Origin of the sequence: Halobellus sp. LT62 (assembly GCF_037031285.1) — an archaeon.
Lineage (GTDB): Archaea > Halobacteriota > Halobacteria > Halobacteriales > Haloferacaceae > Haloquadratum > Haloquadratum salinisoli.
In genome coordinates, this window is sequence record NZ_JAYEZO010000002.1 from 225,082 (window position 1) to 448,130 (window position 223,049).

The following is a 223,049-nucleotide window of genomic DNA, read 5'->3' on the forward strand; positions in this document are numbered from 1 at the left end:
GGGTGCCTCTGTGCTGAACTTACTCGTCCGCTTCGGCTTCCTGCTGCTCGTGGTAGTACCCGAACAACCCGCCAGCGTCGTAGATTCGTCGCAGTTCCGGGGAGATCGGCTCGGAGTCGACGGTCTCACCGGTCGTCTCGTTTTTGACGGTTCCGTCCGCCATACTGATGCTGACCGTGTCTCCCTCGGAGAAGTGCTCGGTCGCGTCTGGAACCGTCAGTGCGGGAAGTCCGATATTGACCGAGTTTCGGTAGTAGAGCCGCGAGAACGACTCCGCGACGACGGCCGCGATTCCGGCCTCCTGCACCGCCTTCGGGGCGGTTTCACGGCTGCTCCCCGAGCCGAAGTGGTCGCCGGCGACGATGATGTCGCCGTCAACGATTTCCTCGTGGAATCCGGGACGGATCGGCTTCATGAGGTTCTCGACGAGGTTGTCCTCCGAAAAGCCGGCGGGCGCGATGTAGTCCGTGTTGATTTCGTCGCCGAAAACGAACGCCGCTCCCTTCATGCGACCACCCCCTCTTTCGGCTCCACGATACGGCCTTCGATCGCGGACGCGGCGGCCGTCTGCGGGCTGGAGAGGTAGATCTCGGCGTCGTCGCTTCCCATCCGCCCGCGGAAGTTCCGGTTCATCGCCGAGAGACAGACCTCGCCGTCGCCGATGACGCCCAGTCCGCGGCCCGGACACGCGCCGCACGTCGAGTTCGTGACGACCGCGCCGGCGTCGTTGAAGATCTCGACGAGCCCGTTGTTGACCGCGCGCGTGTGGATCTCGCGCGATGCGGGCGTGATGATGAGTCGCGTGCCCCGCGCGACTTCATTGCCTTCGAGCACCTCCGCGGCGCGCTTGAGATCTTCGTACTTCCCGTCCGTACAGGAGCCGATGAACACCTGATCGAGTTCGACGTCGCCGATGTCGTCGATCGGGGAGACGTTCCCGACCTTGTGCGGCGCGGCGATCTGCGGTCTGAGATCGGAGACGTCGATCGTGTACGTCTCCTCGTACTCCGCGTCGTCGTCGGCGTACACGGGCGTATACGGTTTGTCGGTCCGCTCGTCGACGTAGTCGGTCACGACGTCGTCGACTGGCGTGAACCCGAACTTTCCGCCCAGTTCGATCGCCATATTCGAGAGGACCATCCGCTCGTCGAGCGGCATCGACTCGACCGCCGGCCCCGTGTATTCGATCGAGCAGTAGCGCGCCACGCCGGTCCCATACGTTCCCGCGATGTAGAGGACGAGGTCCTTCGCGGACGTGGGTTCGGGGAACTCGCCTTCGACGTGGAAGCGGACGGTCTCGGGGACGCGGAACCACGTCTGGCCGGTCGCGAAGATGTAGGCCATATCGGTCGTGCCGATCCCGGTTCCGGCGGCCCCGTACGCGCCGTGTGTGACCGTGTGCGAGTCGATTCCGACGACGAGTTCGCCCGGACGAATGTGGCCCTTCTCGGGCAACACCTCGTGGGAGATCCCGGTCCCGACCTCGTAGAACGTCTCGATGTCGTGTTCGTCGATGAACTCCCGCATGTAGCTCTTGTCGTTGGCGTCGTCGATCCCGTGTGCGGGGGCGATGTGATCGATGATCGTGACGAGTTTCGACGTGTCCCAGATCTCTTCGACGCCCTCGCTCCTGAACTTCTCGGCGACGGCGACCGTCCCGTCGTGGGACATCGCGACGTCTACGTCACACATCACGTGATCCCCCGGGGACAGGTCATCGGACCCCGACGCTCGTGCGAGTATCTTCTCGGCTATTGTCTTACCCATAGAATGGAATTCGATTCCACATATATAACTGTGTCCCAACGTGGCGGAAAAATTATCTATCCGTACTGTGCGCGCAGTTTGATCTCCTCTGCGACTTGCAGGGTGAGATCTTTGTACTCGGTCTTGAGCTTCTGTTCGGTCAGGCGGTTTGCGGGGCCGAAGATCGTGACCGAGCCGTAGATCCCGCCGGTGGGTTTGAAGATCGGTGCCGCGAGCGCGTTGATATCCTCGGCGGCCTCTTGGAAGTTGTAGGCGACGCCCTCCTCACGGGCGAACTGGAGCTGTTCTCGAAGTTCGGTTTCGTCGGTTATCGTGTGCTCGGTGCGTGCGGACATCGTCAGGCTCGAGATAATCTCCTCGGCTCGCACTTCGTCCATATACGCCAAAATCACTTTCCCGGCCGCGAGGAGGTTCGGTTTACTCCGGTATCCGATCGACGCGTACGTCTCGATGTGGTGTTCCCCGGAGACGCGGTAGATGTACACGATCTCTCCGTTCTCCTCGACGGATAACCAGATGTTTTCACCCGTCTCCCGCGCGGTCTCGTCGAGCTTCGTCTTTGCGACCTTGTATATCGGACGTTGTAACCGGGCCTTCTCGCCGAGTTCCAACAGACCGAGCCCGAGCCAGTATCCGTTTTCCTGCTTCGTTACGAACCCCTGCTCTGTCAGAGTCGTGAGGTGGCGGTGAACCGTGCTCTTCGAAACCCCGAGCGAACCCGCGATGTCACTGAGCGTGATTCCCGGGTCCGACTCGATGAGCCGGATGATCGAGCCCATCGTGTTGTACGACTTGATTTGGCCGGACATTCTATCATCATTTACGTGGAGGGTTGGTAAAAACGTTCCGCTATCCGGGAGAGAAAACAGCTTATCACGGACTAATTCGGGAAATACCGCGGTAGGAACCGACAGACAGGAGAATTCCGTTCCGTAATCTGGACCATAAAAATAACAGATGTACGTATGTTATTAGGTGAGGTCGCGCTGGCAGCGGTCGAGTGACATATTGTAACAAACGGCACACAGATCTCCGCAATTCGTCTCGTTTCCGCTGGTGTCAAACCACACGGAAGAACGATTCCGTAATCTGGAACGCACGGCGACTGATTGGCACATCGAGATCATTGCAGCACTCTCCACTCTGGGAGTCTCATCCGGAGGCTCCTCGATCCTGCTCCCGATAATCGACACTGTTGGACGGCCAGTCTGATACGCGCAGTGAGCGGTGATTTTCAAATATCTACACAACCTTTTTATAATAAGAGAGAGACCTCCGTACTGGGTAACACCGATGCGAATACTAGAGAACGATCACGTCAAAGAAGTAATTAGAAAGGATGACACCCTCGAATCTCTCGAGATCGCCTACAAGGAGCTCGTCCAGAACCAGGGCGCGAACAGGCCACGGAATCACACGTACTTCCCGGTCGACCACCCCGACCACCCCGGATTCCAGTTTCGCTTCAAGTCTCAGGAGGGTGGAAACGTTTCGAGCGGCGTCTGGGCGCTCCGCATCACGTCCGACGTCGCGGGCGTCGACGAGACCCCGAGCGGCGTGAAGCGACGGCGGCTGCTGCCCGTCGCGCCCAACGACCAGTTCGTCGGGTATATCACCCTTTACAGCCTCGAAACCGTCGAACCGCTCGCAATCATTCACGACAGCTTCGTGCAGAAGTGGCGCGTGGGCGCGACCACGGCGCTCGGCATCAGGGAACTCGCACGGGAGGACGTGACCACCGCCGGCCTGTTCGGTTCCGGTTGGCAGGCCGAAGCGCACCTCGAGTTCCTGCTCGAAGTGCGTCCGTCGATCGAACAGGTGAACGTGTTCAGCCCCACCAAAGAACACCGCGAAGACTTCGCCGAGGAGTGGAACGAGAAGACCGACGTCGAGATCGTTCCGGTCGAACACCAGAAGGACGCGGTGAAGGGCTGTGGTATCGTGATCACTGCGACCGCCGCGATGGATCCGGTCTTCGACGGCGAGTGGATCGAGCCGGGAACGCACGTGACGTGCATCACGAACCCCGACGGAACGGCGACGCGGCGGGAACTCGACGACACCACGTACGATCGCGCGGACGTCCTCCACGTCACTTCCCGAGAGCAGGTCCACCACGACAGCCAGTTCGACATCCTCGGACCGGTCGAACGCGGCCTCCGTGACTGGGAATCGATCCGCGAGATCGGCGAGGTCTTACTCGGTGACGCGGAGGGGCGCTCCTCCCCCGACGATATCACGGTCTACGCGAACAACACCGGAATGGGGCTTCAGTTCGCCGCGGTGTGCAGCAGGGTGCTCGAACGCGCCGAAGAGGCCGACATCGGCCACGAGGTCCCCACTGACTGGATGCTCGAAGCGACGACGCCGTGAGCTATGAAACACAGCCAACACGCCTGTCTTGAAACCGGCGCGGCGAACGGCGACCGGTGTCGGAAGCGACGTGTCCAGTGTCGAAAGCGACGTGTCGACGCCGGGGGCTCGGTCAGATGACCCGTGAAATGAACGTGGTCGAGAAGATCCTCGCCCGGGCCAGCGACCGAGACGAGGTCGAACCCGGGGAGATCGTCGTCGCCGACGTCGACCGGGCGATCTTCCACGACCTCAGCGGCTACATAACCGGCAACGTCTACGAGGAGGCGTTCGAGGAACCCATCCAGTACCCCGACCGGGTGACGATGGTGTTCGATCACACGTTCTCGCCACCGAACGAGGAGCAGGCGAACATCCTCGAGTCGAACCGCGAGTTCGCGGATCGGCACGATATCGGCCTCTTCGACTGCGGGAACGGGAACATCCACCACGTCATCCTACAGAACAACCTCGTCGAGCCCGGATCGGTCGTCGTCGGATCCGACAGTCACACGCCCGTTCACGGCGTTCTCGGGTCCTTCGCGACGGGAGTCGGTAACAACGCCCACGCGGGAATGGTCTTCCCCGACGGACAGTGCTGGTTCAAGGTGCCGCGGACGGTCAAAATCGAGATCACGGGATCGCCCCCACCGGGAACGACCGCCCGGGACATCGCCCTCTATCTCGTCGGTGAGATCGGCGAGGGCGGCGCAAACTACGACGCGCTCGAATTCTCCGGCGAGTACGTCGACGGGCTCGAGTTCTGGGATCGGTGGCTGCTCCCCCTGATCACGATCGACGTCGGCGCGAAGTGCGGGTACATCGAACCGGACGACGAGACCGAGACCTTCCTCGAAGACCGTGGGGTCTCCACCGATCGGATGGTGAAAAACGACCCCGGTGCGGAGTACGCGGAGGTCTGGGAGTTCGACGTCAGCGACGTGCCGCCACAGGTCGCTTGTCCGCCGACCGTCGGTAACGTCGTCCCCATCGACGAGGTCGCGGGAACGTCGGTCCAGTGGGCCGAACTCGGCGGCCACGGCGGCGGCAGACTCGAGGACTTCGAGCTGGCTGACGGCGTCCTCGAAGAACGGGCCGAGGACGTTCGGTTCAACCTCGTGCCCTCGAGTCGAGAGACGTTCTCGCAAGCTCTCGACGCCGGCTTAGTGGACGAACTCCACGAAGCGGGAGGGACGTGGTTCCCACCCAGCACGGGGTCGAATCAAGCGATCAATATGGGAGCGATGACGCAGAACGAGGCGATGATCTCGACGCACGCGCGGAACTTCCCCGGTCGAAACGGCCATCCGGAGGCCAAGATGTACCTCGCGTCGGCCCTCACGGTGGGCGCGTCGGCGGCGAACGGCGAGATCACGGATCCGAGGGAGTACGTACAATGATCGAAGGACGCGTCTGGACGTTCGGTGATAACGTCCCGACAGACGAAATCGTACCGTCCGATCTCGTGTTCAAGCCGCTCGAGGAGATGGCCGAACACGTGCTGGAAACGAGAAATCCCGAGTTCCCGAAGTCGGTCGAAGAGGGCGACGTCATCGTCGCCGGCGAGCACTTCGGGCAGTCTTCCGGCCGCGCCATCGCGCCGAAGGCCGTTCAGGCGACCGGCGTCGCCTGCGTGGTCGCTGACAGTTTCGCCCGGACGTTCTACCGGAACTGCTTCGAGATCGGATTACCGGTACTCGCCCGCGAGGGCGTCACGGACCTCGTCGACGAGGGCGACACGGTGAGCGTGGACCTCCGCGAGGGGCAGATCACGAACACGACGACCGGAGAGACGATCGAGTGCGAATCGGTCGATCCCTTCCTGCTCGAAATGGTCGAGTCGGGCGGACTGATCCCGTACAAGAAACAGGGATTCTCGGCCGACTCGGACTGATTCGTTTCGGATTCGACCGCGGTCAGCGGCCCGTTTTATGTGAACCACGGTCGAGACCGGTAGTGTCGGCCTGACTATCGTGCCGTTTGCAGGTCTTCACACACACTCGATCGAACGACGGCGCGCGATCGGATGCGTAACCAGTTGCAACCGAGATTATCTCACCAGTCGCCGGTCAGGACGTCTGGGCCGTCGTTCCGGAGTGCGAGCGTGTCGTTCAACACGAGCAGCGAATCGGCGTCGGGCCTGAGCGCGAGCCGAGCGGAGACGGTCATCCCCGCCGTCAACTCCGCCTCGTCGTCTCCTATCGGCGCTTCGTCGGCTTCGAGACCGATACCGTGAAGCACGTCGTACTCGGGGGAAAGCTCCCAGCCGAGTTCACTCGCGGCGGACCGAGCCTGATCGACGACCTGAGAGGCAGTGGTTCCCGGTGTGATCGATTCGAGGAACGCCGCGTACGCGTCAGTCACGTCACTGTACTCCGCGTGTGGGGCTTCGCCGTCGAGGCGAAGCGTTCGCGCGCATTCGGCCCAGTAGCCCTCGAAGCGAACGGCGGTGTACACGCCGATCGGTTCGTCGGCATCGACGCGGCGCTCCTCGGCCGGTCGGAGGTCCGCCTCCGTCCGAGCGGGGTTCGAGACGAGGAAGCGAACGTCCTGCGCCCCGCGGAGGCGCGCACGGTAGTCGGCCTCACCGGCGAGATCCCGTTCGGACACGTCGTTCCGATCGACGGCGTCGAGCGCCTCGTGGACGTCGGCTGCGATCCGACCTGCGCGGGCGATTTGGTCGCGCTCCTGTCGAGACTTCGCCGCGCGGAGGTCCGCCAGCGCGTCGTCGAACGCCACGATGTCGTAGTCCGTCGCGTGTGTCTCGAACCGCGAGCGTTGCTGGTACGGCAGCCGGTCGAAGGCCGCGGTCCCGATCCTGTTCTCGGGCGCACCGAGGACGTCGTCGAGGTCTTCGAGCACGTTGTCGCAGAACTGGATGTCGTCGATCCACGTCCCGCGTTCGATCACCGGACGCGTCCGCGAACTCCGCTCGTTCCGCACCGAGACGTGGTCGTGCGTGATACAGACCAACAGTCCCCAGTTCGGCACCTTGTTGACGAGGTTCGACACGTAACACAGGTCGCCGTCGCGGTCCCCGCGTCCGTACACCAGCAGCACGTCGACGCCCTCGTCGGTCATTCGACCGCGGATCTGATCGATTCGATCCGCGAACGCCGTCGCCGGGAGGTTGATCTCGTCCCAGTAGTCTCGACCGTGGACGAGAACCGGCTCTCTGGACTTCATTGTACCACCTCCTTCGTGAAGAGACGCGGCGGCGTCTCGGTCAGCGTCTCGCTCCCGCCTTCAGTGATCAACACCGGATCGCCGAGAGCCAAGTACCCCGTTTCGGGGATGTACTGGTTCGGGTGGATCACGACGACCATCCCGTCGGTGAGTTCGACGTCGGTGTCCTCGGTGATCGCCATCCCGATCGGTCCGATCCCGAACTCGTGACCGCGCGTCCGCATATACGGGGGTTGACAGTACTCGTCGTAGCCCTCGCGGCGGAACACGTCGTTCATCGTCTTCGAGATCGTGGCGGCCGGAACGCCGGGACGAAGCTTCGATTTCGTCTCGGCCAGCGCCTCCTCTAAGAGCTGGTATTTGGTGGTGAGGGTCCCGTTCGGCGAGCCGACGGAGATCGTTCGACAGATCTGCAGGACGAATCCCTCGTACATCGGTGAGAGCTCACAGAGGAACGTGTCCCCCCCCTCGACGATTCGTTCTGTGGGAGAGTGCATCAGATCGTTTCGCTCGCCGCTTCCCAAGAGATTGAAATTGTCCTCGGCCCCGGCGTCGCGCATCGCTTTTTCGATCGACGCGGCGATCTCGTACTCCTTGACGCCCGGGCGTAGAGCGTCGTACGCCGCCTCGAAGCCTCGATCGGCGATCCGACCGAGCTTCCGGAAGATCGCTATCTCCTCTGCGGTCTTTCCGCGAGTGAGCTCGTAGAGCGCGTCGTCGATGGCGGTGAGTTCCGCGACGGCACCGTCCAAACTCTGGCGGACGCCGAGCGGCATCCGATCGGCTCCGGCGACGCCGACGGTGCCCTCCAGTTCGAGATCGGACACGACAGACTGGAGATCCGCGTCGAACGAATCGGTCGCTCTGACCTCGTCGACCTCCGCGTGTCGCTGGAGACGTTTCACGTCCCGAGAGAGGTTAGTGAGGATCAGAGTCTCACCTTCCGCCGTGACGAACAGACAGTTCCGATCGGCCACGGGGCTGGCCCCGGCGACGAAATCGAAGTAACTCGGATGTGCGACGCTGTGCATCCCATCGGCAAAGATAGCCGCACCCTGCATCGATGGATGGTCCGCTAGGTAGTCCTCCAGCTTGCTTCTATACGACATCGGCCTACCAATTCGTCTCCTCCGTAAAAACGTTTCTCCCCTTGTCCTCCCTTCGAGAGCGTCGGTGCCGGCGCGTCGCGCGAACCGGTCAACCGTATATTCACCAACGCGATATGAGTTCTTCCCCGACTGATTCGGGGCGCTGTGGGCGATTGCGCCGACCGTTTGACCGGAACATTTATTATAGTTCCTCAAGACGCTAAGGTAAGGAGTGAGGCCATGCAGTAGGTCAGCGGCCAGCACTCTTGCAGGACCAACGATGATCCGAAGAAACTTTCTCAGGACGGTCGCGGGCGGTAGCGCGGTCGCTATCGCCGGATGTATGGGCAACGGAGACGACGGTGGCGACGAGACTACCGAGCCGAGTTCGGGTGGGGGAGATTCGACTACCGCCGCCTCGTCGGACTCCGGTTCGGACTCCGATTCCGGTGGCGGCACCGACCTCCCGGACCAGATGAACCTCGGACTCTCCTCGCCCGCTCGCGGGGTGTTTTCGTTCCCGCTGTGGCCCGGGCTACAGCGCCGTCTCGAGGAGCAGGGCTCGTCGATGTCGGCCGAAGCGTTTTCGGGACACACACCGACTGCCGGTGCGCTGGTCCAAGGCGATATCGTGACGGGTTATATGGGGCTCCCATCGCTGCTGAAGGCCCAGCAGGAGGGCCTCCCGCTCGTCGCGATTCACAGCTTTATGCAGGAGTACAACTTCCCGATGGTCGCGCAACCGGACATCACTAGCTGGGATCAACTCGAGGGGGGCACGATCGCGATTCACGCGCCCACCGGTGCCACTTCGGTCATCTCTCAGTATATGCTCAACGAGGAGTTGGGTTCGACTGATTCCGTCGAACTGACGTACATCGTCGGGAGCGGGAACCGAGCGTCGGCCCTCAGAGCCGGCGACGTCGACGCCACGTGTCTCCTCGCCTCGCCGGGTGAACAGCTCTCGGTCACCGGCAACGGAAACATCCTCGCGTACCCTCAAGATTACGAGGGACTGTCGAATATGCTGACCAACGTGTGGGTCGCACTCGAACCGGACTTAGAGGAGCGATCCGATTCCCTCCAAGTGTTCGTCGACGAGATGCAGGCGTCGTACTCGCGGATGTTCGAGGGCGATCACGAGACGATCATCTCCGAGGCCGAGGAGTCGGGCGAGTACCCCGATTACGAACAGGAGGCGTGGTCGAACGCGTTGGAAATCGCCACCGACTCTCCCCCGCTGTGGCCCGAATCCAAGGAGACGAGCCTGCCGGCCGAAAACATCGAGCGAACCCAAGATCTGCTCGTCGATATCGGCGAGATCGAAGAGGAGACCGCGAAACCAGTCAGCGAGATCGTCGATCGTCGATTCCTCGAGTGAAGAGTTTCCGAGTACACTATGGCTCTTCCAATTTATGCGGATAATGTCTCGAAGTGGTATGGATCCGGAGAGCAGAAGGTACACGTACTCGATCAACTGAACCTGAGCGTCGACTCCGGGGAGTTCGTTGCGGTGCTCGGTCCGTCCGGCTGCGGGAAGACGACGCTGATCAAGATGATGGACGGCCTCGTCGACATCTCCGAAGGGGAAATCAGGATCGGTGACCGCTCCGTCTCGGAGCCGTCCACCGACGTCGCGATGGTGTTTCAGACCTTTCAGCTGTATCCGTGGCGATCGGTCCTCGACAACGTCGCTCTCGGACTAGAGATCCAAGGCGTCCCGAAGAGCGAGCGGTACGAGCGGGCCCGCGAGTGGATCGAGACCGTCGGTCTCTCGCGGTTCGAAGACAAGTACCCCTACGAGCTCTCGGGCGGGATGCAGCAGCGCGTCGGACTCTCTCGCGCACTCGTCGTCGATCCCGAGGTCCTCCTGATGGACGAACCCTTCGGAGCGCTCGACGCGCAGACGAAAGACACGCTCCAGACGGAACTGCTCCGCCTGCTCGACGAGGAACAGAAGACGGTGGTCTTCGTCACCCACGACATCCGCGAGGCCGTGTTTTTAGCCGACCGGGTGGTCGTACTGGACAAGATCCCGACGTCGATAACGATGGAGTTGGACATCGAGTTCGACCGTCCCCGATGGAACCGACGCGGCGAGGTGGAGGGTACCAAACAGTTCGCCGAGTACGAACAACAGCTCCGAGAGCACCTCGGCCTGAGTGAGTGACGATGAGTAGCGAGAACCCCTCTCCAAGCGCGTTTCTCCCGGACTCCGTGGGACGATTCCTCCGCGGCGAGACCGTGGCCCGGAAGTACGTCCTTCGAGTTATCGCCGTGATCGTGGCGCTCGTGCTGTGGGACCAGTACGCGAGCACGCAACCGACGTACTTCTTCCCGGCTACCGAGCGGATCGCGGGGGCCCTCGTAGAGCAGTACTACGAGTACAACCTCGTTCAGGCGTTCCTCGGCAGTATGTGGACCCTGTTTGTCGGCTTCGCGCTGGCCGTACTCGTCGGCATTCCGACCGGGCTGCTAATGGGGACCAACCGGTACGCCGAGGTCGTCTTAGACCCCTACGTCACGGCGCTGTATATCGCTCCGATCGCGGCACTGGTTCCGTTGCTGGTGTTCGCCTTCGGTGCGTCCTTCGAGACCCGGGTGGCGATCGTGTTCCTCTTCGCGGTGTTCGAGATCATCATCGACACCTACAAAGGCGCGAAAGCGACGCCCAAGGCGTCGATAAACGTCGCTCGTTCGTTCGGCGCGAGCCGGCTGTTCGTCCTCCGAAAGGTCGTCATCCCCTACGATATGCCGTACATCTTCACGGGTCTCCGACTGGCGATCGGGAGGGGGCTCAAGGGACTCGTTCTCGCGGAACTGCTGATCAACTTCGCGAACTTGGGGGCGATCATCAGGATCTGGCAAGACGACTTCCGCCTCCAAGGCGTGCTCGCGATCGCACTCCTGTTTATGCTCGTCGGGATCGTCCTGACGAAGGGGATGCAGTACCTCGAACAGCGGTTCTTCTACTGGGGTGACGAGCAATGAGCACGGTCTCATTGGACCCGGAGCAGCGGACGGACCGTCTGCTCTTGAACGCCGGGTTCTTCGCCGTCATCATCGCCGCGTACGTCGCGGTAGCCGCGCTCGTTGACGTGGTTCCGTACCCGCAGGAGATCGTGGCCGCGTTCTACACGCAGGTCACGACGGAGAACCTCACCGAGGCGACGGTCAACGCCCTGTACGCGATATTCACCGGCTACTTCCTCGCGGTACTCGTCGGCATTCCTATCGGACTGCTGATGGGCGTGTTCTCGCCGCTCGAGGAGTTCTTCGATCCCTACGTCGACGCGCTGTACGCCCTGCCGCTGGCGGCGATCGTCCCGGCGATGATCATCTGGTTCGGCACGGGGTTCAGCGTGCGCGTCGCCGGCGTGTTCTTCTTCTCGCTGTTCCCGATTCTGATTAACACGCTCAACGGGGCGAAGAACACCCCCGAGGACCTTCTCGAAGCCGCACGCTCCTTCGGTGCGGGGAAGTACTTCATCATCAAGAACATCGTTATTCCACACGAGGTGACATATATCGCTACCGGACTGAGAATAGGTATTTCTCTTGCAGTGAAAGGACTGGTGGTCGTCGAGATCATCGTGTCCGTCACGGGATTCGGCGAACTCATCTTCAGATGGGGTGCAGCCGTCCAACTCGAGGGCGTGTTCAGTGTCGTACTGACGCTAATGGCGCTCGGAATCGTCCTCACGTCGCTGCTCACGAGAATCGAAAATCGGATCGTCCACTGGGACGTCTCCGAGTGAGTCCTCGATCGGACTCTTCACCACGCTTGCGACGGTCTCTGTTGACCGCCGTTCACCCGACCGAGAACCGCAGAATTATTTGATAGCAGATATACTAACATAATATAGTAATCGATGTTTGGACTCACCGAGCGCGAAGTGCGATTCGCCGCCGTCATCTGCCTGACGCACGTCTCCCAGCACGCGTTCATTCGGTTGCTTCCGCCCCTGATTCCGGTGCTATCGGTGGCGCTGACGTACCCGCTCTGGAAACTCGGTCTGCTGATAAGCGTCTTCTACGTCGGGAGCGGTCTGGGACAGGCACCTCTCGGAGTCGTCGCCGACCGATACGAGTGGTCGGCGCTGTTGGTCGGCGGTATCGTCCTATCCAGCGTCTGTTACGTGGTGTTCGCGGTCGCTCCCCTCTTGGGGGGCTCCGTGCCCGCACTCGCGATCGTCGGATACACGTTCGAGGGGACGTTCGTGCTGATGGCGGCGTCGATGTTCGTCTGTGGGGTCGGGACGGCGGTCGTCCACCCGGTCGGCTACCCGATGATCACGGCGAACGTCTCGACGGAGAACAAGGGCACGCTCCTCGGGCTGTTCGGCAGCTCGGCGAAGTTCGGCGACGCCGTCGCTCCCATCGGCGTCGGCGTGCTCATCCTCGTGTTCGATTGGTCGACGATCCTCGTGATCTTCGGCGGGATCGGGATCGCCTTCGGGGCGATCCTCTTCGTCGTACTCAGGGGCGACGAGTTCGTCACCGCGCCAACGAACCCGCGATCGGAAGCGTCCGTTGCGGCCGACGAACCGGCCGATGATCGCGGGTCGTACCGGTACCCGATGGTTATCGTCTACGCGTTCTTCGTCGCGAAAATGTTCGCGTCGAACGGCGTCAATACGTTCGTCCCCGCGTTTCTCGTGTCAGTCTACGGGTACACGATGTCGGTCGGAGGCGTGCAGTTCGGCGCGGAGTCGGTGGCCAACTTCTACTTCACGGCCCTCCTCGTCGCCGGAGCGGTCAGCCAAGTCGTTCTCGGTGTCGTCGCCAACCGGCACGATCCGCGCCTCGTCTTGCTCCTCGGATCGATGGTCGGCACGCTGAGCTTACTCGCCCTCGGGGGGCTATCGATCTCTCCTGGGCCGCTGTTGGTCCTTATGATGGTTCTGGGCGTGAGTCTCTGGGGAATCAGCCCGGCACGCGATGCGATCATCAGCGAGATCTCACCGGCCGGACGTGAGGGACGCACGTTCGGCTACTTCTGGACGGGCGTGATGCTCGTGGGTGCGCTGATGCCCGTCGCCGTCGGCCACCTCATCGAGACGACGGGGATGCGCCGCGGATTTACCGCGCTCGCCGTCGGGACCGTCTTGGCCGCCGGACTGATCGGACTGTTATTCACCGACCGTGTCGCGTTCGAGCCGAGACAGCGATGAAACAATTATAAAATGAAAAATATACTCAAAAATAACGAATACAGACTAGTGTTTTGTTATAATTTGACTGACTCTCGCTTTATCTGCTCTGCTATGGCCATTTGACGTGTTAACCAATACCAGTTTGAAAGTTAAAATAATATGAGTATCCGTTCCTGCGAGGCAATCGAAGAATGAAGCGCTCCGAGCGCTTCACCGCCGACGAGCGGCCGCAGGCCGCGAGTTCGGCGGCATTTTTCCCTCTAGGTTTTTCCGCGACGGGTTCCCGCAGCGAACGCAGTGAGCGAGGAAACCCGTCGTGCGAAAAAGGTAGGTCGGTAGCGTTTTGCCGTCCCTGTGGATAGGCGATACTATGAGTGCGTACCCACCGATCAGCGAGCAACTCGACGACATCGAGGGCGCTCGCACCGAGGGACGGCGGAAGATGGACTGGGCGCTGCAACACATGCCTATCCTGCGGGAACTCCGCGAGCAGTTCGCGGAATCGAAACCGCTCGACGGCCAAGTCATCGGGATGGCGATGCACGTCGAGGCGAAGACCGCGAACCTCGTCGAACTGCTGGCGCTCGGCGGCGCGGAGGTCGCGATCACCGGGTGTAACCCGCTCTCGACGCACGACGACGTGAGCGCGGCGCTCGACGCCAACGACGCGATCACCTCCTACGCCAAGCGCGGCGTCGACGAGGACGACTACTACGCGGCGATCGAATCGGTCGTCGCCCACGAGCCGACGATCACCGTCGACGACGGGATGGATATGGTCTACGCGATCCACGAGGACTACCCCGAACTCATCGACACCATCGTCGGCGGTGCCGAGGAGACGACGACCGGCGTCCATCGGCTGCGGGCGATGGACGCCGACGGCGAACTGAAGTATCCAGTCTTCGCGGTCAACGACACGCCGATGAAGCGCCTCTTCGACAACGTCCACGGGACGGGCGAGTCCTCGCTGGCGACCATCGCGATGACGACGAACCTCTCGTGGGCCGGTAAGAACGTCGTCGTCGCGGGCTACGGCTACTGCGGCAAGGGCGTCGCGAAGAAGGCCGCCGGGCAGAACGCGAACGTGATCGTCACCGAAGTCGAGCCGCGCCGCGCGCTGGAGGCGCATATGGAGGGCTACGACGTGATGCCGATGAACGAAGCCGCCGAGATCGGCGACGTCTTCATCACGACGACGGGCAACCGCGACGTCATCACGCGAGAGGACTTCGAGGAGATGCAAGACGGCGTCCTGCTCGCGAACGCCGGGCACTTCGACATCGAGATCGACCTCGACGCGCTCTCGGCGCTCGCCGTCGACGAGTACGAGGCTCGCGACGGGGTCCGAGCGTACGAGCTAGACGACGGCCGCCGTCTCAACGTGCTCGCGGAGGGTCGGCTCGTCAACCTCGCCTCGCCCATCGCGCTCGGTCATCCCGCGGAAGTGATGGACCAGTCCTTCGGGATCCAAGCCGTCTGCGTCCGCGAATTCGTCGCGAACGGAGACGAATACGACCCCGGCGTCTACGACGTCCCCGACGAGTTGGACAAGGAGGTCGCCGAGATCAAACTCGACGCCGAGGGCGTCGATCTCGACGCGCTCACCGACGAGCAGGCCGAGTATATGAACAGCTGGAGCCACGGAACGTGATTCGGACCGCCGTCCGGGAGTAAGCGCCCCCTACTGGCCCCACGTCCACTTCGCGTCGAGCACGTATCGGTAGACGCCGCTTATGACGATCGCGATGGCGTTAGCCGCGAGGTAGGGCATCGATCGCCATTCGACGAGGAGATACAGCACCGCCAGCTGTATCGGGATCGCGGTGCCGCGGACGACGTTCGTCTTGAGCAGGCCTATGAGAAACTCCGCCGTCCCCGTGTTCTGCGTCGCCTCGAACGTCCACGCGTTGTTGAGAACGTACGAGAGGACGATCGTGATCTCGATGGCGAAGAGCGCACCGAGCAGGTAAAACAGGCCGGCGACGTCGACGAACAGCCACAACAGCGCCATCTGGATCCCGGCTGTCACCGCACCGACGATGACGAACCGGCGCAGCTGGAGCGCGAGCGGGCCGCTGTGGAGGTTGCGAAGGAAGTTCCGAACCATCTATCGGTAGCCGAGCGCTTCGAGTCGTGCTTCGAGGTCCTCGTCGACCGCTCCCGCTTGGCTCTCTCCCGGTCGTGTGTCGTCGCGCTCGGCTTCGCGGAGGAGTTCGGCGTGCGCGTCGACGATCGGCCTGAATCTCTCGATGACCGCTCGCACGTCCTCGTCGCGATCTGACGCCCGGTTCCGCTGCTGGGTCGGGTCGTCGGGCCGGTAGTACACTTCTTCCTCGTCCGCGTCGACGTTCCGGATGTACGTCCAATCGCGGTCGCGGATACTCACGAGCAGGTCGCCGTCCGCCAGCGACCGCGGGATCGGCTGCGCGGTCACGTCCTCGCCGCGGACGGTGACCGAGACGACGGGGTCACCCGTCGGCCTCGTCCCATCGAGTACCGTCGAAACGAGCGGCTCGCCGAGCCATTCCTCTGGCGTATCGACGTCGAGCAGGCCCGCCACTGTGGGCGGAATCGAATCGAGTCCGACCTGCTCCTCGACGCGCTGTCCCTCCGCGCCCGGGACGTCGACGATGAACGGCACGTGAATCAGTTCGTCGTACAGCTTCGGGTAGTGTGCGAGGTGGCCGTGCTCTTGGAACTCCTCGCCGTGGTCGCCCGCGAGGATGACGGCCGTCTCGTCGTCGAGGCCGTTCGCCGACAGTTCGTCCAAGAGACGGCCGATGCTGGCGTCGACCTGTCTGGCGGCGGCCTGATACAGCGTCCGAAGGTCGTCGAGCGTCCGCTCGCCGACCTCCCAACCGAGGCCGGTCCGCGTGTGCGCGTGGAGCATCCGATGCGTCCCCACGAGCCCCGAAGAGACCTCGCGGATGTACCGCGGGGCGGGCACGTACGGCGTGTGAGTGTCCATGTAGTGGATCCAGAGGAAGAACGGCTCGGAGGCGTCCTCGAAGAACTCGGTCGCGGCGTGTTCGACGTCGAACATCCGCGAGGTGTCCAGAAAGGGCCGATCGTCGGCGTTGCCCGCGAGCCGCGATCTGATGCGTCTGATCGGCGACGCGGCCAGCTGGAGCCACGCCTCGACGGTCGGATGCGTCGCGAGGTATTTGCTGTAGATGCTCGATCCCACGCTGGCGACGAACGGCTCGAACTCGTCGAAGCCGTCGTCGTAGCCCCAGTGAGAGGTCAAAAACCCGTTCGCCGCGTTGAATCCGCCGGTCGCGACGCCCCCGTCGGAGACCGTCCGCGCGAGCGTCGGCACGTCCTCGACGCCGATTTCTCCGGAGTCGGCGAACACCGGCCGCGAGGCGAGTATCGACGGGAACGAAAACGGCGTCCAGTTCCCGTTCGCGAACGCCCGCTCGAACACGGTCCCGCGCTCGGCGAGTTCGTCTATCACCGGCGTATGGCGCGCTCGGTCGTACGCGCCGATCGCGTCTGCTCTGAGGGAGTCTACGGTGACGAGAACAACGTTCGAGACGGGCGTTTCAGAGTTCATCTGTGTGTGCGGCATCGTTCCGAACCTGAAACCGGCACTATCGGAACGAAGTACTATCTCACAGATAGTATTTAAGACATATATACCCGCGGATTTCTATCGGATCGCGTCGCGGGGTGCGGTGCGTCCGGTTTAAATCCCTCTCCGCGCGAGTGTGAAGTATGTCCGCGAATCGGAAAGGCGACCGCCGCGAGCGAGAACTGGTCAACCGGCTCGACGAGGCCGGGTTCGCGGTGATGCGCGCCCCCGCGTCGGGATCGGCGACGGAGCGCGAACTCCCCGACGTCCTCGCCGGAAACGGCGACGTCTTCTACGCCATCGAGGCGAAATCGAGCTCGGGGCGGCCGATCTACCTCTCCGGCGAGGAGGTCGAAGCACTCATCTACTTCGCGCGGAACTTCGGCGCGAAAGCGCGGATCGCGGTCCGCTTCGACCGCGAGTCGTGGTACTTCTTCCACCCCGGCGACCTCCACGTGACCGACGGCGGCAATTACCGGGTGAAGAAGGAGACGGCGCTCGCGGAGGGCGAGGAGTTCGAGTCGTTCGTCGGCGGCCCCGCCCAGTCACGCCTCACTGACGTCGGCGACGACGGCGAATAGCGCGGATACGTCGTCGAGGTCGGCGGATACGTCGTCGAGATCGATCGATACGTCTTCGAGATCGGTCTCTTTCCTTGCGTCTGCGACCGGGCGAAGCCGAGAGGCCGGAAACAGATACCGTCGCGCGTCGGCGACGACGTCGGCAACGTGTCCGTCATCGCTCCCGGTCTCAGTAGCGCTTCTGATATCGTCCGATAGCGACCCGACGTAGACGGCAGCGAACACCGGTTCGTGGCCGCCGTAGGCCGCGTTCGTCTCGTACGCCGAGACCAGCCGTCCCTCCTCGGTTCGGGTCGCGTCCGCCCGCTGGCCGAGCGCGTCGACGACGACGAGCAGCGATCCGGTCTCTCGGTCCCGAACGAGGTCGCCGGGAGCGCGGTCGTGGCGTTCACACAGCACCGGACTGTCCCTCTCGGTCTCGATCGGCACGAACGCGCGACCGCCACAGACCGCGCAGACGCGCTCGCGCTCGTTCGGCCCCGGAACGAGTCGCGCGTCGATTTCGAGTTCGACGCGTCGGCGGTGCTTGCAGCGCGCGCCGCGGATCGCGCTGTCCGGGCAGGTACACGACTCGCGCTCGACGTCGACGACGTAGGTGCCCCCGTCCGTTTCGACGACGTAGCGGCCGTCCCGCAGCGGCCGGACGGTCATCGGCTCGGTGCGCGCGCGGTACGCCCGCCCGGTCTGCCCGTCGACCGGAAGCGTTCGCTCGGTTCGCCCGCGGCGTCCGCGAACGCGACGAACGGCCGGCCGCGAGGTGGCGTGGTCGTGGGGTGTCGATGCGGAGGTGCGACTGGCGGCTGTCAGTTCGATGGGACGTCGGTTGGCCGGTATCTCGGCCGCGGCCGGGTCTGACGCGGCTGTATTTCGGGTGTGCGTCATCGGTGATCCCGAGAGCGTGTTCTCTCGTGGCTATCTCTACGTTCCCGACGACCCTAAACCTTCGTTTCGTGTGGAGATACGGGGCGTAGCGCCGCATCGAAGCCCTTTTAGAACGTCCTCGGAAACGCTGGGGTATGGAAATCGATGCGGCGATGCGCCGGAAGATCGTGGTCTCTATCGTCGCTGTCGGCGCGTTCTTCGCCCTCTTCGTCGGCATCGGCGCGACGTACGGTCCTGATCTGGGTGAGACCGGCGGGCTCGCACTCGTCGGCGCGATCGTGCTGTTCATTCTCGTAATGGCTGTCGTCGGATTCATCCTCGAGGATTAACGTCCGGTGCCCGTCCGTCCTGCACCCCGCATTCTTGGCGTCGCAGTGGCTTCGACTCGCGGCTGTCATCGCTATGTCTCTTCGTCGCGCTCGTCGTGGCCTGTCTGTCGCGAGTGTTGTTCTCAGTCGCCGCTAGCTGTCTCGCGCCAATCGCGGACGTCGCCCGCCTCCCGCAGCGCGTCGGTGTAGTACGACAGCGGGTGCGAAATAGTCTCACACCGTTCGTCGGGATCGACACAGGTGCCGTACGTCTTCATTGTCGCGCACGACGGCGGCGGGTACTGCGTCCCGTCGCTCTCAGCGAGATACTCCACGCGCGTCCGAATGCGTGCATCGTCGTCGCTCTCGTCGGCGTCTAACAGCGTCACCACGTCGTCGGCGTCCAGCCCGAGCGCGACGAGAAACGAGACGAGCGAGAACTCCGCGTGTGCCGCGAGCGTCTCGTCACCGCGAGCGCGACGCACGAGCGCCCGCATACACGGCGGAAACAGCGCGGGGACGACGGTCTCGATCTGCCCGGCACCGGCCGTCTCGTGATCGTCGAGCAGTGACCGGAGCTCGGCGACGGCGTCCGAGAGGGCTTCGGCGATGGCGTCGCCGCCGTCGGTTCCACGGACCTCGAACGGGAGGCCCGCCGCGACACGTCGCTCGACGGCCGCTTCGAGCAGTCGGAGCAGTCCCTCCGCGGGAACTCGGACTTCGCCGTCGGCGACCTCGCGGTTGACGAGCCGCCACCGCTCTCCCCAGTCGGTGTCGGCCAGTTCGAGGTACGATCCGAGTTCGATCCAGTAGTGCGTCGGGCCCCGTCCGCCGCGGTCGCCGCTCCGAGATCCGCCGCGCGGCGTGTCCCGGTTCCCCTCCCCGTCGAGCGGTTCGGGCCGGACAGCCGCTTCGAGGTCGAACTCCCGGAGGACTTGCTCGAGCGACGCGCGCGTCCGCCCGGTGCTCTGGAAGTCGTCCTCGGCAGCGAAATCGGCTGTAAAGCGCTCGCGCGCCGTTGTCGCCTCCGCTGTCGCGTACTTCTCGACCGCCGCGGGCGTCTCGATCAGCGAGACGAGGATCCGCGCGATCGGGTACGAGAGCAACCGCTCGCGGTCGTTCCAGCGGCGGGGTTCCTCGGCGGCGATCGTCCCTTCCATCAGGGCGCGCTCGACCCGCTCTGTGGCTCGCTCGACCGCCGGGGCGTCCTCAGCGATGAGCGCCGCCGGCGAGATGTCCGCCTCGCGGACGGCCTCGCGCGCGCCCTCGAAGAACGGGTAGCGCGCGTAGAGCGGGTCCATCGGCATCGCCTGTCCGTTTCCGCCGCCGCCGAATAAACACGACGGTCGATGAGCGCCGCTCGGCCCCGGCGTCGGTATCGCGCTGTGCTCGGAGCGACGACACCGTATCACCTAAGACGGCGCGCCGCCTTTCCCCGCCCGTGCCGCAGTTCGACTACCCGTGTCCCGACTGCCGGGCCACGAACAGCCTCCACGACGCCGCCTGCGATTTCGAGGGGACGCCGTGGCCCGAGGTCGAGAAGGCCTACGTCGACATCGTTTCTCGGCTCACCGTCGAGCCGACCGAGGAGACGGACCTGTACGACGCGGTCGACGGCGAGTGGGACGCGCTGTACCGCTCGGCGCTCGAACGCCTCAAGCGCGACGAGCGGGTCACGGAGCGTAACGACGTGCTGCGGCTCCGCACCGCCGAGGAGTTCCGCGAGGAGGTGTCCGAACCGACGCACGAGCCGATGCGCACACTCTATCGCAAGGGGAGCGTGCCGGGCTGTCACGACAACGCGGTCTTCGCGATGATCGCGTGGTACGAGATGGTCGGACTCTCGTGGTCGGAGACCCGCGAAAACGTCATCGAGTGGCTCCACGACAGCGGTACGTGGGGCCGCGGCGGCTTCGAAGAACCCTCCCCCGAGGCGCTCGTCGACGCGAAGCGTCACGTCTACCAAGCGGGCTACGGCTGGAAGGAGAAAGCCGAGGCGGCAAAGCGCGTGATCGATCGCCACCGCGGGTGAGACGCCGGGCGCGCTCGTGAGACCCCGAACACGCACGATCGGGTTGCCGTGTCTGCCACACGCGTTATCCCCGTAGGGCCCGTGGTACCACTATGCAATCGAGCACCGCCAGACGCGGCGTCACGGGTGCCGCCGTGGGCGCGGCGTGGCTTGGCGGACTGTACGCCGCGACGCCGCTCGTCGGCGAGTTCGCCCCGATCGCCCTCGCCGAGGGAATCATCGTGCGGTCTCCCGGGTGGGTGTCGACACTCGCGGTCAGCCTCCTCGGATTCTCGGCCAAGCCGGTGCTGTTGGTGAGCGTGCTCGTCGGGATCGTCGCGGTCGCCGCGGGCGCGTGGGTGCTCTGGCCTCGGGACCGCGGGGCGGCCACACTGCTCGGCGTCGTTGCGGGCGTGATCGCTACCACCGCGGCGCTCGCGGCTGCCGGCGGCGATCTCTCGCTTCGGTCGGCGCTCGCCCTCGCCCTCGCGGTCGGATTCCCGTACGTCGTCAGCCGCCTGCTCGCCGAGACGACACCGCCTCCGGACCGACGGCGGTTCCTCCGCCGACTCGGTGCCGTCGCGGTCGTCGGCACGGGATCGTTCGTCGGGCTTCGGGCGGCGTTCGAGCGACTCTCCGGACGGAGAGCCGGAGCCGACCTCCGTGACCGCGACGGCGGTTCGGGCGCGTCCGGTACCGTCGACGAACCGCAGTCGCCGCCTTCCGTGGGCGACCCCCGATTCGACTTCGCGGGGATGCCGGCGGCGGTCACGCCCCCCGACGAGCACTACGTCGTCGACATCAACATCCGCCCGCCGAACGTCGACCCCGACGCGTGGACGCTCGACGTCGACGGCGGGGTCGAGAGCCCGTACAGCCTGTCTTACGACGAGCTTCGCGACCACGACGCGAGCACCAAGCAGATAATGACGATGCTCTGTATCTCGAACACCGTCGGCGGCGACCTCATCGGCACGTCCCGGTGGACGGGCATCCAACTGTCCGATCTCGTCGCGGACGCGAACCCCGGGGACGCGGCGGTCGACGTCGTCACCCACGCGGCCGACGGGTACAGCGAAGCCATCCCCCTCGACCTCGTCGAGCGCGAGGACATCCTGATCGCCCATCAGATGGGATCGGACCCGCTCACCCGCGCGCACGGCTTTCCAGCGCGGTTGCTCGTCCCCGGTCGGTACGGGATGAAGATGACCAAGTGGATCACGCGAATCGAACTCGCAGAGAACGACCACGAGGCCTACTGGGAGCAGCGCGGGTGGGACGAGGAAGCGGTCGTGAATACGATGTCGTACGTTCGCGGCGCGGAACGCGACGGCGACACCGTCACCGTTGGCGGCGTCGCGTTCGGCGGCTTAGAGACCGGCGTCCAAGAGATCGAGACCGTCGAAGTCAGCGTCGACGGCGGCGAATCGTGGGTCGAGGCGGAGTTGGAAGCGCCCATCGCTCCGCACGCGTGGCGTCGCTGGCGACATGCGTTCGACGCCCCGGACCGCTCGGAGTTCGAGGTCGTCGTCAGAGCGATCACGCGGGACGGAACGGTGCAGACCGAAGAACGGCGTTCGCCGCGCCCGAGCGGCGCGACCGGGTGGCACCGAAAGAACCTGCGAGTGTGAGGCGTCTACTCGAATCCGCTACTCGCTTTGGATCCGCGGCGCGAGCATATACGTGACGTTGCCCTGCCCCTCGGCGACCGCGTAGTGGATCTTGACCGGGAACTCCTCGCCGAGTTCGACGGTGACCTCGGCGTCCTTCGGGATCGCCTTGTTCATATCCTTCAGGTAGTCTAAGGAGAACAGCGAGTCCGCCGTTCCCGCGGTGAGCGCGATCAGGTCGTCGGCGTCGAGCTCGAAGTCGACGTCGTCGGTGTCGCCCTCGGCCTCGATGTGGAACGCCTCGTCGTCGGCGTCGACGCGGAGGCGGACGTGATCGGAGACCATATCGGCGGCCTTGATCCCCCGGTCGAGCTGCGCGCCCTCGAGGACGATTTCAGCGGCGAGATCGAGGTCCGGGATGTCGGGTTCCTGCCGGATCGAGTCGGGATCGATGAGCGCGAGCGTCGAGGAGAGGCCGTCCATCCGGATGTTGAGCTTCCGAGTCTCCTCGTCGAGTTCGAGCTCGACGAGCTGATCGCCCGTGGCCATCCCGATGAAGTCCTCGAGCTTCGCGAGGTTGACGCCGATGACGCCCCCGTCGGCCTCGTAGGACTCGAAGGCGGCGGCGTCGAGCGAGAGGTCCACCATTCCGACGTTCGCGGGGTCGACGGCCCGAATCGACAGTTCGTCCTCGTTCAGTCGGATCTTGCACTCGTCGACCAGCACGCTCACCGAGTCGAGCGCGTCTTGGAGCGTAGACGCGCCTACGATGGCCTTGAACATATGGAGCGTGCTACGGCAGCGGGCTTAAAAATACTCGTGGTTCTTCCGCGCACTCGCCGAGGGTGTCCGAGGCGGCTTGACGATCGCGGCCGGGGCGTCCGAGGTGTCTCGACGATATCCGATGTCCCTTTCCGCTTCGGCGGCGTCACACCGAGTATGAACGCGAATTCGTCGGCGGTTCCGCTGTCGAACACGTCGGGAACACCGGTGAGTGAACGATGACACGGAAAGACCACTACTACAACAAGGCCAAACAGGAGGACTACCGCGCCCGCTCGGCGTACAAGCTGAAGCAACTCGACGAGGAGGCGGGTCTGTTCGGACCCGGAAACACCGTCGTCGACCTCGGCGCGGCCCCCGGCGGCTGGCTCCAAGTGGCCGCCGAGGCAGTCGGTGACCGCGGCACGGTCGTCGGCGTCGACTTCCAGCGCATCCGCGAACTGGACCACGAGAACGTCGAGACGATTCGGGGCGATATGACCGACGAGGAGACCAAATCGAAGCTTCGCGATCGGATCGGCGACGACGGCGCGGACGTGGTGCTCTCGGATATGGCCCCGAATATGACCGGCGAGTACTCGCTGGATCACGCGCGATCGATTCACTTGGCTCGACAGGCCTTCGAGGTCGCGCTCGACCTCCTCCCGGCCGGCGGCGACTTCGCCGCGAAGGTGTTCGACGGACAGGACCTCGCGGACCTGCGCGAGGATATCGAGAGCGAATTCGAGTACGTCCGGTCGATCCGCCCGGACGCCTCTCGCGACACCTCTTCTGAACTCTATCTGGTCGGGAAACACCGAATCACCGCGCCGGTCCGCGAGGGCGACGAACTCGACGTCGTCGTCGACGACGTCGGCAGCGAGGGCGACGGCGTCGTCAAGGTCGACGGCTACACGCTGTTCGTTCCCGGCGTCGATGCGGGCGATTCAGTCCGCGTCCGCGTCACCGACGTCAAGGCGAAGTTCGGGTTCGCCGAAGTCGTCGACGAGGACTGATTTTACGCAGCCGGCCTCTCAGTCGGCCGTCCACGCGTTGCCGCTCTCGTCGATGGTCGATCCGCCGAAGAAGGCCACGACGGCGTAGACGAACGGCGTGTCGACGAGCGCGATGAGCAGCTTCAGCAGGTACTGGCCGACGATCAGCGAGAGAATCACCGGAACCGGAAGGGGGTCGCCGAAGCCGAGCACCTGCGGCGCGAGGTAGAACGCGATGGCGACGAAAAGCACCGTGTCGATCGCTTGGCTCGTCGCCGTCGAGACGATGTTCCGCAGCCAGAGCATCGACGCGCCGGTCGTCTCGCGGATGCGGTGGAACACGATCACGTCCCAGTTCTGGCTGACGAGGTACGCGAGCAGGCTGCCGAGCACGATGTTCGTCCCCGGGGCGAGCACCGCGCGGTACTGGCTGGCGGCGTCGGGGTTCGCCGCTGGTGCGAGGATCGTACTCCAGACGAGCGCGAGCAGGACGAAGTTCATCGCGAAGCCGACGTTGACCATCACCTGCGCCGCGCGACGGCCGTACAGTTCGGAGTAGCAGTCCGAGGCGAAGAACGTGAGCGCGTACGCCAGCGCCGCACCGGGCAGAATGATGTTCGCGCCGGTGACCGGGAGTTCGACCGGCAGTCCGAACGACAACAGCTTCGATGCCGTCAGCTGCGCCGTCGTCAGTGCCGTCACGAACAGCGCGACGAGCGCGATCTGACCGGCCTGCAGTCGCGTCTCACTCATCGTCGATCCGTCCGTGCCGCGAGTCGATTTCGTCGAGCACATCCAGTGTCTTGCGGATCGACGCACGGATCGCGTCGCTCCGGTTGACGAACTTCCCGTCGTCGCCGACGTGGTCGTCGAGATCAGTGAGTAGTTCCTCGGGGATCTCTACGCTGATTTTGGGCATATATTCTCCTAAGAATACCGGGTTAATATACCAGCGGGATTCGAGCCGTCTGTGGCGATCATCGGCACACTCCGGGACGGTCGTGTAATCGCGTGCGTGACGGCTCTCAAACGCGACGTTCGCTTTTGCCGTGCGCCCAGCGACCGGTAGCTGTCGGGTTACAAAGTCCTCTCTTCGTGTCACCCAGTACCTGATGACGTGTCCACGACTCGAATACAGAGCAGCCGACGACGAGCACGAGTTCGACCACCTGCGGCCCTACTGTACAGTGACCGAGGAGTTCGTCTCGCCAATGAAAGCCGACATCTGTAACGACCGGTTCGATTTCCACCACGAAGACCACTGCGACGTGTTCCAAGCGGCCGTCGAGGCACCGGCGGCGGACGACGACTGAACGGCTCGCGGGCGTCGACAGCGATCGTTCGGTCCGGAGACCTGACACGTCGCGAGCGGATCTCGTCCGTTCACCGGGGCCTCACCGACAGACTGACCGTCTGCGACGATTCCGCGCTCCCCGACGGCGTTCTCCGTCACTCTTCGCTCCCCCTGGTAAACGCGCGTTACTCGGGGTAACCGGGCTAATACAAAGCCGCCGTTCCGCCACCTGTCAGACGATCCCGGCGCTCGATTGGATCCGACATTATGAGCTATCAGGACTATCTCGACGACAACAAGGTGATACTGACAGTGGCGACGACGGGCGGCATTCACGGCAAGAACGTCAACCCGAACCTGCCCGAACAGCCCGATGAGATCGCAGAGCACGTGGCCGCCTGCGAGGAGCTCGGAGCCGCGATCTGTCACGTCCACGGCCGCGACGAACACGGTGAGAACGACGCCAGTCGGCTCCAGGCGGTCAACGACGCGATCCGGGAGCGCTGTGACGATATTATCATCCAGAACACCACGGGCGGACAGAGCACGCTGGAAGCGCGGATCGAAGGGATCCGAACTGATCCCGCTCCCGATATGGCGTCGCTCGATATGGGGCCGTTCAACCGCGGCAAGCACATCATCACCGAACACAACCGCCACAACATCCAGACGCTCGCTCGCGAGATGAAAGAGAAGGGGATCAAACCCGAACTGGAGGTGTTCAACAACGGCCACCTCAACGAGGTGTATCAGTTGATCGAGACCGGCCTGCTGGAGGAGCCGTACTACATCAACCTCATCTTCGGCACCGGCACGTTCTCGATTCCCTCCCCGGAGAACGTGATGAACCTCGTTCGGAATCTCCCGGAGAACAGCGAGTTCAACCTGCTCGCGACCGGCCGGCATCAGCTGCCGTTGACGACGCTCGCTCCGATTCTCGGCGGTCACATCCGCGTCGGAATGGAGGACAACCTCTACTACCGGCGTGGAGAACAGGTCGAGAGCAACGCGCAGCTGGTCGAACGGACGGCGACGATCGTCGATCTGCTCGAACGCGATCTCGCGACGCCGGGGGAAGCCCGCGACATCTTGGGGATGAGCTGAGCGGTCGCGGCGTGTGCCGCTCCTCCGGCTCTCGACCGTGACACCGTCGTCCGTCGGCGATCGATACCGCCGTTCAATGGCCTCTTACGCATTGTATGGGGTCATTTCGAGGCGTTCGCCGGCGACTTCGATCACGCGAATCGTTCCGATTGATCCCCGTTTCGGCCCTCCAGATCCCCGCAGTCGACCGATTTCGACTCCCGTGAGAGAGACAGTCGTCGCCGCGAACCGCCGTGTCCGACGAACTCGACTCTCTCGGACGATACCGAAGCGTATACAGGTTCTTCGGTGGGCTACGGGCTCCATACGCCTATCGAGCGATCATAGTCCGCTCTATAACTAAGCCGCAGATCGCACAATCGAGACTCACTGTGAGCCACCCGTTATCGAATTTCTCGGCGCGCGCTGGCGGAGGTGACCGGCAGTGGGAACGGTAGTTGTATCGATCGATGCGGAACTCGGCTGGGGACACCACGACCTCACGGACCCCCCGTCAGACCGGGTCGAGGCTGGACGCGACGGCTGGCTGACGCTCCTCGACCTCCTCGACCGCTATGAGATTCCGGCGACGTGGGCGGTCGTCGGCCACCTGTTCCTCGAGGAGTGCGACCGAACCCACTCCAGACACCCGCTCGCCGGAGCGTGGTTCGAGCGGGAGCGAACCGAGTGGGCGGACCGGCCAGACCTCCTGTTTGCCCCCGAGTTGATCCGGCGGATCGCGGACGCCGGCGTCGACCACGAGATCGGCTGTCACTCCTTTTCGCACGTGATCTTCGGCGACGAGGGAACGACTATCGAGGTCGCCCGCGCGGAACTGCTCTCGGCGCTGGAGGCCGCCGAGCGCTCGCCCGTCTCGTCGGAGATGACGTCCGTCGTGTTCCCGCGTAACAGCGTCGGACACCGCGACGTCCTCGCCGAACTGGGATTCGCCGCGTACCGCGGCACTCGACCGGACGTCGACTCACTCGGCCTGAAGGCGTTGCAGAAGGTCGGAACGCCGCCGATCGTCTCCCCGACGATCGACGAGTTCGGCCTCGTCAACGTCCCCGCGTCGCTCTATCTGTTCGGCTTCGAGGGCGTCGCGCGTCGCGTCTGCGAGTGGCTCTGGGAGGACCCGATCGTCGCGCGAGCGCGCGCCGGCGTCGACGCCGCCCTCGATGAAGACGGCGTGTTCCACGTTTGGCTCCATCCGAACAACCTGACGTCCGATCTCGACGTCGAGCGCCTCCGTCGGATCTTCGAGTACGTCGCGGACCGCCGAGAGCGCGAGGGCCTCCGCGTCGAGACGATGGCCGGCGTCGCGAGGGCGACGCGATCCCGATCGAATCCGCTGGTCCCGGGATACCCGTGACGCCGCTCCCCCGGATTCTCTATCTTCCGTGAACGCAGTCGCGAATTAGAACCCGTTGTGCTCGGTGAACGTGAGCCGCCAGCTCTCCGGGTCGTCGAGGCGGATCCCGTTCAGCCGCCAAGACGGCTCCTCGCGACCGTCGAACAGCCGCGAGATGAGCACCGTCGGCGTCGTCACCCTCGACAGCGGTAGTCGGTCATCGGGGAGGAACCCGTACGCGTACAGGAGGGATTTCGGGATCACGCTGGACGTTGCGGTCACGAGATCCGCGTCCGCCTCCTCGGAAACGATCCGATCGAGGAGCGCGGCCAACCCGCGCCGCCGACCGTCCCCGCCGACGAGCGGAACGACGTCTGCCAGCGCCACGACGTCGGTGTCGCCCTGTTCCTGTCGCCCCACGACGACGCCGGCGATCGGTTCGTCTGACGCTCGGTCCCGAGCGAGATACGTCTCGTACGCCCAGTCCGGGCGGTCGAACCGCCAGTCGTAGAAGCGCTCCTCGCGCAGGGCGTGGGCGGCGTCCGGGACCGACCGCTCGTACAGCGCCGCGAGCGTCGACGCGGGGACGTCGTCGTGACGGGTGACGCGCACGTCCGTCGGAACCGACGCCCGGAGCTGCCGAGCCCGTAGGCCCGCAGTGACGATCGGCGACAGCACCGATGCCGCCCGCGAGGCGAGACCGTCGGCGAGCGCCGCGGGGTTCTGCACGCGGTAGGCGGTCGGGAGTTGCCCCACCTCGCGACAGCCGAGTTTCAGGTAGCCGGGCCGCGACAGCGCGTTGGGGACGCTGAACGTCAGCACGTCCTCCGCGAGGTCGCCGTAGTACTCGAACGAGCGCTCGGTCATCCGCGTGAACAGCCCTCGTCGCTGGTGGTCGGGGTGGACCATCGTGTCGCCCGTCTGCAGCCCGAGCGGCGTTTCCTCGCCCATCCGCAGCCGAAACGCCATATACGGCCGCGCACCGACGAGGTCGCCATCGTGCTCGGCCACGAACATCGGCACGTGCGAGACGTACGGGTTTTCCAGATACTTCCAGCGAAACCACGCCTCGCTTCCCCCGCCGAACACGTCGTCGAACAGTTCAAGAAACGCCGTTCGGTCCCCCGGTTCGTACATCCGGATCGCGTAGGGATCGTCGTTGCTCATAGGCAGACTCGGCCCGCCTCGGGAGATTGTTATGAGCCGGTTACGTCACGATATTACGGCATCACGACCTCACGGCGTCATAGTATCACGACGTCGCGGCGGCGCGACCTCACGCGAGCACGGCGCGGATGCGTTTGAGATCGAGGAGGCCGCCGAGCGTGGCGAGCACGCCCCAGACCGCGACGCCGACGCCGACAACGAGCACCAGCGAGACGACCCCCGAAACCATCGGGACGAGCAGTTGGACCACCCCGCCCATCACGGCCGCAATACCGGCGACGGCGACGAGTAGCCGCGCGATCGAGCCGACGTTCAGCGCGAGTTCGGTGTGGATGACGTACACGTTCGCGACGGTGTAGACTGTGTAGGTAATCACCGTCGCGACGGCGGCCCCGACGACGCCGATCCGGGGAATCAACACCAGATTCAAGAGGAAGTTCGCCACCGCGGTCGCCGTCTTCACCATCGCCCGCTCGCGGGCCCGCCCGAGGAAATCGAGGCCGTCGCTTGTCACCTTGTTGATCGCGTTCACGAACATGAATCCGGCCATCACCTGCAAGACGGGCGCGGCCCCGTCGTACTCCGGGCCGAACACGTGCGCGACGATCGGTCCGGCAACGAGGATCAGTCCGACCATCCCCGGTACGTACAAGAGGAGGACGTACCGCAGCGAGGTCTCGTAGACGCGCCGCGCGCGGTTTCGGTCGTCCTTCGCGCGCTGTTCACCGACCGTCGGCGAGATCGTGTACCCGAGCGACTTTGCCGGAATCGATCCGAACTCCGACACCTGCTTGGCGATCGTGTAGTAGCCGACGGCTGCGGGGCCCAGAAACAGCCCGACGAGCACCGTATCGATCCGCTTATCGAGCACGTTCGCCCCCCGGGTCGCGGTGAGCGGCACGCTGTACTCCAAAATCCGTCTGCGGAGTCCGTCGCGCGCCTCCGCCGCGCTCGGAAACGACGTGTACGACAGCCGGTAGAAGACGACGCCGCCGACGAGCGCGGTCACGGCGAATCCGACGACGTAGCCGCCGAGCGCCCCGGCCGCGCCGAACCCCGCGAGGACGAGCGCGACGGCACCGGTGAACCGGGCGATCCCGGAAATCGCCGTGAGCCGTCCGCTCCAGTCGACGCGGTTGACGGCCTGAAACAGCCGTCCGAACGAGATTCGGAGCGTGTTGCAGACGACGTATCCCGCACCGAGGACGAGCAACGGCGCGAGTCCGGGTTCGTCGAGAAACGACGCGACGTGCGGGCTCCCAACCGCCAGCACCGCGCTGATCCCAACCGAGAGCGTGAGGACGACGGCGACGCTGAATCGGATGACGTGTCGGACCTGACCCGGCGCGGTCTCCGCGAATTCAGTGACGTAGCGCGCCGCGGCCGAGGGGACGCCGAGGGTCCCGAAGATGGCGACGACGCCGATGATCGAGAGCGCGTAGTGCAGCAGCCCGAACTCCGCGGGCGTCAGCAGGTATCGGGCGAGGACGACCATCAACAACCCGTTCGCGACGGAATTGATCAGGTTCCCACCCAGACTGGCCCTGACGCCGGTCGCGATCCGGTCCGTGAGCGACATCTACCCGAAGCTCCCCCGCTCGGGGGTTTGTTAGCCGTCGTATACCGAACCGAAGACGCCGCGTAGCGGGCGACTATCCGTCAGATGTCGGCGCGAGAGGGTGAGAGGTCGCGCCGGCCGCCGACCGTGATCACGAAGAGGACGCCGAGGCCGATCCCGTAGGCGGCCATCAGCGGGATCGTCACGAGGAACATCGTGAGCACGTCCGCCGGGGTGAAAAGCGCCGCGAACGCGAGGATGCCGACGGTCACCTCACGCCAGCGGCCGCGCATCGTCCGGTAGCTGATCCCGGCGCTGTTGAGCAGGATCATCAGGACCGGCACGTCGGCGAGGAGCCCGATTCCCGCGGTGGTGAAGAAGATGAGCCAGAAGAAGTTGGTGATGCGATAGGCGATCACCATGTTCGCCATCACGGCGTCGTTGACGAGCCACGAGATGACGGCGGGCGCGATCGTCGTGTATCCGAGGACGAAGCCGCCGATCAGCCCCGCCGCCAGCGCGCCGGTCCACAGGAAGACCGCGCTCTGGCGCTGTCTGATGATGTTCCGTTCGCGGAGCGCGGGCCACGCGTAGTACGCCAGCACCGGGAGCGTGACGATGGCGGCGATGATCGTCGAGAATTTCACCTCGAAGACGAGCGCTTCCATCGGGTGCAGCGCGACGACGTTGAGCACCTCGTCGGGCGTCACCTGCGCCGGGAGTCGACTCAGGAAGTCCTCGTAGACGCGTTTGATCCCGCCGGTGTAGAGCCAGCCGAACGTGCCCGCGAGCACGAGCATAAACAGCCCGACGATGCGGAACGCCCGCGACGTGACCGAATCGAGGATGAACGCGATGTCGGTGTAGTACCCCTCGAAGTCGCCGCCGTCGTCGCCCTCGTCGGCGGCCGCCCCGCTCTCCGCGTCGATTTCGTCTTCTTCTCCCCCGCCGCGGAACTCGTCGAGGAACGTGTTGCTGGCGCGCGAGAACCGATCGCCGATCGAGCCGCCACCGGTTGACCCGCTCGCGCTCGTCGCAGCAGCCTCTGCGCCGGCCTCGGGGCTCTCTTCGGCCCCGGTGCTTCCGTCGCCCTCGCCAGAACCCTCGGCGTCGAAGCGGTCGATGATCGCCTGTGCCTTTTCCTTGTCACCGGCGTCGATCGCGTCGCCCGCGGCGCCCATCGCCTCGTCCTCGGAGAGCGCCTCGAACACCTCGGGCGGGGCCGCGCGGACGCCTGCCGCGTCGAGCTCCGCGAGGTCGATTTCGGTCGGGTCACCGATTCCCGCCTCGACGACCGCGAGTTCGCCGATGTCCTGATAGACGAAGTAGCCGACGGCGACGGCGGCGGCGGCGACGCTCGCGAGGAGCACGTAGCCCGTGAACACTCCCACCGACGACGGCGCGAAGACCGCGTAGTCGCTCCCGATCGCGGCGAGCGCGTCGTTGACGTAGCCCACGCCGCCGCGCTCGAAGAACGCGTAGACGAACACGCCACCGACGACGCCGACGCCCGCGATGGTATTCCAGTGCGCCCGGACGCTGCCGACGACGTTCATTCGCTCGCTCCCGCGGCGCGCGGTCGTGACGATCTTCGCCAGATAGAGGCTGGCTCCGTAGAGGGCGAGCACCGGAATCGCCCACATAATCTGCGTGAAGGGGTCCGGCGGCGTGAACATCGCCCCGACGGCGAAGACGCCGACGGCGGCGTGCCGCCACTTGTCGCGGAACGTCTCGTAGGGGACGATCTCGGTGTAAGAGAGGATCGTCATCACCAGCGGCAACTGGCTCGCGAGGCCGAACGAGGCGGTGAGTAAGAAGATGAACTGCGCCCACTTCACGATGGAGTACGTCGGCGAGAACCCCGCGGAGATGGCGTTCTGCGCGAGGAAGGCGAACGTGAACGGGAAGAAGACGAAGTAGCCGTAGGCGACGCCGAGGACGAAGAGCGTCGCCATCCCGGAGAGGATGACCGCGAGCTGCCAGACCGGGACCGGCGAGGAGGGCCACAGCCCGCGTTCGACGAGCGCGTCACGAGAAAAGTACAGAAACGGTGGGATCGCGAGAAGGACGCCGACGACGAGCCCGATCTTCGCCTGCAGGAGGATCACGTCGAATGGCGTCTGCGCGATGATCGAGACGTCGCCGCTCACCTGCGCCGACATCTGGGCTCTGGTGATTCGTTCGAGAAAGTCCCAGACGTAGAGCCGGAGCGCGTAGAACGTCCCGAGAAAGCCGATCAGAAAGAAGATGAAGACCTTCTGCAGATCCTTCTGCGCGGCTCGAAGCATCGCTCCGGCGGTCTCGCGACCGGCGTCGAGTGTCGCTCTCGTGTCCTCGTCGAGCGCGCTAGACATACCCGAAGGGAACCGACTCGCGGTTATCAATCTTTTCTACCGGAGCGCCCCGATCCCCGCGCGAGACGATGCGGAAAGGCCTATAAGAACCGGGCGGCGAAACTCTGGTGAATGGCCGACGATTCGGAGGACGCCGACCGGACGCCCGACGGAGACGACGTCGACGCGTCCGGTAGCGACGAGTCCGCCGCCGATTCCGAGACTGTCGGGTCTCCCGCTGGCTCCGAGGTCGACGGACCTTCCGCCGACGCAGGGGCAGACAAGCGCGACGAGCCGAGTGGGGAGCGAAGCGAACCGGTAGAAGAGAGCGACGAGTCGGCAGGGGGTAGCGACGAGTCCGCCGATTCCGACTCGGGCGACCGCGACTCAGAAGACCTCTCGGACGACTCCGACGAAGCCGAGGCGACTGACGAACCGACGGAAGGCGAAACGGGCGACGAGGCGGACGACGACTCGGCTGCGGACGACGATTCAGTCACGGGCGACACCAACATCGACGACTCGTCCGACGAAGACGATGCGAACGAAGACGAAACGGACGAGGGCGACACCGACGGTTCGTCGGACGAAAGCGACACCGACGAACCGGGTGAAGACGACGACTCAGACGAGTCGGCCGCGGACGGCGAAGACGCGGACCGGCCGGAAGAGTCCGATTCGGGAGCGCTGGAGAATCTCGACGCTTCGGCCGACGACGAGGCGACCGTTACCGGTACCGACGGCGGCGCGCCGGGGACGGCGAGTGATGCGTTCACCGACGAACCGGCGACCGAAAGCCCCGGCTCCGACCCGCTCGTCGCCGACGAGGACGAGACCGGGATCCTCTCGGACGGCCCCGAGACCGACGAGGAGATGCCGCTGGCGGATCACATCGAGGAGATGATCCGCCGTCTGGCCGTCGTACTCGGGATCGGCGGGCTGATCACGCTCCTGCTGTACCCTGGGGCCGACTTGGTCAACTCCGCGTTCGGTCTCGATCTCGTGAGTTCGACGGAGGTCATCGACTTCCTCTGGAACAAGCACATCCCCGGCGCGCCCGAGATGGTCGACCGCCGCCCGCGGGTGTACGGTCCGCTCGAGCTCCTCCTGACGGAGCTGAAGGTCGCCGCCCTCGGCGGCCTCGTGATCGGGCTGCCGGCGTTCGTCTACGAGACGTACCTGTTCATGCGCCCCGGGCTGTACTCCAAAGAGCGCCGCTACTACCTCGCGGCGGTGCCGACGAGTCTCGTGCTCGCGCTCGTCGGGATCGCGTTCGCACACTTCCTCGTCCTGCCGGCCATCTTCGCGTACTTCACCTCCTACACGACGGGAACGGCCGTCGTGGCGTTCGGCCTCCAGGAGACGTTCAACCTCATCCTCATCCTGATGGGTTACAACGCCGTCATCTTCCAGATCCCGCTGTTCGTGATGCTGGCGATTATGATGAACCTCGTCACCCGGCGGTGGCTCGAAGACCGCCGCCTGCTCTTCTGGGGGACGTTCCTCGGGCTCGCGTTCCTCGTCAGTCCCGACCCGACCGGGATGGCCCCGATCATCATCGCGCTGACGATGATCGCGCTGTTCGAGGGGACGCTGTTCGTGCTGCGGTGGACCGGGAGGGGGTCGCTGGCTCCCACCGCCGATGGACTGGCGGCCCGCCGTCCCCAAGCTGCCGTGCTCGCGGCGCTCGTCGGCTACCTCCTCAGCCCCCTGCCGGCCCCGACGGGCTATTACGACCTTCTTCCCTCGGTGGTCGTCGAGACGCTCGCGGCCAACGGCCTCGCGGTGTACACGCCGCTGATCATCGCGGGCGTCCTCGTCGGCGTGTTCGAACTCGTGTCGCTCCTCCTGCGCCGCTACGGCCGCTCGCGGCGGATGCTGCGGGTCAGTCTCGCAGTCGACACTGCCCGCCGCCCGGTGTGGCTGGTCGCCGTCGTCGTTGGCTATCTCGGCAGCCCCGATCCGGCCGTCCTCCGGTGGGCCACTGAGCTGAATCTTCACCCGGCGCTGGCCGGCGGGATCGCGGTCGGGCTGGTGCTCGGCTACGAGGCGCTTCGCCTCCTGCTCGCGTCCCGCGAAGATCGTGCAGGCTGAACTGTCGGCTCTATTTCCGTACCCTACCGGACAGCCGAAACCGGCGTCACAACGTTCTGAGAACCGGTTTCAGACGCGGCTTCACTCGCTAGCTGTCGGGTACTCGGCCGCGAACACGTCTTCGACGAGCGGCTCGTCGTCGCCGTTCGGGCTGACGCTTCCGGTCTGATACCCGTGTAGATCCAGCGTCACGTGCTCGAAGCCGAGCTCCGTGAGATGTTCGCGCGCGGCGACGACGAAGTCGCGGTTCAGTGCGCCATCTAGTTCTTCTGGCGCGATTTCGATCCGTGCGAGGCCGTCGTGATCGCGGACGCGGAACTGCGAGAATCCCCACTCTCTGAGCACCCGTTCCGCCTTCTCGATGCGCGTCAGGCGCTCGTTCGTGACTTCTAATCCGGTCGGAATCCGCGAGGAGAGACACGCCATCGAGGGCTTGTCCGCGACTGACAGCCCGAAGTCGTCGGCGATCTCGCGCACCTCGTCCTTCTCGATTCCGGCCTCCAAGAGCGGCGAGCGGACCTCTAACTCCTCGACTGCGCGAAGTCCCGGTCGGTGGCCCTCGCCCGGATCCGAGGCGTTGGTGCCGTCGCAGACCGTCTCGATACCCAGTTCGTGAGCGGCTTCGTACATCCGTCCGAGGCGCATCGTCCGGCAGTGATAGCACCGCTCGCCGTCGTTCTGCACGAAGTTCGGATCGTCGAGCTCGGAGAACTCGACGACCTCGTGGCGGATCCCGATCTCCTCGGCGACGCGGCGGGCGTCGTCGAGTTCGGCGGCCGGGAGCGTCTCGGATTTGGCCGTGCACGCGACGGCGTCGTCGCCGAGAGCCTCGTGCGCGAGCGCAGCGACGACTGCGGAGTCGACACCGCCGGAGAACGCGACGAGGACGCCGTCGCAGTCGGCCAGCGACTCGCGGACGTCCTCGGCCTTCCCGGTGACATCGACGGGAGGCTCTTCCGCATCCGTCTGGGTTGACATACCCGCTCTACCCAGCGCAACGGCAAAAGCGCGTTGTCGTTGGCCCGGTGAGCCCGACCGCGCTCGCGGGTCGGACTCGCGGTCACGTCGGCGGGTCGGATCTCGACTCGATCGCACCCGTAACGTTTTGTCGGATCGGGAGCGAAGGCACCCCGAATGCAGTTCGAGGCCATCCCCGGTGTCGGCGAGAAGACGGCGAACGCGCTGTCGCAACTCGACGACGCCGAGCGGGCGCTCAACGAGGGCGACGTCGCCACGCTGGCTCGCGCGCCCGGGCTCTCGGAGGGGCGCGCGGCGGTCGTCGCCCGCGGGGCGATCCGCCGCCGACACGGCGACGACGGCGACTTCCTCGCGACCGACCGGGCGCGAGAGGTGTACGAGGACGCGCTCGGACTCCTCCGCCGGCGGACGGTCACCGACTACGCCGCCAAGCGGATCGCCACGTTCTACCCGACGCGGTCGGCCTCGCGGATCCGTGAAGTCCGCGAGTTCGTCGACCGTGCGACCGACCACGACCCCGATCCCGCGGTTCTCGACGCGCTTTCCGGCGTCGAACCGCTCTCGTCACCCGCCGCCCGCCGGGTCCGTGACCGCTGTCTCGCGACCGCGGACGCCGAGCGATTCGCCGCCGCCGAGGAGGCGTTTCCCGAACTCTCCGTCGAGGTCGTCGAGGACGCCCGCGGCCTCGCCGAACTCGCCCGCTCGTACTCGACGGTGGTCGCGCTCGACGAGCAGTTCGCGGGCGTCGACGTCGAGGGCGACGTCCGCGTGCGACCCGACGCGCTGGAGAGCCCCGACGAGATCGTTCCCGAACGGGTCCTCGCCTTCTTCGCCGAGAACCGCTCGCGCATCCTCGCCGCGGCGGCGGTCCACGAGGCCGCGGGATTAGACGCGTCCTGCGATCTCGACGCGCTGCGCGACGCGCTCGACCGGCTCGACGACGACGGGACCATCGTCGGCGACGCGGAGCTCGATCGGTTGATGACCGCGGTCGACGACCTCGACGCTGCCGTTTCGACGGCCGAATCCGTCGCCAACGACCGTCTCCGCGAGGTTATCCGCGAGCGCGACGTGACGATCGAGGGGACGGACTTCCTCTCGCTCGTCGAGCAGGGCGCGCGGGTCGACTCCCTGCTCGATCGGGAACTCGACGACGACTACGCCGCGGCCGTCGCCGCCGCGCGCGAGCACCTCGTCGACGCCTTGGACCTCCGGCCCGAGGAGGCCGACTTCGCCGAGCGGGCGTTCCCGGAGGACCCCGCGTTCCCGATCGAACACCACGAGACGGTGATCTCGCGGCTCCGGACGGAGCTGAAAGCGGGACGGGACCGCCGCGCGGCCCGACTGAAACGCGAACTGGCGGCCGACCTCTCGGCGCTCCGAGAGCCCGTAGAGCGGCTCGTCCGCGACGCCCTCGAACTCGACGTCGAACTGGCGGTCGCGCGCTTCGCCGACGACTTCGACTGCGCGCTGCCGACGTTCGTCGACCTCGACGGGGACGCGTCGGTCGACGGCGACAACGGGGCACCCGAGAGCGACGCGTCGGGGGGAACCGGTCCCCGAAAGCCGCGCGGTTTCGCCATCGAGGGCGGCCGCTCGCCTCTTCTGGACGTCGAGTACGGCGACGTCGACCCCGTCGACTACGAGGTCTCCGGCGTCACGCTGCTGTCCGGGGTCAACTCCGGCGGGAAGACGTCGACGCTGGATCTGGTTGCGCTGGTCGTCGTCCTCGCGCAGATGGGGCTGCCCGTCCCCGCCGAGCGCGTCGAACTCGAACGCTTCTCCGAGCTCCACTACTACGCCAAAACGCAGGGGACGCTCGACGCGGGCGCGTTCGAGAGCACGCTTCGGGACTTCCGGACGCTGGCGGACGGCGAGACGAACCGGCTCGTCCTCGTCGACGAACTGGAGAGCATCACCGAACCCGGCGCGTCGGCGAAGATCGTCGCGGGCATCTTGGAAGCGCTCGACGAGCAGGCCGCGACCGCCGTCTTCGTCTCGCATCTGGCCCGCGAGATCGTCGAGGCGGCCGACTTCGAGGTCGCCGTCGACGGCATCGAGGCGCTGGGGCTCGAAGACGGCAAACTCGTGGTGAACCGCTCGCCGGTGAAAGACCACCTCGCGCGCTCGACGCCCGAACTCATCGTCGAAAAGCTCGCTGACGGCGACGACTCCGGCTTCTACGACCGGCTGCTGACGAAGTTCTGACCGCTCGTCGCTCGAACCACAACCTATAGACCGCAAGCCCTACTGCATCCCGACGAACCTCGCAGATGAGTCAGTCCTCCCTCCCGCACTCGACGCCGAAGGTCGCCCTCGTCGGGCTCGTCACCGCGCTCGCGCTCGTCGACGTCGCATTACTCGCCGTCTCGCCGACCACGTCGCAGATCGAACTGCTCCGACTGCTGCTGGCGGTCGGCGGGTTCGGCGCGGTCGTCCTCGCGCTCGTCGCCGGAATCGATCACAACCCGAGATACGCCCTCGGGGCTGCCCTTTCGGTTCCGTTCGTCGCGCTGTACGCGTATACCGGCCTCGTTCTCCCGTGGACGCAGCTTTCGTTCACGATCGCGCAGGCCGGGATCGAACTGGCGCTCTCCGTCCCGGTCGTCGGCGACCCGCTGGCTTCCGCTCTGTTCGGCGGCTCCACGATCAGTCAAGCGACGCTGCAGGCCAGTTTCCGATACCACTACGCGCTCGTCGCACTCGCGCTCGTCGGCGTCGTCACCGCTGTCGGAACGGTCGGGTGGCGACACCTCACCGCTGTCCGATCGGAGGAAACTCCCCGCAGCTGACCACCTCGTGGATTTTTGCCGCTGCGCTACGGAGCGCCGGGTATGGCCCCCGACAACCCGTCTCGCCCCTCCGCGAGCTCCGACGCCGACGAACCGGTCGCCGATCGCAGCGCCGACAAACCAACCGCCGACGGTGGCCGTCGCGAGGACGACGCCGTCGACGACGCGACGTACGACCTGATGTACCGCGCCGCCCGCGAAGCGATCTGGGACGTGCTCGGGACGGCCACGTTGATCCTCTTTCACTTCGCGTTGGCCGCGATCGCCGTCTCGATCGCCGTCGGCGGTATTGGCCCGTTCCTCCGCGGGTCGGCGTCGTACGCGTCGCTCGCCATCGGCGTCGTCGCGCTCGCGGTCGGGGTCTTCGCTCTCTTCCGCGTCTACCGGCTCGTGACTGAATGACCGCGCGGGCGACTTCCGGGGGACGACGACGTGACGACGCGATGGCGCGTCGACACGGCGTGATCTGGGGAACGGTTAAGTAGATTCCTCGTCGTGATTGAACCGATGAGGGACGACCCCGATGAGGGGATGCTGTCGTGGGACGAGACGGTCTTCCGCGACGAACACGTCTTCGAGATCGATTACGTCCCCGAGACGTTCGAGCACCGCGAGACGCAACTGGAGAGCCTGAAGTACGCGCTCCGGCCCGCCGTCCGCGGGTCACGCCCGCTCAACACGATGGTCCGCGGGCCGCCGGGAACGGGCAAGACGACCGCCGTCCAGAAGCTCTTCGGCGAACTCGGAGCCCAGAGCGGCGTCCAGACCGTCCGCGTGAACTGTCAGGTCGACTCGACGCGCTACGCCGTCTTCTCGCGGATTTTCGAGCACATCTTCGAGTACGAACCGCCGTCGTCGGGGATCTCCTTCAAGAAGCTCTTCGGACAGATCACCGACCGGCTCGTCGAGGAGGAGCAGGTGCTCGCGGTCGCGCTCGACGACGTGAACTACCTCTTCTACGAGAACGAGGTCTCGGACACGCTCTACTCGCTGCTCCGGGCGCACGAGGCGCACTCGGGCGCGAAGATCGGCGTCGTCGTCGTCTCCTCGGACCTCTCGCTCGACGTGATCGACGAACTCGACAACCGCGTCCAGAGCGTGTTCCGTCCCGAGGAGGTGTACTTCCCCGTCTACGGCGTCGACGAGATCGTCGACATCCTCCGCGAGCGCGTTCGCCGCGGGTTCCACGAGGGCGTCGTCAGCTCGACGGAGCTCGATCGCGTCGCCGAGTTGACCGCCGAGAGCGGCGACCTGCGGGTCGGCATCGACCTCCTCCGCCGCGCGGGACTCCACGCCGAGATGCGCGCGAGCCGGACCGTCAACGTCGAAGACGTCGAGGCGGCCTACGAGAAGTCCAAGTACGTCCACCTCTCGCGGAGCCTCCGCGGCCTCTCCGAGCGCGAGCGCGAACTCGTCCGCGTGATCGCCGAGCACGACGGCTCCCAAGCGGGCGAGGTGTACGACGCGTTCCACGAGGAGACGGATCTCGGCTACACGCGCTATTCGGAGATCGTCAACAAACTGGACCGATTAGGGCTCGTCGACACCGATTACGCCGAGATCGAGGGGCGCGGTCGGTCGCGGTCGCTCTCGTTGGCCTACGATTCCGAGGCCGTGTTAGAGCGACTTTGAGACGGTCGCCCCGCTCGGTTCGAGGAGACGCGCAGAGCGGAAGCTTTGTGCCCCTCCTCGCCGAGACGACGCGTATGAAGACGACCGGCGGAACCGACGACCAGAAGCGACGCGCGGGCGACCGCGCCGCCGAACTCGTCGCAGACGGCGACGTCGTCGGCCTCGGCACCGGCAGCACCGCCGCGCACGCGATCCGCGCGATCGGCCGCGCGGTCGAGGAGGGGCTCGACGTCCGCGGGATTCCGACGTCGTTCGACTCGCGATCGCTCGCTCGGGAGGCCGAAATTCCGCTCCGCTCGCTCGACGACGTCGACGGCGTCGATCTCGCGATCGACGGCGCAGACCAGATCGACGCCGACTTGCAGGCTATCAAAGGCGGCGGCGCGGCGCACGCCCGCGAGAAGGTCGTCGACGCGGCGGCCGACCGCTTCGTCGTCGTCGCCGACCCCTCGAAGACCGTCGAACGGCTCTCGCGGGCGGTGCCGATCGAGGTCCTTCCCGACGCGTCCGCCGCGGTCGAACGCGACCTCGTCGCGCTCGGCGGCGAACCGTCGCTCCGGCGCGCCGAGCGCAAGGACGGCCCCGTCGTCACCGACAACGGCAACCTCGTTCTCGACTGCGAGTTCGGCGATATCGACGACCCGCAGTCGCTTTCGACGTCGCTGTCGGGACTTCCGGGAGTCGTCGAACACGGACTCTTCGTCGACCTCGTCGACGCGGTTTACGTCGGGACCGACGACGGAGTCGACGTCCGCCGACGGGGCTGAGCGGTCGCGTGGGCGACTGCGGCGTCGCGGGAGCGAGTCCGGCGTATCGAGAGTATGGCCGCCGCTGGTCGAGGTGGCGTCAATAAAAATTCGGGATCAGTAAACCCGACTTACAGGTCGCGGGGCTGAACCGTCTTGCGGTCGTTATCTTCCGCGCGACGGGCAGCGTCTTCGAGCAGTTCGTTCACTTCTTCGTCGAGTGCATCGTAGAAGTCAGAGGCCACGTTCTTGTCTTGGAGCGCTTCCTTGACGGCTGCTTTGACAATAAGGTCTGCCATACACCACCCTCTATATCGGCACTATATAAAAAGATTTTCCAAAACCCGGGCCTCTCCGTCCGTGCGTGTCGTCTATAGCGTTTTCTATGGGAATGATTTATATACTCGGGGATAGCAGTAGAAGAATCGCACTGATTTCATCGATTCGGTGCGTCTCGACGGATGCGTCGCCCGAACCGCGGTCGCCGCTCTCGCTCGATATCGCATCGCGTGGGAACGGATCCGATTCGACGGGGCGCACCGAAGCGACAGGTACGAGTCGACCGGTTCCGACTACGGGGTATGCGCGAAGTGCTCGAAGCGGTCGCGGCGGGTGAACTCTCCCCGGCCGAGGCGGAGGCGCGATTGGCCGGATACGTCACGACAGAGGCAGGACGATTCGACGCCGCACGGGAACAGCGACGCGGAGCGCCGGAGGGGATCCTCGCCGAGGGGAAGACGCCCGACGAAATAGCGGATCTGGCGACGACTGCGCTCGATTCAACGGGTCGCGCGCTTCTCACGCGAGTCTCCGAGGCCGACGTCGAGGCCGTCGAAGAGGCTGTCGCCGAAACGGTGGATCTCGAATACGACGCCCGCGCCGGGACGCTCGTCGTTCGTCGGGCGGACTACGAACCGCCGACGCTCGATGCATCCGCGGCGGTCGTGACCGGCGGGACGGCCGACCGCGCGGTCGCGGGCGAGGCGGCGACCGTTCTCGACGCGATGGGCGCGACCGTCGAGGTGATCGAGGACGTCGGCGTCGCACACCTCGGCAGGATCCTCGACCACCTCGACGCCCTCCGCGCGGCGGACGTCCTCGTCGTCGTCGCGGGGCGCGAGGGCGCGCTGCCGACGGTCGTCGCCGGGCTCGTCGACACGCCGGTCATCGGCGTTCCGGTCTCGACCGGATACGGACACGGCGGCGAGGGTGAAGCCGCACTCGCGGGGATGCTGCAGTCCTGTACGGTCGTCTCGGTCGTCAACGTCGACGCCGGGTTCGTCGCGGGAACCCAGGCGGGACTCATCGCGCGCGCGGTGAGCGACGCCCGGGATGAAACCGACGACCGGGACGAAACTGCCAAAACAGACTAATAGGGCTTCTCGCGTGCGCGGGAAGCCATATATGCGTCGCGCCCGTAGCGTGGGGCACCGGCAAATGGTGGCTGCCGGACACACGCATGCCAACCTGTGACCACTGCGGGTCACACGTCTCCGACAACTTCGCGCGCGTGTTCGCCGACAAAGAAGGGCGACTGCTCGCCTGTCCAAACTGCTCGGCGAACGCGGGGATCGCGGAGGTCGCGCGGCGTCGCACCCGCACAGCGTGACCACTGAAACGGCGATCGACCACCACGCGAAGCCGTACCCGTTTTGATCGGACGGACGAACCACCGTCCGGTCGCCTCGATGTCGACGACCGGAAGGGCTACCTGTCTCTCCGCGTAGATTCCAGCAATGAGTAGGGAGCCGAGGATTCTCCTCACGAACGACGACGGCATCGACGCGCCGGGCATCGCGACCCTCCGAACCGAACTCACCGCGCTCGGTGACGTCACGGTCGTCGCGCCCGACGCGAACCAAAGCGGTGTCGGCCGGACGCGAAACCACATCGCACACGTCCGCGAGCATCCGTGGGGCTACCGCCTCTCCGGCACCCCCGCCGACTGCGTCGCGTACGGCCTCCGAGGGCTCGACACCGACTTCGACGTCGTCGTCTCCGGCGTCAACGACGGGCCGAACGCGGGCAACTACGTCGTCGGCCGGTCGGGGACCGTCGGCGCGGGCATCGAGGCGGCGTTCCTCGGGACGCCGGCGCTCGCCGTCTCGGCGTACCACTCGACGGATTTCTTTCTCTCCCCGCCCGAGGAGTACGACTTCGCTCGACCCGCACGGATCGCTTGCCGACTCGTCTCCCGCGCGCTGGAATCCGGTGTCTACGACGACGTCGACCTCCTAAACGTCAACGCCCCGGTGGACGCGCCGTCGCCGCCGGTGATTCTGACCGACCCCTACCACGACTACGAGCAGCACGTCGAACCCGCCGATCCCGCCGACCTCGACGACGGCGCGCTCGGCACCGACGGCGGTGAGTCAGCCGGGGGCAGCGAACCGGCCGACGGCGGTACGCTGGCAGACGACGAGCAGGTCGTCCACCTCCACGACCGGACGTGGCCCGGTGCAGTCGGCTGGGAGAACCCCTTCCCCGCGACAGAGGAGCACCGCGAGCGCTACCCCGTCGGCACCGACCGCCGCGCGATGGTCGACGCCGAAGTCAGCGTCTCGCCGCTCTCTGTAACGCACGCCTCCCCCGACAGCGCCGCGCTCGCGGAGGTTGTCGAGACGATCGACGTGGAGTGAGTGCGGCGATGTCGGAGTCCGGTACCGAACACTACGTGTACGTCCTCGAATGCGCTGACGGTTCGCTGTACACGGGCTACACGACCGACGTCGACCGCCGCGTCGCCGAGCACGACGCCGGCGAGGGGGCGAAGTACACGCGTGGTCGGACGCCCGTCGAGTTGGTTCACGTCGAGTCGTTCGGCTCGCAGTCCGCGGCGATGTCCCGGGAGCACGAGATCAAGCAGTTCTCGCGCGGGGAGAAGGTCCGATTGGTCGACCTCGACTGAGTCAACGCCCGTCTCTCTCGGCTACCGCTCCGGATGCAGCCGCCGCGCCTCCTCGACGACGGCGACGCCCAACTCTTCGAGTCGGCTTCGAATCCCCTCGTCGGTGAGCGTGTCGCCGTCGAACTTCCGCGAGGCGCGTCGGATGCCGACCTGCTCGGGCACCGTGTGGCCGTGGACGCCTCTGACCGTGCTCCGCATATGCTCCAGGGTCGCGCCGTAGGAGCCGCCGCCGGCGGTCGCGACGAGGCCGACCGCCGTGTTCTCGAACTCGTCTTTCGAGCAGTAGTCGTGGAAGTTGCGGAACGTCGAGGAGTACGAGTCGTGATAGACCGGCGAGCCGAGAAGTACCGCCTCGGCGTCGCGGACGCGTCGGGTGAGCTCCGGGGAGTCGCCTTGCTCGTCGACGCTGGGGTGATACAGCGGGAGGTCGACCGCGCCGAGGTCGATCAGGTCGGTTGCGACGCCGTGTCCCTCGATGGCATCGAGGACGATCCCGAGAGACTTTCGGGTGTAGCTCCGCTCGCGCCGACTGCCGGAGACCGCGACGACGGTGATCATTGTCCCCAATCGGAGCCGAACGGCGAAAAGAACCACGGGTACGCGTCGGCGCTCCGGTGTACGATAGACGCGACGCTCGTCGTGCCGGACATCGGACCGATCGGACCGAGGCGGAGGCCGCCCCCACGGCTGCCGAGTCGGCGAGTCGCCACCTGCTCGCCGCTCAATCGCCGCCGTCCCGCCCGCTTTTACGGCTCTTTCGGCTGGCGAACAGTCGGCACCCGCACGAGAACTCCCGAGGTGGTTCGCCCCGTCGAACCGTTTCCCGGCTCTCTCCCTCCCACGCCGACGTGCCGAACAACCGCGAAGCGGCGCGGGCTGATACTTATAGTAGCATTTGCAACTGATTACTCACACCCGGGATGGCCCCGCCATCCGATATGAACGTTCGTCTCCCGTCGATCCCGCTTCGTCGGTTCCTCGACCGCTCGATGTCGACGGGGATTTTTATCCGATGCCGGGCTCAGTTCTGCTATGGACGAGATCTCTTTCGGGACGGACGGTTGGCGGGCGACGCTCGACACCTTCACGGACGATCGGGTGCGGATCGTCGGGCAGGGCGTCGCCGACTACCTCATCGAGGCGGGGTACGACGACCCCGTCTTCGTCGGCTACGACGCCCGCGAGACCTCGAAGGGGTTCGCCGACTCGCTGGCTGAGGTCCTCGCGGGCAACGGCTTCGACGTCCTCCTGCCCGAGCGCGACTGCCCGACGCCGCTCGTCGCCTACGCGATCGTCGACCGTGGGCTCTCGGGCGCGCTGATGATCACGGCGTCGCACAACCCGCCCGAGTACAACGGCGTGAAGTTCATCCCCTCCGACGGTGCGCCAGCCCTCCCCGAGGTGACCGACGCTGTCGCCGCGTACCTCGCGAAACCGGATCTCCTCCCCGAAGCCGAGCGCGGAACGATCGAGACGGTCGACGTCGTGACGCCGCACTCCGCACGCGCCCGCGACCTCGTCGACGCCGACCTCTCGGGACTGACGGTCGTCCACGACGCGATGCACGGCTCCGGTCGCGGCGTCACCGACGAACTCCTCCGCTCCGCCGGCGCGGAGGTCGTCAGCGTCCGCGACGGGCGCGACCCCGACTTCGGCGGCACGCCGCCGGAGCCCAGCGCCGAGAACCTCGAACCGCTCGTCGAGGCGGTGGAGAAACACGACGCCGACCTCGGGGTCGCGAACGACGGCGACGCCGACCGCGTGGCGTTCGTGACGCCCGATCGGGGGCACTTAGACGAGAACCTCTTCTACGCCGCCCTCTACGACTACCTCCTCGAATCGGACTCGGGGCCCGCGATCCGGACGGTCTCGACGACGTTCCTGATCGACCGCATCGCGGAGGCACACGGCGAGGAGGTCTTCGAGACCGCGGTCGGGTTCAAGTGGGTCGCGCAGGCGATGGCCGAACACGACGCGCTCATCGGCGGCGAGGAGTCCGGCGGCTTCTCGATCCGCGGGCACGTCCGCGAGAAGGACGGCGTCCTGATGGCGCTGCTCGGGGCCGCCGCGGCGGCCGAAGAGTCGATGGACGTCCGCGTCGACCGTCTGCTCGACACCCACGGCGACATCGTCTCCGATAAGATCAGCCTCGACTGCCCTGATTCGGAGAAGGCGCGCGTCATTTCCGACCTCGACGAGGCGCTCCCCGAGCGAGTCGCCGACCGCGATATCGCCGAGGTGGTGACGCTCGACGGGTTCAAACTCCTCCTCGAAGACGGGTCGTGGCTCCTCGTTCGCCCGTCCGGGACCGAGCCCAAAATGCGGATCTACACGGAAGCGTCGAGCCAAGACCGCGCCGAGGCGTTGCTGGCGGCGGGGCGGGAGCTGGTCGAACCGCTCATCTGAGAGTCCCGAACAGGCGGTCGTCGGTGTCGGCTTCCGCGTCGTCCGCGTTCTCGGCGGCGTCGCCCTCGCCGTTCTCTCGGTCGCCGTCACGACGGATTTCGAACCCCAGCGCCGCGTAGAACGGCCGCACTCGCTCGTGGAACCTCGCGACGAGCGATCCCGCCGCGCGCGTCGCCGCCGCCTCGACGAGTGCGCGGCCGATTCCGCGCCCGCGTCGAGAGCGGCGCACAGCGATCGATTCGATCTCGGTCGAGCCGCTGTCGGTCCCGGCGGTGGGGTCGCTGTCGTCGCTTTCGGTGCTGTCACCGTCGACGACGCCCAACACGCAGACTCCGATGACTTTCCCTTCCCCGTCGACAGCGACGAGCGCGTCGCCCTCGCTGACGCGCCGGCGCACCCGCTCGCGGTCGAACTCCAGCATTGCGGCGTCGAGCAGATACACGACGTCGTCGGCGTCGTCGGGCGTCGATTCGCGGATGTCGGGGGTCATCGTCGAACTGTCCACACCTCGACTACCGAGACGACCCGCCCTTGATGAGTCGGAGCACGCGCACGCGCTCGACTTCGACGGGCTGGTCCTCCGGCACGGGGCTGCCGTCGATCATCACCGAGACCTCGTGCGGCGAGTAGCCGACGGCGCGGACGACGTCGGCGTACGTGTCGCTGTCGTCGACCTCGACTGTCTCCTCCCCTTCGCCGACGACGTCAACGGTCACGCGCATATGTCCGATTCGGTCGCGGCGGGCTTTCCGGTTTCGCTTCCGGCGGCAGACGTCGACCGCGAATCGGTGACCGAAACGCGGGTGGTTTATGAGCCACCGGGACGCTTGCTCGGGTATGAGCGAGGCCGACGATTCTGCGGGGACCCCGGCGGGACGCGAGATCTGGATCGAGAAGTACCGACCGGAGACGTTCGACGACATCTACGGCCAAGAGGAGATCGTCGAGCGCCTGCGCTCGTACGTCGATCGCGACGACCTACCGCACCTGCTCTTTGCGGGCCCAGCCGGTACGGGCAAAACTACCTCGGCTACCGCCATCGCCCGCGCGATCTACGGCGACGACTGGCGGAACAACTTCCTCGAACTGAACGCCTCCGACGAGCGCGGTATCGACGTCGTGCGCGACCGAATCAAGAACTTCGCGCGCTCGTCGTTCGGCGGCTACGACCACCGGATCATCTTCCTCGACGAGGCCGACTCACTCACGGACGACGCCCAGTCAGCGCTCCGCCGGACGATGGAGCAGTTCTCCGACAACACGCGTTTCATCCTCTCGTGTAACTACTCCTCGAAGATCATCGACCCGATCCAGTCGCGGTGTGCGGTCTTTCGCTTCTCGCCGCTCTCCGATGACGCGATCCGCCGGCAGGTCGAAGACATCGCCGAGGCGGAGGACATCGACGTCACCGAGGACGGCCTCGACGCCCTCGTCTACGCCGCCGGCGGCGATATGCGACGGGCGATCAACTCCCTGCAGGCGGCGGCGACGACCGGCGAGGTCGTCGACGAGGAAGCCGTCTATCTGATCACGTCGACGGCGCGGCCAGAGGAGATCGAGGAGATGGTCCGGGCGGCGATCGACGGCGACTTCGCCTCGGCTCGCGCGCAACTCGAACACTTACTCGTCGACACCGGGATGGCCGGCGGCGACATCATCGACCAGCTGCACCGCTCGGCGTGGGACTTCGACCTCGACGAGCGCACGACGATCCGGCTGATGGAACGGATCGGCGAGGCGGATTATCGAATTACGGCGGGGGCGAACGAGCGGGTCCAGTTGGAGGCGCTGTTGGCCGCCCTCGCGGCCGAGGAGTAGCCGCTCGCGCCCTGTACCCGGAACTGTTTTACCCGGCCGTGGGTCAACTGACGGGTAATGAGTGAACTCGAAGCGGAGTATCGTCTCGAGTATTTCGAGGAGGAGGGGTTTTACCGGAAGCAGTGTCCGGTGACCGACGTCTACTTCTGGACGCGCGATCCCGACCGTGAGACGTGCGGCGAGCCGCCCGCGGACGACTACTCCTTCATCGACAACCCCGGCTTCGACGAGGAGTACACCCTCGAAGAGATGCGAGAGGAGTTCCTCTCGTTCTTCGAGGAGCACGGCCACGAGCGCATCGAGCCGTATCCGGTCGCGGCGAACCGCTGGCGCGACGACGTCCTCCTGACGCAGGCGTCGATTTACGACTTCCAGCCGCTTGTCACGAGCGGGCAGACGCCGCCGCCGGCGAACCCGCTGTGTATCTCTCAACCCTGCATCCGAATGCAGGATATCGACAACGTGGGCAAGACCGGCCGCCACACGATGGCGTTCGAGATGATGGCCCACCACGCGTTCAACGCCCGCGAGGAGGTCGGCGACGAGTACGCCTACTCCGGGGAGGTCTACTGGAAGGACGAGACGGTCGAACTCTGTGATCAGTTCTTCGAGCATATGGGCGCGGACCTCGAGGAGATCACCTACATCGAGGACCCGTGGGTCGGCGGCGGCAACGCCGGGCCCGCGTTCGAGGTGCTCTATCGGGGCGCGGAACTCGCGACGCTCGTCTTCATGTCGATGGAGCAGGACGACGAGGGCGAGTACGAGATGAAAGACGGCAACCGGTACTCGCCGATGGACACCTACATCGTCGACACCGGCTACGGCCTCGAACGTTGGACGTGGGTGTCACAGGGGACGCCGACGGTCTACGAGGCGGTCTACCCCGAGATGATCGAGTTCCTGAAGGGGAACGCGGGCGTCTCCCTGAGCGACGAGGAGGCGGAACTCGTCCACCGCGCGGCGAAGCTCTCGGGGTATCTCGATATCGACGAGATAGACGATCTCACCGAGGCCCGCGCCGACATCGCGGGCGAGTTGGACGTCGACGCCGACGAACTCACGGAACTGCTGCACCCCCTCGAAACGATCTACGCGATCGCCGACCACTGCCGCACGTTGGCCTATATGTTCGGCGACGAGATCGTTCCCTCGAACGTCGGCACCGGCTACCTCGCGCGGATGGTGCTGCGCCGGACGAAGCGCCTCGTCGACGACGTCGGCGTCGACGCCCCGCTCGACGAACTCGTCGATATGCAGGCCAAGCGCCTCGGCTACGAGAACCGCGACACGATCCGCGACATCGTCCGCACCGAGGAGCGAAAGTACCGACAGACGCTGGAACGCGGGCGTCGAAAGGTCGAGAACCTCGCGGCCGAGTACGCCGACAGGGACGAACCGATCCCCGTCGACGAGCTCATCGAACTGTACGACTCCCACGGGATCCAACCGGAGATGGTCGAGGAGATCGCCGCCGACCGCGGCGCGAGCGTCGACGTCCCCGACAACTTCTACTCGCTCGTCGCCGAGCGACACGGCGGCGGCGACGCGTCCGCGGTGTCGACCGCGCGCGAGGAGCGGCTCGCGGACCTCCCGGAGACGGAGAAGCTCTACTACGACGATCAGGAGCGGACGGAGTTCGAGGCGGTCGTCCTCGACGTCATCGAGCGCGAGGAGGGCTACGATGTCGTCCTCGATCAGACGATGTTCTATCCGGAAGGCGGCGGCCAGCCCGCCGACCACGGGACGCTCTCGACCGACGACGCGACGGTACAGGTAACCGACGTACAGGTCCGCGATGGCGTCGTACTGCACCGCACCGACGACACCCCCGGTAAGGGCGAGTTCGTCCGCGGACAGCTCGACGTCGAACGTCGCCGTCGGCTGATGCGCCACCACACTGCGACGCACATCATCGGCTACGCCGCCCGGCAGATCCTCGGCGAGCACGTTCGACAGGCGGGCGCACAGAAGGGAACGAAGCGCTCGCGGCTCGATGTCCGACACTACGCGCGGATCTCCCGCGAGGAGGTCAAACAGATCGAGTTGGTCGCGAACGACCTCGTGATGCAGAATCGGACGGTCAAACAGCACTGGCCGGACCGCCACGAGGCCGAGGCCGAACACGGCTTCGACCTCTATCAGGGCGGGATCCCGCCGGGACAGAACATCCGGACGATCACCATCGACGACGACGTGCAGGCCTGCGGCGGGACGCACGTGAGCCGGACCGGCGACATCGGCGCGATTAAGGTTCTCACGACCGAGCCGGTCCAAGACGGCGTCGAGCGCATCGTCTTCGCCGCGGGCGACGCCGCGATCGAGGCGACGCAACGGACCGAGGACGCCCTCTACGACGCGGCCGACGTGCTCGACGTCACGCCCGAGGACGTCCCCGACACGGCCGAACGGTTCTTCACCGAGTGGAAGGAGCGCGGGAAGACGATCGACCGGCTGAAGACGGAACTCGCGGAGGCCCGCGCGGCCGCCGGGGATGACGAAGTCGACATCGACGGCACCCCCGCGGTGGTCCGCCGACTCGACGGCGACGCCGACGAGCTCCGCGCGACGGCGAACGCGCTCGTCGAGGAGGGCAAGGTCGCAGTCCTCGGCTCCGGGGCCGGCGGTAGCGCCCAGTTCGTCGTCGGCGTCCCCGACGGCGTCGGGATCAACGCGGGCGAGGTCGTCGGTCGACTCGCCGCGGCGGTCGGCGGCGGGGGCGGCGGCCCGCCGGACTTCGCGCAAGGGGGCGGCCCCGATGTCAACGCGCTCGACGACGCGCTGGAGGACGCGCCGGACGTGCTCCGCGCCGTGCTGAGCGCCTGACCGACGTATCGATTTCGCCCCGTTCTGCGACGGTCTCAGCCGCTGGCTCCGATCCGACCGCGACGAATAAGTGGGGTACTGCTCGACGGTCCGGCCGGTATCTGCGTCGTGTGACACAAGACTTATCGATATCTGTTGACAATCCAACACTGTGTCTTCGATAGCCCAAGCCGCAGCGCAGGTGGACGACGCTGCGAGCGTATTGGTCCTCCGTCCGCAGACAGCGGCTGTCGACGACGAAGCGGGCAGGCGGCACTTCGTCGACGACGAGGGCGGGGCGGAGCTGCTCGGTATCTCGTTCACGCAGCCGCCGTCGGCGTGGTACGACGCGTGGTGTGACACGCTCGACGGCGAGCCCGCCGCGGCGGCGATAATCACGACCCCCGAACTGGCCGAAGACGACATCGGCGACCGCCCGCTCGACGTCGATACGGTCGCGAACCCCTCGAACCTCACTGGCATCGGCGTCAAGTCGACGCCGTATCTGACCGACTGGACCGACGCGACGGTCACCGTGGACTCGCTCACGACCTTGCTCCAGTACGCGGACAAACAGCGCGTCTACCGCTTTCTGCACGTTCTCACGACCCGGCTTCGGGCCGCGGGCGCGACCGGACTGTTCTACTTCGATCCGACCGTGCAGGACGAACAGACCGTCGAACTGCTCAAGACGCTGTTCGACGCGGTCATCGAGTGCGAGTCCGCGGGCGACGACTCCGGGGAGTTCGAGTGGACGGCGCGGGTCCAGCATTCCTGAGAGCGAGTCTCGTTTGTCCCCATCGACTCGACCTCGCGAGTCGAGACGCCTAAGGCGCGCTGCCCCGACCTCCCGCTATGGCACGCGTCTCCGTGAACGGTGTCGACTGTTACTACGAAACGGCCGGATCGGGCGAGCCCGTCGCGTTCGTCGGCGACGTCGGCTACGGCGCGTGGCAGTGGAGTTGGCAGCACGCCGCGGTCGCCGGTCCCTATCGGAGCATCGTGACCGACCTCCGCGGCTGCGGTCGCTCGGACGCCCCGCCGGGACCGTACGCCGTCGGGGATCTCGTCGACGACTTCACGACGGTTCTCTCGGACGCGGGCGTCCGCTCGGCGCACGTCGTCGGCGCGGGGCTCGGCGGGATGGTCGCGCTGGAGGCCGCTCGAACCACCTCCCGCGTCGACAGCCTCGTCCTCGTCGGGACCGCCGCCCGCGGGGCCGGGCTCGACCTCGAACCGCTCTGGGCCGCCCCCGGCGACCCCGACGCGCTCGAACGCTCGCTCGCGGCCGGACTCTCCGACGCGTTCGTCGACGCCCACCCCGACGCCGTCGCGCAGATGGTCGAGTGGCGCGCCGCGGAGGACGCCGACCGGGCGGCGTGGAAGGCCCACGAAGCGGCCGTCGAGGGCTTCGACGTCTCCGATCGGCTCTACGAAATCACCGTTCCGGCACTCGTCGTCCACGGGGCCGACGACGCGGTCTGGCCCGCCAAACGGGGCGAGGCGTTGGCGGAGGGGCTCCCGCGCGGGGAGTTCCGCTCGGTCGACGAGGCGGGTCACCTCGTTCACGTCGAGGCCTCGAAACGCGTCAACGACGACCTGCTCGGCTTTCTCGCGTCGCTCGACGGTGATTGACGCTCGATCGACGGCGACTGTTTTCGTTCCATCGCAACGACGCGTCACAGAGGTCGGCACGAACGCCCGCGGGCGCAAGGCATTTTTCGGCTCGTCCCGTTCGTTTCCACGATGAGTCGGACCAATGACCGATTGCGAATCGCGCTCCTCGACGCCTCTCACGGCGACGAGCACACGCGGCGGAACTTCCGGCGCGAGCTCGACGCCGACCTCGTCGAGTTCGACGTGACGGCCGGCGAGCGCCCGGCGGGGTTCGACTTCGACGCCGTCGTCGTCACCGGCTCCCGATCGTCCGTCTACTGGGACCGCGATTGGATCCGACCGCTGGTCGCGTACGTCGCCGAGGCCGACGACCGCGGAGTGCCGCTTCTCGGGGTCTGTTACGGGCACCAAGTCGTCGCGACGGCCCTCGGCGGCCGCGTCGAGGATATGGGTGCGTACGAGATCGGCTATCGCGAGATCACGAAAGTCGACGACGACGAACTGCTGGCGGGCGTCCCGGAGACGTTCACCGCGTTCACGACGCACTCGGATGCGGTCACCGAACTCCCGCCGGGAGCGACGCTGCTCGCCGAGAACGACTACGGCGTGCACGCGTTCCGTCGAGAGAACGCGTGGGGCGTCCAGTTCCACCCGGAGTACGACCGTGAGACGGCCCGCGCGATCACGCACGAGAAAGAGCTCACAGCGGCACGCCGCGAGGAGGTTCTCGACGGCATCAACGACGAGAACTACGACGCGGCGTGCCGCACGAAGCGGCTGTTCGACAACTTCACCGACGCCGTTCGCGAGGAGCGGCGCGAGCGGATGTCCTTGGCGTAGGTAGCTGTTTGCCGCTCAGGATTCGCCCTCCCAGTAGTCAACGTCGTCGTTCTCGCGGTAGTAGCCGGCGACGACCCGCTCGCCAGCGTCGCCGCCGGGCGGTGCGCCTGCGTAGACGCCGATCTTCTCCGAGTCCGGGTAGACGGTCACGTCGGGGTCCCGCATCGTCGACACCGCGAGGTAGCGCAGCGGCTCGTCACCGTCGTTGTGCAGCCGGTGCGCGCCGTCGGGGTCGGCCGGAAAGCCGCAGAAATCGCCGGGCTCGATTCGGTCCTCGCCGTCGGGCGTCCGGAGCACGCCGGTCCCCGAGAGGACGTACACCGCCTCCGCGTTCGCGGTGTGAAAGTGATACGGCCACGACGACGACTCGGGCGGCAGTTCGTAGAGGCTCGCGCCGACCTCGTCGAAATCGGCGGCGCTGGCGAGTTTCTTTCGCTTGAAGTGGGTCCCCTCGCGTTCGGTTTCGCTCCACTCGACGTCTCGTTCGCTGACGCGGTTCATACGCGTTCTCCCGCGGCGCACGGCATAAATTCGAGGGCGAGATCGAAGTGACTGGACGGCGTCGGCGATTCGAACGGCCGCACCGACGGTGTTTTTTATAATGATTGTTGTAGTCTCTTACCGGTGTTCACCGGCATCGGGAGAGGTGAGCACCGACAAAACGCTACAACAATCATTATCAGCCTCTCTGGTGTATCTGACGCCAATGGGAATCGATCCGAACTTCGAGAACAACCGCGAGAAGGTCGACGAGGAGAACGGTGTCGACGTCTGGGGACCCGTCGAACCCCCGGAGAAGCTCGGTATCCACGGGACGCACGTCGCCGTCGACTACGACCTCTGCGTCGCCGACGGGGCGTGCTTGGAGAACTGTCCGGTCGACGTGTTCACGTGGGTCGACACGCCCGATCATCCCGAATCGGACCGGAAAGTCGAGCCGACCCGAGAGGACCAGTGTATCGACTGTATGCTCTGCGTCGACATCTGTCCGGTCGACGCCATCGATGTCGACGGTTCGCGGGCCTGAGGCGGATCCCGAACGGTCGGATTGTCTCCAGTACGTCGATCCGACGACAGTATCTTGTCTGCGGCGACCATACGATCGATCGCTATGGCTGATGAGGTAACCCGTTTGCTGCAGAAGGCGTATCAGGACGAGATCGAGACCGTGATGAACTATCTGACGAACTCGATCGTCCTCGACGGCGTCCGCGCCGAGGAGATCAAAGAGTCGCTTCAGCAGGACATCCAAGAGGAACTCGGGCACGCCGAACAGCTCGGGAACCGGCTCAAGCAACTCGACGAGCACCCGCCCGGCTCCGCCGCCTTCGAGGCGAACCAGATGAGCCTGCAGCCTCCCGAGGACACCACGGACGTCCTCTCGGTGATCGAGGGCGTTCTCGACGCCGAAGAGGGTGCTATCGAGACGTACCGTGCGCTGATCGATGCGGCCGAGGAGGCCGACGACCCGGTCACCGAGGACCTCGCCGTGACGCTCCTCGCCGACGAGGAAGCGCACAGAACGGAGTTCCGCGGGTTCAAGAAGGAGTACAGCCAAGAGTAACCCCGGACCACGCGGCGTTCTATCCCGTCCCGAGCAGGGTCGCCCCCGCGAGCGCGAGCGCGACGACCAATCCAACCGCGTCGATTCTCCCGAACCGGAGTTCCGGGAGCGTCGGATTCCACGCGAAACACCGGGCCCGGAGCGCGAGCGCCAGCCGGTCCGCGCGAGCGAAGGCCCGCCTGATCCCCGCGGAGCCGACGAGTCGCATCCGATCCCGGAGCGGCCGCTCCGAGCCGAGCCGCGCGGCAGAGGCGTCGCGGATCCGACGGAGATCGGCCCGGAGCAGCGGCAGGAAGCGGAACACGAGCGCGACGCCGACGCCGAGCAGCCGGCCGACGCGACCCGGAACGAGCCGCTGGATCGCCGCGCGGGAGTCGCGGACGGGCGTCGCGTGCAGATACACTGCCGAAACCAGCAGGATGAGGAGCACGCGATAGCTCGCCAAGAGCGGACCGACCGCCGCAGTGAGGTCGATGCCGAGACGCCACGCTGTCGGGTCACCACTGGAAGACCAGATACTGAGATCGACCTCGACGATAGAAACGAGCGGCCCGGCCGCCAGAAACGGCAGCGCCGGAAGGTAGCCCCGAACCGCTCGAACCGGCGAGAGCCGTCCGGCGGCGAGGAACGAGAAGGCGACGAGCGTGAGCCACGCGAGCCCCGACGGCGTCGTGTGCGCGAAGGCGGCCGCAGCGAAGGCGGCTTGGAGGAGCAACTTCGTCCGCGGATCGAGTCGATGCGCGAGCGAATCGCCGGGCTGGTACGTCAGCATCGCGCGTTCGGGTCGAGATCGCGGCCGCCGTCCCGCCTATCGGCGGGCGTCGGAACCGACGCGTCGAACCGCTCCGGGACTCGCACGTCGTATTCGGGCAGCGATTCGACGGCCGTCTCGGGGTCGGCGTCGACGACGACGCGCCCGTCTGCCATCGCCACGACGCGGTCGGCGGGACCCAGCACGTCGCGGAGGTCGTGCGTGACGACGACGACGCTCGTTCCTCCGTCCGCGAGGCTCCGCAGCCGATCAAGCACCGCGCGGCGCGCGGGATCGTCGAGCCCGGTGAACGGCTCGTCGAGCACGAGGTGATCGGGTTCCATCGCGAGCGCGCCCGCGATAGCGACGCGCTCGCGCTCGCCGCCGGAGAGTTCGTCGACCCGGTCGTCCTCGCGGCCGGCGAGGTTGACCGCCGAGAGCGCGGTGTCGACCCGGCGGTCGATCTCGTCTCTGTCGAGGCCGAGGTTCTCCGGGCCGAAGGCGACGTCAGCGCCGACCGTGGCCGCGACGAGTTGGTCGCGCGGCTCCTGGAACACCATTCCCACGGCCGTCCGCGCGGCGACGAGATCAGAGCCGACGCTGCGGCCGTTGACTTCGACCGTCCCCGCGTCGGGCTTCAACAGGCCGTTGAAGTGGCGAACGAGCGTCGTCTTGCCCGAGCCGTTCGCGCCTGCGACGACGGCGCACTCCCCGTCGGCGATCGAGATCGAGACGTCGTCGACGGCGACGACATCGCCGTAACTGTGGACGAGCCCCTCGGTGCGAATCATCGGGTGACTCCGGCGCGCATCGCGACGCTCACGCGGCCGCTGCGGCATCGCTGCGGACGATCCCGACCGCAGCAGCGATCTTCACGGCCTCGAAGGGGACGAACGCGAGCGCGCTCACCGCGAACGCTTGGACGAGGCCGACGTTCTGTACGATCGCGAACCCGACCGTGCCGAACGCATAGATGACGACCGTTCCGGCGAGCATCCCGACGACGAGTCGGGCGGTCCCCACCGCCTCGGGGGCGTCGAGGCCGTCGAACCCGTGGACGACGGCTCCGATCAGCGCGGCGGCGATCGGGTACGACCAGAGGTACCCCGCGGTGTAGCCGACGAGCGGGCCGAACCCGGCTTGGCCGCCGGCGAAGACCGGCGCGCCGGCCGCGCCCGCGGCGAGATAGAACGCCAGCGACGCGCCCCCCCAGACCGGGCCGAGGAAGATCCCGGCGAGGAAAACGCCGAGCACCTGCAGGCTCACGGGAACAGGCGAGATCGGATTGGGAAACGAGACGTACGCGAACGCGCCGGTGAGCGCCGCGAACAGCGCCGCGCGCGCGACGTTGCCGACGACGTCCTCGCCGACGAGTTCGACCGGCTGCGACTTCGTGGACATACGTCACCTTGTCTCGTAAACCCAAATGAATACTTTGGTTTACGACGGAAACGTTTGTACGTCGCGACCGCTTTTGGTCACCTGATGGACGAGAAAACGGCCGAACTCCGGGATCTCTTCGTGGAGGCGACGGGCGAGGACGCCGTGACCGAGTCGCAGTCGACGCCACGCGGCTCGCTGGAGCGTGATCTCGACGATGAGGCCGTCGACGACCGTCTCGACGAGCTCATCGAGACGATGCGGGAGCGCGACGACTTCTCGTCGTCGCTCTCCACTCCCGCTCTCCGCCGCGTCGTCCGCGCGTTTTTCGACCCCGACGCCGCGGGTGCCGATTCGGAGACGTGGTCGGCCGCGGCCGACGCGGCGCTCGCCTCGTCGCTGCCGAGCGAAAGCGAGCCCGAGGCGGCCGCAATCGACGCCGAGGACGTCTTCCGCGCGCGGATGGACCTCCACCTCGTCAGCGACGCGGACCGAGAGGGTCCGATTCCCTACGAAACGCTCCGCCGACACGTTCTCGACGCCGTCGACGATGACGTCGGTTCCTCAGCGGTCGACAACGAGACACTCGCCGCCGAGTTGTCGGAGGCGGCGGACGCCGACGTCGCCCTCGAAACCGCGCGTCGCTATCGGCGAGTCGTCGAGAGCGACATCGCCTCGCGGCGCGTCAATCACCGCTTTCGCGACGCCTTCGCGGATCTCCTGACGGACGCGGACCTCTCGACGCGGCTCGCCGAGGACGCCCGCCGCGACGGCCTCCGGGAGGCGACCGAGGACATCGAAACCGACGTGTCGCTCTGAGAGCAGCCTTCTGCGTCCTCCGCTGGTAGTTCGTTCACTTTCGCTCTCCGTGGCGAAGACTCTTACCCGATGAGGACCCTACTCCGGTGCGATGGCGCAGGCCCCCCAGGACTCACGCGACCTCACCGAGCGGTTCATCCAGTTCTACCGCAAGTACTACCGCGACGAGATCGGTACGCTCGCGCAGAAGTACCCGAACGAACAGCGCTCGCTGTACGTCGATTACGACGACCTCTACGCGTTCGACACCGAGTTGGCGGAAGATTACCGACAGAAGCCCGACCAGATCCGCGAGTACGCCGAAGAGGCGCTGCGACTCTACGACCTCCCCGCGGACGTCAAACTCGGCCGCGCGCACGTCCGGCTGACGAATCTCCCCGAGACGGTCGACATCCGCGGCATCCGCGTTCACGACGACCACATCGGGCGGATGATCGCCGTGCAGGGCATCGTCCGCAAGGCGACGGACGTCCGGCCGAAGATCACGGAGGCCGCCTTCGAGTGCCAGCGCTGCGGGACGATGACGTACATCCCGCAGGCCGACAGCGGCTTCCAGGAACCGCACGAGTGCCAAGGGTGTGAGCGTCAGGGGCCGTTCCACGTCGACTTCGACCAATCGGAGTTCGTCGACGCGCAAAAGGTGCGCGTCCAAGAGAGCCCCGAGGGCCTGCGGGGCGGCGAGACGCCACAGAGCATCGATGTCGACCTCGAAGACGACGTCACCGGCAGGGTAACCGCCGGCGACCACGTCATCGTGACCGGCGTCCTCCACATCGAACAGCAGACCTCCGGCAACGAGAAGACGCCGATCTTCGATCTCTATATGGACGGGGTCGCCGTCGAGATCGAAGATGAGGAGTTCGAGGATATGGACATCACCGACGAGGACGTCGCCGAGATCGTCGACCTCTCGAACGAACCCGACATCTACGAGAAGATGGTCGACTCCGTCGCGCCCTCGATCTACGGCTACGAGCAGGAGAAGCTCGCGATGATCCTCCAGCTCTTTTCGGGCGTGACGAAACACCTCCCCGACGGCTCGCGGACCCGCGGCGACCTGCATATGCTTCTCATCGGGGACCCGGGTACGGGGAAGTCCGCGATGCTCCAGTACATCCGGAACATCGCACCGCGATCGGTCTACACCTCCGGGAAAGGTAGTTCCTCGGCAGGTCTCACCGCGGCGGCCGTCCGCGACGATTTCGGCGACGGCCAGCAGTGGACGCTCGAAGCCGGCGCGCTCGTCTTGGCCGACAAGGGGATCGCGGCTGTCGACGAACTGGATAAAATGCGCTCGGAGGATCGAAGCGCAATGCACGAAGCGCTGGAACAGCAATCTATTTCCGTATCAAAGGCCGGCATCAACGCGACCCTGAAATCCCGGTGTTCGCTGCTCGGCGCGGCGAACCCGAAGTACGGACGCTTCGATCAGTACGAGCCGATCGGCGAGCAGATCGACCTCGAACCCGCGCTGATCTCCCGATTCGACCTGATCTTCACGGTCACCGACAACCCCGATCCGGAGTCCGACGCCAAGCTCGCAGACCACATCATCAACACGAACTACGCCGGGGAGTTGCACACGCAGAAGACGAAGGTGCCGAGCTCGGAGTTCACCGACGAGGAGATCGAGAACGCGACCGAGGAGGTCACGCCCGTGATCGACGCCGAGCTCCTGCGGAAGTACATCGCCTACGCCAAGCGCAACTGCTATCCGACGATGACCGACGAAGCGAAAGAAGTCATTCGGGACTTCTACGTCGACTTCCGGGCGAAGGGAGCCGACGACGACGCCCCGGTTCCCGTCACTGCCCGGAAACTCGAAGCGCTCGTGCGGCTCTCGGAGGCGTCGGCACGGCTCCGCCTCTCCGACACGGTCGAGCGCGAGGACGCCGTCCGCGTCACCGAGATCGTCGAGTCCTGCCTCCGCGACATCGGAATGGACCCCGAAACCGGAGAGTTCGACGCGGATATCGTCGAGACGGGGACCTCGAAGAATCAGCGCGACCGGATCAAGGACATCAAGCACCTCATCGAGGAGCTCGAAGACGAGTACGAGGAGGGCGCGCCGGTCGACGAGGTTATCGATCGGGCGGGCACAGACCTCGGCTTGGACGAGTCGAAAGCCGAAGACGAGATCGAGAACCTCAAACGAAAGGGCGAGCTCTACGAACCGCGGAAGAACTACCTGAGGACGACGTAATGGATCGGATTTCCGCACTCCGGAACGTCGAAGAGGCGCTCGGCGACTTCGAGTCCGGCGACTCGGACCTCGCGGCGACCGAGCAGCGCGTCGTGACGATTCTCCGCACGTACGCGACCGAGTTCGAGAGCGAGGACGGACTCCGTGCGTACCAAGCGACCGGCGAGGGCCGAGCGCACGGCCTCGTCGTCGTCGCCGAGAGCGCCCCCGAAGCGCGCGAGCGGATTGCCGACCTGCTCGACGAGGACCCGGCCGTCCTCGACGTCGATATCTCTCCGGTGTGAGTCGGTTTCGCCGATGTGGATGGGTTTTTACCACCCCCGCGAAATAGGCTCGTAACCGTGTTGTTGGTGGTGACGTACTCGCGCCGGGCGCGCGAGACGCTGCGGAACGCCTGTCGATCGCACGAGGAGACCGTCGTCAGACGGTTCGGCCGCGCCGCGCTGTTGCGGGAGACGGAGTACGGCGCGTTCTTGGCGTGTCGGCTTCGGGAGCGACACGCCGGGAACGTCCAGATCGAACGCACCGAGCCGTTCAACGAGTTCGCCGACGCGCCCGATACCGTTCGCGAGGCTGCGAGCGCCTACGAGAACCGCGAGTCGCCGAGCACGCCGTACGACAGGTTCGCTGCCGGGACCGATCATCCGACGTCCGACGCGATGCGAGAGCGGGAACTGTGAGTAGTGACGGGGCGGACGTCGGCGAGACGGTCGTTTCCGGCGTCCCGAGCTTCACGCTCCGCTTGCCGAACGGCCGCGTCGAAGACGGACCGGTCGTCGACCTCCGCGGCGACGCGTCCGAAATTCCGACGGGATCACAACTCCGGCGCGCAGTCCGGGTTGGCTGTCCGACCCGCCCGACCTCGCCGACCGTTTACTCCGTTCGCCCCGGTCGGGCTCACGCGCACGTCGCCTCCCTCGGCCCTGATACCGCGATCCGATCGCGCGCCGCGCTCGCGGCGGTTGCAGTCGACATCGGGATCGAGACGCCGCACGACGACGACCTCGTCGACGCGCTGCGGTCGCTCCGAGCGCTCTCGCCCGCGCCGATCGACGACGCGGAACTGCGAGCGGCGCGCCGCCGGGCCGCCGTCGCCGGGGCCGAGACCGACCGCCTTCGAGAGCGAGTCGCGACCGTCCGCGGTCGGGTAACCGCGCTCCGAGAGGCCGCGGCCGATGACGTCGCGGCCGATGACGCTGCGACTGCCCCGAGTCCCGACGAGGCGTTGACCGAGGCGGAGGCGGCGCTGTCGGATCTGACGCGACAGCTCTCGGAGGTGGCGACCGAACGGGTCGCGGCCGCACAGCGACTTCGATTGCTCGAACGACGGACCCGGTCCGCCCGCGATCAGCGCAATGCGCGGATTCGGCTCGAAGACCGCGTCGAAAACTGCAGGCGACGGGTTCGGGCCGCCCACATCGACGCCGTTTCCGACGCCTTTCGCGACGCGCGAGCGGAGCTGGATCGGTGGATCGTCGGCGACGTCGTTCCGGAGGCCGATACGTCGGAACTCCTCGATGCGCTCGCCGTGGCCCGGCTCGCACCGATCCGCGCACCGCTGCTCGTCGTCGGCGACGTCGCCGACGCCCTCGGCGGTCCCGACGCGGCGTTCGACCGACTCGGTGCGCCGCTGATACTCCGATAGCGCGCCGTCGACGGGTCGGCGGGCGTCCGCCGGAACCGCCATCGATCGAGCCGTCGACCGACGCCGACTATAGTAGCATTTGCAAGTCTTCGCCCATCCGATCGCACGACAGCGTGCGATCGGATGAGCAATCAGTTGCAAATGCTACTATATTTATATACTATCGGGCGGCCAGAGCGGGCGTGCAACTCTCTCTCGACGCGACCGGTCCCGACGCCGCCGGTCAGATCGATGAACCGCGATCGCCCGGGAACGGTCCGCTCGAACCGACGGTTTCGACGCGGTCGGTCGCGGGTGTCACGCTCGTTTGGATCGAGCTCCGCAGTACCGTCGCCGTCGACGTGCGCGTCCGGATCCGGAACGAACTTGACGGTCCGATCCTCCCGCCGCGAGCGGCTGGCGTTCCGGCGACCGGGTGGGACGCAGACGGCTTCAGTGGAGCCGTTCCGGGTTCCGGATCTCTCGGCGTCGGCTACGCCTGTCCGGCGTCGTCGCCGCCGGACGGATCGGACGCGACTGCCGTCTCGATCGAGGTTCTCGGTCCTGTAGACGGGTGTGAACTGGCCTCGGACGGCACGGCGGACGAGAAATCGTCCGACTCGGTGACGGCCGCGATTCGTTCGCTCGGCCGCGCGCGACCGCCTGCCGATGTCGTCGTGGGAGAACCGGGGTTCAACGCGGACGACTCCCTCGTGGGTCTGGAACCGGACGAATCGGCTGGACGTGACGGGTCCGCTGCCGACGCGGTTCCGGTCGCGGTCGAAGCGTGGCTCGACGCCGTCGAAACGCGCGTCGAACACGCCGAACGGCTGACTGACGCCACGGCCGCGGACGCGACGGCGGTGCTCGCCGACCGCGGCGGTGCCGACGCGCTCGTCGGCCTCCCGGAGGCGATCGCGGCCGACGAAGCGACGCTGCGGGCCGTCGCGTCTCGCGTGGCCGACCTCGCTGACCGCGCCGACGCGACTGACGCCGCGCCCGTCGTGTCGTCGCTGTCGGCAGCGGCCGAGACGCGATGCGATCCCAACGCGGAGTCGGCGACCGAGAGGCGAGCCGGCCCCGAGGCCGAATCGATGAGCGGAGGCGAGCCGTGATCGTCGCCGTCACCGGCGGCAAGGGCGGCGTCGGCAAGTCGACGGTCTCGGTGGAGCTCGGTGCCGCGCTCGACGCCACTGTCGTCGACGCCGACCTCGGAATGGCGGATCTGCCGACCGGCCCCGGTCCGGACCTCCACGACGTTCTCGCCGATCGGGCGGATCCGGTCGAAGCGGTTCGGGAGGGATGCGGTCCCGTTCGGTTGCTCCCGTGCGGCCGCTCGCTCGCGGGCGCTCGGGCGGCCGACGTCGCCGCGCTCGACCGGACGCTCCGCGCGATCGAGGCAGCCTACGGCGACGTCGTCGTCGACTGTCCGGCCGGGATGAAAGCCGACGCGGGCGTTCCCCTCGCCGTCGCGGACGCCTGCGTGATCGTGGCGTCGCCGCAGTCGTACGCGCTGGCTGACGCGGTCCGCTCGCGAGCGCTCGCCCGCGAACTCGACGCCGGACTCGTCGGCGTCGTGATCAACCGGGCCGTCGACGATCCGCCGACGGAGGCGTTCGAGGACGTGCTCGGTGCGCCCGCCGTCGTCGTTCCCGCCGACCCGCGTGTGGGTCAGACGGTGGCCTCGTTCCGCCCGGTCGTCCGATCCGCGCCGTCGACGCGGGCGGCCCGCGAGCTGACGACCGTTGCGGATGCTGTGCGTCGGGCAAAGCGGGTCTGAGTTGGTCTGGCCTGACCCACGTTACTCCGCGAACTGAGACCTGAGACCTGAGAACTGCGTTCGTCGCTGCCCGACCGTAGTCGAAACTGTCGTCGTTACTCGCCGTCGCTGAAAACGGTCGCCGTTACTCGCCGTCGCTGAAAACGGTCGCCGTTACTCGCCGTCGCTGAAAACGGTCGCCGTTACTCGTCTTCGCGGAGCTGTTGGTACGTCGACCGTAGCGTCACCGGCGTCACGTCCGCGACGTCGGCGGCCTCCTGTTGCGTCAGTCCCGCACCGAGGTCGCGCCCGGCGGTGTACAGGCACGCGGCCGCGACGCCGCCGGGATTTCTGCCGATCGAGATCCCGCGGTCGGCGGCTTCCTCGACGTAGTCGCGCGCGAGCCGTTCCACCTCGCCCGAGAGGTCGAGCTGGGAGGCGAACCGCGCGAGGTACTCCGCCGGATCGATCGGGCCGACCGGCAGTCCGAGTTCACGGTTGATCGCGTCGTAGGCAGCGGTCTGCTCGCTCTTCGTCGCTTTCGCGACGTCGGCGACCTCGCTCACCGTCCGCGAGACGCTGGCGACGCGGCAGGCGGCGTACACGGACGCCGCGGCGAACCCCTCCAGCGAGCGCCCGCAACAGAGATCCTTCGACTGGGCGGAGCGGAACAGCGAGCAGGCGTGGTCGCGGATCCGGTCCGGGAGCGAGAGGACGCTCGTGAGCCGACGGATCTCGGTGAACGCGTACACCTGATTGCGCTCGCGCTTCGTCGAGATCCGCGCGCGGTTGTGTTGCCGGCGCATCCGCGCGAGCTGTCGGCGCTTGCGACCCTTCACGCGCGTTGACCGACCGATTTTCGTCGAGAGGCCCTTGTCGTGTCGCGAGCGCGTCAGCGGCGCGCCCGTCCGCTTCGGGTCGGTGTCGGAGTCGGCGAAGGAGCGCCAGTCCGGGCCGTGGTCGATTCGGTACTCCGAGAGGACGAGCCCGCACTCGCCACAGAGCGTCTCGCCGCGGGCGGTCTCGGGGCGACCCCCGCACTCGGGACAGACGTTGGTCGTATTGGTTGCGTCGGCGGTGGCGTCGGCGGTGGGTGCTCCACTCATCACAATTGAAACTCGGTCGCGAAGCCATATTTAAAGACGTGAGAAAACGGGGCTTTGACCCACTATTCCGGGGTACAAACCAACCGGTAACCGGTGGGTTATAAAATTCAACTCTGATAATAGGTGCGAACCCTCTTATCCGAACGGGTGGACACACGCACACGATGGGTTTGTCGGAAATCGCTGCGGGGTTGGAACTGACGACGAAGCAGAGAGAGCGCGGCGTCGCGACCGTCGACGACACGGACGTCGACCTCGACGCGCGGCTCCGCGAGTACGAAGCGGACCTCCCGTGTACGGCCGCGGGAGCGGCGACAGCTCTCGAAGAGTACAATGCGGGCGCGAGCGTCGGCGACGCTGGAGAGGCCGCGGCGCTCGCGCCGGTCACCGCGGCGAAGCTCCTGCACCGGTGCGGGTTCGAGGGCGTGACGCCGCTGTCGCCGACGGCCCGCCGCGTGCTCCGCGACTGGATCGACGGGCGAGTGTCGCGCGCGGACGCGCTGGAACTCACCGGCGCGGACGAGGCGGAGTTCGCCCTCGCCGCCTACGTCGAGACGCACGACCCGATCACCGAACTCGCAGAAGCCGTCCGACGCGACGCCTCCGCGCCGCTCGCCGGCGACGCCTTGGTGTCGAAACGCGACGCGCTCGCGGAGACGATGAGCGGCAGTGCCGATCTCCGGTAACGGCGTTTCTCGCGGGCGTTTCTGCCGGCGCTATCGGCCGATCAGCCCGCCTACGGAGCCGAGCAGTCCCTCGCTCTCGCCGCTCGCTTCGATCTCTCGTCCCGTCACTGCGGCGGCGACGCGCGCGACGCCACCGGCGAACGCGCTGTCGCGGTCGAGACACGCCGGAGCCGACGCGACCGCCGTCGCGTCCGTTTTCGGGATCGATATGTCGGCCGTCTCCAACTCGCCGCGAGTCGAGACCACGAGGTCGGCCTCGGTGCCGATGTCGGCCAGTCGCTCGTGGGTCTGTTGGACGGCCTCGGTCCCGCGGGCCGTCGCGGGTGCGACGACGGCGACGTGATCTGCGGCGTTGACTGCGGCGACCGACTGATTCGCGGCGATCGGCGGCACGTCGAGCAGGACGTGATCGAACTGCCCGGCCGCGCTCGCGATCAGCGATTCGAGGCGTTGGGCGGCCTCGACGCTCTTGGCCCGCGCGAGTCGCTCGAAGGGCGCGTACGCCGGACAAGCGGCGACGTCGCCGGCGACTGCTTCGTCGAGGTCGAGCGGTCGCAACCCGACCGACAGCGCGCGCCCGTCGTCGACGAGGAGCGCCGTCACATCCGGATCGATGGCCCCCGAAACGTACTGTGCCAGCCCCTGCGTCGCGAACGCGGCGTCCAGAATCGCGACCGATCGGCCGTCGGCCGCGAGCGCCGTCGCCACCTCGACGACGGTCCGCGTCGTCCCCGCCCCGCCCGTCGCGCCGACGAACGCCACGACGTCCGTCGAATTCGTCTGAGACATACCCCAGTTGGCCGCGTACTGGGCTTTAAAATATCCGGTCGACCGCGTGTTTCTCCGGAACTGTTCGGTCTGGAGTCGGTCCTCTCACTCGCTCGCGAGTGTCTCTCTGCGGACTCACTCGCCGGATTCGATCGCGGCGGCGATGTCGTCGAGTTCCCCGTCCGACAGCGACGGCCGTTTGCCGGCGACCGCGTGAATCGGGCCGCCGCCGTCGCCCTCGAACCGAGGGACGACGTGCACGTGCACGTGCGGGACTTCCTGCCCCGCCGCCTCGCCGTTGTTCACGCCGATCGTCGTCGCGTCGGCGTCGACGGCGGCCTCGATCTTCGGCGTCAGCGTTTGGACGGCCGCCCAGACGTCGGCGGCGAGGTCGTCGGGCATCTCGTCGAGGCGTTCGTAGGGCTCCTTCGGGACGACGAGGGTATGGCCGGCCGCGAGCGGGTTCGCGTCGAGGAACGCCGCGACGGTGTCGGTCTCGTGGACGATCCGCGCCGGGATGTCGCCGGCGACGATCTGCTCGAAGATGGTCGGCTCGCTCATAGGCGACGTGTCGGGCGGATCGCCGAAGTAGGTTCGGGTCGATGCGTGTTTTCTTCGGTAGGGTGATGATCCCGCGAGGCCGCAGTGAACATCTCGGAAGCCCCCGCGTGCTCGACTCGGTGCGCTCGCCGAGGTTCTCGTCGCTCACTGCGTTCGCTCCTGCGGTCCTCGCGTCGCGCGCCTTCGCCGAGCACGCGGCCCCTTCCATCCCCGCCCGATCGGCTTTCCGTTCAGCTATCGCCTGCGGCATCTCGGTGTTCGACTCTCGCCCTTAGGACGAGTCGCCGTCGAGCGCCTTCTGAATCGCGTCGTGGACCGCGGTTCGGTACTCGTCGGCGCTGTAGCCGAGTTGCGCCCGCCAGATGTCCTGATACGACGGGTGTAGGATCGGAAGAAGAGTCGTTCCGAGGCCGACGAGTTCGATCGGATCCAAAATGTGGTCGATGAAACCGTCCATTTCGCGGTTTTCGATCGCGAGTATCGTCGTCGTCGCGTGCTTGCCGGTCGCGACGATCACCATCGGCTCGACGGTCTCGATCTCGGTTCGGAGGTGCGCCCGACAGTTCTCTCGCTCCGTTTCGGTGGGTTCGCGGTTCGAGCCCTCCCCGTCGCAGGGAAAGCACTTGACCGCGTTCGTGACGTAGGCGTCGGGCCTTTCGATCTCGGCGAGAAGCTCTCGGACGCGACGTCCCGAATGTCGCGCGGTGTACGCTTTCCCCGTCCAGTTGCCGCCGCGCCACGTCTCGGCCTCGGGGTTCCCGGCTCCGGGCGCTTCGCCGACCACCATCACGTCGGCAGCGAGGTCACCGGTGCCCCACGAGATCTCCGTTCGGCAGTCGACGAGCGCGGGACAGCGCGTGCAGTCGGCTTCGAGTACGTGCCGTTCCTCGGGAAACTGTAGACCCATTGACATTCGAAGTCGGTGTTACGCCGACTCGACCGCGTCGACGGCGGCCGCGACGATCGGTGCGACCGAGACGGCGCTCACGTCGCGCTCGACGGTGTCGGTGCCGACGATCCGTGCGATGCCCGCTCGTTCGAGCTTCGTCCGGGCATTTCGCGCGAGCAGCGGATGGACGCACGTCGCGAAGACTCGGGCGGCCCCGCCGGCGTCGAGGTGGGTGACAGCCTCGCTCATCGTCGAGCCGGTCGCGACGATGTCGTCGACGATGACGACGTCGCGACCCGCGGGGTCGGCGTCACTCGGCGTGATCTCGACGTCGGTCCCGGAGTGCCGAACTTTCTGGAAGTAGTCGATCTCGCCGATCCCGTAGGCGTCTCTGGTCGCCTCGGCGAGTTCGACCGCGCCCGAGTCGGGCGAGAGAAAGAGCGGCTCGACGAGGTCGTCGGGGAGCGGTTCGGCGAGGACGCCCGCGGCGTCGCAGATAGTCACGTGCGCGTCGAAGAAATCAGCGACGCCGTCCTCGTGGGGGTTCACGAGGACGACGCGGTCCGCCCCTGTCGAAGCTGCTCGCGCCATCGCCCGCGCGGAGACCGGATGCCCCGGCTCGAACGCCTGATCTTGTCGCGCGTAGCCCATATACGGGATGACGGTGACGACCTCTGTTGCCCCCGCCTCGCGGACGGCGTCCTGCAGTTGGAGCAGTTCGACCCACGCGTCGTTCGAGTCCGTCGTCGCGACGACGACCGCGCGGTCGGCGTCGAAGTCGGGGACGGCCGCGAGCGTCTCGCCGTCGGGGAAGCGGTCGTACTCGACGGCCGCCAGCGGTTCATCCAGTTCGTCCGCGAGCGCGGCCGCCAGAGCCTGCGAGGATGCGCCGGGTACGATCATACCCGAACCCTCTCGACGCGCGGTAAAACCCCTTTCCGTCTGGGTTTCTGCTTCGTTTCGCTCGCGGTTCGCGACGACGCTGCACCCCGCACCGCTCAGACCGCCGCGGCGGCGACGTCTCTGACGCCCAACTCGCGGTGCCGCCACTCCTCGCCCGGCAGTCGGACCGCTATTGTCCCCTCGGCAGTGACCGCGTACGACGCGTCGACGCCGTGCGTCACGGCCACGACGTCGCCATCGATGGGGAGCGGCGATTCGGCCCACGTATCGTCACCGTCGGTGTCGCCGGTTCCGGCACGTCCGTTTTCGGTGTCGCCAGTTTCGACACGCCCGATTTCGGCGTCGTCGGTTCCGGCGCGTTCGTAGAGTATCCCGTCTCGGACAGCGAGCCCGCGCTTCCCGGCGGCGTCGACGGCGTCCACCGGCCCGTCGAGGACGTCCATCCAGCCGTTGCCGAGCTTGTACAGCCCCGATCCGGTCGCGACGAGCGGTTCGGCGTCGACGTCGCGCGCGTCGTCGAGCCCGGCGTGCGTGAGGCCGGCGGACCCGACGCGGTAGGCGCCGTCGGCGGCCGCGACGAGCCGTCCGTCGATCGCGCGGACGGGGGCTGCGGTTCCGACGTCCGCCCACGCGGCGTCGCTTCCTTTGACGGCTCCCATTTCGACGCGTCCCTCGTCGTCACCCGCGAGCAGCGTGTCCCCGTCGAAACCGACGGCGGTGGCCGGACCGAACCCGGTCGCCGCGAAGTCGAGGTCGCGGTCGTTCGCGACCGCAGCGCCCGCCTCAGCGTCGCCGCTCTCCTCCGTGTCGTCGCTTTCATCCGCCGCGCTTCGATCCGCGAGCAACACGTCCTCGTCGGTCGCGACCGCGACGAGCGCTCCGGCGGTCGCGACGTCCCGAGCGCGACACCGATGGACGACGCCGAACTCGCCGATCAGGTCGTCGGAGACGGAGACGGCGACGACACCCAGCTCCGCCGCGAGAAAGACCGTTTCGACGCCCGAGTTGTCGGTGTACACGCGCTTCTCGTCGATCGTGGGCATTGTCGGATGTTCGCCGAGCGGCGGTAAAAACGGTGTGGACAGCGAGAGCGTTATAAGAACTCTCGGACCTCGGAGTACCACATCTCGTGGTGGTCGACCTCGCCGATCCGCTCGGCGATCGCGACCGCGAGGACGTGCCAGCAGCGCTCGGTGGGGTCTTCGGGATCGAGGTTGTACTCGCTGTCCTTGCAGGTGCAGCCGCCGTTCTCGACGACGTACTCGTCCGCGTGGCCGACGACCACCGTGAAATCTCGGTAGCGCTTGACCCGCCCCTCCGAGACCGATTCGATAGCGCGCGCGCCGCGGCCGTCGTGTCGCGAAACCAGCGTGTCGACCGCATCGGGAGTCAACTCTCCCGCCTCGGCCAACTCCCGCCGCCAAGCGGTCTCGGTCTCGCTGTCGGTCTCGGTGGGGACGACGTAGGCGTCGCTCGGGTTGGGGCCGTCGGCGCGCTCGTCCGGTTCGGCGTCCGCGGGTTCGCCCAGATCGGCGTCCGCGGGTTCGTTCGAGTCGGCGTCGGCGGGCTCGCTCGGCTCGGCGTTCGCGCCTTCGTCCCGATCGCCCACGTCGTCGCCATCGCTCACGACCGAGTCTTCCCTCGGGCCCGACAAAACGCCACCGGTCAGCGAGGCCGGCGGTCAGCGTTGACGGCGCGCTCGCAACGCATCGCATCGCTTTTCGCGGCGGAGCGTTCGACTCCCCCTATGGACGTTCGTGAGGGCGACGTCGAGGTGTCGGTGCCGGACGCCCGCGACGGGGCCTCGGAGGGCGCTGGCGACGGCGTGTTCTACAACCCGACGCAGGAGCTCAACCGCGACGTGACGGTGGCGACGCTGCGCGCGTACCGCGAGCGCGAGCCGCGCGCGAGTTCGTACCTCGACGCGATGGCCGCAAGCGGCATCCGCGGCGTCCGGGCCGCCGCTGAGGGGTTCGACGTCACCTGCGTCGACGTCGACAGCGACGCCGTCGACCTCGCCCGCGAGAATCTCGCGCGGAACGATCTCTCCGGAGAGGTCGTCGAGCGCGACGTCAACGCGCTGCTGCACGAGTCCGTGTTCGACGTCGTCGACCTCGACCCTTTCGGGACCCCCATTCCGTTCGTCGACGCGGCGGTCGCGAACACCCGAAACGTCGTCTGCGTCACCGCCACCGACACCGCGCCGCTGTGCGGGGCGCACCAGCGCTCGGGCGTCCGCAAGTATTCGGCGCTCCCGCAGAACACCGACTATCACCCCGAGATGGGGCTTCGCGTCCTCCTCTCGGCGCTCGTTCGAACGGCCGCGCGCTACGACAAGGCCGCGGTCCCGATTCTGTCGCACGTCACGCGGCACTACGCCCGCGCCTACCTCGAACTCGACGCCCGCGCCACGCACGCGGACGAACTAATCGACGAGCTGGGCTACGTCCACCACTGCGAGGACTGCCTCCACCGGACCCACGAGTTCGGGCTCATCGCGCACCCGCCGGACGCCTGCGGCGCGTGCGAGAGCGATCGCCTGCTCTCTGCGGGGCCGCTGTACCTCGGCTCGATCCGCGATGCCGACTTCGTTCGCTCGGTCCGCGAGCGCGTCACCGACGAGATGGGCGAGGCCGCCCGCGCGCGTCGGATGCTCGACACGCTCGAAGGCGAGATGGACGCCCCGACGCACTACGACCAACACCGACTGTGCAAGCAGTGGACCCGACCCGCGCCCGCGATGGACGACTTCCTCGAGGACCTTCGAGGGGCCGGATTCGAGGCGACGCGCGCGCACTACTCGGGCACGGCGTTCAAGACCGACGCCACCGTCCCGGAGATCCGCGACGCCACCGCGGAGTGAGCGTCGCCACCGTCGGGTTACGGATCCGAGGGGCCGAGTGATTCTTGTGTCGATCCACCGAACCGTTCACCGTGAGCGCTCCGACACCCGATCGACTCGCCGTACCGCGCTCGATCGTCTCGACCGTCCGTGAGCGGGAGGTGACGTTCCTCGCGGCGGGTATCTCCTACTATATCCTCGTCTCGTTGGTCCCGCTTCTCACGCTGGCGGTCGTCGTCGCGACGATCGTCGGCGGGGCCGACCTCGCCGCGGCGGTCCAGTCGATAGCCGAGCAGTACCTCCTTCCGACAGGTTCCGACCTCGTTTCGAGCGCGCTCACGGACCCGACCGGCCGCGGAACGATCTCGATCTTCAGCCTCCTCCTGACGGTTTGGGGGACGCTGAAACTGTTCCGCGGCGTCGACGTGGCGTTCGCGAAAGTGTACGGCTACCCGACCGGCCCGATACTCGAACAGCTCTCGGACGGGGTCGTCACGCTCGCGTCGCTCGGTGCGGCGACGCTCGGCGTCATCGTGACGACCACGGTGTTGGCTATCGCCGACGTCCCGTTCGTCGAGGTCCTCAGCGCGCTCGTCCTCTTGGGCTTTCTCGTCGTCTCGTTCCTCCCGCTCTACACCGTCATCCCGGACGTCGAGGTCGGACTTCGGCGCGCGCTACCCGGAGCGCTGTTCGCCGCCGTCGGGTGGACCGTCCTGAGCACCGGGTTCGGCATATATGCGCGGATGTCCAGCGGTGTGGCCGGCGCGCTCGGCGCGGTGTTGCTGCTCGTCACGTGGTTCTACCTCTCGGGGATTCTCGTGCTCACCGGAGCCGCCGTCAACGCGGTCCTCGCCGGGCAGGTCGGCGACGTAGACCGGCAGCTACAACACCCGCCGGGGAGACGTGCCGAGCAGACGATGAGTGCGGACGACGCGACGACCGACGACACCGACTCTAGCCCCTCCGACACCGACTCTAGCTTCTCCGACACCGACGTCGAACCCCGCGGTGCGCCCGACATCGAACAGCTCGACCGCCGCATCGAGGAACTGCGTGCCGACCTCGACACCTTCGAGTCCGACGTGCAGTCTCGGACGGTCGAGCGCCCGGACGTCGAATCGGAGATGCGCCGCTACGTCCGCGGTCGACTCCGCCGCGGCAAAGCCCGCGGCTGGGGGCCGTATCTCGTGCTGCTCTACGGGACGGCGGCGACTATCGCGGCCTTTTACCTGCTCGACGACGACCTCCTCGCGGTCGCGGCGATGGTCGTCATCTACCTCTCGACGCTCGGCCTGTACGCGCTCTTCGTGATCTTCGGCGTCGGCCTGAACGCCCTCGGCGTTCCGGGCAGACTCGTCGACTGGGTCCGAGACCGCCGGTCCTGAGATGCCGTAACGCTGTTACCGTCGTGCTGCGTTTCCGCCGGTGATGGTCTCCACGGACTCCCTAACCGTCACCGTGTTCGCCGTGATCGGGGTTGTGCTCTGGTACGCGTCGACGTCGGTCACCGACAGCTCGGCGATCCGACTCGCGGTTCTCATCGGCGTCGGCGTCGTCGTCCCGGCGCTCATCAACCAGTACCGCGCGTGATCGCGGCCGTGACTCCCGTCGAATCCGGTTTCCCGCAGCTATTTGGTCTTGGACCGGTGACCGAACGGGCAATGACCGTACCAGTCGCGCCGCTGGCGACCCGCGGTATCGGCGAGATCGCCTTCGCCGAATCGCTTCCGGAGGTGGTAACGACCGTCTTTTGGTGGCTCACCCACCTCGGAAACCCGTACCTGCTCTTGGCTTGTGTCGCCCTCGCGTACCTCCTCGGCGACCGCGTCGGCATCTCGCGACGCGGCGCGGCGTTCGCGCTCGTGCTCGGACTGTGTGCGATCGGGCTCACGGTCGGATTGAAACACCTCTTCGGCCTCCCGCGGCCGCCGATCTCCTACCGGGACGGCCTCGGTTTCCCCAGCGGGCACGCGCTCGGATCGACGGCGTTCTGGGGCGGCGTGGCCGTGCTCGCGAACCGGGGTGCGTGGCGGCAACGACTCGCCGTCGCGGCCGCCGTCGTCGTGACTGTCTCGCTCTCGCGCGTTCTCATCGGCGTCCACTACATCGCTGACGTCGTCGCCGGAGTCGCGATCGGGACCGCGTTCCTCGCTGCGGTCTTCGCGCTCGGCCCCGGATTCGCGACCGAGACCCGCGACGGTCCGCTCGCGGACCCGACGCATCGACACGTCACGGCGCTGTTCGGCCTCGCGCTGGTCCTCGGCCTCGGTGCGCTCCTCGTCGCCCCCGGCGAGAGCGAACTGTTCCTCGGTGTCGGCACCGCCGCGGGCGGCGTCGTCGCGTGGCACCGCTTCGGCGAACGGGCCGCGACCGCGACGATCGAACTCACGGGACGCACACTGGCCGTCGGCGGTGGCGGCCTGCTCGTCGCGCTCGGGGCGATGAGCGGCGTCGCGGAGTTCGTCGAGAGCGGGCTGTTGATCGTCGTCGTCGCCGTCGTCGGCGGAGTCTGTCTGCTCGCGCTTCCCCTTGCTGTGGCTCGGGGCGCGACGGTTGGGTGAGCGCTCCCGCTCGCGACGGTCGACGTAACGGCAAGCGGAACACGGAAAACCGCGAAAAACCGGTCGTCAGCGCGAGGGGAGGATTCAGTACGTCTCGAGGTAGCGGTCGAGTTCCCACTGGGAGACGTCGATGCGGAACTCGTCGTACTCTTGGGTCTTCGCCTCGACGAACTTCTCGTAGACGTGCTCGCCGAGCGCGTCCTGAATCGCCTCGTCCTCTTCGAGCGCGGCGACGGCCTCGCCGAGGTTGGCGGGGAGCGTGTCGATGCCGTACTCCTCGCGCTTGGCCTCGTCGAACTCGTAGATGTTTTCCCTGACTGGGTCGGGCGCTTCGAGGCCCTCCTCGATGCCGTCGAGCCCGGCGGAGATGATCGCGGCGAACGCGAGGTAGGGGTTACACGACGGGTCGGGCGAACGGAGTTCGATGCGCGAGGCCGCCGGGATGCGGGCGGCCGGCTTCCGGATCAGCGCCGAGCGGTTGCGGTCGGACCACGCGACGTACACCGGCGCTTCGTAGCCGGGCACGAGGCGCTTGTAGGAGTTCACCGTCGGGTCGGCGACGGCCGTGATCGCGGGGGCGTGTTCGAGGACGCCCGCGAGGAACGAGTGCGCCGTCTCCGAGAGGTTGAACTCGTCGTCGTCGTCGTGGAAGGCGTTGTTGCCGTCCTCGTCGAACAGCGAGACGTGCGTGTGCATCCCCGATCCGTTGATCTTCGGGATCGGCTTGGGCATGAACGTCGCGTGCAGATCGTGCTGGGCCGCGATGGCGCGGACGACCGTGCGGAACGTTCCGACGTTATCGGCGGTGGTGAGCGCGTCGTCGTACTCGAAGTTGATCTCGTGCTGCCCTTCTGCGACCTCGTGGTGGCTGGCTTCGATCTCGAAGCCCATCGATTCGAGACCGTAGATGATGTCGCGGCGGACGTCAGAGGCGAGGTCCTTCGGCGCGAGGTCGAAGTAGCCGCCGGCGTCGTTGGTCTTCGTCGTCGCGCGCCCTTCCTCGTCCTCCTCGAAGAGGAAGAACTCCGGTTCGGGGGCGACGTTGACGGTGTAGCCCATCTCTTCGGCGCGTTCGAGCGTCTTCTTCAGGACGGTCCGCGGATCGCCCTCGAACGGCTCGCCGGTTGAGGTGTTGATGACGTCACAGATGAGGCGGCCCGAGCGGCCGTCGCGCCACGGCAGGATCGCGAACGTCTCGGGGTCGGGCTTGAGTCGCATGTCCGACTCCTGAATCCGCACGAACCCCTCGATGCTGGACCCGTCGAAGTAGATTCCGTCGCTGAAGGCCTTCTCGGCCTGCGTCGCGGGAACGGCGACGTTTTTTACAGTCCCGAGGATGTCGGTGAACTGGAGACGGAGAAAGTCGACGTCTTTCTCCTCGATCTCGTCGATTACGCGCTGTGCTTCGGCGGAAAGGCCGCCGTCTGTGGCGGCGACAGATTCGTTTTCGTCCGTCATATCCTAGACAATCGAATCCGAACACTCCCAGTATAAAGACGTTATCGCTTAGTGCAAATGCCCCTAGTCGCATTCTGAATTGGATATTCGTAAAATTCTAATGCCCTCGAACACATTTCCATTGTAATGACGTATGAAAACCTCGACGCAAAATTGATCAATGCACTACTCGGCGACGGTCGAGCGAGCCTGCGGAGCCTCGCGGAGGAACTCGACGTGTCGGTCACGACGGTCTCGAATCACCTCCGCGACCTCGAAGACGCGGGCGTGATCGAGGGGTACACCCCGCGCGTGAACTACGACGCGCTCGGTTACGACGTGACCGCGATCATCCAGCTGAAGGTCGAGGGAAGCGCTCTCCCTGACATCACCGAGCGGTTGCAAGGTCACAAGCAGATGGTGACCGTCTACGAAGTCACCGGCGACTACGACGTCATCGCGGTCGGGAAGTTCGAGGACACCGACGGGATGAACGACCAGATCAAAGAGCTCCTCACCGACGCGGACATCCGCGAGTCGAACACGAGCGTCGTTCTCAACGCCGTCGTCGAGAACGCGCAGTTCGACCTCGACATCAGGGAGTAAGGTTCCGACGGCGTCGCGAGTCGTTCTCGCCCGCCGTTCACGCGGCGAGAGTCCCGCGAGCGAGTGGACTCGGCCGGAGGTCACTCCTCGAGGACGTCGTCCTCGGCGTGCGCGCGCACCCACAGTTGTCCGATCCGGGAGAGCCGCGTCCGGTAGGATTTCCCGCGCTCCTCCTGTTCGATGTAGCCCTTCCCGCCCGGGCCGAGCCGATCGACGTTGTAGATCACCTTCGATCTGAACGAGTCGGTGTACTCCTCGTTCATGTCCCGGGCGAGCGTCTCCGCCAGTTCGGACACGGAATCGAACTCGCCGTACTCGCCGAGTTCGTAGAGGATGACCTCCTCGAAGGGTTTGACGTTCTGAAAGGACGCCACCGGCAGTTCGACGACGTGGCTGTCGCCGATGCGTTTCGCGCCGATAGTCGTCCCGCGCTCGTCGAACTCCGCGAGGATGTCCGTCGCCGACTCGTGGCGCTCGCGGATGCGCTCGTCGTCGACGTCCTCGCCCGACAGCAGTTCGTCGAGCAGGGCTTTGGCCTCGCGGACCTCCTCTGCGAGTTCGGTTTCGAGGTACTTCTCGGGGGCGGTGTAGTAGGTGTGAATCCGGTCGCGATCGGCCTGTCGCTCGACCATAATCGAGTGTGCGGCCGTCGCGAACGCGAAGGAGACCGGCCGCGGCATCGCCGAGACGTTCACCCACACCTCCGAATCCGCAGCGGCGTCCAGTTCCTCGTTGATGAGGTCGTAGGCCTGCTCGAAGGCGGCGTCGTAGTCGTAGACGTCGGCGACGACGACGCGCTCGGTATCTGCCCCGAGGAGGTTCTGAAAGTCCTTTTCGAGCTTCTGTGAGAGGTGCTGAGAGTACTCGACGTTCGACTCGCTGCCGACCGCGCCCTCCAAGAGAATCACCCGGTCGACGTCCCGCTGGTCCCGGATGAGGGGCGCGATGAGCCGGTCGTAGTCGAAGCCGACCGGCACGATATGAGTCTGCATACGCCGCCGTAGGTTCGACTGGGTGTTAAAGCGACCGTCACCGATCTCCTCCGCTCGTCCGCCGATTCACGATGTCTCTCAGTCCGCTCGCGCGCCGACCGCGAACGTCTCGCTGCGCTCGTCGGGAGCGGCGGCGGTGACGAGCGAGACGCCGACGGTGAGCACCAGCGAGAGGATCATCCCGTAGAGCGCGAAGTCCCACGTGAAGTACGTCGACCCGAGGACCGACACGCCGCCAACCGTCACAGCGGGCACGAAAACGTGGGCGACGTAGAAGAGTTGTGAGCCGAGGACACCGGCGAACATCCCCTGTCGGGTCGTCCGCGGCCAGTAGAGCGCGACGATCACCGGGAAGGCCAGCTGGGCGTACCCGCCGAACGCGGTGTCGCCGATCTCGATGAGCGTGCCCGGTCGGAACAGACTGGCGACGAACGTCCCGATCGCGAACGCGGCGACGCCGACCCGGGCGATCCACGCCTCGCGCTCGTCGCTCGCGGTCGGGTTCACGAACGGTCGATAGAGGTCCCGCGTCAGGTACGACGATCCCGAGAGCAGCATCGAATCGGAGGAAGACATCATCGCCGCCATCGCGCCGGCGACGACGAGCGCGGCGAACCACGCGGGCGTGTAGGCGTTCAACAGCACGGGCACGACGTTCGCGCCCTCCGGCACCGACACGCCGAGACCCGCCGCCCACGACCCCAGCAGGAACGCTGGCACGAACAGCAGCACGACCAGTATCGGCCACAGCGCGAACGACCGTTTCAGCACGCGGGCGTCCTTGGCGACGAAGAAGCGCTGATTGATCTGGGGGAACATCGCGACGCCGAAGGCGATCGTCACGGCCTGGGCGATCATCCACTGCGGCGAGTAGAGGCCGCCGCCGAGGCTGAGGAACTCGGGGTTCGTCTCCGCTAGGGAGGCCGACACCGCGTCGAGTCCGCCCGCGGCCGCGAGCACCCAGCCGACGGCGATCCAGACGATTCCGAGCATGAAGACACCCTGAATCGTGTCCGTCCACGCGACGCCGCGAAGCCCCGCGAGGACGACGTAGACGATCATAAACAGCGTGATCGCCGCCGCGCCGATCCAGTAGGGGATCGCACCGTTCGTGAGGCCGACGATCGCCTCACCGGCACCCATCTGCTGGAGCATCACGTACGGGAACAGCCAGAAGATCGAGACGCCCGCGACGAGCGCGCGGAGGCGCTTCGAGCCGAAGCGATCGCCGAGCATCTCGCCCAGTGTGACGTAGCCTTGGGCCTTCCCGATGAGCCACTGCCGGTAGCCGATCCCGTACCAGAGGATCGCAAAGAGGATCCCGTCCATCAGGCCCATCACGAGGATCCACTCGGGGCCGGACGCGTACGCGAGGTTCGGCCCGCCGAAGAACGTGAACGCCGAGAGCAGCGTCGCGAAGGTCGTAAACAGGAGCACGCCGGTCCCGATCGATCGACTCGCGAGGTAGTAGTCCTCGGCGTCGCGGCCGGTCACCCGGTACGCGAAGACGCCGACCGCGAGCGCGACGACGAGATACGCCCCGACGACGCCGAGTTGGACGAGGAGCGCGGACTCAACCATCGAATCCCACCTCCTCGGGGTCGACGTGCATCAACCGATCCCACGCCCCGCGGCTGAACAGCGCGAAGGCGAGCGACGCGATCACCATCCAGCCGATGTGCCACCACAGCCAGACCGGCAGTCCGAGCACTGTCGCGGCGTCACCCCAGAGGAACCACGGAATAGCGAACGCGACGAGTACCGCGAAGACGCCGATCCAGAGATAATCCGTCTTCCGTCTCTTCATCGAATTGCTCTCCTCACTCGGAGTATGTAAAAATTACTCTTATAACTTCGAAATAGAGATACGAAGAAATTATTTCTACAAAAGTCAGGGGTGGTAGATTCTGTTGATTAACAACGGTCTCGAATCGCCGTATCCGACCGTGCTGCCGTCGGCGTCGGCCGTGTGAGACGCGTCGCAGTTGTGAACCGGCTCGACACCATCGCCGTCCGGGAAAAAATCGCTCTGATCGGCGTGCGCTGTGATATCCCGGGTACGATAGCTATTTGCCGCGAGCGACCCATCTATACGGATGTCATCGGGTTTCCCATGACGCGCATATCACCATCATCCCGCCCCTCCGGGGGTATTCACCAATGGAAGACACCGAAAAATACCTCATACACGCAGCGATCACCGCCGACGGCATCGTCGAGCGGTCCGACGTCGTCGGGGCCATCTTCGGCCAGACCGAGGGACTCCTCGGCGACGACTTGGACCTGCGCGACCTCCAGCAGTCGTCGAAAGTCGGGCGAATCGACGTCGAAATCGACTCGCAGAACGGCCAGTCCTTCGGGACGGTCACCATCGCGAGCAGTCTCGATCGGGTCAAGACCGCGATCCTCGCCGCCTCCCTCGAAACGATCACGCGCGTCGGTCCCTGCCGGGCCACCGTCGAGGTAACCGACATCGAGGACGTCCGCGAGGCCAAGCGCCGCGAGGTCGTCGAGCGCGCGAAGGAACTGCTCTCGGACTCCTTCGACGAGAGCGTGATCTCCTCGACCGAAATTTTAGATGAGGTCAAAGAGAGCGTTCGCATCGAGGACATCAGCGAGTACGAGGGGCTCCCGGCGGGCCCCAACGTCGCCGACTCCGACGCGGTCGTCGTCGTCGAGGGCCGCGCCGACGTCCTGACGCTCCTGAGCTACGGGATCAAGAACGCCATCGCCGTGGAGGGGACTAACGTCCCCGAAACGGTCGCGAACCTCACCCAAGAGCGGACGACGACCGCCTTCTTCGACGGCGACCGCGGCGGCGAGCTCATCCTCCGCGAACTGCGGCAGGTGGGCGACGTCGACTACGTCGCGTTCGCGCCGGAGGGACGCTCCGTCGAGGACCTCAAGCGCCACGAGGTGTTCGCGGCGCTCCGCGATAAGGTTTCGATCGACGCCTACGAGTCCGCAGAGCACGCTCCCACGGTCGACGAGGACGCCGAAACGACCGAGGGCGAACGACCGGCTGAGGGCGAGCGATCGACGGAGGGTGAGCGGCCGGACCCTCCGCGGGGGTCGCCGACGACTGATTCGGCGACCCCATCCGAACCGACGGAGCCGACGACCCGCGGCCGACCGGAAGAGCACGTAGACGCCGCTCCCGAGGACGCTCTCGACGAGCCCATCGATTCGCCCACCGGCGAGGAGCGGTCCGGCGGTCGCGATGCCTTCGCGCTCTCGACGAACGACACCGCCGGAGACCGCGGAGACCCCGTCGCCAACGGCGTCGAAACGACGTCTGCTGAGGCGTCTTCCGGCGACGACGAGACCGATGCCTCGACCGGACTGAGCGATGCGACCGACGACTCCGCGGACGGCGCGGAGGGCGGTGAGGCCGGAACGGACGCCGAGGCGAAGCCCGAACCCAGTAATGACGCGACGGACGCCGAAACTCCCTCGCCGCGCTCGCTCAGAGATCACGTCCGCGAGGTCATCGACGGGAACACCGGGACGATCCGTCTGCTCGACGAGGAGCTCTCGACGGTCGAAGAGGCGTCTGCCGAAGACGCCTTCGAGACGCTCGCCGACGCCGACCCCGCGCCGTACGCGGCGGTCGTCGACGGGGAGTTCACTCAGCGGCTCCTTGACGTCGCGTCTCAGCGGGGAGTCGAACACGCGGTCGCGCGATCGACCGGCGAGTTCGTCAAGAAGCCGGTCGGTGTGCGACTCCTGACGGCGGATCAGCTGGCGCAATCCGTCGCGAACTGATCGGGCGTCGGCGACGGATTTTCGGACGTTGGAACGGCTTTCGGACGCTGGAACCGTTTTTCGAACGGCGGTTGGCTACTCGGGGACGTCGTACGCGTACACTACTGCGTCGACCGCGCGTTCCCCTCCTTCAATCTCGTAGAACCCCGATTGCCGACCGATCTCCTCGAACCCTACCGATTCGTACAGCGACCGCGCGGCGTCGTTGTCCACGGCGACCGTCAGGGTCAGCCGCGCCCCCGGCTCCCGATCCGCAATCACCGCTCGGAGTAAGGCCCGGGCGCGCCCCTCCCGGCGATACGCCGGGTGGATCGCCACCTCCGCGATGTGTGCGTCGCCGATGACGAGCACATAGCCGACCGGTCGGTCTGTCCGTCCGCCGCCGGCGACGGAAACCAGACAGGTCCCGAGCGCCGGCACCGACGCGAGCAGCTCCGGCGCGGGCGCGGCGAGATACGACTGAAGCTCGGTGAGGGCGTCGAGATCGGCCGAATGCGCGGGACGGATCATAAGGGACGGGACGTGGTTAGCGAGCGGACGTGAATGCGGGTGGCTGCGAACGATTCACAGGAGCGCGAGGGCGGTGACGGCGCTGACGACCGCACCGACGAGCGTCGCCGCGAAGTTGACGGCCTCGTTGCCGAACGCGGGGCCTTCGATCGTCGCTCCGAGGACGCTGTCGGCGGTCATTCCGAGGAAGCCACCGACGGCGATGACGGTCGCGCCGAACGACGAGACCCCCGGGAGGAGAGCCAGTGCGACGACGGCGACGACGGCCGCACCGAGAAAGCCGAATAGCTCTCCCTGCCACGTGACGCCGCCGTCGGTGCCCGGCGAGACGGGTTCCAGCGTCGTGATGAGTCGGGGATTGTCGTAAAGGCCGCCGAGCTCCGAGGAGAGCGTGTCGCTCAGGGCGGCCGCCATCGATCCGGCGAAGGCGTACTGGAAGATCACCCCGTCGATCGGGACCGACCGACTCGCGGCGAAGCAGATCACGCAGAGTACGGCGACGGCCGCGTTGCCGAGGACGTTTCCGGTCCCCCTCGCTCCCTCGTTCTCTTCTGCGATGCCGCGGCGTTTCTTCTCGTCGTACTTGTACTTCGTCGAGAGCGAGCCGACGCCGAAGAAGCTGATCAGGACGGCGAACCAGCCGATCCCGCCGAAGACGATCACGAGGAGTCCGAGGAGGACGCCCGAGAGCATTCCGGCGACCGAGGCCGCCCCGAGCGCGTACGAGACGTATCCGAGGCCGACAGTGACGGCGAGCGCGGCGGCTACGTCGACCGTTCCGACCGAGACCGCGAGCGCGTCGAACAGCCACAGCAAGAGCCCGGTCGAGAGCATCACGAGCGGGTCGTCGCGCTCGAAGAGCATCTCCCGGAAGAGCGCGGCGACGAGCGTGCCCGCAACGGCGAGAAAGACGAACCGAGGGGCGAGAATCGGCGACTGCGACAGTGCGGCCACTGCCGCCTGTCCCCCGACCCCCGCGACGCTTCCCGCGACGATGAACCCCGTCGCGCCGAGGAACGGGTTGTCCGTCGACTCGGCGACGAGGCGCTTGCCGAGGTTCCCGTACGCGAGAACCACCACCGCGGCGACGAACAGCGAAACGGGGAGGCCGATTTCGGTCGCCAACAGCGCGAGTCCGGCGGCCGCGAGCGCGAATCCGGTGAGCCCGTTCAGCCGCCCCTCGCGTCTGTCGGCCGGTCGGGCGAAGAGCTCGAACAGCGGCCCGTCCGTCACGCCGAACGCCGCGACGGCGGCGATCACGGCGAACGGAGCGAACGCCGCCCGCCCGAGCACCGGGGCCGCGAGTGCGAGGGTCCCCACCAGGGCGAATCCGCTCGCCCGCCGGAGCGTCGGTTGCACACCCCCGGATACCGCCGACGCGCACTTAACCCTCCCGACATCGCGTCCCCCGATTCCGCGGCCGTCTCAGAGCGTTTCTGTCACCTGCTCTGCGCTCGCGACCTCGGGAATGATCACCTCGTCGGCCCCGGCGCGTCGCGCGAGCGCCTCGTACATCTCGTCGCCGACGCGAACGATCTCTCTGACAGTCGGGGCGATCTGACTCGCGGCCATCGCGATCTGGATGTTCGCGTTCGAGTCGTCGATCGCGCCGACGACGGTGGCCGCCCGTTTGACACCGGCTTCCCGAAGCACCTCCTCACGGCGCGCGTCGCCCTGAATCGCCAGCAGATCGTCGTCGAGCGCGCGCTGGAACTCCGCGTCCGCCCGCTCGATCACGACCACCTCGAGATCGTGGGTCTGCAAGGCCCTTCCCACCGTCTTTCCGAACGTCCCGTATCCACAGATGATGATATGCCCGTGCAACTGGTCGATGTCGCGTTCGATCTGCATCTCTCGTAACTCCGATTGAATCCGTCCGCCGAAAGCCGCCGAAAACACGGTCTCTCCGATCCAGAGACCGACGACGATGAGTCCCGATAACACGACGACGGCGTAGCCTTTCGTCAGCGTCTCCGGGCCGCCGTGCGCTTGGAAGTGCAACTCGATGCTCGTCGGATCGAGGAGCCAGAACAGCGCGTCGACCACGCCGACACCGCCCAGCGAACTGAACCCGATGACGCCGAGCGTGACCACGGCGAGAAACGCCGCAACCGGCCGTAGGAGCCGCCGCATCAACGGTCGTCCGAGGATCGCCCGGAGCGACTGCCCCGGCTGTGGGGTCACCGTTCCCACCGAGCCCCGCTCGACTCTCGGATGGTGGTTTCTGTAACGCACACTGATACTCTGAATTTATCCGACATCGTGTTCTTATTTCCACTATTAGTTCATTGAAGGGATATAATAGCGCTTTCTATGACACGAACGAACACGAAAGAGCGTCGCATCGGACGGGTCGACGCGCAACCGAACCCGGAGGCATATAGCCCAGCGGGACGCACGCCCTCGCGTGGGACTGTACGACCGCTATCTCGCCCTCCGGCACCGGCTTCACGACGCCGACGCGCCCGCGCACGTGGCCGTCGTCATCACCGAGCGCGACCTCCTCGAACAGGGCGCATACGAGACGCTCTCGACGTTTCTGGGCTGGGCGTTCGAGTACGGCGCGACGCGCGTCACCGTCTCGGTGAGCGTGCTCGACGAGGCCGTGATCCCGACGCTCTCGCGGGAGTTGCGAGCGATCGACGCCCCGCGCCCCGTCGCCGTCCGCGAACCGGGCGACACCGAGCGCGCCGACGCGCCGATCCGCATCAACATCGGTCTGGGGGGCAAGCGGGAGTTCGCTGCCGCCGTGCGACGGATCGCCGAGTCCGTCGAATCGGGCGAACTCGCGCCCGAGGACGTCGACGCCGACGAGGTCGAAGAGCGGCTGGTGTTCGACGACGAGCCCGATCTGTTGATCAAGACGGGTGCCGAGCGGCTCTCTGATTTCCTTATCTGGCAGTCGGTCTACTCCGAACTGTACTTCACCGACGTCAACTGGCGGGACTTCCGCAAGCGCGACTACCTCCGCGCGGTCCTCGACTATCAGAACCGACAGCGTCGGTTCGGTCGGTGACGCCCCGGGGCAGGCGTCGCCCCGCGGCCGCTCAATCCGCGCGCTCGCCGGTTTCTGCGCCGCGCTGGCGTTCCAACTCGGCCGCGACCTCGCGAGCGCCCGCGGAGGGAAGCTTCGTTCGGAGCCGTCCCGCGACCGTCCGCGCGTCGGCGAGCTCTGTCTCGGCCACCGCGCGGAGGAGCGCGACGGCGCGCTCGGTGCGGGAGTGCTGCCACGACTGCTCGCGGGACTCGTAGGTCCGGAGGCCGCGGAGGAAGTCGGCCTTCGAGAACTCCGGCCAGTACGGCGCACAGAAGTAGACCGCCGCCTCGTTGCCGTTGGCGTGCCACGGGAGGAAGTTCGAGGTCCGCTCGTCGCCGCCGGTGCGGATGATGAGATCGACGTCTCGGGTCGTGTGCTCGGAGAGGCGGTCCTCGACGACGTCGACGTCGACGCTCTCGGCATCGATATCACCGTCAGCGACGTCGCGAGCGACGGCTCTGGCCGCGCCCAACAGTTCCGATCGACCACCGTACGCCAGCGCGATGTTCAGTCGGAGTGAGTCGTACTCGGCCGTCCGCGACTCGGCGTAGTCGACGGCGTCGCGGACCCGCTCGGGGAGCCGCTCGACGTCGCCGATCGCGCCGATCCGCACGCCGTTCTCGTGGACCCGGTCGGCGTCGGCGAACTCGTAGAGCTTCGACTCCAGCAGGTCGAAGAGCGGCTCCAGTTCCTCCTCGGGACGATCGAAGTTCTCCGTCGAGAAGGCATACAGGGTGAGCTCTTCGACGCCGAGGTCGTCGCACCACTCCAGCACCCGCTCGGTCGTCTTCGCGCCCTCGCGGTGGCCCTCGGGGGCGTCGTCGCCGTGTTCGCGGGCGTATCGCCGGTTCCCGTCCTGAATGATCGCCACGTGGGTCGGCGCGGTGTCGAGCTGTCGGCGGAGCATCCGCTCGTAGGCGTCGGAAACGCGTCGATGGAGCCACCGCATCATATCTACTCGCACTCCGCCCTCGGGTATGTGTCTTTTCGTTGTGACCCCTCCGGGCTCCGGTCGCGACCGCACGTACCGGATTCCGGTCGTCACCGCACGCGCGGATGCGACACGGTTTTGCCGCATCCCGAGGAATCGGTTCGTATGATCGGGAGACAGTTCCTCCGCGAGAACCCCGACGTGGTTCGCGCGGCCCTGGAACACAAAGGCGTCGAGGACGTCGATCTCGACCGCGTCCTCGCCGTCGACGAGGAGTGGCGCGAGCTCAAACAGCGCGGCGACGACCTGCGGCACGAGCGCAACGAGATCTCCTCGAAGATCGGCGACCTGAAAGCCGCCGGTGACGACGAGGCCGCCGAGGAGGCCATCGAGCGCTCCCAAGAGCTCAAAGCCGAACTCGACGACGTCGAGGCCCGCGCCGAGGAGCTCGAGGCAGAACTCGAAGCGTCGCTGCTCGAAATCCCGCAGATCCCCGACGACGACGTGCCGATCGGCGAGGACGAAGACGAGAACGTCGAGCGCCGCCGCGAGGGGTTCGACGACCTCCGAACGCTCCCCGAGGAGATCGTCCCGCACTACGACCTCGGCGAGGACCTCGAAATCCTCGACTTCCAGCGCGGCGCGAAGGTGACCGGCGGCGGATTCTACTTCACGAAGGGCGACGGCGCGCGCCTCGAACACGCGCTGATCCAGTTTATGCTGGACATCCACCGCGAGCAGAGTTACGTCGACGTCTTCCCGCCGATTCCGGTCAACTCCCGCTCGATGACCGGGACCGGACAGTTCCCGAAGTTCACCGAGGACGCCTACCGGATCGGCGGCGCGAACGAGGAACCGTGGGACGACGACGACCTGTGGCTCTGTCCGACCGCGGAGGTGCCGGTGACGAACATGTACCGCGACGAGATCCTGCTGGACGAGGACCTGCCGCTGAAGCTGCAGGCGTACACGCCGAACTTCCGTCGGGAGGCGGGAGAGCACGGCACCGAGACCCGCGGAATCGTCCGGGTCCACCAGTTCAACAAAGTCGAGATGGTGAACTTCGTCCGGCCGTCGGAGAGCGAGGAGCGCTTCGAGGGCCTCGTCGACGAGGCCGAGGAGGTGCTCCGACGCCTCGAACTCCCCTACCGCATCCTCGAAATGTGCACGGGCGACCTCGGCTTCACCCAGCGCAAGAAGTACGACATCGAGGTCTGGGCTCCGGGCGACGAGATGGACGACGGGCCCGACGAGGGCGGTCGCTGGCTCGAAGTCTCCTCGGTCTCGAACTTCGGCGACTTCCAGGCGCGGCGCGCCGGCCTCCGCTTCCGACCCGAGCGCCACGAGTCCGCGGAGTACCTCCACACCCTGAACGGCTCGGGGCTCGCGATTCCGCGCGTGATGGTCGCGATTCTCGAATACTACCAGAACGACGACGGGACGGTGACGGTCCCCGAGGCGCTCCGTCCGTATATGGGCGGTCTCGAAGTCATCGAGGGCCACGATCCCATCGGCGAATCCGCGGTCGGTGCCGGCAAGCGGGACTGACGCCCGCAGAACGCACCTATCCGTTCGGTGACTCCCCGTTTCGGACGCGTAATGACCCATTAAACCCCGAGATTCGGCTTAATCGGGTTGAATCAGGAGCGCACTGTCGACCCGTTTCTTGGGCTCCTGACGGATACAACGAGTCGTGATCGACCGAACGCCGGACGAAAGACCGAACGGGGCGGGAGCGTGGCAAATCATTGCACACCACGACTTCGACGGACAGACGGAACTCGACGCGACGATCGTGACCGCACTCGACGAGGAACGGTGCTGTGAGGACCCGCCGCTTTACTCGGTCGTCGACACGGAACCCGCGGAGCGCTTTCTCCGCTCCGTCGACGGCGACGACGCCAGCGTGGTCTTCGCGATCGGAGAGCGGACGATCCGCGTCAGGGCCGACGGTACTGTCGCTGTCCGAGACGACTCTCTGTCGCCGAAGTGATACGGCGGTGTCGTCACGACGAACCGACCTTCCTCACCACGACGAACCGCTTTTCTCTCCGGGCCACGTTTCGCGGGTGTGGACGTCGACGATTCCGGATCAGCCGCTGACGACGCTTTGGGACTCACGGACGCCTCGGCCGCCGACAGCGTCGCTGTCGATCCGTCGCTCCACGTGCGCTATGAGGGCGACGACGACCCCGAGAAGTGCACGGCGCGCAAACTCGCCCGCTTCGACCTCGTCGAGTTGCACCGTTCGGACCGGGCGACTCCCTACGGCGTCGTTCTCAACCCACACGCCGAACAGGCGCTCTCGCCCGCCGATGCGACCTACGACCGACTCGTCGCGCTCGATTGCTCGTGGGAATCGGCCGGCGAGGCGCGGTTTTCACTCCCCGGCGAGCACCGGGCGCTGCCTTATCTCGTCGCGGCCAACCCGGTGAATTTCGGCCGGCCGATGCAGTTGACGACCGTCGAGGCGTTGGCGGCGGCGCTCGCGATCTTCGGCCGTCGCGAGCGGGCCGAAAAAATTCTCTCGAAATTCACGTGGGGGCACACGTTCCTCGAACTGAACGACGAACCGCTGCGTCGGTACGCCGACTGCGCGGACTCGTCGGCGGTCGTCGCCATACAGCAGGAGTACCTCGATCGGGGCGCGGACAGTTGATTGTCCCGGCCGCCGCTACCGGTTGAAGAAGCCGCCGATCGCCCCGCCGATCGCGCTGTCGAGCGCGAACAGGACCGTGATCACGACCCCGACGAGGAACACGCCGGCACCGCCGAGAACCCCGCCCAGCGGCCCGCCAGCGAGCCCGAGCAGGCCGCCGAGCAGCGCGGCGAGGATCGACACCACGATCCCAGACACCGATCCGGCCACCAGCCCGTTCCACGCGCCGTTGCCGACGCCGCCGGCGATGTAGCCGGCGACGACGCCGCCGATGAGCCCCGCGCCGACCTGCCCGACGATCGGGAGCCAGAGCCCGAACGCGCCGACGATCACCATTACGAGGAAGCCGATCCCGACGGCCCGCCAGTTCGTGTTCATACCCGGAGAGAGAATCCGAACGGGCAAAACCCCCGCGGACGGCCGGGAGAACTCACCGCACACGGGGACCGAACGGACGCGCTTTTACGGTTCGGCCGAGTAGAGGCCTCAATATGATTTTCGAGTCTCTTCCGACGACGCCCCGGTCGGAGGAACTTATCGATAAGGCGTTCTCGCGGGCGGCCCGCACGGGTCGTGCGAAGTCCGGGCTGGAGGCCCAGCAGTCGATGCTCCAGACGGCTTCCTCGATCCTCTCGGACAACCTCGAGAACGTCGTGACGCAGTGGCCCGACTTCGGGACGGTCGACCCGTTCTACTACGAACTCGCCGACGCCATCGTCGACGTCGACGAACTCAGACAGAGCCTCTCGCGGGTAACGTGGACGAGTCGACAGATCGACGAGCTCCGTCGGGAGTACCAGCCGAAGGTTCGCAAGACCGATCCCGAAACCGCCCGAAAGCACCGGAAGCAGGCGTTCGCCCGGATGGCCGACCTCGTCGAGGACGTCGCCGACGACCTCGAACGCATCGGCGAGGCCCGCGACGCGTTGAAGGTCCTTCCGGACATCCGACCCGACGAGCCGGCCATCGTCGTCGCCGGCTACCCGAACGTCGGGAAATCCTCCTTCGTCAACGGCGTCACCCGCGCGAAAAACGAGATTGCGCGGTACCCGTTCACGACGAAGGGCGTCCACGTTGGTCACTTCGAGCGCGATCGCGTGCGCTATCAGATCATCGACACGCCGGGGTTACTCGACCGTCCGGAAGAAGAGCGCAACGACATCGAGCGGCAGGCCGTCAGCGCGATCGAACACCTCGCCGACGCCGTCGTGTTCGTCCTCGACGCCAGCGAGGCGTGCGGCTACCCGCTTTCGGCGCAACTGGAACTGCGCGACGCCGTCGAGGCGCGGTTCCGCGAGCGCGACGTCCCGGTGCTCACCGTCAACAACAAGAGCGACCGCTCGCGCGACGTCGAGGCCGACCTGCATATGAGCGTCGAGACCGGCGACGGCGTCGACGACGTGCTCGACGCGGCGGTCGAAGCCGTCGGGTGGGAACCCGATATTCCGCCGTCGCGGCAGGAGTGACGGCGCTTCGCCTGTTTTCGCCGCTATCTGGGTTACTGCTCAGTCTTGGGGTTACTGCTCAGCCGCCCTGTAGGTGACGTCGACCGTCGCTGAGACCGTCACCGATCCGGCGTCGAACTCGGTCGGGACGCCGCCGCTGTCGGCGGCGGTCGCGCGCGTCTCGTAAACCGGCGAGTAGCCGCCGCCGGTGGAGGCGGACTGGACGCCCGTGACGGTCAGGTCGGCGGCCGCGGCGATGGAGTCGGCGTCGGTTCGCGCGGCGTCCATCGCGCGCTGGAGCGCCTCCTCGCGGAGCTCTTCGCGCTGGTCGTCGCTGAGCGTGAAGCTCACGCCGTACACCTCGCTCGCGCCGTTTTCGATTGCCGTGTCGACGACGCTCCCGGCCTCGTCGGGAGTCGTCTCGATGCGGTAGGTGTGGACCGCTTCGTAGCCGGTGATCTCCCGATCACTGTCGGATCTGGGCTCTGCGATCGGTCGGATCCGGTAGCTCTCGGTCGTCACCGCGTCGTCGTCGACTCCGGCTTCACGGAGTGCCTCGCGCATCGTCGCGGCGCTCGCGGCGACGTCTTCGCGGGCGGCGTTTGCGGTGTCAGCGCGGGCGGTGACGGCCACGGTCACGACGGCCAGATCGGCGTCGGCGGACACTTCGCCGCTCCCGCTGGTGGAGATCGTTCGGACGTCGTCTGTCGGTATTTCCCCTCCGGCAGTCGTCTGTAAGGGCGCGCTGCACCCGGCGAGGAGGACGAGCGTTGCGATTGCGACCGTTGCGAGACCAAGTCGACGGTTCATACCCTCCTGTTCGTCGGCATCGGTATTCAACGCACGCTTGACACAAGTGACTCTTTGCGTTTCCTCGCGGCAGTAACTTTCCTCGTTGCAACCGCGCGGAGCGCACACTGAGCCGTGGAATCACCCGTTCGCGCGCTCGACGGCGACGTACCTGATTTCGACGTCGACGTCCGTCTCATCGAACGGCCCCAACGGCTCCGGGGCGAGTGCGCTGACCCGATCACGGATCCGCTCGGCGACCGGTGGCGGCGACGCTGACGGGGGGTACCCGACGGTCACGACGACCGTCCGCGGCGTCTGTAGGGGGAACCCCTCGTACGTCACGTCGAGGTTCAGGAGCGTCGCTTCCGGCGGAAGCTCCGATTCGATCGCGGCAGTGGTGTCGCTCTCGAAGTCGGCGGTGCGGTAGGAGCTGTACGTGAAGGCACCGAGCAGGCTGGTGAGGAGGAGCAAGACCACCGCGAGCGCGGCGATGCGCTTGATCGTCGCCGAGCGGGCCTCGTCCTCGCGGAACCAGAGCTTCGGCCGATAGCCCATCCGCCAGAGGACGACGAGCGCGACGAGGTTGATCGCGAGGATGTTCACGAGCACGAGGACGGCCGATCCGATCACCGACTGCGGTTCGCCCCACGCGATACCGATGCCGACGACGGCCGTCGGCGGGACGAGCGCCGCGGCGATCATCACGCCGACGAGCGCGGAAGAGACGCCGGAGGCGAGCGAGACGGCCCCCGCGGCACCGGCACCGAGCGCGATGACCAGCGAGAGCACGTCGGGTGCGAGCCGTTCTCTGACCTCGCCGATCGCGAACACCTCTTCGGCGGTGAGCGGGACGACGTTCGTAACCCGGACGAGGATCGCGAACAGCGCGGCCGCTCCGACCGCCAGTACCGCCCCGAGTGCTTGCAGCTTGACGCCGCGGAGCGCCATCTCGCTGTCGTCGACAACGGTCCCGACGCTCGCTGCCATCGCGGGTCCGATGAGTGGCGCGATAACCATCGATCCGACGACGACGGCGGGCGAATCGAGGAGGAGCCCGGCGGTGGCGACGATGGCGCTCACGGCGGTCATCAGCACGTACGGACGAACCGTCGGTGCCATCTCGTCGGCGCGCGCGACGAGTTCCTCGCGGGCGATCCGGTCGCCGTTGCCCGTCTCCTCCTCTTCGACCTCGTAGCGTTCCTCCAGCGCCTCGAACTGCTCGGAGACGACGGTCTCCGCCTGAACGACCACAGTGTAGGAGTCGCGCTCGATGCCGACACCGCGGAGCTCGTCCAGTATCGGTTCGACCGCGGCGATCGGGAGCGGAAACGTGACGACGGCGTCGTCGTTGCGGCCGCTGCTCTCGTCGGTTACCGCGTAATCGACGCCCTCGTCGTCGAGGACGTCCAGCACCGCCTCTCGCTTCCCGGACGGCACCTTCACCTGTACGAGTCGCACGTCTGTCACTCTCCGCGGCGGAGTATGAATCCGGCGGGTCGTCCTCGCCTCGTTTTCGGGTACTGTCCGGTCGTAGTGGCGAACAGCCGACACCCGCGTCGACGACGCTCCCCGCGCGTCGCCTGTTTCCCGCGCCGACGTGCCGGACAACCGCTATCCGGCGCGGGGTCGAACCTACGTCACGGGGGCACTGCCCGCGTCTTCGGTTATAAACTCTCGGCGGCCTCGCCCAAGCACTCATACCGATCCGCGGCGGAGTACCGGACGATGCGGCGAGTCACGGCGGCGAACGTGTTGACGCCGTTCGAGCGGGGCGTGCGGCCGCTGGTGTCTCAGCACCGAGCGCTCGCCGCGCCGATCACGGATCTGCTCACGATCGTCGTTTGCGGCGTCTACGCGATTCAGGCGGCTCAGACCACGCTGTGGGGCGTTTCCTCGGTGTTCGAGACGACAAATTACGTTTACGTCCGTGCGCCGTGGCTCGCGTGGACGGTGGCTCCCCTTTTGCACGGCGGGTTGACGCACGTCGTTCCCAACGTCCTCACGCTGTTCGTGTTCGGTCGAATCACGGAGGCCCACCTTTCGAGACGCCGATTCGCCGCGATGGTCGTCCTCGCAGCGGTGGGATCGATCCTCGCACTCGTCGGGTGGAGCGCCGTGTTCGCGAGCGGCTCTTACGTGGCCGTCTACGGCATCAGCGGCGTCGTCTTCGCGGCCGCGGGGTTCGCGCTCGTCCACCTGCCGCGCCACGGCCGGGTGATGGACCTCGAGCTGCTCGCCGTCCTGTTCGGCGTCTGCGCGGTGGCGCTCGTGGCCGTCGAGAGCATCGTCGCGCTGGCGTTTCACACCCCGGCGGGGATCAACGTCGGCCACGCGGCGGGACTCCTCGTCGGCGTCGCCACCGCGCTCGTCTCGCCGGTTGGCGAGCGCGTTTGTCCGTCGCGAGCGGATCCATCTGAGGAGTAGAATTATCACTGATCACCCCCTTCGTGGGGACGATGGAGGACAGCGAGTACGACGAACTCACCTCGTCGCTGACGCCGCACGAGTCGGCGGGCGGGGTGACGACGTATCGGAACACCGTGAGCATCGCCTGTCCCGCGTGCGGTGACCCGTTCGACGACTTGGTCATCTGCGAGGACGAGTACAACAGCCTCGAACTCAGTATGCTGCTCGATCTGTGCGTGACGACCCACGAGGACGAGATACTCCTCTTCACGCACAAGCACTAGAGTAGCCGCGTGCGAGCCGACGGGCGAGCGCGTCGGCGCAGGTCTCAGTCCTCGCGCAGGTCGATCCGCTCCGGCGGGAGCCCCTTCTCGTTGACGACGTTCTCGTCGTCGTCGACGGTGACGACGCCGCGGTTGTTGACCGCGTGCGGATCGAGGTGAACCTCCTCTAAGAACTGCTTGTAGAGCCGCTCGGCGGTCTCGCCGTCCTTCTGGCGCTCGGAGGCGCGGTCGCAGAGTTCGATCAGGTCTTCGGGGACGTCGTTCTCGTGGACGATCCAGTGGTTGATGAGATCCGAGAGTCGTCGGATGGGAGAGGTGAAGTGCCCGTAGATGTCGAAGTTCAGCGCGTAATGGCCGCCGAAGGGGTCGTTCATATACTTCGCGCGAGGCATCACCTTCAGCACGGCGCGCTGGATCTTGTTGAGCGCCCGCGAATCGGAGTTTTCGAGCGCGTCGTTGACGGCCTTCCGGGGATCGTCCCACGACGCCCCGGAGATGTTCACGCCGTCGAGTTCGGTGATCTCCCGAAGCGCCTCGTCCCACTGGTCAGGCGTCGGCTGGGGGTGCACGCGGTACATCGCCTCGACGCCGCGGTTCCACATCAGCTCGTGCGTGACGGCCTTGTTGGCCTTCAGCATACACTCCTCGATGATCGTGTGTGCGCGGTCGCGACTCGGGTTCAACACCAGCGACCCGTCCTCCTTGCGCTGCTCGTGGAGCTGGTCGGCGAGCTCGTAGACGAGGGCGTTCTCATCGTGCAGCGGCGCGTCGGGATCGTCGAGGCGGTTCTCACACTGCGTGTACGTCAGCCGCTCGTTCGAGTGGATGACCGACTTGTAGATGTCGACGGTCTCGAACGACAGCGTGTCCTTCTTGATCTCCATTTCCACCGTGTGCGCCAGTCGGTCCTCCTGCGGCACGAGCGAGCAGACGGTCTCGGCGAGCACCGGCGGGAGCATATGGATCGTGTACCCCGGCAGATAGACGGTGTTCCCGCGCTCGACGGCCTCGGCCCACATCTCGGAGTCGGGGTGGACGTAGTGGGTGACGTCGGCGATGTGAACCCACAGCGTGTACGTCTCCTCGTTCTCGCGGATGCTGATCGCGTCGTCGAAGTCCTGTGCGTCGATCGGGTCGGTCGTCCATGTCGTGAGGTCACGGAGATCCTGTCGGTGTTCCAGTTCGTCTTCGATCTCCGTTTGGATGTCTTCGGTCCGCGATTTCGCCTCCGAGCGGACCGCCGGCGGGAACTCATCGCGGATCCCGAACTCCTCGAAGAGCTCCTCGCGCTTTTCTTCTAACTGCCGGGCGACGTCGATAGAGATCTCGACGGGGCCCTGCCCCTCGGCCGTCCCGGCCTGTGACTGCGCGTCGTTCGACATATCGGCTTGTACTTGTGTGAGGTAGTTAGTCGTGTCGCACCGATACTACAGCTCTCGTGTGTGATCCACATATGCAACGGAGATCGCGAACACCTCGGAAGCCCCCGCGTTCCGGTCCCCCCCGGTCGGCACTTCGTCGGCCATCGGCCGCCGATACACGGCCACCACCGAGTCCCGTACGAAAACGCCATCGCGTCTCCGAATCCGGTTGTCGCGTCCCGACACTCCCGGCCTCTCCGATCGCAAACCGTACCGGTTTATTCCCCCCGCGCCAAACCCGGTTCCGTGTCTCGCTTTCGCCTCCCCGCTGAAATCCGGCGTGGCGTCCGCGACGTGGCCCCGCTGTTGATCGGCATCGCGCCGTTCGGACTCGTCGCGGGCGCGGCCGCGGTCGACGCCGGCTTGACGCCGCTGCAAGCTGTCGGGCTGTCGGTCGTCGTCTTCGCGGGCGCGTCGCAGTTGGCCGCGATCGACCTCTTCGGCAGTAACGCGGAACTGCTGGTCGTCGTCCTCACGGGCGTCGTGATCAACCTCCGAATGCTGATGTACTCCGCGTCGATCGCCCCGCACTTCCGCGTGCTGCGCTCGGCGTGGAAATCGATCTGCGCGTACGTGCTCACCGATCAGGCCTACGCGCTCTCGATCGCGCGCTACACCGACGCGGAGGCCGAGTTGGATCCGCGCGAGCGACGTCACTACTACCTCGCCGTGGGGGTGTCTCTGTGGATCGTCTGGCAGTGCTGTACGATCCTCGGAATCGCCGTCGGCGCGCGCGTCCCCGACTCGTGGGGGCTCGCCTTCGCCGTGCCGCTGGTCTTTCTCAGTCTCCTCATTCCCGTGATCACCACGAGACCGAAGGCGATCGCCGCCGTCGTCGGTGGGAGCGTCGCGGTCGCCGGCGACGTGTTCGCGGTCCCCTTAGATCTCGGACTCGTCATCGGTGGGCTCGCGGGCGTCCTCGCGGGTGTTCTCGCCGACGAGTGGCTCGCGACGTCGGCGCAGGAGTCCGACCTCGGGGGTGGACACTGATGGCGGCGGAGTACAGCCCGCTGGGCGTCTGGGCGGCGATCGTCGCCCTCGGTGCCCTCACGTTCGGGATCCGCGGGTCGTTCATCCACCTGTTCGGCCGAATCGAGAACGTCCCCGACAGAGCGATGAACGCGCTCCGATTCGTGCCGCCGGCGGTGTTCGCCGCGCTCACTGTGCCCGCGTTCGTCGCCCCCGAGGGATCGATCGCGGTCGTCGGCAACGAACGACTCGTCGCCGGCCTCGTCGCCGCCGCGGTCACGTGGTACCTCGACGACGTCTTCGCGACCATCGTCGCCGGGATGGCGACGCTGTGGATCCTTCGGTTCGGCGTTTGAGCCGGGTGAGCAGTAGGATCGCGACGTCTCCGTCGTAACCTCTCGGCGCGTGTTTCCGGGTTGAACGCCGGACAACGCTAAAACCCCACCCCCTGTAACTTTAATTCACGTCGGCGTCTGGGTGAGCTATGAACTGGCGGGACGCGGAAGCGGCGTACGACGACGACGTCCTCGGCGAGACGACGCTGGCCCGGATGTTCGAAGAGAGCGCGGCGAGAAACGCGGAGGGCGTCGCCCAGCGGTACAAGGGGGGAATCTACGACAGATCGCTCGTCGCTGCCGACGCTGTGCCGACGGCCCCAGACGGCGAGTACGCCGGCCTGACGTACACCGAGATGCGCGATCTCGTCCGGCGACTCGCGGCCGGTTTCGACGACCTCGGCGTCGATCCCGGCGACCGAGTCGGTATCCTCTCGGACACGCGGATGGAGTGGGCTCAGACCGATTTCGCGCTGCTCACCCTCGGCGGCGTCGTCACGACCGTCTACACCTCCTCTTCGGAGTCGCAGATCCGCTATCTCCTCTCCGACCCCGGCGCGAGCGGGGTCGTCGTCGAGAACGCCGAACTGCTCTCGCGCCTCCTCGCCGTCGAGGACGACCTCGATCTGGAGTTCGTCGTCGTCGTCGACGAGATCTCCGACGGGAGCGGGATGGCCGGGGCGGTCCGCGACCGCGACGACATCCACACGCTCGGCGAGGTCTACGCCCGCGGTGCGGCCGCCTTCGGCGAGGGTGACGTCGACGAGGGCGACGTCGAATCGTGGCTGGCCGCCCGCGACGTCGACGACCTCGCGTCGCTCATCTACACGTCTGGGACGACCGGGCAGCCGAAGGGCGTCGAACTGACCCACCGGAACTTACGGTCGAACGTCGATGGGTGCTACCGGCGGTTCGGTCCCAATCCCGACCGGACCGGCGGGACGATCTCTCCCGACGCCACGACGCTGTCGTTCCTCCCGCTCGCGCACGTCTTCGAACGACTCGCCGGACACTACCTGATGTTCGCCGCCGGCGCGACCGTCGCGTACGCAGAGAGCCCCGACACGCTCCGGGAGGACTTCCAGTTAGTCCGGCCGACGGTGGGGACGTCGGTCCCGCGCGTCTACGAGAAGCTCTACGATGCGATCCGCACGCAGGCCTCCGAATCGAGTATGAAACGCCGGATCTTCGAGTGGGCCGTCGACGTCGGACGCGCCCACCAGTCGACGGATGATCCGGGTCCGCTGCTCTCGGCGAAGCACCGACTCGCGGACCGGCTGGTCTTCGAACAGGTCCGCGAGGCGCTCGGCGGCCGGGTCGACTTCCTCATCAGCGGCGGCGGCAGCCTCTCGCCCGAGCTGTGCCGCCTGTATCACGCGATGGGGCTGCCGATCCTCGAAGGGTACGGCCTCACCGAGACGTCGCCGGTCGTCACTGTCAACCCGCCGGAAGCGCCGAAGATCGGAACGATCGGCCCGCCGCTCGTCGGCGTCGAGGCCCGCCTTGATCAGTCGATCGTCGGCGACGACGTCGGCGCGGACGGCGAGGTCGGCGAACTGCTCGTCCGCGGGCCGAACGTCTCCGCGGGCTACTGGAACCGTCCGGAGGAGACCGCGAGGGCGTTCACCGAGGACGGCTGGTTCCGCACCGGCGACATCGTCGAGCGCGACGCCGACGACTATCTCCGGTTCCGCGAGCGGGCCAAGCAGCTCTTGGTGCTCTCGACGGGCAAGAACGTCGCGCCCGGGCCGATCGAGGACGCCTTCGCGGCCAGCCCCGTGATAGAGCAGTGTCTCGTCGTCGGCGACGGCAGGAAGTTCGTCTCCGCGCTTCTCGTCCCGAACTTCGAGGGGATCCGCGAGTGGGCCGAACTCGAGGGGATCGACCTCCCCGAAGAACCCGAAGCGATCGCCCGCGACGACCGCGTCGTCGACCGCATCCAGCGGGAGGTCGACGCCGCCAACGAGGCGTTCGAGCCCTACGAGCGAATCAAGCAGTTCCGCGTGCTCTCCGAGGAGTTCTCGGAGGCCGACGACACGTTGACGCCGACGATGAAGAAGAAGCGCCGGAACATTCTGGACCGCTACGCCGATCAGATCGAGATGCTCTACGAGTAGCGGACGCCGACGCCGTCCGCTCCGCTTCGAGGCGTAGCTTTATACGGTATCGAGCCGCCGAAACAGAGGTATGGAGGATCGATAGTGGCGGCAGCTGGCGGCGGGAGTCTGCTCCCGATCGTGGCGGCGATCATCGGGATCGGCGTGATCGCGCAGATCCTCGCGGACCGGTTCCAAGTCCCCAGCGTCGTCTTTCTCATCGCCGCCGGCGTCCTCCTCGGTCCCGAGGTGCTCGGCGTCGTCGGCCCCGACTCGTTCGGGAACGCGCTGGGCGCAATCGTCGGTCTCTCGGTGGCGATCATCGTCTTCGAGGGCGCGTTCCACCTCCGCGCCGAGAAGCTCCGGGAGGCACCGGAAGCGACGCTGAAGCTGGTCACGGTCGGTGCCGCCGTCGCGCTCGTGGGGACGGCCGTCGCCGTTCACTTCCTCCTCACCGCGCCGTGGGACATCTCGTTTCTCATCGGATCGCTCCTCGTGGCCACCGGGCCGACGGTGGTCACGCCCATCCTCGACGTGGTTCCCACGCGCGACCGCGTGGCGGCCGCCTTGGAGACGGAGGGCATCGTCAACGACGTGACGGCGGCGATCCTCGCAGTGGTCATCTTCACCGCGATAAACGTCGGAATCGACGATCCGCTCCCGCTTCTGACGTTGTTCGCCGAACGGCTCGGCGTCGGCGTCGTCGTCGGCGGCGTCGTCGCGGGGCTGCTGGTTTATGCGCTCCGGTACGTCGACCTCTCGCCCGGGAACGCGCCCAGAAACGCCCGACTGCTCGTTCTCGCAGGGGCGCTCGTCGCCTACGGCGCGGCCGACACCATCGCGACCGAGGCGGGCGTGGCGGCCGTCGCGACCGCGGGAGTCCTCCTCGGCAACACCGACATCCCGTACGAAGAGGAGATCTCGGCGTTCAAAGGCGACGTGACGCTCGTCGTCCTCTCGTTCGTCTTCATCGCGCTCGCGGCGCTGCTTCGCTTCGATGTGCTCGTGACGATCGGCCTCCGCGGACTGCTGGTCGCCGGTATCGTCGCGCTCGTCCTCCGCCCGGTGCTCGTGTTCGCCTCCGCGAGCGGCGATCGGTTCACCACCGGCGAGAAGTGGTTTATGAGCCTCGTCGGGCCGCGGGGCATCATCCCGGCGTCGGTCGCGACGCTCTTCGCGATCGGGCTCCGCGACGCGGGGCGAACCGCGTCGGCGGACCTCCTCGTCGGAACCGTCTTTCTCGTCATCCTCGTCACCGTCGTCGTCGAAGGCGGCTTCGCCCGACAGATAGCCGAATACCTCGACATCATCCCCATGCGCGTACTCATCATCGGAGGCGGGAAGGTGGGCCGAACGCTCGCCGAACGCCTCGAAGACCGCGGAGAGAACGTAGTGCTCATCGAAGAGAACCAAGCGGTCGTCGAAACCGCCCGGAACGCCGGGTTCACCGTCCACCACGGCGACGGGACCGACACGGAGGTCCTCCGATCGGCGGGTGCTGGAACGGCTCGGATCGTCGTCGGCGCGACCGGCGACGACGACGTGAACCTGCTCGTCGCGCAGTTGAGCAGCTCGAAGTTCGACCCCGAGACCGTCCTTGCGCGGGTGAACAATCCCGACAACGCCGAGGCGTTCGAAGAGCTCGGTGTCCGGACGATCTCGGCGACGCGAGCGACTGCGGAGGCGATGGACAACTACATCGAGCGCCCCTCGATGATGGACTGGATGGGCGAGATCGGCCACTCCGGCGACATCCAAGAGGTCGAAGTCACCGCCGAAACGGTGCTCGGCCGCCCGTTACGGGAAATCGGTCCCGAGCTCCCGGAGGACTGCCTGATCGCGCTCGTCCAACGGGACGGGGAGACGCGGGTCCCGCACGCGGAGTTCACGATCGAGCGGGGCGACCGCGTCACGATCATCGGCGGTCGCGAGGAGGTCCGCGAGGCGATCGAACTCGTCAACCCCGACCGGTAGCGACGGGCTCGTCTACGGGCGGAGCAGGCGAAGCCGGCCTACCGAGAGAATTCGATCGCTGCGCCCTGCCCGAAGCCGACGCAGAGCGTCGCGAGCCCGCGCTCGGCGTCGCGCTTTCGCATCTCGTGGATCAGCGTTACGGGGAGGCGCGCGCCCGACGCACCCAGCGGATGCCCGATCGCGACCGCGCCGCCGTTGACGTTGTACTTCTCGGGGTCGACGCCCAGTTCCCGACGCGCGTAGACGCACTGGCTCGCGAACGCCTCGTTGAGCTCGACCAGATCGTAGTCGTCGATGCCGCGGCCGGCGCGCTCCAGCAGATTCCGCGTCGCCGGGACCGGGCCGATCCCCATCACCGTCGGATCGACGCCCGCGACGGCGTTGGTGCCGACGTCCGCGAGGATATCGAGGCCGTGCGATTCGGCGAACGCCCGTGAAGTGACGAGGGTCGCTGCCGCGCCGTCTGTCATCTGTGAGGAGTTGCCCGCGGTGACCGATCCGTCACCGGTGAACGCCGGCGAGAGTCCCCCGAGCGCTTCGAGGGAGGTGTCAGGTCGGATCCCTTCGTCCTCGGTGACGGTACCCGATTCGGTCTCTATCGGAACGATCTCGTCGTCGAAGCGACCCGATTCGGTCGCTTCGGCGGCCCGCTGGTGGGACCGAAGCGCGTACTCGTCTTGGGCCTCCCGGGAGACGTCGTACTCCTCTGCGACCTTCTCGGCGGTCATTCCCATCTGGAGCTGGAAGACGTTGTACTTCTCGGAGAGTTCCGGGTGGAGATGTTGGTATGAGTCGCCGTCCATCGGCACGCGGCTCATACTCTCGACGCCGCCGGCGATAACGCACTCGCGATTGCCCGCGGCGATGGCGTCGGAAGCGGAAATGATCGCCTGCATCGACGAGGCGCACCAGCGGTTGATGCTCGTCGCCGGGACGCCTTCGCCCAACTCCGAGAGGAGGGCGATCACGCGGGCGACGTTGTTGTCCTGCTCGCCGCGCTGCTGGGCGACGCCCCACATCAGATCGTCGACGGCGTCGCTCTCGATACTGTTCTCCGCGAGAATATGGTCGATCAGCGCGACGGAGAGATCTTCGCTCCGGACGTCCGCGAACACGCCGCCCGCCTTTCCGAACGGGGTTCGGTGAGCGGCGACGATGACTGGCGTTGGCATACTACTCGTTCCCGTCGCCGTCGTCATAAAAGGGGTAGAACGCGAGAAACCGTGCCGGGAGTTTTCGATTCCGTACCGTGCCGACCCAGCGACGTTCCGACGCGCTTATGCGAGTGAGACGGCAACGTGTTTGGGATGAGTAACCGGGCTCTCGAAGTCGTAGAATTTCTCCTCACGGCGCACCTCTACAGCGACAACCGTGATCTCGACGAGAACGATCTGCCGCCGCGGTACCGACGGGTCTTCTGGACGGAACCGGACGACGAGGACGAAGACGAAAACGACGACGGACCGAACGTCGTCGGCATCGAACGACCCCTCGTCGTCACCGACAGCGTCGCGCGGAAGGCGACCGGCGTCGAACACCCGTGGGAGACGGTCTCAGATCTGCTCTTCACCCAGCGCGAGGAGTTCTCCGGCCGGATCTCGCTGACGCAGCCCGAGATGGCGATCGAGTGGTTCCTCGACCGCGCCGATCGCGAACGACTGGAGACGAACCCGACGATCGCGGCCGCCGTCGAGGGGCGCGAGGGCGTCGACGTCACGCACGCCGAAGCGCGCGAGCACACCCGGCCGATTCAGGCCGACCGCGTCTGGATCGACAGCCTCCTTGAGGAGTACTTCGACGAGGAGGAGGACGCCGAGATGCTCGATCTCGTGCAGGTGCGCGCGCCCGAGGAGATCGAGATGACGCTCGAGGACCTCGTCCTCACCGGCGATCAGGAGGGGGAGATCCACAAGCTGATGCAGGCGATCGAACACCGCGAGTACCTCGCGGACATCGGCCTCCGCGAGATCGGCAAGATCCTCTTCGTCGGCCCGCCGGGGACCGGGAAGACGACCGTCTCGCGCGCCCTCGCGCACGAACTCGGACTCCCGTTCGTCGAAGTGAAGCTCTCGATGATCACGAGCCAGTACCTCGGCGAGACGGCCAAGAACGTCGAGAAGACCTTCGAGGTCGCGAAACGGCTCTCGCCGTGTATCCTCTTTATCGATGAGTTCGACTCCGTCGCGAAGACGCGTCGCTCCGACGAGCACGCGGCGCTGAAGCGCGCGGTCAACACGCTCTTGAAGAGCATCGACGACATCTCCCTGATCCGCGACGAGGTGATCCTGATCGGTGCGACCAACCACCCCGATCAGCTCGACGCGGCGGCGTGGCGGCGCTTCGACGAGATCGTCAACTTCCCCAAACCGGACAGTCAGATGCGCGCGGATATCCTCCGGATCATCACTCGTCGGATGGACATCTCCGATTTCGACCCCGAGGCCGTCGCCGAGCTGACGGAGGGCCTCACGGGGTCAGATCTCCGGATGGTGCTTCGGGAGGCTGTGTTGGAAGCGCTGACCGAAGAGCGGATGACGCTCACCCAAGAGGACATCGTCGAGGCCGTCGAGGACTTCGAGGAGCGCGACAATCTCAAGAATATGGATATGATGTCGGACGGCGACCAGCTCGTCGCGGGCGACGGCGACGACCACGATCACTCGCACGATCACGATCACTGATCCGATGGCAGCGAATCGGGTTGTCGCTCCCGAATCATTAACAACGCGGCAGGAGTGCGGCCGATATGGTCCCGTCGATCACGACCGTCCTCCTCGGTCGGAACCGAACGGCTCGTCACCGATACGTCCTCGTCGCGCTCGCTGTTGGTTCCTTTTTCGCGACGTTCGCGGGATACGCACTCGGGATGTTCGACGTCTCGGGCGGAATCGTTTGGATCCCGTTCTATGCCGCGGTCGTCGGGATGATCGCCGCCGGCTGGGTCGGTTACCATCGGGCGGGGTTGGTGTTCGGGTGGGTCGTCACCTACACCTCGCTGCTCGGCTGGCACGCCGACTGGGCGCTGTACGCGATTTCGCGTCGGCCACTCGCTGACCGGATCGCCTATTTCGTTCGACCGGACGGATTGGCGTTCCTGGCTGTCCAAGCATTCATTCTTGGAACGCTCGCGTTCATTCTGGGCCTTCTGGTTCGATGGGGATCCGCATCGCTCCGGAGCGAGACGAGTCCGTTCGTCGGCGACGAGTGAACGGCTCGGAGGTCCTCCCCACCGCGATCCCGGCCGAGTGAGTCGACGGCGGTGGATTCGACGTCGTACACGTTCACACGGACGATCCGCGCGCAGCACCGTCGTCGGCGATGCATCCGGTTCCAGTCTCGACACCGGTCCGCTTCGGGCACGCTTATCACCGTTCGCTCGCAACTCTCTTCGATGCGGGTTACGTTGCTCGGGACGGGCGATACGACCGGGACGCCGACGGTCGGCTGCGACTGCGACACCTGCGCGGAGGCGCGTCGGCTCGACGTCGAGCGCACGCGCTTTTCGGTCCACGTCGAGAACGAGCGCACCGGCGAGTCGCTGCTCGTCGACTTCAGCCCCGACTTCCGACACCAGTTTCTCGCCCGCGAGGTCCCGCTCCCGGACGCGGGGCTCGTCACGCACATTCACTTCGACCACCTCGACGGCCTCGGCAACGCCTACCGGCTCTTCGACGACCTTCCCGTCTATGCGGCCGACGAGACCGACCCGAAAACGGGCGAGAGCGTCGCCGAAACGGTCTCGCGGAAGTACGACTACCTCGATCGCGTGACCGTCCACCCGGAGACGCCCTTCGAGCCGTTCGAGGTCTGCGGGCTTGAGGTGACGCTCGTGCCGGTCGATCACCCGCCGCTGATCTGCTTCGGGCTCGCGATCGAAGATCCCGAGACCGGCGCGAAGCTGTCGCTGTCGGGCGATACCAGCTACGGCATTCCCGAGCGGTCGCGGGCGGTCCTCGACGACCCCGACCTGCTTCTGGCCGACGGCATCGTCCCCGCGTCGCTGAGCGAGCACCACCCCCGCGGCGGGAAGCACCTCGACGCCGACGGCGTCCCGCGGACGTTCGGACAGAAGCATATGACCCGCGAGGGCGCGCTGGCCTTGGCGAACGATCTGTCGGCGACGGAGACCCGAATCGTCCACACATCGCACTTCTACCCCGCCGAGGAGGCGTTCGCGGAGCCGCTGGCGGTCGACGGTGAAATCTACGAGCTGTGAGCGCCGGCGACGGAGTGAAATTGTGAGCGTCGTCGACGCCCGAAGAGCGCAATCGGCCGTTATTGACTGGCCGATCGGAGCTGCGGAACGCCGCCGCGCAGCAGGACGCTGAGCGCGACGACCGCGACGCCGGTGAGCTGAACCGCGAGGCTCGGCCCGAACGCGATCACGAGGAACAGCACCGCTCTGAGCGCTCGCTCGTACCGCGGGAGCCGACGCCCGAACTCGACGCCCATCGTGACCGACAGCGCGACCATCAGCCCGATCGACTGAACGACGACCGCGATGAGCGTCTCGGGGAACGACCAGAAGATCAGCGAGGGGTTGTACACGAAGACGAACGGAATCAGGAACGTCGGGCCGCCGAGCCGGATCGACTCGAGCGCCGTCTCCAAGAAGTCCGATCCGGAGATGTTGATCGCCATCGCGACCGCTAACGCCACCGGCGGGGTGAGCGCCGAGAGGAGCGCGAAGTAGAACACGAACATGTGCGCGACGATCGGTTCGACGATGAAGTCGTTCACGCTGCCGAGTTCGACGATCACCGGCGCGATGATCGTTGCCACCAGCAGGTACGCGGCGGGCGTCGGCATCCCGAGACCGAAGAGCAGCGCGAGGATCATACTGATGACGAGGATGCCGACGAACGACGTGCCGGTGAGCGTCGACAGCGCGAACGTGATCCGGTTCGTCAGCCCGGTCGCCCCGAAGATGTTGATGACGACCGCGAGCGCGGCGAGCAACGCGACGAACGGCGCTGCGGACTCCCCGCCGTGTCTGAGTCCCGAGAGGAACTCGCGGGCGTACTGGCGGAGCGGTGCCCAGCCGAGACCGTCGCTTGCGAGCAGGTAGACGAACCGCGTCGCGAACAGCGTCAACACGGTGTACAGACCGCTGTAGAGCGGGCCGTACCGCATCACGATGAGGAGGTAGATCAGGACGACGAGGGGGACGATGAACTGCGCGCTCTGCAGGAAGAACGTGCGTCTGGACTTCCCGTCCCCGTCCGACGGCTCCTCGGCCCCGTCAGGCGATTGCACTTCATCCTCGTCGCGTTCCCAGTCGTACCAGATCGACCACTGGTAGACGCCGTAACTGGTGACGCCGTAGTACAGAAACGCCGGGATCGCGGCGGCGATCGCGACGTCGGCGAAGGGGATGCCGAGAATGTCCGCCATGATGAACGCCGCAGAGCCCATAATCGGCGGCAGGACTTGCCCGGCCGTGCTCGCGACCGACTCGATCGCGCCGGCGTGCTTGCCGAGAATTCCCCGCTCTTGCATCAGCGGGATGGTGAAAGAGCCCGTCGCGGCGACGTTGACGCCCGCGCCGCCCATCATCGTGCCCATAAACATACTGGAGACGACGGCGGTCTGCGGGACCGCGCCTCTGAACGAGCCCTCCAATCGCTCTGTGAGTTCGAGGATGAGGTCGAACCCGCCGAACCGCCGGACGATTCCGGCGAAGATCACAAAGATCGCTACCCACGTCGCCGCGATCTGCGTGAGGAACCCGTAGACGCCCTGCAGGGAGATCGTGTTCTTGAACACGATCGTCTCCAGCGAGATCCCGCCGTGGCTGAGGATGCCCGGGAGGTACGGCCCGCCGACGCCGTACAGTACGGTCGCGAGCACGAGCGCGCCGAGGAAGTGCCCGAACTTATCGGAGGTGACGACCGTGACGAGGACGATCAACGACCCGCCGACGAGCAGGTCGACGTTGTTGTAGATCACGAACGCGCCGGTTTCGAGCCAGCGATCGAAGACGAGGTGGACGTATGCGACCGACGCGATCGAGGCGACGAGCAGGAGGAGACTCCCTGCGGTGACAACTCGGGAGACGCCGTCGTCGCTGTCGTCTTCCGGAATCAGCCCGCGGTTGACGAAGTACGTCGCGAGCGACAGGCCGAGCACGAGGTTCGTAAACAGCTGTTTCGGAAGGTATGGTGTCATCGCGTAGGCGATGACTGCGATCGAGAGGAGGGCCGGTGGGGTGCCTAAGACGAGCTTCCGAACCCATCCGTGACGGCCGATGAATGAACGGAACGTACCCATCGTGTGCCTCGTTCGTCGCCCTCAGAAACTCCCCGCGGTGAGGTCGTCGTTCCAGAGTCCCTGCTCTTCGAAGAACTCGACGGCTCCCGGATGGACCGGGATGTCCGGGTGCAACGTACTCGTCCACACCTCGTCGTCCTCGAACAGCCGCCAGCCCTCGTGAGCGTCGATGAGCGCTTCGCGGTTGCTCCAGAGCGCGTCGAGAAGGTTGTACACGCTGTCGGCGTCGACCTTGTCGGTCGTGTAGTGCGGGTAATCGACGCGGACCGTCGTCGTCTCGCTCTCGTCGGTGTACTCCTCGATGCTGTCGCCGAAGTCCCCGTTCGGAAGCGTCTCCAGCGAGAGCCACTCGTGGTCCTCGATCGCCTGCTCGGTCTCGTCGGTGAGCCCCAGCAGCCGGACGTCGTTGTCGGAGTACGCCTGCTGCATGAACCCGGGCGTCAGTCCGCTCACGATGCCGGGGCCGCCCATCGCGTCGACCCGACCGGCGCTGAACTCTTGGGGAATCTCAGTCGCGCCTTGGTGGACGAGTTCGTAGTTGCCCTCACCGACCGCGAGGTCGAGTGCGGTCCGGTAGTACTCTTGATAGGTCGACCCCTGCGTCCCCGTCGCGATGGACGCGCCGTCGAGGTCCGACCAGTACTCGTAGTCGCTGTCGGTCGGCACGAGGATCGGCTCGATCAACGTCGTCTGCGTCATCATCTGGTAGATCTCGTGGTTGAATTCGACCTGCGAGAACTCCGCTTCGCGGTTCATCGCGTTGAGCCCCGCGAAGGCCGTCCCGAAGGCGAGTTCCTCGTTGCCGCCGACCAACCGCACCATCGACTCTCCGCTCGTCCCCGAGACCACGTCGAGGCCGACGTCGCTCTCCCTGTCGAGCACGCCCGCCGCGGCGTTGTGCATCAGGAACGTCACGCCGTTCTGCGGCCCGGAGATGATCCCGAACGTCGAGACGGACTCGGGCTCCGACCCGCCATCGGTATCTCCGCCGTCGGAGTCACCGTCACCGGACGACGAGTCGCCCCCGTAGCTGTCTCCGCCGCTGTCGCCACCACTGTCACCTCCGTTGTCGCCCGAGCAACCGGCGAGCCCGGCTAACGCGGCGACACCGCCGATCGTCTTGAGCGATTCGCGTCGTGTGATAGACCTTCTCATTGTCATCCTACTCGTGTGGAACCGATTATCGATTATAATTGTTACGATTAATTATGTTCTATTGAGCGGAACACCGAATATCCGGCGTATGAGGTGTGAGAACGCAATATAATCCTATCTAGAATATTACTAAAAATTGGCATTATCGAAAATCATCCGGTAGACGCGCTTAACCGTCCGCGTAGCCGCACTCGCCGGCATCGTCGTGGCTCGCTGAAAACCGGCTCTCACCGAGTGGTCCTGTTCGCACGAGCGAAACGGGAACACGTCTCGTAGCGCATCCACGCTTCGTACCGTATTCAGCTGTCGTAGTGTCTTTACGCCTCATATCGCATACTCAGTTCGATCTCGTTTTTCGTCCCGAGCAGCAGATCCGAGAGCTCCGAGCGCAGGTACGACTCGTTCAGCCTGTGAGCGGGGCCGGCGACGCAGACCGAGCCGATCGGCGAGCCGTCCTCGTGCTGGATCGGGACGCTGATCGCGTTGCCGCCGTCGACCGCCTCCTCGAGGTGAAGTGCGTACCCCTGCTGTCGAATCCGATCGAGTTCCGCGAACAGCCTGTCTCTGTCGGTGATCGTCTGCTCGGTGTACGCGGGGAGGCCTCGCCGGTCGAGGATCGCGTTCACCTCGCTTTTGCTCATCCGAGCGAGAATGGCCTTCCCCGCCGAAAACGCGTGGAGGTGTCCCCGGTAGCCGACGCGCGTGAACGACCGGTACAGCTCGTTGCCCGACTGCATATACAGGTAGACGGCGTACCCGTTCTCCTCGACGACCAGCCACACCTTCTCACCAACTTTCTCCGCCAGCGCGTCGATTTTCGGCTTTCCGGCCTCGTACAGCGGATGCGACCGCTGCGCTTCGATACCGTAATCGAGGAACAACTGTCCGATCCGGTAGCCGTCGTCGGTCTCGACGAGATAGCCCGCGTCCTCCAGCGTCCGGAGGTGGCGGTAGACGGTACTCTTCGCGCTGTCGGTTCCCTCGGCGATCGTCGATAGCGTCGCGGGGCCGTGCTCCTTGAGAAACCGAAGGACGCCGATGGATTTCTGCGTCGCCTCGACGTAATTCGGGCCGTCGTTTCCGCGTTCGGTTCCGCCTTCCATACTGTGGGGTATCGACGGACACACAAAAGTTTCACTCTCGCGAACAGACTCCGAGAAACCGACAACAATCACCGGATTCTGCAGCATTCAGAACGTATATAGTAAAAATGGCGAATGACTAATTATGAACCTCGATCCGACTCGCAGCGAGGTGCGGCCGTCGTGAAAACGACCCTTCTCGGGACCGCGAACCCGATCCCGACACTCGATCGCGCGGGTAACGCGATCCTCGTCGAGGTCGCGGGCGAACCATACCTCGTCGACTGCGGCCCCCGAACAGTGTACGAACTCCTCCGAAACGAGGTTGACCCCGGCGACGTCGAGAACCTCCTGTTCACGCACCATCACATGGATCACAACCTCTCGTTTTTCCACCTCGCCATCGTCGGCTGGACGGCGGGCCGAGAGTCGCTCGAGATCTACGGCCCCACCGGGACCGAGGAGCTCGTCGACGGGCTGTACTCGCTCTGGGAGGAGGACATCGAATACCGGAAGGAGGCGGGCTATCCCGCCGACGGAATCGAGCGCATCTCCACGACGCGCGTCGCGGAGGGTTTCGAGTTGGTGACCGACGACGTCCGCATCGAGGCACTGCCGGTCGAGCACTCGATCGAGACCTACGGCTACAAATTCACCGAGCGGGAGACCGGTTCGACGACCGTGCTCTCCTCCGACACCGCGAAGATCGACCGGCTCGCGGCGTTCGCGTCCGACGCCGACGTCCTCGTGATGACGTGCGGGATCGTGCCGGTCGGTGAGACCCCCGACGACGGCTTCGTCTGGGAGCGATACACCGAACCGTACGAGGAGGAGCGCCGAAACGTCCTGATGAACTACCACGTCACGCCGACGCAGGCGGGCGAGATCGCGGCCGACGCCGACGTCGACACGCTCGTCCTGACGCACTTCACGCCGTACCCCGACCGCGACGCCATCGAGGCGGAGGCAGGGGCGGTGTTCGACGGCGAGGTCATCGCCGCCGAGGACGGCTTTTCGATCACCGTCTGATCGGTCGCTCGCGGCTCGTCTCTTCTGACCGCGGTCGTGCGTATCCACTCACGAGCGCACAGAAAATCGAACGTGCGGTCGCACACAAAACCCGAACGCGCCGAGACGGTTCCGCGGCGCGTCTCGCCTGCCTGCACAGCACCGCGCTACCCGAGCAGGTACTTCGCGACCCGACGCTCACCCAGCTTCGTCCGTTCGATGACCGCGTCCAGTCCGAGGACGCGTCCCGCGCCGAGAACGCCGACGGTGACGAACAGCAGCAGTCCCATCAGGTCACCGTTGACGAGGCCCTGCCCCCAGCTGGCGTTCCCGAGGTAGAAGAACGCCATCAGGACGCCGCCGAAGAGGCTCGCCAGCCTGACGAGCGCGCCGACGACGAGTCCGAGCCCGATGAGCGTCTCACCCACGGGAATCATGACGTTCGTGAACTCCAGCAGCCACGTCGTCTGACCGGCCCAGACGAGGAAGCCCTGAATCGGACTCGCGGCCGGGGCGTTGGCGAGATACCCCTGCGCGCTGAACGGTTCACCCGAGACGAAGGCGAACTTGGTGATCCCCGCGTGCAGGAACCAATACCCCGTGAGGACGCGGAGTACGGCGACCCAGTACCCCGCGAGCGTCCCCTGCAGGTCGAAGTCCAGCGGGTTCGCGACCGTCGTTCGAGTGGATGTGGCCATCGTCCTTCACCTCACATCTGAACGATGGGACGGAAATACGGTATCTCTCTAGGATGGTTTTCAGATTCTTGGAACCGATGAACTACTATCCGAGTCAACTCAGCGGACACGGCCGCTCTCGGCTCAGCGGAACCGATCCAGCCCCGACTGCCGCCGCGCGACGCCCGGCGGGTCCCGCTTCCACGCCGTCCGATCCGCGCGAAGGCCCTCGGTGTCGACATCGGGCGGGGTGTCTTCCTCGTACGCGGAGCAGTCGTCGCCGCAGCGTCGACTGGGTTCGACGACACAGTCGAACCGCGAGCAGTACGGACGGCCGTCTGGCGTCGCGGTCGCGTGCACACAGGCGGGGAAGTCGTAGGTCCGCCAACCTTTCCCGTAGGCTCGTTCGGCGATACGCCGCCTCGCTCGCGCCTTCTCGTCGGCGTCGACGACCGCCACGTCGGTTCTGAGCGCTCCCTCCTCGACGAGTTCGACGCCGGGTTCGTCGGTGGCGAGCGACGTCGGCTCCCGAATCACGTTCTTCTCTCCAGTCTCGGGATCGAACCGCCAGACGCCGACCTCGCGCGGGATCCGGTTCAGGTGCGCGCGGGTGACGTGGCTCTCGGTCGCGAGGATCACCTCCTCGAACAGTCCGAGCGAGACGTCGGTGCGGAGTTGCCGCGAGAGCGCGCCCGGGTCGCCGAGGTCGGGCTTGTTCTCGATGCCCACGAGACCCGCGAACCACTCGTCGGGGTACCGAGTCGTCCGCCGGAGGAACTCTCGACCGCTCTGGCGCTCGGTCTCGAAGAACCCGACCTCGACCGCCCGCTCGAGCACCGGTTCACGAAGCCCCCACTCGTCGCGGAGCGCGCGGTACCGCGAGACCGCCTCGCCGACGCCGACGTCGCTCTCGATCGCGCGGACCGGAATCGTCCGATCGGTGATCCGGGCGCGTTCGTCGAACGCCGGGCCGGGAACGACGCCAACGACGTCGACGATGCGCCGCCCCGATCGGTCGACCGCCGCGCCGAGTTGGCGACTCAGCACCCACTCGGTCGTCGCTTCGAGATGCGAACACAACGCGAGTTCGAAGGCGAACTCTTGAGGCGTGTCGGCGTCGGCCACGCCGTACTGAGAGAGCTACGGAACCAAAAGCTCCCCGTCGCCGCCGCGGGTCGACACCCAGTCCGAGACGCGGGTCGACGCCCCGTCCGGGACGCGACTCGTCGCCGCGTCCGGACCGGACCCGTTCAGAAGTGTCCCGGATCTTCAGTGCCGTACTGGAGTTCGCCGCCGCGGCCACCTTCGACGGTGCTGCTGCCGTGGTCGCCCGCGCTCGGAACCTTCACGCGGACGTCCGTGATCTCGTCGAACTCCATCATCAGGTCCGCCTTGATGTTGTCGGCCGTGATGTTCGAGATGCCGCAGCCGGCGCACGCGCCGCCGAGTTCGACGACGACCTCGCCGGAGTCGGGATCGGCCTTCCGGACGACGCTCTCGCCGCCGTGCATCTGGATGATCGGCATCTGCCCGGCCATCCACGTCTCGACGCGTCGCCGGAGAGACTCATCGGATTCGCTCATTGGCCCCTCTTGGAGCCCGACGCTTTGGAACTTTGCGGTTGTGATCACGCCGTCCGCGGGTCGAGAAAAGTGTGTCACGGTCGTTGCGGGTGGTTCGGGCGTCACGGCCGTTGCGCGTTTCACTCACTCGCGGGTGCGCCGCGCGATCCGCCACGCGGCCACTCCCAGCGCGCTTACTGCGGCCCCGACGCCGAAACCTGGGGCGCTGATTCCGTCTTCGGCGGGCGTCCCGTCGGACGCCGTCGAGTTTCCGCCCGGTACCGTCGAATTCCTGCCGGACGCCGCGGACGTCCCGCCCGCAACCGTCGCCTCCTCGGCCGTCGCCGCCCCGCTCGGCGTGCGTGTCCGGGGTCCATACGGCGTCGACGTCCCGTCCGGAAGCGTGTCGGGCGGATCGGCCTGTTCGCCGGCGTGATCGGGGAACGTGTACAGCCCCCCGGGGACATCGCCGACGCCCCAGTTGCTCGCGACGAAGAACCCCTCCCGCTCGCCCGCGTGTGCGAGTTGCGCGGTCCAGAAGCTCGCCGCGTCGGGGTCGCGCCACCACGTCACCTCCCGCGGCGCGGCGGGATCGGAGACGTCGTGGCGCTTGACGCCGCCGCGGTACCACGACGAGTAGAGCGTCCCGGCCGCGAGCTCGAAGTTGTGCGCGGTCGTCCAGACGCCGCCGTAGGTCGGCTCCGGTGACGCCGGTGCGGGGATCGTCGCTCGCAGTTCGGGCGCTTCCGGGTCCGACACGTCCCAGAGGTCGATCCCCGACGGGCCGCCGACGTACGCGGTGTCGCCGGCCTCGGTCGACGCGGCGGTCTCCGACTGCGTTTTGGCGTCGGCCGACTGGTTCGTCGTCTCGTCCCCCTCTGCCGGCAGCGCCCACGACTCCCGGCCGACGCCGAGGAGCGTCCCCGACTCGTCGGTCGCGACGTAGTGGTGGTTCCCGGGCGGGAGCGTCGCTTCGCGCCGGGCTTCGGCCCCTGAGCGATCCGCCAGCATCGACGGACCGGGCGCGTCGACGCTCCCGAGCGCCGTCGGCGACGCCGGGTCCGACACGTCGAGGACCCACGTGCCAGCGTCCCACAGCGCCACGAACGCGCGATCTTCGTGAACGTACACGTCGTGGACGCTTCGGGAGGCGTTCGGGACGTCGTCCCACGCCTCGTCGACGTCGGCGAGCGCCCACCGGCCGCGTTCCTCACCGGTCTCGACGTCGAGCGTCACGATCGGATTGCGCCCGCCGTCGTTGCCGGTCAGGAAGGCGACGCCGTCGCGAACGAAGCAGTTGTGGATCGGAAACGACGTCTCGTGGAACGCCCGCTCTTCTGGGTTTTCGGGATCGCTCACGTCGACGACCAGCGCGCCCGAGATCGCTCCGCGGAGCGGGTTCGCGGGGCCGACAACCAGAAGCGTCGTCGGGTCGGTCGCGTCGAGTTTCACGTCGAAGATCCCGCGCAACGGACCGTCCTCCCGATCCGCCAGCGGCTCGCGGACGTCCGCGAGGAGCTGCGGGCGATCGGGCGCGGCGACGTCGACGACGGCGTAGCCGCTCGTCGTCGCGAGGTACGTCACGTCTCGTTCGGGATCGACGACGGCCTCCTTCGCGCCCTCGACGTCGATCGATCCGTAGGGCTCGTACGGTCCCGGGTGCGCCCGGACCGTTTGCGTGGTTATCTTGCTGCCGCCGACGCCGACCGCGACGCTCGCGCCGACGAGCGCGCCGCCCCGACGAAGTAGCTCGCGCCGTCGCATCGTCGATGGTCGGCCCGTCACAGTCTCGATCGGTCTCCCGTCCCCCCGGTCATCGCGCTGGCGAGCGCGCCCATCACGACCACGTCGTCGCCGAGGGTCGTCAGTTGGATCTGCGGGACGTTCGACATCACCATCTCGTCCATCCGCTCGCGGATGGGATCGAGAGTCAGGTCCGGGTTGTTGAGCGCGACCGCGCCCCCGACGTAGATGACGAGCGGCGCGTAGGCGTGAACGATGTTCGCGACGCCCATCGCGTTCCAGTGTCCGAGCTGTTCGACGACGTGCGTCGCGAACTCGTCGCTCCCGGCGTGGTCGAAGACGTCGACGGCGGAGAACTCGGGATCGTCGACCGGCAGTGCGGTCTCTACGGGGTCCTCCTCGTAGAGGAACTGTGCGTACCGCGGGATGTTGTTCCCGGAGCAGTACCCCTCCCAGTGGCCGTCGTGGCCGCACCCGCAGGTGAGATGTCCCTGCGGGTCGAGTGTCATATGCCCGACCTCTCCGGCGTTGCCGTCCCACCCGGAGAGGACGTTGCCGTCGACGCAGACGCCCGCACCGATGCCCGAGGAGATGGTGAGATACACCATGTCGTCGGGGTTCCGTTCGGAATAGAACCGCTCGCCGATGACGCCCGCGTTCGTGTCGTTGTGGAGGTACACGCGGTCGGTGTCGAACAGCTTCGAGAGCGGCCCAGTAAGCGGGATTCGGTCGATCGTGTCCGGGAGGTTGGCGGGGTTTTCGACGGCTCCCTCCGCGAGGTCGAGCGGACCGATCGCCCCGATGCCCGCCGCGTTCACCCGCTCGGGGGCGATGTCGGCGTCGGCGCACGCCTTGCGAGCGACGCGGAGGACCGCTTCGGTGACGCCGATTCCCGTCGGACCGCGCGGCGTACCGTCGTCGCTTCGTCCGATAACCGTGCCGTCGCCGTCGGCGACGATCGCTCGGACGTTCGTCGCCCCGAGGTCGACGCCCACGTAGTAGGCCATCGTGTCGTTACGAGTGAGCGCGACACTTAACTAAGCGGGTTCGCCCTATTTTGTCCCGGCGCGGACGAACGTGACCGGACACGGTGAATCGAGCAACACCTCCTGTGCGGTGCTTCCGAAAACCGCTTTACCGGTCGGCGAGCGGCGTCGTCCGCCGATGACGACCCGGTCGGCGTCCGTCGACTCCGCAAACGTGACGATCGAATCCGCGTGCTCGCCGACGTCGCCGTGGACCGCGCAATCGACGCCGGCCTCTTCGAGTCGCTTTCTGATCTCTCTGACGCTCGCGTGCCGGCGGGCGACGTCGTTCGCGGAGACCTCGTCGACGGTGCGGTCGAATTCGAGGTTTTCGAGCGCGTCCTCGTACTCCGTCTCGGTGAACACGTGTCCGATCACGACTCTCGCACCGGTCGGGCCGGCGACGTCGAGCGTCTCCTCCGTGAGCCGATCGAGTTGGTCTTTGTCCTTCGGACCGACCGCCAGTACCATCGTCTCGATTGTCATCTATCGCCCCGGAGTTCACTATCACACGATTTAAAATTACGGTCTGGTACCAAGCGATTCGCGCGGTATCTGTCCAACCGGTGACACGCGTTCGCTCGTGAAACCGTACGCGAGCGCGGCTGCTGGCCCGACGACACGAAGAAAACCGATTCCCGGGTTACGATACCCGCTCAGTAGTCCGGCGCGTCGTCTTCGACGTCGCGCTTCATCGAATCGCGGCGCGACTTCGCGTCCCGGCCGGTCGCTTCGAGGAGGAAGTCGTTTTTCGCGTCGACCGCGTCACCGGCGGCCTCGAGATCGTCGGGCGAGAGCTCCGTCGGGTCCCGTTCTTCGAACTCGACGCCCAGTCGGTCCTTCTTCCCGCTGTACGATACCGCACCGGCGACGATGCGCTCGAAGACCGGGTTGTCCGGTTCGGCGACGACGTACAGATCGCTTCCCTTGTACTCGGTCGTTTCGGTGATCGGTCCGAAGTACTCTTCGACGGTCGATTCCATATCCGGAATTCGATCTTCGAGCGTCTCCCCGCGACGCATCTTGTACTCCTTCATACGCCCCGATTCGATAGGTGATGGTTTACCTGTTTCGTCACCGGTTGCGGCGCGTCGCCGTCGCGCGGCCGGTCACGGAACCCCGAGGCGGTCGCTCGGTCGCGGTTCATCGCTCTCGTTCGGCGATGTACCCCTGTTTGCACTCCGGACAGATGTCGCCGGCGCGCATCGACGACGCGCCCGCGCCCCGGGCGTGCCCGCAGTTGGGGCAGTAGAACTCGACGCGGTCGTCCGGGACGTCCGATTCCAGACTCGTCGACGACCCCGCGCGGGCGAACCCCTCGTCGGCGCGAGACTGTCCCCTCGCCCGCTCTCTCGACGGCTCGCGTTCGCCCTCGACGGCGACGCCCTCGACCGAGTCGGCGTCGTCGAGATCGGCCCGTCCGTTCACGTCCGGCGTGAGGCCGCTCCCGCCGAGTTCGACGTCCTCGTCGACGTTCGTCGTCGCGTCGAACCCCTCATCATCGCTCTGGTGTTCGGGCCACCCGCCGGGCTCGGGTCCGTCCTCACGCTCGGGCCACTCGCCGTGACCGCGCTCTTTCTGCTCCTCCTCGTCAGTCCCGTCGATGATTTCGGCGTCGTTCGTCACCTGCTCGTCCCCGTCGTCCGGGGCGGCTTCCCCGTTCTCGGCCGCCTGAGACTGCTGCGCGGCGCTCGCGGGGTCCGTTTCGGCCTCCTCGGGCCATTGCGCCTCGTCGCGCTCGCGCTCCGTCTCGTCGAGGATCACGCCGTCGTCGGCGTCGGGGTCGGCGTCGACGTCCTCCCAGTCGTCGCTGCCGGTCTCCCATCGGTCGGACGCTTCCTTCGTCTCCTCGGACGCCGCCTCCGCCTCGTCGATCGGGCTGTCCGCTTCAACGGCGTCGCCCTCGGCGGCCGCCGGGCTCTCCGCGCTCGCCTCGGCCGGCGGTTCGCCCGCTTCGTGCCCTTCGTCGTCGACGCCCCCCGCCGCGTCGGCATTCGTCGCGCTCTCCACACTCGCCTCGGCATCCGCTCCCTCGGCGTCACTCGATTGTGCGTCCCCGGAGGCCGATTGATCGACCTCCGCGCTCGACGCCGGGGCAGATGCCGACTGTGCGGCGGGGTCTGCTCCCGGTCCAGACCCGCCGGTCTCGGCGTCTCCGCCGAGGCCGACTTCGGCGGGCGTGCGGATCGCCGTCACCTCCTTGTTCTGACTGACGGTCTGTTCGGCCCCGCAGCGCTCACACACCTGCACCTCGCGGATCGTGACGACGACCTCGTCCCCCTGTTCCTCCCTCGTGCGTTGGACCTCGGTGTCCCCGTACGTATGGCCGAGAAGACGGCACTTGAGTCCCATTAACCGACGTTCGGACATTCAGGGCCAAAAGTGTACCTCCTCCGTCAGACGAACGGCTGACGCGCCGCTCGCGGAGCGACGGTTCTCTATGAGGCCGTCCTCGCCACGCGCCGGCGGTAAGCGTAAACCGGACGGGAGCGAACGACCAGCTATGAGAGCGCGGCGGGAGTTCAGAGATCGACGCGACGTCGAGGTAGCGGTGCTCGACGCGCTCGTCGATCGTTCACAGGAGGGAATGACCGTCTTCGAGGTGCGCGCGGCCGTCGACGCCGACATCGACGAGATCGAGAACGCGCTGGCGGCGCTCAAGGAGGACGACTTACTCTCCGTCGAGAACGGCGACGACGACCGCGTCGTCATCCTCGTCGACGACCGCGTCGTGCCCGATCCCGAGGCGGGCGCGACCGACGAGCAGGGGTTCGTCGACGCGATCCGAGACCGCCTCGGCCTGTGATGACGACGGGAGTGTGACGGCGAGACCGTGCGGAGGAGCGATAGCGAAGTGACGACGAAACCGGAGGTCGACGACGGCGAAGTGCGGACGACACTTGACGGTCGACGACAGAGACATCTCTCGACCGCAATTTCGTGGCGAACAGCTGGCACCCGCTTTCGTGGCCCGTACCGTTGATGAGACCACGCTCCTCCGTTCCCGCGTCGACGCGCCAGACAACCGCTGCCCGACGCGGGGTGGTTCCTACGTCACGGCGACGCTGGCCGCCCGATCGTATATAAACACTCGGCGCTGGTCGTTCTGGTCGACGGGAACGGCGGCGAACGATGGCGCTGCGGTTTTCCCCGTGGGACGCAGAGAGGTGGACAATGACGGTCGTCACGGAGATGCACGAGGAACACGGCGCGACGTTCGAGGAACGCGGCGGTCGCCGGATCGTCACCGACTACGGCCGTCCGGAGCGGACCCACCGCGCGATCCGAAACGGCGCTGGCGTGATCGAGATGGGATACGGCGTCGTCGTCGTCGAGGGTGAAGACCGGGTCGAGTTCGTCGACAATACCGTGTCGAACGGCGTCCCGCGGACCGACGGCGAGGGCGTCTACGCGCTGCTCTTGGACCCACAGGGACGAATCGAGACGGACCTGTACGTCTACAACGCGGGCGAGCGTTTGCTCTGCTTTACGCCCCCGGCGCGCGCGAAGCCCTTGGTCGACGACTGGTCGGAGAAAATCTTCATCCAAGACGTCGAGATCAGCGAGGCGTCGACGGACTTCGCGGTGTTCGGCGTGCACGGCCCGAAATCGACCGAGAAAGTCGCGAGCGTCCTCACCGGGGCGGGATCACCCGAGCCCGCATTGACGTTCGTCCGCGGTTCGATGGGCGACGAGGGTGTCACCGTGATCGCGGGTGACGGCCTCACCGGCGAAGAGGGGTACGAGGTCGTCTGCGCCGCCGACGCCGCAGAGCGCGTCTTCGAGACACTCCTGACGCTCGGGATGAACGCCGTTCCGTTCGGCTACCGGACGTGGGAGACGCTGACTATCGAGGCCGGAACGCCGCTCTTCGAGACCGAACTGGAAGGGAGAATTCCGAACGTGCTCGGCCTCCGCAACGCCCTCGACTTCGAGAAGGGGTGTTTCGTCGGTCAGGAAGTCGTCTCGAAGGTCGAGAACCGCGGGCGGCCGAGTCAGCGGCTGGTCGGGCTGCGGTTCGACGTCGACGACGCCGATGGGGCTCCAGAAGCCGGGCTTCCCGAACCCGGTGCTGCGGTCCTCAACGAGAGCGACGAGCGCGTCGGCGAGGTCACACGAGCGGACGTGAGCCCGTCGTCGGACGCGTCGGTCGCGCTCGCGCTCGTCGATTTCGATCTCGGAACGACGTCGCTGGCGATACGCGACGACGCGACAGATACCGACTACACGACCGAGCGAACGGCGCTCCCGTTCGTCAAGGGCAGCGCCGCCTCGGCGCGGCTTCCGACCTATCGTAGCGTCTGCAACTGATTGCTCACCCGATCGCCCTGCGGCGTGCGATCGAGCGAAGACTTGTACGTGCAACATACGGTGAACCGACTTTCCACCACCGTTTTCGCCGGCTACCGGCCGAGTAACTTCGCCAAATGCTCCCGCGAGAAGAACGACGTCGGCCGATCCATGTGAACCCCGATCTCGCCGGACAGCGTGTGGAGGCCGACGCGCTGGATCGGCTCCGGCAGCGAGTACGCCCGGCGGAGCCAGTGGCCGAGCGCGATCTCTCTCGACAGTTCCGAGCGCCACTCCGAGTCGTAATCGCGGAGCGTCCCCGGATCGTCGGGATCGATCGTCTCCGCGGCGCAGTCGGCGGCGGTCATCCCGTAGAGGATCCCGCCGCCGGTGAACGGTTTCGTCTGCGCGGCGGCGTCTCCGAGGAGGAACGCGCGTCGGCCGTGCACCCGCTCGGGCGGCCCGATCGGGATCGCGCCCGAGCAGAAGTGCTCGGTCTCGACGCCGTAGGCGTCGGTGAGTCTCTCGAACAGTTCGTTGACCGAGCGCCCCGGCGGCGCGGCGAGGCCGTACTCGACGCCCGCGTCGCCGCGGGGGATCCGCCACGCGAAAAAGCGCGGCGCGGTGAGATGGACGTCCACGAAGTCACCGTCGTCGGGGTCGGGATCGAACGCGAGCACGCCGTGGAGGATCTCGTCGGGTTCGGGGAGCCCGCACTGCCGTCGCACCCGCGAGGTCGGACCGTCGCAGCCCGCGACCATCTTCGCACTCACGGTCTCGGTCTCGCCCGCGTTCGAGACCGTGAGTTCGACGCCGTCGTGGCGCTCCTCGACGTCGACGACGGTGTGCTCCTCACGGACGTCAGCGCCCGCCGCTCTCGCGCACTCCGCGAGCGTGCGATCGAGTTCGACCCGGTCGATGACGTTCGAGATCTCCTCGCGCTTGTAGAAGGGGTAGGCGGCGGAGTCGGGGCCGCCGACGTGGAACCGAGCCCCGTAGACGCGGTTCTGGAGGAGGTCGGCCTTCGCCTCCTCGGGCACGTAGTCCCAGATGTCGGTGCTGACGTGGCCCGAACACGCGAGCGGCGTCCCGACGGTTCCCTGCTCGAAGGCGACGACGTCGTGGCCCGCTTCGGCGGCGCGCCGGGCGAAGCGCGCGCCCGCGGGACCGACGCCGACGACCGCGAAATCGTGCATTCGTCTCCCTCTACCGGATCCGTCGGCATATACCTTCTCGCTTCCTCCGCGGACTCCTCCGTTCCTCTCTTCACTCGTCGACGACGGCGAGGCCGCTCGTCGTCGCCTCGCGGAAGGAATCGGGCCACTCAATGTCGAGTCGTTCGAAGGCGTCGCCCCCGTCAGTCGTTCGGAACAGCCCGCGATCCGTCAGGGCGAACAGTTCGCCGTCGTCGACGCCGGGCGCGAGCGTCGGTCGGAGCAGCCCCTCGCCGGTCGGGACGCCGGCGGTGTCGAGCCGTTCCCACGCGGTCGGGGAGGCGTCTTCGTGGTTTGGCACCTCGCCGTCGACCCGCCGGTACAGGTACGACGCGGCCGAGCCGGCGCTGTGCGCCCGACGCGCGCCCGCGGCCGCCGACAGGAGCACGCGACCCGGGTCCCCGGGGTCGATCGACACACTCCAGCAGTAGCGGTGCTCGAGCCCTTCCTGTGGGAATACCCACGATTCGCCGCCGTCGCGGCTCTCGGCGTAGCCGTCGCCCGCGGCCGTGCGGACGACGTCGGGCGCGTCGGGGTGAATCGCCATCGAGTGGGTGTCCCGGCGCGTCGACGGGATTCGGTCCTCCCACGTCTCCCCGCCGTCGCGGCTCTGGATCAACGCCCCGGCCTCAATTGCAACAAAGAGGTGTTCGGGGTCGGCGGGGTCGACCTCGATCCAGCGCACGTGATGGGTGTGCGGCCGTGGCGGGAACGCCCACGTCGGCGCGGAGGGCAGGTCGGTCAGCCCCGGCAGTTCCGCCCACGTGTCGCCGCCGTCGATCGAGTGATAGACGGTGCTCGGTTCGGTGCCGACGTAGACGACGCCCGGATCGTGCGGCGAGACGGTCACGCTCGTCACCGACGTTGAGATCGCGTCTCCGCCGACGCGCTCCCACGATCGTCCGCCGTCGGTCGAGCGGTGGAGCCCGGCGTCGAACGTTCCGCAGAAGACCCGCTCGGGGGCGTCGCCTGCGGCGTCGAGACACTCGATGTCGTCGCGCTCGAAGGTGTACTCTGCTGCGGGGCTCTCGGTGGAGGCATCTCGGACGACGAGGACGCCCGCGCTGGAGGCGGCATAGCAGGTGACCATAGTGTAACAGATGCGCCGCGGGAACTTGGAATCGACGGGTGAACGAGACGCGAGACGCGATCGAGCGCGAATCTCGGGCGTCGGCCGTCTCTGAGGGCCCGCAGACGGTCACTCGCTGCGCGCGGTGTCGCCGTCCGCTCTGAGCGACTGGAGCTCGTTCGCCAACACGCCGATCGTCCGGTATCGGTCGGATTTCTCGCGGGCGAGCGCTTTGCGGACGATCCGATCGAGGCCGGTCGGTAGTTCCGGTCTGCGCTCGCTCGGCGGGCTCGGCGGCTCGCCGTCGACGACGGCACGCATAATCGCGAGCTGGGACCCCGTGTGCGGAGGATCTCCGGTAACGACCGTGTACAGGAGGGTGCCGACTTGGTAGACGTCGGTGAGCATATCCGGGCCCCCGAACGCCTCCGGTTCGAACTGCTCGGGAGCCGCGCACGCGACCGAGAGAGCTTCTATCGTCCCCGTCTGTTCGGCGAGCTTTCGTGAGATCCCCCAATCGGAGAGTTTCGGAACGTCCCACGAGCCGTCGGGCGTCTCGCGAAACAAGATGTTCTCGGGCTTCAGGTCGAGGTGTGCGATCCCGTAGTTGTGCGCGAGTTCGACCCCGCGACAGAGACACTCGCCGATCCACAGCGCCTCGTCTACGGGGAGGCCATCCGGATGTTCGGCCAGTCGGTCGGCGAGACTCCCCCCGTCCATATATTCCATCGCGATCCACGGCAGGTTCTCGCCCGTGTCGACGACGCCGACGATGTGTTCGGAGTGCTCCCACCGCGGCTTTCCGCGCTCGCGGTCGTCGAGCATCTTCCACGTCTCCGCCTCCTCGATGAACGCGTCCACGACCGCGGTATCGAGCGTTTCGTTCTGTTGGAGGGGCTCTTTTACCGCGACTTTCTCCGGGGCGTCTGCCCCCGCAATGTGCGCCTCGCTGACGACGGCCTGCCCGCCGCTCCCGATCGGATCTCGGATTTCGAGTTCGTCGTACGAGAGCGACCGACGCGGCGGGCTCGAAACGTCCGTCAGATCCGGTTCCCGAGACGTCGGCGGGGCGGAGCTGACGGCGTCGCGGGCGTCTCCGGACTCCGTCGCTGACACCGGCGCTTCGCTGTCGGAACGCTCTCCGGCGGCCTCTCCGTCGGTCGCCGCGGAGGCCGGCTCCGAGCCGATCGCCGTGAGTCCGGGATTCGTGACGAGAAGCCGACCGCTCGCCACCGCGAGCGCCCCACCGAACTCGGATTCGAGACCCAGTTGCCACCGGCTTTGGCCCGTACGGGCGTTGATCGCGTGGATCTCCTCAGCGGTGTTGAGAAAAACCGTCTCCCCCACGCAGATCGGATCAGAACAGATCTGGAAGTCCTCTTCGCTTCCCCACGACCACTGAATCGAGCCCGTAGACGGACTGTGAGAGCGCAGGACGCCGTCGGTACCGACCGTGATGACCGCGTCGTCCGTGATAATCGGGTTAAAGTACGAGCCGCCGTGGGTGCTGTACCACTGTTTCTCTCCGGTGGATGCGTCGAACGCGCAGAAGTCTCCCTCGAAATCACCGAGGTAGACGGCTCCGTTGCCGACGGCCGGAGTGTGATAGTCTCCCTCATGGTCGGTGTTCAGCCACGCGATGTCGCCGGACCCGCGATCGAACGCGTAGAGGCCGTCCATCGTGTTGGCATACACCCGCCGCTCGTCCGCCGCCAGCGAGGTTTCTTCGATGGGCACAACGTCCGTGTGTTCCCAAGACTGCGTCCCGGTGTCGGTGTCGATGGCGACGATCCCGACATCGTCTGCGGTCTGCACAGAGGCAAAGAGCGTCCCTTGAGAGACGATCGGGTAGGTCAGCCGCCGGACTGCGGACTCGTTGCGCCAGCGAAGCGATCCGCTTACCCCGTCGACGGCGATGATCTGTTCACCGGTGCCTGCGAACACGGCGTCGCCGTCGGTGGCGAGACTCGTGACCGACTCGTCGGCCTCGTACGTCCAGCGCACGTCATCGGTTCGGAGATCGACGGCCGTCACACCGAATTTGTCGTCGTCTCCGTTCCAGCCTGCGTCCGCCGCGCTCCCGAAGTACACGGTTTCCGTCGCCGCAACGACGGGCTGGTCGGCGGTCGACGACTGCCCGTGGATCTCCCACGCAACTTCGGGTTCGATGGAGGCCTCGTCGCCCGATCGATACCCGGAATTACGAGCGTCAAAACCGCGATTGGGCCAATCGGTGCGTGCGTCGCTTCCCGGTTGTGTCCCCGTCACACGAACCGGGTCACTCCACGCGACAATATGTGTTTTGCCGTCGTAATTCTCACCGACAACCCGCGCTTTTCGGGCTTCCGCTCAGTCGTCGTTCATCGGCGCGGCGGGCTTTCGCCGATCGGAGCGCGGTCCCTCGACCTCGACCGCCGGCAGGAGGTCGCGCAGGTACCGCCCCGTGTGCGACTCCTCGGTGCGCGCGACGTCCTCGGGGGTTCCGGTAGCGACGACCTCGCCGCCGCCCTCGCCGCCCTCGGGACCGAGGTCGACAATGTTGTCCGCGTTCTTCACCAAGTCGAGTTCGTGCTCGACGACGACGACGGTGTTGCCGTTGTCGGTGAGCCGCTGGAGCACTTCGATCAGCTTCCGCTCGTCTTCTTTGTGCAGGCCTGTCGTGGGCTCATCGAGCAGATAGAGCGTGTCGCCGGTCTGCTTTTTCCCCAGCTCTTCGGCGAGTTTGACGCGCTGGGCCTCGCCGCCGGAGAGCGTCGTCGACGGCTGTCCGAGCGTCATATAGCCGAGGCCGACGTCCTCCAGTAACTGGAGCCGACGTCGGAGCTGTGTGTTGGCCTCGAAGAACGCCAGCGCCTCCGATACCTCCATATCGAGCACGTCGGCGATCGTCTTTCCTTTGTACTCCACGTCGAGCGTCTCGTCGTTGTAGCGCGCGCCGTCGCACTCCTCGCAGGGGACGTAGACGTCGGAAAGAAAGTTCATCTCGATTTTCACGGTCCCCTGCCCGCCGCAGGCCTCACACCGGCCGCCCTTCACGTTGAACGAGAAGCGGCCCTTCTCGTAGCCGCGCTGCTTCGAGAGCTTCGTCTCCGCGAACAGGTTTCGGATGTGATCGAAGACGCCAGTGTACGTCGCGGGGTTCGAGCGGGGCGTTCGTCCGATCGGCGACTGATCGATCAGCCTGACCGTCTCGATCTCGTCGATCCCCTCGATGGCGTCGTGATCCCCGGGATCGACCGAGGTGTTGTCGTTCATCTCGCGCGCGAGGCCCTTATACAGGATCTCGTGCATCAGCGTCGACTTCCCGGACCCGGAGACCCCGGTGACCGCGGTGAACTGTCCGATCGGGATCGAGACGTCGAGGTTCTTCAGGTTGTGCTGGCGCGCGCCGCGGATCCGGAGCGCCGAATCGGACTCGCGGCGATCCTCGGGGACGGGGATCTCCTTTCGGCCCGCGAGGTAATCGCCCGTGACCGATCCCTCGCTTTCGACGATGTCGTCGAAATCCCCGTGAGCGACGATCTCGCCGCCGCGTTTGCCCGGGCCGGGGCCCATATCGATGACGTTGTCGGCGCGGCGCATCGTCTCCTCGTCGTGCTCGACGACGAGCAGCGTGTTTCCGAGGTCGCGCAGGCCTTCGAGGGTGTCGAGCAGGCGGTCGTTGTCGCGCTGGTGCAACCCGATCGAGGGCTCGTCGAGCACGTAGAGGACGCCGACGAGGCCGGAGCCGACCTGCGTGGCGAGGCGGATGCGCTGGCTCTCTCCGCCGGATAAGGTCGACGCCTCGCGGTCGAGTGTGAGGTACTCCAACCCGACTTCCTCCATGAATCCGAGCCGCGCGCGGATCTCCTTGAGGATCTCCGTGGCGATCGTCCGCTCGCGCTCGGTGAGTTCGGCCTCCAGCCCCTCGAAGTGCGCCAGGGCGTCGCCGATGCTCATCCGGTTGACCTCCGTGATCGACGTCCCGGCGACGAGGACGTGTCGGGACTGCTCTTTCAGGCGCGTGCCCTCGCACTCGGGGCAGGTTGTGACGGCCATATAGTCCTCGATGTGCTCTCTCGTCGATTCCGAGTCGGTCTCGACGTGGCGTCGTTCGAGGTTCGGGATGACGCCCTCGAAGCGCTTGGTCTTCCGACGGGTGCCGTTTCTGGTCTGGCGCTCGAAGACGACCTCCCTGTCGGTGCCGTAGAGGAACTGCCGCTGGACGTCCTCGTCGAGGTCCTCGAACGGCGTATCCACGCTCACGCCGAAGTGCACCGCGACGGAGTCCAGCCGCGTTCGGTAGTACGAGCGGTTGTACGACCACGCCTCGAAGACGTGCTTGATCGGCTTCGAGGAGTCGCGGACGACGAGGTCCTCGTCGATCTCTTTGGTCTGACCGAGTCCCTCGCAGGCGGGACAGGCCCCGTGCGGGCTGTTGAAGGAGAACGAGCGCGTCTCGATCTCCGAAAACTGGAAGTCCGAGTTGGGGTTCCCGAGCTCCTCGGAGAACTCGACGACGAGCCGATCGTCTCCCTCGCCCGCGAGCGCGCCCGTCGAACGGGTGTTAGAGGCGAACGGGACGTCTTCGGGCGGATCGGGGACGATCACCTTCAGGACGCCGTCGGCCTCTTCGAGCGCGGTCTCGACGGAGTCGGCCAGCCGCGAGCGACTCGCCGGATCGATCTTCACGCGGTCGACGATCACGTCGATCGTGTGGTCGTAGTTCTTGTCGAGGTCGGGTTTGTCGAGCGTGAGATCGTACTCCTCGCCGTCGACTTCGACTCTCGCGTACCCCTCGGCGACGAGTTCTTCGAAGAGATCCTCGAACGCGCCCTTCTGGTCGCGAGCGACCGGCGCGGCGATCTTCGCGCGGGTACCTTCTGGAAGTTCCAAAAGCTGACTGACCATATCCTGTGCCGACTGCTCGCCGACCTCCTCGCCCGTTATCGGGTCGTACTGCGTCCCGACGCGGGCGTACAGGAGGCGGAGGTAGTCGTGCAGTTCGGTCACCGTCCCGACGGTCGAGCGGGGGTTGTTGGCGGCGTTCTTCTGGTCGATGGAGATTGCCGGCGAGAGGCCCTCGACGGCCTCGACCTGCGGTTTGTCCATCTGCCCGAGGAAGTTGCGGGCGTACGCCGACAGCGACTCGATGTAGCGCCGCTGACCCTCGGCGTAAACTGTCTCGAACGCGAGCGACGATTTCCCCGACCCCGAGAGACCGGTGACGACGGTGAACGCCTCGCGCGGAATCCGGACGTCGAGGTCCTTCAGATTGTGCTCTTCGGCACCGCGAACCTCGATGAAGTCCTTGCTCATCTACGGACGCGTACGGAGAGCGGAGAGGAAAGTTCGTCGGTTCCGGCGTCTACGACTCGCCGTTGGCATTCCGTGGCTGCCCGCGCGGATCCGTCGGCGGGCTCAGTTCAGTTTCTCTCGGGAGACGCCGACGCCGGTCGGCGCGATGATGATCTGATCGTCGCCCTTCTGGGCGATGTCGCCGTCGACCTCTTGGGCCACCTGTCGGAGGTCGTCGATGATGTGCTCCATCGTGCTGTCGCTCGTCGTGTGTCGCGTGATGTCCGCGATGACCAAGTCGCCGTCGTAGACGGCGTCTTTGATAGCGATGACATCCTGCTGGCCGCCGATCGTCGCGATCTTGACGCTCATTCCGGCCTCACCGCGGGCGGATTCGACGCCCTCGATGTCGAGATCGAGGTACTCGTCGGTCGAATGCTGTCCGCCCCCGCTGATGATCTTGCTCATAATCCCCATAGCACTCTCAAACGGCAGTAACACGTTAGTTCTTACGTCAGACGATCGTCTGACGGCAGCGGCTCTGCGATTGGGTCCGGCGTCAGACCGCGAACTCGAAGAGTTCGTCGCCGACGTGGTGGATCGACTCGACGACTTTCCCCGAATCGCCGGTCATCTCGTCGCCGTCGACGAGCGCGCGGCCGATCGCGAGCATCTTCCCGTGGGTCTCCTCGGCGATAGTGACGAGATCGCCCGCTGCGATCCCCCCGTCGGCCTCGACGATTCCCGGCCGCATCACGTCCGCGCCGTCGCTGACGAACGAGATGGCCCCCGCGTCGACGGTGACGATTCCCCTACTGGGCTCGTGTCGGTTCGCGCCTTGGACGGTTAGAAAGGCCTCCTCGTCGAACTGCACGACGTCGGGTTCGCCGTCGACGAGGACGACGTCGAACGGCTCGCCGGCGAGTTCGACCATCTCGTAGGCGTCGCCCCCGAGCGCGACGCCCGTCTTCGACTCGATTGCGGCCTCCAGTTCGTCGATCTCGTCGGCTCGGAGGTGATGGCGGGATTTGACCTGCATATCGATCCGCACGACGCGCCGGCCGATAAAAGGCGCGACACCGAGTGCGCGCCCGCGGTCGGTTTCCCCGGCGTGTCGCTTCCCCGCTCGCAGCTACGCAGTCACGTCCCCGCAGACAAACGCTAAGTGGCGGCGGCGCTTGCGTCTCTGTATGTGGCGTCCCCGGGACGATCGGGACGGAACGACGGTGGTTTGCATCGCTTGTGGCGCGTCGCTCCCGCGCTCGGACACGCGCGAGTACGACAAGCACGGCAACCGCTGGGAGCGACACGGAAAGTCCTTCGAGCACCTCTGTAAGGAGTGCTACCGCGAGCTCTGCCACCAGCCGCGCGGCGAACTCGAAGCGCTCCTGATCGATGTCGAGGACGAACTCCGCCCCGGGCCGTCCGTCGATCGACAGACGGTCTCCGAGGCCGATGCCGAAGCGCACGGTGACGCGGACAGTGATACCGATTCCGAGGGCGTATCGACGTCGCAGGCGGCTTTCCTCTCGACGTATCTCGAAGTCGTCGAAGCGCGCTACGGTTCGATAGAAGAGTCCGAACGGGACTCCGAGTGACCGACGACGACCGCTTCGCGGATTTCTAACGCCGTCTCGAACTCCTCGCGCCGTCCGGCGCTCGCCCCGAGCCGTCGGAGCTGCTGGGCGTGCGCCCGACGGAGGGCGTCGATCTCGCGGTCGGGGAGACCGAGCTCCGCGGCGACGTCGGCCCAATGGCCCTCCGGAACGAGGAAGACGTCGCGGTCGTCGTCGACGAACGCGCGCTCGTAGGAGCGTCGGTACGTGTCGAGTTGGGGACCGAGATGCGCTTGGACCGCTCGGAGTAGCGGGGCGAGTCGCTCGGGTGCGACGCTGGCGGTCGCGCCCGTGTACAGCAGGACGTCGCCGTCTAACGGGAGTTCGACGTCGGCGGCGTCGCTCTCGACATCGTCGCTCTCGGCGTTATCGACCGCGCCGTCGCCGACCTCGCGGTCGCTGACCTCGCTTTCGTCGACTCCGTCGCCTTCATCGCGGCCGTTTCTCGGCACCTCAGCCACCGGCGCGCATCGCCTTCTGTGAGAACCGCTCGATCAGCCCGTCCAAGGCGTCGGGGTCGCCCTCGAAAACGACCGTTACCTCCGTGAGTTTCAGCGTCGGACCGATCGACACCTTCTCGGCGGACAGCGAAGCCGTCCACTCGTCGCTCTCGACGCGCTCGTCGTCGACGACCTCGCCGCCGAGCTTTTCGAGGTAGTGACGGGCTAACCTGAGTGAGATCCCTCGGTAGGACTTCTCTCTGGTCTCTTTGGTCTCGCTGGATTCGCTCACGATGTGCTCTCCTTCGACGCACGCGCGGTCGGGATGCTCGTCGACCCGTCCGCGGCGGTCGACTCGCACCCGTCCGCCGACCCGCCCGCGACGGGCGGGAAGATGCTCAGTGTGTCGTCGGGTTCGATCGGCGTGTCGACGCCCCGTTCGTGCTCGACGTCGCGCCCGTTCAGGAGGACGTTCACCTGCGGTCGGACCGCGCCGTCGTCGAGGATTTCGCCGGCCAGCCCCTCGAACTCGGATTCAAGCGTGACGAGGACGTCGCCGACGGTCTCGGCGTCGTACTCGCGGGTGATCGTCTTCGTCCCCACCGCCTCGCGAAACGTGGCGAAGAACCGCAGTTGAAACGACATACCCGATGCTGGGGCGCAGCGGGCAAAAAAGGTGCGCGCCTGTGCGATGTCGCTACCGCTGTCGCTGTTTCGATGTGTGCGCTGTCGTCGACGGGTTATAGTAGCGTTTGCAGGTCTTCACTCACTCGATCGCACGACTGCGTGCGATCGGATGGGAAATCAGTTGCAAACGCTACTGTAGCTACCGGCCGCCGAACCTGATGCCGTCCTCGACGAGTCGATAGTTGCGCTCGCGGTCGATATGGGTCGCGAGCCACTCGTGCTCGTAGATCTGCGCGATCAGCTCCGCGTAGAGGTTCCGCCACGCGATGGCGTAGATCGGCGACTGCCCCCACGCGCGGAGTTCGGGGATGAACCCGTCGTACGTCTCCATCCGCTCTTCGAGGTGTTCGACGGCGTCGACGGCGTACCCCGCCGCCTCGCCGTCCGATTCGGCCGACTCGAACGCGTCTTCGAGACTCCCTTCCAGCCCCGCGACGGCCGTCTTCATGTCCGCCGCGGCGCTGTCGCCGTCCGCGGGGAGCGATTCGAGCACCCCTTTCGGGACGCCGAGCGAGAACTCGTGGTCCGTTCCAGACGCCTTGTCTGTCATAGGTTCACCGAGGGTCCACGGGGTGAAAAAGTCGCCGTCGGCGGGCGGGTCGGCGCGCGATGGGATTTCTCGGGACTCAATCGCCGAAGATCCCGACGAGCTCTCGTTGTGCAGCGACCACCTCCGGATCCAACTCGGCAACGAGATCGTCCTCCCGGCGATCTAACGCGGCGTGAACGCCGCCGTCAGGGCGTGCGACGAGCGACCGCCCGGCGTATTCGACGGAATCGGCGTCCGGGAGGTCGCGGCGGCCTGTTCGCCCCGCGCCGACGACCCAGCGGACGCCGTCGAGCGCCCGGGCGCGGAGCAGCAGCGTCCAGTTCTCGCTGTAGGTCGCGGGCCACGCGCCCGGGACGAACAGCGCGTCGACCCGCTCGCGGGTGAACGCGGCGCTGTCTGCGACGAAGTTGAGATCGTAGCAGGTGAGCAGTCCGGTTCGTCCGGCGGGCGTGTCGACGACGACGCGCCTCTCGCCGGGTTCGAGGACCTCCCGTTCTCCCGACCACAGGTGTCGCTTCCGGTAGCACGACGGCTCGCCGTCGGGCGGAACGTACGCCGTCGCGTTGTACAGCGTGCCATCGGACCGCTCGACGAACCCGACGAGCAGCGCGGTTTCGGTCTCGTCTGCGAGCGTCCCGAGCCGTCGGAGCACCGCCCCGTCTCGCCGGAGTGCGACCTCGGCGATTCGGTCGTCGGCGACGAAGCCGGTGAGCGCGTGCTCGGGGAAGAGCGCGACGTCGACGTCTTCTGAGAGTCCGCGAAGGCGTGTCGTCACAGCGTCGAGGTTGGCGTCGACGTCGAGGTCGTCGACCGCGAGCTGGCAGGCCGCGACGGTGGTCATACCGACTCTTCTGACAGACAAGCACAAACATCCTCGGATGCGGTTTCGTCTTCGACGAGTGTGATCGACCTGACGCTCGCAACGACGGTTTGTCGCCGCCTAACGAAATACGCTGACGCCGTGCCGTACCGTGTTCAGGTCTCGATGGTCCCCGCATCCCGCCTTCCGACGCACGATCGATTTCGCCGCTTCATCGCGTGGTACACCGTTATCCTCGGCGGCTTCTCGACGCTGCTTCTGGGCAGCGTGATCCTGATCGCCTACGTCTTCGACGGCAATCTGTCTCTCTACATCGACAAATTCGGTGAAGCGGGCCTCGAGGTCGCGCTCTTCGCGATCGTCTGCGGGACGGTCCCGTTCGGTCTCTACGTCCTTGACGACTTTCTCCGTACACGCGAGCCGTGAACCGGACGAGCTCGCATTCGAGCGATTACTTCTCTTCGACGTGCCGCACCTGCACCGCCTCGCCGCGCGTCGATTCGACCATTTCCGATCCGAACATCTGCGCGCGGCCGACGGCGAAGGCCTTCGGCCCCTCGACGACGACCTCGTCGCCGACGCGGATGTCCTCGTCGGCGTCGACGACGCCCGGCGCGAGCACGCTGCCGTGCGGGACGAACCCGTCGATCTCGACGCGCTTCGTCGGGGCGTCGGAGTCGTCCCAGACGCGCGCGCCGTCGAGGGTGAACGAGAGCACGCCGTACTGCGGGACCATCGTCGCGAGCTGCGCGCCCTCGCCGCCGTCGTCGTCCTCGCCGTTCTCGTCGCGTACCTGTAGCTTCGGATAGCGACTCTTTGTTTTCAGCTCCACGTCCGCGAACAGTTCATCTCCTGCGCCCGGGCCGAACTGGTAGTCCGCGATGGCCTTTACGACGTTATGCTGGCGCTCCCGCTTGCCGTACTTCAACTCGCCGTCGAGCGTCGACATCAGGTTCGCGATCGACTCCGTCGTCGTCGGGTGCTCCTCGACGGTGTACTCGAACTCGACGTCGACCTCGCTCGCGACGCGTTCTGCGATGTCGCGGTAGCCGCCGTCGGGGACGTGCGCGATCACCCGCGGGTACTCGTTGCGTTCGAGGTAGCGCCGGAGCACGCGCGCGACGAACGACTTCTCGTCTTCGGACCACCGGCCCGTCACGACCGAGTCGTAGTGCTGGGCGGGATAGGTGAGCTCTAACTCCATCGGGACGACGCCGATCGGCGAGGTCATCGACGCGTGATGGGCGCGGTACTGGATCGCGTCGTGGAACTGCGAGTGGCTCTGCGATTCGCTGTAGGGCTTCGTCGCCGAGCAGGGAACGAGGACGAGCGGATTCTCGAAGCGGTTGCGGTAGCGCCCCGTCACGCGCTCGGCGAAGCGCTGGATCTCGACGCGCCGGAGGGTGTCTTCGGTCGCCGCCGAGAGCTCCGTGTCGCGGATGACCGGCGTGCGTTCCTCGATGTACCCGTACTGCCCATCGAACTCGCGGAACGCCGCGGTGAGCCACTGATCGTGACGCGCCTGTCCCTCGATGTAATCGCGGAGTCGGCCGTCGCGGATCCGTCGTCGGACGGTCGCGAGTTCGGATTTCAGCGCGTACTCGTTGTGATCGGCGCAGTCCCCCCGGTCGAAGGCGGCAGCGCGGGCGGCGTTGGTCTCGGCCTCGTCGGGGTCGACGTCCAGACGTTTGCCCTGACACGCCGGGCAGTTACACGGCAACTCATCGAGGTCTTCGAGGAAGTACTCGCCCTCGCTCGTGAGGTAGAACCCCTCCAAGCCACGAACGCGCGCTTTCTTCGCGTCGAGGAGGTCCACGCCGGCGTAGACGAGCGTCGCGGCGTTCCGAGGCGTCGCGACGCCGGAGAGATACAGCGCCGTGTCAGCGGGCAGCGCCTCGCGCGCGGCGATGATCTGCTCGCGGAACGCCGACGCGTGGCCGACGAACCCGGGCGCATTCGAGAGGATGTACGCGTCGGCACCGTAGTCCGCGGCGGTCTCGGCGGTCACGACCGCAGCGCTCGGGTAGTCGACGTCGGGATAGTCGACCGCGAACGTCTCTTGGACGCGCTCGTCGGTGCCGGCCGGAAACGCGCGGTGCGGCAGCACCGTCAGAATCTCTCTGTACCCCTTCGGAATCCCGCGCTCGTCGGTCCAGCGGCTCCCGGCGTCGTCGATGCTGTCGTCGACGAGCGCGGGCGTCGTCAGCGGATCCGACAGACGGAGTTCCCCGAGACGGGCGGCCCCGTCGCGCCCGTGTATCTCGAAGTAATCGGTCATACACCCGTATGTGCCGTCATCCGTGAATTATCTGTCTGTTCGTTCCCCGATTGCGCCGTCAGGAACGTCGCCGGACGAGACTCTCTGCAGAATCGGCCCGCGGGCTTTTGCGATCCGTCCGTGAAGGCGTCGTATGGAGGTTACCGGCGCGTGGTCACGGCCCGAACTCACGGAATTCCTCGACGCCGAACGGGTGCCGGTGCGACTCGCGTGTCACACTCCCAGCGGTCACCTCTGGATGCTCTCGCTGTGGTATCTGTGGACCGACGGCGACGTCGCCTCCGAGCGGCTGCACTCGTGGGACTTCTCCGAGCGGATGGCCGACGTCTCGCTGGCGAGCGACGATGCGCGCGCGGCGGATGACGAGGCGACCGCGAGCGACGAATCCTAGCCAGCCGTCGCCCTACTCGCGCTCGTCGCTGCCGACCGTCTCTATTTCGACGCTCTCAGGCACCCGCTCCAGTGTCGACTCCGGCCAGCCGTCGTGCGCGAGCACGAACGACGAACCGGGATTCGTCTCGGCCACCCGCGCGACGCCGTCGGCGGCGGCCTCGTAGGCCTCGCGGTCGGTCCGCTCCGGCACCTCCGCGGTGAGCGGATACGTCTCCGAGAGCGCCCGCGGGAACGGCCCGAACGGCGGAACCACGCGCCAGACGGCGTCGAACGCGTCGCCCGAGGGCGTGCCGCCCTGCGTGAGCAGCACCCGCGGGTCGGCGTCGATGCGAGCGATGCGCTCGTGATGTCGCAAGACCTCGGGACGCCGCGCGGACTCGTTCGAGAGGTAGAAGAATGACCCCTTCGAGACGGGGTCCTCATGTTCCAGTTGGTCGGCGTGATCCAACAGCGCGCGGTAGCCGTCGAGCATCGCGGGGTGCGAACGGGCACGCGCTTCCACCAGTTCGAGGAGGTTGCCCGAGCGGATCGCCTGCTTGATCCGGCGGATCTCGGCGAACGAGACGTGGAGGTTGTGCTCGGCCAGCAGTCGCTCGCGCTCCTCGTCCGCCAACCCGCGGAGTTCGCCCGGGCTGTGCGCCGAACAGACTGCACACGAGCAGGGGAAGTACTCGATGTCTTCGAGGTGTTCGGTGCCGCGGACCGTCATATAGCGGTCGTCGCGCGCGTAGATGGCGTAGGCCGCCGAGTCGAAGAGGTCGCAGCCGGCGGCGACCGCCAGCGCGAACATCATCGGATGACCCGCACCGAACAGGTGGACGGGGGCGTCGCGACCGAGGCCGCGCTTCGCGCCCGCGACGACGTCGATCATATCGGCGTAGCGGTAGCTGTTCATCAGCGGGACGACCGCGCCGACGGGGAACACGTCGAGGTCCGTCTCGTCGGCGCGTCGTCCTGCGGCCTCGCGGAGGTCCGGATACGTCGATCCCTGCACGGGCGCGTTCACGAGCATCTCGCCGGTATCGACCCCCTCGGCGTCGACGAGCGCCTCTTCGGTCGTCGCGAGCTCGCGCTCGGCCTGTTCTCTGGGGACGTCCGGCGGCGTCGGGATGTCGACCGGCGTCCCGATGTCGGAGCCGATGTCGTGCTGGAACCGGAGGATCTCCCGCGTCGTCACGTCGATGTCGCCGTACTCCGCGAGCTGAAAGGACCCCGAGTCGGTGACGATCGCGCCGTCGAATTCCAGCATCTCGTGGAGCCCGACGTCGAGCGCTCGCTCTCTGAGGTCCTCGTTCGAGTTGATGATGTAGGAGTTCGTGATCAGGATCTCCGCGCCGAACTCAGACTGCAGGCGCGCGGGTGCCACCGTTCGGATGTTCGGGTTGATGACCGGCATCAACGCCGGCGTCTCGACTGCCACCCCCGCGCGGGGGACCGTGAGCTCGCCGATCCGTCCGGCGGCGTCCCCGTCGCGGAGCTCGAAGTGATCGCGCATACCCGGGTGTCGGCGGCGACTCGGTAAGTACCGTCGCTTTCCGTTTGTCGGCGTTGTTGATTGACTGCGGAGTCAGCGGTGACAACTTTGGAAGCCCCCACCGTCTCGACTCGATGCGCTTGCTGCGGTCCTCGTCGCTCGCTTCGCTCGCTCCTGCGGTCCTTGCATCGCGCGTCTTCGCCGAGACGGTGGCCCCTTCCATTCCCACCTCGCCGAATACCGGTAGCAATCGCTCGCCGACGGACGAGTCAGTCGTTTCATCTCGGTCGATCAGTCCATTGTAGACCCACGGCTGATCGGTTTGGCGAACAGTCGGCACCCGCTCGCGACCCGCGACGATGGCCCCGCCAACACCGGCGCTGTCGGTTGTCTCCCGCGCTGCTGTGCCGAACAACCGCTACACAGCGCGGGGCGGATATCAGATCACGCTGGGTGTGGTCCCATCTTCACAGATAAACGCTCGCCGCAGAGGAACCACCGAGTATTTGTGTCCGGACGGACAACGAAATCGCCGTATGCGACACCTCGGACTGAAAGCGCGGATGGCGATCGTCGGATCGATCCTGTTCGCGTTCTACGCCGTCGCGGCCGTCGTCGTGATGGGCGTCTTCGGCTGGCCGCTGCCCCTCGTGCTCGCGGGCAGCGTCGCCTTCGTCGGCGTCCAGTACAAGATCGGTAAGTGGATGGCGCTTCGGAGCGTCGGCGCGGAGGACCTCTCGGAGGACCGGTATCCGGAGATCCACCGCCGCGTCGAGTCGCTCTCGGAATCGATGGGGATCGACAAGCCCCGCCTGATGATCGCGCGGATGGGCGTGCCGAACGCCTTCGCCATCGGTCGGAAGGGCGCGGGAACCGTTGTCGTCAGCGAGGAACTCCTCTCGCGACTCGACGCCGACGAGGTCGAGGGCGTCCTCGCGCACGAACTCGCGCACATCCGTAACCGCGACGTCGTGATGATGGTACTCGGGCAGGGCGTCGCCTCCATCGTCGCCATCGTCGCCCAATGGGTCGTGCTCCTGACCGGCGACAACGACATCGCCGATTTCTTCCTCGCGATCGTCGTCGGCCAGATAACCCAGTTACTGGTGATGCTTTTCGTCTTCGCCATCTCGCGGTATCGCGAGTACGTCGCCGACGGCGACGCTGCAGACGCCATCGGCGGCGGCGAACCGCTGGCGCGGGCCTTAGAGAAGATCAGCCGCGGCAACGAGCGGAGCCAGGACTCGGCGGTCGACTCGCAGGTGAACGCGCTCTGCATCTTCGGCGAGGAGCGCGGTCTCGCGCGGCTGTTCGCGACGCACCCGCCGATGGAAAAGCGCATCGAGCGGCTCCGGAACTGATAACTGAAGAGAGATGACTGACTCGACGCTACGATGACCGACGTGCGAACGCTCGCGGCGGCCGTGTTGGGCGTCGCGCTCGGGATCCTGTTCGTCGCGGCCCCCGGGACGATCATCCAAGTGCAGACGGCCGGGCGGCTCCCGCAGGACCGACACGGCCGCTACGGTGAGGACGGCGTCTCGGTCGACAAGGACGGGGTCTCGAACGGCGAGGGCGACGCGTCGGGTGGTGCGGGGAGCCGGGGCAGCGACTCGACTGCTCTCGCCCGTTGGCGTCGACTCGTGCAGGTCGTCGGCGTCGCGTTGATTCTCGGCGGCGGCTACTTCGCGTGGACGCTCCTCTGAGCTAGAACAGTAGCGCCGCGGCTGTCGCGGACTGCTGGAGCTCTTCTGCGCCCGCGAATCGGATCGCGAGATACAGCAGCGAAAAGAGTGTGGCGTTGTACGCGCCGTGGATCAGCGCCGGGACGACGATGTTGTCCGTGAGTTCGTACATCGTCCCGAAGACGAGCGTCGGAAGGACGAGCACCGTGATACTGACGACTCGGGCCTGCGGCGCGCCCGACAGCGAGAAGTAGTGGATCGACGCGAAGATGAGGCTCGCGAGGAAGATCGCCAGCGGCGCGGGAAGCGCCTCGCTCAGTCGGTTCTGGACGATTCCACGGTAGAGTAGCTCCTCGCCCGGGCCGATCAGGAGAAACGACGCCGGGATGAGAAGCAGCAGGAGCTCCGGGTTCTCCATTCCCATCTCCGCGGTCGTGTTCGGAGCCGCCTCCGCGCCGACCGTCGTGATGATCACCGACGCGAGCATAAGCAGCGCCAGCGAGGCGACGTAGCCCGCGACGACGAACGCGACTTCCCGGAGCGACGGCACACGGACGCCGACGTACCCGATGCCCGCGCCGCGGTACCGGAGGTACGCGAGCGCGACGCCGCCGAACCCGACGCCTGTCGCCAGCGCCAGCGAGAGGATGACGCTCAGGAGCGGGGTGATCGAGACCCCGGCGACGCCGAGCGCGAGGACCGTGGCGACGACGAGGATACCGCCGACGCCGATGCCGACGACAGAGAGCAACACGGCGACGAGGAGCGCGCGGAGGACGGTGAGAACGGAGTCGGACGTGGGCACCGAGTCGTCCGCCCCGCCGGTTGGATTCAGTTCGGAGGACACACTCGACGTTCGCACTCGCGCGTCAAAGTCCTGTCTCCGTCGACCGAGGCGCGTCGAGCCGCTCTCGGTTAGCAGTAAGTCGCAGGTCCGATACGGATCAGCGCCAACGGTCGGCGAGTTCGTATCGCGTGATCCCGAGGACCGTGCGGCCGTCTCGGATCTCTCCCTCGACGACGTCGCCCAGCAGCTCCTCGTAGTCCGCCACGTCGACCCGGATGCTCTCGTTGAAATCGAGGTCCTGCTCTCCGACCGGCTCGCAGTCGCGCGCGAGGAAGTAGTGATGGACGCTGTTCAACAGGCCGTTCGCCGGTTCGGCCGCGAAGAGGTGTTCGACGCTCCCCGCTTCGTAACCGGTCTCCTCGGTGAGTTCGCGGCGGGCGACCGCCGCGAGGTCGTCGTCCTCGGGTTCGGCGCTCCCGGCCGGCAGGCCGCGGTTGATCCGACCGACCGCCTGCCGCCACTCCTCGATGACGACGACGTCGCCGTCGGGCGTGAACGGGAGCACGACGATCGCGGCCGGTTCGTCGACGTAGTGGAAGTCGGTCTCGGTGCCGTCCGGGAGCACGACGTCGTCGCGGCGGACGTCGAACCCCGGACACGTGTAGTCGACTCCGCTATCGGTCGTCTCCCACGTCAGTTCGTCGACAGGCGATTCGTGCTCATCGCCGTCGGCGCGCTCGTCACTTTCGATCCCCTCGTCGCTGTCGGGGCCGCTCTCGGCTCCATCGTCGCTGTCGGGGCTGCTCTCGCTCCCGACGTCGCCGTCGAGTGTCTCGGAGTCAGTCATACCGGTCCCCTCTGCCCGGACGGACAAGAAATCGTGGGGTGTCGGTCACTGAGGGCTCTCGCTCAGCCCCGAGTCAACCGATCGCGGAGGATGACTCCGAACCCGGAGAGAACGCAGACGAGCGAGACGATCGTGACGGCGACGTGACCCTCGTTGAACCAGAACGGCGTCTGCAGCCCCGTCTGGAAGATCACGAGCAGGAAGGAGAGGACGGGAACGTCTCGGCCCTCGCCGATCGTCGTGGGCTCGTCGCTTTCGGCGTCGGCGTAGGAGGTCGCACCGACCGTTTCGCCCTCGGGGAGGCGTTCGGCCTCGTACGGTACTTCAGGCGTCCCGTAGCTCCAGACAGTCGCCCCAGAGCGGTTCACCTCGACGATCCGTTTGTTCAGCGAGTCGGTGATGAGCGTGTTACCGTTGTCGAGGCGGTCGGCGTCGCGCGGCCAGTTGAAGTTGACGCCCTCGGCGGCGTAGATCTCCCAGACGACCTGCCACTCGCCGCTCTCGTCGCGTTCGAGTTCGACCACGCGGTCGTTGTGGCTGTCGGCGACGAGCACTCGGCCCTCGCCGAGCCACTGCGGGTTGTGCTGCTGGCGCAGCAGCGTCGGGTCGCCCTGCGTCGTCTCCTCATCACCGTTGACGACTTCGACGACGCCCTCGCCGCGCTCGACGATCACCAACTGGTGGGCGTTGCGGACGGAGACGAGGTAGCGATCCTCGCTAATCACGTCGACGTCGTTGATGTGGAGCCAGTCGGTTCGGGTGGGGTCGTCAGGCGCGTCGTAGCGATCGCTGGCGTTCCACTGCCACGTGACCTCGCCGTCTTTCACGGTGAAGATCCGCTCGTGCTCCATATCGCTCACGAGGAACTCGCCGGAGTCGAGCAGTTCGACGTCGTGGACCTCGCTGTTCGCCTGAGAGCGCACGGGGAAGGAGTACTCGTATTCGACTTCGGGCTCAGCGGTGCTGTCGTCGTTCGGATCGATGATCCGGAATCCGGTGTGCGTACACGGCGATTCGTAGGGGCCGCAGTCCTCGTAGCCGCCCTGCATGAATCCCGCCATCACGCTACCGTTATCGAGCATCGTGACGTCGAAGTAGCTGTCAGTGTCGCCCGTTTTCCACGCCGTCTCGCGGCCGTCCAACAGGTAGACGGAGCCGTGATCGTGCAGCCCCGGACCGCCGCCCTGCGACCCGACCAGCGTCTGTCGGGTCTCGTTGTCCGCTGCGCTCCCGACGTCGGGCGCGAGCGCGGCACCGACGACGAGCGAGGAGACGAGGAGGAGAACGCCGATAGCGACGAGCACGACACCCGCGCGACACCTGAGGGGGGAACCATCGCCGAAAGGGACCAGATCTCGCATCGATTGGGTAGTTCAACCACGACGGACGAGAAAAGCGGTTCGATGCACAGTTCCCCCCGCCCGCTAGTGCGGGTCCAGGGTTCGCGATCGAATCGATGTTCGACTCGACGGCCGGTTCCACGTGCGATTCGACAGTCTATTTCACGCCTGATTCGACGCTGCGGCTTTCAGCTCGATCCGGTAGTCGAACGGATCGGTGAGATAGACCGCCGGCGCGACGCCGGTCGCTCCGAGGGGTTCGAGCCGTCGGTCGATATCGACGCCCGCGGCCGACAGTGCCGATTCGATCCCGTCGATCGTCTCGTCGATTCGGACGGCGACGTGGTCGTACGCGGTCCGCTCGCTCGCGGGATCGAAGTCCGCGTCGGGCTCGAGATGTATCACCGCTCTGGGCGCGAGTCGAACCGAGAAGAACGGCTTCTCGCCCGATTCGTACAGGCCCATCCCGTCGATATCGAACCCGAGTGCGTCGCGGTAGAACTCCACTGCGGTTTCGACGCCGTCGTCGGGGATACTCAGGTTCACGTGATCGATCGCGATTCCGTTCATAGGGGTCGTTCGAGCCCCGAAAGCAAAAGGCTGGATGCCGACTCCCGTCTCCGAACGGGCGAACTGGTGAACGGATCGCACGCGGTGCGAGTCGACATCCGAAGAGCTATTTTCCGCGCCGGGTAGATCCGACCTGATCGATGTTCGTCGGCCACGAGTTCCTCGCGTTCGCGCTCGTCGGGTGGGGCGCCTCCCGACTCGGAGCCGACTCCCCCGCCGCCCTTCGGCTCGGTGCGGTCGCGGGACTCGCGGCGCTGCTCCCGGACCTCGACGTCCTCTACGCCGTCGCGACCTACGCTGTCGCCGTGACGGCCGGGACGCCGCTCGGCTGGGAGGCGTTCTGGGGCGTCGCGAACGGCGTCCACCGCGTCGTTACCCACCCGCTCCCCGTCGGCGTCGCGGCCGCGCTCGTTTTCGGGGTGGGGGCCGCGGTCGGTTCGAGACGCGCTTCATCCCGGGCCGTTTCCCTTCCTCTGGCGACACTCCTCTACGCGCTCGCCGCGATTCTCTACGTTTCATTTCTCGTCTATTTGCTTTGGACGACCGCGGGAACGGCCGCCGCAGTCGTCGCCAGTGCGTTTCTCGCGGTCGTCGGCGCGGTCGGCGGGGTGGCCGGCCGACAGATTCGACTTCCCGCGGTCGTACTGGCCGTCGCCGCCGGTGTCGGATTCCTCACGCATCCCTTCGGCGACGTTTTTCTGGCCGCGCCGCCGCCCCTTCTCTCGCCGTTCGGCCCGCCGGTTCTCACTGAACGAGTCGCCCTCGCCGCCGACCCGACGCTGGAAATCTTCGGCGTGCTGTTCGTCGAACTCGCGGCCGTCTGGCTCGGCGTCCTCGTCGCGTTGGATCTGGGAGTCGCGGAGGCGCACAGGTCTTCGTCCGCTACTGTCCGACGTGGCGTTCTCGGGCAGCTACGTGCAACGATCGACCGCTATGCGGGCGTCGGCGTCGCGTACGCGGTCACCGCGCCCATCCTCCCGCGGCCGACGGTGGTCGACGCTCACGTGCTCGGATTCACAATCGTCCCGTTGGCGGCGGTCGTCGGTCTGTCGGCCGCCGTTCGCCACCGGTCGCGGATCACGCGGTGGGAGCAGGCGGAGGAGTCGGAACCGACGCGACAGCCACGTGCGCACTCGGCGCTCTTCGGCCTCGTCACCGGTCTCGCGACGTTGACCCTCGCGGCAGTCGCGTACGTGTCGACGTACGCACTCACGACTGCTGGAGTGCTGCCTCTCGCGCTCGGGTGAGGAGATTTTCCCGTTATCGAATCCCGATTCCTGTCATCGAATCCAAACGTTTAGTACTGCTTGTAGTGAATCGATAGTACGAGGCTGACCCGGTCGTTCACCCCTCCGACCTGATTTGATCCCCCTCAGTACAATGGTCACAGACTTCGACTCCTCGATCGATATTCTGGAAGAAAACGCCCTCCTTTGGTGGTGCGGGGCGATCACGTTCTTCCTCGTCGGCGACGTCGTCACGACGCTCGCCGGCCTGCAGTTGCGAACGGTCGTCGAGGCCAGTCCCGTCGCAGCGTGGCTGATCAACGCCTACGGGCTGCCGATGATCCTCCCGATCAAGGTGCTCATCGTCTGCGGGTTCTACGGACTCTACCGACTCGTCCCCCGGCCCCACTGTATCGGCGTGCCGCTCGGACTGTGCGCGCTCGGATTCGTCGTCACGGTGTGGAACGGCGCGGTCATCGCGGCTGCCGTGATGTGAACGCTCTTCGTTTCCGTCGCTATCGCTCGTGGTCGGTGAGAGGTGGGGAAAATGGGCCGGCTCAGATTCGAACTGAGGTTACGGCCACCCGAAGGCCGAAGGATACCAAGCTACCCCACCGGCCCGCATACGAACAGTCGGCGTTTGGTCTTTTAACGCTTCCGAACCGAATCAGACCGCGCGCGGATCCACCAGCCTGCGACCGTCACGCCTCGAAATACAGCGATCGATGGCGACGACACCCGGGGTTGAACGCCGCTCCGCAGTTCGGGCACGCGTCGTCGCCGTCGAGATACGCTCGCGCTGACAGCGTCGTCTCGCAGATGCCGCACAGCACCGCCGCCTCGTCGAATCGATCGCGCGGCCACAGTTCCGGGTCGTGATCGGCGGTTTCCGCGTGGCAGGCATGACACGGCGAGAACACCTCACAGCAGCCGAATCGAAGCGCGACGACGTCGACGGCGGTGTGCCAGTGCGCGCACCGGGTCTCGTCGTCGACCGCGACGCCCCGGAGCGATACCGGAAACCGGTCGTCGAGGGCGGGCGCGTGCGTCGTCCGAAGCGGTTCGGTGCGCGCGTCGTCGGACGCGGGGGGCGTTCCGGGTTCGCCCGTTCGATCCCGACGGTCCTCACACATCGCTCTCAGTACTCGGTGTAGCCTCGGGTGTCGAGGTAGTTGTGCGCGACGGTGATCGTGTGGTCCGCGTGGAGGACTTCGGGACCGACGCGGACCCGTTTGTCGCCGCGCTCTGCGAGGAGCGAGCGCTCCTCGTCGGTGAAGTCGTGGTGGTCCGAGAGCACGAACAGGGGGTCCTCGGGCGGGTCGACGTCGACGATCGGGTCCCCCTCCTCGTGGAGCGTGAGAAGCGTCGGGTCCTCGTGGACGTCGTCGGCGACGGCCTCGAGCGTCTCCTCGAACCCCATCCGACGGATCGAGACGCCCGGGGTGCTCTCGGCCGGCATATGTCCGATCGCGTCCTCGCGGTGTTCGAGGGCTTGTCGGACGAGCGCGGCCGTGCTCCGCTCGTCGGGGTTGAGGCGGCGGAGTTCGCCCCCCTCGAAGCGGACGGTAAACTCGTCGCCGAGGACGAGGTGGACGCGCACGTCCTCGCGGATCGAGTGCGAGAGGAAGAACGCGCTGTTGACGCAGCGGCAGAGGACGTCGAGCCGTCCCGCCGCGCCGGCGAGGTCGTCGAGCGAGAAGTCGGGCGTCGTCGGGGCGTCGTGGCCGACGATCAGGAACTGTCGCATAGGGCGTCTCGCCGCTGGAACACCAAGAGTCGGTCGTTCGCGGGCGGCGGCGTCGGGACCGGCGTCGACCGCCCCCTCGACCCTATTCCGCGAGCCCGTAGCCCCGCCGGAAGAGCGCGACGTCGAGCGCGAGCACGACGACGGTGAGCCCCGCGAGCACCGCAAGCGACGCGTTCGGATCGACCTCGCTGACGCCGAGGAACCCGTACCGGACGCCGTTGACCATGTAGATCATCGGATTCAGGAGCGACACCTGCTGGACCGTCGCGGGCAACTCGTTCAGCGAGTAGAAGACGCCGCCGAAGAAGACCAGCGGTCGGAGGATGAACTGATTCAGCATCGTCAGGTCGTCGAAGTCGTCGGCCCAGAGCCCGGCGACGACGCCGAGGCTCGCGAACAGCGCCGTGATGACGACGCCGAAGGCGACCAGATACAGCGGCTGGACGACGCCGACGTCCGTGAAGAACGCGCCGATGAGCGCGATGAGCGTGCCGACGATCGCGCCGCGGATCGCCGCGGCGAGGACGTACGCGCCGACCATCGTCTCGTACGACAGCGGCGAGGTGAGCACCTCCTCGATGTATCGATTCCAGCGGCCGTGGAAGATGTTAAACGAGGTGTTCTCGAAGGCGTTCGAAATCGCGCCGAGGACGACGAGGCCCGGGAGAATAAAGAGGATGTACGGCACGCCGGCGATCTCGTTGATCCGCTCGCCGAGGATCACCCCGAAGACCGAGAAGTACAGGACGTTGGTAATAAATGGCGGCAGGAAGGTGTTCCGCGGGCGACGGAGGAAGCGGAGTACCTCTCTCCGCAGCAACGCGAGGAAGCCGGTCGTATCGACGCTCATTGCGACGCCACCTCCGAGGTCGCGCGTCCCTCCTCATCCGCACGCGTCATCTCGACGAACACCTCTTCGAGCGACGTGCGCTGGATTTCGAGGTCGACGATCTCGTGGCCGTCCTCGTCGAGCAGTCCCACGATCTCGGGGGCGACGAGTCCGCCCTGCGTGGCGGTCACGACGAGGCGCGTGCCGTCCAGTTCGACCGACTCGATCCGGTCGTCGCGCGCGGCGAAATCCGGCACTGCGGTCGGCGCGTTCCGCAGTTGTACGACGACGTCGTCGGTGCCGCGGTCCATCAGTTCCTCGGGGCTGGCGACGTCGAGGACGCGGCCGGAGTCGAGGATCGCGACCTCGTCGCAGAGCCGCTCGGCCTCCTCGATGTAGTGCGTCGTGAGCAGGATCGTCGTCCCCCGCTGGTTCAGGTCGACGATGGTTTCCCAGAGCTCGTGGCGCAGCTGCACGTCGACGCCGGCGGTCGGCTCGTCGAGGATCAGCAGATCGGGCTCGGTGATGAGCGCTCGCGCGAGCATAAAGCGGCGCTTCATCCCGCCGGAGAGCCAGTCGAAGCGCGTGTCGCGCTTGTCGTAGATTCCGACGCGTTTCAGAACCTCCTCGGCCCGCTCGCTGGCGCGCTCCCGGGAGATCCCGTGGTAGCCGGCCTTGTGTTCGAGCACCTCGTGGATCGGAAAGAAGCGGTCGACGTTGAACTCCTGCGGCGCGAGGCCGATGCTGTCGCGCGCCTCGCGGTAGTCGTCCTCGACGTCGTGACCGAACACTCGCGCCTCGCCGCCGCTCTTGCGGACGAGTCCGACGAGGACGTTGATGAACGTGGTCTTGCCCGCGCCGTTCGGGCCGAGGAGGCCGAAGAACGACCCCCGGGGGACCGTGAGATCGACGCCGTCGAGCGCCTGTACGTCGCCGTAGGACTTCCGCAAGTCGCGGATCTCGATCGCAGGCTCCATTCACACACCGGTCCGGTCTCCGTGGACCTAAGGACCACGAAGTCCGACAGCGCTGCCTCGACCGGTGGCGGGGCCGCCGGAACACCGAAGCGCGTTCGCATCGACGAGCGACCGTGAACCGGACGAACCGCGAACCCGGAGACGATGGCGTCGTCGCTGTCGACTCCGACGTCGTCGATGGTCTCTCTCCCGGCGCGACGGAGCGACTACTCCGCATCCGTCGACTGAGCCGCCTGCTCGACAGCGCGGTCGAGATCCCCGGAACGACCGTGCGCGTCGGGCTCGACCCGGTCTTGGGGCTCCTCCCCGGCGTCGGCGACGCGACCGCCACCGCGGCATCGGCGTACGTTGTTGCCGAGGCCGCGGCGCTCGGCGCACCGCGGGCGACGCTCGCACGGATGGTTCTGAACGTCGTTGTCGATGCCCTGCTCGGGTCGATCCCGCTCGTCGGCGACGCCTTCGACGCGGTCTGGCGCGCGAACGACCGGAACGTCCGACTCCTCGAACGCCGACTGCGCGATCCCGGTGACGACGGCGTGCGCCGGGACCGACGCGTCGTGATCGCGTTGGGGTTCGTCGTCTTCGCCGGTACGCTGGCCATCAGTCTGCTCGTGCTCGCGACCCTGTGGTGGCTCCTCGGCGTCGCTGGCGGCGTCCTCTGATCGGCGATTGCTGACCGGAGAACGTCGACGGGTGGGAATGGAAGGGGCCGCGCTCTCGACGTAGGAGGACGACGTAAGCACCGCAGGCCGAAGGCCGAGGAGCGCAGCGAGTCCCCCGAGTCGAGAGCGCGGGGGCTTCCGGGGTCTTCACTGCGTTCTCACAACGTGACCACTCGAATCCATACTGTATCGGCGGCGAAAGGACAAGAACAAAGCGAGCACCCGCACAGATACCGATATGAGCATTCTCGCCGACGCCCGCGCGCTCGCCGCGCAGGAACCCGTCTGTGACGCCTGTCTCGGCCGGGCCTTCGCGGATCGGAGCTTCGGGTTGACGAACGCCGAGCGGGGCAAGAGCCTCCGGATTGCGGCCGCGCTCGACGACGACGAGCCGTACGAGCCGGTCGACACGGTCGACTGCTGGGTGTGCGAAGGCCGCTGCGCGGAGTTCGACCAGTGGGCCGAGCGCTGCGCCGCGGCGGTCGAGGGCGTCGAGTTCGACACCTACCAAGTCGGGACGCGCACGCCGCCGCTGATCGAGGAGAACGAGATCCTGCTCCGGGAGGGCGCGGGCCTCCCCGAGGGCGCGGGCGAACTGTTCAAATCCGAGTTCAACCGCGAGGTCGGCAAGCGAGTCGGGCGACTCACCGACACCGACGTCGACTTCGGTCGTCCGGACGTCCAGTTCACGCTCGATCTGGAGGCCGACTCCGTCGACGTCGCCGTCCACTCGGCGTTCGTCTACGGCCGCTACCGGAAACTCGAACGCGACATCCCACAGACCGAGTGGCCCTGCAACGCCTGTCAGGGCTCGGGGTACGTCGGCAAACAACCCTGCGAGAAGTGCGACGGGACGGGCTATCTGTACCAGGACAGCGTCGAGGGACTCACCGCGCCGATCGTCCGCGACGTGATGGACGGGACGGACACGAAGTTCCACGGTGCGGGCCGCGAAGACGTCGACGCGCGGATGCTCGGCACCGGCCGCCCGTTCGTCATCGAGGTGATGGAACCCCGTCGCCGCCGAATCGATGTCGAGCGGTTGGAGGGCGATATCAACGCATTCGCGGAGGGCCGCGTCGAGGTCGAAGGGCTCAGACTCGCCGACTACGAGATGGTCGAACGAGTGAAGAAGCTCGACGCCTCGAAGCGCTATCGGGCCGAAGTCGAGTTCGGTTCTCCCATCGCTGCGGACGCGCTCGCCGAGGCCCTCGACGAACTCGAAGGCGCGACGATCGAGCAGTACACGCCGCACCGCGTCGATCACCGACGGGCGAGTCTCACTCGCACGCGAGAGGTGTACGAGACGGGCGGCGAACTCGACGACGACACGCACGCGACTGTCGAGGTTCACGGGGCGGGCGGCCTGTACATCAAGGAACTGATCTCCGGCGACGAGGGGCGCACGAACCCCAGCCTCGCGGGGATCCTCGATGTCGACGCCGAGGTGACGGCGCTCGACGTCGTCGGCGTCTACGGCGAGGACGAACCCTTCGAGGACGAGACGTTCTTCCTCGACGGCGACAGCTCGGCGGCGAGTGACGCGGACGGTGCTGTTGCGGAGGGCGACGAGGTCGACGCCGTTGACGACCCGGACGACGCGAACGACGAGGAATGACACCCGGAGACGCGAACGTCGGCAGCGACGAGGCCGGAAAAGGCCCGGTGCTCGGCCCGATGGTCGCCGCCGCGGTGCGCGCGTCGTCGGAGGCGATTCCGGACAGCGTAGACGACTCCAAACGGCTCGCCCCCGAAACCCGCGAGTCGATCGCCGAGCGGCTGCGGAGACACGAGGACGTCGCCATCGGCGTCGCGGTCGTCTCGACCGATCGGATCGACGACCCCGAGACGGATATGAACTCGCTGACGGTCGACGCCCACGCCGAGGCTATCGCCGCCGTGGCTCGCGGGGACGACGCGGTCGTCACCGACGCGGGCGACGTCAGCGAGTCACGTTTCGGGCGTCGCGTTCGCGAGGGCGTCGCGTCGCGCTCGCGCTCGGACTCTCTCCCGCTCGACGTCCACGCCAAACACGGCGCTGACGAGACGTACCCGCTGGTCGCGGCCGCGTCGGTCGTCGCGAAGGTCCACCGCGACGCCGAGATCGACGCGCTCGCCGAGGAGTACGCCGAGTACGGGCCGCTCGGCAGCGGCTATCCGAGCGATCCGACGACACGGGATTTTCTCCGCCGGTACGTCGCCGAGACGGGGGAGTTGCCCGCCTGCGCTCGCGCGTCGTGGTCGACGTCGACAGACGTGCTCGCGGCGGCAGAACAGTCGGCGCTGTCGGAGTTTTGAAGCGAGGATCCAGCGGGCGAAGCGCACGCGACAGACCTGACTACTGCATCGAGTCGAGGGAGACGAACGATCCCTCTTCGGCGGAGATCCACGTCGTCTGTCGCGCTTCCGGCTCCGTCTCAACGGGATAGATCGTACACTCGTCGGCATCGCCCTCGTACGTCTCGACGCGGGCGACGAGGACCTGTTCGCGGTCGTGCTCGTCAGTCTCGGTGTCGCCAGCGAGTGCGTCGGCAGCGGTGCCGTTTTCGTCGGACGGGCGGTCAGTGGGGAGATCAGTGTCGATGGGCATTGTGTGTCTCGTTTCCTCCGTTTCCGACGGAGAGTCGGTGATAGTTGTCGCCCAGTACAGTTCGGAGTTGTCGCGGTATCGTATTTAAATGGTCGCCTATTCTTGTAGGGTGAGATTCGGCGACGAGGAGGCGTCTGTGGCGTCGTCAGCGACGGAGTGGGCGTGAAAATCCGGTTCTCTCAGCGGTCCACCGTCGTCAGCGCCCGCAGGATGTCTCCGTACGCCGGGCGAGTGACGAGCACCCCGACGAGGACGCCGAGGATGGTGAAGATAGCGAAGCCCTGCAGGTCGCCGAGCGAGAGGATCGCCAGCGGCGACATCGCGATGATCGTCGTCGCCGCCGCGGCCCCGATCACCCAGAACGCCTTCCGGAAGCGCGACTGGAAGACGCGTCTGGAATCGATCTGGCCCTCGGCCATCACCTCGTCGGCGATGATGATGAGGTCGTCGACCCCGGTACCGATGACCGCGATGAACCCGGCGATGACCGAGAGGTCCAGCGGGTAGCCGATCCCGGCGGCGAATCCGAGGAGGATCACGACCTCCGAGAGCGCGGTCACGACCATCGGCGCGGCGACGCGGATGTCGCGGTAGCGGAAGAACACGGTTCCGCTGACGGCGAGCACGGCGATGATTCCGGTGATGAGTGAGTTGGTGCGGAAGTCCGCCCCTTGACTCGGCGAGATGTACGAGGTCGTTCCGCCGCTCTCACTGGAGAAGTCGAGCTGTGCGGGGAGCGCACCGGCGCGGAGATTGATCGAGACTTCCTGCGATTCCGAGACGTTCGTCGTCTGGAGTTGGAAGACCGGGTTCTGCGCCCATTCGCCGCTTCGCATACTGTCGGCCAGTCCGGGGCTCATCCCGAAGGCGTTCGTCACCTCGCCGTTGACGACGAGAAGGAGACACGGCTCGGTGCTGTTCGGGTTGCGCTCGTAGTCGCAGCGCGTTCCGCCGGACTGCGCGAGGCCGGAATCCCGCATCGACTGTTGGAAGTCGGGTGCGACCGACTCGGAGACCGTAACGGGAACGTACGCGCCGCCGCCGTCGCTCTCTTGGGCGGTACCGATGCTTTGGAAGTCCTCCTGCTGGAGGACGACGTCGCGGTTGTAGTCGCTGCCGTTCTCAGCCGGGTAGTACGCCTCGATCACGACCGTCCCGCGCTCGCCGACGAGATCGCGAACCTGCGAGGTGTCCTGATTCGGGACCTCGACGAGGATGTAGTTCTCCCCTTGGGCGGTCGTCACCTGCTGGACCGTCCCGCCGGAGAGTCCGGCCTCGTTGATCTTGTTCTCGAGGATGCGGACGACCTCCTGTCGCGTCGTCTCAGTGACGCCCTCTCGGGTGCTCTCGTAGTCGTACCCGGCCGCATCGAGCGCCGCTTCGAGGTCGTCGGTGCCGACGCCCTCGGCGGTCACTTCGACGGTACTCGTCGGCCCCTGCGAACCGGGCTGTGCGGTCGACTGACCGCTCTGTGTGCTGATTCGGGCGATCACGTCGGTCGGGCCGGCCCCGTCGAGTTCCTCGGCGACGTTCTGTTCGACCGTCCGCGGCTCGTCGCCGCCGAAGTCGACTTCCTCGGCTGTCACGCCGACGAGCGGCGCGCGGACGCGGGTGCCGCCGGATAGTTCGAGTCCGTACTGGAGGTTGGTGATTCCGGGCTCGGCGGCAGTGTTTCCGCCGCCCTCGCCGCCGTCGTCGGCCCCGAGCGTCGGTGAGAACAGCGCGAACCCGGAGATGAGGATGAACACGACGAGAAGGAGGACTCGCCAGTTGTCCCGGACGTCGATCATTACTGGTTCACCCCCTCGAACTTGTACCAGCGAAGCAGACTCAAGTTAAGCAGGTACGTGTTCATCAGGTCGGTCGCCAGTCCGAAGACGAGCACCGTCCCGATCGCGGCGAGCAACTGAATTCCGAACAGCGTCGCCGTGATCGTCATCACGATCATCGCGACGATCGACGTCAGCGTCATCGTCACACCGGTCCGCATCGCCCGATATGTCGATTCGTAGAAGTCACCCGAGCGACGGAGGATGTGATTATTGAGGAGGATGTCCGAGTCGACGGAGTACCCGATGAGCATCAAGAGCGCGGCGACCGTCCCGAGCGAGAGTTTGATCCCGAGCACGTTCATCAGCGCCAACGGGATCATAATGTCCGAAAACGCGGAGATGACGACGGCGATCGACGGGACGAACACGCGGAACATCGCGAAGACGAGCACGCTCATCCCGAGGAATGCGACCGCGAGTCCGCCGAGTGCGAGCGTCTGGGTGTCCCCACCGAAGTTGGCTGAGACAGTCGAAATGGACCGTACGTCGAGTCCCGCGTCTTCGGCCTGCTGCTCTAACTCGGACGCTTGGACCGCGTCTGAGCCCGGATCGGACTGGAACGTCACGACGTAGACGTTCTGGGCGGGAACGGATCGAATGGACTCCGGCTCCGCGGAGAAGGCGGTTCGGATCTGCTGTTCGGCCTCCGACTGCGGGCCGTCGATCGCGACCTGTACCTCCGTTCCGCCGGTGAAATCGATGCCTTGGTTCACCGGCGAACCCGTCATCACGTACCACCCTCCGATGATGAGGAGCGCCACCGCCAAGACGGCCAACGGAATCGCCGCCAACTGGCGGTTCGTGTACCGGGTGTAGTCGACCTCCGGTACCGTAAACTCGACCATAATTGCCGGTGGAGAGCGCCGCCGAATAAGCCTTCTCATCGGTCGACAGGGGCTGCACGCTCGGTTTGGAACCACTTGCCGGGACCCGACGGAGTCGGTGGCGGTGAGGGCAACGCGTCGAGAACGCCGAGCGCGCTATTTCTCTTCGACGACGTCTGCCTCCTCGAGGCTAATTGTCCCGGTGGGCCGGTCGCTCCCGTCGAAGATATACCGTTCGTCCTCGGTCTCGATGACGATCGCGTTCGCTCCGAATTCGCTGGTCTCGTCTCCGATCGAGACGGCTATCCCGGCACGGTCTCCCATCGTCTCACCGAGGAACTGGGCGTCGGCTCCCGCGAGGTCGGTGAGCTCCGCTTCGTCTACCGGGCCGTAGAACAGGTACGCGGCACCCGCCTCCGTGTTCCCGATATCGCTGTCGGGGACCCCGACGAGAAGTCCGTCGAGCCCGCTTGACGTGGCCTCTAGCCCGCCCGACGAAGCGTTGTTACGGCTGACGACCCAGCCGGGGCGCTCGTCGATCGACAGTCGCGCCGAGCGATCGGGGAGGGGCTGTACCGGTTCCGCGAAGTCCTCCGGTCGGTCCTCGACGCGGAAGAGCCCCCAGAGACCGGCTTCTAACCGACGACGCATCTTCATCCCTTGGTAGATGAAGTCGCCGGTCTCGTTCCGGAGACCGCCGGCTCTCCCTTGCGGCTCGATCCGAAGCATTTTCCCCGGACTGATGGAGTTTTCGACGCCGATACGGGGCGTTTGGGGAACGCGACGGAACCGGTTCCACAGGTGGCCTGCGATGTGGATCGAGACGCCCCGTGGTCCACCAGACGCCTGACTCACCTGAAACTGCACGGGGTCGTCGAGGTAGGCGTTCAAGACGGGAGTCGCCGGATCGCCGTGGATATCCGAGCTGTAGACGAGGTGCTCCGCCGGGTTCTCATCGAACCGCCTACTGAACGGTTCGGCCCGGTTGTTGACGCCGACGTACCCCTGGTCTTCGGCGTCGCCGATTTGGTTACACGGCGTGTTCGGATCTTGGTCGGGATCGTCGTCGTTCCTCGGAACGACGCACGATCCGTCGGGGTTGACGACGTACCGTTTGTCGCTTATCGAGAGCGAGAACTGCCGGTAATCGGACCCGTTCGGATCCTTGACCATTACGTCCGACCCGACACTGACCGGTTCGGCCGTCCGTGAATCGAGCCACGTCGATCCCTCGGGTTCGATGTACAGATTGCCGGACGCCCCGTGGTGATGGGTGCCTCGCGGATCGGCCATATCCCACAGCACGCACCCCTCTAGGTTGCGTTCGGCGTACCAGCGGTAGGTAATCGACTCGCCGGGTGCGATCGTCTGATCGTAATTGAACCCCACCGTCGCCCCGTCTGATCCGTTCACGTCGTACGTGAGCCGCTGGGGATGTAACGAAATTCGGTTCGAGCGCTCCCACGGCTTATTCGTACGCATTTCGGGATCTGCGTGTGCGTCGTCGGGCGTTTCGGGCAGCTCGTTCGTGAGGGTGACCTCGACGCAGTCGCCCGCGTTCGTGTGAATAGCGAGCGGTTCGGCCGGACGATCTCCCGACCGGATTTCCTCGACGTGCTCGTCGATCGCGTAGACGATTCCGTGGGGGTCGTGATCGCCGTAGTCGTTGAACTCGATCTCGTTCTGGAATGCGGTGACATCGTAGCTTCTGACCGGCGCGCCGTCGGGACAGGGATCGCCGGGATTCGGCGCTTTGGGTGGGGCCGCTCCGATCTGGTCGTTCCGTCGTGCGTCGTGGTCCGCCGGACGACTTCGGTCAGCGTTGTCATCGTAGCGGAGCTTCGCCTTGTGACCCAGTTCCGTCCACCGCCCGTCGAACGGGGCCGGGTGGCCCATCTCTCGAAGGTCGTCATCGCCGATACTCGGTTCGGGCGATTCGCGGTCTGGGAGCGGCTGGAGGTGATTCACTTCGCCACCCCACGAACGGAGGAGTCCCCACATCCCATCCCAGAGGTCGTCCATAACCGCCGAGCCGTAGAGGTAATCGCGGACCGGCAGGCCGTTCGGGTTGTCTCTTCTCGCGAAGTCGGTCTCCTCTCGAGCGCGGAACGTAAACGCTTCGGAGGGACCGATGACCTGCGACGTCGAGTCGGCGGGATCGAATCCGTCGGGGTTGGGAAGGAGGCCGTGCGTCGTGAAGTTGTGCTGCTCCTCGTGGTTCCCGTTCACGAGCCGGATTCGAACCGGGTCGTCCTCGTACATCTCACAGACCGGTGTCGACGGATCGCCGTGCACGGCGGAGCTGTGAACGTACGCCGCGTCCTCGTCGTCGCGGTGGTAGTACGGGGCGTTTCGGTAATTGATCGCCATCGTTCCGGCGTTGAGCGCGTGCTGGGTGTCGGGATTGACGAACTCGTCGGTCGTCCCTCGCTCGACGAGGGGCGCGAAGTCGTGATACAACAGCGTGAACTCTCGGAAGTCCTCGCCGTTCGGGTCCTCGATCATCGCCTGTGTCCCGCTCCGGATCTCGTCGCCGGTGTGCGGATCGAGCCAGCGCGACTCCTCCGGTTCGACGATCAAACTGGCGAACGTGCCGTGCATTCCCTCCCCGGTAGCCGTCATATGGTCGTGGAAGAAGACGGCCCCTTCCTCGTCTGCGTACCAGCGGTAGGTCCCCTCCTCGCCGGGATCGACGCCTTGGCTGTAGTTGTAGCCGACCGCCGTCGAATCGGAGCCGAGCACGTCGTACCCGACGAAGTGAACGTGGTTGGACACCTCTCCGGCGGGCTCGCCCGGAAGCAGGGCGTCCTCGGTCAACTCGTTTTTGAACGTGATCTGTACCGCGTCCCCGACGTTCGCGCGGATGACGAGCGGTTCGGGATTTATGTCGCCGTTCCGAACCGCCTCTGCGTCCTCTTCGAGGACGAACACGCGCCCTCGGGGGTCGTGGTCGCCGGCGTCGTTGTACACGACGTCTGCCGGCAGTGCGACGATCGTGTACTCCCGGACCGGCGCGTCGTCGTCGACGACGGGATCGACGTACGGTGCGCCCGGAACGAGCGCGTCGAACGCCTCCTGCTCGGCCTCGTTGGGCGCTCGATTCCATGGATTTCCGGGCGACATACTCGGCGCGTTCGGCTGAAGCTCGCCCTCGTCGACGAGCGTATCGAGGACTTCGATCCACCCGAGGTCGTCCGCGTCGGTCGGAATTTCCGGAGGGTTGTCCGGTAACGGCTGCAGATCGGGACGCTGCTTGTCGTGAACCCGCATAACGGCGTTCATCCCTTCCGTGTAATGCGGGAACAAGTGACAGTGAAACAGGTAGTCGCCAGCGCTCCCGTGGACGTATCCCGCGCCGACGGAGAACGCCTCCTCGAACGTCATATCCGGACGTGTCGTGCGCTCGCCGGCCCCAGCGATGAGATACTGTGGATAGGTCGCCCCCGGGCCGATCGTCTGTGAATCGATGGTGTCGGAGTCCAATCGTCCCTCGACCTCCTTCAGGCGGTGACCGTGGAGGTGGTGGACGTGATTCTCCTCGAGGTTCGCGCCGATCGGAACGAACTTGATCGGATCGCCCTTGTACGCGGGGAACGCGTTGTCCCCGAATCCGGGGTCGCCGTGGACCCACGAACTGTAGAACGCCTCGGTCGGTTGGTCCGCCAGACCGACACGCTCGCTCGTCTTCTCGGCGCGGTAGTTGATCCCGTGGGTGGTCTGAGGGACTCCCTCCACGTGGTCGACCTCCCCTTCGTTGAACGGGAAATCCCGTTCGGGAACAACGTCGCCGGGGTCGTGATATATCGGGACGAACTCGCGGTAGTCGGGAGCGTCGGGAGCGTGGATGTCCGCTTTCGTTCCGCTTCGGAGCGTGCCGCCGGTCACCGGATCGGTCCACGTGTAATTCCGGGGCTCGACGAGTATCGCGCCGAACAGTCCTCGGGCGAGCGCATTGGTTTCCTCCGGGTTTCCCTGCGGGTCGCTGTCCCACGCGTGGGCGGTCCCGTCCGCGAAGTAGAACGCGCCTTCGTTGTCGGCGTGTATTCGGTACGACGTCGATCCCCCCGCGGGGACCGTCGTGTCCGGGTTCCGTCCGACAGCCATTCCGTCCGACGTGTTCAGGTCATACGGCAGTCCCGTCGGATGGATCGAAGCCGGGCGATCGAGATCGTTGACGAACTCGATGTTGAGTATGTCGCCGTGGTTCGCTCTGAGGACGAGCGGTTCGATCACCGAGACGTCCGCCGGCTCCTCGTAGGACCCTTCGGCCGCTCGGACGGCCTCGATGTTCTCTTCGAGGACGTACATCGCGCCGTTGGGCTGGTGCAGTCCGAACGTGTTGTACGGGATGTCGACGTCGATCGCGTGGACGGTGAAGTTCCGAACCTGCGGTTCGCCGTCGTTGTGACGACATTGCTCGGCGTAGAACCCGAGCCTGAACGCGGCGGAGTCGGTCTGGATTCGGTTGCCGACGGTTTTCGGTACCTCCCATTCGAAACGGATGTGCTGGGTCTCTGAGTTCGAAAAGCAGTGTCGGTCCGTCGCCCCTCGGTCGCCGTCGAGGGGGACACGGCGATCGAGCGCGTCCAGCACCTCCCTTAACGTTCCGGAGATGATCTCTTCTCCGTCCTCGTACACCGCTCGGGCGGATATCACTTCGGGGAGTTCACCCACTCCCGTAACGTCCTCGCCTTCGGCCGCTACTTCCGCCTCAGTCTGGCCGTTCTCGTCGTTCTCGAGGAGTTCGCCCGTCAGCCAGACGAATCCGGGGTTATCGAACAGGTGGAGACTGAACGAGACGGATCCGCTATCGCCGGGTTTCACGTCGTCGAATTCGAGGACGGGTGGGCGGCCGCCGCCGTCGTCGAAAAGCTTCGAGAGGTCCGCGAACTGACCGCGGAAGGACGCCTCGACATCGGCCTGTTCGTCCCGGTCGAGTGCGTCGTAGTAGACGCCGTAACGCTCCCGTGCGATCTCATCGCGCGTTTCGATCTCGTCCTGTTCGTCATCGTCGTTTTCGTCCGGATACGCGTCGACGGGCTCTCCGTTGTAGATCTCCTGCCAGTCGACTTTCATATCGAACTCACCCGCTACGAGCGTGCTCTGCGTCGTCTCCGTATCGCTGAACATCGACCACGTCTGGCCGCTGGTGACCGCACCGATCCCGGTCGCGCCGAACGCAGCGAGGATGTGGCGTCGTGTGAGGTTTATCTCGGTCGATAGGTTCGTATTCGTCCCGCTATGCGTCTCGTCACCGCTGTCGAGATCGTCTGAATCGTGCTTCATACTGTGTTCCCTTCGATGTCACCGCTGCAGGCTCTCGCCCGAAACACCGTCTTCAGTCCCGCCGTCGAACGGGACGAGGCCCCCGTTCGCGCGAAGTCACCCGAGCTATCAGCGCCGTCCGAGTGGTCTACCCGGACTGAAAGCGGCTATGACCGGTTTCCGGAGGAGTCGGTATTGTTACCAGTTCCCTTCGAAACGGCAAAAAATGCTAACGAAACGATAGAAACGTAAAATCAGACGGTAACAACGTTTTAATGAGCGAATAGCTGTCGCTCTCCTCACGTCATTCGATCGATACTCAGCCCGAGCGAACAGTGCCGCGAGAGACGAGCGAGGCGTCGGACGGGAAGTGCAATCGTTACGGATCTCTCAGGGCGTCACGGCATATACCGCACCGAAAGCACGCCCGGCGACGACCGCACTTCGACGCGGTTCACGCCGAGACGCGCCGCCCGCGAGAGCAACTGTTCCTCGTCGTCGAGGACGTCGTCGACGGCGGCTTCGGTGTCGTCTTCCGGGACGGTAATCACGTGGATCTCGCCCGTTCCGGCGCGTTCTTCGAGCGCGAGTCCGCCGACCTCCTGATCTGCAGCGAGCTCTTTCGAGTGAGTTGTCGGCGGTTCGTCGCTCCGATCGATCGACAGCGATCGACGCGACGACGTTTCGACGAGCTGATAGGAGACGTTCAGCGGCGGGTCGGGGGCGACGACGCCCTCGACGACGTCGGCGCGTTCGACCCCCGGGTTCGAAGAGAGCGTGTGCACTTGGCCGCTCTCGACGTTTTTCAACACCGCGGAGTCGGACTCGGCGGCGGTCACGAGGAACGTCCCTTCGATCACTCCCTCGTCGTCGGATTCGGTAGCGACGCCCTGATTCGGTCTATCGAGGTCGCGATCGGCGTCAGTCATTGCCCCGTGTAGTCGGTCAGCGCACTTGCGGGTTTCGTCTGATCGTCGCCCGAACGGAGTCGAACCTTCAGCCGAAGATACGGTGCGCGAGGGCGACGAGAGCCGCTCCGGCGAGCGGCACGCTCCAAGAGAGCACGGGCGGAACCGCGTACAGCGCCGCGATAACCGGCGCGAAGGCCCCGCTCGGGGTCGGACGCGTCACGGTTTCGCCGTCCAGTGCGAACGTCTCCGGCATCGACGCGACGAGGCCGAGATACAGCGAGAGGAGGAAGACGAACCCGGCCACAGAGAGCGCCGCTTCGTGCCGTGTGGAACTCTCTTCGCCGCGTCGACGGCGGCGGGCGACGATCAGTACGGGAGCGATCGCCGGGAGCACCACGAGGAGCCCCACTACGATGTAGAACGCGCGCGAGAGCGTGAGCGAACCACCCGGGACGGCGGCGCTCTGACCGATCAGGACGACGACGGCGATGCCGACGAGCAGCGTGATCAGGCCGATCGCGAGCGCGCTTGCGACGACGTAGCACTTGAACAGCCGCGATTCGCTGGAACGCAGCGCGTAGGGGAACGCCCCGAAGACGCCGTCGTACCCGGATGCCATCGGACCGATTTGGACCCGCGGCGATTTCAACTACGCGGTTGTCGGCCGCTCCGGAGCCGTCACGGCCGTCGCCAGACCGACCGGTTTTTCGTCCGGGACGGTCGTTGAGGACGTATGTACGTCGACCTCGGCAGCGCGCTCGACGCGACGCCCGGCGTTTCCCGGGAGTCGCTGGAGCGACTGGACGAACAGGTGGCGGTCGCTCACGAACGGATACAGACCGGCCGCGACGACCACGAACACGGCTACGAGGCGCTGAACCTCCCCTCAACGGTCGATCTCGACGCTATCCGCGCCGCCGTCGAGCCGTTCTCTGACGTGGAAGCCATCCTGACCGTCGGCATCGGCGGGAGCGCGCTCGGCGCGGCCACCTTCGCCGACGCGCTCGCGGGGCCGGACGACCCCGACGCGTACTTCCTCGACAACGTCGATCCCGCGCACGTCTCGCGGCTCCTCGCTTCGCTTCCGCTCGATCGGACGGTCGTGAACGTGGTCTCTCGCTCGGGGACAACGGCAGAAACGCTGGCGAACTTCCTCGTCGTCCGCGAGGCGATGGCCGACGCCGGCGTCGACTGGACCGAGCAGACGTTCGTGACGACCGGCGAGTCGGGCAATCTCAGCTCGCTCGCGGCGAAACACGATCTCCCGTCGCTCGCGGTTCCCGACGGCGTTCCGGGGCGATTCTCGGCGCTCTCGACGGTCGGACTCGCCGCCGCGGCGATTCAGGGCCACGACCTCGATGCGATCCGGGCGGGCGCGAGCGAGGCGGTGACGGGGCTCTCCGGCTCGCTGTTCGAGACGCCCGCGTACGCCTACGGCGCGACGACCTACGCGCTGGCGAACCGCGGTGCGGTGACCAACGCGATGATGCCGTACGCCGAGCGGCTGGAGACGTTCGCCGAGTGGTTTTCCCAACTATGGGCCGAAAGCCTCGGAAAGGACGGCCTCGGGCAGACGCCGGCGCGGGCGCTCGGCGCGACCGACCAGCACTCACAGCTCCAACTGTACCGCGCGGGTCCCCGGGACAAGCTCGTCACGCTGGTCCGACCACGGGAGTACGCCGATCGATCGATTCCCGAGACTGACCTCGACGGGCTGGCGTACCTCGGCGGCTCCTCGCTCGGCGACCTGCTCGACGCCGAGTTCGAGGCGACGGAGGCGAGCCTCGTCGAGTCGGGCGTGCCCGCGATCCGCGTCGAGATCGACGCCGTGGACGAGCGGAGCCTCGGCTCGCTGCTCTACGAGATGGAGGCCGCCTGCGTGCTGTACGGCGAGCTCGCGGCGGTCTCGACGTTCACCCAGCCCGCGGTCGAGTGGGGGAAGCGCGCGGCTCGCGGGCTGCTCGGCGGCGGCGACTTCGCGGAGGCCGATGCGGTCGACGAGCGGACGAGCCTCGTCGTCGAGTAGTCGCGGTTGCAGTTGATGGCTTACAGTCGGCACCCGCATCGGTGACGTCGTCGGAACGTCTGCCACGTTCCGGTCGTCACCGACAATCCCGTGTCGCTGTGCCGAACAACCGCAGCACGACACGGGGCTATCGTCAGATCACGGGGACGCTGGTCCCGCCCTCGTATATAAACACTCGCCGTCGTTTGAGCAGGCGACGGCGACGGGCGATCATCACTTGCCAGCGGTTCGCCGCAACTTCTTTATCCAAGTCCCACGTGTGTCAACGCAACACGAGTGCTGAGGGTACTCGTGATGGTGAGCCGTGCTTATCCGATCCGAAGTTGGCAAGGGTTAAATGGCTCCCATCCGAACCGGGCTGTAGTATCCCGTGAGAATTTCTTCCCCAACCGACACCCACCGCACTCAGATATGGTAGACGTAAGCCAACACGAGCTCGTCCCGGAGCACACGCTCATCGATGAGGAAGAGGTCGAGTCGATGCTGACGCAGTACGACGTCAAGCGCGCGGAACTTCCGAAGATCAAACGGAAGGACCCCGCGATGCCCGACGACGCGGAAGTCGGCGACGTCGTCAAGATCGTCCGCGACTCGCGAACGACAGACAAAGCCGTCTCATACCGACTGGTGATCGAATGAATCGAGAGGACCGACGCGTCGTTTCGAGAGAGTACTTCTCCGAGGAGCGACTGGCAGAGCATCACTTCCGCTCGTTTAACAACTTCCTCGAGCGCGGAATGCAGGACGTCGTCACCGAGAAAGAACGTATCGAGACAGATATCGGCGACAAAGAGGGCGAAGAGCCCGTCTACGTCGAACTCGGCGACGTCCGCATCGAAACGCCTCGCGTCCGCGAGGCCGACGGGTCCGAAGAGCTGTTGTTCCCCCAGGAAGCCCGCCTCCGCAACATCACCTACGCCGCGCCGGTGTTTATGGAGATGTCCATCGTCCGCGGCGGCGAGGAAGAAGAGGAGATAGTCGTCGACACGACCGAGACCAAGGTCGGCCGGATGCCGATTATGGTCGGCTCGACGAAGTGCAACATCGCCGGCCTCACCGAGGAGGAACTGATCGAAATCGGCGAGGACCCCGTCGACCCCGGCGGCTACTTCATCGTCAACGGCTCCGAGCGCGTGCTGATGACGTCGGAGGACCTCGCGCCGAACAAGATCCTCGCCGAGTACGACTCCAAATACGGCGACGAGATCCAAGTGGCGAAGACGTTCTCCCAGCGCCGTGGCTACCGCGCGCTCGTTCTCTGTGAACGCAACCGCGAGGGGCTGCTCGAAGTCTCGTTCCCCTCGGTATCGGGCAGCGTGAACTTCGTGACGCTCGTCCGCGCGCTCGGACTCGAATCCGACGAGGAGATCGTCCACCGGGTGAGCGACGACCCCGAGATCGTGAAGTTCATGCTCGAAAATCTGGAGGAAGCGGACGTCCAGACCGAGCAGCAGGCGATCGAGGTCCTCGGTGAACGCGTCGCGGGCGGCCAAGGCAAGAACTACCAGCTGAAGCGGGCGAACTACGTCATCGACCGCTACCTGCTGCCGCACCTCCACGAGGACGGCGTCGAAGACGAAGACGTCCGAATCAACAAGGCGTACTACCTCTGCCGGATGGCCGAGGCGTGCTTCGAGCTCGCCTTGAACCGACGGGAGTCCGACGACAAGGACCACTACGCCAACAAGCGGCTGAAGGTCTCCGGCGACCTGATGAAGGACCTCTTCAGAACGGCGCTGAACAAGCTCGCACGCGACGTGAAGTACCAGCTCGAACGGGCGAACATGCGGAACCGCGACCTCACGGTCAGCACCGTGGTCCGCTCCGACGTGCTCACCGAGCGGCTCGAACACCCGATCGCGACGGGTAACTGGGTCGGCGGCCGCTCCGGCGTCTCCCAGCTCGTCGATCGGACGGACTACATGGGCGTTCTCTCGCACCTGCGTCGGCTCCGCAGCCCGCTGTCGCGGAGTCAGCCGCACTTCGAGGCGCGCGACCTGCACGCGACCCAGTGGGGTCGAATCTGCCCCTCCGAGACCCCCGAGGGACCGAACTGCGGACTGGTGAAGAACTTCGCGCAGGCGATGGAGCTCTCACAGAACATCGAGGACGAACAGTCGCTCAAGCGCGAACTGGCGTCGATGGGCGTCGAAGGAATTCCCGGTATCGAGGGACCGGCAGCCGGCACACCCGCGGACGACTAAAACGATGGCTCAGGCACAACGAGAGGCGAAAGTCTACGTCAACGGCAGTCTGGTCGGGACGCACCCCGATCCCGAACAGCTCGCAGAACAGATCCGAGAGGCGCGGCGTCGCGGCGACGTCAGCGAGATGGTGAACGTCTCGGTGAAAGAGCGCACCCGCGAGGTCATCGTCAACGCCGACTCCGGCCGCGCGCGCCGACCGCTCATCGTCGTCGAGAACGGCGAGCCGCTCCTCGGCGACGAGGAGATCGAAGCGGTCACCGAGGGCTCCCTAGAGTTCGAGGATCTCGTCGACCGCGGCTACGTCGAGTTCATCGACGCCGAGGAAGAAGAAGACATCTACGTCGCCGTCGACGAGGACGAAATCAGCGACGAGCACACCCATCTCGAGATCGACCCGCAGCTGATCTTCGGGATCGGCGCGGGGATGATCCCGTACCCCGAGCACAACGCCTCCCCGCGGATTACGATGGGTGCGGGGATGATGAAGCAGTCGCTCGGAATCCCGGCGGCGAACTACCGCATCCGTCCCGACACGCGACAGCACCTGCTGCACTACCCGCAGCTGTCGATGGTCAAGACGCAGACCACCGAACAGATCGGGTTCGACGAGCGCCCGGCGGCGCAGAACTTCGTCGTCGCCGTGATGTCGTATGAGGGGTTCAACATCGAGGACGCGCTCGTGATGAACCAGGGCTCCGTCGACCGCGCGATGGCCCGCTCGCACTTCTTCCGGACGTACGAGGGCGAAGAGCGCCGATATCCCGGTGGTCAGGAGGACCGCTTCGAGATGCCGAGCCAAGACGTCCGCGGTGCGCGCGGGGAAGACGCGTACACGCACCTCGACGAGGACGGCCTCGTCAATCCCGAAACCCGAGTCGACGAGAACTCGGTTCTCCTCGGGAAGACCTCGCCGCCCAGATTCCTCGAAGAGCCCGACGATATGGGCGGGCTCTCCCCGCAGAAGCGTCGGGAGACCTCCGTCACGATGCGCTCGGGCGAATCGGGCGTCGTCGACACCGTCACCCTGATGGAAGGCGAGGACGGCTCCAAACTGGCGAAGGTGTCGGTGCGCGACCAGCGGATCCCGGAACTCGGCGACAAGTTCGCGTCTCGACACGGTCAGAAGGGCGTTGTCGGCCACTTGGCTCCCCAAGAAGACATGCCCTTCACCGAGGAGGGGCTCGTCCCCGACCTCGTGTTGAACCCGCACGCGCTCCCCTCGCGGATGACGGTCGGCCACGTGCTGGAGATGCTCGGCGGGAAGGTCGGCGCGCTCGAAGGACGTCGCGTCGACGGCACCGCCTTCCAAGGCGAATCCGAGGACGAACTCCGCGGCGCGCTCGAAGACCACGGGTTCAAATCCTCCGGCAAGGAGGTGATGTACTCCGGCGTCACCGGCGAGAAGATCGACGCCGAGATCTTCGTCGGGACGATTTTCTACCACAAGCTGTATCATATGGTGAGCAACAAGCTGCACGCCCGTTCGCGCGGGCCGGTGCAGGTGCTCACCCGTCAGCCCACCGAGGGGCGCGCCCGCGAGGGCGGCCTCCGACTGGGCGAGATGGAGCGCGACACCGTCATCGGCCACGGGGCCGCGATGGTGTTGCAGGAACGCCTGCTCGACTCCTCCGACAAGGAGACGGTGTACATCTCCGCGGAGACGGGGATGGTCGCCGTCGAGGACCGCGGACAGCGCCGAATCTACGACCCCGTCACCGGCGACGAGGACGACATCCACGAGATCGAGATCAGCTACGCGTTCAAGCTGCTGCTCGATGAGATGATCGCGCTCGGCATCCGACCACGGCTGGACCTCCAAGACGCGGTCTGACCACTCACAACCCACTCACACAATGTCAATGCAGACACCCAAAGAGATCGGTGCCATCCAGTTCGGGCTGATGGACCCGGAGACGTACCGAGACATGTCCGCGACGAAGATCATCACCGCGGACACGTACGACGACGACGGTTACCCAATCGATATGGGGCTGATGGATCCCCGACTCGGAGTCATCGACCCCGGGCTCGAGTGCCGGACCTGCGGGTCGCACTCGGGATCGTGTAACGGGCACTTCGGCCACATCGAACTGGCCGCACCCGTCATCCACGTCGGTTTCACCAAGCTCATTCGACGACTGCTTCGCTCGACGTGTCGGGAGTGCGGTCGGCTCTCGCTGACGCCGGAGGAGCAAGACGAGTTCCGCGACGGCCTGCAGCGTAACGAGGAACTCGGCGAGGACTGGACAGACGTGCTCAAGGCCGCCGTCCGACAGGCGCGGAAGGCGAGCCGCTGTCCGCACTGCAGCGCACCGCAGCACGACATCAAACACGAGAAGCCGACCACCTACTACGAGGTCCAAGACGTCCTCGCGGGCGATTACTCCGAGCAGATCGCCTCGGCGATGCAGCCCGACCCCGACGACGAGGACGACAGCGGCGTCTCCCCGAGCGAGCTCGCCGAGGACTCCGGACTCGACCTCAGCCGCGTGAACGACATCCTCTCGGGCGAGTTCCGCCCCGTCGGCGAGGACCGAAAGAAGCTGGAGAAGGCCCTCGATGTCGACCTCACCGAGGAGGACATGAACAAGCTCATGCCCTCGGACATCCGCGACTGGTTCGAGGACATCCCCGACGAGGACATCGAAACGCTCGGAATCGACCCCAGCCGGTCGCGACCCGAGTGGATGATCCTCACTGTCCTGCCAGTCCCGCCGGTCACCGCGCGGCCGTCGATCACGCTGGACAACGGCCAGCGCTCCGAGGACGACCTCACGCACAAGCTCGTCGACATCATCCGCATCAACCAGCGGTTTATGGAGAACCGCGAGGCCGGCGCGCCGCAGCTGATCATCGAGGACCTCTGGGAGCTGCTGCAGTACCACGTTACCACCTTCGTCGACAACGAGATCTCGGGCACGCCGCCGGCGCGACACCGCTCCGGTCGCCCGCTGAAGACGCTCTCACAGCGCCTGAAGGGCAAGGAGGGTCGCTTCCGCGGTTCGCTGTCCGGAAAGCGCGTGAACTTCTCCGCGCGGACCGTCATCTCGCCGGACCCGACGCTCTCGCTCAACGAGGTCGGCGTCCCAGAGCGCGTCGCCCGCGAGATGACCCAGACGATGAACGTCTCCGAGCGGAACCTCGGCCGCGCCCAGCAGTACGTCCGGAACGGCCCCGAGGGCCACCCGGGCGCGAACTACGTCAAGCGTCCCGACGGTCGCCGACTGAAGGTGACCGAGAAGAACTGCGAGGAGCTCGCAGAGAAGATCGACGTCGGCTGGGAGGTCAACCGGCACCTGATCGATGGCGACATCGTGATCTTCAACCGGCAGCCGTCGCTGCACCGGATGTCGATTATGGCCCACGAGGTCGTCGTGATGCCGTATAAGACATTCAGACTCAACACCGTCGTCTGCCCGCCGTACAACGCCGACTTCGACGGCGACGAGATGAATATGCACGCGCTGCAGACCGAGGAGTCGCGGGCGGAGGCCCGCGTCCTGATGCGCGTCCAAGAGCAGCTTCTGAGCCCGCGCTTCGGTGAGAACATCATCGGCGCGATTCAGGACCACATCTCGGGCACGTACCTGCTGACCAACGGCAATCCCGAATTCACCGAGACGCAGGCGCTGGACCTGCTGCGGGCGACGAGCATCGACACGCTCCCCGAGCCCGCCGGCGAGGACGGAAACGAGCCCTACTGGACGGGTCAGCAGCTCTTCAGCGAACTTCTCCCCAACGATCTCAATCTGGAGTTCACGTCCTCGGCCGGCGACGACGTGGTGATCGAAGACGGACAGCTCATTTCGGGCACCATCGACGAGGACGCCGTCGGCGCGTTCGGCGGCGAGGTCGTCGACACGCTCGCGAAGGTGCACTCGAAGACGCGCGCTCGCGTGTTCGTCAACGAGGTCGCGTCGCTGGCGATGCGCGCGATCATGCACTTCGGGTTCTCGATCGGGATCGACGACGAGTCGATCCCCGGCGAGGCCAACGAGCAGGTCGACGAGGCCATCGCGAGCGCCTACGACCGCGTCCAAGAGCTCATCGAGATCTACGAGGCCGGCGAGCTGGAATCGCTCCCGGGTCGGACGGTCGACGAGACGCTCGAAATGAAGATTATGCAGCAGCTCGGCAAGGCCCGCGACTCCGCGGGCGAGATCGCCGAGGACCACTTCGCCGACGACAACCCGGCGGTCGTGATGGCACGCTCCGGCGCGCGTGGGTCGATGCTGAACCTCACGCAGATGGCCGGCTGCGTCGGCCAACAGGCGGTTCGCGGCGAGCGGATCAACCGCGGCTACGAGGGCCGCACGCTCAGCCACTATCAGCCGAACGACCTCTCGGCGGAGGCGCACGGCTTCGTCGAGAACAGTTACCGCGGCGGCCTCACCCCCCGGGAGTTCTTCTTCCACGCGATGGGCGGCCGCGAGGGGCTGGTCGACACTGCGGTCCGGACGTCGAAGTCCGGGTACCTGCAGCGTCGGCTGATCAACGCCCTCTCCGAGTTGGAAGCGCAGTACGACGGCACCGTCCGCGACACGTCGGGGACGGTCGTCCAGTTCGAGTTCGGTGAGGACGGCACCTCTCCGGTGAAGGTCTCCTCCTCGGAGGACAACCCGATCGACGTCGAGAACGTCGCCGATCGCATCCTCGACGCCGAGTTCAGTTCCGAAGAGGAAAAGGCGGAGTTCCTTGGTCGCAAGGAGCTCCCGACGAACATCTCCGAGTACGCCGGTCCGGGGCTTGACAAGGCAGGAAGTCTGGAGGTGGAGTCCGATGACTGAGGAGTACGAGCACGTCGACGACGACATCGAGGCGATCGTTCAGGACCACAACCTGCCGGAGAGCCTCACACATCGCATCTACGAGACGATCGAAGACCGCGGCGGCGTCGACCTCGAACAGGCCGACGAGATCGCCCAAGCGATCTCCTCGCGCTACGAGGACTCCCGCGTCGAGGCGCACGACCCCGTCGGCACGGTCTCGGCGCAGTCGATCGGTGAGCCCGGAACGCAGATGACGATGAACACGTTCCACTACGCGGGCGTCGCCGAGATCGACGTCACACAGGGGCTTCCCAGACTGATCGAGCTGGTCGACGCGCGGAAGACGCCCGACACGCCGATGATGACGGTCCACCTCGAAGACGAGTACGCCGAGAACCGCGAGCGCGCCCACGAGGTCGTCTGGCAGATGGAGGCGACGAAGATCCTCGCGCTCGGCGACATCTCGACGAACGTCGCGGATATGATCGTCCAGATCGACCTCAACGAGGACACGCTCGCCGAGCGGTGGCCGACCGTCGACAGCGTCGACACCGTCGCCCAAGAGATCACCGAGACGATCGAAGACGCCCTCGGCGTCGACACGCGGCGATCGGAGACGCTCATCGAGTTCGGTCCCGACCAGCCCAGCTACCGGCGGCTGCTCCAGCTCGTCGAGGAGCTGCGAGACATCGTGTTCAAGGGCTTAGAGGACATCTCCCGCGTCGTCATCCGCAAGGAGGACAACGAGAAGACCGACGGCGAGGAGTTCGTGCTCTACACCGAGGGATCGGCCTTCGGCGACGTGCTCTCGATCGAGGGCGTCGACGCCACGCGCACGACGAGTAACAACATCCACGAGGTCTACCGCAACCTCGGCGTCGAGGCCGCCCGCGAGACCATCATTAACGAGACGATGGAGACGCTGAGAGAGCAGGGCCTCGACGACGTGAACATCCGTCACCTGATGCTCGTCGCCGACATTATGACGAACCGCGGCGAGATCGAATCGATCGGTCGTCACGGCATCTCCGGCTCGAAGGACTCCGTGCTCGCCCGCGCCGCGTTCGAGGTCACGGTCAACCACCTGCTCGACGCCGCAGTCCACGGCGAGGAGGACGACCTCGACGGCGTCATCGAGAACGTCATCGTCGGCAAGCCTGTCTCGATCGGGACCGGCGACGTCGACCTCCGGATGGGGTCGATCGAGGCCGACGGCGGCACAGCCGACATCGAACTCGAACCCTCGGACGACTGAGCGATGCGGATCACCCTGTCGGACGAGGCGCGCCGGTTCATCGCTCGCTTTGAGGACGAGACGGGCGCGACGGCCCGCGACTGCCTCGTCTTCGAGGAGCGGGTCGTCATCCTCGTCGCCGCGGGGGAGATGGGCTCGGCGATCGGCCCCGGCGGGAAGCACGTCCGCGCGGTCGAGGAATCAATCGGGCGCGACGTCGAACTCGTCGAGGACGCCGACACCCCGTCGGCCTTCGTCGAGAGCGCGCTCGCCCCGGCGGCGGTCCGGCACGTCACGCTCTCCGAGCAGGGCGGCGAGCGGATCGCCTACGCCGAGGTCCCCGACGCCGACCGCGGCGTCGCCATCGGCTCCGGCGGGAAGAACATCGAGACCGCGAGGACGCTCGCCGAGCGGCACTACGAGATCGACGACATTCAGTTGACGTAGCCGCTCGATCGGTCTCCGGAGCGTCGTCGAAAGAGACGACGCTCCGGAGACCGCGAGCCGTTCCCACTTCCGCTCTCGCGGCCGCACCCCACACTTTTTGCGTTCGTCGCTGTCTGTCCGGCCGTGCTTTCCGAACTGTTGGCCCCGGCGCTCGCGGGGGTGGGTCAGCTCGTCCCGCCCGGACCGTTCGAGGGGATCGTCACCGAGCCGTACGCCGACCTCGCTCGCGGCGTGCTCGGGTTCGCCGTCGCCGCGGCGGTGACGTACTCGCTGGGCCGGATCGTCGCCGTTCCGCTCATCGTTCGCGTCGTGGCCGCGCGAAACCGGAACAACCCGACGATCACGTCGGCGACGCGGACGTACGTTCACGTGCTCGTGCTCGTGCTCGCGGGGCTCGTCGGCATCGCGGGGGCAGGGCTGTGGTCGCTCCTGACGAATCTCTCGATCGTCATCGCCGCGCTGACGCTGGTCGTCGGCGCGGCGAGTCAGGACGTCGTCGGCTCGCTCACGAGCGGGCTGTTTCTGGTCTCTGATCCGGATTTCAACGTCGGCGACTGGATCGCTTGGCCGGGCGGCGAGGGGTTCGTCGAGGAGATCGACTTCCGCGTGACGAGAGTCCGAACGCTGAACAACGAGACGATCACCGTGCCGAACACCGAACTGACCGCGAACGCGCTCACGCGACCGTACGGGCGCGACCGATACCGCGCCGTCGAGAGCTTCGAAATCGGCTACGACGACGACATCGAACTGGCGCTTCGCGAACTCGTCGAGGTCGCTCGCGACGACGACCGCGTGCTGGCGGATCCGAGTCCGACTGCGACGCTCGAGGAGTTGGGACCGGGCTCGGTCCGGATTCGCGCGGAGTTCTGGATCGACGACCCGATGGACGCGGACTTGGTGACGCTCAGATCGGACTTCCGCCGGCGCGTGAAAGCCAGATTCGACGAGATCGACGTGACGCTCGGGCCGCCGGCCGGGCGCGAACTCAGCGGGTCGGTCTCCGTCGACGTCGAGAAGCGGAGTGCGACCGACGAGCGCGACGAACGGTGAACGGGGGCGAAACGACCGGCTCTCAGCGCCGTTCGGGGGCTCTCCTTCGTCGAGCGGGCGTATCCCAAATCGAAACGACGGCCTCAGATCCGTCCTTAGGGGGCGCTAATCCGACCTGCGCCCGTTTCGTCGGGTCAGAAAAGGGAGGCTTAAGTAGCTCCGTGGGGAAATTCGGGTCACTATGGCGAACGGCAAATACGCCGCGCGGAAACTCAAGCAGGACCGGCAGAAGCGACGCTGGTCCGACTCGGAGTACGCGCGACGCGAGCGCGGTCTCGGCGCAAAGTCCGACCCGCTCGAGGGTGCCCCGCAGGGTCGCGGGATCGTCCTCGAGAAGGTCGGTATCGAAGCGAAGCAGCCCAACTCGGCCATCCGAAAGTGCGTCCGGGTGCAGCTCATCAAGAACGGGAAGCAGGTCACCGCGTTCTGTCCCGGCGACGGCGCGATCTCCTTCATCGACGAGCACGACGAGGTCACGATCTCGGGGATCGGCGGCGCGAAGGGTCGCGCGATGGGCGACCTCTCCGGCGTGAACTACAAAGTCGAGAAGGTCAACGGCGTCTCGATGATCGAACTGGTCCGCGGTAACGCAGAGAAACCGGTGCGCTAAGATGTCCGAAAGCGAAGCCCCCGAACCCGACGCTCCCGCAGACAGCGAAGAGGCCGAGACGAACGCCCAACTGTTCGGCGTCTGGGACGTCACCGAGATCGAGTACGCTGATCCCTCGACGGAGCGCTACATCAACGTCACGCCCATCGCGCACACGATGGGTCGTCACGCCGGAAAGCAGTTCCAGAAGTCCGAAATCAGCATCGTCGAGCGTCTCGTCAATCGGCTGATGCAGACCGAGGAGAACACGGGCCACAAGCAGAAGACGATGAAGATCGTCAAGGAGGCCTTCGAGATCGTCCACGAGCGCACCGAGGAGAACCCGGTGCAGGTGCTCGTCCGCGCGGTCGAGAACGCCGCCCCCCGAGAGGAGACCGTCCGCCTGAAGTACGGCGGCATCTCCGTCCCGCAGGCCGTCGACGTCGCGCCGCAGCGTCGCGTTGACCAAGCGCTGAAATTCATCGCCGAGGGGACCCAGCGCGGCTCCTACAAGAAGCCCCAGAGCGCCGCTGAAGCGCTCTCGCAGGTGCTCATCGGCGCGGCCGACTACGACGTTCAGTCGTACGCCATCGGCCAGAAAGAAGAGTCCGAGCGCGTCGCCGAAGCGGCCCGGTAGACCGTTCGACCGACTCTCGTCTCTACTCGGATTTCGTTTTCTGCGTCGGCAACGCAGCGACTGCAACACGGTACGACGGTTCTGTTGTAACTTCTCGTTCGGACGGACTCGGTCGTGAAACTGTCGTTCTGTAGCTGTGCGAATGTATCTCGTAGCGTTTGCAACTGATCGCTCGTCCGATCGCACGACTGCGTGCGATCGAGTGAAGGCTTGCAAACGCTACGATCGTAGCACGGGGAGTCGTGGTACCTCGACCCTCGCAAGGGTTATCCCTCACTCAACCCTCCGTTTGGTTGTAATGGCAAACGGTAAGGTTGATTTCTTCAACGACACAGGCGGCTACGGTTTCATTTCGACTGACGACGGCGACCTCGACGACGACGAAGACGTGTTCTTCCACATGGAAGATGTCGGCGGCGAAGACCTCACGGAAGGTACTGAGGTCGAGTTCGACATCGAGTCCTCGCCCAAGGGGCCTCGCGCGACGAACGTCGTCCGGCAGTAACACCGAGACACCTGTCGCTCACAGCGACAGACGACACTCTCGATTTTTTAGACGATTACGCGTTCGAGCTGACGCTATCTGTACATCTGTACTGAGCGATTGATACTGTAAAATTATCAACAGCCCCCGGTTTCAACTGAAGCGGTACGACAGCGTTCGATCCGTCGACCGCAATACGATACGACAGCGACTGGTTCAGTCCGCGGCGACGTCGCCGCCGGATTCGCCGACGACGTACGCCCGCGTGGCGTCGACGAGCGCCTTCCGATACTCGCTGTCGGTGGGGTCGTCACCGAGCGAGCGGAAGCGCCGCTTGAACGCGTCGAGGTCGATGTCCGGGGCGTCGTCGGCGGCGGCGTGGGCCAGATCGTAGATGCGGTGGTCGCGGTCGACGACGTCGTGCCGCTCGACGAGGCCGAGCGCGAAGGCGGCGTTGACGGCCGTAATCTCGGGATCGGATCCGGCGGTGACGCGTCTGGAGTCGGGCCACGGTGCGGGCTCCGAGCGCGCCGCGACCGCCCGCGCGAGTTCGGATTCGAGGAAGGCGATCAGCTTCGCGGGCGGCGTCACGGCGAGGGTGATGTCGTCGGCGTAGATGTCCTTCATGTGGTTCGCGATCTGATAGCAGTGCGCGACTTTCCGTCGCTCGACCGACTCGCCGGACAGCGCCAGAAAGAGCGCCTCCTCGGTCTGGAGGTGATGGGAGACGTGCCCCTCCTCGTTCCTGGCCATATGGGCGAGCTCGTGGACGATCAGCTCGCGGGCCATCGCGCTCGTCGCCGCCTGTCGGGAGATGTTCAGGACGTGGTAGCCCTCGTAGTGGGCCGCCCACGTCCGCTCGTCGGGATCCGTTCGAACGTCGACGTACACCGGCAGATCGAGGTCGCACTCGGTCTCGAAGATGTCGGCCGCGCCGAGAAACGGGCCGGCCGGGACGTCGCCGCGCACTCGCAAGTCCATGCGTACCGTTCGCACGTGATCACCGAACAAGACTCTTGCCCCCGTTGGAGGCGGTTCTCGTGAGTTTGCTATAGTAACGTTTGCAACTGATTACTCATCTGACCGCGTGCGACGGATGAGCGGTCAGTTACAAACGCTACATACGGGGCGTGTCTCACCGCCGTGGTAATCCGAAGCATACCTGCGCAGCGACCGCCGTAGCGGGCGATTTCGCCATCGACAAAACACTACCCTTTTGACCCTCCTGCCGGTACTGGCTCGTATAATGGGCCGACGAAAGAAGATCGTACAAGAGTGTGAGCAACTGATGGACAAACCGGAGCAGATCCGGAACATCGCCATCGCGGCTCACGTCGATCACGGGAAGACGACGCTGACGGACAACCTCCTCGCGGGGGCGGGTATGATCGCCGACGAGGGCGAGGCGACCCGTCTGATGATGGACACCGAAGAGGACGAGCAGGAGCGCGGGATCACCATCGACGCGGCTAACGTTTCGATGACCCACGAGTACGAGGACAAAAACCACCTCATCAACCTCATCGACACGCCCGGCCACGTCGACTTCGGTGGCGACGTGACCCGCGCGATGCGCGCCGTCGACGGTGCGCTCGTCGTCGTCGACGCCGTCGAGGGCGCGATGCCGCAGACCGAGACGGTCGTTCGGCAGGCGCTGCGGGAGGGCGTCAAGCCCGCGCTGTTCATCAACAAGGTCGACCGACTCATCTCCGAACTCCAAGAGGGTCCCGAGGAGATGCAAGAGCGGCTGATGGACGTCATCGGAGACGTCAACGAACTCATCCGCGGGATGACCGAGGATCGAGACGACATCGACGACTGGACGGTCTCCGTCGAGGGCGGCACCGTCGCGTTCGGATCCGCCCTCTACAAGTGGGGCGTCTCCGCGCCGTCGATGGTCCGCACGGGCATCGGCTTCCCCGAGATCATCGAGATGGAGCGCAACGACCAGCGGCTCGAACTCCACGAGCAGACGCCGCTGTCGGACGTCGTGCTCGATATGGTCGCCGAGCACTTCCCGAACCCGCTCGACGCCCAGCCCCGCCGTATCCCGCGCGTCTGGCGCGGCGACGACGAGTCCGAGCTCGCGCGCCAGATGCGCGAGGTCGACGACGACGGCGAGGTCGTCTTCATGGTGACGGACATCTCGATGGACCCCCACGCGGGCGAGATCGCCACCGGGCGACTGTTCAGCGGGACGATCAAGCAGGGCCAAGAGCTGTACGTCTCCGGGACGGCCGGAAAGAACCGCGTGCAGTCGGTCGGGATCTTCATGGGCGGCGAGCGCGAGGAGCTCGACCGCGGCGTCCCCGCCGGGAACATCGCGGCCGTCACTGGCCTTCGTGACGCCATCGCCGGTTCGACCGTCTCCTCCGTGGAGATGACGCCGTTCGAGTCGATCGAGCACATCTCCGAGCCGGTCATCACGAAGTCCGTCGAGGCGGAGAACATGGACGACCTGCCGAAGCTCATCGAGACGCTCCAGCAGGTCGCGAAGGAGGACCCGACGATCCGCGTCGAGATTAACGAGGACACCGGCGAGCACCTGATCAGCGGGCAGGGCGAACTGCACCTCGAGGTCATCACCCAGCGTATCCAGAAGAATCAGGGGATTCCGGTTCAGACCGGTGAACCGATCGTCGTCTACCGCGAGGCCCCACAGCAGGCCTCCCGCGAGGTCGAGGGTGTCTCGCCGAACCGCCACAACAAGTTCTACATCACCGTCGAACCCCTCTCGGAGGATATCGTCGACGCGATCAAGCTCGGCGAGGTCTCGATGGATATGCCCGAACTGGAGCGCCGCGAGGCGCTGCAGGAGGCCGGGATGGACAAAGACACCTCCCAAGAGGTCGAGCACATCCACGGCACCAACATCCTCATCGACGACACGAAGGGTATCCAGCACCTCAACGAGACGATGGAGCTCGTCATCGAGGGTCTCGACGAGGCGCTCGACGACGGTCCGCTGGCCAACGAGCCAGTGCAGGGGGCGCTGCTCCGCCTGCACGACGCGAAGCTCCACGAGGACACCATCCACCGCGGTCCGGCGCAGGTTATTCCTGCAGTTCGGGACGCCGTTCACCGCGCGCTCATCGACGCCGACATCAAGCTGCTCGAACCCATCCAGAACGTCCGCATCGACGTTCCGTCCGAACACATGGGTTCGGCGTCCGGCGAGATTCAGGGTCGTCGCGGCCGCGTCGACGACATGTTCCAAGAGGGCGACCTGATGGTCATCGAGGGCATCGCGCCCGTCGAAGAGATGATCGGCTTCTCCTCGGACATCCGCTCGGCGACCGAGGGTCGCGCGTCGTGGAACACCGAGAACGCCGGTTTCCGCGTGCTCGTGGACAACCTCCAGCGCGAGAAGATTATGGAGATCCGCGAGCGCAAAGGGATGAAGCTCGAACTCCCGAGCTCGGTCGACCAGTTCTAACTCGGTCGACGCTCCCGTTCGCACCGACTCCGAAACCTGTCGGCCCGCCGTTTTGCGGTTCGGTTGTTCCGTTCTGACGGAATCGCCGCGAGTCCCTCGTCTCTCAGCCTGTGATTCTCTGCTCCGATACTGGGGCCAGTACCTTCAAGCGATCGTCACCCTTGGCTCGCACCTATGCAAACGCAATTACTCTCTCTTCTCGATCGGATCGGCTTCGGATCGCCGCCGGAGTCGGTGCGCTCACACGGCGGATCGCCGGTCCGGATCGTCGCCAGTGCCGTCGTTTCGCTGACCGGCCTCGCGCTGTTAGTCCCGAACCTCTTTCCGCTCCTCGAGGGCAGCGGGGCGTTTGCAGTCGTGCTCGGTCTCCTCGGTGCGGTCGTTTCAGTCGGCCTCGTCGTCGTCGGCGGGCTGTTGTACACCAGCGGGTTCAGCGACACGAACGCCGTTCGCATCGCGGCTTGGAACGTCCTCGGTGTCGTCGTCTTGGGAAGCGTGATGTTCGCGCACGCCGTCGCACAGAACCGCCTCTCCGGTGGGATCGCCCCCTCGATGTTCACCGTCGGCAATCTGCTCGCGATCGGCGCGGCCGCGCACGTCATCATCGGCGTGTACGACGCCCGGCGGGTCCGCGCGGAACAACTCGCTCGCGAACGGCGTCGGACGGCGGTGCTGAACCGAGTGCTCAGACATAACCTCCGCAACGAGGCGCAGGTGCTCGCCGGGCATGCCGACATCGTCGCCGACATCCCCGACGACGCGCAGCTCCGGCGCTCGGCCGGCGTGCTGAAACGCAGCGCCGACACCGTCGGCAGTCTCGCGGAGGGCGCGAAGACGATCACGCGCGAGCGCGACAGAGCGCCCGACGAATACGAGCCGGCGGATCCGACGGCCGTGTTCGAGGAGGCCGTCGAGCGCGCGCGAGACCGGTATCCTGACGTCGCGTTCGATTTCGACGCGCCGGACGAGATCGACGCGACAGTCCGCGCCAGCGACGGGCTCCGCACGGCGCTGAACGAGTTGCTCGAAAACGCCGCCGAGCACGGCGAATCGCCGGTCGACGCGTCCGTTCGTGTCCTCCCGCAGACGATCGAGCTGTCCGTCACCGACCACGGCGACGGTATCCCCACCCACGAGCGCGACGTCGTCGTCGGCGACGCCGACATCACGCAGCTGACGCACGGAAGCGGACTGGGGCTGTGGGTCGCAAAGACCGTAGCTGACACGCACCGCGGTTCGCTGTCGTTCTCAGACGCACCCGAGTCGACGACGGTCACGCTATCGCTTCCGCGGGCGTAGGTGCGATCCCGTCACTCTCGGCGTGGCCGCACTTCTCCCGACTGCACGGTGCCCCGCCTTTTCGTCATCGGCAACGCGTGCCATCGACGAAGGCTTATATCGGTCCGGCAGTTGACGTTGGAGTATGTGTACGAAATCGATCTCACGGTCGCGCTCCCGGCGGACGGGACGGGGCCACCGAGTCGCCGCCTCGCGGATCGAGGGGGTTCGTGAGGAACCGGAGCGCGCGGGAGTGACGTATCTGTGACCCCCGCACTCGGATCCGACTCTGAGACGGAGCGTGCGGACGACGCGGAGCGGAGCGGGCGATCCCGCGGCGATATCGACGACGCCGACCGCGAGCCCCAGCCGCACACCATTCGGCTCGAACTCGCGGACGAACCGGGGCAGCTTCTGGCCGCTCTCGAACCGATCTCGGAGAACGGTGGGAACCTGCTGTCGATCTTCCACGAGCGGGGGAACGTCACCCCGCGGGGTCGAATCCCCGTCGAGGTCGACGTCGAGGCCACGCCGGACCGTTTCGAGGCGATCGTCGCGGCGCTCCGCGAGGGCGGACTCAACGTCGTGCAGGCGGGCGCGGAACACTACGCCGAGGAGGTCGTCGTGCTCCTCGTCGGCCACCTTGTCGACACCGACCTCTCCGATACGCTCCGTCGGGTCGAAGGGAACCCCGCGACCTCGATCGCGGACTTCTCGCTGAACGCGCCCGAGGGTCGTAACGACACCTCGAGCGCGCGCCTGCGCATCGCGACACGCGCGGGCGAGACGACGGCGGCGCTGGAACTCGTTCGCGAGATCGCATCGGAGAAGGACCTCCACGTCGTTGAACCGCTCGCGGGAGGTGCGCTATGAGCGACGGAAAGCGACTCGCCGTCCTCGGCGCGGGCGCGGTCGGCAGTTCCGTCGTCGACCTCGCCGCCGAGTACGGCCACGAGGTCGTCGCCTTCGCGGACTCCTCCGCTGCGGTCGTCGACGCCGACGGCATCGACGCCGCGGCGGCGTTAGAGCGGAAGCAGACCGAGGGAACCGTCGGCGACGCCGACCCCGACGCGGCGCTTGCCGCCGACTACGACGTGCTCGTCGAGGCGACGCCGACGACGCTCGGGGACGCGGAACCCGGATTTTCGCACCTCAAAACGGCGCTGGAGCGCGACCGACACGTCGTCCTCGCGAACAAGGGGCCGGTCGCAGAGCGATACGGCGACGTCCGCGCACTGGAGCGTGAGAGCGCTGGAAACGTCCGTTTCGAGGCCACCGTCGGCGGCGCGATTCCGATCATCTCGACGGTCGAGGACCTTTCGCCCTCGCACGTCACCGCCGCCCGCGGCGTGCTCAACGGCACGGCGAACTTCATCCTCTCGCGGATGGCCGCCGAGGGTATCGACTACGAGCACGTGCTCGCGGAGGCGCAGGACCTCGGCGTCGCGGAGGCGGACCCGACGTTCGACGTCGAGGGGACCGACGCGGCGCTGAAGTGTGTCATCCTCGCGAACGTACTCTCGGCGGGCGAGCGGGAGTTCACGCTCTCGGACGCCGAAGTCGAGGGCATTACGAACGTGCCCGGCAGCGCGCTCGAACTCGCCGCAGAAGACGGACGGACGATCAGACTGGTCGGCGAGGCGACCCGCGACGGTATTCGGGTCGGGCCGCGACTCATCCCGCAGAACGCCGCGCTCGCGGTGACCGGGACGCGCAACATCGCGCAGTTGGAGACGACGAACGCGGGACAACTGAACCTCAGCGGTCGCGGTGCGGGCGGTCCTGAGACGGCCTCGGCGGTTCTCGGCGACGTGGGACGGCTCGATTAGCGGCGGGGCGGCGGTGATTTTTGCCGTGGATTGCTTCGATATGCACCGTAATTACTGCCGATTCGACCGTGGTAGATGCTCCCACAAACCGCGATACGACGGCGTTTCGGCCGTCTACGTATCGAAATGGTTTTAGGGCTTTCTGGCCAAAGAAGCCGGTACAGAGCGCCTTAGCGCGTGACCCACACTATGAGTGACAAACCGCACCAGAACTTGGCCATTATCGGCCACGTCGACCACGGAAAGAGTACGCTGGTCGGGCGACTCCTGTTCGAGACAGGGTCCGTCCCGGAGCACGTAATCGAACAGCACCGAGAAGAAGCCGAAGAGAAGGGCAAGGGCGGATTCGAGTTCGCCTACGTGATGGACAACCTCGCCGAGGAGCGCGAGCGTGGTGTCACCATCGACATCGCCCACCAGGAGTTCGACACCGACGAGTACTACTTCACCATCGTCGACTGTCCGGGCCACCGTGACTTCGTCAAGAACATGATCACGGGTGCCTCGCAGGCTGACAACGCGGTCCTCGTCGTCGCCGCCGACGACGGTGTCGCGCCCCAGACCCGCGAGCACGTCTTCCTCGCCCGCACGCTCGGTATCAACGAGCTCATCATCGGCGTGAACAAGATGGACCTCGTCGACTACAGCGAGGACACCTACAACGACGTCAAAGAGGAGGTCAATCAGCTCCTCAAGCAGGTTCAGTTCAACTCCGACGACGCACTGTACATCCCGATCTCGGCTTTCGAGGGCGACAACATCTCCGAAGAGTCCGAGAACACGTCGTGGTACGACGGCCCGACCCTGCTGGAAGCGCTCAACGGCCTGCCGGAGCCGCAGCCGCCGACGGACGCGCCGCTGCGCCTGCCGATCCAGGACGTTTACACCATCTCCGGTATCGGGACGGTCCCGGTCGGACGTGTCGAGACGGGTACGATCAGCCCCGGCGACAACGTCTCCTTCCAGCCGTCGGACGTCGGCGGCGAGGTCAAGACCGTCGAGATGCACCACGAGGAAGTGCCGCAGGCCGGCCCCGGTGACAACGTCGGGTTCAACGTCCGCGGCATCGGCAAGGACGACATCCGCCGCGGTGACGTCTGTGGCCCCGCCGACGATCCGCCGTCGGTCGCCGAGACGTTCAAAGCGCAGATCGTCGTGATGCAGCACCCCTCGGTCATCACCGCGGGCTACACGCCGGTCTTCCACGCCCACACGGCGCAGGTCGCCTGTACGATCGAGTCGATCGATCAGAAGCTCGACCCCGCCTCGGGTGAGGTCGCGGAGGAGAACCCCGACTTCATCCAGTCCGGCGACGCAGCGGTCGTCACCGTGCGACCGCAGAAGCCGCTCAGCATCGAGCCGTCTGGCGAGATCCCCGAGCTCGGGTCCTTCGCTGTCCGCGACATGGGTCAGACCATCGCGGCCGGAAAGGTCCTCGAGGTCAACGAGCGATAGATGCAGCAGGCACGCGTCCGTCTCGCCGGAACGAGCCCGGACGACCTCGACGACATCTGCGACGATGTCCGCGAGATCGCGAACAAAACGGGGGTTAACCTCAGCGGACCGATCCCGCTGCCGACGAAGACGCTCGAAGTGCCCGCGCGGAAGTCCCCCGACGGAGAGGGGACGGCCACGTGGGAGCACTGGGAGATGCGCGTCCACAAGCGTCTCATCGACATCGACGCCGACGAACGCGCGCTCCGGCAGCTGATGCGGATTCAGGTGCCGAACGACGTCAGCATCGAGATCGTCCTCGAAGACTGAGCGGTCGACTTCCGACCGCCTGACGCCCCTTTCGCCCCGTTGTCGCGGTCTCACGACCCTACGGGTGTGGCGCTAAGGCGTCGACGTCACCTCCTGTCGTCGCCTCGCCGTGGTGTGATTCGCACGCACGCGAGGGACGAAGCAGAAGGTACAAATGACGCGCCGCCTTCGAACGTAATGCGGGCTCGTAGATCAGTGGCAGATCGCTTCCTTCGCAAGGAAGAGGCCCTGGGTTCAAATCCCAGCGAGTCCACTACTTACTCTCGACACCATTCCGACGAGCAGTGACTCCGTCAGGAGTCCTGTGAGTACCGTCGGTGTCGAGTGTAATCGTGCCTGTTTGAGCTGGGATTTGAGCAGCGAGCAACGCGAAGCGTTGCGAGTGAGTTCAACATCCCAGCGAGTCCATCTAACTTTCCCGTCATTTCGAGTTCTTAGATATTCCCGATTCTTAGCCGCTGCACGCGGTATTTGCAGAAGAGTATCACCTGTAAAAAAACACTGTTTCTAAATGAATTACTAACGATCGGACATTCACGTCACCGCTGTACCCTGATTCGATGACGCCGCGCGGTACTACTGTCGGATGCGCGGCGGCGGCATCGCCGGCGGGGAATTCTCGACCGAAGTCAGTCACCAGACGAAAGAACGCCCGATGTCCTTCGAATCCAAAGGAGCCCGCGAGGTGCGAAAACGTGAGTTCGTAATTCGAGAAGCCGATCTCGGCATCGACTACTCACTGGTACAACTACCGATTTGTCTCTCCCGGTGAATCCGCGACGCTCTCACACCGTTTTCCACGCGCCTCTGATGTCTGTCGGCGACATCTGGGTGTCGTGCGTCTCCCGTGCGTGTTCTTGGACGAATTCGATGAGCTGGTTCTCGTCCTCGGATCGAATCATAAAGTCGCAGTCGTATCCTGCTTCTCGACAGGAGATTTCTTTGGCCATCGGTTTCGGACCTCCGTGCGGAGGGATGGGCGAACGCTATTTTGTTATTCACCGAGATGTCCACAATCCGGGAAGCGGGACGTTCGAACGGTGATCCTATCGATCGGTGTGAGTCGGAATTCTCTCGGGCTACGTGGGCTGTGTCCCTGACTCCTTGCATCTCGAATTCTCGCATAATCGGCGAGGACGCCACCGCGCGTAATTGCGGCTTATCTCTCGGCTGAGGCGCATAGCGCCGTCCTAGTACCGAATAAGACTGCCTTTCTGGGTGGTTGCACCGCTGCGTGAGAACTGCCGATATCACAGTTACAACTGATTGCCCGTCCGATCGCACGCTTGGCGTGCGATCGAGAGCGGCACGGATAATTCTCTGTTAACCGACATTGGTAGAGCCCGGTCGCGAGGAGCGGATAAATCGCGAGGCTGTACGTGAAGGGGTTCACCTCCGACGTGAGCGGCCAGCCGACGTGGTTACCGCGAATGACGTGGCCGATGTGATGGGCCGCCCCCAGCGCCGTCGGCATCACGGTGAGCGCGAGGAACACCTCCGTCAGACTGTCGTCGACTGTCGGCAGTTCGTCCGAGAATCGATCTCTGATCGCCATAGTCGAGCGTCGTTCTCAACTGGGATCAGATTTTGACCCATATGTTGGGTCGGTGAACTGATGACGACTATAGTAGCGTTTGCAAGTCTTCACTCACTCGACCGCACGACAGCGTGCGGTCGGATGAGTAATCAGTTGCAAACGCTACTATAGCTCCCCCGGATAGCATAATCGCATCCGACTGATCCGATTACGAATCTCTCAAAACACCTAGCCCCATCGCTGTTTATCCTCGATAGTAGCACGTCAAAGATCGATATACAACGCCATTTTTCCACCCGAATACTTATCATATGTGGAACTATCTCCTAAATTAGACGTCACAATGGACAACGAACGGACTACTCGACGAACCCTCATTCGATCCGCAGCAGTCGGCTTGGGACTCGGTGCGCTCGCGACGCCCGCCACCGGACGCCGATCGAAGGGCGGCAACGGCCGAGGACGCGAGACAGACAACGGCAAAATCTCGCTCGTTGACGGCGACGCGGAGTATCGAATCTACATCGCCGGCGACGGGGACGGCGCGGCCGACACCGTCGAGGCGTTTGCGTATCCGAAGGAACCGGTGCTGGCCTCCGAGGACCCTGTGGGCGGGCTATTCGATGCGGGTGACATCGAAAAGACGCCGAACGGGCAGACGCTGCATCACACGTTGCGGTTCTTTCAGGGGCTGCTGATTCGGAAAGACCGCGGCAAGCCGTACGTGATGGTACATCAGGGTGACGGGCGCTTCGTCTCGAAGGGTCAGTCGATCAACTTCGAGGCGCGGACCACGGAGGAGTTGTGGGCGCTGTTCGAGGGGGCCGGCTTCGACCCGGACTTCGCGGCGCTCGAACCGTTCGCGACGCTCGCAGGCGGTCGCTGGCGCGCCTTGGCACGCGACGTCGTGCAGTTCGCCGGCGACCCCGAGACGAGTCGGTCTATCGCGTGGTCGATCACGCGCGTCGACTTCTACACGCGGGGCGGCGGGCGACCGTCGCCCGAACTCTCGGCGCTGTACGCGATCTATCCGAATCTGGACGAAGACGGCCGTCCGACGACCGCGAATCCGCTGGATCCGACGATCAGACCGATGCCCGGACCGACGCGGGAGACCGGACGCGAACTGATCGCTGACGGACGAGCGAACCTCGGCGGGCAGTAGCGCCCGTGCGACGTCGACGCGCCGCTGAAAGCTCTGGAAGGTCAGCCTGCGAGCCGCTGCCGATTACGGTGCCGCTGACTACGGCCGTCCGACGCGGTCGTGTCGCCGCCAGAGGTAGTAGCCGCCGGCCGGGACGGAGAGTATCCAGATCATCGGGAGCAGGACGTTGAGCAGGTGGACGACGCCGACTACGGCCCACAGCGTGCGGTTCGGCTCCCACTCGACGTCGCTCTCGCCGACGGCGAGCGCGTCGAGGTACAGCGAGAGGCTGAACATCGGGATGAGCACGACGCCGAGGATCAGTGCGAGGACGAGAACGAACGGGAGCAGCGCGGCGAACGCGGGAACCGTCTCGTAGAGGAAGGCCGCGTTCTCCTGTACGCCGATGAGCGTGAGGACGATCGGGGCCGACACGAGGATCACGGCGTAGGTCGCGACCGTGAGCGCGACGCCGTAGTACCACCGAGAAACGCGCTCGGAACGTACTGGCCCCGCCTCGTTGTCCACGTTCTCGCTGTGCTCGTCGTCGGTGGGTCCTGTTCCGCATTCGACTGGGTTCGTGTCGCTATCGGACCAACTGTCCCCGTCGCTATCGCACCAACCGTCCCCGTCGCTGTCGTACCAACCGTCCCCGTCGTACACGTCGCTCGCGACGTCGACGGCGGCGTCAGTGGAGCGCCACCGACGAAGCAGGTACGCCGATCCGACGAAGAGGAGCAGCGGCAAGTCCGCAACCGCGAAGCCCGCGATCGGAACGGCGATGCCGGCGAGACCCCAGAGCCGATAGTTCGGCGACCACGACTCCGCGCTGCGGGCGACCGCCCGGGCGTCGAAGTACAGCGACACCGCAAAAACGGGGATCAACAGCATACTCACCACGACGAACACGACGGGAAGGAAGTCGAAGGCGGTCGGGGACGCACCGGATTCCAGATCCACCAACTCGATGCCGATCCAGCCGGCGATTTCGAGCAGCGGAGGGAGGGCGACGCCGACCCACCAATCTGAGTCGACCATACGCGTCCGGCACGTGCCAGCAGTAGAACCTTTTCGGTCGCGACGACGGAATCGAACGACCGGCGAACGGAGCGGCCGCTCGCGGATGAGATCTCAAAAAACCGCTCGACGCGGGGTACTCAGGTAACGATCACGCGACGTTGAAGCCCTTGTCGCGGAGGAAGTCCTCGACGCGACCGGTGTGGTTCCCCTGCAGTTCGATCGAGCCGTCCTCGACGGTGCCACCGCAGGCGAATTTCGACTTCAGATCCGAGGACAGGCTGTCCATATCGACGTCCTTGGGGTCGAACCCTTCGATGACCGTTACCTCTTTTCCGTAGCGGCGCTCGTCGATGCGGATAGTGATCTCCTGGGACTCTTTTGCGACGTCTTCGCAGACGCAAAGCTCCTCAGGGAGTCCGCACGTCGAGCAGACTTCCGACATTACAACCCGAACCTACAAGATGGGGATATTAAACAGTATCGGGAATTCACCGCGACCGCACGGCAGCGGCGGGTGTGCGTTCTCGATCTCCGCGATACCGGAAGCGCGTCGTCCCGGTGTCGGCGGCCCCGCTGGGATGCACTCTCCTCACCGAACTCGCCGAACGAGCGGCGTCGACGCGCGGACCAGTCTGTCCACCCGGTTCACCGCTTCGTCGGCCTCATCCCGTTCGACCCCGTCGCCGTACCGCACCCGTTCGTACAGTTCGAGTACCCGGCGGACATCGGTGGCTGTCGTACCGTCTTCGATCGACAACGACTCCACGTACGCCCGCGGCGTCTCGCCCGGTCGACGCGACCGGTAGCGCCGTTCGAGGACCACTGTGAGACGGCGATGTGCGCGGATCACGTCGGCGTCGGGACCGGCGTCGGACCGACGTTGGAGCTGGACCGAGAGCAGCCGACCCGCTCGGTTCGCCAGTCCGCTGTGTCGCGCCCCCGCACCGACGCCGACGGCTGCGACGAGGGCGACGAGGAGCGTCCGCTGTGACGGCAGCGCCGGAATCGGAATCGATCCGTCCTCCGACGAATTCGGCGTCGGCGCGCCCGCGTTCGGCCCCGCCGGCGCGTCCGTCGCGTTCGTCGGGTCCGTCGTGGTGATCGCACCGGATGTCGACTCGCTCCCGTCCGTCGCCGCCGTGGTGGTCTCCGAGCCGTCGCCCGGCGTCCGCGGCGTCGCGTTAGCGTTCGGCAGGTCGACGCCACCGACCCCGTTCTCTCTCGCGTCAGCGATCCGGGCGTCTTCGGCGCGCTCTCTGGGCCCCGACGGCGTCGGATCGAACCGAACCCACCCGACGTCGGGGAAGTACACCTCGACCCACGCGTGGGAGTTGAGACCGCGGACGACGTAGCTGTCGTTTCCGGCCTCCTCTCCGGGCGTATAGCCCGTCGCGAAGCGCGCCGGGACGCCCTGCGAGCGGAGCATCACGACCATCGTCGTCGCGTAGTACGTGCAGTAGCCCGCGTCCATCTCGAAGAGGAACTCGTCGGCGACGTCGCCGCTCGGAGCGGGCACGTCGAGTGAGTACTCCTTGTTCGATTCGAGGTGCTCTTCGATCGCGACGGCCTTGTCGTAGGGCGTCGGCGCGTCGCCGGCGATGCCCTCGGAGCGCTCGCGGACTCGATTTGTCGTGCTCGTCGGCAGTTGGAGGTACGTGTCGGTCACCCGATCGGGGTAGTCGGTGCCGGCCGCGCGGAGCCGCTCGTTCGACGCGTTCGGCACGCTACTCGTGACCGTGTACTCCTCGCCCGCGAGGAGCGTGGTGTCGGGCCTGACGGTTCCCTGCGGCGTCACGACCGTCTCGGAGGCGACCTCGCCGTCGATTTCGACGGGTTTCCACGCCGCGGGGAGAACGGATATCGCGCCTTCTGCGGTCACGGTCTGTTCGAGTTCGTCCGTCGGTCCCGGCGGCCCCCGGAGCCGTCCGTCGTAGGGGCGCACGTTTCCGGTCCGAACCCACCCATCACCCGTGTAGCGGTCGTACGCGCCGGTCTGCCAGTACGCCGCCTGCGGACTGTCGACGGTGAATCGAACCGCCGGCGAGAGGCGGATGCTGCCGACGACCTCGATTTGGTCCTCGGCGTCGACAAGGTTCGCTTCGGCCGTCGGCGAGCCCCGGTCCGGGAGCACCGGCGACCCCGCCGCCCCCGGCAGAACCGAAGCGGTCGCGGAGACGACGATCATCGCCGCGAGAAGCGCCGTCAGCGCGTCCGCCTGTCGGAACTCGATCCCGTGCCGTTCGACGGTCGCGGCGGCGGTCGTCACGGTCGCGCCGATGACGCCGACGAGCGTCGTGATCCCGCTCACGTCCCCGGTCAGCACGACGAGAGCGAGCGCGATGCTCCCCGCGACCGCGGCGGCGACGTACCGTCGCCTGACGGCGAGATACCACGAGAGGAAGACCGGGCCGGGGACGATGGCGACCGCCCACACGCCAGCGCCGACCAAGCGGAGGATCGAGAGCCCCGTCAACAGCGCGACCGTGTCGGCGACGGCGCGCTCGGGCGTCAACAACTGCGCCTGACTCCGCGGCAGGGCACCGAGATACGCCACCAGTCCCAGCGCGAGCAGGATCGAGGTGAGGCCGAGTGCGGCGCGGACGCCCACGAACCGCCCGATAACGAGGGCGAGTGCGAGCGCCGCAGCGACGACGACGAGGAACTCGCCGCTCCTGCCGACGACGTCTGTGACCTCCCACAGGACGCTCGTATAGGACGCCGTCAGCGCGGCGAGCCCGGCGACTGCGAGCACGCGGGCGCTGTCGAGTCCGCGGATCCGTCCGAGCCACTCGTACCGCTGCTCGCCGGCGCTCACGTCCGTCCCTCCTCGCCGCTCGTCGCGGTCCCTCCGCCGCTCGTCACGCTACCTTCCATCTGCGCCGACGAGTCCGCGCGGTCCGTCACGATCCCTTCGAAGTCGCGAGCGCGCCCGTCGAACCGGACCGCGACAGACTCGTCGTCGGCGAGGATCCGCACGTCGACCGAGGCCGTCTCCGCTGTCCCGCCCTTCGCGACGGCGAGGTGTTCGAGTAGCGGTCGCGTCCGTCCCGGTGACGCCTCGACGCGGCCGGACGGCGTCGCCAGTGCGACCGCCGCGCCGTCGTTGACGAGCGCCAGACACACCGTCGCGGCGGCCGTCGCCATCGCGTCGGTGGGTGTGACTGCAGATGTGGCCGCGGAGTGACCGACCGCGTCGTTCGATTTCGACGCCGTCTCCGCGGCGACCGTTACCGTCTCGAACTCCGCGTCGCTGGCGAACTCACGGACGACGAGTTCGCTCCGCTTCGCCGATGACTTCCAGTGTACGTCTCGAAGCGAGTCGCCACTGACGTACTCTCGAAGCGTATCGAACTCGTCTCGTCCGCCGGGCCGCCGGGTTCGTGCCACCGTCGTTAGCTCGCCACGGATTGCCTCCGGCAGTGATCGAACCGACGGGTACACCGCGACGGTATCTCGGACGTCGATCTCGTACGTCCGCCTGAGGAGTCCGAGAACGTCGGTGACGACGACCGACGCGGGGCCGATCTCGTGTCGCCCGCGTCGCCGCCGCACGATCTCGTAGGTGATCGCGTCGCCGTCGGTCGTCGCGTCCACGACCGCCGTCGACTCGCTGCCACCCGTCTCGCTCTCAATCCCTGATGGCAGCCGGTCTCGAACCGTGATCGGGTACGGTCTCGACGCCGACAGGTGCACTTCGACCGTACCGATCGTTCCGGGTTCGTCCGGGGACGGCAGTCGCCGTTGGAACTCCGGGGGTTGCGTGCGCCAGACCTGCACCACTCCGGCGAGGAGGGCGACCGCTGCCGGGAGGACGACGGCGTCGAGCGTTCGCGGACCAAAGAGCGCCCCGGCCGCGAACGCCCCGATCGCGACGCCGAGGACGGCGTACCCGCGCCGCGTCGGTCGGATGGCCGGAGTCATCGGCGTCCGTCGGCGCGCCGCATCACTCCACGGGCACCTCCGCCAACGCGCGCTCGACGATCGCCGCGCCGTCGGCATCCGTGTCGGTTCGGATGCGGTGACTCAACACCGTCGGGGCCTCGGTCTGGACGTCGTCGGGGGTGACGTACCCGCGCTCCTCGAAGACCGCCCGCGCTTGGGCGGCCCGGAGAAGGGCGATCGATCCGCGCGGACTCACGCCCAGTCGGGCGTGTTCTCGCGTGTATCCGGCCAACCGTGACACGTACGCTCGAACGGGTTCGCGGACGGTGGTCCGAGAGACGGTTTCGCGTGCGCGCTTGACGTCCCCGACGGTTGCGACGGAGTCGAGCGATTCGATCGGGTGTTCGCCGGCGACGCGCCCGAGCAACGTCGTCTCCTCGTCTTCGGTGGGGTAGCCGAGCCGGATCTTCTTCGTGAACCGGTCGATCTCCGCGACCGGGAGTTCGTACGTCCGACCGGGTTCGACGTCGTTCTGCGTGGCGATCACGGTGAAGGGGTCGGGGACGGCGTGCGTCGCGCCGTCGACGGTCACCTGCTGCTCGGCCATCACCTCCAAGAGCGCCGCCTGCGTCTTCGGCGGCGCGCGGTTGATCTCGTCGCCGAGGACGACGTTCGCGAACACGGGGCCGGGCTGGAACTCGAACTCCCGGGTCTTCTCGTTGAACACGCTCACGCCGGTCACGTCCGACGGGAGAAGATCCGGAGTGAACTGGACGCGGTTGAACGAGCACTCGAGCGACGTCGCCACCGCGCGCGCGAGCATCGTCTTTCCGACGCCCGGGACGTCTTCCAGCAGGAGATTCCCCCGCGCGAAGACCGTCACGAGGATGTGTTCGATCGCGTCGCGGTGCCCGACGATGACGCGCTCGACGTTGTCGACGATCCGCTCGGTCAGTTCCGCCGCGTCATCGATGTCGAGCGGACCGGGCGACGACTCCGTCGGCGTCGACTCCGAGATAGCGTCTGCATCTGTCATAGCTGGGAACCAGTGTGCGCGAGTCGGAGTCTCCGATCACTACTACGCCCCCGCTCGCGCTCTCACCGGGCTATAGCTTCCGCGTCCACGTAACTCTGCTGGGCACCCGGCCGACGTCGGGGCTGATCAGCCGGCCGGCGTTCAGCGCGATCGCGTTTCCAGTCCGCTTTTGGTCCTCGGCGGCCGTCCGGTAGGTATGGAACGGGCGGAGTCCGAGACGGACGACGAGACGGGGGCGCGCGTCGGCACCGGCGATACGGACGAGGACGTCGATCCCGACGACGACGCTTCGACGCCCGGCGCGGCTGACGAGTCCGAGCACCGGTCCGAACGCGTCGAAGACGCCGACGACGCGGGACTCCGTCCCGAGGGCCCCCCGGAGAAGATGCTCGATCGCCGCGAGGAGCTCACGCCGATGCTCTCGCAGTATCTCGATCTCTGTGAGCGCCATCCGGACGCGATCGTGCTCTTTCAAGTCGGCGACTTCTACGAGGCCTTTTGCGAGGCCGCCGAGACCGTCGCGCGCGTCTGTGAGGTCACGCTCACCCAGCGCGAGGACTCGACCGGGACCTATCCAATGGCTGGCGTCCCGATCGACAACGCGGCGTCGTACCTCCAGTCGCTGCTCGACGCGGAGTTCCGCGTCGCCGTCGCCGATCAGGTCGAAGACGCCGAGGAGGCGACCGGGCTGGTCGATCGCGCCGTCACGAACGTCGTCACGCCGGGCACCGTCGTCGACGACGAACTGCTCGACCGCGCGAGCGCGACGTACCTCGGGGCGCTCGTCGGCGACGGTGCGGGTGGGGAACCCACCGCAGGCGACGAACGGGCCGCGCTCGCGACGCTCGATGTCTCGACGGGCGAGTGTCAGGTGACGAGCGCCCCCGGCGACCGGATCCGCGACGAACTCGAACGGCTCGCCCCCGCCGAGTTGCTCGCCGCCCCCGACACCGACCTCGACGTCGAGACCGTCGGATTCGAGACGATGACGACTGAACACGAATCGGCCTCGTTCGACCTCGAAACCGCCGAAGAAACGCTCTCGGGCTACCTCGCGGAGCCGGCGGCCGTGCTCGATTCGCCCGCCGAGCGCCGCGCGATCGGCGCGCTTCTCTCCTACGCCGAGTACACGCAGGGCGACGACGGCGCGCTCTCGTACGTCTCCCGCGTCCGGCGCTACGACCTCCGCCGGTCGCTCCGCCTCGACGCGACCGCGATGCGAAGTCTAGAACTGTTCGACTCGCGGCACCCCGGCCGCGGCGAGACGCTGCTTGGGACGGTCGATCACACCGCCTGCGCGCTCGGTCGCCGGAAGCTGGAGGCGTGGCTCCGCCGGCCGCTCGTCGACCGCGAGCGGATCGAGCGTCGCCACGACGCCGTCGGGGAGCTGCTCGACCGACCGCTCGTCCGCGAGACGCTCTCTGAGCACCTCGAAGACGTCTACGACCTCGAACGGCTGGCCGCGCGGGTCGCCAGAGAGCGCGCGAACGCCCGTGACCTCCGTTCGCTGCAGACGACGCTCGCCGTCGTCCCCGACGTCGTCGACGCGCTCGCCGACGCTGATTCGGCGGCCCTCCGCGACCTCCGCGACTCGCTGGACGAACTCGCTGACGTCCGGGGATTGATCGACCGGGCGATCGTCTCGGATCCGCCGCAGGAGATCACCGAGGGCGGCGTCATCCGATCCGGGTTCGACGACGAACTCGACGAGGTCCGCGAGACGGAGCGGGAGGGCCGCGAGTGGGTCTCATCATTAGAGGCCCGCGAGCGCGAACGAACCGGTATCGACTCTCTCGAAGTGGGATACAACCAGGTCCACGGCTACTACATCGAGGTGACGAACCCGAACCTCGATCGCGTCCCCGACGACTACACCCGGCGACAGACGCTGAAGAACGCCGAGCGGTTTTACACGCCAGAACTAAAGCGCCGCGAGGACGAGATCCTCTCCGCCTCCGATCGCGCCGACTCGCTGGAGTACGAGATCTTCTGCGAGGTGCGCGCCACCGTCGCCGAGGAGACCGACCGCATCCAGTCGCTCGCGGACGCGCTCGCCCGGCTGGACGTCCTGACGTCGTTCGCCGCCGTCGCGGCGAGTAACCGGTACGTCCGCCCCGAGATGGGCGCGGAGACGCTCCGGATCGAGGAGGGGCGACACCCGGTCGTCGAGCGAACGCAGGATGAATTCGTCCCCAACGGGGTCGACTTCGGAGCGGGCCACGTCGCGGTCATCACCGGGCCGAACATGAGCGGGAAATCGACGTATATGCGGCAGGTCGCGCTCATCACGCTGCTCGCGCAGGCCGGCGGGTTCGTGCCCGCCAGCGACGCTGAACTCCCCGTTCTCGACAGCATCTTCACGCGCGTCGGCGCGTCCGACGACATCGCCGGCGGCCAGTCGACGTTCATGCGCGAGATGGCGGAGCTGACCGAGATCCTCCACGACGCGACCGAAGACTCGCTGGTGCTCCTCGACGAGGTCGGCCGCGGCACCTCGACTGCCGACGGGCTCGCGATCGCCCGCGCGACGACGGAGTTCGTCCACGACGAGGTGGGCGCGACGACGCTCTTTGCGACTCACTACCACGACCTGACCGACCTCGCCGAGTCGCTGCCGAACGCGTTCAATCTGCACTTCACCGTGAGCAAGGAGGGCGACGCCACCCGCGGGGACGCAGCCGGGGGAAACGACGCTGGCGAGGCCGCGACCGACGCACCGGCCGCGTCGCGGTCGGGCCGGGATTCGGACGTGACCTTCCTCCATCGCGTCGCCGAGGGACCTTCCTCCTCCTCGTACGGCATCGAAGTCGCAAAGCTCGCGGGCGTCCCGGACCGGGTCGTCGAACGGGCGAACGAGTACCTGCGGGCGTCGGCAGCGCCCGACTCCCCCCAGCCGTCGCCGGAGGCCGGTTCTGATTCGCCGTCCGACCCATCCGACCCATCCGACCCATCCGAATCGGACAACCGAGGCGACACCCTCGCCGCCTTCGTGGAGGACCTCGAAGACGAGACGGCGCAGGCGAAACACGACGCGGAACGGGCCGACGGCGTCGACGACGTCGACGTTCCGGCGACCGACCGATCGACCGACGACGACCACTTGACGGAGGCCGAACGGGCCACCCTCGAGGAACTCCGCGAGGTCGACGTGGCGCGGACGACGCCGCTCGAAGCGCTCAACACGCTGGAGGCCCTACGACGCAAACTGAATGAGTGAGACTCCGGGCTCGGCGTCCGACTCCGCACGCGTGCGACGCCTCGACGAGGCGACGGTCGCGAGCGTCGCCGCCGGCGAGGTCGTCACCCGCCCGGCGGACGTCGTCGTCGAACTGGTCGAGAACGCGCTCGACGCGGGCGCGACGCGGGTGGATGTCGCGGTTGCGGGCGACGGTACCGAGCGAATCCGCGTCGGCGACGACGGCCGAGGTATGAGCCGCGCGGACGCCGAACTCGCGGTCGAGCGCCACACGACGAGCAAACTCGCGTCCGACGGATCGATCTCGGCGGTCGACACGCTCGGGTTCCGCGGCGAGGCGCTCGGAAGCGTCGCGACGGTCGCCGACCTCGAACTCGTGACGAACGACGGCGGCCCGGAGGGGACGCGCGTCGTCGCCGACGGACCGCGCGCGGCGCGGGTCGAACCCGCGGGTCGCGCTCGCGGCACCACCGTCACCGTCCGCGACCTGTTCGCCGACACGCCCGCGCGCCGGGAGTCGCTCGGGACCGCGCGGACCGAGTTCGCCCGCGTGAGCGACGCCGTCTCGCGGTACGCCCTCGTCCGCCCGGGCGTCGCGTTCGCGCTCTCGCACGACGAAACTGCGGTGTTCTCGACGCCCGGGACGGGCGAGTTCGACGACGCGCTGCTCGGGGTCTACGACCGCGAGGTCGCCGCGCGCACCCTCGATTTCTATTCGACGCGGGCGCTGGACGCTGATCCCGATGCAGTGGCGGAAACCCGCATCGAGGGGTCACTGGTCCAACCGTCGGTCACCCGCGCCCGCCGCGAGCACGTCTACGTCGCCGTCGACGGTCGGCCCGTCCGCAACGACCGCGTGGCGCGGGCGGTCGTCGACGGCTACGGCGACCTCCTGCCTGACGGACGGACACCGATTGCGGTGCTCTCGCTCGCACTTCCCGAGTCGTGGGCGGACCACAACGTCCACCCCAGAAAACGAGAGGTGCGACTCCGGTCGGCCGATGCGGTCGCGAGCGCCGTCGAGGCCGCCGTTCACGACGCGCTGTCCACTGCCGACCGCCGCCGGGCCGAGGAGCTGTCGATGGACCTCGGCGACTCCCTCGAACCGCTCTCCGGGTCCGACGCCGACTCGGCGTTCGAGGACGTCATCGTGATCGGGCAGTACCGCGGGCTGTACCTGCTCTGTGAGCTCGATGGCGACCTCCTGATCGTCGATCAGCACGCGGCGCACGAGCGAGTGAACTACGAGCGGCTCCGCGAGGCGGTCGACGGGGCGGTCCCGACTGCGGCCATCGACCCGCCCGAGAGCGTCTCGCTGACGCCCGCGCAGTACGCGACGGTCCAGTCCTCGCGCGGAGACCTCGACGCGCTCGGCTACGACTTCGAACCGTTCGGCGAGACGACGGTCCGCGTCCGTCGCGTGCCCGCGCCGATGGGTCGCGCCGCGGCACCTGAGAGCGTCCGCGACGCCGCGGACGCGCTCCGAAACGGCGAGTCGCCGGAGGATGGCCGCGAGGACCTCCTGAAGGACCTCGCGTGTCACCCCTCGCTGAAGGCGGGCGATGCGCTCGACGACGAGGAGGCCGCGGCGCTCGTCGACCGATTGGGAACGTGTGAGAACCCCTCCGCGTGCCCGCACGGCCGCCCGACGGTTCTCTCGGTCGAGGAGGCGACGCTGGTTCGGGGGTTCGGTCGGCGCGGGACGCGAATGGAGTGAACGAGCTCGAAATCGGCGGGACGCCCGCCTACCACTCTTTGCAGTCGATGCAGACGTGCTCGTCGCCGTCGGACCAGAGCCGATCGACGACCCGCCCGCACGCGGCGCATTCGACGCCCTCGGGACTCCACCGGTACGTCGACGACGCCGGTTCGACGTCGAGCGCGTCGTCGACTTGTCCGTCGGTGTCGTCACGGTCGGGCTGACCGGCGGTGTCGCCGGCGTCGGCCTGAACGTCGCTGTCGTCTGCGTCAGCCTGAATACCGCTGTCACATTCTTCGGCCGTGTCAGCAGACTCGTCGGTGGACGTTTCGGTGGACTCGTCGGTGGAAGCCTCGGCGAACTCGTCCAGTGACCGATCCCGATCCATACGTCCGAGAAGTGACGGCAGCGGCTTAGCCGTGGCGACTTTTCGAGCCGAGGGCGCGACCTTCTTAGCCGAGTATGCGTCCCGCCGAGAGCGTCGCTCTCCGACGGCATTCCCGCACACACATATACGATGACTTCCAACGGTCAGTATGGTCACGGTCATCGACTTCGTCGTGCAGTTGCTCACGAGTATCGTCGGCCTCGTCGACATCTTTCTCACGGACGTCGTCCTCGGCGTCGACCCCATCACCGCGATCTCGTTTCTGGTCGGTGCCGGGCTGACGACCTTCGCGGTCGGCTTCTTCGGCTACCTCGTGTTGGGTGCGCTGGTGAATCTACTGACGGGACTCGGATCGAGCGCACGCGAATCGACGCACTAGAGACGGTCGATCCACTGGGGAGACCGATCAGCCGCGGTTCGACCACGCGCGGATCGCCCGCCGGACGACGTCGGTCTCGACCTCGCGGAAGTGGGCGTCGCTCTCGCCGTGGTCGCCCCACTCGAAGTCGCGGACGACGACGACCGGCGTGCCGTCGTCGCCCTCGCCGGCGAGGAGGTTCGCGGCCGCGGCGAGCTCGTCGGCAACGCTCTCGACGGTGATTCCGAGTTCGCGGCCGTCCCTGTCGGTTTCGCCGCGCCAGTCACGCCCGGGGGCGAGCCCTGCCCAGCCGATCGCGACGCCGCGTTGGCCGTGACGGAACGGCCGTCCGCACGTGTCGGTGACGACGACGCGGTCGGCGGGCAGGCCCTCGCGGATCCGCGCGGCGCTCTCGGAGGGGTGCTTCGGCAGCAACAGCAGGTCCGCGCTGGGGACGTTCGAGCGGTCGATTCCGGCGTTGACGCCGATGTGCCCGAATCTGGTCTCGGTGAGGAGAAACGGGTTTTCTACGAGCACCTCGACGCTCTCTTCGAGGACTGCTTGCACGAACCACGGCGGCGGCCCCTCGTCGGTCTCCGCCGCCCGATTCGAGACGATCTCGCGGGCCCGCGGTCCGGCCGGGAACTCCGAGCGGTCGGCGGCGCGTCCCTCCGCCTTCGAGACGACCGTCGAGGCGACGCAGACGACATCGTCGGGACGGAGATCGACGCGCTCGCGGATCAGCGCCGCGAGATCGTGTCCGGGGCGGATCTCCGGGAGGTCGGGGACGGCGAACAGCTCCATAGCGGGGGCACTGCGCGCGCGGGCAAAAGCGGTCTGGTGCTGGACTCGCCTCCAGTGCTCGAGACCCCGACGAGCCCGCGTCGACCGCACCGAAACACCGTTTTCTCTCCCGCGCGAACGACGTCACGATGGCGCACGTGGTGACCTGCTTCGTCCGCAACCGGGCGCAGATCCTGCTCGCTCGCCGGAGCGAGGCGGCCGGAACCTACCGCGATCGGTGGGGCGGTGTGTCGGGCTACGTCGAAGGCGATCCCGCCGACGCCGAACGCGACGCGCGGCGCGAGCTCCGCGAGGAGGTCGGCCTAACGGACGCGGATCTCGAACTCGTCCGGAGCGGGGAGGCGCTCGTCGTCGACGACGACGGGCGGTCGTTCACCGTGCACCCGTTTCTCTTCGAGAGCGACACCCGAACACTGACCACCAACGAGGAGATCGCGGCCGTCGAGTGGGTCGATCCGATCACGATCCGAGACAGAGCGACGGTCCCGCGGCTCTGGGAGACGTGGCGGCGCGTCGCGCCGACCGTCGAGACGGTTCGCGGGGATCGAACCCACGGCTCGGCGTGGCTCTCGGCCCGCGCGCTCGAAGTGCTCCGGGACGTGGCCACCGAGGTTGCGAACACCGACGGGGACTGGCAGACGGTCGTCGCCGTCGCTCGCGACCTCCGCGACGCGCGCCCCGAGATGGCCGTCGTCGCCAACCGCGTGAACCGCGTGCTCGCGGCGGCCGTTCGGGCGGACTCGACTGATCCTGATCCGGAGACCGTCGTCGACGCCGCTATCTCTGTGCTTTCCGACGCATTCGACGCCGACGCCGCGGCGGCGGCGACGGCCGCGGAGCGCCTGCGATGCGACGGGGCGGACTCGATCGCGACGATCTCGCGCTCGGGGACCGTCCGCGAGGCGCTCTCGTTGCTCGACCGCGCCGAACCGGGGCTCTCGGACCTCGTCGTCGCTGAGTCGCGTCCCGAACGCGAGGGCGTCGCGGTCGCCGAGTGGGCCGCCGCCGAGACCGACGCCGCGGTCACGCTGACGACGGAGGCAGCGCTCCCGACGGCCCTCGACACCCGCGACGTCGACGCCGTCCTCGTCGGCGCGGACTCGGTGCTCCCGAACGGCGACGCGGTGAACAAGACCGGGACACGCGTGCTCGCGCTCGCCGCGCGGGAGGTCGGCACCCCGCTCTACGCCGTCGCCGCGACGGACAAGGTGCTGGCGGCGTCGGCGGCGGCGGTGGAAGCGAGCGCGACGGCCCGTTCCGATATCGAGTCGCCGGCAGCGGCCGTGTACGACGGCGACGCCGACGTCGCCGTCCACGCGCCGACGTTCGAGTTGACGCCCGCGGCGCTCGTCGACGGCGTCGCGACCGAGGCGGGCCTGCTGGACGACGCTGCGGTTCGGGAGGTGGCAGAAGAACACGCCGCGACCGCCTCTTGGGACGAGTGAGGCCGTCGATTCCGTCGTCCCAGCGCTCGAAGCGTGGGATACTTCACCCGTGCGGTCCCACTTTCAATCGGTGGCGATGACGAGGGTTACCCCCACTCAGCCCCTTGTGATGACAGCTTTTCACCGAGCCACCGTTACTGTCCGATGACGTGACGCGTCGGTCGATTCAATCGACGAACTTCAGCTTTAGCTGACGAACTTCAGCAAGTCGTCGCGCTTTTGCTCGTGAAAACGCGCCCGAAGCGCCTCGTTCAACGCGTCGATGTCGCCGCGCTTGGCGCTGATCGGCGCGATGGTCTCGCGCCACTGCTTCCACGGCGGGTGGAGTCCGAGGCGGTCGCAGAGGTCGTCTAGCCGCTCGTCGCGGTCGTCGACTTTGTCCATCTTGTTGACGGCGACGACGGTCGGCACGTCCAGTTCCCACAGGAAGTGAAACAGTTCGACGTCGTGGGGGATCTCGTCGGGGCCGGAGTGCCTGTCGATGATGTCGATCACGCTCTTTCCGTCGACGACCAACACGGCCGCGAGGACGTCGTCGGCGTTCGACTCGATGTAGCGGACGATGTCGGTTTTGATCTGCTCGCGGCGCTCCTCGTCAACGCCGGACATGAATCCGAAGCCGGGCAGATCGGTGAACATGAAGTTCTCCGATGTCCAATCGAAGTGGTTCGGCGACCGCGTCACGCCGGGCTTCCCGCCGGTCGTAAACTTCGAGTGGCCGGTCAACTCCCGCATCAGCGTCGACTTCCCGACGTTCGACCGGCCGACGAGGACGACCTCCTGACGGTCCGGACGATCTTCGAACATAGCCGGAAAACGCCCCGGCGTCGGTTAACGCTGACGTTCAGCGGTGGTCGATACCGCTCACAGGAGCCCCTCTTCGCGCGCTAACAGCACGCCTTCGAGCGTCGCGTCGTTCGGCGTCCCCGAGCGCACGGTGTCGAGCACCTCGTCTACGGGCACCGAACGGACCGAGAGAAATTCGTTTTCGTCGAGGTCGCGCTCGACGGGCGTGAGGTCCGTCGCGAAGACGTAACCGCGGTGGTGCCGGAGGACCCCAGTCGAGCACCAGACTGTCTCGAGGAGCGCGGCGGTTTCCGCGGCGAAGCCGGTCTCCTCGCGGAGTTCGCGCGTTGCGGCTCCGGTGAACGATTCGCCGCGCTCGACGATTCCCGCGGGAAGCTCCAGCTGTGTCTCGCGAATCGTGGGGCGGTACTGCTCGACGAAGACCAGCGAATCGTCCTCGACGGCAACGACGACGACCGCCGTCGCGAGCTCGGCCCAGTAGTAGCGCTTCGTCGACCCGTTCGGCTGCTCGACGAGGTCGTATCCACCGGTGTACCACCCGGTTTCGTACTCCGTCGCCGATTCGCGGACCGGCCACTCCGGCTCGGGCAACGGCTCGTGTCTGCGTCCGTCGTCGGGCATACGAGCGTGTCCGGTGGGCGTCGGCTTAACCGTGGTTACTCGCGGCACCGCCCGTCGCCAGCGGTCGCCGCCTGCCCCGTCTCTTCGCCTTCACTCCTCGCTTTCGAACCGCGGCCGATAGATCTCCCCGAACGCCTGTCGTCGGAGGGTTCCGACCGCGGCGTCGCGCTCGTTCTGGTACGTGGCGACGACGACCGCCTCGACGAACGGCGCGACGTGCCAGACCGCGCGGTCGACCTCGTCGCTGCCCTTGCGTTCGACATTGTATTCGGGGTGGTCGTCGACCCACGCCTCGAACTCCTCGACCGTCCCGACTGAAACGGCCAGCCGATCGGCGAAGAGCACGTTTCGGGCCCGCTGGACGACCTCGCTTGTCACTCTCTCGTGATATTCCTCGCGGTCGAACTCCATCGCCTTCGCCGTCTCTCGGACGACCTCCTGTGCGGTCGGGCCGACGGCCTCGAAGGCCGCTTCCGCCTCTTCGAGCGTCTCTGGCGACAGCGTTCCCTCGGTTTCCATACGCGTGGCTCGGCCGCTCGCGCACAAACGCTTTCGGTCTTCGATTCGGCGAGGGTTTATATGGGACAACGCGGCCAGATGTCCCGTGACGTAGAAACGGCCCCGCGTCGTGCTGCGGCTCGCCGCGTTTGCAACTGTGTTGCCATCCGATCGCACGTCAGCGTACGATCGATGGCCGCTGACTTGCAAACGCGGCGAGGTTGTTCGGCACAGCGGCGCGGGGACGGGTCGGAAACGGCGACGGCCCGACCGCGCGTGCCGACTGTTCGCCATCGCTGTCGCAATTAGTCTCGACTTTCGGTGTCGTCCTCGTCAGCGCTCGATTCGGCGTCTCGATCCGCGCCGTCCCCCTGCCCGAGCATCTCGGCGGTCAGCTCCCGTGCCTCTTCGAGGATCGCCTTCGTCTCCTCGTCGAGCGTTCCGCTCCCGGCCGCTGCGGCCAACTCTGGATCGATGCCGGTTGAACTCTCGGCGTCGCCGTGTCCGGAGCCGCGGCTGTGATCTCCGCGCCCGTGTTGGTGATCGTTTCCGCCGTGCCCGTGAGCCTGCGCGGTGTCCTCGAACACCTGCTCGTAATCCGTTTCGTCGGCGAGTTCGGCCACTTCCGGTGCGAGCTCCGATTCGCCGTGCGTCTCCCAGTCGGGGACGTGTTCGTCCAGCCACGTCTCGTGCTCGTCGCCGTGGACCATCGCGGTGAACGCGAGGTGGTTGGCGAGATGCGTCGCGTCCTGCTGGGGGCTCTCACAGACGGGACAGGCGAATCCCATAGCCGCGGGTACGGCGCGGGCGTACAAGTGCGTGTGGTTCCGGCGCTCTTTCCCGTGCCGAACACTGCACCGACGCCGAGTCGCTACACTGTCGAGCGCCACGAATCGACGTCGACGACGAGAATCAGCGCGTCCTCGCCGTCGCCGTAGTACCTCGATACGCGCCGCGTCGGCTCGAATCCCTCCTCGCGGTACAGCGACCGGGCGGCCTCGTTGCTCTCGCGGACCTCGAGTTTCACGACCGCCGCGCCGGCGAGCGCGAGGCCGAAGAGCGCCTCGCGAAGGAGTCGTCGGCCGATTCCCTTCCCTCGTGCCTCCGGGCGGACGGCGAGGTCTTTGATGTGACCGATGTCGTGGCCGTGATTCGGCATCACGTCGCCGACGACGTACCCGAGGAGCGTCTGCGGACCGTCGACGCCGTCGCCGACGGCGACCAGAAACGCCGGCGCGTCGAGGACTGATTCGAACGCCACGTAGGGCCACGGCTCCGAAAACGCGGTCCGTTCGATCCGGAGCACGTCGAGCAAGTCCGCGCGGTCGGCGGGGCGAACGGTGACCGTCGACGCGCCCGCGTGGTCGGGACCGTCGTGAGACCGTTGGACTTCCTCGTCGCCGGACGTGTCGCTCACGTCCTCGGCTACGAACCTGTGCGGCAAAAGTCCGCTGGCTCCGCATCGTGGGGGATCGCTCCGGGTCGAGTGCTGTCGCTCGCGTGGTAGCATCAAAAAAATCGTGTGGCCGGATTCGAGCGGTCCGCTCAGTCGTCGGCGGGGGCCGCGCCGCTGCCCTCTTGCTCGTACTGCTCCTTCGTGAGGCGGAGCTTGCCGCCCGCTTCGAGGATGCCGCGCTCGCGCTCGGAGGCGTCGAGTTCGGCGGTCGCTTCCCAGTCGTCGTTCACGCGGATGACGAACTCGGTCTCGCCGGAGGCGACGGCCTCGGCGACGTCGGTGACGATCTCGACGTTGTCTCCCTGCTCGATCTTCGCGTAGGTGTCCTCGTCGATCGCCAGCGGGACGATCCCGAAGTTAAACAGGTTCGCCTTGTGGATGCGGGCGAACGACTGCGCGAGGACGGCCTCGATGCCGAGGAACTGCGGGCACATCGCCGCGTGCTCGCGTGAGGAGCCCTGACCGTAGTTCTCGCCAGCGACGAGGACGCCGCCGGGGGAATCGAGCGCGCGCTGTGCGAACGTGTCGTCGACGCGCGAGAGCGTGAACTCCGAGAGCTTCTCGATGTTCGAGCGGTACTTGAGGATATCCGACGTGGCGGGGATGATGTGGTCCGTCGTGATGTTGTCCTCCATCTTCAGGAGCACCTCGCCCTCGATGTCGGATTCGAGCGGCTCGCCGATCGGCGCGGAGCCGATGTTCGGACCCTTGATGAGGTCGTCGTCAACGGCCTCGTCGGGCTCGATGATGTCGGTCTTCGACCCGTCGTACTTCTCGGGCAGTTCGACGCCGGGGGCTTCGAGGTCGCCGAGCTCCTCGGCGAGATCCCGGGGGTCGACGAGCTCGCCTTTGATCGCCGCGGCGGCGGCGACCTCCGGCGAGGAGAGGAAGACGGAGTCGTCTTCGATACCCGAGCGGCCCTCGAAGTTGCGGTTGAACGTCCGCACGGAGACGGAGTCCGAGGAGGGGACGTGACCGATGCCGATACAGGCACCACACGTCGCCTCCGAGAAGTTGACGCCGGCGGCCATCATCTCGGCGGTCCAGCCCTGACGGGCGAGGATCTCCGAGGCCTGCTTCGAGCCCGGCGCGACGATCATCTCGGTCTTCATGTCCACCTCGCGTCCCTCCAGCATCTTCGCGGCCGGGAGGATGTCCTCGTAGCCGCCGTTCGTACAGGAACCGACGATGACTTGCTCGACGGATTCGCCGGCGACCTCGCGGACGGGGACGACTTTGTCGGGCATCGACGGCATCGCCACGAGCGGCTCGATCTCCGAGAGGTCGATGACGATCTCGTCGGCGTACTCGGCGTCCTCGTCGGGCGAGAGCTCGACGTACTCGTCCTCACGGCCCTGTCGAGCGAGGTAGTCTCGCGTCTCCTCGTCGGTCGGGAAGATCGAGGAGGTCGCACCGAGCTCTGTGCCCATATTGGTGATCGTCGTCCGTTCGGGCACCGAGAGCGTCTCGACGCCGGGGCCGGTGTACTCGAAGACCTTGCCGACGCCGCCTTTCACCGAGAGGCGTCGCAGCATCTCGAGGATGACGTCCTTCGCGCTGGACCACTCGGGGAGCTCGCCTTCGAGTCGGACGTTGACGACTTCCGGCATCTCGACGTAGTACGCGCCGCCGCCCATCGCGACGGAGATGTCCAGTCCACCGGCACCGATCGCGAGCTGACCGAGCCCACCGGGCGTCGGCGTGTGGGAGTCCGAGCCGAGCAGCGTCTTCCCGGGCGCGGCGAAGTTCTCCTTGTGGACGTTGTGGCAGATGCCGTTGCCCGGGCGGGAGAAGTACGCGCCGTAGGTACCCGCTGCCGATCGCAGGAAGCGGTGGTCGTCGGTGTTCTTGAAGTCGAACTGGTACGTCTGGTGGTCGCAGTACTGCGCCGCCAGTTCGGTCTGCACTTCGTCGAGCTCCAGCGCCTCGAACTGCAGCCACACCATCGTTCCGGTCGTGTCCTGTGCGAGCACTTGGTCGATCTCGATCCCGATCTCCTCGCCGGGTTCGAGGTCGCCCTCGACGAGGTGGTCGTCGAGAATCTGTTCCGTGAGCGTCTGTCCCATAACGTCCGTGGATCGGCCGTCTACGATTATAAATCCCGCGTGTTTGAGGTCGGAGGTATGTCCCTTATACACATAGTTTGTCCTAATTCGATACGAACAGACACCGTCTCAGTCGGACGATTTTCGCCGTTCCCTCTGGACCCGTGTGCGTGATTCGACGACGTATTGTGTTGTTCCGACGAGGTCGGGGACGTGGAGAGGTCGCTCTCGAACGCGCCGAGAGCGACATCACTTTGCGCCCCCGCGTCGGCCATCCGGTATGTTCCGCGCTGGTTCCTTCGTCGCAACGCGCGTCGACCCCGTCGACGACGAGCAGGTACAGCCGAACGGCGTCGACCTCACCCTCGGTGACGTCCTCGAACAGGTCGAACCCGGACACGTCGGAGTCGACGGAAAGACGGTTGGGGATCGCGACCCGGTCGACGACACCGACGGCGTCTTCAGCCTCGATCCCGGCGGATACATCCTCCAGTACGCCGAGACGATCGCGATTCCCGACGGGCATATCGGCTTTCTCTACCCGCGGTCGACCCTGATGCGCAACTCCTGTATGCTCAATACCGCGGTCTGGGACGCCGGATACGAGGGAAAGGGCGAGGGACTGCTGCAGGTGCATCACCCGATTCACCTCGAACGCGGCGCGCGCGTCGCGCAACTTGTGCTCGCGGAGGCCGCTCACGACGAGGTCTACGACGGGTCGTATCAGGGCGAGCGGGTCGAACGCGGAGACGACGGCTAGCTCCCACGACACCCACAATCGAGCGGGGTTACCCAAAGGCACATTTACGACCGTCTCCAAGAACGGCCAACTGATGTCCCGGAGTCCATCCCTTCCAGATCGCCCTCGTCTGGACTTGGATCCAGAGATGTCGGACGCCGAGCGGTTATCGGCGATCCGCCAGCACTACGAGCGTCTCGTGACCGTCAACGACGAACTCGACGATCGGCTCTCGGCGGCGACCGATCAGCAGGAGGAACTGCGGGAGGAGGTCGAACAGCTGAAGCGGCGTAACGAGACGCTGAAGACGTCCTCGCTGTATCTCGCGACCGTCGAAGAACTCACAGACGACGGCATCGTGATCAAGCAGCACGGAAACAACCAAGAGGTACTCACCGAGGCGTCACCGCACCTCGACAGCGAACTGCAGGCGGGTGACCGCGTCGCGATCAACGACTCCTTCGCCATCCAGCAGCTGCTCGACGACGAGACGGACTCCCGCGCGCAGGCGATGGAGATCGACGCCTCGCCGTCGATCACCTACGACGACATCGGCGGGATCGACGAGCAGGTTCGGGAGGTCCGCGAGGCCGTCGAGGACCCGCTGACGAGTCCCGAGATGTTCGAGCAGGTCGGCATTCAGCCGCCGTCGGGCGTGCTGCTCTACGGCCCGCCGGGAACGGGGAAGACGATGCTCGCGAAGGCCGTCGCCAACGAGACCGACGCGACGTTCATCAAGATGGCCGGTTCCGAGTTGGTTCGAAAGTTCATCGGCGAGGGTGCCCGTCTCGTCCGCGACCTCTTCGATCTCGCGGCCGAACGCGAACCGGCGGTCATCTTCATCGACGAAATCGACGCCGTCGCCTCGAAACGGACGGACTCGAAGACCTCCGGCGACGCGGAGGTCCAACGGACGATGATGCAGCTGTTATCGGAGATGGACGGCTTCGACGACCGCGGCGACGTCCGCATCATCGCCGCGACCAACCGCTTCGATATGCTCGACGAGGCGATCCTCCGCCCCGGTCGCTTCGACCGCCTCATCGAGGTCCCCAAACCGACCGAAGAGGGCCGCGAGCAGGTCCTCGAGATCCACACCCGCGATATGAACGTCGACGACGACGTCGACTTCGAGGAGTTGGCGGCGGCGCTCGAAGACTACTCCGGGGCGGAGATCGCCGCACTGGCGACGGAGGCGGGGATGTTCGCCATCCGGGACGGCCGCACCGAAATCCGCCGACGCGACTTCGACGACGCCTACGACAAGATCGAAGACGCCGACGAGCAGACGACGATTCCCGGACCGACGACGTACCAGTACTGAGCTGCGTTCGCCGCCGACTCGATACTGGGTCCGATCCGTAACCGCTTATTCGCCGCGCGGTCGTTCTCCATTATGCACACGATCCGGATCGTTCGCGGCGTGGGCGATGCGCCCACGAAGATGGCCTCCTACGACGCCGCCCTCGCCGACGCGAACGTTCACAACTACAACCTCGTTCCCGTCTCCTCGGTCATTCCCGCCGACGCGACCGTCGAGGACGTCGACACCGCCCCGAACCTCGGCCCGGCCGGAAACCGCCTCACGGTCGTCGAAGCCCGATCGACCACCGGCGGCGTCGGCACCGTTTCGGCGGGTCTGGGCTGGACCACCGGCCCGGGTCCGGGGCTGTTTTACGAGGCCTCCGGCGAGGACCCCGACGCGGTGCGGCGAAGTGTCGAGGTCGGCCTCGCCGCCGGTCGCGACCTCCGCGAGTGGGAGTTCGACGAGCGGGAAGTCACCGTTACGACCGCCGAGGCCGACGGCGAGGGCTACACGACGGCGGTGACGCTCGCGGTCTACGGCGAGAGTGATTCGATATTCCGCTCCCCGCGAAAGTAGGCCGTTACGTCGGTCTTGCGGATCATCGATGGTTCTGCTGCCGCCGACGGGTTTATACGGCGTGTCCCCCTATTTTCGAGGACATCACGAAATGAATGGAAACAACCCGTACGCGGGCGCTCCCGGCGTCGTCGACGCGGGCCGTCCCGAGGACGTCGACCTCTCGGACGCACAGGTACGCAGACTCCGTACCGCCGTCGCAGGCATCGTTTCTCGCACGGAGGCGTACCTTCCCGAGGGCTACGTCGTCGGCTCCGAACTCTCCTACGGTGCGAACGGCCCGCAGGCCACCGTCGCGGTTCGTCCCCCCGCGGGGCACCCCGTCAGCGCCGGCTTCGCGCCCGACGAGGAGGACCTCGAATCGGGACTCACCGACGAGGACCGCGACGAGGTCGCCCGCGGTCTCGCCGCGAGCGCGGCGCTTCAAGTGATGAACACCGTCGGCGACGGGCTGACGCCAACCGCGCGGTAGCGTCTCGAATCAGTTCTCGGTTTTCGAGTTCGATCAACTCGATGGTCCGCGTCCCCGCAGGCTTCGCTCGGGGCGCGGCGCGTCGACGAACAAGCCGTATCCGAGCAGCAGCGCCGACGGGACACTGCCGAGACCAGCGGCCGCCGCGAGCGGCATATCGGTGAGGACGCCGCTACCGAGTCCCAAAAGCAGCGGGATCGGCAGTGCCGCCAAGAGGAGATCGTAGCGCGATACGCTCTGAGACCCATCCGTGGTTATCGACTCTGTGCGGCTCATAGGTACTCATCTCCGGTTAGAACTACTCGATCTTCAATTGTAAAACTTACTCCGGACAGGCGCACGCGTTCGCTCGAAGGCGGTGTAACGATAAAACTCAGCTACGCGAATAATATGCGAATACGGCGTGCCTCGGAGGTCGCTCAGCGAGGCGACGACCGACGAGCCCGCAGCGAGCTACTTCCCCCAAAACGGATCGCGCTTCCGGTGCTTGTCGAGGTAGCTCGTCAGCGCCTCCAGTTCGTCGGCGGGGATGTCGTCGGAGAGCTCCTGTTCGAGGATCTTCGCGTGCTTTTCGGGGAGGTCGATCCACAGCTCGTCGCCCTCGTCGATCTGGCGGCCCACCGTGGGCCCGTCGATGGCGACGGAGACCCGCGTCCCGGCGCGAGCCTCGGAGACGTCCTCGCCCTGCTCTTGGATCCCCGAGAGCTGGCCGACCCGCGTCGCCTCGTTGCCCTCCCACTTCACGACGTTCTGGTTGTTCTTCAGGGTTCCAGAGAGCACCTCGACGCCGACGACGGCCGGGTCCGACTGCCGGAAGACGTGATCTTCGAGGATTCGGAAGCGACACGGTCGAACGATCTTATCGAGGACCGTCTCCTGTTGTGCGCGCTCGATCGATTCGACGTGCTCTTCGTACTCCTCTATCAATTGATAAATCACGTCGTCGTCGAACAGTTTCACGTCGCTCTCGTCGAGTTCGCGCTCGGCGTTCGGGAGCACGTCGACGTTGAAGCCCAAGATTACGCGGTGTTTGTCCTCGTTGGCGGTCGAAGCGACGGCGATGTCTCGCGGGGCGATGTCGCCGACCTCCGCGCGGAGGATCGGAACCTCGGCCTCCCGCAGCGCGTTGGCCATCGCCTCGAGGCTCCCGAGCGTGTCGGCCTTGACGACGACGCCCTCCTCCTCGGTCGATACCTGAATCTCGGCGAGCTCGGACTCGACCTCCTCGATCACTTCCGCTATGTCGCGGTCGCGGACGACGCGGATCGGCGCGCCCGCCATCGCGTCGTCGAGTTCCGGCGCGGCGATCTTGATCCCCGCCGCCGCGCGGACCTCATCGACCTTGTCGAAGCGTTTCTCGACGCGGATTTCGGCGTTCGGTCGGGGTTGCAGAAGCGCCCGCACCTCGGTCACGATCGGGCCGTCGATCCCGCCGACGACGATTTTGTCGTCCGGGCGGACGCTGCCGTCGTAGAGGACGACGTCGACGGTCGCGCCGAAGCCCCGCTCGTCTTTGACTTCCAGCACCGTCCCCGCGCCGGGTCCGGTGACGTTGACGGCCATCTGCTCTTTCATATATCGCTGCGACAGTCCCATCAGCACGGCGAGCAGATCCGGCACGCCCTCGCTCGTGATCGCCGACAGCGGGACGACCCCGACGTTCTTGGTGAAGTTCTGGACGCGCCAGTACAGATCCGCCGAGAAGCCTTCATCGGACAAATCGCCGATGATCCGATAGAGGTTCTCGTCGAGTCGGCTCTTCGCGTTCTGCGATTGCTTCTCGTAGGTCGTCTGAATCGGCATCCCGTCGTTGGGATTCCAGCCCGGCGTCGTGTCGATCTTGTTGGCGGCGACGACGAACGGGGTTCCCGTCCGCTGGAGGATTTCGAGCGCCTCGATCGTCTGCGGTTGGAAGCCGTCGTTGACGTCGACGACGACGACGGCGATGTCCGCCAGCGCGCCGCCTCTGGACCGAAGCGTCGTGAACGAGTGGTGCCCGGGCGTGTCGATAAACAGCAGTCCGGGCAGGTCGAAATCCGTCGGGTCGACGAGGTCGCCCGCCATCTCCGAGACCGTTTCTAACGGGACCGCGGTCGCGCCGATGTGCTGGGTGATCGCACCCGCTTCGCCCTCGCTCACGGCGGAGCCGCGGATCGTATCGAGCAGCGTCGTCTTGCCGTGGTCGACGTGGCCGAGAACGGCGACAATCGGTGTCCGCAGGGCGTCCGGTTCGGCTGTCGAGGCGGCGTCGGCGTCGGTGTCAGACATAGAGAATCACCCCGGAGAAATTCCTTGTCGTAAATCACTGCTGGACTGTAGTTAAGTCCATCGTCATCCACAGACGACGCCGATCGCGTGGGCTTCGGCCGGCTCACGCACGGGCCGCAGGCGACTGTCACGGTTCGGTTCTCTGACGCCACGTTCGTCGATCCGTCGTCGTCGACCGCGTCGAGGACCGGATGTTCACACTGTCGGACGTACGTCCGTGAAGCATTTCGGACACTGGGTTCTGATACTCTTCACATAGACACCTCCGACAGAATCGGGCCCGTGGCGTTTATGTAATAAGACGCAGTAGCGTGGGGTATGCCAGACGAACTCGCTGAGGATCTCTCCGGGAAGGGCGTGATGGGGTCGAACGGTGCCCAACTCGGCGAGCTGTACAACATCGAGATGAACCTCAAAACGGGCGCTATCGGCGACCTGCTCGTCGCTCCCTACGAGGACGTCAACCCGAGCCAGCTCGGCTTCGAGACGGACACCGACGAACACGAGCAGATCGTTCGCATCCCCGTTTCGCGCGTACAGGACGTCAGAGACTACATCGTCGTTCAACCGTAATCTAAGGCACTGTCCGATGCAGATCCTCGATTCTTCGGCGTTCATCCACGAGTACCACACCACAGACGATATCGCCTCGATCCCGATGGTCCGCGAGGAGTTGGAGGGCGAGGCGTCGTACCGCTACGACGCCGACGAGGGCTCCGGGATGCACATCCACATTCCCGCCGCGGGCACCGTCGAGAAGATCCAGCGCGCCGCGGGCGAAACCGGGGACGCGGAGGCGCTTTCCGAGACTGACGTTCGCCTCTTGGCCGCCGCCTTCGAGCTCGACGCGGTCCTCGTCACCGACGACTACGCGATGCAGAACGTCGCCGACCACGTCGACATCGACGTGAAGATCATCGCGCGCGAGGGAATCTCCGAGAAGCGCGAGTGGACGTTCCAGTGTCAGGGCTGCGGCCGCGAGTTCGACGAGCACCGCGACCGCTGTCCGATCTGCGGCACGGAACTGGCGCGGAAGAACCCCGCGTAAGCCTGTCGGCGTATCCATTCACCCGACCGATTCGGTCAGCCGAGTATCCCGGTCGTCGTCGCGTAGAGTCCGACGAACTGGACGGTGTTAAACAAGCCGTGTACGACGGCCGGCACGACGAGGTTCTCGCTCTTTTCGTAGATCACGCCGAGCGTCCCGCCGAGCACGAGTATCGTCCCGAGCGTCACGAACAGTCCGTCGCCGCTGTACGAGGAGAGGTGCACGGCGGCGAAGATCGCGCTCGCGGCGACGATCGCGACGCGAGTGCCGTACGCCCGTCGAAACAGGCCTTGGACGATCCCGCGGAAGATCAGCTCCTCGGCCGGGCCGACGAGAAGCATCGTCACCGGAATCAGATACAGGAAGTAGACCGGCTGACCGCTGCCCTGTTGGGCGATTACGCTGTCGGCCCCCTGATATCCCAAAGCACTGAGGAGCGCCGACGAGCCGACGTACAGCGCGAGCAACGCGGCGAACCCGATCCCGAGCCACTTCAGATCTCCGCGCGTCGGGCGGCGAACGGGGACGAGATCCGACTGATCGGTGACGACGAGGTAGCCGACGCCCGCGACGCCGAAGCCGACGAACTGAAAGGCGCTCCGCAGCGCCAAGCCGAGCGCGCTCTCGCGAGCGATCCCGGCGGCGTCGATGAGCGGATACGCGAGCGAGACGGCGATCGACGCGAGGAGGACGACGAGCGCGACGACGACGAACGCCCCGCCGAGCGCGCGGAGATGCGTCCGCGGATCGCCGATCGAGGACGAACGGGCGTCGGAAGCCATTCTTGGACGGTGGTACGGTTTCAGCGCGAATAGGGATACCGATCTCACTCGTACGCGATAGATTCGGTTCGCGTTGTACGAGAACTTGAACAATGCATCTCTTGGCGTATCCGTGATTAATATTTAATAATGTAGGATGTGTGTCATCGGGTTATGAGCGTACTGGACACCCTGCGTCGATGGTGGGAACTCAACGTATGGTTTTTCGGACGACTCCACAGCGTTGCCGACGTGATCGCGGGGATTGCGTTCGTGCTTTTGATCCCGCTCGGAGTGCTCCTCTTCCAACGGCCATTGGGACTCACGATACCGCTTCCCGACGGGGCGGCTGCACCGCTGTATTACGCCTTCATCGCCGTTGTCGCGGTGTTTGCAGTTGCAGTGCTCCTTCAGACGATCGCCGCCCTTCGTGCGTTCTTTATGAAGGTGCATATCCAGATCCTCGATTTCCTCCGTGAGTAACGGGGAAGAACGGATGCTAAGCGGGATGCACCCGACTGTTTGCGTGACCCTTCCTCATGTCCGCACGCGGGCGATAGATCCTTTCACGCTGCACCCGTAGCGGTGCGTATGGGTGCCGACTGTCCGGATTGCGGTGTCTCACTCGTAGACGTTCCCGTCCCTGCGGACCTCCGGGGCTTCGCTCCGGACGAGGGTACCGTGATCTGGTGTTGTCCTCGTTGCCTCCGTACGTTTCCGATCGACGTGACGGATTCGAGAGAGACAGAACGCGACGCCGATCTCCCCGCGACGGTCCCGGACGGAGACGGCGGAGTCGCGTTGCTGCTTCTCGTGAATCTCCTCGATTCGCTCGCGCTCAACCGCGCGGCGGTCCAGTCGCTCCTCGACTACGCGGAGGCGTCGGGAACGGACGTTTTTCTCGCGCTCGATCGGCTCGCGGCCGACGACTCCGTCGACGCACGTGTCGATCTGGCGCGTCGTCGCCGACAGCTCGAATCGATGCTCGATTGCTGATCGGCTGGAAGTGTGTAAAGCGAACAGAGTGTTTCAGTGACAGGTAACCCGAATTGATCAAGACAGCCACCTTTTGCTGACTCGGGTGCCTCCGGCGCACCGCTTGTTGCAAAAAGCTGGACCAAAACGTGTCCGACTCCGCCGCCTTCGGCGGCTCCGTCGGGGAACCGCTCGCTCACTGGGTTCGCTCGCGGATGCTCAACACGCACGCTTATTTATGCAGCTAATTTGTCCCGAATGACCCTGAAATTACGTTTGAGGAACCACTCAGGATGGCGAGAGATATCGGGCAATCGTCGGAGTTGTTATCCGACGACTGAGTGGCTCGAAGAGCCCGGAAGGTCGCCGGTTTACTCGCCGAAGGCAAGGCCCAGAGCCGACCGAAGGGAGGCTCGCAGGCTTTTGGTGCAGATTTTACCAGCGAGCCGAAGGCGAGCGCAGTAAAAGGTGCGTTCTAGACGCCGGTAGAGTACCGCAGAATCCCGGCGATCCCACCGAACGCGTCGTAGAGCTGTTCGCCCTTCTCGAAATCAGTGGAGATGAACTTGGTCTCGGTGCCGCGCTGTTCGGCGATTCCCATCAGGTACTCGATCACGTCCTCGCGGTCGGTTTTCTCGGCCTCCTCGCCGCACTCGGTGCAGGTGTGTCCGGGATCGCCGTGTCGGCGGTCGACGACCTCGTACTCCTCGTGCTCGTTCGGGCACTCGTAGATTACGACGTCCGAGCGGAGGTCCTCCGAGAGGAGCAGTCGGTCGACCGAACCCATCATCAGGTTCTGTCGGGTGGGGCCGAACCCGTAGGTAGCCTCCTCGCCGGTGTGCAGTTTCTTGAAGAACTCTTCCATCTCGGATTTGTCCTTCATCACCTCTTGGTCGGCGAGGACCTCTTGAGCGGCGTCGACGAGGTCGTACAGCCCCGACTCGTCCGTGTAGGAGACGTCGAACTTCCCGACGACGATGTCGCCGACCTCGTGGTGGAGGTAGTCGCCGTCGAGGAACTCGTCTTTCGTCGGCGAGGGACCGCCCACGAGGACGCCGTCCATCTCGTGGCGCTTCGGGACGAACAGGTCGTTGGCCATCCCGGCGACCTCCTGATAGAAGTTGTCGATCGCTTCGAGCCGGAGGCGGGCGAACCGCTGGGCTGACTGGCCACCCTTCCGCTGCTTGCCGGGGACGAGCGACGACGCGGACTTGACGGGCTCGACGCGCTTGCCCTTCAGCCAGCCGACGTTCGCCTCGCGGCGGTCGAGGACGATCAGGCCGAACAGGCCCTTGTCGGTCAGCATATCCTCTAACGGCTCGGTGAGGAAGTCCGAGTCGCAGTGATAGCGGAACGACTGGATCGGCTCGGGCGGACTATCCAGCGCGCGCGTGACCATCTCGGTCTGGCCGCCGCCGGAGTTGACCGCGCCCGAGAAGAGGACGATGCCGTTGTCCGGGGGGAAGGTGTCGTAGTAGCGGAGCCGGTCTTTGATCGACGTCAGCGCGTCCTGCACGTTCGTCCGCGTCTGCTTGGACTTGATGTTGGACGCCTCCGAGTGCTCCTGGGTAACGTGGGCGACGACGTCGGAGATCTGCTTGTCCGGGGGGATGTAGATCGTGACGAGCTGCGTGCCGGAGCCCTCGTACTCTTTGAGCTCCTCGATGACCTTTCGGAACTCGTACTTCCGACGGTCCTCGTTCACCTCGTCGGCGTCGGTACTCATTACCCGTACTAGCCGCTCCAGCAGGTAAGTAACCTGCGACTACGGGCGAAACGGTGCGGTCGACGGGTCGGTCGGGGTCGGTGCGGTCGGCGTCGGGTCGGGGAACGCCGCCGCACGCGCCGATTATCAAACCGCCCGGTTCGCCGGACAGATTTATAAGCTCAACGCGGGAGTCACGGAACGAACCTATGGGTCGTGTCTACGCAGTCGTCAGTGCGAAGGGGGGTGTCGGCAAGACGACGACGGCGGCGAACCTCGCCGCCGCGTTGGCCGCCGCGGGATCGAGCGTCGCCGTCGTCGACGGCGATCTGGGGATGGCGAATCTCGCGAGCGCGCTCGGTGTCTCGCTCGGGGACGCCACGCTCCACGACGTCCTCGCCGGTGATGCCGACGTCGACGAATCGATTCTCGAGGGGCCGCACGGGCTGGCAGTCGTCCCCGGCTCGCCGGATCTCGACGCGTTCTCTCGGGCGGATCCGGACGAACTGGACGCCGTCCTCGCTGATCTCACCGAGGAGTACGAGTACGTTGTTCTCGACACCGGTGCGGGCCTCAGCAACGACACCGTCGTCCCGATGACGTTCGTCGACGAGGTGCTCTTGGTCTCGACGACGACGCGCGATTCCCTCGGCGACACCGACAAAACGCGCCAAGTCGCCGGACGCCTCGGCGTCAGCGTCGCGGGCGTCGCGCTCAACCGGGCCGACCGCGAGACGCTCGACCCGGAGTTCGTCAGCGACGTACTCGACGCGGAGATCCTCCAGATCGTGCCGGACGCGGCCGTGATTTCGCAGGCCGCCGAAGCGGGCGAACCGCTGACGACGTTCGCACCGGGCAGCGACGCGGCGTCGGCGTACCGCTCGCTCGCGGGACGTCTCACCGGCGATGCGAGCCTCGCCGACGAGCGCGACGAAACCGGTGAACTCGACGCACCCGACGAGAGCACTCACGCCGGCGGGACTGACCACTCCGACGAGGATGTCGCCGCCGACGTTTCCGAAGATGATGACGAGGGCGTCGACACCGACGAGGACCTCGACGACGAGGATTTCGACGCCGACGAGGAGGCGGACCCGGTTTCCGGGGACGAAGCAGTCTCAGCGGATGAGCCCCCCTCGGGGGGTGAGGCCTCCTCAAAGGATGAGGTTCTCTCAGAGGAGCAGTCCGTCTCGGATGACGAGGCCGCGGACGAGGACTCACCGACGAGCGATGAGGACATCGTCGTCGCGGGGGCCCACGAGGAGGACGGGCCCGGCGGCGACACCGATCCCTTGGCCGAATACGACGTCGGAGCCGATTCCGTCGACGAATCGAGCGCGGACTCGGCCGCGCCCGGTGTCGAATCCGACTCGGAGGACGACGGAACGGAATCCGACGACGACGAATCGGACCCGCTCGTCGAACCCGCGAGCGCGGACGAACTCACCGCCGCGAGCGACGACGCGGAGGCGGACGCCGACACCGGTGTCTACACGACGTCGCTGTCCGACGACATCGACGCGGCTGAAGGCCCCGAAGACGAGACGGGCGGCGATCCGGCCGGCGGTGTCGACAACGCGGACGCGACCGGCAAGGGGGCCGACGCCGTCGACGCGACCGGCGAGGGGGTCGACGATTCGGTGGACGCGACTGGTTCTTCAGAGGAAGACGTCGGGGAGGAAGACGCTGACGACGGAGCGCGGGACGAAGCGGCGGAGACAGACGAGACGGCCGACGACGACTCCGGGAAAAAGAAGGGCCTCTTCGGTCGATTCTTCGGATAGGCTAGCGCGCGGAAGCGGGAGCTTCTTTTATCCGGGAGCGGTGAGTCGTCGATATGGCAGAAACAGATTCGCGTGTCCCGTTCTGGTGGTTCATTCTGTTCGTCGTGTTGGCGCTCGGTGCCGGTGTTGCGACCGTGTTCGCCGTGGGTGGGGATCTGACGGGGATGATCGGCCCGTTCGCTTCGTTCGGTCCGTAAGCGGCTACCGATCTCGACGCCGAGACCGTCTCACATCGATTCGGGGGCCTCGATGCCGAGCGCGTCGAGCGCGTTGGCGACGGTGTGCCGCGACGCTTCGACCAGTCCGAGACGCGCCGCGGCGACCGCGTCGTCCTCCGCGTTGAGCACCGAACACTCCCGATAAAACGTGTTGAACGTCTCGGCGAACTCGCGGGCGAACGTGGCGACGACGTGCGGTTCGAGGTCCTCCGCGGCCTCCTCGATCACCGCGGGGAAGCGCGCGATGTCGGCAAGTAGTTCTCGCTCGGCGTCGGTGTCGAGCAGTGCGGTGTCGATCGCGGGCTCGATACCCGCGTCGGCCGCCTCGCCCTCGATGCCGCAACACCGCGCGTGAACGTACTGGACGTAGGGCGCGGACTGCGCCTCGAAGTCGAGCGCGCGCTCCCACTCGAAGGTGATTCCCTTGGTCGGCTGCTTCGAGACGATGTCGTAGCGGACCGCGCCGATGCCGACTTGGTGGGCGATCCGGTCGATGTCTTCCTCGCGCAGTTCGTCGTTTCTGACGCGCGAACCGAGCCGGTCTTCGACCTCCTCGCGGGCGCGTCGGATCGACTCGTCGAGCAGGTCGTCGAGGTCGACGCCGGTCCCCTCGCGGGTCGACATCCCGCCCTCGGGGAGGTTGACCCACGAGTAGAACGTCTGTCGAAGCTGGTCGGTGTCGTTGCCGAGGATTTCGAGCGCGGCTTCGAGCTGTTCGGCCTGCAGTTTGTGGTCCTCGCCGAGGACCGTTACCGCCTCGTCGTAGTTCTCGAACTTCCACTCGTGGTGGGCGAGATCTCTGGTGGTATACAGCGTGGTGTCGTCCGAGCGGAGGAACACGAGGTTCTTCTCCAGCCCGAACGCCGAAAGGTCCAGCTGCCACGCGTCTTCCTCGTAGACGGCGTGATCGGACGCCTTCAGCCGCGTGACGACGTCGTCGGCGGAGCCGTCGCGGATGAACCCCGTCTCCTTCACGAAGCGGTCGAACTCCGCGGGAAGCCGTTCGAGCGAGGCTCGCATCCCGCCGAGCACTTGATCGACGACGATCGCGACGCGCTCGTACGTCTCCTCGTCGCCGGCTTCGAGCCCCTGCATTATCTCGGCAATCTCCGCTTCCGCCGCCTCGACGACGTCGCCTTCGGCGTTCTCTAAGAACTCGTTACCCTTCCGGTAGTAGCGGACGAGGTCGTAGTCGGCGCGATCGCGCTCCGGCTCCGGCAGGTCCGACTCGTCGAACGTCTCGTAGGCCCACGTGAAGACGGCCACTTGGCGACCGGCGTCGTTGACGTAGTAGTGCCGTTCGACGTCGTTACCCGCGTAATCGAGGACGCGGGCGACCGCGTCGCCGAAGATAGGGTTGCGGGCGCGGCCGACGTGGACCGGACCGGTCGGGTTCGCGCTCGTGTGCTCGACGACGACGGACTTGCCCGTCGGCGGGAGCGTGCCGTAGTCCGCCGCGCGTCCCGCATCGAGCGTGTCGGCGTAGTAGGAGTCGGAAACATAGAAGTTCACGTAGGGTCCCTGCGTGTCGACGCGGCCGACGTACTCGCAGTCGCCGAGATCGATCGCGTCGGCGACGTCCTGTGCGACCGCGGGGGGTGCCGCACCCACCTCTCCGGCGAGGCGGAACGCGACGCTCGAAGCCAGCGTCGCCGGGACGTCCTCCGGCGGTTCCTCGACCCCGAGGTCGTCGGTCGGCAGGTCGAGCGCGTCGAGTGCCGCTTCGACCGCGTCCTCGACCTCCGAACGGAAGGCTCTGAACATACTCGCCGTTCAGCCACCGCGGCTAAAGGCCTTTCCGAACGCCCTCGGACGGCGCTGCTGGGTGGCTCCCGAACGTCACCGTCGCCGGGATCGACGCCTTTAGGAGTCGGAGACCACAACTTCGTGATACCTCCTACAATCGAGACTCTGCGGGCGATGTCGCGAATTTTTCGCGTTCACTCCGCTCTTCCCATCACAATTCTGGAACACGTTCCAAAGTCGTTATGCTTAACACGAACGGCCTCGAATTACGGACAATGTCAGAATCGGCAGTCTCCGCCGTCGGCCACGACGAGTTGGCGGCGCTGAAATTCGTCGCACTCGAAGGCGCGCTTTCGGCCCCCGTCAAGATCTCCTGTTCGGCTCTCGCCGACCGCCTCGACGCCTCGAACCAGACGGCCTCGCGTCGGCTCCAACGGCTCGAACAGGCGGGTCACGTCGAGCGCGACGTCGTTGCCGACGGGCAGTGGGTATCGCTGACGGAATCGGGCGAGGCGGCGCTCCACCGCGAGTACGCGCACTACCGGCGCATCTTCGACGGAACCGATCCGTCGACTGTCGACCTCGACGGCACGGTCACGAGCGGGATGGGCGAAGGACGGCACTACATTTCGCTGTCCGGCTATATGGAGCAGTTCGCGGAGCGACTCGGGTACGAGCCGTTCGCCGGCACGCTCAACGTCGATCTCGACGAGGAGAGCGTCAGGGCCCGCTCGGCCGTCTCCTCGCTCTCCGGCGTCCCAATCGACGGCTGGGAGGACGACGAGCGGACGTTCGGCCCCGCGACGTGCTACGCGGCGACGGTCGAATACGACGGCGAGGTCGCCGAGACCGCTCACATCATCGTTCCCGAGCGGACGCACCACGACGAGACACAACTGGAGGTCATCGCTCCCGTTCGGCTCCGCGACACGCTCGATCTGGAAGACGGCGATGTCGTGACCGTCAGCGTGGAGGCGGTAGAATGACGCGGACGACGACCGACATCGCGCCCGAGAGCGCCCGGGAGACCGACCGAGACGGCGACAGCGTCGTCGAGCACCCAGACGCCGACAGCACTCTCGATCGTGAGGCTGACCACGCAGTCGACCGCGCGCTCGCCGCCTTCCGGCGCGGCGAACCCGTCCTCGTCCACGACGCCGCGGACCGGGAGGGCGAGACGGACATCGTCTATCCGGCGAACGCGGTCGACGCCGCGGCCGTCGCCCGACTTCGCCGCGACGCGGGCGGGCTGGTCTGCACGGCCGTCTCCGATACCGTCGCCGACGCCGTCGGCCTGCCGTTCCTCGAAGACGAACTCGAACACCCCGCCGCGGCCGATCACGACCTCGCGTACGACGACCGCTCGTCGTTCTCGCTGCCGGTGAACCACCGCGAGACGTTCACGGGCATCACCGACGACGACCGCGCGCTCACGATTCGTCGGCTCGGCGAAGCCGCAGAACGCGTCGAACGGCGCGAAAGCGACTACGACGCCGAGGCGTTCGCCGACGAGTTCCGGACGCCGGGACACGTCCACGTCCTCCGTGGCGCGCCCGATCTCCTCGCGGATCGCCGCGGCCACACCGAACTGGGACTGGCGCTCGCCGACGCCGCGGACCTCCCGCCCGCGGTCGTCGTCTGCGAGATGCTCGACGCCGACACCGGCGGCGCTCGAACGCCCACCGACGCGGCGGCGTACGCTCGCGAAAACGACCTCGTCTACGTCGAAGGCGCAGACATCATCGACCGGCTGGGTTGATCACCGAGGAGACCGCGTCCGACTCTTCGATCGCCCTCCGAGACGCGATACGTCCCCGGTACCCGGCCTGTACCTCCGAAGTCGCTCTTGTATGGTTTTATATTCCGGGGAGTAAACCACGGCATATGGGATTCGACGACATGGACGTCGGGACGATTTGGCAGGACGGTTCGTTCGTCGACTGGGACGACGCGACGGTCCACGTTCTCACGCACGGTCTCCACTACGGCTCGGGTATCTTCGAGGGCGTCCGGTGTTACGACACCGAGAACGGCCCGGCGATCTTCCGCTGGGACGAGCACCTCGAACGGTTCTTCCAATCGGGGGACCCCTACGATATGGAGCTTCCGTACTCCCGCGAGGAGCTCACCGAGGCGACGCTCGAACTGCTTCGCCGCGAGGAACTGGAGTCCTGTTACATCCGCCCGGTCGCCTTCTACGGCTACGGTTCTCTCGGTGTCAGCCCGAAGGACAACCCGGTGAACGTCGCCATCGCGGCGTGGCCGTGGGGCGCGTACCTCGGTGAGGAGGCCCTCGAACGGGGCGTCGAGGTGATGATCTCCTCGTGGCGCAAGCACGCTTCCAGTCAGATTCCGACGAACGCGAAGACGACCGGACTCTACGTCAACTCGATGCTCGCCGGCGAGGAGGCCCGCCGCAACGGCTACACCGAGGCGATCGTCCTGAACAAGGAGGGCAACGTCGCCGAGGGACCCGGCGAGAACATCTTCCTCGTCCGCGACGGCGAGATCTACACGCCCGGGCTCTCCGAGAGCATCCTCGACGGCATCACCCGCAACACCGTGATCGAACTCGCCCGCGAGCGCGGATACACCGTCCACGATCAGGCCAGTATCTCCCGCGGCGAACTCAACACCGCCGACGAGCTGTTCTTCTCCGGGACGGCCGCCGAGGTCACGCCGATCCGGAAGGTCGACAACGTCGTCATCGGCGACGGCTCCCGCGGTCCCGTGACCGAGGAGCTCCAGCAGGCGTTCTTCGATCTCGTCGAGCGGCGGACCGACGCCCACGACGAGTGGTTCACGTACGTCTAGACACCCACCTTTTTACTGCGGAGGGGTCCTGCGGACCCCTCCGCGCAAAAACCTGTCTTGCTGAGCGGAGCGAAGCAAGGCTCGTGAGACGCGCAGCGTCTCACGGCGGAGGGAAAAACTCCCCGCGTGGAAACCGCACTGCCTCCGCCCCGCACCACCTCCGCACTGCCTCCGCTCCGCACTGCCCGGATTACTTCGATTCGACATTCGTTTCGCTTCGATCGTTTCCGGCCGCTACCGCGGCTTCGACGCCGGTGAACAGCCCGTGAACCCCGGGGAACAGTCCGGCAACAAAGAGTGCGCTGTATGAAAGTTGAACGCCGACGACGAACGCGTCGCTCGCGAGCCCGTACGCGAGCAGCGCGACCGCGAGCCGATCGCGACCTTCGACGTGTGGTACGCGTACGTCATCTCATTCGTCCGTCCGCGCGTCGATATCGATCGGAGACGTCTGCTCGTTCTCTCCGAACCCGGCGGACAGCACCCGCGTCAGCGCCTCCTCGACGCTCTCGTCCGTCTCCGTGATGTCGGCGCGGTCGACTTCGAGCACGAATCCCGTGGTGATGTTCGGTGCCGTCGGCATAAACAGGACCACGCGGCCGTCGTCGGTCGTTTTCCCGGTCTTGAACGCCGTCATCCGCATCCCGTTCCACGGCTCGATCTTCACCGGCTTCTGGAGGTCGTCGGTGCCGGACACCGCCGTCTCGACCGCGAGTTTCGAGGCGTTGTAGAGGACGCGAATCAGCGGGACCCGGTTCATCGCGGCGTCGAGGTACGTCTCGAACAGCCGTCCGATCGTCGTCCGCATCAGATAGCCGACCGAGAGCACGAGCATCACGAAGACGACGACGGCGACGACGAAGCCGAGCGGTTCGTCCAGTCGTCGAATCACGGGCAGATCGACGATTCTCGAGTAAAGGTAGTTGAGGACGAGTAAAATGACGAGAACCGGCGTCAGGACGATCAGTCCGCTTGCGAAATCGCGCCTCCAGGAGGACATCTCTCGGTACGTACGTCTCACTGGGGGGTTAAAGTGACTGGTGTCGACGCGGTCGCTCCGTGCGGTCGATCCCGTCACCGGAACCGGACATTCTTTTGCGCTCGCCGTCGCAGCCGACACCGATGCTCGTTGATCTCGTTGTCGTCGCGTTCTGGGCGATGCTGCCCGCGTACGTTCCGAACAACGCCGCCGTCCTCGCCGGCGGCGGCGCGCCGATCGATGGCGGTCGCACGATGGGTGACCGACGCCTCCTCGGCGACGGCAAGACGTGGCGCGGAACGGCTGTCGGGACGGCCGTCGGCGTTCTCCTCGCACTCGGACTCAACGCCGTGGGTCCAGCGGTCGTTGCGGCCGTCGACGTCGATCTCCCGTCGTTTCCCTTCCTCGCCGCGTTCGGCCTCGCCTTCGGCGCGATGCTGGGAGACATCACGGCGTCGTTCCTCAAGCGCCGGACGGGCCGCGAACGCGGCGCGGCCTTTCCGGTCGTCGACCAACTCGACTTCGTCGCCGGGGCGCTCGCCTGCACCGCGCTCCTCGACTACGGGTGGTTCACAGAGACCTTCACGCTTCCCGTGCTCGTCGTCGTCGTCGTGCTCACGCCCGTACTCCACGTCGTGACCAACGCCATCGCGTATCTGCTCGGCCTGAAAGACGAACCGTACTAGACACCCACCTTTTTGCACGATGGGTTCGCGACGCGAACCCATCGTCCAAAAACCTGGAGGGAAAAATGCCGCCGACGAACGGCCGAAGGCCGTGATGTCGGCGGTGAACCGCTCGCTCACTGCGTTCGCTCGCGGATGCTCAATACAGCCTTCAGACCTAACAAAAACGTGTTTTGAAAGAACGGGTCTGATAGTGTCGTAATGCACCAGTAGTATCTTGGCAAGATTTATTTGTAGAGCGTAAGGGTTCAACTTATGTTTCGTAGAACGTCGATGACCCTACGGCAAGGGGGAGCCTTTGCCATATGGGGATTCGGAGTCCTCCTCGTCCTCGGGCTTTGTTTTGCTGTTCTACAGATAAGAGGCAATGAGCTGCTTGTGATTGCAATTGTCGTCAGCTTTGTGTCGTTCTGGACTATATTTCTGCCACTCTGGCGACGTCTCCCGGAAGACTGGAGACGAAGTTGACCACTCAATAGTCGAGTTAGGCTCAACACACAAGCTCGCTTTGACAGGAAATCCACTCTCACAAACCTGAAATAAATCCTCTGCGTAGTTCCTCGTCTCCGGCCGCCTCCGCTCGGAATCGTCCCGTTTAAGCGCCTCGCCCGCTCGTTCACATCCAATGGCGAACGACGAACTCATCGAGGCGCTGCGCGACGCCGACGCCGTTCGGTTCGGCGAATTCGAACTCTCTCACGGCGGCACCTCGGAGTACTACGTGGATAAGTACCTCTTCGAGACCGACCCCCACTGCCTCCGGCTGATCGCGGAGGCGTTCGCAGCGGAGTTAGACGGCGAGAAACTCGCGGGCGTCGCCCTCGGCGCGGTCCCGCTCGTCGCCGTCACGAGCGTCGAAACCGACACGCCGTACGTCATCGTGCGAAAGCAGGCTAAGGAGTACGGCACGGGCAACCGCATCGAAGGTCGACTCAGCGAGGGCGAGGAAGTCGTCGTCCTCGAAGACATCGCCACCACCGGGACCAGCGCGCTCGACGCCGTCGAGGCGCTTCGCGACGCCGGCGCGGTCGTCGACCGCGTGCTCGTCGTCGTCGACCGACAGGAAGGCGCGCGCGAGCGACTCGCCGATGCGGACGTCGAACTCGACGCGCTCGTCACGGCCGAAGACCTCCTCGCAGATAGCTCCTAGCCCCGTCGCCGTCGATCGCGCTCTTGCCGCTACTCGCAGTCGGTATCTCGCGCGGACGCCAGTCCCGCCGTCGCCCCACCCTCACGGCATCCATAATCGTGGTGTTTCCAGCGTGCATACGGATCGACATATTCATACTTACGCAACCTCGCACATCGAAGTATGAACAGAGCGGAGAAGGCTGCCCTCCAGCTACAGTCTGTTGCGGTTCTGCGGATGCTCAAAGAGACGCGCACGTACGACGAACTCGCCGAGCTCACCGAGCTCCCGGCGGGCGACCTCAACCGGTACGTCAACGGGCACGTCCTCCCCGGGACCGAGCGCGCCCGCGACGTCGTCGAGGGAGTGGGCCGCGAGGCGCTGGCGGCGGAGCTGCGCGCCCGCGTCGAGTTCGACGACGAGGGCTACGTCGACAACTCTGCAATTGTCTTCGATCAGTCCTTCCTCGATCTCGTCGCGCCCGCCGCCGCCAACGCGCTCGGCTTCGAACGCCCGGATGTCGTCCTGACGGCCGCGACCGACGGTATTACTCTCGGCGCGGCGATGGCGAGCTACTTCGACGCCCGCGTCGCGTACGCGAAGAAATCGAAGGAGACCGCCGTCGAGGAGTTCATCGAATCGCGTCAGCGCCTCGCCTCCGGTATCGAGCTGACGTACTACCTCCCGCAGCGGGCGCTCACCGGCGGTGAGAGGGTCCTGATCGTCGACGACCTCATCCGCTCGGGCGAGACCCAAGAGCTGCTTCTCGACATCGCGAAGCAAGCGGGCGCGGAGGTCACGGGGGTCTTCGCGCTGATCGCGGTCGGTGACGAAGGAATCGATCGGGCCCGTGAACTCACCGACGCGCCGGTCGGTGCGCTCACGACGTTCGAGGACGACTAGCACATCCGATCACCGATCACCGTAACGGAACGTAGGCGCGGTTTGTCCGGCGGCGTGAACTGATTTCATTTCAACTGACAATAGAAATGTTTATCCGGTAAATCCGTGCTATGCTCAGACGTGCATTATGGGGATCAGTGAAAGCGTCTCAGAGTACTTTGGTGTGCAAGAACACGGATCATCAGTCCGTACCGAACTTCTCGCTGGACTGACAACATTCCTGACGATGTCGTACATCGTCGTCGTCAACCCGGCAATTCTGATGGGTGCAATCTCCATCGAGGGCTACTCGGAGGGCCAGATTATGTCGATGCTCGCCATCGTCACGATCATCGCAGCCGCGGTGGCGACATTCGTTATGGCAGTCTACGCGAACCGGCCGTTCGCGCAAGCCCCCGGGCTCGGACTCAACGCGTTCTTCGCGATCACCGTCGTCGGGATCCTCGGCGTTCCGTGGCAGACCGCACTCGCGGCCGTCGTCGTCGAAGGGATCATCTTCATCATCCTCACGGCGATCGGCGCGCGGGAGTACGTGATAAACCTCTTCCCCGAACCCGTGAAGTTCGCGGTCGGGACCGGTATCGGGTTGTTTCTCGCGATCATCGGGCTGCAGGCGATGGGCATCGTCGTCGACGACCCCGCGACGCTCGTCGGGCTCGGATCGGTTGCCGCTGATCCGGTCGCGATCGTCTCCGTCTTCGGTCTCTTCTTGACGCTGGCGCTGTACGCCCGCGGAATCCCGGGTTCGATCATCATCGGGATCGTCGCGACGACAGTTATCGGCTGGCTCGTTACCGCTTTCGGGCCCGTCGCGGCCGACGCTGGATTAGTCGCCGGTTCGACGGGGGCCACGTACGACATCACGCCGCTGGCGGGCGCGTTCGTCTCCGGCTTCGGGAACGTCGAGGCGTTCTCCTTCGCGCTCATCGTCTTCACGTTCTTCTTCGTGGACTTCTTCGACACGGCGGGAACGCTCGTGGGCGTTGGTCAAGCGGGCGACTTCCTCGACGAGAACGGGGATCTCCCCGACATCGACAAGCCGCTGATGGCCGACGCCATCGGGACGACCGTCGGCGGAATGCTCGGGACTTCGACGGTCACCACGTTCATCGAGTCCGCAACGGGCGTCGAAGAGGGCGGACGGACCGGACTGACCGCACTCACCGTCGCCGCGCTGTTCATCGCCTCGCTCGCGATCGTTCCGCTTGCCACGGCTATCCCACTGTACGCCTCACACATCGCGCTCGTCGTTATCGGCGTCGTGATGATCCAGAACGTCGTCGACATCGACTGGAGCGACCTGACGAACGTGATCCCTGCCGGGCTGACGATCCTCGTGATGCCCTTTACGTACTCGATCGCGTACGGTATCGCTGCGGGCATCGTCTCCTATCCCGTCATCAAACTCGCCGCGGGCGAGCGCGAAGACATCCGACTCGGCCACTGGGTGCTCGCGGGAGCGTTCGTCGTCTACTTCGTCGTCCGGACCGGCGGCGTCCTCGCCGCGCAGGTGTAGCGGCTCTCGGCGTCCCACTCGGGTTGATTTCGCAGCGTCCCACTCGATTCGATTTATTCCACGGACCGCAAGAGATTCACCCACCAACTCGTGAGTACAGTACGTGAACGTTCTCGCGCTCTCTCGGACCACCGCAGTTCGACTCCTCGTCCTGCTGGTGATCCTCTCGCTGCTCGCACCCGCTGTCGTCTCGGCGCTGACGTACGATCCCTCCGAGGAGACGACCCTCGAGCGAGGCAACATCACGAGCGCCGCGAACAACTCCACCGTCATCAGCGCGCAAGGGTACACCTTCCAAGGGAACACGAACCCGAAAAAGCCCGCTCGCCTCGTCTCGGTCGACGAGCGCGGCAATCTCGAATGGGTACACGACGATAGAGTCGGCGGCGACGCGTGGTTCTTCGACGTCGATCCGATGCCGAACGGGAACCTGCTCGTCTCCTCGCCGCGGGCGGGCGACACGCTCGTCTTCGAGCTCGACCCCGACACGCAAGAGCGCGTCTGGGAGCAGCGCTTCGATATGACCGACACCCACGACGTCGCGTATCTGGGCGACGACCGCATCGCGATCGCGAATATGCGGCAGTGGAACGAATCGGCCGACAGAAGCGACGACCGGATCGTCGTCTACAACCGCTCGACGGAGGAGTTCACGTGGGAGTGGTACTTCCGGAACCACTACCCACCGAGCACCGACGGCGGCTACAACGACGATTGGTCTCACGTCAACGACGTCGACAAGATCGACGACGACCGACTGCTCCTCTCGCCGCGGAACTTCGATCAGGCGATCGTCGTGGATATGGAGACGAAGGAGATCGTCGAACGCCTCGGCAGCGATCAGGAGTACGACGTGCTCCGCGAACAGCACAACCCCGACTGGCTGCTCAGCGAGAACGGCACGCCGACGATCCTCGTCGCCGACAGCGAGAACAACCGGATCGTCGAGTACGCCAAGGAGGACGGCGAGTGGGTCCGGACGTGGGAGGTCGGCTCCGAGTCGCTCAACTGGCCCCGGGACGCCGATCGACTCCCGAACGGCAACACGCTCGTCACCGACACGCTGAACCACCGGGTGATGGAGATCACGCCGACCGGCGAGGTCGTCTGGGAGTACTACGCGACGTGGGGTCCGTACGACGCCGAGCGGATGGGAACCGGCCCGGAGTCGTCGGGCCCGACGATCCGCGATATGAACGCCAGCGGGACGTACGCGATCACCGGCAGCGCGAACCTCACGG

At 66.2% G+C, this 223,049-nt stretch carries 218 protein-coding genes, 2 tRNA genes and 2 pseudogenes (1 of these 222 running past the window's edge); 118 read left to right on the plus strand and 104 right to left on the minus strand.

Annotation, left to right across the window (positions count from 1 at the left end; genetic code table 11):
- Nucleotides 1-19: 19 nt before the first annotated feature.
- The 3 genes from U5919_RS10420 to U5919_RS10430 are packed head-to-tail and all read right to left on the minus strand — an operon-like array spanning nt 20 to nt 2,576.
- Nucleotides 20-508, minus strand: a complete 489-nt coding sequence (locus U5919_RS10420) for a LeuD/DmdB family oxidoreductase small subunit (RefSeq protein WP_336024139.1) — start codon at nt 506-508, stop codon at nt 20-22.
- Nucleotides 505-1,767 (minus strand): 3-isopropylmalate dehydratase large subunit, encoded by a 1,263-nt coding sequence (locus U5919_RS10425; RefSeq protein ID WP_336024141.1) that lies wholly within the window; start codon nt 1,765-1,767, stop codon nt 505-507. The genes U5919_RS10420 and U5919_RS10425 overlap by 4 nt, the downstream gene beginning before the upstream one ends.
- A gap of 56 nt (nt 1,768-1,823) precedes the next feature.
- Nucleotides 1,824-2,576: an IclR family transcriptional regulator gene (locus U5919_RS10430; protein ID WP_336024143.1), complete on the minus strand. Its 753-nt coding sequence runs from the start codon at nt 2,574-2,576 to the stop codon at nt 1,824-1,826.
- 484 nt (nt 2,577-3,060) lie between these two features.
- Between U5919_RS10430 and U5919_RS10435 the strand changes: the two genes are divergently transcribed.
- The 3 genes from U5919_RS10435 (at nt 3,061) to U5919_RS10445 (ending at nt 6,013) form a co-directional block, all read left to right on the plus strand.
- Nucleotides 3,061-4,140 (plus strand): ornithine cyclodeaminase family protein, encoded by a 1,080-nt coding sequence (locus tag U5919_RS10435; protein WP_336024145.1) that lies wholly within the window; start codon nt 3,061-3,063, stop codon nt 4,138-4,140.
- Between the two features lie 116 nt (nt 4,141-4,256).
- Nucleotides 4,257-5,519, plus strand: coding sequence for an aconitase family protein (locus tag U5919_RS10440; protein ID WP_336024147.1), 1,263 nt, complete (start codon nt 4,257-4,259; stop codon nt 5,517-5,519).
- On the plus strand, nt 5,516-6,013 hold the full coding sequence (locus U5919_RS10445; protein ID WP_336024149.1) for a LeuD/DmdB family oxidoreductase small subunit: 498 nt from the start codon (nt 5,516-5,518) through the stop codon (nt 6,011-6,013). The genes U5919_RS10440 and U5919_RS10445 overlap by 4 nt, the downstream gene beginning before the upstream one ends.
- Before the next feature lie 161 nt (nt 6,014-6,174).
- Here U5919_RS10445 and U5919_RS10450 read toward each other — a convergent pair whose 3' ends face one another.
- Complete coding sequence (locus U5919_RS10450; protein WP_336024151.1) at nt 6,175-7,305, minus strand: M24 family metallopeptidase; 1,131 nt, start codon at nt 7,303-7,305, stop codon at nt 6,175-6,177.
- The gene (locus U5919_RS10455; protein ID WP_336024153.1) at nt 7,302-8,414 is read right to left on the minus strand and encodes a M24 family metallopeptidase; all 1,113 of its coding nucleotides are present in this window, start codon (nt 8,412-8,414) and stop codon (nt 7,302-7,304) included. The genes U5919_RS10450 and U5919_RS10455 overlap by 4 nt, the downstream gene beginning before the upstream one ends.
- A 259-nt stretch (nt 8,415-8,673) precedes the next feature.
- On the opposite strand from U5919_RS10455, the gene U5919_RS10460 reads away from it, so the two are divergent.
- The 6 genes from U5919_RS10460 (at nt 8,674) to U5919_RS10485 (ending at nt 15,203) form a co-directional block, all read left to right on the plus strand.
- Nucleotides 8,674-9,774 (plus strand): ABC transporter substrate-binding protein, encoded by a 1,101-nt coding sequence (locus U5919_RS10460; protein WP_336024155.1) that lies wholly within the window; start codon nt 8,674-8,676, stop codon nt 9,772-9,774.
- 18 nt (nt 9,775-9,792) lie between these two features.
- Nucleotides 9,793-10,563: an ABC transporter ATP-binding protein gene (locus U5919_RS10465; RefSeq protein WP_336024157.1), complete on the plus strand. Its 771-nt coding sequence runs from the start codon at nt 9,793-9,795 to the stop codon at nt 10,561-10,563.
- 2 nt (nt 10,564-10,565) lie between these two features.
- The gene (locus U5919_RS10470; protein WP_336024159.1) at nt 10,566-11,384 is read left to right on the plus strand and encodes an ABC transporter permease; all 819 of its coding nucleotides are present in this window, start codon (nt 10,566-10,568) and stop codon (nt 11,382-11,384) included.
- The gene (locus tag U5919_RS10475; protein WP_336024161.1) at nt 11,381-12,151 is read left to right on the plus strand and encodes an ABC transporter permease; all 771 of its coding nucleotides are present in this window, start codon (nt 11,381-11,383) and stop codon (nt 12,149-12,151) included. Before U5919_RS10470 ends, U5919_RS10475 begins: the two co-directional genes overlap by 4 nt.
- A gap of 114 nt (nt 12,152-12,265) precedes the next feature.
- Nucleotides 12,266-13,567: an MFS transporter gene (locus U5919_RS10480; protein WP_336024162.1), complete on the plus strand. Its 1,302-nt coding sequence runs from the start codon at nt 12,266-12,268 to the stop codon at nt 13,565-13,567.
- Between the two features lie 352 nt (nt 13,568-13,919).
- Nucleotides 13,920-15,203: an adenosylhomocysteinase gene (locus tag U5919_RS10485; protein ID WP_336024163.1), complete on the plus strand. Its 1,284-nt coding sequence runs from the start codon at nt 13,920-13,922 to the stop codon at nt 15,201-15,203.
- Between the two features lie 30 nt (nt 15,204-15,233).
- Here the strand turns inward: U5919_RS10485 and U5919_RS10490 are convergent, their stop codons facing one another.
- Both U5919_RS10490 and U5919_RS10495 read right to left on the minus strand, forming a co-directional pair.
- The gene (locus U5919_RS10490) at nt 15,234-15,659 is read right to left on the minus strand and encodes a GtrA family protein (protein WP_336024164.1); all 426 of its coding nucleotides are present in this window, start codon (nt 15,657-15,659) and stop codon (nt 15,234-15,236) included.
- Nucleotides 15,660-17,108 carry a sulfatase gene (locus U5919_RS10495; protein WP_336024165.1) on the minus strand — a complete coding sequence of 483 codons (1,449 nt, stop codon included), beginning with the start codon at nt 17,106-17,108 and terminating at the stop codon, nt 15,660-15,662. It abuts the gene before it with no gap.
- 161 nt (nt 17,109-17,269) lie between these two features.
- Between U5919_RS10495 and hjc the strand changes: the two genes are divergently transcribed.
- Nucleotides 17,270-17,707: a Holliday junction resolvase Hjc gene (hjc, locus tag U5919_RS10500; protein WP_336024166.1), complete on the plus strand. Its 438-nt coding sequence runs from the start codon at nt 17,270-17,272 to the stop codon at nt 17,705-17,707.
- On the opposite strand, the gene U5919_RS10505 is transcribed toward hjc, so the two are convergent.
- Entirely contained in the window at nt 17,672-18,589 is a 918-nt protein-coding gene (locus tag U5919_RS10505; RefSeq protein WP_425604217.1) for an SWIM zinc finger family protein, read from the minus strand. The genes hjc and U5919_RS10505 overlap by 36 nt on opposite strands.
- A 134-nt stretch (nt 18,590-18,723) precedes the next feature.
- Between U5919_RS10505 and U5919_RS10510 the strand changes: the two genes are divergently transcribed.
- Nucleotides 18,724-18,918 carry a DUF7472 family protein gene (locus U5919_RS10510; RefSeq protein WP_336024167.1) on the plus strand — a complete coding sequence of 65 codons (195 nt, stop codon included), beginning with the start codon at nt 18,724-18,726 and terminating at the stop codon, nt 18,916-18,918.
- Between the two features lie 122 nt (nt 18,919-19,040).
- Here U5919_RS10510 and U5919_RS10515 read toward each other — a convergent pair whose 3' ends face one another.
- The gene (locus U5919_RS10515) at nt 19,041-20,198 is read right to left on the minus strand and encodes a DNA primase large subunit PriL (RefSeq protein ID WP_336025564.1); all 1,158 of its coding nucleotides are present in this window, start codon (nt 20,196-20,198) and stop codon (nt 19,041-19,043) included.
- Nucleotides 20,199-20,338: 140 nt separating this feature from the next.
- On the opposite strand from U5919_RS10515, the gene U5919_RS10520 reads away from it, so the two are divergent.
- Nucleotides 20,339-20,929 (plus strand): DUF7474 family protein, encoded by a 591-nt coding sequence (locus U5919_RS10520; protein WP_336024168.1) that lies wholly within the window; start codon nt 20,339-20,341, stop codon nt 20,927-20,929.
- A gap of 92 nt (nt 20,930-21,021) precedes the next feature.
- Nucleotides 21,022-22,539, plus strand: a complete 1,518-nt coding sequence (locus U5919_RS10525; protein ID WP_336024169.1) for a molybdopterin-dependent oxidoreductase — start codon at nt 21,022-21,024, stop codon at nt 22,537-22,539.
- Between the two features lie 18 nt (nt 22,540-22,557).
- Here U5919_RS10525 and U5919_RS10530 read toward each other — a convergent pair whose 3' ends face one another.
- Nucleotides 22,558-23,301, minus strand: coding sequence for a DNA polymerase sliding clamp (locus tag U5919_RS10530; protein WP_336024170.1), 744 nt, complete (start codon nt 23,299-23,301; stop codon nt 22,558-22,560).
- A gap of 218 nt (nt 23,302-23,519) precedes the next feature.
- Here U5919_RS10530 and U5919_RS10535 point away from each other — a divergent pair, with 218 nt between their 5' ends.
- Entirely contained in the window at nt 23,520-24,296 is a 777-nt protein-coding gene (locus U5919_RS10535) for a 23S rRNA (uridine(2552)-2'-O)-methyltransferase (protein ID WP_336024171.1), read from the plus strand.
- 18 nt (nt 24,297-24,314) lie between these two features.
- Here the strand turns inward: U5919_RS10535 and U5919_RS10540 are convergent, their stop codons facing one another.
- Together U5919_RS10540 and U5919_RS10545 are read right to left on the minus strand one after the other, a co-directional pair.
- Nucleotides 24,315-25,028, minus strand: coding sequence for a queuosine precursor transporter (locus U5919_RS10540; RefSeq protein WP_336024172.1), 714 nt, complete (start codon nt 25,026-25,028; stop codon nt 24,315-24,317).
- Nucleotides 25,021-25,194, minus strand: a complete 174-nt coding sequence (locus tag U5919_RS10545; protein ID WP_336024173.1) for a ribbon-helix-helix domain-containing protein — start codon at nt 25,192-25,194, stop codon at nt 25,021-25,023. The genes U5919_RS10540 and U5919_RS10545 overlap by 8 nt, the downstream gene beginning before the upstream one ends.
- A 193-nt stretch (nt 25,195-25,387) precedes the next feature.
- Between U5919_RS10545 and U5919_RS10550 the strand changes: the two genes are divergently transcribed.
- The 3 genes from U5919_RS10550 (at nt 25,388) to U5919_RS10560 (ending at nt 28,024) form a co-directional block, all read left to right on the plus strand.
- Nucleotides 25,388-25,588 carry a hypothetical protein gene (locus tag U5919_RS10550; protein WP_336024174.1) on the plus strand — a complete coding sequence of 67 codons (201 nt, stop codon included), beginning with the start codon at nt 25,388-25,390 and terminating at the stop codon, nt 25,586-25,588.
- A 248-nt stretch (nt 25,589-25,836) separates the two neighbouring features.
- On the plus strand, nt 25,837-26,673 hold the full coding sequence (locus U5919_RS10555) for a beta-keto acid cleavage family enzyme (RefSeq protein ID WP_336024175.1): 837 nt from the start codon (nt 25,837-25,839) through the stop codon (nt 26,671-26,673).
- A gap of 424 nt (nt 26,674-27,097) precedes the next feature.
- Nucleotides 27,098-28,024 (plus strand): polysaccharide deacetylase family protein, encoded by a 927-nt coding sequence (locus tag U5919_RS10560; RefSeq protein ID WP_336024176.1) that lies wholly within the window; start codon nt 27,098-27,100, stop codon nt 28,022-28,024.
- Between the two features lie 45 nt (nt 28,025-28,069).
- Here U5919_RS10560 and U5919_RS10565 read toward each other — a convergent pair whose 3' ends face one another.
- The 3 genes from U5919_RS10565 to tatC (U5919_RS10575) all read right to left on the minus strand — a co-directional run bounded on the left by U5919_RS10565 (nt 28,070) and on the right by tatC (U5919_RS10575) (nt 33,082).
- Nucleotides 28,070-29,170 (minus strand): GNAT family N-acetyltransferase, encoded by a 1,101-nt coding sequence (locus tag U5919_RS10565; RefSeq protein ID WP_336024177.1) that lies wholly within the window; start codon nt 29,168-29,170, stop codon nt 28,070-28,072.
- Between the two features lie 109 nt (nt 29,171-29,279).
- Nucleotides 29,280-30,749 (minus strand): flippase, encoded by a 1,470-nt coding sequence (locus U5919_RS10570; RefSeq protein ID WP_336024178.1) that lies wholly within the window; start codon nt 30,747-30,749, stop codon nt 29,280-29,282.
- A gap of 80 nt (nt 30,750-30,829) precedes the next feature.
- A complete protein-coding gene (tatC, locus tag U5919_RS10575) occupies nt 30,830-33,082 on the minus strand; it encodes a twin-arginine translocase subunit TatC (RefSeq protein ID WP_336024179.1) in 2,253 nt (750 codons plus the stop codon).
- A 111-nt stretch (nt 33,083-33,193) separates the two neighbouring features.
- Here tatC (U5919_RS10575) and tatC (U5919_RS10580) point away from each other — a divergent pair.
- A pseudogene (gene tatC, locus U5919_RS10580) lies at nt 33,194-34,678 on the plus strand (twin-arginine translocase subunit TatC); the annotation flags it as partial.
- 558 nt (nt 34,679-35,236) lie between these two features.
- On the opposite strand, the gene larE reads toward tatC (U5919_RS10580), so the two are convergent.
- On the minus strand, nt 35,237-36,133 hold the full coding sequence (larE, locus tag U5919_RS10585; protein WP_336024180.1) for an ATP-dependent sacrificial sulfur transferase LarE: 897 nt from the start codon (nt 36,131-36,133) through the stop codon (nt 35,237-35,239).
- Between the two features lie 156 nt (nt 36,134-36,289).
- Between larE and U5919_RS10590 the strand changes: the two genes are divergently transcribed.
- The 5 genes from U5919_RS10590 to rpiA all read left to right on the plus strand — a co-directional run bounded on the left by U5919_RS10590 (nt 36,290) and on the right by rpiA (nt 41,324).
- Nucleotides 36,290-38,341 (plus strand): MutS-related protein, encoded by a 2,052-nt coding sequence (locus U5919_RS10590; protein ID WP_336024181.1) that lies wholly within the window; start codon nt 36,290-36,292, stop codon nt 38,339-38,341.
- Between the two features lie 65 nt (nt 38,342-38,406).
- Nucleotides 38,407-38,925 carry a cytochrome b N-terminal domain-containing protein gene (locus U5919_RS10595; RefSeq protein ID WP_336024183.1) on the plus strand — a complete coding sequence of 173 codons (519 nt, stop codon included), beginning with the start codon at nt 38,407-38,409 and terminating at the stop codon, nt 38,923-38,925.
- A gap of 42 nt (nt 38,926-38,967) precedes the next feature.
- A complete protein-coding gene (locus U5919_RS10600) occupies nt 38,968-39,327 on the plus strand; it encodes a hypothetical protein (protein WP_336024184.1) in 360 nt (119 codons plus the stop codon).
- Nucleotides 39,328-39,432: 105 nt separating this feature from the next.
- On the plus strand, nt 39,433-40,557 hold the full coding sequence (locus tag U5919_RS10605) for an ORC1-type DNA replication protein (protein ID WP_336024185.1): 1,125 nt from the start codon (nt 39,433-39,435) through the stop codon (nt 40,555-40,557).
- A gap of 74 nt (nt 40,558-40,631) precedes the next feature.
- Nucleotides 40,632-41,324: a ribose-5-phosphate isomerase RpiA gene (gene rpiA / locus U5919_RS10610; RefSeq protein ID WP_336024186.1), complete on the plus strand. Its 693-nt coding sequence runs from the start codon at nt 40,632-40,634 to the stop codon at nt 41,322-41,324.
- Between the two features lie 110 nt (nt 41,325-41,434).
- On the opposite strand, the gene U5919_RS10615 is transcribed toward rpiA, so the two are convergent.
- On the minus strand, nt 41,435-41,602 hold the full coding sequence (locus U5919_RS10615) for a DUF1931 family protein (protein ID WP_336024187.1): 168 nt from the start codon (nt 41,600-41,602) through the stop codon (nt 41,435-41,437).
- A gap of 282 nt (nt 41,603-41,884) precedes the next feature.
- Between U5919_RS10615 and larB the strand changes: the two genes are divergently transcribed.
- The 4 genes from larB (at nt 41,885) to U5919_RS10635 (ending at nt 44,211) form a co-directional block, all read left to right on the plus strand.
- Nucleotides 41,885-42,676, plus strand: a complete 792-nt coding sequence (larB, locus tag U5919_RS10620) for a nickel pincer cofactor biosynthesis protein LarB (RefSeq protein WP_336024188.1) — start codon at nt 41,885-41,887, stop codon at nt 42,674-42,676.
- Nucleotides 42,677-42,762: 86 nt separating this feature from the next.
- Complete coding sequence (locus tag U5919_RS10625) at nt 42,763-42,912, plus strand: DUF7563 family protein (protein WP_336024190.1); 150 nt, start codon at nt 42,763-42,765, stop codon at nt 42,910-42,912.
- A 127-nt stretch (nt 42,913-43,039) separates the two neighbouring features.
- On the plus strand, nt 43,040-43,942 hold the full coding sequence (gene surE / locus U5919_RS10630; RefSeq protein WP_336024192.1) for a 5'/3'-nucleotidase SurE: 903 nt from the start codon (nt 43,040-43,042) through the stop codon (nt 43,940-43,942).
- An 8-nt stretch (nt 43,943-43,950) separates the two neighbouring features.
- On the plus strand, nt 43,951-44,211 hold the full coding sequence (locus tag U5919_RS10635) for a GIY-YIG nuclease family protein (RefSeq protein WP_336024193.1): 261 nt from the start codon (nt 43,951-43,953) through the stop codon (nt 44,209-44,211).
- A 21-nt stretch (nt 44,212-44,232) separates the two neighbouring features.
- Here U5919_RS10635 and U5919_RS10640 read toward each other — a convergent pair whose 3' ends face one another.
- Nucleotides 44,233-44,769, minus strand: coding sequence for an NADPH-dependent FMN reductase (locus U5919_RS10640; protein ID WP_336024194.1), 537 nt, complete (start codon nt 44,767-44,769; stop codon nt 44,233-44,235).
- A gap of 474 nt (nt 44,770-45,243) precedes the next feature.
- Here U5919_RS10640 and U5919_RS10645 point away from each other — a divergent pair, with 474 nt between their 5' ends.
- Nucleotides 45,244-46,617 carry a phosphoglucomutase/phosphomannomutase family protein gene (locus U5919_RS10645; RefSeq protein ID WP_336024196.1) on the plus strand — a complete coding sequence of 458 codons (1,374 nt, stop codon included), beginning with the start codon at nt 45,244-45,246 and terminating at the stop codon, nt 46,615-46,617.
- Here U5919_RS10645 and U5919_RS10650 read toward each other — a convergent pair.
- The gene (locus tag U5919_RS10650) at nt 46,610-47,122 is read right to left on the minus strand and encodes a GNAT family N-acetyltransferase (protein ID WP_336024198.1); all 513 of its coding nucleotides are present in this window, start codon (nt 47,120-47,122) and stop codon (nt 46,610-46,612) included. The genes U5919_RS10645 and U5919_RS10650 overlap by 8 nt on opposite strands.
- A gap of 7 nt (nt 47,123-47,129) precedes the next feature.
- Nucleotides 47,130-47,339, minus strand: a complete 210-nt coding sequence (samp2, locus tag U5919_RS10655; protein ID WP_336024199.1) for a ubiquitin-like small modifier protein SAMP2 — start codon at nt 47,337-47,339, stop codon at nt 47,130-47,132.
- 115 nt (nt 47,340-47,454) lie between these two features.
- Between samp2 and U5919_RS10660 the strand changes: the two genes are divergently transcribed.
- From U5919_RS10660 to U5919_RS10680, 5 genes are all read left to right on the plus strand, one after another.
- The gene (locus tag U5919_RS10660; RefSeq protein WP_336024200.1) at nt 47,455-48,435 is read left to right on the plus strand and encodes a replication factor C small subunit; all 981 of its coding nucleotides are present in this window, start codon (nt 47,455-47,457) and stop codon (nt 48,433-48,435) included.
- A gap of 57 nt (nt 48,436-48,492) precedes the next feature.
- Entirely contained in the window at nt 48,493-51,261 is a 2,769-nt protein-coding gene (gene alaS, locus U5919_RS10665; protein WP_336024202.1) for an alanine--tRNA ligase, read from the plus strand.
- A 151-nt stretch (nt 51,262-51,412) separates the two neighbouring features.
- Nucleotides 51,413-52,018: a DUF7504 family protein gene (locus tag U5919_RS10670; RefSeq protein WP_336024203.1), complete on the plus strand. Its 606-nt coding sequence runs from the start codon at nt 51,413-51,415 to the stop codon at nt 52,016-52,018.
- 77 nt (nt 52,019-52,095) lie between these two features.
- Entirely contained in the window at nt 52,096-52,875 is a 780-nt protein-coding gene (locus tag U5919_RS10675) for an alpha/beta fold hydrolase (protein WP_336024205.1), read from the plus strand.
- 111 nt (nt 52,876-52,986) lie between these two features.
- The gene (locus U5919_RS10680) at nt 52,987-53,697 is read left to right on the plus strand and encodes a type 1 glutamine amidotransferase (protein WP_336024207.1); all 711 of its coding nucleotides are present in this window, start codon (nt 52,987-52,989) and stop codon (nt 53,695-53,697) included.
- A 15-nt stretch (nt 53,698-53,712) separates the two neighbouring features.
- Here U5919_RS10680 and U5919_RS10685 read toward each other — a convergent pair whose 3' ends face one another.
- On the minus strand, nt 53,713-54,198 hold the full coding sequence (locus tag U5919_RS10685; RefSeq protein WP_336024209.1) for a cupin domain-containing protein: 486 nt from the start codon (nt 54,196-54,198) through the stop codon (nt 53,713-53,715).
- A 205-nt stretch (nt 54,199-54,403) separates the two neighbouring features.
- Between U5919_RS10685 and U5919_RS10690 the strand changes: the two genes are divergently transcribed.
- Together U5919_RS10690 and U5919_RS10695 are read left to right on the plus strand one after the other, a co-directional pair.
- A complete protein-coding gene (locus U5919_RS10690) occupies nt 54,404-54,724 on the plus strand; it encodes a 4Fe-4S dicluster domain-containing protein (RefSeq protein ID WP_336024211.1) in 321 nt (106 codons plus the stop codon).
- Between the two features lie 84 nt (nt 54,725-54,808).
- Complete coding sequence (locus tag U5919_RS10695) at nt 54,809-55,261, plus strand: ferritin-like domain-containing protein (RefSeq protein ID WP_336024212.1); 453 nt, start codon at nt 54,809-54,811, stop codon at nt 55,259-55,261.
- A 19-nt stretch (nt 55,262-55,280) separates the two neighbouring features.
- On the opposite strand, the gene U5919_RS10700 is transcribed toward U5919_RS10695, so the two are convergent.
- From U5919_RS10700 to U5919_RS10710, 3 genes are read right to left on the minus strand one after another with little or no spacing between them, the layout of a single operon-like run.
- Nucleotides 55,281-56,033: an energy-coupling factor transporter transmembrane component T family protein gene (locus U5919_RS10700; RefSeq protein ID WP_336024213.1), complete on the minus strand. Its 753-nt coding sequence runs from the start codon at nt 56,031-56,033 to the stop codon at nt 55,281-55,283.
- On the minus strand, nt 56,027-56,803 hold the full coding sequence (locus U5919_RS10705; RefSeq protein ID WP_336024215.1) for an energy-coupling factor ABC transporter ATP-binding protein: 777 nt from the start codon (nt 56,801-56,803) through the stop codon (nt 56,027-56,029). Before U5919_RS10705 ends, U5919_RS10700 begins: the two co-directional genes overlap by 7 nt.
- A gap of 28 nt (nt 56,804-56,831) precedes the next feature.
- Nucleotides 56,832-57,413 carry a biotin transporter BioY gene (locus U5919_RS10710; protein WP_336024216.1) on the minus strand — a complete coding sequence of 194 codons (582 nt, stop codon included), beginning with the start codon at nt 57,411-57,413 and terminating at the stop codon, nt 56,832-56,834.
- Between the two features lie 84 nt (nt 57,414-57,497).
- Between U5919_RS10710 and U5919_RS10715 the strand changes: the two genes are divergently transcribed.
- From U5919_RS10715 to U5919_RS10745, 7 genes are all read left to right on the plus strand, one after another.
- A complete protein-coding gene (locus tag U5919_RS10715) occupies nt 57,498-58,211 on the plus strand; it encodes a conditioned medium-induced protein 4 (RefSeq protein ID WP_336024217.1) in 714 nt (237 codons plus the stop codon).
- Nucleotides 58,212-58,302: 91 nt separating this feature from the next.
- Nucleotides 58,303-60,414 (plus strand): minichromosome maintenance protein MCM, encoded by a 2,112-nt coding sequence (locus U5919_RS10720; RefSeq protein WP_336024218.1) that lies wholly within the window; start codon nt 58,303-58,305, stop codon nt 60,412-60,414.
- Entirely contained in the window at nt 60,414-60,698 is a 285-nt protein-coding gene (locus U5919_RS10725; RefSeq protein ID WP_336024220.1) for a DUF7854 family protein, read from the plus strand. Before U5919_RS10720 ends, U5919_RS10725 begins: the two co-directional genes overlap by 1 nt.
- A 57-nt stretch (nt 60,699-60,755) precedes the next feature.
- Nucleotides 60,756-61,094, plus strand: a complete 339-nt coding sequence (locus tag U5919_RS10730; protein WP_336024221.1) for a DUF7855 family protein — start codon at nt 60,756-60,758, stop codon at nt 61,092-61,094.
- Nucleotides 61,091-62,059, plus strand: coding sequence for a DUF7856 family protein (locus U5919_RS10735; protein ID WP_336024223.1), 969 nt, complete (start codon nt 61,091-61,093; stop codon nt 62,057-62,059). The genes U5919_RS10730 and U5919_RS10735 overlap by 4 nt, the downstream gene beginning before the upstream one ends.
- Nucleotides 62,060-62,241: 182 nt before the next feature.
- A complete protein-coding gene (locus U5919_RS10740) occupies nt 62,242-63,153 on the plus strand; it encodes a DUF7857 domain-containing protein (RefSeq protein ID WP_336024224.1) in 912 nt (303 codons plus the stop codon).
- On the plus strand, nt 63,150-63,818 hold the full coding sequence (locus U5919_RS10745) for a MinD/ParA family ATP-binding protein (RefSeq protein ID WP_336024226.1): 669 nt from the start codon (nt 63,150-63,152) through the stop codon (nt 63,816-63,818). The genes U5919_RS10740 and U5919_RS10745 overlap by 4 nt, the downstream gene beginning before the upstream one ends.
- A 182-nt stretch (nt 63,819-64,000) precedes the next feature.
- Here U5919_RS10745 and U5919_RS10750 read toward each other — a convergent pair whose 3' ends face one another.
- Nucleotides 64,001-64,903 carry a transcription initiation factor IIB gene (locus U5919_RS10750; RefSeq protein WP_336024228.1) on the minus strand — a complete coding sequence of 301 codons (903 nt, stop codon included), beginning with the start codon at nt 64,901-64,903 and terminating at the stop codon, nt 64,001-64,003.
- A 164-nt stretch (nt 64,904-65,067) separates the two neighbouring features.
- On the opposite strand from U5919_RS10750, the gene U5919_RS10755 reads away from it, so the two are divergent.
- Entirely contained in the window at nt 65,068-65,589 is a 522-nt protein-coding gene (locus U5919_RS10755; RefSeq protein WP_336024231.1) for a DUF7858 family protein, read from the plus strand.
- A gap of 30 nt (nt 65,590-65,619) precedes the next feature.
- Here U5919_RS10755 and U5919_RS10760 read toward each other — a convergent pair whose 3' ends face one another.
- The 6 genes from U5919_RS10760 to U5919_RS10785 all read right to left on the minus strand — a co-directional run bounded on the left by U5919_RS10760 (nt 65,620) and on the right by U5919_RS10785 (nt 70,121).
- Entirely contained in the window at nt 65,620-66,378 is a 759-nt protein-coding gene (locus U5919_RS10760; RefSeq protein WP_336024233.1) for an AAA family ATPase, read from the minus strand.
- Between the two features lie 114 nt (nt 66,379-66,492).
- Complete coding sequence (locus U5919_RS10765; RefSeq protein ID WP_336024234.1) at nt 66,493-66,918, minus strand: HIT family protein; 426 nt, start codon at nt 66,916-66,918, stop codon at nt 66,493-66,495.
- 271 nt (nt 66,919-67,189) lie between these two features.
- Nucleotides 67,190-67,825 carry a uracil-DNA glycosylase gene (locus U5919_RS10770; RefSeq protein WP_336024235.1) on the minus strand — a complete coding sequence of 212 codons (636 nt, stop codon included), beginning with the start codon at nt 67,823-67,825 and terminating at the stop codon, nt 67,190-67,192.
- An 18-nt stretch (nt 67,826-67,843) separates the two neighbouring features.
- Nucleotides 67,844-68,710 carry a ribose-phosphate diphosphokinase gene (gene prs, locus U5919_RS10775; protein ID WP_336024236.1) on the minus strand — a complete coding sequence of 289 codons (867 nt, stop codon included), beginning with the start codon at nt 68,708-68,710 and terminating at the stop codon, nt 67,844-67,846.
- Between the two features lie 95 nt (nt 68,711-68,805).
- Nucleotides 68,806-69,753, minus strand: coding sequence for an HVO_0234 family beta-propeller protein (locus U5919_RS10780; RefSeq protein ID WP_336024237.1), 948 nt, complete (start codon nt 69,751-69,753; stop codon nt 68,806-68,808).
- 50 nt (nt 69,754-69,803) lie between these two features.
- Entirely contained in the window at nt 69,804-70,121 is a 318-nt protein-coding gene (locus U5919_RS10785; protein WP_336025566.1) for a hypothetical protein, read from the minus strand.
- Between the two features lie 336 nt (nt 70,122-70,457).
- Here U5919_RS10785 and U5919_RS10790 point away from each other — a divergent pair, with 336 nt between their 5' ends.
- The 4 genes from U5919_RS10790 (at nt 70,458) to U5919_RS10805 (ending at nt 74,113) form a co-directional block, all read left to right on the plus strand.
- The gene (locus tag U5919_RS10790) at nt 70,458-71,573 is read left to right on the plus strand and encodes a tRNA (guanine(26)-N(2))-dimethyltransferase (protein ID WP_336024238.1); all 1,116 of its coding nucleotides are present in this window, start codon (nt 70,458-70,460) and stop codon (nt 71,571-71,573) included.
- A 71-nt stretch (nt 71,574-71,644) separates the two neighbouring features.
- Entirely contained in the window at nt 71,645-72,937 is a 1,293-nt protein-coding gene (locus U5919_RS10795; protein WP_336024239.1) for a YihY/virulence factor BrkB family protein, read from the plus strand.
- 43 nt (nt 72,938-72,980) lie between these two features.
- Nucleotides 72,981-73,142 (plus strand): DUF7987 family protein, encoded by a 162-nt coding sequence (locus U5919_RS10800; protein WP_336024240.1) that lies wholly within the window; start codon nt 72,981-72,983, stop codon nt 73,140-73,142.
- A 71-nt stretch (nt 73,143-73,213) separates the two neighbouring features.
- Nucleotides 73,214-74,113, plus strand: a complete 900-nt coding sequence (locus U5919_RS10805; RefSeq protein ID WP_336024241.1) for a phosphatase PAP2 family protein — start codon at nt 73,214-73,216, stop codon at nt 74,111-74,113.
- Nucleotides 74,114-74,197: 84 nt separating this feature from the next.
- Here U5919_RS10805 and glnA read toward each other — a convergent pair whose 3' ends face one another.
- Entirely contained in the window at nt 74,198-75,571 is a 1,374-nt protein-coding gene (gene glnA / locus U5919_RS10810) for a type I glutamate--ammonia ligase (protein WP_336024243.1), read from the minus strand.
- 126 nt (nt 75,572-75,697) lie between these two features.
- Between glnA and lrp the strand changes: the two genes are divergently transcribed.
- On the plus strand, nt 75,698-76,156 hold the full coding sequence (lrp, locus tag U5919_RS10815; RefSeq protein ID WP_336024244.1) for an HTH-type transcriptional regulator Lrp: 459 nt from the start codon (nt 75,698-75,700) through the stop codon (nt 76,154-76,156).
- Between the two features lie 80 nt (nt 76,157-76,236).
- On the opposite strand, the gene U5919_RS10820 is transcribed toward lrp, so the two are convergent.
- From U5919_RS10820 to U5919_RS10830, 3 genes are all read right to left on the minus strand, one after another.
- On the minus strand, nt 76,237-77,148 hold the full coding sequence (locus U5919_RS10820; protein WP_336024247.1) for an HFX_2341 family transcriptional regulator: 912 nt from the start codon (nt 77,146-77,148) through the stop codon (nt 76,237-76,239).
- A gap of 78 nt (nt 77,149-77,226) precedes the next feature.
- Entirely contained in the window at nt 77,227-78,729 is a 1,503-nt protein-coding gene (locus U5919_RS10825; RefSeq protein WP_336024249.1) for a sodium:solute symporter family protein, read from the minus strand.
- Entirely contained in the window at nt 78,722-78,955 is a 234-nt protein-coding gene (locus U5919_RS10830) for a DUF3311 domain-containing protein (RefSeq protein ID WP_336024251.1), read from the minus strand. The genes U5919_RS10825 and U5919_RS10830 overlap by 8 nt, the downstream gene beginning before the upstream one ends.
- A 353-nt stretch (nt 78,956-79,308) precedes the next feature.
- Between U5919_RS10830 and dnaG the strand changes: the two genes are divergently transcribed.
- Entirely contained in the window at nt 79,309-80,913 is a 1,605-nt protein-coding gene (dnaG, locus tag U5919_RS10835) for a DNA primase DnaG (RefSeq protein WP_336024252.1), read from the plus strand.
- A gap of 75 nt (nt 80,914-80,988) precedes the next feature.
- Here the strand turns inward: dnaG and U5919_RS10840 are convergent, their stop codons facing one another.
- The 3 genes from U5919_RS10840 to U5919_RS10850 form a co-directional block, all read right to left on the minus strand.
- Nucleotides 80,989-81,423: a GNAT family N-acetyltransferase gene (locus U5919_RS10840; protein WP_336024253.1), complete on the minus strand. Its 435-nt coding sequence runs from the start codon at nt 81,421-81,423 to the stop codon at nt 80,989-80,991.
- A 54-nt stretch (nt 81,424-81,477) separates the two neighbouring features.
- Complete coding sequence (locus U5919_RS10845) at nt 81,478-82,782, minus strand: DUF92 domain-containing protein (protein ID WP_336024255.1); 1,305 nt, start codon at nt 82,780-82,782, stop codon at nt 81,478-81,480.
- Nucleotides 82,783-82,848: 66 nt separating this feature from the next.
- Nucleotides 82,849-83,556, minus strand: coding sequence for a potassium channel family protein (locus U5919_RS10850; RefSeq protein ID WP_336024257.1), 708 nt, complete (start codon nt 83,554-83,556; stop codon nt 82,849-82,851).
- Between the two features lie 274 nt (nt 83,557-83,830).
- On the opposite strand from U5919_RS10850, the gene U5919_RS10855 reads away from it, so the two are divergent.
- Entirely contained in the window at nt 83,831-84,439 is a 609-nt protein-coding gene (locus U5919_RS10855) for an undecaprenyl diphosphate synthase family protein (RefSeq protein WP_336024258.1), read from the plus strand.
- A 31-nt stretch (nt 84,440-84,470) separates the two neighbouring features.
- On the opposite strand, the gene uppS is transcribed toward U5919_RS10855, so the two are convergent.
- Nucleotides 84,471-85,412, minus strand: a complete 942-nt coding sequence (gene uppS, locus U5919_RS10860; RefSeq protein ID WP_336024259.1) for a polyprenyl diphosphate synthase — start codon at nt 85,410-85,412, stop codon at nt 84,471-84,473.
- Nucleotides 85,413-85,556: 144 nt separating this feature from the next.
- On the opposite strand from uppS, the gene serS reads away from it, so the two are divergent.
- The 3 genes from serS to U5919_RS10875 all read left to right on the plus strand — a co-directional run bounded on the left by serS (nt 85,557) and on the right by U5919_RS10875 (nt 88,050).
- Nucleotides 85,557-86,939: a serine--tRNA ligase gene (gene serS, locus U5919_RS10865; protein WP_336024260.1), complete on the plus strand. Its 1,383-nt coding sequence runs from the start codon at nt 85,557-85,559 to the stop codon at nt 86,937-86,939.
- A gap of 145 nt (nt 86,940-87,084) precedes the next feature.
- Nucleotides 87,085-87,384 carry a HalOD1 output domain-containing protein gene (locus U5919_RS10870; RefSeq protein ID WP_336024262.1) on the plus strand — a complete coding sequence of 100 codons (300 nt, stop codon included), beginning with the start codon at nt 87,085-87,087 and terminating at the stop codon, nt 87,382-87,384.
- 117 nt (nt 87,385-87,501) lie between these two features.
- The gene (locus tag U5919_RS10875) at nt 87,502-88,050 is read left to right on the plus strand and encodes a DUF367 family protein (RefSeq protein ID WP_336025568.1); all 549 of its coding nucleotides are present in this window, start codon (nt 87,502-87,504) and stop codon (nt 88,048-88,050) included.
- A gap of 15 nt (nt 88,051-88,065) precedes the next feature.
- Here U5919_RS10875 and U5919_RS10880 read toward each other — a convergent pair whose 3' ends face one another.
- A complete protein-coding gene (locus U5919_RS10880) occupies nt 88,066-88,428 on the minus strand; it encodes a DUF5518 domain-containing protein (protein ID WP_336024263.1) in 363 nt (120 codons plus the stop codon).
- A gap of 113 nt (nt 88,429-88,541) precedes the next feature.
- Between U5919_RS10880 and U5919_RS10885 the strand changes: the two genes are divergently transcribed.
- Nucleotides 88,542-89,516 carry an NOG1 family protein gene (locus U5919_RS10885; RefSeq protein WP_336024264.1) on the plus strand — a complete coding sequence of 325 codons (975 nt, stop codon included), beginning with the start codon at nt 88,542-88,544 and terminating at the stop codon, nt 89,514-89,516.
- Nucleotides 89,517-89,567: 51 nt separating this feature from the next.
- On the opposite strand, the gene U5919_RS10890 is transcribed toward U5919_RS10885, so the two are convergent.
- Nucleotides 89,568-90,305 carry an SIMPL domain-containing protein gene (locus U5919_RS10890; RefSeq protein ID WP_336024266.1) on the minus strand — a complete coding sequence of 246 codons (738 nt, stop codon included), beginning with the start codon at nt 90,303-90,305 and terminating at the stop codon, nt 89,568-89,570.
- A gap of 120 nt (nt 90,306-90,425) precedes the next feature.
- Nucleotides 90,426-91,745, minus strand: coding sequence for a TIGR00341 family protein (locus U5919_RS10895; protein WP_336024268.1), 1,320 nt, complete (start codon nt 91,743-91,745; stop codon nt 90,426-90,428).
- Between the two features lie 267 nt (nt 91,746-92,012).
- Here U5919_RS10895 and U5919_RS10900 point away from each other — a divergent pair, with 267 nt between their 5' ends.
- Both U5919_RS10900 and U5919_RS10905 read left to right on the plus strand, forming a co-directional pair.
- A complete protein-coding gene (locus U5919_RS10900) occupies nt 92,013-92,711 on the plus strand; it encodes a rhomboid family intramembrane serine protease (protein ID WP_336024270.1) in 699 nt (232 codons plus the stop codon).
- A gap of 32 nt (nt 92,712-92,743) precedes the next feature.
- The gene (locus tag U5919_RS10905; RefSeq protein ID WP_336024272.1) at nt 92,744-92,977 is read left to right on the plus strand and encodes a DUF7385 family protein; all 234 of its coding nucleotides are present in this window, start codon (nt 92,744-92,746) and stop codon (nt 92,975-92,977) included.
- Nucleotides 92,978-93,021: 44 nt separating this feature from the next.
- Here U5919_RS10905 and U5919_RS10910 read toward each other — a convergent pair whose 3' ends face one another.
- A complete protein-coding gene (locus U5919_RS10910; protein WP_336024273.1) occupies nt 93,022-94,359 on the minus strand; it encodes an RNB domain-containing ribonuclease in 1,338 nt (445 codons plus the stop codon).
- Between the two features lie 285 nt (nt 94,360-94,644).
- Here U5919_RS10910 and U5919_RS10915 point away from each other — a divergent pair, with 285 nt between their 5' ends.
- The 4 genes from U5919_RS10915 (at nt 94,645) to U5919_RS10930 (ending at nt 99,772) form a co-directional block, all read left to right on the plus strand.
- Nucleotides 94,645-95,388: an AzlC family ABC transporter permease gene (locus tag U5919_RS10915; RefSeq protein ID WP_336024274.1), complete on the plus strand. Its 744-nt coding sequence runs from the start codon at nt 94,645-94,647 to the stop codon at nt 95,386-95,388.
- The gene (locus U5919_RS10920) at nt 95,388-95,723 is read left to right on the plus strand and encodes an AzlD domain-containing protein (RefSeq protein ID WP_336024275.1); all 336 of its coding nucleotides are present in this window, start codon (nt 95,388-95,390) and stop codon (nt 95,721-95,723) included. The genes U5919_RS10915 and U5919_RS10920 overlap by 1 nt, the downstream gene beginning before the upstream one ends.
- 128 nt (nt 95,724-95,851) lie before the next feature.
- On the plus strand, nt 95,852-97,819 hold the full coding sequence (locus tag U5919_RS10925; protein ID WP_336024276.1) for an AMP-dependent synthetase/ligase: 1,968 nt from the start codon (nt 95,852-95,854) through the stop codon (nt 97,817-97,819).
- 84 nt (nt 97,820-97,903) lie between these two features.
- Complete coding sequence (locus tag U5919_RS10930; protein ID WP_336024277.1) at nt 97,904-99,772, plus strand: cation:proton antiporter domain-containing protein; 1,869 nt, start codon at nt 97,904-97,906, stop codon at nt 99,770-99,772.
- Nucleotides 99,773-99,810: 38 nt separating this feature from the next.
- Here the strand turns inward: U5919_RS10930 and U5919_RS10935 are convergent, their stop codons facing one another.
- Entirely contained in the window at nt 99,811-100,944 is a 1,134-nt protein-coding gene (locus tag U5919_RS10935) for a thiolase family protein (protein WP_336024279.1), read from the minus strand.
- A 135-nt stretch (nt 100,945-101,079) separates the two neighbouring features.
- On the opposite strand from U5919_RS10935, the gene U5919_RS10940 reads away from it, so the two are divergent.
- The 3 genes from U5919_RS10940 (at nt 101,080) to U5919_RS10950 (ending at nt 103,988) form a co-directional block, all read left to right on the plus strand.
- The gene (locus U5919_RS10940; protein WP_336024281.1) at nt 101,080-102,453 is read left to right on the plus strand and encodes an ATP-binding protein; all 1,374 of its coding nucleotides are present in this window, start codon (nt 101,080-101,082) and stop codon (nt 102,451-102,453) included.
- Between the two features lie 65 nt (nt 102,454-102,518).
- Nucleotides 102,519-102,980, plus strand: coding sequence for a hypothetical protein (locus tag U5919_RS10945; protein WP_336024283.1), 462 nt, complete (start codon nt 102,519-102,521; stop codon nt 102,978-102,980).
- 183 nt (nt 102,981-103,163) lie between these two features.
- Nucleotides 103,164-103,988 (plus strand): MBL fold metallo-hydrolase, encoded by an 825-nt coding sequence (locus tag U5919_RS10950; RefSeq protein WP_336024285.1) that lies wholly within the window; start codon nt 103,164-103,166, stop codon nt 103,986-103,988.
- Nucleotides 103,989-104,047: 59 nt separating this feature from the next.
- Here U5919_RS10950 and U5919_RS10955 read toward each other — a convergent pair whose 3' ends face one another.
- From U5919_RS10955 to U5919_RS10965, 3 genes are all read right to left on the minus strand, one after another.
- Nucleotides 104,048-106,042, minus strand: a complete 1,995-nt coding sequence (locus tag U5919_RS10955) for a TRAP transporter permease (RefSeq protein WP_336024286.1) — start codon at nt 106,040-106,042, stop codon at nt 104,048-104,050.
- A gap of 21 nt (nt 106,043-106,063) precedes the next feature.
- The gene (locus tag U5919_RS10960; protein WP_336024288.1) at nt 106,064-107,197 is read right to left on the minus strand and encodes a TAXI family TRAP transporter solute-binding subunit; all 1,134 of its coding nucleotides are present in this window, start codon (nt 107,195-107,197) and stop codon (nt 106,064-106,066) included.
- A gap of 317 nt (nt 107,198-107,514) precedes the next feature.
- Entirely contained in the window at nt 107,515-108,300 is a 786-nt protein-coding gene (locus U5919_RS10965; RefSeq protein ID WP_336024291.1) for an IclR family transcriptional regulator, read from the minus strand.
- A 162-nt stretch (nt 108,301-108,462) separates the two neighbouring features.
- Between U5919_RS10965 and U5919_RS10970 the strand changes: the two genes are divergently transcribed.
- Nucleotides 108,463-109,308, plus strand: a complete 846-nt coding sequence (locus U5919_RS10970; protein ID WP_336024293.1) for an MBL fold metallo-hydrolase — start codon at nt 108,463-108,465, stop codon at nt 109,306-109,308.
- Between the two features lie 146 nt (nt 109,309-109,454).
- Here the strand turns inward: U5919_RS10970 and U5919_RS10975 are convergent, their stop codons facing one another.
- The 8 genes from U5919_RS10975 to U5919_RS11010 all read right to left on the minus strand — a co-directional run bounded on the left by U5919_RS10975 (nt 109,455) and on the right by U5919_RS11010 (nt 116,646).
- Nucleotides 109,455-109,949 (minus strand): TQO small subunit DoxD, encoded by a 495-nt coding sequence (locus U5919_RS10975; RefSeq protein ID WP_336025571.1) that lies wholly within the window; start codon nt 109,947-109,949, stop codon nt 109,455-109,457.
- Nucleotides 109,950-110,108: 159 nt separating this feature from the next.
- Nucleotides 110,109-111,089 (minus strand): DUF5787 family protein, encoded by a 981-nt coding sequence (locus U5919_RS10980; protein WP_336024295.1) that lies wholly within the window; start codon nt 111,087-111,089, stop codon nt 110,109-110,111.
- Between the two features lie 125 nt (nt 111,090-111,214).
- Nucleotides 111,215-111,547 carry a NifU family protein gene (locus tag U5919_RS10985; RefSeq protein ID WP_336024297.1) on the minus strand — a complete coding sequence of 111 codons (333 nt, stop codon included), beginning with the start codon at nt 111,545-111,547 and terminating at the stop codon, nt 111,215-111,217.
- Between the two features lie 123 nt (nt 111,548-111,670).
- A complete protein-coding gene (locus U5919_RS10990) occupies nt 111,671-113,290 on the minus strand; it encodes an LVIVD repeat-containing protein (protein ID WP_336024299.1) in 1,620 nt (539 codons plus the stop codon).
- Between the two features lie 17 nt (nt 113,291-113,307).
- Entirely contained in the window at nt 113,308-114,276 is a 969-nt protein-coding gene (locus tag U5919_RS10995; protein ID WP_336024301.1) for an ROK family protein, read from the minus strand.
- A 45-nt stretch (nt 114,277-114,321) separates the two neighbouring features.
- Nucleotides 114,322-114,780 (minus strand): universal stress protein, encoded by a 459-nt coding sequence (locus U5919_RS11000; RefSeq protein ID WP_336024303.1) that lies wholly within the window; start codon nt 114,778-114,780, stop codon nt 114,322-114,324.
- A gap of 170 nt (nt 114,781-114,950) precedes the next feature.
- Nucleotides 114,951-115,331, minus strand: a complete 381-nt coding sequence (locus U5919_RS11005) for a DUF5611 family protein (RefSeq protein ID WP_336024305.1) — start codon at nt 115,329-115,331, stop codon at nt 114,951-114,953.
- Nucleotides 115,332-115,437: 106 nt separating this feature from the next.
- Nucleotides 115,438-116,646, minus strand: coding sequence for a DUF7093 family protein (locus tag U5919_RS11010; protein WP_336024307.1), 1,209 nt, complete (start codon nt 116,644-116,646; stop codon nt 115,438-115,440).
- Between the two features lie 151 nt (nt 116,647-116,797).
- On the opposite strand from U5919_RS11010, the gene U5919_RS11015 reads away from it, so the two are divergent.
- A complete protein-coding gene (locus U5919_RS11015; RefSeq protein ID WP_336024309.1) occupies nt 116,798-117,100 on the plus strand; it encodes a DUF6432 family protein in 303 nt (100 codons plus the stop codon).
- A gap of 368 nt (nt 117,101-117,468) precedes the next feature.
- The gene (gene ygfZ / locus U5919_RS11020) at nt 117,469-118,605 is read left to right on the plus strand and encodes a CAF17-like 4Fe-4S cluster assembly/insertion protein YgfZ (protein WP_336024312.1); all 1,137 of its coding nucleotides are present in this window, start codon (nt 117,469-117,471) and stop codon (nt 118,603-118,605) included.
- Nucleotides 118,606-118,697: 92 nt separating this feature from the next.
- On the opposite strand, the gene U5919_RS11025 is transcribed toward ygfZ, so the two are convergent.
- From U5919_RS11025 to U5919_RS11050, 6 genes are all read right to left on the minus strand, one after another.
- A complete protein-coding gene (locus U5919_RS11025) occupies nt 118,698-119,780 on the minus strand; it encodes a geranylgeranyl reductase family protein (protein WP_336024315.1) in 1,083 nt (360 codons plus the stop codon).
- A gap of 70 nt (nt 119,781-119,850) precedes the next feature.
- Nucleotides 119,851-120,888, minus strand: coding sequence for a WD40/YVTN/BNR-like repeat-containing protein (locus tag U5919_RS11030; protein ID WP_336024317.1), 1,038 nt, complete (start codon nt 120,886-120,888; stop codon nt 119,851-119,853).
- Between the two features lie 108 nt (nt 120,889-120,996).
- The gene (locus U5919_RS11035; protein ID WP_336024320.1) at nt 120,997-123,135 is read right to left on the minus strand and encodes an outer membrane protein assembly factor BamB family protein; all 2,139 of its coding nucleotides are present in this window, start codon (nt 123,133-123,135) and stop codon (nt 120,997-120,999) included.
- A gap of 81 nt (nt 123,136-123,216) precedes the next feature.
- Nucleotides 123,217-126,165, minus strand: coding sequence for an excinuclease ABC subunit UvrA (gene uvrA / locus U5919_RS11040; protein ID WP_336024322.1), 2,949 nt, complete (start codon nt 126,163-126,165; stop codon nt 123,217-123,219).
- A gap of 102 nt (nt 126,166-126,267) precedes the next feature.
- Nucleotides 126,268-126,621: a cell division protein SepF gene (locus U5919_RS11045; protein WP_336024323.1), complete on the minus strand. Its 354-nt coding sequence runs from the start codon at nt 126,619-126,621 to the stop codon at nt 126,268-126,270.
- 82 nt (nt 126,622-126,703) lie between these two features.
- Nucleotides 126,704-127,183 carry an RNA-binding protein gene (locus tag U5919_RS11050; protein WP_336024325.1) on the minus strand — a complete coding sequence of 160 codons (480 nt, stop codon included), beginning with the start codon at nt 127,181-127,183 and terminating at the stop codon, nt 126,704-126,706.
- Nucleotides 127,184-127,334: 151 nt separating this feature from the next.
- Between U5919_RS11050 and U5919_RS11055 the strand changes: the two genes are divergently transcribed.
- The gene (locus U5919_RS11055; RefSeq protein WP_336024326.1) at nt 127,335-127,742 is read left to right on the plus strand and encodes a DUF7562 family protein; all 408 of its coding nucleotides are present in this window, start codon (nt 127,335-127,337) and stop codon (nt 127,740-127,742) included.
- On the opposite strand, the gene U5919_RS11060 is transcribed toward U5919_RS11055, so the two are convergent.
- The 5 genes and pseudogenes from U5919_RS11060 to U5919_RS11080 form a co-directional block, all read right to left on the minus strand.
- Nucleotides 127,703-128,221, minus strand: coding sequence for a DUF8048 family protein (locus U5919_RS11060; RefSeq protein WP_336024327.1), 519 nt, complete (start codon nt 128,219-128,221; stop codon nt 127,703-127,705). The genes U5919_RS11055 and U5919_RS11060 overlap by 40 nt on opposite strands.
- A complete protein-coding gene (locus U5919_RS11065; protein ID WP_336024328.1) occupies nt 128,214-128,492 on the minus strand; it encodes a MoaD-like domain-containing protein in 279 nt (92 codons plus the stop codon). The genes U5919_RS11060 and U5919_RS11065 overlap by 8 nt, the downstream gene beginning before the upstream one ends.
- 80 nt (nt 128,493-128,572) lie before the next feature.
- Nucleotides 128,573-128,845 (minus strand): annotated as a pseudogene (locus U5919_RS11070) (ubiquitin-like small modifier protein 1); the annotation flags it as partial.
- A 181-nt stretch (nt 128,846-129,026) separates the two neighbouring features.
- The gene (locus U5919_RS11075) at nt 129,027-129,437 is read right to left on the minus strand and encodes a DUF7971 family protein (protein ID WP_336024329.1); all 411 of its coding nucleotides are present in this window, start codon (nt 129,435-129,437) and stop codon (nt 129,027-129,029) included.
- Between the two features lie 76 nt (nt 129,438-129,513).
- Complete coding sequence (locus tag U5919_RS11080) at nt 129,514-130,278, minus strand: carbon-nitrogen hydrolase family protein (protein WP_336024331.1); 765 nt, start codon at nt 130,276-130,278, stop codon at nt 129,514-129,516.
- A gap of 144 nt (nt 130,279-130,422) precedes the next feature.
- Between U5919_RS11080 and U5919_RS11085 the strand changes: the two genes are divergently transcribed.
- Nucleotides 130,423-130,683, plus strand: a complete 261-nt coding sequence (locus U5919_RS11085) for a hypothetical protein (protein ID WP_336024333.1) — start codon at nt 130,423-130,425, stop codon at nt 130,681-130,683.
- A 25-nt stretch (nt 130,684-130,708) separates the two neighbouring features.
- On the opposite strand, the gene arcS is transcribed toward U5919_RS11085, so the two are convergent.
- Nucleotides 130,709-132,535, minus strand: a complete 1,827-nt coding sequence (gene arcS, locus U5919_RS11090; protein WP_336024334.1) for an archaeosine synthase subunit alpha — start codon at nt 132,533-132,535, stop codon at nt 130,709-130,711.
- Nucleotides 132,536-132,668: 133 nt separating this feature from the next.
- On the opposite strand from arcS, the gene U5919_RS11095 reads away from it, so the two are divergent.
- Nucleotides 132,669-132,926, plus strand: coding sequence for a hypothetical protein (locus U5919_RS11095; protein WP_336024335.1), 258 nt, complete (start codon nt 132,669-132,671; stop codon nt 132,924-132,926).
- 12 nt (nt 132,927-132,938) lie between these two features.
- Here the strand turns inward: U5919_RS11095 and tgtA are convergent, their stop codons facing one another.
- A complete protein-coding gene (gene tgtA, locus U5919_RS11100; protein ID WP_336024336.1) occupies nt 132,939-134,423 on the minus strand; it encodes a tRNA guanosine(15) transglycosylase TgtA in 1,485 nt (494 codons plus the stop codon).
- Nucleotides 134,424-134,938: 515 nt separating this feature from the next.
- Between tgtA and U5919_RS11105 the strand changes: the two genes are divergently transcribed.
- Both U5919_RS11105 and U5919_RS11110 read left to right on the plus strand, forming a co-directional pair.
- Nucleotides 134,939-135,763, plus strand: coding sequence for a M48 family metallopeptidase (locus U5919_RS11105; RefSeq protein ID WP_345786347.1), 825 nt, complete (start codon nt 134,939-134,941; stop codon nt 135,761-135,763).
- A gap of 33 nt (nt 135,764-135,796) precedes the next feature.
- Nucleotides 135,797-136,108, plus strand: a complete 312-nt coding sequence (locus U5919_RS11110) for a hypothetical protein (protein WP_336024338.1) — start codon at nt 135,797-135,799, stop codon at nt 136,106-136,108.
- A 1-nt stretch (nt 136,109) separates the two neighbouring features.
- Here U5919_RS11110 and U5919_RS11115 read toward each other — a convergent pair whose 3' ends face one another.
- From U5919_RS11115 to U5919_RS11130, 4 genes are all read right to left on the minus strand, one after another.
- Entirely contained in the window at nt 136,110-136,892 is a 783-nt protein-coding gene (locus U5919_RS11115; protein WP_336025574.1) for a CPBP family intramembrane glutamic endopeptidase, read from the minus strand.
- 139 nt (nt 136,893-137,031) lie between these two features.
- Nucleotides 137,032-137,721 (minus strand): NUDIX hydrolase, encoded by a 690-nt coding sequence (locus U5919_RS11120; RefSeq protein WP_336024339.1) that lies wholly within the window; start codon nt 137,719-137,721, stop codon nt 137,032-137,034.
- Nucleotides 137,722-137,783: 62 nt separating this feature from the next.
- Nucleotides 137,784-139,082: a hypothetical protein gene (locus U5919_RS11125; protein ID WP_336024340.1), complete on the minus strand. Its 1,299-nt coding sequence runs from the start codon at nt 139,080-139,082 to the stop codon at nt 137,784-137,786.
- Between the two features lie 141 nt (nt 139,083-139,223).
- Nucleotides 139,224-139,631, minus strand: coding sequence for a VOC family protein (locus U5919_RS11130; RefSeq protein WP_336024341.1), 408 nt, complete (start codon nt 139,629-139,631; stop codon nt 139,224-139,226).
- Nucleotides 139,632-139,771: 140 nt separating this feature from the next.
- Here U5919_RS11130 and U5919_RS11135 point away from each other — a divergent pair, with 140 nt between their 5' ends.
- Both U5919_RS11135 and U5919_RS11140 read left to right on the plus strand, forming a co-directional pair.
- Complete coding sequence (locus U5919_RS11135; protein WP_336024342.1) at nt 139,772-140,878, plus strand: metal-dependent hydrolase; 1,107 nt, start codon at nt 139,772-139,774, stop codon at nt 140,876-140,878.
- Nucleotides 140,879-141,011: 133 nt separating this feature from the next.
- Entirely contained in the window at nt 141,012-141,353 is a 342-nt protein-coding gene (locus tag U5919_RS11140) for a DUF5658 family protein (RefSeq protein WP_336024343.1), read from the plus strand.
- Nucleotides 141,354-141,405: 52 nt separating this feature from the next.
- Here U5919_RS11140 and U5919_RS11145 read toward each other — a convergent pair.
- The 5 genes from U5919_RS11145 to U5919_RS11165 form a co-directional block, all read right to left on the minus strand.
- Nucleotides 141,406-141,478 (minus strand) — tRNA-Pro (locus U5919_RS11145).
- A gap of 80 nt (nt 141,479-141,558) precedes the next feature.
- Nucleotides 141,559-141,990, minus strand: coding sequence for a CHY zinc finger protein (locus U5919_RS11150; protein WP_336024344.1), 432 nt, complete (start codon nt 141,988-141,990; stop codon nt 141,559-141,561).
- A 5-nt stretch (nt 141,991-141,995) separates the two neighbouring features.
- Entirely contained in the window at nt 141,996-142,604 is a 609-nt protein-coding gene (gene trmY, locus U5919_RS11155) for a tRNA (pseudouridine(54)-N(1))-methyltransferase TrmY (RefSeq protein WP_336024345.1), read from the minus strand.
- A gap of 82 nt (nt 142,605-142,686) precedes the next feature.
- The gene (locus tag U5919_RS11160; protein ID WP_336024347.1) at nt 142,687-143,454 is read right to left on the minus strand and encodes an ABC transporter permease; all 768 of its coding nucleotides are present in this window, start codon (nt 143,452-143,454) and stop codon (nt 142,687-142,689) included.
- A complete protein-coding gene (locus U5919_RS11165) occupies nt 143,451-144,410 on the minus strand; it encodes an ABC transporter ATP-binding protein (protein ID WP_336024349.1) in 960 nt (319 codons plus the stop codon). Before U5919_RS11165 ends, U5919_RS11160 begins: the two co-directional genes overlap by 4 nt.
- Before the next feature lie 113 nt (nt 144,411-144,523).
- On the opposite strand from U5919_RS11165, the gene U5919_RS11170 reads away from it, so the two are divergent.
- The 3 genes from U5919_RS11170 (at nt 144,524) to rnhB (ending at nt 147,370) form a co-directional block, all read left to right on the plus strand.
- Nucleotides 144,524-145,072 carry a DUF4112 domain-containing protein gene (locus U5919_RS11170; RefSeq protein ID WP_336024351.1) on the plus strand — a complete coding sequence of 183 codons (549 nt, stop codon included), beginning with the start codon at nt 144,524-144,526 and terminating at the stop codon, nt 145,070-145,072.
- A gap of 238 nt (nt 145,073-145,310) precedes the next feature.
- The gene (locus U5919_RS11175) at nt 145,311-146,690 is read left to right on the plus strand and encodes a tRNA pseudouridine(54/55) synthase Pus10 (RefSeq protein WP_336024353.1); all 1,380 of its coding nucleotides are present in this window, start codon (nt 145,311-145,313) and stop codon (nt 146,688-146,690) included.
- Entirely contained in the window at nt 146,687-147,370 is a 684-nt protein-coding gene (rnhB, locus tag U5919_RS11180; RefSeq protein ID WP_336024355.1) for a ribonuclease HII, read from the plus strand. The genes U5919_RS11175 and rnhB overlap by 4 nt, the downstream gene beginning before the upstream one ends.
- 40 nt (nt 147,371-147,410) lie before the next feature.
- Here the strand turns inward: rnhB and U5919_RS11185 are convergent, their stop codons facing one another.
- From U5919_RS11185 to U5919_RS11210, 6 genes are all read right to left on the minus strand, one after another.
- On the minus strand, nt 147,411-147,662 hold the full coding sequence (locus tag U5919_RS11185; RefSeq protein ID WP_336024356.1) for a DUF7511 domain-containing protein: 252 nt from the start codon (nt 147,660-147,662) through the stop codon (nt 147,411-147,413).
- 179 nt (nt 147,663-147,841) lie between these two features.
- Nucleotides 147,842-149,452 carry a preprotein translocase subunit SecD gene (locus U5919_RS11190; protein ID WP_336024358.1) on the minus strand — a complete coding sequence of 537 codons (1,611 nt, stop codon included), beginning with the start codon at nt 149,450-149,452 and terminating at the stop codon, nt 147,842-147,844.
- Nucleotides 149,452-150,339 carry a protein translocase subunit SecF gene (secF, locus tag U5919_RS11195; RefSeq protein WP_336024359.1) on the minus strand — a complete coding sequence of 296 codons (888 nt, stop codon included), beginning with the start codon at nt 150,337-150,339 and terminating at the stop codon, nt 149,452-149,454. Before secF ends, U5919_RS11190 begins: the two co-directional genes overlap by 1 nt.
- A gap of 135 nt (nt 150,340-150,474) precedes the next feature.
- Complete coding sequence (locus U5919_RS11200; protein ID WP_336024361.1) at nt 150,475-155,604, minus strand: multicopper oxidase domain-containing protein; 5,130 nt, start codon at nt 155,602-155,604, stop codon at nt 150,475-150,477.
- A 377-nt stretch (nt 155,605-155,981) separates the two neighbouring features.
- The gene (locus U5919_RS11205) at nt 155,982-156,512 is read right to left on the minus strand and encodes a DUF5812 family protein (protein ID WP_336024362.1); all 531 of its coding nucleotides are present in this window, start codon (nt 156,510-156,512) and stop codon (nt 155,982-155,984) included.
- A 67-nt stretch (nt 156,513-156,579) separates the two neighbouring features.
- On the minus strand, nt 156,580-157,113 hold the full coding sequence (locus tag U5919_RS11210) for a DUF8056 family protein (RefSeq protein ID WP_336024364.1): 534 nt from the start codon (nt 157,111-157,113) through the stop codon (nt 156,580-156,582).
- Nucleotides 157,114-157,227: 114 nt separating this feature from the next.
- Between U5919_RS11210 and U5919_RS11215 the strand changes: the two genes are divergently transcribed.
- From U5919_RS11215 to U5919_RS11265, 11 genes are all read left to right on the plus strand, one after another.
- Nucleotides 157,228-158,520 carry a glucose-6-phosphate isomerase gene (locus tag U5919_RS11215; RefSeq protein ID WP_336024365.1) on the plus strand — a complete coding sequence of 431 codons (1,293 nt, stop codon included), beginning with the start codon at nt 157,228-157,230 and terminating at the stop codon, nt 158,518-158,520.
- A 411-nt stretch (nt 158,521-158,931) separates the two neighbouring features.
- Complete coding sequence (locus U5919_RS11220) at nt 158,932-159,159, plus strand: DNA-directed RNA polymerase subunit H (RefSeq protein ID WP_336024367.1); 228 nt, start codon at nt 158,932-158,934, stop codon at nt 159,157-159,159.
- On the plus strand, nt 159,156-160,724 hold the full coding sequence (locus U5919_RS11225) for a DNA-directed RNA polymerase subunit B'' (RefSeq protein WP_336024369.1): 1,569 nt from the start codon (nt 159,156-159,158) through the stop codon (nt 160,722-160,724). The genes U5919_RS11220 and U5919_RS11225 overlap by 4 nt, the downstream gene beginning before the upstream one ends.
- 4 nt (nt 160,725-160,728) lie before the next feature.
- Complete coding sequence (rpoB, locus tag U5919_RS11230; protein WP_336024371.1) at nt 160,729-162,558, plus strand: DNA-directed RNA polymerase subunit B; 1,830 nt, start codon at nt 160,729-160,731, stop codon at nt 162,556-162,558.
- Nucleotides 162,559-162,586: 28 nt separating this feature from the next.
- A complete protein-coding gene (locus U5919_RS11235; protein WP_336024372.1) occupies nt 162,587-165,514 on the plus strand; it encodes a DNA-directed RNA polymerase subunit A' in 2,928 nt (975 codons plus the stop codon).
- The gene (gene rpoA2 / locus U5919_RS11240; protein ID WP_336024374.1) at nt 165,507-166,751 is read left to right on the plus strand and encodes a DNA-directed RNA polymerase subunit A''; all 1,245 of its coding nucleotides are present in this window, start codon (nt 165,507-165,509) and stop codon (nt 166,749-166,751) included. Before U5919_RS11235 ends, rpoA2 begins: the two co-directional genes overlap by 8 nt.
- Nucleotides 166,752-166,754: 3 nt before the next feature.
- Nucleotides 166,755-167,177, plus strand: coding sequence for a NusA-like transcription termination signal-binding factor (locus U5919_RS11245; RefSeq protein ID WP_336024375.1), 423 nt, complete (start codon nt 166,755-166,757; stop codon nt 167,175-167,177).
- 159 nt (nt 167,178-167,336) lie between these two features.
- The gene (locus tag U5919_RS11250) at nt 167,337-168,230 is read left to right on the plus strand and encodes a mechanosensitive ion channel family protein (RefSeq protein ID WP_425604226.1); all 894 of its coding nucleotides are present in this window, start codon (nt 167,337-167,339) and stop codon (nt 168,228-168,230) included.
- A gap of 181 nt (nt 168,231-168,411) precedes the next feature.
- Nucleotides 168,412-168,840 (plus strand): 30S ribosomal protein S12, encoded by a 429-nt coding sequence (locus U5919_RS11255; RefSeq protein ID WP_049985155.1) that lies wholly within the window; start codon nt 168,412-168,414, stop codon nt 168,838-168,840.
- A gap of 1 nt (nt 168,841) precedes the next feature.
- On the plus strand, nt 168,842-169,456 hold the full coding sequence (locus tag U5919_RS11260) for a 30S ribosomal protein S7 (protein WP_336024377.1): 615 nt from the start codon (nt 168,842-168,844) through the stop codon (nt 169,454-169,456).
- Nucleotides 169,457-169,754: 298 nt separating this feature from the next.
- A complete protein-coding gene (locus U5919_RS11265) occupies nt 169,755-169,961 on the plus strand; it encodes a cold-shock protein (RefSeq protein WP_076581923.1) in 207 nt (68 codons plus the stop codon).
- Between the two features lie 195 nt (nt 169,962-170,156).
- On the opposite strand, the gene U5919_RS11270 is transcribed toward U5919_RS11265, so the two are convergent.
- Nucleotides 170,157-170,921 (minus strand): DUF5781 family protein, encoded by a 765-nt coding sequence (locus tag U5919_RS11270; protein WP_336024378.1) that lies wholly within the window; start codon nt 170,919-170,921, stop codon nt 170,157-170,159.
- 265 nt (nt 170,922-171,186) lie between these two features.
- Here U5919_RS11270 and U5919_RS11275 point away from each other — a divergent pair, with 265 nt between their 5' ends.
- The 8 genes from U5919_RS11275 to U5919_RS11310 all read left to right on the plus strand — a co-directional run bounded on the left by U5919_RS11275 (nt 171,187) and on the right by U5919_RS11310 (nt 178,500).
- Nucleotides 171,187-173,376: an elongation factor EF-2 gene (locus U5919_RS11275; protein ID WP_336024379.1), complete on the plus strand. Its 2,190-nt coding sequence runs from the start codon at nt 171,187-171,189 to the stop codon at nt 173,374-173,376.
- 174 nt (nt 173,377-173,550) lie between these two features.
- Nucleotides 173,551-174,675: a sensor histidine kinase gene (locus U5919_RS11280; RefSeq protein ID WP_336024381.1), complete on the plus strand. Its 1,125-nt coding sequence runs from the start codon at nt 173,551-173,553 to the stop codon at nt 174,673-174,675.
- Between the two features lie 124 nt (nt 174,676-174,799).
- Nucleotides 174,800-174,922: a hypothetical protein gene (locus U5919_RS11285; RefSeq protein WP_336024382.1), complete on the plus strand. Its 123-nt coding sequence runs from the start codon at nt 174,800-174,802 to the stop codon at nt 174,920-174,922.
- The gene (locus U5919_RS11290; RefSeq protein WP_425604218.1) at nt 174,919-175,527 is read left to right on the plus strand and encodes an amino acid-binding protein; all 609 of its coding nucleotides are present in this window, start codon (nt 174,919-174,921) and stop codon (nt 175,525-175,527) included. Before U5919_RS11285 ends, U5919_RS11290 begins: the two co-directional genes overlap by 4 nt.
- Nucleotides 175,524-176,483, plus strand: a complete 960-nt coding sequence (locus U5919_RS11295) for a homoserine dehydrogenase (protein WP_336024384.1) — start codon at nt 175,524-175,526, stop codon at nt 176,481-176,483. The genes U5919_RS11290 and U5919_RS11295 overlap by 4 nt, the downstream gene beginning before the upstream one ends.
- 189 nt (nt 176,484-176,672) lie before the next feature.
- Nucleotides 176,673-177,938: a translation elongation factor EF-1 subunit alpha gene (gene tuf / locus U5919_RS11300; RefSeq protein ID WP_336024385.1), complete on the plus strand. Its 1,266-nt coding sequence runs from the start codon at nt 176,673-176,675 to the stop codon at nt 177,936-177,938.
- The gene (gene rpsJ / locus U5919_RS11305; protein ID WP_049985148.1) at nt 177,939-178,247 is read left to right on the plus strand and encodes a 30S ribosomal protein S10; all 309 of its coding nucleotides are present in this window, start codon (nt 177,939-177,941) and stop codon (nt 178,245-178,247) included. It abuts the gene before it with no gap.
- A gap of 181 nt (nt 178,248-178,428) precedes the next feature.
- Nucleotides 178,429-178,500, plus strand: a tRNA-Ala gene (locus U5919_RS11310).
- Between the two features lie 532 nt (nt 178,501-179,032).
- On the opposite strand, the gene U5919_RS11315 is transcribed toward U5919_RS11310, so the two are convergent.
- Nucleotides 179,033-179,197, minus strand: coding sequence for a DUF1059 domain-containing protein (locus U5919_RS11315; RefSeq protein WP_336024386.1), 165 nt, complete (start codon nt 179,195-179,197; stop codon nt 179,033-179,035).
- Nucleotides 179,198-180,127: 930 nt separating this feature from the next.
- Between U5919_RS11315 and U5919_RS11320 the strand changes: the two genes are divergently transcribed.
- Nucleotides 180,128-180,949 (plus strand): hypothetical protein, encoded by an 822-nt coding sequence (locus U5919_RS11320; protein WP_336024388.1) that lies wholly within the window; start codon nt 180,128-180,130, stop codon nt 180,947-180,949.
- A 78-nt stretch (nt 180,950-181,027) separates the two neighbouring features.
- Here the strand turns inward: U5919_RS11320 and U5919_RS11325 are convergent, their stop codons facing one another.
- The 5 genes from U5919_RS11325 to U5919_RS11345 all read right to left on the minus strand — a co-directional run bounded on the left by U5919_RS11325 (nt 181,028) and on the right by U5919_RS11345 (nt 186,866).
- Nucleotides 181,028-181,966: a hypothetical protein gene (locus U5919_RS11325; RefSeq protein WP_336024389.1), complete on the minus strand. Its 939-nt coding sequence runs from the start codon at nt 181,964-181,966 to the stop codon at nt 181,028-181,030.
- A 130-nt stretch (nt 181,967-182,096) separates the two neighbouring features.
- Nucleotides 182,097-182,390 (minus strand): stress response translation initiation inhibitor YciH, encoded by a 294-nt coding sequence (gene yciH, locus U5919_RS11330; protein ID WP_049985144.1) that lies wholly within the window; start codon nt 182,388-182,390, stop codon nt 182,097-182,099.
- A gap of 147 nt (nt 182,391-182,537) precedes the next feature.
- On the minus strand, nt 182,538-184,763 hold the full coding sequence (locus U5919_RS11335) for a transglutaminase TgpA family protein (protein WP_336024390.1): 2,226 nt from the start codon (nt 184,761-184,763) through the stop codon (nt 182,538-182,540).
- Complete coding sequence (locus U5919_RS11340) at nt 184,760-185,869, minus strand: DUF58 domain-containing protein (RefSeq protein ID WP_336024391.1); 1,110 nt, start codon at nt 185,867-185,869, stop codon at nt 184,760-184,762. The genes U5919_RS11335 and U5919_RS11340 overlap by 4 nt, the downstream gene beginning before the upstream one ends.
- Before the next feature lie 22 nt (nt 185,870-185,891).
- The gene (locus U5919_RS11345; protein ID WP_336024392.1) at nt 185,892-186,866 is read right to left on the minus strand and encodes an AAA family ATPase; all 975 of its coding nucleotides are present in this window, start codon (nt 186,864-186,866) and stop codon (nt 185,892-185,894) included.
- Nucleotides 186,867-187,251: 385 nt separating this feature from the next.
- Here U5919_RS11345 and mutS point away from each other — a divergent pair, with 385 nt between their 5' ends.
- Nucleotides 187,252-190,083, plus strand: a complete 2,832-nt coding sequence (gene mutS / locus U5919_RS11350) for a DNA mismatch repair protein MutS (RefSeq protein WP_336025578.1) — start codon at nt 187,252-187,254, stop codon at nt 190,081-190,083.
- The gene (mutL, locus tag U5919_RS11355; protein WP_336024393.1) at nt 190,076-191,779 is read left to right on the plus strand and encodes a DNA mismatch repair endonuclease MutL; all 1,704 of its coding nucleotides are present in this window, start codon (nt 190,076-190,078) and stop codon (nt 191,777-191,779) included. Before mutS ends, mutL begins: the two co-directional genes overlap by 8 nt.
- A 28-nt stretch (nt 191,780-191,807) precedes the next feature.
- Here mutL and U5919_RS11360 read toward each other — a convergent pair whose 3' ends face one another.
- Entirely contained in the window at nt 191,808-192,149 is a 342-nt protein-coding gene (locus U5919_RS11360) for a DUF7573 domain-containing protein (RefSeq protein WP_336024395.1), read from the minus strand.
- A 148-nt stretch (nt 192,150-192,297) separates the two neighbouring features.
- On the opposite strand from U5919_RS11360, the gene U5919_RS11365 reads away from it, so the two are divergent.
- Nucleotides 192,298-192,528, plus strand: a complete 231-nt coding sequence (locus U5919_RS11365) for a DUF8024 family protein (RefSeq protein WP_336024397.1) — start codon at nt 192,298-192,300, stop codon at nt 192,526-192,528.
- Nucleotides 192,529-192,555: 27 nt separating this feature from the next.
- Here U5919_RS11365 and U5919_RS11370 read toward each other — a convergent pair whose 3' ends face one another.
- Nucleotides 192,556-193,311 (minus strand): coenzyme F420-0:L-glutamate ligase, encoded by a 756-nt coding sequence (locus U5919_RS11370; RefSeq protein ID WP_336024399.1) that lies wholly within the window; start codon nt 193,309-193,311, stop codon nt 192,556-192,558.
- A gap of 128 nt (nt 193,312-193,439) precedes the next feature.
- On the opposite strand from U5919_RS11370, the gene U5919_RS11375 reads away from it, so the two are divergent.
- Entirely contained in the window at nt 193,440-194,756 is a 1,317-nt protein-coding gene (locus U5919_RS11375; protein WP_336024400.1) for an eIF2B alpha/beta/delta subunit family protein, read from the plus strand.
- A 186-nt stretch (nt 194,757-194,942) separates the two neighbouring features.
- On the opposite strand, the gene engB is transcribed toward U5919_RS11375, so the two are convergent.
- The 6 genes from engB to U5919_RS11405 form a co-directional block, all read right to left on the minus strand.
- Entirely contained in the window at nt 194,943-195,563 is a 621-nt protein-coding gene (engB, locus tag U5919_RS11380; RefSeq protein WP_336024401.1) for a GTP-binding protein EngB, read from the minus strand.
- Between the two features lie 57 nt (nt 195,564-195,620).
- Nucleotides 195,621-196,184 carry an NUDIX hydrolase gene (locus tag U5919_RS11385; RefSeq protein WP_336024403.1) on the minus strand — a complete coding sequence of 188 codons (564 nt, stop codon included), beginning with the start codon at nt 196,182-196,184 and terminating at the stop codon, nt 195,621-195,623.
- A 90-nt stretch (nt 196,185-196,274) separates the two neighbouring features.
- Nucleotides 196,275-196,703: a DUF5809 family protein gene (locus U5919_RS11390; protein WP_336024406.1), complete on the minus strand. Its 429-nt coding sequence runs from the start codon at nt 196,701-196,703 to the stop codon at nt 196,275-196,277.
- Between the two features lie 284 nt (nt 196,704-196,987).
- Nucleotides 196,988-197,470, minus strand: a complete 483-nt coding sequence (locus U5919_RS11395; RefSeq protein ID WP_336024408.1) for a DUF5810 domain-containing protein — start codon at nt 197,468-197,470, stop codon at nt 196,988-196,990.
- Between the two features lie 83 nt (nt 197,471-197,553).
- A complete protein-coding gene (rimI, locus tag U5919_RS11400; protein ID WP_425604219.1) occupies nt 197,554-198,099 on the minus strand; it encodes a ribosomal protein S18-alanine N-acetyltransferase in 546 nt (181 codons plus the stop codon).
- A gap of 128 nt (nt 198,100-198,227) precedes the next feature.
- Nucleotides 198,228-200,204 (minus strand): aconitate hydratase, encoded by a 1,977-nt coding sequence (locus tag U5919_RS11405; protein ID WP_336024410.1) that lies wholly within the window; start codon nt 200,202-200,204, stop codon nt 198,228-198,230.
- Nucleotides 200,205-200,463: 259 nt separating this feature from the next.
- On the opposite strand from U5919_RS11405, the gene U5919_RS11410 reads away from it, so the two are divergent.
- The 4 genes from U5919_RS11410 (at nt 200,464) to U5919_RS11425 (ending at nt 203,276) form a co-directional block, all read left to right on the plus strand.
- Nucleotides 200,464-200,943: a deoxyuridine 5'-triphosphate nucleotidohydrolase gene (locus tag U5919_RS11410; protein ID WP_336024412.1), complete on the plus strand. Its 480-nt coding sequence runs from the start codon at nt 200,464-200,466 to the stop codon at nt 200,941-200,943.
- Nucleotides 200,944-201,016: 73 nt separating this feature from the next.
- On the plus strand, nt 201,017-202,246 hold the full coding sequence (gene pan2 / locus U5919_RS11415) for a proteasome-activating nucleotidase Pan2 (RefSeq protein ID WP_336024415.1): 1,230 nt from the start codon (nt 201,017-201,019) through the stop codon (nt 202,244-202,246).
- Between the two features lie 72 nt (nt 202,247-202,318).
- Entirely contained in the window at nt 202,319-202,804 is a 486-nt protein-coding gene (locus tag U5919_RS11420) for a pyruvoyl-dependent arginine decarboxylase (protein WP_336024417.1), read from the plus strand.
- Between the two features lie 91 nt (nt 202,805-202,895).
- Nucleotides 202,896-203,276, plus strand: coding sequence for a DUF5811 family protein (locus U5919_RS11425; RefSeq protein ID WP_336024418.1), 381 nt, complete (start codon nt 202,896-202,898; stop codon nt 203,274-203,276).
- Between the two features lie 33 nt (nt 203,277-203,309).
- On the opposite strand, the gene U5919_RS11430 is transcribed toward U5919_RS11425, so the two are convergent.
- Nucleotides 203,310-203,552 (minus strand): DUF8015 family protein, encoded by a 243-nt coding sequence (locus tag U5919_RS11430; RefSeq protein WP_336024420.1) that lies wholly within the window; start codon nt 203,550-203,552, stop codon nt 203,310-203,312.
- A 177-nt stretch (nt 203,553-203,729) separates the two neighbouring features.
- A complete protein-coding gene (gene infB, locus U5919_RS11435) occupies nt 203,730-205,544 on the minus strand; it encodes a translation initiation factor IF-2 (RefSeq protein WP_336024422.1) in 1,815 nt (604 codons plus the stop codon).
- Nucleotides 205,545-205,862: 318 nt separating this feature from the next.
- Here infB and U5919_RS11440 point away from each other — a divergent pair, with 318 nt between their 5' ends.
- Entirely contained in the window at nt 205,863-206,117 is a 255-nt protein-coding gene (locus U5919_RS11440; protein WP_336024424.1) for a PRC-barrel domain-containing protein, read from the plus strand.
- 16 nt (nt 206,118-206,133) lie between these two features.
- On the plus strand, nt 206,134-206,592 hold the full coding sequence (locus U5919_RS11445) for an NOB1 family endonuclease (RefSeq protein WP_336024426.1): 459 nt from the start codon (nt 206,134-206,136) through the stop codon (nt 206,590-206,592).
- A gap of 35 nt (nt 206,593-206,627) precedes the next feature.
- Here U5919_RS11445 and U5919_RS11450 read toward each other — a convergent pair whose 3' ends face one another.
- Nucleotides 206,628-207,374: a CPBP family intramembrane glutamic endopeptidase gene (locus U5919_RS11450; protein WP_336024427.1), complete on the minus strand. Its 747-nt coding sequence runs from the start codon at nt 207,372-207,374 to the stop codon at nt 206,628-206,630.
- A 153-nt stretch (nt 207,375-207,527) separates the two neighbouring features.
- Between U5919_RS11450 and U5919_RS11455 the strand changes: the two genes are divergently transcribed.
- Both U5919_RS11455 and U5919_RS11460 read left to right on the plus strand, forming a co-directional pair.
- Nucleotides 207,528-207,836 carry a hypothetical protein gene (locus tag U5919_RS11455; protein ID WP_336024429.1) on the plus strand — a complete coding sequence of 103 codons (309 nt, stop codon included), beginning with the start codon at nt 207,528-207,530 and terminating at the stop codon, nt 207,834-207,836.
- 108 nt (nt 207,837-207,944) lie between these two features.
- Entirely contained in the window at nt 207,945-208,349 is a 405-nt protein-coding gene (locus U5919_RS11460) for a DUF6276 family protein (protein WP_336024431.1), read from the plus strand.
- Nucleotides 208,350-208,803: 454 nt separating this feature from the next.
- Here U5919_RS11460 and prf1 read toward each other — a convergent pair whose 3' ends face one another.
- Nucleotides 208,804-210,054: a peptide chain release factor aRF-1 gene (gene prf1 / locus U5919_RS11465; protein ID WP_336024432.1), complete on the minus strand. Its 1,251-nt coding sequence runs from the start codon at nt 210,052-210,054 to the stop codon at nt 208,804-208,806.
- A 188-nt stretch (nt 210,055-210,242) separates the two neighbouring features.
- Here prf1 and minD point away from each other — a divergent pair, with 188 nt between their 5' ends.
- The gene (gene minD / locus U5919_RS11470; RefSeq protein ID WP_336024433.1) at nt 210,243-211,817 is read left to right on the plus strand and encodes a cell division ATPase MinD; all 1,575 of its coding nucleotides are present in this window, start codon (nt 210,243-210,245) and stop codon (nt 211,815-211,817) included.
- Between the two features lie 53 nt (nt 211,818-211,870).
- Nucleotides 211,871-212,014 carry a hypothetical protein gene (locus U5919_RS11475; RefSeq protein ID WP_336024435.1) on the plus strand — a complete coding sequence of 48 codons (144 nt, stop codon included), beginning with the start codon at nt 211,871-211,873 and terminating at the stop codon, nt 212,012-212,014.
- Between the two features lie 30 nt (nt 212,015-212,044).
- Here the strand turns inward: U5919_RS11475 and argS are convergent, their stop codons facing one another.
- The gene (gene argS, locus U5919_RS11480) at nt 212,045-213,799 is read right to left on the minus strand and encodes an arginine--tRNA ligase (RefSeq protein WP_336024436.1); all 1,755 of its coding nucleotides are present in this window, start codon (nt 213,797-213,799) and stop codon (nt 212,045-212,047) included.
- 257 nt (nt 213,800-214,056) lie between these two features.
- On the opposite strand from argS, the gene U5919_RS11485 reads away from it, so the two are divergent.
- The 3 genes from U5919_RS11485 to U5919_RS11495 all read left to right on the plus strand — a co-directional run bounded on the left by U5919_RS11485 (nt 214,057) and on the right by U5919_RS11495 (nt 216,595).
- Nucleotides 214,057-214,767, plus strand: coding sequence for a DUF120 domain-containing protein (locus U5919_RS11485; RefSeq protein WP_336024437.1), 711 nt, complete (start codon nt 214,057-214,059; stop codon nt 214,765-214,767).
- Nucleotides 214,764-215,540, plus strand: coding sequence for a 3,4-dihydroxy-2-butanone-4-phosphate synthase (gene ribB / locus U5919_RS11490; protein ID WP_336024438.1), 777 nt, complete (start codon nt 214,764-214,766; stop codon nt 215,538-215,540). The genes U5919_RS11485 and ribB overlap by 4 nt, the downstream gene beginning before the upstream one ends.
- Nucleotides 215,541-215,665: 125 nt before the next feature.
- Complete coding sequence (locus U5919_RS11495) at nt 215,666-216,595, plus strand: branched-chain amino acid transaminase (protein ID WP_336024439.1); 930 nt, start codon at nt 215,666-215,668, stop codon at nt 216,593-216,595.
- A 412-nt stretch (nt 216,596-217,007) separates the two neighbouring features.
- Here the strand turns inward: U5919_RS11495 and U5919_RS11500 are convergent, their stop codons facing one another.
- Entirely contained in the window at nt 217,008-217,595 is a 588-nt protein-coding gene (locus U5919_RS11500) for a DUF502 domain-containing protein (protein ID WP_336024442.1), read from the minus strand.
- 122 nt (nt 217,596-217,717) lie between these two features.
- Between U5919_RS11500 and U5919_RS11505 the strand changes: the two genes are divergently transcribed.
- From U5919_RS11505 to U5919_RS11525, 5 genes are all read left to right on the plus strand, one after another.
- On the plus strand, nt 217,718-218,260 hold the full coding sequence (locus U5919_RS11505; RefSeq protein WP_336024445.1) for a CDP-2,3-bis-(O-geranylgeranyl)-sn-glycerol synthase: 543 nt from the start codon (nt 217,718-217,720) through the stop codon (nt 218,258-218,260).
- A gap of 625 nt (nt 218,261-218,885) precedes the next feature.
- Entirely contained in the window at nt 218,886-219,410 is a 525-nt protein-coding gene (gene pyrE, locus U5919_RS11510; protein WP_336024447.1) for an orotate phosphoribosyltransferase, read from the plus strand.
- A 162-nt stretch (nt 219,411-219,572) separates the two neighbouring features.
- Nucleotides 219,573-220,292 (plus strand): phosphoribosyltransferase family protein, encoded by a 720-nt coding sequence (locus U5919_RS11515; protein WP_336024449.1) that lies wholly within the window; start codon nt 219,573-219,575, stop codon nt 220,290-220,292.
- A gap of 127 nt (nt 220,293-220,419) precedes the next feature.
- Nucleotides 220,420-221,808, plus strand: a complete 1,389-nt coding sequence (locus tag U5919_RS11520) for an NCS2 family permease (RefSeq protein WP_336024451.1) — start codon at nt 220,420-220,422, stop codon at nt 221,806-221,808.
- A gap of 103 nt (nt 221,809-221,911) precedes the next feature.
- Nucleotides 221,912-223,049 carry the 5' portion of an aryl-sulfate sulfotransferase gene (locus tag U5919_RS11525; RefSeq protein WP_336024452.1) on the plus strand. The gene runs 257 nt beyond the window's last position, so the window shows 1,138 of its 1,395 coding nt (coding positions 1-1,138); its start codon is at nt 221,912-221,914; the stop codon falls past the right edge of the window.

What these genes read in the sequence shown, in the direction of transcription:
- prs (WP_336024236.1), bottom strand. Translation starts at nt 68,710, where the DNA reads ATGATCGTACCCGGCGCATCCTCGCAGGCTCTGGCGGCCGCGCTCGCG.
- rpoB (WP_336024371.1), top strand. Translation starts at nt 160,729, where the DNA reads ATGGCTCAGGCACAACGAGAGGCGAAAGTCTACGTCAACGGCAGTCTG.
- larB (WP_336024188.1), top strand. Translation starts at nt 41,885, where the DNA reads ATGCGCGAAGTGCTCGAAGCGGTCGCGGCGGGTGAACTCTCCCCGGCC.
- pyrE (WP_336024447.1), top strand. Translation starts at nt 218,886, where the DNA reads ATGGCGAACGACGAACTCATCGAGGCGCTGCGCGACGCCGACGCCGTT.
- U5919_RS11095 (WP_336024335.1), top strand. Translation starts at nt 132,669, where the DNA reads ATGGAGGTTACCGGCGCGTGGTCACGGCCCGAACTCACGGAATTCCTC.
- U5919_RS10640 (WP_336024194.1), bottom strand. Translation starts at nt 44,769, where the DNA reads ATGATCACCGTCGTCGCGGTCTCCGGCAGTCGGCGCGAGCGGAGCTAC.
- U5919_RS10690 (WP_336024211.1), top strand. Translation starts at nt 54,404, where the DNA reads ATGGGAATCGATCCGAACTTCGAGAACAACCGCGAGAAGGTCGACGAG.
- U5919_RS10905 (WP_336024272.1), top strand. Translation starts at nt 92,744, where the DNA reads ATGGAGGACAGCGAGTACGACGAACTCACCTCGTCGCTGACGCCGCAC.
- samp2 (WP_336024199.1), bottom strand. Translation starts at nt 47,339, where the DNA reads ATGCGCGTGACCGTTGACGTCGTCGGCGAAGGGGAGGAGACAGTCGAG.
- U5919_RS10955 (WP_336024286.1), bottom strand. Translation starts at nt 106,042, where the DNA reads ATGGGTACGTTCCGTTCATTCATCGGCCGTCACGGATGGGTTCGGAAG.
- U5919_RS10900 (WP_336024270.1), top strand. Translation starts at nt 92,013, where the DNA reads ATGCGGCGAGTCACGGCGGCGAACGTGTTGACGCCGTTCGAGCGGGGC.
- U5919_RS11045 (WP_336024323.1), bottom strand. Translation starts at nt 126,621, where the DNA reads ATGGGGATTATGAGCAAGATCATCAGCGGGGGCGGACAGCATTCGACC.
- U5919_RS11005 (WP_336024305.1), bottom strand. Translation starts at nt 115,331, where the DNA reads ATGAAGGAGTACAAGATGCGTCGCGGGGAGACGCTCGAAGATCGAATT.
- U5919_RS11030 (WP_336024317.1), bottom strand. Translation starts at nt 120,888, where the DNA reads ATGGTCACCTGCTATGCCGCCTCCAGCGCGGGCGTCCTCGTCGTCCGA.
- ygfZ (WP_336024312.1), top strand. Translation starts at nt 117,469, where the DNA reads ATGACGGTCGTCACGGAGATGCACGAGGAACACGGCGCGACGTTCGAG.
- U5919_RS11395 (WP_336024408.1), bottom strand. Translation starts at nt 197,470, where the DNA reads ATGGGATTCGCCTGTCCCGTCTGTGAGAGCCCCCAGCAGGACGCGACG.
- minD (WP_336024433.1), top strand. Translation starts at nt 210,243, where the DNA reads ATGGGTCGTGTCTACGCAGTCGTCAGTGCGAAGGGGGGTGTCGGCAAG.
- U5919_RS10950 (WP_336024285.1), top strand. Translation starts at nt 103,164, where the DNA reads ATGCGGGTTACGTTGCTCGGGACGGGCGATACGACCGGGACGCCGACG.
- U5919_RS10540 (WP_336024172.1), bottom strand. Translation starts at nt 25,028, where the DNA reads ATGAGTGAGACGCGACTGCAGGCCGGTCAGATCGCGCTCGTCGCGCTG.
- U5919_RS10985 (WP_336024297.1), bottom strand. Translation starts at nt 111,547, where the DNA reads ATGAGCGAATCCGATGAGTCTCTCCGGCGACGCGTCGAGACGTGGATG.
- tatC (WP_336024179.1), bottom strand. Translation starts at nt 33,082, where the DNA reads ATGTCTAGCGCGCTCGACGAGGACACGAGAGCGACACTCGACGCCGGT.
- U5919_RS10455 (WP_336024153.1), bottom strand. Translation starts at nt 8,414, where the DNA reads ATGTCGTATAGAAGCAAGCTGGAGGACTACCTAGCGGACCATCCATCG.
- U5919_RS11315 (WP_336024386.1), bottom strand. Translation starts at nt 179,197, where the DNA reads ATGGCCAAAGAAATCTCCTGTCGAGAAGCAGGATACGACTGCGACTTT.
- U5919_RS11085 (WP_336024333.1), top strand. Translation starts at nt 130,423, where the DNA reads ATGGTCCCCGCATCCCGCCTTCCGACGCACGATCGATTTCGCCGCTTC.
- U5919_RS11205 (WP_336024362.1), bottom strand. Translation starts at nt 156,512, where the DNA reads ATGACTGACGCCGATCGCGACCTCGATAGACCGAATCAGGGCGTCGCT.
- U5919_RS10480 (WP_336024162.1), top strand. Translation starts at nt 12,266, where the DNA reads ATGTTTGGACTCACCGAGCGCGAAGTGCGATTCGCCGCCGTCATCTGC.
- U5919_RS10960 (WP_336024288.1), bottom strand. Translation starts at nt 107,197, where the DNA reads ATGAGAAGGTCTATCACACGACGCGAATCGCTCAAGACGATCGGCGGT.
- U5919_RS10565 (WP_336024177.1), bottom strand. Translation starts at nt 29,170, where the DNA reads ATGAGCAACGACGATCCCTACGCGATCCGGATGTACGAACCGGGGGAC.
- U5919_RS11345 (WP_336024392.1), bottom strand. Translation starts at nt 186,866, where the DNA reads ATGACAGATGCAGACGCTATCTCGGAGTCGACGCCGACGGAGTCGTCG.
- U5919_RS11360 (WP_336024395.1), bottom strand. Translation starts at nt 192,149, where the DNA reads ATGGATCGGGATCGGTCACTGGACGAGTTCGCCGAGGCTTCCACCGAC.
- U5919_RS10635 (WP_336024193.1), top strand. Translation starts at nt 43,951, where the DNA reads ATGTCGGAGTCCGGTACCGAACACTACGTGTACGTCCTCGAATGCGCT.
- glnA (WP_336024243.1), bottom strand. Translation starts at nt 75,571, where the DNA reads ATGACGGACGAAAACGAATCTGTCGCCGCCACAGACGGCGGCCTTTCC.
- lrp (WP_336024244.1), top strand. Translation starts at nt 75,698, where the DNA reads ATGACGTATGAAAACCTCGACGCAAAATTGATCAATGCACTACTCGGC.
- U5919_RS10750 (WP_336024228.1), bottom strand. Translation starts at nt 64,903, where the DNA reads ATGAGTGGAGCACCCACCGCCGACGCCACCGCCGACGCAACCAATACG.
- U5919_RS11010 (WP_336024307.1), bottom strand. Translation starts at nt 116,646, where the DNA reads ATGGGACTCAAGTGCCGTCTTCTCGGCCATACGTACGGGGACACCGAG.
- U5919_RS10715 (WP_336024217.1), top strand. Translation starts at nt 57,498, where the DNA reads ATGGACGAGAAAACGGCCGAACTCCGGGATCTCTTCGTGGAGGCGACG.
- U5919_RS11390 (WP_336024406.1), bottom strand. Translation starts at nt 196,703, where the DNA reads ATGGAAACCGAGGGAACGCTGTCGCCAGAGACGCTCGAAGAGGCGGAA.
- rpsJ (WP_049985148.1), top strand. Translation starts at nt 177,939, where the DNA reads ATGCAGCAGGCACGCGTCCGTCTCGCCGGAACGAGCCCGGACGACCTC.
- U5919_RS10490 (WP_336024164.1), bottom strand. Translation starts at nt 15,659, where the DNA reads ATGGTTCGGAACTTCCTTCGCAACCTCCACAGCGGCCCGCTCGCGCTC.
- U5919_RS11165 (WP_336024349.1), bottom strand. Translation starts at nt 144,410, where the DNA reads ATGGAGCCTGCGATCGAGATCCGCGACTTGCGGAAGTCCTACGGCGAC.
- U5919_RS11385 (WP_336024403.1), bottom strand. Translation starts at nt 196,184, where the DNA reads ATGCCCGACGACGGACGCAGACACGAGCCGTTGCCCGAGCCGGAGTGG.
- uppS (WP_336024259.1), bottom strand. Translation starts at nt 85,412, where the DNA reads ATGATGCGGTGGCTCCATCGACGCGTTTCCGACGCCTACGAGCGGATG.
- U5919_RS11340 (WP_336024391.1), bottom strand. Translation starts at nt 185,869, where the DNA reads ATGACTCCGGCCATCCGACCGACGCGGCGCGGGTACGCCGTCCTCGGC.
- U5919_RS10990 (WP_336024299.1), bottom strand. Translation starts at nt 113,290, where the DNA reads ATGCGACGGCGCGAGCTACTTCGTCGGGGCGGCGCGCTCGTCGGCGCG.
- U5919_RS10770 (WP_336024235.1), bottom strand. Translation starts at nt 67,825, where the DNA reads ATGGGTCTACAGTTTCCCGAGGAACGGCACGTACTCGAAGCCGACTGC.
- U5919_RS11375 (WP_336024400.1), top strand. Translation starts at nt 193,440, where the DNA reads ATGGCGCACGTGGTGACCTGCTTCGTCCGCAACCGGGCGCAGATCCTG.
- U5919_RS10470 (WP_336024159.1), top strand. Translation starts at nt 10,566, where the DNA reads ATGAGTAGCGAGAACCCCTCTCCAAGCGCGTTTCTCCCGGACTCCGTG.
- U5919_RS10495 (WP_336024165.1), bottom strand. Translation starts at nt 17,108, where the DNA reads ATGAACTCTGAAACGCCCGTCTCGAACGTTGTTCTCGTCACCGTAGAC.
- U5919_RS11110 (WP_336024338.1), top strand. Translation starts at nt 135,797, where the DNA reads ATGACCGACGTGCGAACGCTCGCGGCGGCCGTGTTGGGCGTCGCGCTC.
- U5919_RS10805 (WP_336024241.1), top strand. Translation starts at nt 73,214, where the DNA reads ATGACCGTACCAGTCGCGCCGCTGGCGACCCGCGGTATCGGCGAGATC.
- U5919_RS11500 (WP_336024442.1), bottom strand. Translation starts at nt 217,595, where the DNA reads ATGTCCTCCTGGAGGCGCGATTTCGCAAGCGGACTGATCGTCCTGACG.
- U5919_RS10755 (WP_336024231.1), top strand. Translation starts at nt 65,068, where the DNA reads ATGGGTTTGTCGGAAATCGCTGCGGGGTTGGAACTGACGACGAAGCAG.
- U5919_RS10460 (WP_336024155.1), top strand. Translation starts at nt 8,674, where the DNA reads ATGATCCGAAGAAACTTTCTCAGGACGGTCGCGGGCGGTAGCGCGGTC.
- mutS (WP_336025578.1), top strand. Translation starts at nt 187,252, where the DNA reads ATGCTCGATCGCCGCGAGGAGCTCACGCCGATGCTCTCGCAGTATCTC.
- serS (WP_336024260.1), top strand. Translation starts at nt 85,557, where the DNA reads ATGATCGGGAGACAGTTCCTCCGCGAGAACCCCGACGTGGTTCGCGCG.
- U5919_RS10790 (WP_336024238.1), top strand. Translation starts at nt 70,458, where the DNA reads ATGGACGTTCGTGAGGGCGACGTCGAGGTGTCGGTGCCGGACGCCCGC.
- tgtA (WP_336024336.1), bottom strand. Translation starts at nt 134,423, where the DNA reads ATGCGCGATCACTTCGAGCTCCGCGACGGGGACGCCGCCGGACGGATC.
- U5919_RS10510 (WP_336024167.1), top strand. Translation starts at nt 18,724, where the DNA reads ATGGAAATCGATGCGGCGATGCGCCGGAAGATCGTGGTCTCTATCGTC.
- U5919_RS11455 (WP_336024429.1), top strand. Translation starts at nt 207,528, where the DNA reads ATGAGCGTACTGGACACCCTGCGTCGATGGTGGGAACTCAACGTATGG.
- U5919_RS10430 (WP_336024143.1), bottom strand. Translation starts at nt 2,576, where the DNA reads ATGTCCGGCCAAATCAAGTCGTACAACACGATGGGCTCGATCATCCGG.
- larE (WP_336024180.1), bottom strand. Translation starts at nt 36,133, where the DNA reads ATGTCAACCCAGACGGATGCGGAAGAGCCTCCCGTCGATGTCACCGGG.
- U5919_RS10995 (WP_336024301.1), bottom strand. Translation starts at nt 114,276, where the DNA reads ATGGCCTACTACGTGGGCGTCGACCTCGGGGCGACGAACGTCCGAGCG.
- U5919_RS10475 (WP_336024161.1), top strand. Translation starts at nt 11,381, where the DNA reads ATGAGCACGGTCTCATTGGACCCGGAGCAGCGGACGGACCGTCTGCTC.
- rpoA2 (WP_336024374.1), top strand. Translation starts at nt 165,507, where the DNA reads ATGACTGAGGAGTACGAGCACGTCGACGACGACATCGAGGCGATCGTT.
- U5919_RS10705 (WP_336024215.1), bottom strand. Translation starts at nt 56,803, where the DNA reads ATGATTCGCACCGAGGGGCTCGTCCACAGTTACGGCGATGTCGTCGCC.
- U5919_RS10550 (WP_336024174.1), top strand. Translation starts at nt 25,388, where the DNA reads ATGACGTGTCCACGACTCGAATACAGAGCAGCCGACGACGAGCACGAG.
- U5919_RS10615 (WP_336024187.1), bottom strand. Translation starts at nt 41,602, where the DNA reads ATGGCAGACCTTATTGTCAAAGCAGCCGTCAAGGAAGCGCTCCAAGAC.
- U5919_RS10885 (WP_336024264.1), top strand. Translation starts at nt 88,542, where the DNA reads ATGATTTTCGAGTCTCTTCCGACGACGCCCCGGTCGGAGGAACTTATC.
- U5919_RS11370 (WP_336024399.1), bottom strand. Translation starts at nt 193,311, where the DNA reads ATGGAGCTGTTCGCCGTCCCCGACCTCCCGGAGATCCGCCCCGGACAC.
- U5919_RS10685 (WP_336024209.1), bottom strand. Translation starts at nt 54,198, where the DNA reads ATGAACCGCGTCAGCGAACGAGACGTCGAGTGGAGCGAAACCGAACGC.
- U5919_RS10450 (WP_336024151.1), bottom strand. Translation starts at nt 7,305, where the DNA reads ATGAAGTCCAGAGAGCCGGTTCTCGTCCACGGTCGAGACTACTGGGAC.
- arcS (WP_336024334.1), bottom strand. Translation starts at nt 132,535, where the DNA reads ATGACCGATTACTTCGAGATACACGGGCGCGACGGGGCCGCCCGTCTC.
- engB (WP_336024401.1), bottom strand. Translation starts at nt 195,563, where the DNA reads ATGTTCGAAGATCGTCCGGACCGTCAGGAGGTCGTCCTCGTCGGCCGG.
- U5919_RS11430 (WP_336024420.1), bottom strand. Translation starts at nt 203,552, where the DNA reads ATGAGCCGCACAGAGTCGATAACCACGGATGGGTCTCAGAGCGTATCG.
- trmY (WP_336024345.1), bottom strand. Translation starts at nt 142,604, where the DNA reads ATGCGACAGTTCCTGATCGTCGGCCACGACGCCCCGACGACGCCCGAC.
- ribB (WP_336024438.1), top strand. Translation starts at nt 214,764, where the DNA reads ATGACGCGGACGACGACCGACATCGCGCCCGAGAGCGCCCGGGAGACC.
- U5919_RS11215 (WP_336024365.1), top strand. Translation starts at nt 157,228, where the DNA reads ATGTACGTCGACCTCGGCAGCGCGCTCGACGCGACGCCCGGCGTTTCC.
- U5919_RS10435 (WP_336024145.1), top strand. Translation starts at nt 3,061, where the DNA reads ATGCGAATACTAGAGAACGATCACGTCAAAGAAGTAATTAGAAAGGAT.
- U5919_RS11150 (WP_336024344.1), bottom strand. Translation starts at nt 141,990, where the DNA reads ATGTGTGAGGACCGTCGGGATCGAACGGGCGAACCCGGAACGCCCCCC.
- U5919_RS11190 (WP_336024358.1), bottom strand. Translation starts at nt 149,452, where the DNA reads ATGATCGACGTCCGGGACAACTGGCGAGTCCTCCTTCTCGTCGTGTTC.
- U5919_RS11220 (WP_336024367.1), top strand. Translation starts at nt 158,932, where the DNA reads ATGGTAGACGTAAGCCAACACGAGCTCGTCCCGGAGCACACGCTCATC.
- uvrA (WP_336024322.1), bottom strand. Translation starts at nt 126,165, where the DNA reads ATGAGCAAGGACTTCATCGAGGTTCGCGGTGCCGAAGAGCACAATCTG.
- U5919_RS11160 (WP_336024347.1), bottom strand. Translation starts at nt 143,454, where the DNA reads ATGAGCGTCGATACGACCGGCTTCCTCGCGTTGCTGCGGAGAGAGGTA.
- U5919_RS10880 (WP_336024263.1), bottom strand. Translation starts at nt 88,428, where the DNA reads ATGAACACGAACTGGCGGGCCGTCGGGATCGGCTTCCTCGTAATGGTG.
- U5919_RS10595 (WP_336024183.1), top strand. Translation starts at nt 38,407, where the DNA reads ATGAGTCAGTCCTCCCTCCCGCACTCGACGCCGAAGGTCGCCCTCGTC.
- U5919_RS10695 (WP_336024212.1), top strand. Translation starts at nt 54,809, where the DNA reads ATGGCTGATGAGGTAACCCGTTTGCTGCAGAAGGCGTATCAGGACGAG.
- U5919_RS10570 (WP_336024178.1), bottom strand. Translation starts at nt 30,749, where the DNA reads ATGTCGCTCACGGACCGGATCGCGACCGGCGTCAGGGCCAGTCTGGGT.
- U5919_RS10800 (WP_336024240.1), top strand. Translation starts at nt 72,981, where the DNA reads ATGGTCTCCACGGACTCCCTAACCGTCACCGTGTTCGCCGTGATCGGG.
- U5919_RS11405 (WP_336024410.1), bottom strand. Translation starts at nt 200,204, where the DNA reads ATGGGACAGACGCTCACGGAACAGATTCTCGACGACCACCTCGTCGAG.
- U5919_RS10425 (WP_336024141.1), bottom strand. Translation starts at nt 1,767, where the DNA reads ATGGGTAAGACAATAGCCGAGAAGATACTCGCACGAGCGTCGGGGTCC.
- U5919_RS11225 (WP_336024369.1), top strand. Translation starts at nt 159,156, where the DNA reads ATGAATCGAGAGGACCGACGCGTCGTTTCGAGAGAGTACTTCTCCGAG.
- surE (WP_336024192.1), top strand. Translation starts at nt 43,040, where the DNA reads ATGAGTAGGGAGCCGAGGATTCTCCTCACGAACGACGACGGCATCGAC.
- hjc (WP_336024166.1), top strand. Translation starts at nt 17,270, where the DNA reads ATGTCCGCGAATCGGAAAGGCGACCGCCGCGAGCGAGAACTGGTCAAC.
- U5919_RS11275 (WP_336024379.1), top strand. Translation starts at nt 171,187, where the DNA reads ATGGGCCGACGAAAGAAGATCGTACAAGAGTGTGAGCAACTGATGGAC.
- U5919_RS10935 (WP_336024279.1), bottom strand. Translation starts at nt 100,944, where the DNA reads ATGCCAACGCCAGTCATCGTCGCCGCTCACCGAACCCCGTTCGGAAAG.
- U5919_RS10535 (WP_336024171.1), top strand. Translation starts at nt 23,520, where the DNA reads ATGACACGGAAAGACCACTACTACAACAAGGCCAAACAGGAGGACTAC.
- U5919_RS10420 (WP_336024139.1), bottom strand. Translation starts at nt 508, where the DNA reads ATGAAGGGAGCGGCGTTCGTTTTCGGCGACGAAATCAACACGGACTAC.
- U5919_RS11285 (WP_336024382.1), top strand. Translation starts at nt 174,800, where the DNA reads ATGTGTACGAAATCGATCTCACGGTCGCGCTCCCGGCGGACGGGACGG.
- U5919_RS10780 (WP_336024237.1), bottom strand. Translation starts at nt 69,753, where the DNA reads ATGCCCACGATCGACGAGAAGCGCGTGTACACCGACAACTCGGGCGTC.
- U5919_RS11080 (WP_336024331.1), bottom strand. Translation starts at nt 130,278, where the DNA reads ATGACCACCGTCGCGGCCTGCCAGCTCGCGGTCGACGACCTCGACGTC.
- U5919_RS11505 (WP_336024445.1), top strand. Translation starts at nt 217,718, where the DNA reads ATGCTCGTTGATCTCGTTGTCGTCGCGTTCTGGGCGATGCTGCCCGCG.
- argS (WP_336024436.1), bottom strand. Translation starts at nt 213,799, where the DNA reads ATGTTCAGAGCCTTCCGTTCGGAGGTCGAGGACGCGGTCGAAGCGGCA.
- rpiA (WP_336024186.1), top strand. Translation starts at nt 40,632, where the DNA reads ATGAAGACGACCGGCGGAACCGACGACCAGAAGCGACGCGCGGGCGAC.
- U5919_RS11000 (WP_336024303.1), bottom strand. Translation starts at nt 114,780, where the DNA reads ATGACAATCGAGACGATGGTACTGGCGGTCGGTCCGAAGGACAAAGAC.
- U5919_RS10825 (WP_336024249.1), bottom strand. Translation starts at nt 78,729, where the DNA reads ATGGTTGAGTCCGCGCTCCTCGTCCAACTCGGCGTCGTCGGGGCGTAT.
- U5919_RS11235 (WP_336024372.1), top strand. Translation starts at nt 162,587, where the DNA reads ATGCAGACACCCAAAGAGATCGGTGCCATCCAGTTCGGGCTGATGGAC.
- prf1 (WP_336024432.1), bottom strand. Translation starts at nt 210,054, where the DNA reads ATGAGTACCGACGCCGACGAGGTGAACGAGGACCGTCGGAAGTACGAG.
- U5919_RS10830 (WP_336024251.1), bottom strand. Translation starts at nt 78,955, where the DNA reads ATGAAGAGACGGAAGACGGATTATCTCTGGATCGGCGTCTTCGCGGTA.
- U5919_RS11475 (WP_336024435.1), top strand. Translation starts at nt 211,871, where the DNA reads ATGGCAGAAACAGATTCGCGTGTCCCGTTCTGGTGGTTCATTCTGTTC.
- U5919_RS11015 (WP_336024309.1), top strand. Translation starts at nt 116,798, where the DNA reads ATGAGAGCGCGGCGGGAGTTCAGAGATCGACGCGACGTCGAGGTAGCG.
- U5919_RS10945 (WP_336024283.1), top strand. Translation starts at nt 102,519, where the DNA reads ATGGTCCCGTCGATCACGACCGTCCTCCTCGGTCGGAACCGAACGGCT.
- U5919_RS10720 (WP_336024218.1), top strand. Translation starts at nt 58,303, where the DNA reads ATGGCGCAGGCCCCCCAGGACTCACGCGACCTCACCGAGCGGTTCATC.
- U5919_RS10725 (WP_336024220.1), top strand. Translation starts at nt 60,414, where the DNA reads ATGGATCGGATTTCCGCACTCCGGAACGTCGAAGAGGCGCTCGGCGAC.
- U5919_RS10605 (WP_336024185.1), top strand. Translation starts at nt 39,433, where the DNA reads ATGAGGGACGACCCCGATGAGGGGATGCTGTCGTGGGACGAGACGGTC.
- U5919_RS11320 (WP_336024388.1), top strand. Translation starts at nt 180,128, where the DNA reads ATGGACAACGAACGGACTACTCGACGAACCCTCATTCGATCCGCAGCA.
- U5919_RS10920 (WP_336024275.1), top strand. Translation starts at nt 95,388, where the DNA reads ATGGCGGCGGAGTACAGCCCGCTGGGCGTCTGGGCGGCGATCGTCGCC.
- rnhB (WP_336024355.1), top strand. Translation starts at nt 146,687, where the DNA reads ATGACACCCGGAGACGCGAACGTCGGCAGCGACGAGGCCGGAAAAGGC.
- U5919_RS11140 (WP_336024343.1), top strand. Translation starts at nt 141,012, where the DNA reads ATGGTCACAGACTTCGACTCCTCGATCGATATTCTGGAAGAAAACGCC.
- U5919_RS10525 (WP_336024169.1), top strand. Translation starts at nt 21,022, where the DNA reads ATGCAATCGAGCACCGCCAGACGCGGCGTCACGGGTGCCGCCGTGGGC.
- alaS (WP_336024202.1), top strand. Translation starts at nt 48,493, where the DNA reads ATGAGTGAACTCGAAGCGGAGTATCGTCTCGAGTATTTCGAGGAGGAG.
- U5919_RS11420 (WP_336024417.1), top strand. Translation starts at nt 202,319, where the DNA reads ATGCACACGATCCGGATCGTTCGCGGCGTGGGCGATGCGCCCACGAAG.
- mutL (WP_336024393.1), top strand. Translation starts at nt 190,076, where the DNA reads ATGAGTGAGACTCCGGGCTCGGCGTCCGACTCCGCACGCGTGCGACGC.
- U5919_RS11410 (WP_336024412.1), top strand. Translation starts at nt 200,464, where the DNA reads ATGTTCCGCGCTGGTTCCTTCGTCGCAACGCGCGTCGACCCCGTCGAC.
- U5919_RS10530 (WP_336024170.1), bottom strand. Translation starts at nt 23,301, where the DNA reads ATGTTCAAGGCCATCGTAGGCGCGTCTACGCTCCAAGACGCGCTCGAC.
- U5919_RS10515 (WP_336025564.1), bottom strand. Translation starts at nt 20,198, where the DNA reads ATGGACCCGCTCTACGCGCGCTACCCGTTCTTCGAGGGCGCGCGCGAG.
- U5919_RS11440 (WP_336024424.1), top strand. Translation starts at nt 205,863, where the DNA reads ATGCCAGACGAACTCGCTGAGGATCTCTCCGGGAAGGGCGTGATGGGG.
- U5919_RS11120 (WP_336024339.1), bottom strand. Translation starts at nt 137,721, where the DNA reads ATGACTGACTCCGAGACACTCGACGGCGACGTCGGGAGCGAGAGCAGC.
- U5919_RS10760 (WP_336024233.1), bottom strand. Translation starts at nt 66,378, where the DNA reads ATGTCTCAGACGAATTCGACGGACGTCGTGGCGTTCGTCGGCGCGACG.
- U5919_RS11425 (WP_336024418.1), top strand. Translation starts at nt 202,896, where the DNA reads ATGAATGGAAACAACCCGTACGCGGGCGCTCCCGGCGTCGTCGACGCG.
- U5919_RS11175 (WP_336024353.1), top strand. Translation starts at nt 145,311, where the DNA reads ATGAGCATTCTCGCCGACGCCCGCGCGCTCGCCGCGCAGGAACCCGTC.
- tuf (WP_336024385.1), top strand. Translation starts at nt 176,673, where the DNA reads ATGAGTGACAAACCGCACCAGAACTTGGCCATTATCGGCCACGTCGAC.
- U5919_RS11130 (WP_336024341.1), bottom strand. Translation starts at nt 139,631, where the DNA reads ATGAACGGAATCGCGATCGATCACGTGAACCTGAGTATCCCCGACGAC.
- yciH (WP_049985144.1), bottom strand. Translation starts at nt 182,390, where the DNA reads ATGTCGGAAGTCTGCTCGACGTGCGGACTCCCTGAGGAGCTTTGCGTC.
- U5919_RS10545 (WP_336024173.1), bottom strand. Translation starts at nt 25,194, where the DNA reads ATGCCCAAAATCAGCGTAGAGATCCCCGAGGAACTACTCACTGATCTC.
- U5919_RS10600 (WP_336024184.1), top strand. Translation starts at nt 38,968, where the DNA reads ATGGCCCCCGACAACCCGTCTCGCCCCTCCGCGAGCTCCGACGCCGAC.
- U5919_RS11135 (WP_336024342.1), top strand. Translation starts at nt 139,772, where the DNA reads ATGTTCGTCGGCCACGAGTTCCTCGCGTTCGCGCTCGTCGGGTGGGGC.
- U5919_RS10840 (WP_336024253.1), bottom strand. Translation starts at nt 81,423, where the DNA reads ATGATCCGTCCCGCGCATTCGGCCGATCTCGACGCCCTCACCGAGCTT.
- U5919_RS10820 (WP_336024247.1), bottom strand. Translation starts at nt 77,148, where the DNA reads ATGCAGACTCATATCGTGCCGGTCGGCTTCGACTACGACCGGCTCATC.
- U5919_RS10555 (WP_336024175.1), top strand. Translation starts at nt 25,837, where the DNA reads ATGAGCTATCAGGACTATCTCGACGACAACAAGGTGATACTGACAGTG.
- U5919_RS10645 (WP_336024196.1), top strand. Translation starts at nt 45,244, where the DNA reads ATGGACGAGATCTCTTTCGGGACGGACGGTTGGCGGGCGACGCTCGAC.
- U5919_RS10710 (WP_336024216.1), bottom strand. Translation starts at nt 57,413, where the DNA reads ATGTCCACGAAGTCGCAGCCGGTCGAACTCGTCGGCGAGGACGTCGTC.
- U5919_RS10680 (WP_336024207.1), top strand. Translation starts at nt 52,987, where the DNA reads ATGAGTCGGACCAATGACCGATTGCGAATCGCGCTCCTCGACGCCTCT.
- U5919_RS11125 (WP_336024340.1), bottom strand. Translation starts at nt 139,082, where the DNA reads ATGCGAGATCTGGTCCCTTTCGGCGATGGTTCCCCCCTCAGGTGTCGC.
- U5919_RS11495 (WP_336024439.1), top strand. Translation starts at nt 215,666, where the DNA reads ATGGGATTCGACGACATGGACGTCGGGACGATTTGGCAGGACGGTTCG.
- U5919_RS11295 (WP_336024384.1), top strand. Translation starts at nt 175,524, where the DNA reads ATGAGCGACGGAAAGCGACTCGCCGTCCTCGGCGCGGGCGCGGTCGGC.
- U5919_RS11515 (WP_336024449.1), top strand. Translation starts at nt 219,573, where the DNA reads ATGAACAGAGCGGAGAAGGCTGCCCTCCAGCTACAGTCTGTTGCGGTT.
- U5919_RS11105 (WP_345786347.1), top strand. Translation starts at nt 134,939, where the DNA reads ATGCGACACCTCGGACTGAAAGCGCGGATGGCGATCGTCGGATCGATC.
- U5919_RS10765 (WP_336024234.1), bottom strand. Translation starts at nt 66,918, where the DNA reads ATGAGCGAGCCGACCATCTTCGAGCAGATCGTCGCCGGCGACATCCCG.
- U5919_RS11245 (WP_336024375.1), top strand. Translation starts at nt 166,755, where the DNA reads ATGCGGATCACCCTGTCGGACGAGGCGCGCCGGTTCATCGCTCGCTTT.
- U5919_RS10485 (WP_336024163.1), top strand. Translation starts at nt 13,920, where the DNA reads ATGAGTGCGTACCCACCGATCAGCGAGCAACTCGACGACATCGAGGGC.
- U5919_RS10965 (WP_336024291.1), bottom strand. Translation starts at nt 108,300, where the DNA reads ATGGAAGGCGGAACCGAACGCGGAAACGACGGCCCGAATTACGTCGAG.
- U5919_RS11280 (WP_336024381.1), top strand. Translation starts at nt 173,551, where the DNA reads ATGCAAACGCAATTACTCTCTCTTCTCGATCGGATCGGCTTCGGATCG.
- U5919_RS11055 (WP_336024326.1), top strand. Translation starts at nt 127,335, where the DNA reads ATGTGGCGTCCCCGGGACGATCGGGACGGAACGACGGTGGTTTGCATC.
- infB (WP_336024422.1), bottom strand. Translation starts at nt 205,544, where the DNA reads ATGTCTGACACCGACGCCGACGCCGCCTCGACAGCCGAACCGGACGCC.
- U5919_RS10465 (WP_336024157.1), top strand. Translation starts at nt 9,793, where the DNA reads ATGGCTCTTCCAATTTATGCGGATAATGTCTCGAAGTGGTATGGATCC.
- U5919_RS11075 (WP_336024329.1), bottom strand. Translation starts at nt 129,437, where the DNA reads ATGACAGACAAGGCGTCTGGAACGGACCACGAGTTCTCGCTCGGCGTC.
- U5919_RS10440 (WP_336024147.1), top strand. Translation starts at nt 4,257, where the DNA reads ATGACCCGTGAAATGAACGTGGTCGAGAAGATCCTCGCCCGGGCCAGC.
- U5919_RS11050 (WP_336024325.1), bottom strand. Translation starts at nt 127,183, where the DNA reads ATGCAGGTCAAATCCCGCCATCACCTCCGAGCCGACGAGATCGACGAA.
- U5919_RS11265 (WP_076581923.1), top strand. Translation starts at nt 169,755, where the DNA reads ATGGCAAACGGTAAGGTTGATTTCTTCAACGACACAGGCGGCTACGGT.
- U5919_RS11520 (WP_336024451.1), top strand. Translation starts at nt 220,420, where the DNA reads ATGGGGATCAGTGAAAGCGTCTCAGAGTACTTTGGTGTGCAAGAACAC.
- U5919_RS11255 (WP_049985155.1), top strand. Translation starts at nt 168,412, where the DNA reads ATGGCGAACGGCAAATACGCCGCGCGGAAACTCAAGCAGGACCGGCAG.
- U5919_RS10850 (WP_336024257.1), bottom strand. Translation starts at nt 83,556, where the DNA reads ATGCGGCGGCTCCTACGGCCGGTTGCGGCGTTTCTCGCCGTGGTCACG.
- U5919_RS11450 (WP_336024427.1), bottom strand. Translation starts at nt 207,374, where the DNA reads ATGGCTTCCGACGCCCGTTCGTCCTCGATCGGCGATCCGCGGACGCAT.
- U5919_RS10890 (WP_336024266.1), bottom strand. Translation starts at nt 90,305, where the DNA reads ATGAACCGTCGACTTGGTCTCGCAACGGTCGCAATCGCAACGCTCGTC.
- U5919_RS11460 (WP_336024431.1), top strand. Translation starts at nt 207,945, where the DNA reads ATGGGTGCCGACTGTCCGGATTGCGGTGTCTCACTCGTAGACGTTCCC.
- U5919_RS10700 (WP_336024213.1), bottom strand. Translation starts at nt 56,033, where the DNA reads ATGCTGACGTACCAGCCCGGCGATTCGCTCGCGCATCGACTCGATCCG.
- U5919_RS10590 (WP_336024181.1), top strand. Translation starts at nt 36,290, where the DNA reads ATGCAGTTCGAGGCCATCCCCGGTGTCGGCGAGAAGACGGCGAACGCG.
- U5919_RS10910 (WP_336024273.1), bottom strand. Translation starts at nt 94,359, where the DNA reads ATGTCGAACGACGCGCAGTCACAGGCCGGGACGGCCGAGGGGCAGGGC.
- U5919_RS11270 (WP_336024378.1), bottom strand. Translation starts at nt 170,921, where the DNA reads ATGGACTTGCGAGTGCGCGGCGACGTCCCGGCCGGCCCGTTTCTCGGC.
- U5919_RS10445 (WP_336024149.1), top strand. Translation starts at nt 5,516, where the DNA reads ATGATCGAAGGACGCGTCTGGACGTTCGGTGATAACGTCCCGACAGAC.
- U5919_RS11325 (WP_336024389.1), bottom strand. Translation starts at nt 181,966, where the DNA reads ATGGTCGACTCAGATTGGTGGGTCGGCGTCGCCCTCCCTCCGCTGCTC.
- U5919_RS11210 (WP_336024364.1), bottom strand. Translation starts at nt 157,113, where the DNA reads ATGGCATCCGGGTACGACGGCGTCTTCGGGGCGTTCCCCTACGCGCTG.
- U5919_RS11485 (WP_336024437.1), top strand. Translation starts at nt 214,057, where the DNA reads ATGTCAGAATCGGCAGTCTCCGCCGTCGGCCACGACGAGTTGGCGGCG.
- U5919_RS10505 (WP_425604217.1), bottom strand. Translation starts at nt 18,589, where the DNA reads ATGACGCACACCCGAAATACAGCCGCGTCAGACCCGGCCGCGGCCGAG.
- U5919_RS11185 (WP_336024356.1), bottom strand. Translation starts at nt 147,662, where the DNA reads ATGCCCATCGACACTGATCTCCCCACTGACCGCCCGTCCGACGAAAAC.
- U5919_RS11200 (WP_336024361.1), bottom strand. Translation starts at nt 155,604, where the DNA reads ATGAAGCACGATTCAGACGATCTCGACAGCGGTGACGAGACGCATAGC.
- U5919_RS11025 (WP_336024315.1), bottom strand. Translation starts at nt 119,780, where the DNA reads ATGCACGATTTCGCGGTCGTCGGCGTCGGTCCCGCGGGCGCGCGCTTC.
- U5919_RS10675 (WP_336024205.1), top strand. Translation starts at nt 52,096, where the DNA reads ATGGCACGCGTCTCCGTGAACGGTGTCGACTGTTACTACGAAACGGCC.
- dnaG (WP_336024252.1), top strand. Translation starts at nt 79,309, where the DNA reads ATGGAAGACACCGAAAAATACCTCATACACGCAGCGATCACCGCCGAC.
- U5919_RS10925 (WP_336024276.1), top strand. Translation starts at nt 95,852, where the DNA reads ATGAACTGGCGGGACGCGGAAGCGGCGTACGACGACGACGTCCTCGGC.
- U5919_RS10940 (WP_336024281.1), top strand. Translation starts at nt 101,080, where the DNA reads ATGAGTAACCGGGCTCTCGAAGTCGTAGAATTTCTCCTCACGGCGCAC.
- pan2 (WP_336024415.1), top strand. Translation starts at nt 201,017, where the DNA reads ATGTCCCGGAGTCCATCCCTTCCAGATCGCCCTCGTCTGGACTTGGAT.
- U5919_RS10625 (WP_336024190.1), top strand. Translation starts at nt 42,763, where the DNA reads ATGCCAACCTGTGACCACTGCGGGTCACACGTCTCCGACAACTTCGCG.
- U5919_RS10660 (WP_336024200.1), top strand. Translation starts at nt 47,455, where the DNA reads ATGAGCGAGGCCGACGATTCTGCGGGGACCCCGGCGGGACGCGAGATC.
- U5919_RS11445 (WP_336024426.1), top strand. Translation starts at nt 206,134, where the DNA reads ATGCAGATCCTCGATTCTTCGGCGTTCATCCACGAGTACCACACCACA.
- U5919_RS11260 (WP_336024377.1), top strand. Translation starts at nt 168,842, where the DNA reads ATGTCCGAAAGCGAAGCCCCCGAACCCGACGCTCCCGCAGACAGCGAA.
- U5919_RS11365 (WP_336024397.1), top strand. Translation starts at nt 192,298, where the DNA reads ATGGTCACGGTCATCGACTTCGTCGTGCAGTTGCTCACGAGTATCGTC.
- secF (WP_336024359.1), bottom strand. Translation starts at nt 150,339, where the DNA reads ATGGTCGAGTTTACGGTACCGGAGGTCGACTACACCCGGTACACGAAC.